A 229,957-nucleotide genomic window follows, 5' to 3' on the forward strand; every position below is an offset into this window, starting at 1 on the left:
TGACCGCCGCCATCACCATCCAGCCCGACCAACCCATCCTTTACCGTCAGCGTGCGGCCATCCGGCTGGCAGCAGGGGACAATAACGGCGCGATCACCGATCTGGGCGTCGTTCTTCAGGCCGACCCCGGCGACCCCACCGCATGGGGCATGCTCGCGGAAGCCGAACATGACCGGCACGAGCCCGAAGCCGCCCTGAGGGCGTTCCACCAGATGCTGCTTCTGAACCCGAAATCCCCCGATTCCGACACGCAGCTCAAAACACTGGAAAAGGCCCGCGACGGCCAGCAGGACTGACGTCTCTGCGCCATGGCTTGCACGTGCTGCTCTGGCAACCCCTTGTAATGTCGCGTGTTGATCCCCTGATTCCATTTTTCAGGAGATCCCCCATGACCAAGTCATCCCCCGCCCCCGAAACCGCCATCGCAGACACCAGCGCCAAGAAGGGCTGCTGCTCCAAGATGAAGACCTGCTGTCAGAAAGCCACGCGCGCCCGTGAAATCGGCCTTGCCGGCATGACTGCCATGGCGACGTTCGGACCCAAGCGTTTCCGCCCGTATTTCCAGCAGATCCTGGCCGTCATCGCGGTCGTCACCGCTTCGGTCGAGTTCTTCCGCAAGCGCAAGGGCTGATTTTTCCAGCCTTAAAGGAAGGAAATAGGGTCGATATCAATATCGACCCTGGCTCCGCCCGTGGGTTTGATATCCCCTAGCCACTGACGCAGGATCGGCTGTACGGCAATGCCCCGCATCGTCCGTAACAACAGCCTTCGCCGGTGTCGTCCACGCAGGACAGCGAGTGGGGCCGGCGCTGGTCCCAGAACCTGCACCCCTTCCCGTTCCGGCGCGGAGAGCGCAATCTCACGCGCCAGCGCGTCCGCCGCCTCCGCACTCGGCGCGCTCACGATCAGCGCGGCCAGCCGTCCGTAGGGCGGCCAGAACGAGGGCCGTCTCTGCTCGGCTTCCTGCTCCATGAAGGTCTGGAAATCGTTGGAGACCAGCGCCGTCATGACCGGATGTTCGCCGACATAACTCTGAAGCAGCACGCGCCCGCGATGCTCTGCTCGGCCCGCACGGCCCGCAACCTGATGCAGAAGCTGCACCGTCCGCTCGGCTGCCCGCAGATCCCCGCCTCCAAGCCCCAGATCCGCATCCACGACGCCCACGAGTGTCAGTTTCGGGAAATGCCAGCCCTTGGCCACGATCTGCGTGCCGATGATGAGATTGACCTCACCGTCCGAAATCTTCCGCACCGCCTCCGCCGTGGCGGCCGGGGAGCCAAGCGTATCGGACGACATCACCAGCAGTTTCGCTTCCGGAAACCGCAGCTTGGCCTCTTCCGTAATGCGCTCGATTCCCGGCCCGATGGGCACAAGCGAATTCTCGGCATGACATTCCGGGCAATCCTTCGGAATCCGCTCGTTATGCCCGCAGTGATGGCAGGTCAGGATGCCTCGCGCCCGATGCTCCACCAGCCAGGCCGAACAGTTCGGACACTGCATCCGGTGCCCGCAGGCCCGGCACAGCGTCAGAGGCGCATAACCGCGCCGGTTGAGGAACAGCATGGCCTGTTCTTCTTTTTGCAGCGTCTCATCAATGGCGGTGCAGAGTTTGGGCGACAGAAACAGTCCACGTTCCGGCGGGTCGGCCCGCATATCCACCAGTGAAACATCCGGCAGGGTCGCCCCACCATGACGCGCGGTCAGGAGTTCGTGCCGGTAGCGCCCGCTCTCCACATTCGCGAGCGTTTCAAGCGAGGGCGTGGCAGAAACGAGAATGGCCGGTGCATCCGCCAGACGGGCGCGAACAACCGCCATGTCCCGCCCATGATACATGACGCCTTCTTCCTGTTTGAAAGCGCTCTCATGCTCCTCGTCCACCACGACGAGGCCCAGATCAGCAAATGGCAGGAACAGCGCCGAGCGAGCCCCCACCACAACGCGGGCACTGCCTTCCGCCACGGCGCGCCAGGTCTCGCGCCGCCTCTTGGTCCCGAGATCGGAATGCCAGACAGCAGGTTCGGCCCCAAAACGCCGGATGAACCGGTCCGTCCACTGGGCGGACAGCGCGATTTCCGGCAGCAGGACCAGCACCTGCTTTCCCTTGGCCAGACAGGCGGCCACGGCCTCGAAATAAACCTCCGTCTTGCCCGATCCGGTCACCCCCTCCAGCAGCGTAACCTGAAACCGCCCGGCCTCGACGGGGCCGCACAATTCCTGCGCGACCTCAGCCTGTTCTTCGGAGAGTTTCGGCGCCCCATGCGCTGGGTCCGGCAGACCGAACGGAGCAGCCGGAGCAATGACGGCCTCCCGCAGCAGACCGGCCGTAGCGAGACCGCGAATGACGGCCGCACTCGCCCCGCTGCGATCCCCCAGTTCGGCAGTGCTCAGGGGTATGGAAGACGCAAAATTCAGCACGGACCGGCGCGCAGGCGTAATACGCAGATCGCCTTCCGGCGCTTCCGTCCGCACCCAGCCCAGAGTGGGTTTGGGTGCATCTTTCAGATGAATGCGCGTCGCCATCGCCAGAACCAGCCCAGGCGGCGTGAGCGTATAGGCCGCCACCCAGTCGATAAAACGGCGCAGGCTCTGCGGGAGCGGGCGCACATCCAGCTTCCCGACAACGGGACGCAGACGTTCGAGCGGAAGTTCACGCCCGACCGGCAATGCGAAATCGGCAGGCAGCGTGCGATCGGTTTCCCACACGCAACCCACGGTTTCACGACGCCCCAGCGGGACCGTTACGAGGTCTCCCGGCTCAAGTGGCTCGGGGGCCAGATAGTCGAGCGGCCCCGGAAAAGGCAGCGGCACGAGCACCGAAACACGCGTTCCGGTGGAAGGTGGCTTTCGCCGGGGATCAGGCTTGGATAGGCTGCTGGATGCCATGACCGTGTCTAACCTCCCCCGCTCCGAAATGCCATGACCGCATCCCTGATGGCGCTCGATGCCCTGCGCGACTGGACCGAATGGCTGACGCATGAAAAGCGTTCCAGCCCGCGCACGGTCGAGGCGTATCGCCACGACATCCTGCTGGCGCTGACGTTTTTCCAGCAGCATCTGGGCGAGGAAGTCACGCTGGCCGATCTGGGAAAGCTGTCCCTTGCCGACCTGCGCGCCTGGCTCGCCCATGAAACCGCCCGCAGCGAAAAACCAACCCGTCGCGCCACCAGCGCCGACTCGCGCGCACGCTCCCGGGCACGGCATGTCTCGGCCCTGCGCTCGTTCTTCCGCTATCTGGCCCTGCGGCATGATCTGTCCAATCCCGCACCGTCATTGCTCGCCACGCCGCGCATGAAAAAGCGCCTGCCCCGCCCTCTGGGGCAGGAAGCGGCCCTTGCCGCGGCCGATGGCATTTCCGATGACGCCGAAACCAGTCAGGCCGCCCTGCGGGACCGGGCACTGTTCACCCTGCTTTACGGCACAGGACTGCGGATTGGCGAGGCGCTCTCGCTCGACATCCGGGACCTGACGAATGCAGGGCAGAACATGCTTCGCGTGGTTGGCAAAGGTGGCAAGGAACGGCTCGTACCCCTGCTTCCGGCGGTTATCGAGGCGCTGGAAAGCTGGAAAGCGGCCCATCCTTCCCCCGCGCCCGATGCGCCCCTGTTCTGCGGCGTGCGAGGTGGCCGCCTCAATCCCGGCGTCGCCCAGCGCGCCATGCGAAACTGGCGCAAAGGCGAAGGCCTGCCCGATTCCGCAACGCCCCATGCGCTGCGCCATTCCTTCGCAACGCATCTGATGGAAGGCGGGGCAGACCTGCGCACCATTCAGGAACTCATGGGCCACGCCAGCCTCTCAACCACGCAGGCCTATACGCTGGCGGACGAAAAACACCTGCTGGATGTCTGGCGCAAGGCCCATCCCCGCGCGGATCAGGGCTGATGAAACGCCTCCTGTCCGCCGTTCTGATTCTGGGCCTTTGTATGGCGACCGCCCCTGCGGCCCCGGTCTGCGAGATGAGCCGCGCCGTCGTGCTGCCACTGCGCGATGATGGCGGCTATCTGAGCGTCCCGGTGACGGTGAACAGCCACAATGCCTCGATGATCGTCGATACGGGATCCGAAGGCAGCCTCATGACGCCGGGCGGCGTCGCGGCCTTTCACCTGCCGCCCGACCCCGAACACCGCACCATGATGCAGGGCCCGAACGGCGCCCCGCGCGTCGTGCCGAACATTCGGATACAGGACCTCCGGCTCGGCACGCCTCATTCGGGAGAACTCGCGCTTGGGGCCGGAACGATGGCCGTCGGCGTTCTGCCAGGTTCTCCCATGATCACGCCGCCCGTTTTCGGGCTGCTCGGTGCGGATGTGCTGGCGGATTACGATCTGGAATTCGACGTCCCCCACCAGCGCCTGACATTATGGCGCGTCCGCCTGGCCTCCCACGCATGCCAGCCTCCGCCCGCATGGACGGGCCACTGGACGACGATGCCCATGCACCGGATCTCAGGCCGCCTGACAGTGCCTTTCACGCTGGACGGGCTAAGCGGTACGGCCCTTCTGGACAGTGGCGCGCGCTCGCATATCGTCAGCACGGATTTCGCCCACCGCCTCGGCCTGACAGACGACCAGCTTGCCCTCGATCCAGGCGGCATGACCTCGGGCGTGGATCTGCGCGAGCGCCCGTATCACTGGCACCATTTCAAACGCTTTGAACTCGGAAACACCCTCTGGAACCACCCCGTCCTGACCGTCGCGCCGGTCCACGATCAGGCCGACATGCTGCTGGGCTCGGACTGGTTCGCCCACCACGAAATCTGGCTGTCCTACGCCAGCGGGCAGCTTTTCTTTCGATAAGACACAGGGGACTAGGCGATTTTGTCCGGATATTCGCGAATGCTGCGCTCAACATACGTCACAACAGCGAGCCAGAAAGCGCGGGCCGTCGGATAATCCCCCGGTTCTTCCTCACGCCGGAAATCATATAAAATCGCGGCCTCGGTCCAGCGCTCCAGCGTGACATCATCCCATGTCAGCCAGATCCGGGCATTATCAACAAGGATTTTTCTGTCGGGTCGGTAATGGCTGCAAAATGAGGCGAGGCATTCGACAAGATTATCGCCTTCGATATCCCAGTCCTGACCTAATATACCAACTCCAAGAGCCCATATACCCCGATAAATATCGTACGCTTTATCTTTGATGTCTTCTTGTGCGAGGAAGGCGCCTGATCCAGCCGTTGTCATGCTGCTTTTCAAAGTAAGGGCAGAGCAAAACAGGCCAATAAATTTGAATATTGTGAAAACTGGCTCAGAAAAAAGCCCCTTCCCGAAGGAAGGAGCCTTTTCGAAAAAACGGGATTTATTCACCCTTGAGGCGGGAATTGCACTGCGACCAGTAGCCGCCGCCCTTCTGGATCCATTTCAGGGAACCGTTGCCGCCATTTGCCTTGTTGGCGTTGTACTGGGCAACGCAGGTCTTCTGGCGGGCGCGGCCAGCGGAGAGCTTGCTGAATTCCGGGGAAATAGCAGTAGGGAACACGACATTGCCCGATGACGCCGTAGACGTCTTGAGGGCGATCGGGGCTTTCGTACCGGCCGGAGACGAGTCTGCAGGCGCAGCGCTTGCCGGTGCGGCGGGAGCCGTCGTTGTCGGGGCAGCAGCCGCAGGCGTGGTGGCCGATGAAGCAGCCGGGGCGGCGGCCTTGGCCGTATCGCCACAGGAAGCGGCCTTGAACGCCTTGTAGGACTGCCCGTTCAGGGAGCCGTTCTGCTTGGCCGTCTTGAACGCGGCGTGGCATTCCTTGGCAGTCAGGGCATGGGCAGGCGCAACGCTCAGACCAGCGGCCAGCAGGGCTGCGAGGGAGAGGCCGGAAAAGGCTTTTGTAAACGTCATGCAGAAAGAACCTTCATTCTGAAATCGGCGGGAGATGACAGCCCCCCGCAGCTTGAACGCCCGACAAGCGCGATCAGTTGATGCGCTCACCGTGCAGAACCATGTCGAGACCTTCACGTTCCTCGTCCGGCGACACCCGCAGGCCCATCGCCAGATCCAGAACCTTCAGGATCACGGTCGTCATGATAACACACCAGACAACCGTCACACCGACAGCCTCGACCTGCGCGATGACCTGATGAACACTGGCAACCGTTCCTTCCGGATTGGAGGCCGTGGCCGAGAGCGGACCATAGGCGAACGCGCCGGTCAGAATGGCGCCGATGATGCCGCCCGTTCCATGAACGCCGAACGCATCGAGGCTGTCATCGTAGCCGAAACGATGCTTGAGCCATGTAGCGCTCCAGAAGCATCCCGCCCCGGCAATCAGGCCGATGACAACCGCGCTTCCCGGCAGCACGAACCCCGCCGCAGGGGTGATGGCGACCAGACCGGCCACCGCGCCCGAAATGATGCCCAGAGCCGTCGGCTTGCCGGTGCGGGCCCATTCCACGACCATCCAGGCCACACCGCCCGCAGCGGCGGCGACCTGCGTCGTCAGCATCGCCATGCCCGCGCGGCCATTGGCGCCCAGAGCAGACCCGGCATTGAAGCCGAACCAGCCCACCCAGAGCAGGGACGCGCCGATAATGGCGTAGGTCAGGTTAAAGGGAGAAAAGTCTTCATGGCCCAGCCCCTTGCGACGGCCGAGAATGATGGCACAGACCAGACCGGCCACACCGGAATTGATATGCACGACCGTCCCGCCCGCAAAATCCACCGCGCCAAGCCCGGCGACCCAGCCCGTCGGGCTCCAGACCCAGTGCGCGACCGGGGCATAGACCAGCAGAAGCCAGGCAATGCTGAACAGACACATCGCGGAGAACTTCATGCGATCCGCATAGGCGCCTGTGATGAGAGCCGGGGTGATGACGGCGAACGTCATCTGGAACATCATGAAGACGCTCTCGGGAATGGTCATCGTCACGGCGGCAGGGGTTCCGGCGCCGAGCGTGAAGGCGGAATCGACACCCGCACGGAAATTGTCCGCCACGCCATGCAGCATGACGCGCGACAGATCCCCGATCCATGGCGAGCCAGTCGAGAACGCAAGGCTGTAACCTGCGACCATCCAGACGAGGCTGGCAATGCAGCAGATCATGAAGGACTGGATCAGCGTCGCCAGCACGTTCTTCTTGCGGACCATGCCGCCATAGAAAAGCGCAAGACCGGGAATGGTCATCATCAGCACGAAAGCCGTGCTGACGAGCATCCAGGCCGTATCGCCCGTATCAATCGGCGCGCGCATCAGAGCGCGCCCTCGCCGGTTTCTCCCGTGCGAATACGGATGAGCTGGTCGAGGCTGGAGACCATGATCTTGCCGTCACCGATCTTGCCGGTGCGGGCTGCGGTCATGATGGCCTCGATCACATCCTCGACGATCGCGTTGGAAACGGCGACCTCGATCTTGAGCTTGGGAAGGAAGCTGACGTGATACTCGGCGCCACGATAGATTTCGGTCTGGCCTTTCTGGCGACCGAAACCCTTGACTTCGGTAACTGTCAGACCCTGAACCCCCAGCGGGGTCAGGGCTTCGCGGACGTCATCAAGCTTGAAGGGTTTGATGATGGCAGTAACGAGCTTCACGAACGGCATATCCTCGTTGCGATCGGGTAATCTGTATCAGAGTATGCCCCAGATCATGCCAGTCTCATAATGATATTGGCAGCCCGATCATGCCGTTTCCGGTGAAATTCCCATGAATAAGAGACGCTGTTGCCCAAATACTCCGCCTCAGGGGCGTCCGGGCGTTGCAGCAGGAGGGGACGCCGGCATATCCGGGCCGCGATAAGGGCCATCCTGCGGCCGGTTGACGGGCGGGGCGACCAAAGCATCCGGCCATGCGTTCTGCTCGGGCGCGCCGGGGACGATGGCCGTGCGTCCACGCGGCAGACATTCCGGCATTTCAAGACGCAGCCGGCGCAGCATGCGCTCGCGGATGTCGCAGGCCAGATCCCACATGGAATTCGCATCAGGCGCACCGGCAATCAGACGGATGGACATGACCTGCGCGTTGCTGTCCGCGATCTGACAGCCGATGGAGGTCTTGTCCTGATCCCAGTCCGGGCACTTGGCCAGTTCCTCGAAATACATCTCCCGCAGGCGGTCCACCGGCGTCTGGTAATCGAGCCACAGGAACAGCGAGGCAATCAGGGATGGTGAGCTGTGCGTCCAGTTCTGGAACGGATTCTCCAGGAAGTACGAGATCGGCACGATATACCGGCGGCGATCCCAGGTCCGCAGAACAACATAGGTGGCGTTGATTTCCTCAACCCACGCCCAGTCCCCGTTCAGGATCAGCATGTCTTCCATGCGGATGGGCTGGGTCACGGCGATCTGGATGCCCGCGATCAGGTTCGTCAGGGCCGGACGGGCTGACAGACCGACGATCAGCGATGCCGCACCAGCAGACGCAAACAGCGACACACCGAATTTCTGGACCGAGTGGAACACCATCAGCGAGGATGCGACCGTCAGCACACCGAACGAGATCTCGATCAGACGGCGCAGGACGCGGATCTGCGTCTGATGGGACCGGACGGTAATGTCATCCGCATGTTCCTTCGCACTGATCCGCGTCAGGTACTGATCCGTCAGCAGGCGGAACGTCCGGATGATGCCGAAACCAAGATTGAGAATGAACAGGCAGATGAAAACCTGTTCCAGAAACGACGTCGTCGCATCCGTAAAGCCGACCGTGGCCTGAAGAGCCGCACTGGCGGCAATGATCATCAGAAAATTGCGGATGGGCGCCCGCAGCCGCGCGATAATGGCATGAATGAACTGGATACGGCGCAGCCCCGGCAGACGCGGGAGAGCATCCGTAATGATACGGCTGGACAGAAGCGCAATACCCGCTGCGAACACCAGAACCAGAATCGAACCCAGCGGAGACGGAAGCCAGTCCAGCAGATGTCCGAGCCGCCTGATGGACCTGACGTAAGAGTTTTCAATCATGCGTTCTGCGGTTCCTTATCTTCTTGCTGTCTTGGAGCGGCTTTCCGCAAGACAACATCATCGGCCGCAGATCGTTCCCGAATCGCGTACCTAGAGTGAAATCATCAGGGGCCGTTCCTGTCGAATTCCCTTCCATGAAAGCACAGAAACGGCCCTCAGAGGACCGCGACACCTATTTTTCACGTAAAGAAGACGGCTTGACTGTGGCGCACAGCTCCGTTTTCAGTTCGTCTTTAACGCTATAGTTAAGAAATTCAGGAAGGGCCGTATGCGGTACATTATCGAGATTACGCGCCCCCTGCTGCCGGAAGAGTGGTTCGACGTTATCCAGCAAGCATGACGAACGCCACTTCGCCGGCCGCCACCAGGACGGAAAAAGCGTGATGCCATTTAATCTGACGCCCGAAGTGGTGCGCGAGGATCAGGCCTTTCTCATCCGGTACTGCCGGGAACATCCCGAACGCAGTTTCCACCAGGCCGCCTTCACGCTGCTTCAGATGAGCCTCGCCCGCTGCCCTCCATAAGAAAAGCGCCCCCTTCCGCTCGATCCATCGCAGGAGTAGGACAGGGGCAGGGAGATGAGTACGATGAAAAAAACCCATTACGACCTCTGCATCAACGGCGCCGGCCCTGTGGGCGCTACGCTGGCGTGTCGTCTGGCGGCAGAGGGCGTGCGCGTCCTGCTCATCGACCGCAACGCCCTGCCCGGCATGGAAGATCCCGCCCTGGACGGGCGGGCCTATGCCATCGCGGAAGGCTCCCGCAGGATGCTCGCAGACGCAGGCATCTGGGACAATCTGCCCAACGTGGCGCAGCCGATCCACGAAATCCGCGTGGCGGACGGACGCCCGCATGAGGCCCCCTCCCCGCTGACGCTGCATTTCGGCCCGGAAGACGCCCCCGAAGGCCAGAGCTTCGGCTGGATGGTCGAAGCGCGGGACCTCCGTCTGGCGATCAACCAGACGCTGAAGCAGTATGACAGCCTTGATGTGCATGCGCCGGATCTGGGAACCTTCACGTTCCACCCGGATCATGTCTCCATCCGTCTGGCCTCAGGCAGAACCGTAACGGCGAAACTGGCCGTAGCAGCGGAAGGACGTCGTTCTCCGCTTCGCCGTCAGGCACGGATCGGCCTGACGAAAATCCCTTATAATGAATACGGCATCGTCGCGACAATCGCGCATGAAAAGCCGCATCATGGCGTGGCGCTTGAACATTTCCTGCCGGAAGGTCCGTTCGCACGCCTGCCGATGCCCGGCACCGCTGAACACCCGCACCGCTCCGCCATCGTCTGGGCCGAAGGCGAAGGCCGCGCCCAGCGCTTCCATGACCTGCCGGACGAGATTTTCGCCCGTGAAATCAAGGCCCGTATGGCAGACGAAGATCTGGGGGAGATTACCCCGACCGGTCGTCGCTGGATCTATCCGCTCTCGGCACAGTACGCCCACAGCTATATCGGCCCCCGCCTTGCTCTGGCCGGTGACGCTGCACACGGCATCCATCCGATCGCAGGGCAAGGCCTGAACATCGGCTTCCGGGACGTGATCTCGCTCGCGGAGCTGCTGATCGAGGCGCATCGCAATCGCAAGGACATGGGAAGCCGCGACCTTCTCGTCCGCTATCAGCGCAACACCCGCCCCGGCAATATGGCAATGCTGGCCGCCACGGACGCACTCGAACGCCTGTTCGGCAACGACAACCCCGTCCTGCGCCGTCTGCGCGATATGGGCATCGCGGGCGTTCAGCGCTTCCCCGCCCTGCGCCGGGCCTTCGTCAGAAAGGCCATGGGCGTATGACGCAGGCCGCTACAGAAACCCCACCCGAGAGAACATCGGACCTCACGGCCTTCTGGCAGGATATGCAGTCCCAGGCGTGCAGTTGCCACGATCCGCTGATCCAGGATGTGTTTTCCACCAATATCGGAGACCATCCGGATTTTGCGTCCGCCCTGGCCTCCCTGCTGGGCACGAAACTTGCGGACCGCTCCATCCCGGCCACGACGATCACCCGTCTCGTCGCCTCGATCCTGAGCGCCGACCCCGACATCGCCGAAGCGGCAGCCGCCGATATTCTCGCGACCTATGACCGCGATCCGGCCTGCCCGGACCTCGTCACGCCCTTCCTGTTCTTCAAGGGATGGCAGGCGCTTCAGGCCTACCGGATCTCGCATCATCTCTGGACGAAGGGCCGCCAGCATCTGGCCCATCATTTCCAGAGCCGGATCAACGAGCTCTTTGCCATCGACATTCACCCCGCGGCCCGTCTCGGGCGCCGGCTGAGCATCGACCACGGAACGGGGATCGTCATCGGCGAGACCTGCATCGTCGAAGACGATGTGTCGCTGTTTCAGGACGTCACGCTGGGCGGCACGGGCAAGCTGAGCGGCAACCGTCACCCAATCGTGCGTCGCGGCGCCATGATTGGCGCAGGCGCACGCATTCTCGGGCGCCTCGTCATCGGGGAATATGCCCGGATTGGCGCGGCCTCGGTCGTGCTGGAAGACATCCCGGCGTATTCCACGGCAGTCGGCAACCCGGCGCGGATCGTGGGCACCACGCCGCGGCCCGCCTGAAAGCCGGGCTTAAAGAAAAATCAGGGTCCGGAGCCTGCGCCCCGGACCCTGATGTTTTTTACTTGTTCGAGAACTTGAACGTCGTCGTGTAATCGAACGTCTGGCCCGGCTTGAGTTCAGTCGTCGGGAAAGACGGGTGGTTCGGACTGTCGGGATAATGCTCGGCCTCGAACGCAATCGCGTCGCCCTGACGATAGGCATGACCGGACACCCCGGCATAACCGCCATCCAGCGAGTTGGACGTATAGACCTGCAGCCCCGGCTGGTTCGTCAGGATTTCCATGCTGCGGCCCGAACGCGGATCATAGACCTTGCCCGCCAGACGCGGCGCCTGGCCAGATGGCCCGTTGACGACCCAGTTCATGTCATAGCCACGCGCATACATCATCTGCTGGTCGTTGCTGCGCAGACGGTCGCCAATGACGGTCGGCTTGCTGAAATCAAGCGGCGTCCCGGCAACAGGCGCGATCTGGCCGGTCGGGATAGATGTCGCGTCGGTCGGCGTGAAGCCATCGGCGTTAATCTGAAGGATTTCCGGCTCGATGGAGCCCGAGCCCTCACCGTTCAGATTCCAGTAGCTGTGGTTCGTCAGGTTCAGAACCGTCGGTGCATCGGTCGTGGCGACATAATGCAGCGACAGGGCGTTGTCAGTGCCCAGCGTGTAGGTCACATGCGTCGTCAGCGTACCGGGGAAGCCCTGATCGCCATCGGGGCTGACGAGCTTGAGCGTCACATACGCGCCACTGGAGTTGGTGCCGGTCTTCTCGATCGTCCAGACGTTCTTGTCGAAGCCCTTCTTGCCACCGTGCAGGGCATTCGGAGGCGCCGTCACATCCGTATGATAGATCTTGCCGTCCACGGGAAAGCTGCCGCCAGCGAGACGGTTGGCGTAACGACCGATGATGGCGCCGAAGAACAGACCACCCTTCGCGCTGTCGACCGTATAGCCCTTCAGATTGTCGAACCCGAGAACCACGTCCTGAACATGCCCTTCGCGATCCGGCGTCTCGACGGACTGGATGATGCCGCCGTAGGTGATGATGCGGGCCGTCGTGCCGAGACCGTTCTTGAGGGTCACGATCCGCACGGGCTTGCCATCCGGCGTGCTGCCCCAGGGCTGATTGGCCACGGTGGGGTGTGCCTGCGCCACACCGGCACTCAGGGCCAGAGCCCCGACAGTCGCGAGAAACGCACCCTTCGAACCGAAGAATCTGGACATTGAAAACCTCCCGGGTGTTGAGTTGAGGCCACACTGATCCCAAAAATCCCGAAGGGTCAAAGCCCTGAAAGCAGCCGCGAAGCATCTGGATCGTTAAAGCATCTGGCCTCTTCAAACGAGCAGCATTTGCAGACATACAGGGATGCACGCTATCGGAGGATACGTTATGACTACGCCCCTCCGCAGTTTTCCGCGACGGATGGCGCGTGGCCGATCGGGGTTCATGGAGTCCTTCAGGGAACGGATTACGAAAATTTCCGTTTTCCGGTGACTTCTTCGTGAGCACTGGGCCGGGAAGGGTATTTTGGGGATGGTTATGGACTTTCGGCAGGACGACAACGCAATCCGGGAGACGCGCTCACGTCGTGTGTCACGTCGCAGCAGGGCTCTCGCAGGTACGCTCGCCCTGCTGGCACTGGGCGCCTGTGGCTCACTGCGCAACCCGCCCCCGACGGATCCGGACGATCTTGCGGATTACAAGGCCGCAAACGACCCCTACGAGCCCCTGAACCGCAAGATGTACAACGTCCAGATGTGGGCCTATCACAAGGTCCTGCGTCCGGTCGGCAAGGCGTGGATCTGGGCCATTCCCAGGCCCGTGCGTCACTCCATTGCGAACATCAACGAGACATGGCGCGAGCCCGCGGTCTTCTTTTCCGACGTTGGTGCAGGCAAGCCGCGCCGCGCGGGCGACGCCTTCATGCGCTTTGCGATCAACATGAGCGCAGGCGTTGGCGGTTTCTTCGACGTCGCAGGACTGGTCGGCTACAACCAGCATGAAACCGATCCGGGCCTGACGATGGGCACCTGGGGCGTGGCGAGCGGGCCCTACCTGTTCATCCCGTTCGTCGGCCCGTCCAATTTCCGCGATGGCGCAGGTTACGGCATCGGCCAGGGCCTGACGCCGATCAACTATGTGCCCCGCGGCTATGATCTGCTAACCTTCAACTGGGCTTACAACGTGGCCGGGACCATGGAGGGCTATGCCAGCTCCATCGACCAGATCGACCATGTCGAACAGGACAGTCTGGACCCGTACTCCTATATCCGGAGTGCATGGCAGCAGAACCGCCAGAGCCAGATCGACACGATCAAGAACGACGACCGCGCAACCACCCCCGACTGGTACAACTGAGGACAACGACATGTTCAACGTATTTTCGCGCCGCACTGTTCTTGGGGCCGTTGTCTCCCTCGCCGTCGCCACCGGAGCCGCCCACGCCAACCCGGCGACGGACTTCGTCAACTCTTTCGGGGGCCGTCTGGCAGGCGTGGTCAACTCCAGCGAACCGCTTGAGCAGAAGAAGAAAGAAGTTCTCCCGCTGCTCAAGGAGAATGTCGACATTGCCGGGATCGGCCGCTACTGCCTCGGCAAATACTGGCGCACCGCGACCCCGGCCCAGCGTGACAAGTACCTCTCCCTGTTTGATCAGGTTCTGGTCAACACCATCACGGACCAGATCGGCAGCTATCAGGGCGTGAGCTTCCGCGTCACATCCACGACAAGCACGCCCGAAGGCGAACGCGTCAATGCGCTGATCGACCGTCCGGGCCAGCCGGAAGTGAACATGCAGCTGATCATCGGCGGCAACCCGCCCAAAGTCATGGACATGTATGGCGAAGGTGCCAGCCTGCGCATGAACCAGCGCGGCGATTACAGCTCCTATCTCGCGCGCCACAACGGCGACGTCGACGCCCTGAACGCCGCCCTCGAACGGCAGCTCTCAGCCCACAAGTAAGACATCAGGCAGGACTGTGCCCGACACGGGCCGGTCCTGCCGGTGCGGCTCAGTGCACGGGGTGCTGCACCGTGACATGATAACGATAGATCGTATCCCGACCTGTAAACAGGACGTCTGTCCGCCCCTCCCGCCGCCCCATGATCTCCGCGACCTGATGGGAAACGAGGTTGATACTCAGAATATCCGGAAGTGGCGCCGAGGCTGACTGGACGTTTGAAGGCAGAGCCACAATCTCGCTCGCACCCGCCTGAAGCGTGATGGTCCGGTCCATGATATGAACGCCATTGACCACGCTTTCGACAGGCTTTGAGATCTCGGCAAAGGCCTGAGACGCAAAAGCCAGGACGACAAGTCCCAGACCTCGTGTGCAGACACTCATAACTCTCACGACAAACCTCCTGCCCCAATTGTAACAAAACTTTTCGATTTGTTATGGATAGGCAGGAGCATCTGAAAACACAACGGCCACTTTGGCCGTCCGGAAAAATCGGTGCAGGTTTGTCAGTCCGCCGTGATTTCGTAGAGAAACATTGTATCGCCATCGCGGTCGAAGGTCGCCGTATGGCGCAGTCCCAGACTGCCCAGAACCGTGCGGGAGGCCAGATTGTCTTCCCTGGCCACGGCCACGATGCGCTTTTCGCCCGTATCCAGCACATAGCGCAGGGCCGCGGCCGCGGCTTCACGGGCAATGCCGCGCCCGGCAGCCCATGGAAAAATGGAAAATCTCAGGCCCAGACCACGCCCGTCAGGGCGCTCGTGAACACCGGTAATGCCGACAAAACGGCCATTTTCGCGGATCGCAAAGATCCCCACACCGCATCGCGCCCAGAAACTGACGTCTTCCGCCATTTCCTGTTCGGTCGTGATCCGGTTGCGCACACCGCCCAGCATTTTGGCAAACGCCCCGGCATTGCCCTTGAGCGCAACCATGTCTTCAAGGTCCGGCCAGTTGACCGGAGTCAGGACAAGCCGGGCGGTTCGGATTTCACGCCCCAGCACGCAGCTCTCCCCAGACCGCAGAACCCCTCAGCGGACAGGACAGTCCCGTCCGCCGAACGCAGAATGCCGGATCAGCGGGCCAGCGGGCGGTACTTGATGCGGCCAGGCTCGGTCGCATCCGGCCCCAGACGACGACGCTTGTCTGCTTCGTAGTCCTGGAAGTTCCCCTCGAACCATTCGACATGGCTGTCTCCCTCGAACGCGAGGATATGCGTGGCCAGACGGTCGAGGAACCAGCGGTCATGGGTGATGATCACGGCGCAGCCGGCGAATTCCGCCAGAGCGTCTTCGAGAGCACGCAGCGTATCAACGTCAAGATCGTTGGTCGGCTCATCGAGCAGAATGACATTGCTGTCTTTCTTGAGCATCTTGGCCAGATGGACGCGGTTGCGCTCACCACCGGACAGGATGCCCACGCGCTTCTGCTGATCGGAGCCCTTGAAGTTGAACGCGCCCACATAAGCGCGGGACGGCACCATGCGCTTGCCAAGCTGGATGACGTCCGTGCCGCCGGAAATTTCTTCCCAGACCGTCTTGTTGTCATCGAGCGTGTTGCGGGACTGGTCGACATAACCCAGCTTCACCGTCTCGCCGATTTTCAGCGAGCCGCCATCGGGCTTATCGTCGCCGGTGATCATCTTGAACAGCGTGGATTTACCCGCGCCGTTCGGCCCGATCACGCCGACGATGCCGCCCGGCGGCAGCTTGAAGCTGAGATTGTCGATCAGCAGACGATCGCCATACCCCTTGGTAAGGTTCTCGGCCTCGATGACCGTGCCACCCAGACGCGGGCCCGGCGTGATGACGATATCGGCTGTGCCACCTGCGCGCTCGGCATTGGCGGCCAGCATTTCCTCATACTTCGTGATACGGGCCTTGCTCTTGGCCTGACGCGCCTTGGGCGAGCTGGAAATCCACTCCTGCTCGGCCGCGAGGGCACGCTGGCGGGAGCTTTCTTCCTTCTCTTCCTGGGCCAGACGCTTGCGCTTCTGGGTCAGCCAGGACGAGTAGTTGCCTTCGAACGGATAGCCACGGCCACGCTCGATTTCGAGGATCCAGTTGGTGACGTTGTCGAGGAAGTAACGGTCATGGGTGATGACCATGACAGTCCCGGCGTAGTCACGCAGCGTCTTTTCGAGCCAGCTCACACTCTCGGCGTCGAGATGGTTGGTCGGCTCATCGAGCAGCAGGATTTCAGGCTTTTCAAGCAGCAGGCGGCACAGCGCCACGCGGCGCTTTTCACCACCCGAGAGGTTCGTCACCGGGCTGTCAGCGGACGGGCAGCGCAGGGCGTCGAGCGCGATTTCGAGCTTGCGATCCAGCTCCCAGCCGTCGCCAGCGTCGATCTTCTCCTGAAGATCGGCCTGCTCGGCCAGAAGGGCCGTCATTTCATCGTCGGACATCGGCTCGGCGAACTTCATCGAGATCTCGTTGAAGCGGTCCACGGCCTTCTTCAGCTCACCGAAACCCAGAGCCACGTTCTCACCGACCGTCAGGTTTTCGTCGAGCTTGGGTTCCTGTTCGAGATAGCCGATGCGCGCGCCTTCGGCGGCCCAGGCTTCACCACCGTATTCCTTCTCGATGCCGGCCATGATCTTGAGCAGCGTGGACTTACCCGCGCCGTTCACACCCAGCACACCGATCTTCACACCCGGCAGGAAGGACAGGGTAATGCCCTTGAAGACTTCACGCCCACCCGGATAGGATTTGGTAAGGTCCTTCATGACATAGACGTACTGGTAGGCGGCCATGGGAGGTCTCCTCGATCGGTGGGTGGGCGGGGAAAAAGCGGAACAACGTTCCGCAGCAATCAGATTGGCACACCGTGCGCCCGGAGGGACTCGAACCCCCAACCAAGCCGTTATGAGCGGCCGGCTCTAACCAATTGAGCTACAGGCGCGCGGGTGCAGTCCGCAATCGCCCAACTCGGGTCTTTTTGCAAGGGCCGACATGGTGGAATGTGTCTTTTTAAGTTAGTGTGTCACGCCTTCCCGTTCCCTAAAGGCCGTTCAGGCGACCTTTGCTGCCGTTGCGAGATGGCCTCACTGGTCCGTATTGCCCGAAGGGATGTCCGATGCTTCCACAGACCGCGAAAATACCCAGCAGTACCTATCAGACATGATACAGGCCGGGCCGGTCGCACTCATCCGCAAACTGCGATGGCTCTACGCCCCCGATCCGGTCATGGCCGGGTATGCGCTCCGGACAACCTGCACCTCCCTGCTCGCGCTCGGCATCGCGTTGTGGATGGAGCTCGGCAGCCCGCAATGGGCCGCCCTGACCGTCTGGATGGTCGCGCAGGGCACGCGCGGACGCAGCCTCGCGAAGGCCAAGTGGCACCTTTTCGGCATGGTGGTCGGCGTCATCAGCGGGATCGTACTGGTCGCCTCCTTTCCGCAGGCGCCGCTGATGTTCATTCTCCTGCTGGCGGGCGGGATTGGTGCGTTCTGCATGATCGGCACCTTCATGCCCGGTCCGGCATCCATGACGAACTACCGCATCCACGGCATGCGGGCCTCAGGCTTTACCTACGCCATCGTCTCGCTGGACGGCATCGCGGACCCGCACCATATTTTCTCCATCGCAATGGCGCGCGCCACCTATATTCTGCTGGGGATCGTGCTCGAAGCCTCAATTTCCGGACTGTTCCAGCTTGGCCTGACCAAGCGGACACGCCAACAGCTCGCCAGCACCTTCGAAAACACGCTCAAACCCGCCCTGACCGCCATCGCGGACATCTTGGTCGGCAAGGACGGAGCGATGCAGAACGTGCAGGGCATCTTCACCCAGATCACGACGCTTGGCGATCAGGTGGAGTTTGCGGAAGTCGAGCTTGGCCGCCGCGATCATGCCGGAGACCATGCCCGCGCGGCGCTGGCGGATATTGCAGTCCTCCTCGCCCGCGCCCTCGATCTCGCGACCCTCATGCGCCTGCCGCTCAGTCAGGACGACATGTTCCATCAGGAAGCCGAGGCCATCCGGGACGTGTTTCTCAAACTCCCCGCCCGACTGGAAGGGACGGAGAACATGCGCACCATTCTGGCCGATCTGCTGGCCCTGCGCCGTCAGTGCCGCCAGAAGGTGGTCCTCGATTTCAGCACTGCCCAGCCGAACGACGCCGCGCGCGAGGCCGTCCTGCGCCACGGGATGCTCCAGCAGGCCCTCGTTGAACTGATCGACGCGCTTCGCATGGCGCTGGGCCAGTTCGAAGCCAGCCGCCATCCCGAAGCCCACGACCATTTTCATGCGCCGATCCGCTCCTACCGCGACTGGCAGCAGGCCGTCACAAACAGCCTGCGCTCTTCCGTCACGGTCTTCGGGGCGGGTCTCATCTGGATCTGCACCGCCTGGCCCAGCGGGCTGACCTTCATCATGTTCGTCTGCATCGTCTGCAGCCTGTTCTCCACGCTGGAGCGCCCCGCGCTGGCCACGCAGGCGTTCCTGCGCGGCGCGTGTTGTGCGGTCGTCGCGGCGGGTATTCTGAATCTGGCCCTGATGGGCAAATCCACGACATTCGAGATGCTGGGCATGTGGTCGGGCCTTGCGATGATGATCGGCGGTCTGGCGTTTGCCTATCCGCCCCTGACCCTTCCGGCCGTATCCTACAACCTGTTCCTGCCCATCCTGATCGGCCCGTCCAATCAGGCGAAAACCGACGAAATCGTCTATTTCAACACGGCCCTGCCCCTCGTTCTGGGGCTGCTCTACGCCTCGTGGATGTACCGCGTCTTCCTGCCCTACGACCCGGCCCGCCAGCGTTGGACCATGCGCGAGCACATTCTGCGCGACCTGCATCGCATCGCGGACGGCAGCGCCCGGGAGACGGTGGACAGCGTGGTCTCGCGCAATGTGGACCGCTTCGTCCGGCTCATGACCAATTCCGGATCAACCCCCTCGCCCGTCATCCAGGCCTATCTGACGGGAATCCTGTCGGGCATGCGCGTCATGCTCAACCTGCTGCGTCTTCAGGCCATCCGTCGCGATAAACGGCTCAACCGGAACGCCACAAAGGCGCTCGCCCTCGTCATGGGGCGCATGAGCCATTTCAGCGGCCGCTATCACGGCCATTACGGCCGCACCCTGCGGGCAACGAAACTCGCGATCCTGAATCTGCGGACCTGCGAACGCACCGAATCCCGCCCCCGCGAGCGTTTCATCCTGATCGCTGCCCTGACCAGTCTGGACGTCATCGCCACGGAGCTGGACACGAACCGCGTTTTCTTCGATGCAAACAGCCCGTATCTCGACCCCTCCGTCCGCTCTGAAGAACTGGAATCGACCGGCTGATTGAATCCGGGCTGACACAATCCTCACGAACCGATCACGAAGAAATGTTCTGAAACACACTTCCCTTTTCCGGGAAACGGAGGAATTGTTCGTTTTCAGCCGCGGGATACCGCGGACGACAGGTTTAAGACCTACTGGGTTTCAGAACTAAGGATACCGTGATGTTTCGTCGTATCGTGCCCGTCCTCGGCCTCGCCCTCGGGCTCGGTCTGGCTTCCCAGGCCGCCATGGCACAGGAACAGTCCCCCCCGCCCCCGCCAGCCGTTCAGGGCACGCCAAGCAAGGACTTCACGGGCGTTTCGCCCGCCAATCTCGCCGGCATCATGAACTACTGCGTCGAGCAGCAGTACGTCTCCTATGACGAAGGCAACCCGGTTCTTTACGGGCTGAGCGAGAAGTACAAGGCAACCGAACAGACGGTCGGCAATTTCGACTATGCGCTCGGCACCGCCGGTTACTTCGACAGCAACGGCAAGCGCTTCTACCTCGTGGCCTACACGAACGAAGACGACCGCCGCGCCGCCTGTCACGCAGCCGTCAAGGCCGCACAGCCGATGCTCTGAGCCCTGCCCTCAGGACCCGGACTTTCGCAAAAACTCCCCTGCCCCACGGCACGGGGAGTTTTTTTATGCCCACTTCCCGCCGCCAGGCCGGACTTCGCCCCTTTCCGCTCTGGGCAGGGACCACAGGCGCCGGTAATATCCCCGCCTCTCCAAACAGTTCAGGACATGAACATCATGGACGTTTCCAAGATCTCGCCCGGCAAGGACCTGCCCAACGACATCAACGTCGTCATCGAAATCCCGCAGGGATCGCAGGTGAAGTACGAAGTGGACAAGGACAGCGGCGCCCTCGTCGTTGACCGTTTCCTCTTCACGCCGATGGCCTACCCGGCAGCTTACGGCTTCATTCCGGGCACGCTGGCCGCCGATGGCGATCCGGCTGACGCCCTTGTCCTGACGCCGTCCGCCGTCGTGCCAGGTGCCGTGATCCGTGCGCGCCCGATCGGCATGCTGAAGATGGAAGACGAAAGCGGCCAGGACGAGAAGATCATCTGCGTCCCGCACGACAAGGTGCATCCGCAGTTCTCCAACGTCCACTCTGTGGACGATCTGCCGGAAATCACGAAGAAGGCGATCACGCATTTCTTCGAGCGCTACAAGGATCTGGAACCCAACAAGTGGGTCAAGGTCACGGGCTGGGCTGACAAGGCCGCAGCCGGCGAAGTCATCATGGCTTCGGTCGCCGCCGCCAAGTAAAACTCCGGCTCCGGTCGAAGGAATGCCCTATGGAGCCTCCGACCGGCACCCCGATGCATATGCTTTCAAAACCCCCTGCCTTCCGCCTGAAGGCAGGGGGTTTTTGTTCGATATCACATATATTTGTGAGAAATCATGATACATGTAACATTATATTATGATCTTTACCGGTAAATATATGTTACCTCTGAGACGCTAACCTGCTTTTCCAAGGAATCAGCGGCTTGTCTCGAGTCCATCTCCACGCAGCTTTCTGCCTGGCCACCTTTCTTCCGTCCTGCGTCATGGCCCAGAGTGTTGGGACCCAGAACGCCACAGGGACCTCCTCAACGTCCAGCACGGGATCCGCATCTTCACATCGGGTACGCCCGACCTTCCCGACCTTTAATCCGGCCGGAAAAGTCACCCAGATGAAGGTCACGGCCCCATCGCAGCCCATCCCACCGGTCATCTGGCCCTCCGAAAACTCGGAACTCCCCAGCGAGCGCGTCAATACGCCCCTGAACCAGATCTATTTCGGCAATGAATGGGTTCCGCCCCTTCCCCGGCCGGAAGCTCTTCTGGTCGACCCGTTCGGCTGGAATAACTGGCTGCGCGACCGTGGAATTGCGTTAACGATGGACACCACCAACGAGTTTTCCGGCGCCATCACCAGCCCGACGCCGGGCTATGGTCTGAGACAGGGCAGCAGCAATGCAGGCCAGTACAGCCTTGAGAACGATATCGATTGGGAAAAACTCGCCAATGTCCGCGGCTTCTCGACCCATGCGCTCGTCGTGGGCCGGTACGGCATCCCCGCCAGCCGCATGTTCGGCGACAACCTCAACCCAAGCTCCGAAATCTACGGCGCAGGCGGTAACGTGGTCGTCCATCTCGTCTACGCCTATGCCGAAGAGACAATCGCCAAGGGACGTGTGGACCTTGCAGGCGGCCGAATTCCGTTCCTGAACGATTTCTCGTCCAATCCGCTGTACTGCACCTTCCAGAACAACGCGTTCTGCGGAAACCCGAAAGCCTCGTCCGACAACACGACCCATTCGTCCTACCCTGATGCAAGCTGGGCCTTCCGCGTCCGGACGCGTCCAACCATCAGCACCTACATCCAGACGGGCGTGTATTTCGCGCAGGCCGGGATCTACGGCAACACCCAGTTCCGCACGGGCTTCAAGTTCAACGGCGCAGACATCCACGGCGAGGCAATCCCCGTTGAAGCCGGCTGGGAACCGCTGTTCGGCAAGGACAAGCTTCCCGGCCACTACAAGGTCGGCTACGCCATCGACAACGCACCCCACAAGGACAACTACTACGACGTAAACGGGCAGCCTTATGCCATCAGCGGCCTGCCCGCCCGGACCGTGAACTATTCATGGTCAGCCTGGGTTCTGGCTGACCAGATGGTCCTGCGCCATCACGTCAAGGGCAATGCCGATGCCGGCCTGATCCTGCTGGGCGGCATGTACGCCAACAGTCCGCGCACCCAGCTCCGTGGCCAGCAGTATTTCGCGGGCCTGATTGATACCGGATTCTGGGCCTCACGTCCGCTGGATACGATCGGTATCAACTTCTCCTACGTCCGCGTGGCCAAGAACGCGACCGCGACGGAACGGCTTCAGGCCCTGTATGGCATGCCGCTCATGGCAGGCTCCCTGACGCCCCAGACATTCGGTGAGGTTTTGGAAGCCACATACCGCATCCATGTAATGCGCGGCGTCACCTTCGCGCCTGACTTCCAGTATTACTTCCGTCCGGGCGCACAGAAAGCCCTCAAGGACGCCGCAATGCTTGGCTTCAAGAGCCACATCCAGTTCTTCTGAACAACACTTCGTCCGGGAAGCACGACCTCACAGGCGGCTTCCCGGACGGACCGCCTGCCAGCGCAGCATTTTTCCAGACCATCCTGAGCGTCGAACAGTGTTCGAAAACGCAGCAGAAACTCTCCGCCCGCAACGCGGAAGAGACTGGCCGATCACTTCAATATGTTGGATTTTTTCTGGAGCGGGCGATGGGATTCGAACCCACGACCCCAACCTTGGCAAGGTTGTGCTCTACCCCTGAGCTACGCCCGCACTCCGTGGAGGGGCTTATGGCCGAATCAGACAAAGCGCGCAAGAGAGAAGATGCCCTCCCGAGACCACGTCGCGGCAGGATGCAGAAACGAAAAAAGGCACCCGAAGGTGCCTTTTTTTCACTGGAGCGGGTGATGGGATTCGAACCCACGACCCCAACCTTGGCAAGGTTGTGCTCTACCCCTGAGCTACACCCGCACTCCGTGGAGGGGCTTATGGCCGAATCAGAGAAACCGCGCAAGAGGGATTTTTCGATTCTGATGCAATATCCGCTTCCCCGCCCCCTCCGACAGGGTGTGGACTTGCACCAGGGGCAGACACATCCGATCTTTCAGGGAACTTGTCTTCCCAGCGAACGGTCCCCGCCCCCATGAGCAGCACATTCGACGAACACCTGATCGGCCAGTCTCCCAACACAGCCCCGGCAGGGACAGCCCCGACAGGCACAACCGCCACCATTATCGACGCAGATCAGTCCAGCTTCATGGCAGAGGTCGTGGAAGCCAGCCGCACGATTCCGGTTCTGGTCGATTTCTGGGCCCCGTGGTGCGGCCCATGCAAACAACTAACGCCCGTTCTGGAGAAAATCGTCCGCGCAGCCGGAGGGCGAGTTAAACTCGTCAAGGTGGACGTGGAAGCCAACAAGGCCCTCGCGGCACAGCTCGAACAACTCGGCCTGCCGCTCCAGTCCATTCCCGTCGTCGTGGCCTTCTGGAAAGGGCAGGTGCTGGATCTTTTTCAGGGCGCCCAGCCGGAAAGCGAAATTCGCCGCTTCGTGGAGTCCCTGCTCAAACTGGCCGGGGACGTCATGCCCGCCACGGAAATTCTGGCAGCCGCCCGTCAGGCGCTCTCAGACGGACACGCGGATCAGGCAGCCGGCCTCTTCTCGCAGCTTCTGGAAGCAGAGCCGGAAAGCCCGGAAGGCTGGGGCGGCATGGTCCGCGCGCTCCTCGCCCTGAACGAGCCGGAAGCCGCCGAAGATGCCTCCTCGCAGGTCCCGGCCAAACTGGACACCCATCCGGAAATCACCGGCGCCCGCGCCGCGCTGGCGCTTCATGTGGAAGGCGCCAAAGCAGCCTCGGAACTCGATGCGCTGCGCCAGCAGAGCGCAGCGGCACCCGATGATTTCGATCTGCGCCTGAGACTGGCCGCCGCTCTCAATGGCGCCGGTCAGCGGGCACAGGCCGCCGATACACTCCTGGACATTCTCCGCGCCGACCGGAACTGGAACGAGGGTGCGGCAAAAACAGAGCTTCTGCGCTTTTTCGAGGCGTGGGGACATACAGATCCTGATACGCTGGCGGCAAGACGCAAACTCTCTTCCCTCCTGTTTTCGTGAGCCGATGACCGACACGCCCGATCTCCCGCCCGGCAACGCACCGGAAGAGCTTCCTGAGGACTTCCCCCGGCGCGCTCCTCCCCTGACAGAGCTGACGCTTGCGGATATTCCGCCCCGCGTCGGCCTGTTTCCGCTGTCAGGGGCGCTTCTGCTGCCCGGCGGCCATCTGCCGCTGCTGGTCTTCGAAGCGCCTTATGTGGCGCTGCTGGAAGATGCGCTGGCCGGACGCCGGATGATCGGCGTGATCCAGCCCCTCATGGACCCCGATACGGACGAGCACCCCCTGCTCTACCGGACCGGAACGCTGGGCCGCATCACGGAATTTGCCGAACATACGGATGGCACCTTCACCGTCACCCTTCTCGGCATTTCCCGCTTCCGCCTGATCCGCGAGACCCCCACGGAACGCGGATGGCGCGAAGGCATCATCGACGCGACCCCGTTCGCCGCAGATCTGGTCGAGGAAGACCCGATGCCGATCAATCGCGAACTGCTGCTGGAAGGCCTGAAAACCTATCTCGATTCCCGCGACCTTCAGGCAAGCTGGCCGCTGATCGAGGATATGGACGATGAGACGCTGCTGGTCGTCCTGCCGATGCTCGTGCCTTTCACACCAGTGGAAAAGCAGTCCCTTCTGGAAGCCATGACGCTGGATGAGCGGGCCGGGCTCTTGCTGGATCTGCTGGAGAGGGGCATGGAATAACCATGACGACTGAACTTGATCCCCGCCTCCTCTCCCTGCTGGTCTGCCCTCTCACCAAGGGACCGCTGACCTATGACCGCGAGACACAGGAGCTCATCAGCCCCCGCGCCAAACTCGCCTTCCCGATCCGCGACGGGATCCCGGTCATGCTGGCTGACGAAGCCCGTCCGATCGAGGCCTGATTTCTCCAGACCTGTCTTCCGGGCCTGACCTCCGGACCTGATCGTCAGACTTTTTCCCTGATGACGTTGTGGGACGGCATTTTCGGCGCAGCGGGCTGCGTTCCCCGCTGCAAGGGGCGGGAATGGGCTTTGCGGACCTTGAAATTCCGCACCACGCGCGTCAGCTCCCCGGCATCGCCCACCAGTTTCTGGCTGGCGCTGCTGGTCTGATGGACAATCGCGGCGTTGCTCTTGGTCACGCCCTCCAGCTGCGTCGTGCTGGCGTTGATGTCCATGATGCGCTGGGCCTGTGCCTCGGCGCCCGAGGCGATCTGCCCTACAGCCGTTCCCAGACGTTCGACCGACGTACTGATGTTGCCAAGGGCCGTACCGGTCTCGTCGACCATCTGCACGCCGCGCTGCACATCCTGCATGCTGCTGGCGATCAGCGACTTGATCTCCTTGGCCGCCGTGGCGGAACGCTGCGCCAGAGCCCGGATTTCCTGTGCGACGACGGCAAAACCACGCCCCGCATCCCCGGCATGCGCGGCTTCCACACCGGCATTGAGCGCCAGAAGATTGGTCTGGAACGCGATTTCGTCGATGACGCCGATGATCTGGACGATCCGGTTGGAGGACGAGGAAATCTTGGCCATCGCCTCGACGGTCTTGCCGACGATTTCACGGCCCTGTTCGGTTTCCTGACAGCAGTCCGCTACAGTCGTATCGGCCTGACGGGCCTCATCGGCCACGGCCTTCACCGAAGACGTCAGTTCGGCGATATTGCGCGCCACGGCCGCCAGCGCATCGACCTGTTCGGCGATGCGGCCGGTGATGTCTTCCGTGGAACCGCTGATTTCGCGGGCTCTCTGTTCCACAGCGCCCGAAGTTTCGCGAACGGCATGGACGATCCGCCCAAGTCCTTCACAGGCACGATGAAACGCACCGCCCATGCGACTTGAGCCGTTTTCCAGAGACGGGTCGATCTGCTGGACCAGATCGCCACCTGCCATGCGATCCAGCGCATCGGCCAGCGCATCCGACAAAGCGGCGAGGCTCTGGATCCGTTCGTTTTCCGCACGCGAGCGTTCCTGTACGTCCAGATTCTGGGTGTAGGTTTCCAGCCCGAGCTCCATATCCAGCAGGCCACACCGGATCAGAAGCCCGATCTGAGCAGCCGCTTCCTCGGCGGACGTGCCCTGAGCCGGGCGACGCAGGAGACGGTCCAGAAAGCTGCGGCGTGGCTCGGGCCAGTGCTGACGGAGCAGCTCTGTCACCATGCCTTCGATCAGCAGGGCATAACCGCCGACATACCACTGGGGCTTGAGGCCGATCCGGGCATGCGTGTTGCCGATCGCACGGGTACTCGCGACGTAATCGGCACCGAACTCGCCTTCAAGAATCTGCTTCCAGTGCTTTTCCTGCTGGCTGCGCGCGCCATTGCGGTGCTGTTCGCTGGAAAAGAACTTGTTCAGGGCCGGGGTCTTGAGGATCCGACCATAGAAATGGTCCAGCGCAGCCCCCAGAACGCTCAGGGCCTGCGGGCGGATTCTGGCCAGATGGGCTTTCTCAGCCGCGCCGATGCCAAGAAAAAGCAGTCGTTCGGCAATGTCTGCCTTGACCTGCTCAGTCATAGTCGGAGTCTCCAGAGCGTGGATTTGGCGCATGTTCAAGCCAAAGCCCCTAACACGCCAAGTGTTACGCAATCATGAAGAAGCCCCGACGGATTTCCCGTCAGTTGGGCGTATTGTTTTTCCCGTAAGAAACTTCGGTATCAGGCGTTGCGGGGTGTGGCGCGATATCGACGCTGCCATTCTGACCGCCGAAGGACATGCTACCGGAGGATGGGCCGCTGCCGGTGTCCCGTGAGGGCGACGCTGGACTTTCCGCACCCGGCGGCATGGGCATGACCGGGGCATCATCAGCGTAAGACACGCCGCTTCCCTGACGGTGACGGGCGCTGGCATGGGAATGCGATCCGTGACCGGGGCCTGCACCCGGCGGCGGAAGGGGGGCCATGTCCGGGGACGGCCCGCTGAGCATGGAGCCGCAGCCTGTCATGGCAAGAAACAACAGCAGGAAGAGGAAAGAAACGAAACGCATGGCAGGTAACGTAGCACTTTTCAGCGGTTGACGCATCCCTTTGCGGGATGGGACACAGCGCGTTCCCGCCGCGACCAGCGGCCTGTCCAGTAAGGATGCACTCTACCATGTTCGAAGGCCGGATCACGACCCCCGCTACACGGCGGCGCGCCTGGTGGGACAGTCTGTTCGTGGACCATTCCATCTTCCGGCTCGGCTGGACCAATCTCGCCCCCGTCGTGCCGGGCAAGGTGTGGCGCTGCAACCACCCCACGCCCTCGCGGCTGCGGAGCCTGAAGCGGCGGCTGCATCTGAAAACGCTCGTAAACCTGCGCGGACATCGCAAATGCGGCTCCGATGCGCTGTCCCGCGGGGCAAGTGCGAAGCTGGGACTGGTGCATCTGGACATGGCATTCGAAAGCCGGGGCGCCCCGCACCGTGACCGCATCCTGCGGTTTTACGACATGTACCAGACGCTGGCTTTTCCCATGCTCATGCACTGCAAATCCGGCGCGGACCGCGCAGGTCTGGCATCCGGACTGGTGCTGATGTTCGAAGGCGGCTCGGCTCAGGACGCTCTGGAGCAACTGCACTGGCGGTTCGGGCATTTCAACCGTTCCCGCACCGGCATTCTGGATGCGTTTTTCCTACGCTACCAGAAGGAAGCCGAGGGACGTCTGCCGTTCATGGACTGGGTACGGAACGAGTATGACGAAGACCGGCTCCGCGCCGATTTCAAGGCCGGAAAGCTGGCCTCCTTCGTCAATGACAGCATCCTCCGCCGGGAGTAACGCTCCGGGAGTGAGGTGCTGGCCGGTCAGTCCGTTTTCGGGTCTGCCGCGCCGAGGGAGCGGATCAGGTCCAGCATCCGCTTGCGGACCGCGGGGTCCGGGATGCGGTAATAGGACCGGACCAGATCAACCGTCTCGCGGCGGCTGAACAAGGCGGCCTCGTCCACCGGCAGATCGAACAGACGCGGCGACGCAGCGCTTCGGGACGGAAGAGCGCCAAATGCAGCCTGTGTTTCGGCGAACCCCGTAACGGGCCCCTTGAAAGGCTTGGGCTGGCCAAAAACCGGGGTGAACGGCCGACCGGTCTCGGGAAAAGGCCGCGACGCAAACTCCCGCGACTCCTGAGCCTCCCGCATATCATCGAAAAAGAAGCCGACCGGGACGTCCAGAATCTGCGCCAGATCGTAAAGACGGCTGGCGCCAACGCGATTGGCGCCACGTTCGTACTTCTGGATCTGCTGGAAGGTCAGGCCCAGCGCCTCGCCAAGCTTTTCCTGCGACAACCCCATGAGGGTACGGCGCAGCCTGATACGGTTGCCGACATGGACGTCTACAGGCCCGGCCGCAGCGGAGCTGCGGGTTTCGGAGCGAGCACGATCCGAGGAAGAGGACTGTTTTTCTGGCACACCATGATGGTTAATAAAACTACAACAGCTTGTCAATGTTAACCTTTTTGTGTCCTATCTGTGTCGGCTCCGAACCGCAGGAAACAGGGCCAGAATCATACACAGGATCGCCAGCGCCAGTGGTGTGGCGCGCCCGAAACGGGAGAAAAATGTCGGCGGAAGCGGCGACGGAATATCGCTGACCAGAACATCGGCCAGCCCCCAGCCCAGACGGGCGGTTTCGTGCCCGGTCGCGTCATAGATGGCGGAAATTCCTGTATTGTTGGCAAAGACAACCGGCAGCCCCTCCTCCACGGCGCGCATCCGCCCGGTGGCGAGATGCTGGCGCGGACCGGCGCTGTTGCCGTACCAGGCATCATTCGAAATCGTGACCAGCCAGTCCGGACGATCGTTGCGGGCCGTAACGGAGCCGGAGAAAATGATCTCGTAACAGACCATCGGCCCCACGCGGCCCAGACCCGGCAGATCCCATGTCTTCAGACCCGGCCCCGGCGTCAGGACACCGGGCAGCACGTTGAACGGCAGGATCCAGGGCTGGTATTCGCCGAACGGCACCAGACGGCTCTTGTCATAGATGCCCGCAATACTGCCATCGGGAGCAACCGCGATCAGACTGTTGAACCAGTCCTTGCCGGACTGCCGGTCCGAGCCAACCAGAGACGGCGCACCGTCTGCGGCCCGGGCGATCATCTGCCGGGCGAGCGTGTCTTCGTCCAGAAGGCCGGGAAAGCCGGATTCCGGCCAGATCACCACGGGCGATCGGCCACCCTGCGCATAGGCTTTCTGCACGCCCCGTGCCGTCAGACTCAGATAGCGGCGAAAATTTCCGACCGCATCCGCATGGCTGATGACTTCAGCTTCCGGCACGTTGCCCTGCACCAGAACGGCACGGGGATTGGTGATGTTCAGAGGCGTTGCAGAGGACAGACGCCACGCGCCCGCACCGATCCAGAACACGGATACGGCCACCACCGCCAGCGCTGCGCGCCTGCCGCGAAACACCGCAAGCGAACCAAGCACGAGGGCCAGAGACAGCCCGTCCACACCCAGAACGGCTGCGGGCTGGATCAGAACGTCTCCGGCAAGACCCGGCAGTTCAAGATCGCTCCCCAGCGGATTCCACGGAAACCCCGAGAACATGAAGACGCGTCCCATGTCCATGACGGTCCAGCTTCCCGCGAACATCAGCACCCGCCGCCAGCCTGACGGCACCACGCGGCACAGCACGGCCGGAACGCAGATGAACGGGGCGATCAGCAGCGACACGCCGGGAGACGCAAACGGCACGACCCACCAGAATTCGTGAACGCGCGTCAGGATCGCATTTGTCAGCCAGTAAAGCCCGACTGTGTGAAAACCCATCCCGAACAGAAAGCCGCACCATGCCGCCTGCTTCCACGACCGCGCATCTTCCGACACGCGATACAGGACCATCAGTCCCACGGGCAGCAGAAACAGGAAATGGACCGGAGGCAGGGACAGGGCTGCCAGCGCTCCAGCAAGCAGCATCAGTCCGGCGAGCCGCCAGCCACGGACAGGGAGCGTCGAAATCATGAGAAAACCGTCCGGCTGACGAAGGGGCTGAAACAGAAAACAGCCGGCTTTCTGCAATGTTCTGCGAAAAATCCGGCTGCAAGGCAGGCTGTCAGTCGAGGGCGTCGCGCAGGCGGCGTTCGTAATGGCGGTAATACTTGTCCGCCAGAAGCTCGCTCTTCACCAGAACAGCCACATCCGTTGTGTTGAACTGCTCGTCCACCACGGCGCCATCACCGACATAACCGCCAAGACGCAGATAACCCTTGATCAGCGGCGGAAGCTTGTTGAGGCAGGCGCGATAGTCCAGCACATGCGGATCGGTCCGCTGCATTTCCACATAACGGTCCGGCAGCGCGCGGATACGCAGCGCCGGCGGGGCCAGATGGTTATGATGCATGTAGGTGAGCTGGTCGGCCAGGGCATCCGGATTGGTGCCCGGAAGACTGCCACAGCCAAACAGCACGTCGATCCGGTGCAGGAAGATGTAGGACGCAATGCCACGCCACAGAAGCTGCATGGCGGAGCGGCCGCGATACTCCTTCGCCACGCAGGAGCGTCCGACTTCAAGCAGACGACCGGGAAATTCCGTCAGGGTCGAGATGTCATATTCGGAGGACGTGTAAAAACGCCCCACCTTCTCCGCGGCATCAGAACGCAGCAGACGATAGGTTCCAACGACACCGGCGGCACCGGGACCCTTGTCGTGGTCAATGACCAGAAGGTGATCGGCCGCCTCATCGAATTCGTCGACGTCCCGCTTGGTACGGAAGGCGCGTTCGTCCGGATGGGCGCCAAGTTCTTCGAAAAAGACACGGTACCGCAGGGCCTGGGCAGCGTCGCGCTCTTCATCCGTCTCGGCGATGCGCACACCCAGCGTACCGCCGCGCAGTTCCTGAAAGCCGCCTTCGCGGTTCAGGGATAGGGAGGAGAGAGTCTCCATCTGACGCAGGGTTTCTTCGCTGCTGACCAGCGTATGTGGAGCGGAAATGGGGGTGCCATCCAGTTTGGTGGTCATGATCCGCTCTTGTTCCTGTTTTCTGGAGGAGATTTTGTCCTGTCCTCGGGCTCGGCACGACGGCCGAACAGCTCGATACGGTGGGAGACAAGGTCAAATCCCAGACGCTGGGCAAGCTGGGCCAGAAGACGGACAGGTTCGTCGTCCTCGAATTCGATGACCCGCCCGCTGTCCACGTCGATCAGGTGATAATGGTTACCGCTGTCGCTGGCTTCATAACGCGCCCGTCCGCCGCCGAAATCGCGACGTTCGAGAATGCCTTTTTCTTCAAGCAGACGCACCGTCCGATAGACGGTCGCCACTGAGATCCGGCTGTCGATCTCGGACGCGCGGCGATAAAGTTCCTCGACGTCGGGGTGGTCGTCGGCAACGGACAGGACATGTGCGATGACACGTCTCTGGCCGGTCATTTTCAGACCGCTTTCCACACACAGGCGGGCAATGTGCGAATCATCCGGAACGGGGGAGGACGGGGCCTTCCGATTCCCGGGGCTGCTGCGTCTCTCAGCGGTTTTCGTATCTGCGACCATATCTGCGGCCTAGCCGAAAAACAGGCGTGTTGTCTACTTTATGGAGCCTGTCAGGTTTTCCCTGTCGCCGGGATGAAGAAACCGGCGACAGGAAAAAAAGTCTCTCAGTCTTCGCGACGACGGCCGAGGCCGATCTTGCGGGCCAGCGAAGAACGGTGGTTCGCGTAGTTGGGAGCAACCATCGGGTATTCCGGCGGCAGGCCCCAGCGCTCGCGATATTCCTGCGGCGTCATGTTGTAGGCTGTCTTGAGGTGACGGCGCAGCAGCTTCAGCTTTTTCCCGTCTTCCAGGCAGATGATGTAGTCCGGGAAAACCGACTTGCGCGGCGAAACGGCCGGGACCGGCTTCTCGGCGGGAGCCTCTTCCGGAACATTCACCGTTGCAAGAGAGTCATGAACGGACCGGATCAGGGCCGGGAGAGCGTCAGCCGGGACATCGTTGTTTGATACATAGGCCGTAACGATCTGCGCGGTCAGCTGATGCAGTTCGGGAGCATTTGTCTCTTGCGACATGGTAGATAAGTCCTTCATCCTTGAGCGAGTGAGCATGTAGCAGTCATAAATTGCTTCATTCAAGCATAAAAAGAAAGAAACGGACCCGTGACAGAAAATGAAACATTTTTCATAGATATAACGGAGAAAAAGTGCCCCATGACGACTGTATATGTCCGGGCCAAACTCGATGCCATGACTTCGGGACAGGGACTTGAAGTGTGGCTCTATGGAACAGAAACTCGCAAGAACGTCAGGGCCTCAGTGCAGGCACTGGGACATACAATTCTGGCGGATTCACCTGTTGCAGACAGGACGGATCTTTACTGCCTGAGTATCAAAAGGCGCTAGAAACAAGGACCTGCGCGTCACTTCCGTCCCTGTAATAACCGCGACGCAGGCCAGCTTTTACAAACCCGCATTTTTCATACAGTGCCGCAGCCGGATTGTTACAGACTGCTACTTCCAGAAATACTTGCCCTTTGGGCAGAATGGCCTGCACCAAAGACCTTCCCACACCTCTGCGGCGAAAATATGGATGAACCGCAAGTGTCAGGATTTCCGTTTCATCCAGAACTGTTCGCGAGAGAATGAAACCGGCAGGAATATTGTCGATCAGCGCAATAACGGCCTCGGTTCCCTGCATGGATAGTAAATCAATAAAGGACGCCGCGCTCCAGACTTCTCCGCCACGAAACGTGACTTCATGAAGCTCCGCCAGAAGCGGCGCACATTCGATCCCCATCGTCTGCAGCTGGAACTCCTTTTCAGGGCCCTTCACAGGGGTATTCACAGGGGCAACGGCCTCAGACCCGCCGCGGGCGGTTTGGCTTCGGGCGGATCAACATAGAGCGGCATCAGGGAGCCTGCGGGGACGCTCTGTGCGGCCTGAATGATGCCCAGAGCGGTCGGGGCGTCGCAGGACAGCACGGGGCATGGCCAGTCCGGTTTTTCTGACACGGCATCGCCCGTCACACAGGCCCAGTCCGCGGGATCGAGATCGACGGTCTGGCTGGCCGTGACGGGACCGTGCGGCGGGTCCACGAACACCCGGCCCCGGCGCGCGATGCTGACGCAGACAGCGTCCGAACGGCAAAGTGTGGCGCGGATCGCCTCACCCAGCGTGACGCCGATCGTGGGACAGTTCCAGCCTGCCGCCAGACCTGCGGCCAGTGACAGGGACGAGCGCAGTCCGGTGAACGATCCCGGCCCCAGGACCGCCACGACGCGATCCGGAGCCGTGGTCCAGTCGTTCTGTGTCAGGAGGTCACGGATGGCCGGAGCGAAATGCTCGGAAGCGCCGCGTCCGGCCATCAGCTTTTCCGCGACGACCCGACCGTCCTCGACCAGCGCCACCAGACTGGTCAGGCCGGCCCCTGCTCCGGCCCCGTTAAAAACGACTGTCCTTGAAGACCCCGTCCTTACAGGCACAGACAGGCTTCTCCGAAGTCCAGACGGGGCGCACGCGGCTCGGCATGGTCGGGGGCGGGTTCGTTTTCCGCCGGATAGCCAAGCCCGACGAGGAAGTTCACGCGCCAGCCGGTGGCGTTCAGCAGCGTGTCCTCGACCATGAAACAGTCAAAGCCGGACATCGGCATGGCGGACAGGCCCAGCATCCGGGCGGCCATGATGAGATAGGCGCCTTCGAGCGTACCGTTGCGAAAGGCCGTCTCATCGGACAGTCCCACATCGGCAGCAAACCAGTCGCGCAGGCCCTCCTGCGGGTTCAAACGGGGCAGCGCCTCGAAAAACAGAGGATCATGACAGACAACGGCCAGAACCGGAGCGGCCATGGCGCGGGCCACGTTTCCCGGCGACAGCGCGGGGCGGATGCGCTCACGGGCATCCTGCGTCGTCAGGAAAACGAAACGACCCGGCGAGCAGTTACCGGACGTCGGCCCCAGCTTCACCAGATCGTACAGACGGCGCAGGACATCTTCCCCGACCGGGCGCGGCGAGAAGCTGCGCGGCGTCCGGGCCTGCGTGAACAGGGCTTCCGCGCCCGGAACCGGTGCGCAATCAGGATATGTCTGGCCGTCCATGGTTCAGTCCTCGACCTGTTCGACCGAAACGACTTCGGGAACATAATGCCGCAGCATGTTCTCGACGCCGTGCTTCAGGGTCGCGCGGGAAGACGGGCAGCCGGAGCATGCACCCTGCATGGCCAGATAAACCACACCGTCCTTGTAGCCGCGGAATGCGATGTCGCCACCGTCACCAGCCACGGCAGGACGCACGCGCGTGTCGAGCAGGTCCTGGATGCGGCTGACGACTTCGACGTCTTCCGGGGCAACATCATGTTCCGGCGCGGACTGCGTTCCCGAAAGAACCGGACGGCCGCTTTCGAAGAACGTCGTGATCGTTCCCAGCACGACGGGCTTGAGGTCGCCCCAGCTGATGTCGTCGGACTTCGTGACGGAGACGAAATCGCCGCCAAGGAAGACGCGGCGCACGTTCGGCTGGTCGAACAGCGCGGTCGCCAGTTCGGAGCGTCCGAGGGCAACATCCGCATCGCCGAAATCGACGGGACGGGCATCGCCGGTCACGCTGCGACCGGGCAGGAATTTCAGGGTAGCGGGATTGGGAGTGTCTTCGGTCTCGATGAACATCGTGGTCATGTCCTTGCGTTCCAGTCCGCCCTGACATGTGCCACTTCGTCGCAAGGTGCAAGTGTCGGGACTGCATTGGTCCGACTTCCCGTGTTTTTAACGCTGAGACAGGTCTTCTCAGACCTGCTCGCCCTGCCCCTCGTTTTTCCTTGACGGAGAAGGGAGTCCCTTCGGCAGGATGATGGTCGCACACAGCCCGCCATAGCCTTTCGAGGCATCTCCGCGCCCGAGCACCAGAGACCCGCCTTCACGCGAGATTTCGCGTTGCACGATCGCAAGCCCCAGCCCGATTCCCCCCGTGGCCCGCGAGCGCGATCCCTCCAGCCGATAGAACGGGGCCAGCACGCGTTCGTATTCGCTCTCGGGAATTCCGGGCCCGCTGTCGCTGATGGCAATTTCCATCGCGCCGTCCTCGCGGGTGCGGAGAGTCGCCAGAACGTTGCCGCCATAGTTGATGGCGTTTTCGATCAGGTTCGACAGGACGCGTTTCATGGCAAGCGGACGCACATGCACCAGCGCACGGTCCGGCCCTTCGTAATGGGCTTCATGCCCGCGATCCACATGGTCATCCACAAGCGTTTCCAGCGTGGCGACAATATTGATGGTGCGGGGGACCTCCGGATCATCGGCACCGGCCAGATAGGCGAGAATGCCGTTCACCATGGCTTCCATCTCGTCCAGATCCGCCTCGATGGCGGCCTGTGCCTCACCATCATTGAGGAAGCCGCAGCGCAGCCGCAGCCGTGTCAGCGGCGTCCGAAGATCGTGCGAGACGGCCGCCAGCGCCTGTGTCCGGTCGTTGATGAGGCTCTGGATGCGGTCCTGCATCGCGTTGATGGCATGGGCGAGGCCCCGCACTTCGGGCGGCCCACGCTCGGCCAGAGGCACCCATTTTTCGCTGGAACCAATACGGTCGGCGACCGAAACCAGCGCGCGCAGCGGCATGCTGAGGCCGCGGATCAGCATGGTCGCCGCAATGGCGACCGCTCCGGCCGCAATGGCAGCCGAGGCCAGACCACGCGTAACGCGGTGGTGGCCAAGCATCCCCGGCACCCGGAAATGAATGTAACTCCCATCCGGCAGACGCTGTGACCCCAGCACATCCGCACTCCCCGGCCCCAGCGTATAGAGGTCCAGATGCGCCTGTTCGAGAATGGGGTCGTCCGCCGTCAGACGCCGGACGAGCTGGGTGAGCGCGACGGGGGGATGTCCCGGCAGCACGGGCGTGATGGAGGCCGGCTGCCAGGCCACGCTGAGCTCGCTGCCCGACAGCATGACGGCCAGAAACGATCTCTGGCTGACGGGAGCCGCAGCCAACACGCGCAGATCCGTGCTCAGCGCCTCGCCAAGCTGGGCGATGCGCACATCATCAACGATATAGGTTTCTGCCTGCCCGTAGAAAATGGCGTTCGTCAGGAACACCAGGGTCACTGCGACGGTCAGGACAACGCAGACGCGCCCGACCAGCCCCAGTGGCCACAGCAGAATGCGATTCTGAATGTTCAGACCCGTTCAACCTCTGCGACGAAGATGTATCCGAGACCGCGCACGGTCCGGATGAGCTGGTCGGCGTCCGAACCCAGCTTTCGGCGCAAACGACTGACAAGAACGTCAATACTGCGGTCCGACACGTCGCCCAGACGGGTCCGCGACAGTTCCAGCAGGCGATCGCGGGCGATGACCCGCTGCGGGTTGTCCAGAAAGCTGGTCAGCAGATCATGTTCCGCACCGGAAATATCAACGGTCGCGCCCGACGGGTCCGTCAGTTCCCGGCGGCGCAGATCGAGCGTCCAGCCAGCAAAACGCAGCGTCTCACGGCGGACGCGCTCCTGCGGCGCACCGGTCGTTGCGATGCCGCGACGCAGCACGGCCCGCACGCGCGCCAGAAGCTCGCGCTGTCCGAACGGTTTGGGCACATAATCGTCAGCACCCGATTCGAGGCCCGTGACGCGGTCGCGTTCCTCGCCCCGGGCGGAGACCATGATGATCGGCACCTGGGCCGGGGGCGTCTCGTTTTCATGCAGCGCACCCTGCCCACTGCGCAGCGCGCGGCACAGTTCGATGCCGCTTTTACCCGGCAGCATGATGTCCATGATGATGAGATCGACGGGTGCCACTTCGAGCGCGGCCCACATCTCCTCACCACAGGCAACACCCCGCGCACGGAAGCCGCCGCCCTGAAGGGCACGGAGAATGAGGGTCCGCATTCCGGCGTCATCTTCGACGACGAGGATACGGGCGGGAAGATCTGGGTCGGAAAGATTTGGCACCATGTTTTTTCCATAGTCTCCACAGGGCTGGCATCACAAGCAACAAATCCTGACAATAAATCTTTCAGCGATTTGAAGGCTCATGACGAAAAGCAATTGGCATCGTACAGTACAACGCAACACGGCCGCACCCGTTTTGCTGGCCTGTTTCATGCGTTCAGTTGGAGCCGCCAATGTCAAGAGTTTCACCCGGCGTCGTCAGTGGCGCCAGTTATACGGCCCTTATCAAGGCCTGCCATGAAGGGGGCTATGCCCTTCCCGCCATCAATGTCGTCGGCACCGACAGCGTCAATGCCGTTCTGGAAGCGGCGGCCCGGAACGGATCGGACGTCGTCATTCAGGTCTCGAATGGTGGCGCGCGTTTTTATGCCGGCGAAGGCCTGCCCGACGCCCATCGCGCCCGCGTGCTCGGCGCGGCCTCGATGGCACGACACGTCCATCTTCTGGCGAAGGAATACGGCATCGCCGTCATCCTCCACACCGATCATGCCGACCGCAAGCTGATCCCCTGGCTCGACGATCTCATCACGCTGAGCGAGGACGAGTTCCGGACGACCGGCAAGCCGCTGTTTACATCCCACATGCTCGACCTGTCCGCCGAACCGCTCGAGGACAACCTTACGACTTCAGCCGCGATGCTCAAGCGGCTTGCCCCGCTGGGGATGGGGCTGGAAATCGAACTGGGCGTGACCGGTGGCGAGGAAGATGGCGTGGGCCACGACCTTGAGGACGGTGCGGACAACGCCCATCTCTACACGCAGCCCGAAGATGTTCTGAAGGCCTGGAACCTGCTCTCCCCGATCGGCACCGTGTCGATTGCCGCGTCTTTCGGCAACGTGCATGGCGTCTACAAGCCAGGCAATGTGCAGCTTCGCCCTGAAATCCTGAAGAACTCTCAGGAAGCTGTCGAACAGGCTACGCAGAGCGGCCCCAAGCCGCTACCGCTGGTGTTCCATGGCGGTTCAGGCTCGACGATTGCGGAAATCGACGCCGCCGTTTCCTACGGCGTGTTCAAGATGAACCTCGATACCGACATCCAGTTCGCGTTCGCACAGGGTGTGGGCCACTATGTTCTGGAGCATCCGGTCGCGTTCCAGCACCAGATCGACCCCAGCACCGACAAGCCGATGAAGTCCCTTTACGATCCGCGCAAATGGCTGCGCGTGGGAGAGAAATCCATTGTCAGCCGACTGGACGAAGCCTTCGAGATTCTGGGCTCCAAGGGTCGGTCCGTCGCGCGCAAAGCCTGATGGAAAGGGACTGACGGAACCAATTGCCGGGAGGCCTGCACCTCCCGGTTAAGGACTTCCCGTTCAGGGACCGGGCGTTGCGGAGGCGAGCTGCGCTTTCGCAACGTCCGGGTTGTTGGGAAGAGCGTCTTCCCAGCCCCCGCCAAGCGCGTTGTAAAGCCGTGTCAGGTTGGTCGCCAGCGTGGCGTCGCTGCTGACGAGGTCAAGCTGGGCGGACTGAAGCTGCGCCTGCGCGTTTAGAACGTTCAGATAGTTCGTCAGACCGCTGCGATACTGGCTCTGTGCCAGATTGAGCGCACGGCTGTTGTCATCAACGGCGTTCTTCAGCCCCTGACGATGCAGCTGCTCATCCCGATACGCGATCAGCGCATTGTCCACGTCATGCCAGGCCTTGATGACCGTCTGCTGATAGGAAATCGCCGCCGCCTTCTGGGCGTATTTCTTCAACTCGAGCTGACCGTACAGGCGTCCACCCTGAAAGATCGGGAGCGAAATGGACGGACCAACATTCCAGGCGCGCGCGTTCCAGAACCCCAGATCGCGGAACGACAGGGTCTGGAACCCGAAATCGGCGTTGATCGTGACCTTCGGATAGAAATCCGCCGTGGCCTCGCCCACTTCGGCCACCGCACCACGCAGATGGGCCTCGGCCTCGCGGATATCCGGACGGCGCTGGGCCAGTTCGGACGGGATGCCAACGGGCACCACAGGCGGCACGACCGGCACGCCGGCGTTCTTGTCCAGCTCGGCATTCAGGCTGCCCGGAGGGGCACCCAGAAGCAGCGCAAGCGCGTTTTCTTCCTGAGCAACTGCCTGTTCGAGCTGCGCTTCCTGACCCTGCATGTCATGCAGACGGCCCTGAGCGGAGTCCACGTCCAGCTCCGTCACCAGACCGCCATGATAGCGCTCCTGCGCGATGGAGGTGATCTGCGTGAGAATCCTGAGGTTGTCGCGCAGGATCTTCAGGCGCTGCTGGTCGCCACGCAGGCCCATATAGCCCCGCGCCATGTCGGCCTGCTGGGCGATGAGGATGGAACGGCGCTCCTCGTCCGTCGCCTGAAGATCGGCCTTGGCGGCGTCGTACTGGTGCGCGACACGGCCCCACAGGTCGATTTCATAGGTCGCATCAATCGCGCTGCGCCACTGGTTCAGCAGCGGAACCGTGGCACCATCGGCCGCGCCCTGAAGCAGGGGACCAACCGAAGCTCCAGCGGTGTTCCCCGCGGACTTCGCGATATTGCCGCCCACCCGGCTGATGATCTCCTGCATTTCCTTGGTGCTGTACTGGCTGCGCTGATACGAGCCCGAGGCGCTCAGGGCCGGGAAGCGCTCGGCCCCCGCCATGATGAGCTGCGCACGGCTCTGCGCCAGATTGGCGGTCGCAAGGCGGAAGGACAGGTTCTGATTGACCAGACGGGCTTCCAGAGACGTCAGCTCGGGATCGTGAAAAACCTGCCACCAGCGGCTGTCGGCCTTCATCTCGCTGATGATGCTGTCAGGCGCCCCAGCCCTATGAGCATCGGCCATATGGTCGGTGTAATGCGCAGGCGACCAAGGCTTGGGCGCGTGATATTCAGGCCCCACCATGAGGCAGCCGGACAGGGTGAACAGGGCGCAGCCGCAAAGCAGCGCGCGGGAAGTGAAGGCTGCGCTCACAAAGAAACTCCTGAAGCGGAAATGATCTTGCAGTGACCGACCGGTTCGGTCAGCATGTTAGAGAGACGACCTGACGGACAGAAGGATTTTTCGCTCACATGACGGGCATCACGGACGACGGCCACGCGGACACTCCCGACGGATCCGGCAACACCGATCCTGCGGGAAGCGCCAAGCGCGAACAGATCCTGAAAGGAGCCGGGGCGATCTTTCTGGCGGACGGCTACGAAGGCGCGTCCATGTCCCGGATCGCGCAGATGGCCGGCGTGTCCAAGGGAACGCTCTACAACCATTTCGATGGCAAGGCGTCCCTGTTTTCCGCGTTCTTCGAAGAACAGGTGCGCTGCCGTCTTTCCCCCATCGAGACGCTTGCGCGCAGCAACGAACAGTCCGTGCGCGTGACGCTGACCCGCTTTGCCGAAATGACGGTTCACCTGCTGATTTCGCCTGTGGCGCTGGGGCTGTATCGCATCATCGTCAGCGAGGTCGACAAGTTTCCCCATCTGGCCGATACGTTCTGGCGCTACGGCTTTGGCCGGACGCTCAGCAATCTGACCGAATATCTGGCGCGCAGCGAAACGCAGGGAGAGCTGGATATCGCCGACCCGAGCCTGTCGGCCGAGCAGTTCCTGCTCATGTGTCAGGCCCGCATCATCCAGCGCCGGCGCTTCGGGCTGCCGGTCGATGACAGCGATGCCGCCATCGCGGAATTCGCCGCCTTTACCGCCGACAGTTTCCTGAAGATCTACGAACCGCGCCATCAGTGACCGCCGCCTGAGGCCTGGGCCGCCTTCTTGCCGTTGGGAGACAGCAGGAAACACAGCGGCACCACGAACAGCGCAATCACGCCGATCCAGTCAAAAACCTCGTTATAGGCCAGCATGGCGACCTGAGAGGTGAACTCCCGGAAGGTCTGGTAGAGGGCGAATTTATGCGCCTGCGCGGCCGGGAACCCGTGCGCCTCAGCGACCTTCTGCGCATTGGCGATATAGGAATTGAGGCCCGGATTGGCCGCCGTCATGTGATCCGTGACATAGGTCTGATGACGCTGCCGGGTCTCGATGATCGCCGCCGTCGCCAGAGAGATGGCGAGGGAGCCGACATAATTCCGGGCCATCGAGAACAGGGCGGACGCATCGGCATTCAGTTCGCGCGGCAGGGTCGAGTACGCGATCGTCGAAATCGGCACGAACAGGAACGCCAGCGAGGCCGTCTGGCTGATGCGGTAGAGCATCAGATGTCTGAAATCAATCGCGGCATAGAGGTTCGAAGCCTGGAACATCGCCATGCCCATCGCGAAAAATCCGAATGCGATCAGATATCGCATCTGGATGAACTTCATCAGGATGCCCACGATCGGGATCAGACAGATCACCGCAACACCGCCCGGCGCCAGAAGCAGACCCGAGGTGGTCGCGGTATAGTCGAGAACCTGCTGGGCAAACTGCGGCACGACAATCGCCGAGGCATAGAGCGTCGCCCCCACCATCGAGATCAGCAGCGTGCCGACCGCGAAGTTGCGATCCCTGAAAACCGACAGGCGCACAAGCGGGTTCTTCGCATAACACAGCCACAGAATGGCTCCGACAACACCGATCACACCCAGCACAGCCATGGTGGTGATGAAGGGCGACCCGAACCAGTCGTCATCCTCGCCACGATCGCACATGACTTCAAGACAGCCGAGGCCCAGCGTAATCAGGCTGATGCCGATTACGTCCACCTTCTCGCGCTTCTTGCGCTCCCATGGCGGATCTTCAACGAAAGCCGTCACAGCCATGACCGTCAGAATGCCGAACGGCACGTTGACGAAGAAAATCCAGCGCCAGGAGAAATTGTCCGTCAGGTAGCCACCCAGCATCGGGCCGAGAACCGGGCCGACGATGGTGGCAATGGCGGTCAGGCCGAACGCTGCCCCGCGCTTTTCAGGCGGGAACGTGTCAAGAATGATCGATTGCTGGCTCGGTTGCAGGCCGCCTCCGAAGAAGCCCTGCATGAGCCGGAACACCACCAGCATCGGCAGCGATGTCGCCAGTCCGCACAGGAAGGACGAGACGGTGAACATCGTGATGCAGATCAGGAAGTAGCGTTTGCGGCCAAAGAACCGCGACAGCCAGCCCGAAATCGTCAGCACGATGCCGTTCGCCACCAGATAGGACGTCAGCGCCCAGGTGGCGTCATCATACGAACTGCCGAGCGATCCCGCGATATGCGGCAGCGCCACGTTGACGATGGTGGTGTCCAGCACCTCCATGAAGGCCGCCAGCGTGACCGTGACGGCCACAAGCCACGGATTGTGACTGGGTTTCCAGTCCTGATGCCCGGCAGTATCGCTCATTTCACATAAACCGTCGGCTCGACAGACAGGCCAAGGGCCAGCGGAAGGTTCGGATCAAGCCCGCTGTCCACCACGATCTTGACCGGGATGCGCTGCACCGTTTTCACGAAGTTTCCGGTCGCGTTTTCGGGAGGGAAGGCGCTGAAGGATTCACCTGAGCCAAGCTGGATGGAATCCACGTGGCCATGCAGTTTGAGCTGCGGATAGGCATCGACGTCAATATCCACCTTCTGGCCGGGGCGCATGTCGGTGAGCTGCGTTTCCTTGTAGTTCGCCACGATCCAGACTTCCGGCTCGACGATGGAGAACATCTCCTGCCCGACCTGCATGTAATCGCCACGCTCGACGTTACGCTGAGAAATCCAGCCGTCATGCGGAGCGCGGACTTCCGTCCATTCGAGGTTCAGGCGGGCCTGCGTCAGCTCTGCATTGGCGGATGCGAGAGATGCCTGTTCCTGCGTGACACGGGCATCGGCACTGGCCACGTTTTCCTTGACCGGCTCGGCCTGCGTCAGCTGCCCCTGGGCCTGAAGGACGCGGGCTTTCGCCTGATCCAGCGCGGCGCGGGCATAGTCGATATCCTGCTGCGACGTAGCAGCACGGGCCACCGAACGCTGGCGACGGTAATCGGCTTCGGCCTTGATAAGTTCCGCCTGAACGGCAGCAAGGTTGCCCTGCGCCGTGACGAGCTGTCCGGGGAAGTTCTTGTGCGCCACGGCCAGCATGAGCTGATAGGCGTCAATATTGGCCTTCGCCTGGGACACGGCGGCTTCGGCCTTGTTCAGGGAAGCGGCATAATCCCGGCTATCGATTCTCACGAGCAGGTCACCGGCGTGGACGAACTGGTTATCGTTCACCAGAAGCTGCGTAACGTACCCGTTGACGTGAGGGGCTATGGCGATCTTGCGACCGGCCGTGTAGGCGTCATCCGTCTCGATATTGTTGCGGGTCAGGAAAAGATAGGCCCCGATACCCACGAGAACCAGAACCACCAGCAGGATCAACGCGATCCGGACAAGGGGATTGCGCTTTTTCTGCGGCTTTCCGTTCTTGTCGGATGTCGTGCCATCCTGCGCGTGATCGGCCTGATCGCCTTGCGCCATAATGTTTTTCTCGCTTTGAAAACAGGTCTGTCAGATCGTGACCGGGTTGACTGTGCAGGGCCTGAAACCCTCGTACTGACCGATCGGTTCGGTCATCCATGACATATCGTCTCGCGGGCTTCAAGCTGGAAAAAACTGATCCGTTTCCAATTGTCCGTTCTTCACGCGTCCGGACGCCCGCAAAAATCCCGCAGCCGCGCGAGACCCTCTTCGAACCGCTCCCGTTCGATCTCTCCCTGCGCGCTGTCCCCCAGCCGCAGCAGCCAAGACGGGTGGGCAAGCGCCAGACGCTGGACGGCATTTTCGCCCTCTCCCGCCGTCCAGAGCGTACCGCGTCTCTCCGCCATCGCCCTGCCCGGACCATCCAGCGCCTTCAGCGCCGTAGCCCCCAGCGAGACAATGAGGCTGGGCCGGACCAGCGCAATTTCCTGTTCCAGCCAGGGGCGACAGGCCGCCACATGCCCCTCATCCGGGCTCTGATGAATGCGGCGCCGCCCCTGAAGACGGAAACGGAAATGCTTGACCGCGTTTGTCAGATACAGCGTGCTGCGATCGACCCCGACCTTTTCCAGCGTCTCCTGCAACACCTGTCCCGCCGGGCCAACGAAGGGCCGCCCCGCCAGATCCTCCTGATCGCCCGGCTGTTCGCCAACGACCATGATCCGCGCCTCAACCGGCCCCTCCCCGACGACAGCCTGCGTGGCCGCACAGTGCAGCGGACACGCGGTGCAGCTCCGAATTTTCGCAGCCAGATCTTCAGGCGTATGCGAAAGCGGCTGGAGTGGAAGACTGTCACGGGAGCGCAGGCGTTCGTGAAAGGCCGGAGCCGGCAGAGGCACCTGTTCGGCCATCATCTGGACGCGCGCCTCGGCCCCGGCCACAAGCTGCGGGATCAGGCGCGTTTCGGGCAGGTTTTTCCAGTAGCGACCCGGCATCTCACGACGCATGGCTTTCGTGCGGACACGGGCGGGATTGAACGTGGAGGCATAATAGGTGTCCCACAAATCCCCAAAGCCGTCATCCAGCTCCGGCTGTTCGCAGGGTTCAGAGGAGTAGGCCAGATCCTTCCCGTCCCAGCAGATGGAACCGCGTGGGGTCAGGATCATCCAGTCCATGTCCGTAAAGCGCTTCGAGAAGAAGGGCGCGATGCGTTCGAGAATATGGTGCTGCGGCTCGAACCAGGCGAGGAACCGCCGACGCCCGCTGCCCTCCCCCCCGACCTGTGCGGGCAGTTCGCGAAAGCGGACGAAGGCCGTCATCTTGTGACAGTCCTGCCGGTTCTGCCGGATCATGATCCGCGCTTTTGCGATATCGGCATCCGTCGCCACATCCAGCAGATGCGGATTGCCCTGAACGCGCCATGCGATCCGGTAAGCGAGCGCGAACCGGCCGGGATCGGAATGGCACAGCATGTCCCGCAACAACGCGATGCAGGACGCGCGCAATGTCACGCTTTTCAGGACCGGCCCCTCCGTCAGCGCCACCATGCCGTCGCTGTCATTGGTCTGCTGCCCGAACAGATCCGTCTCGCCCCCCCTGATCCGCCAGTCGAGGGCCTCGGGCGGAATCGCACGCTGCAAAGCCGCGCGCGCCATCTCCCGCCAGGGCTCGAACACGGCGCTGTCCTCAAGGGTCAGGACGTAGCGCGTCACAAAAGATTCATCTGCTGGGGCGCGGGGCTGAACAGGCTGCGCAGGTCGTGCCGGTCAGTCAGACGGGCGGGACTCCAGCCCGGCGTCTGCACGAAGGGCCGGACCTTGCGGATGGACACGTTCAGCCGGGCCAGATCCTCCAGCCGCACAGCCTGATGCCGCCGCGCCCTGAGAATGGCCGCTACGGCCTTCACCCCCAGCCCCGGCACCCGCAGCAGCATCTCCTTCGGCGCCCGGTTCAGATCCAGCGGAAACAACGCCCGGTTATCCAGCGCCCAGGCCAGCTTGGGGTCCAGCTCCAGATCGAGCATCCCGTCCGCACGCCCGGCCGTCAGTTCCCCGAAAGCAAATCCGTAGAACCGGAACAGCCAGTCCGCCTGATAGAGCCTGTGCTCGCGCTGAAGCGGCGGACTTGTCGCCGGCAGCAGGGCGGATGCATCAGGAATAGGACTGAAAGCGGAATAATAGACGCGCCGCAGCCCGTAAGAGCCGTAAAGATTAGCGCTGCTGGCCAGAACATCCTGATCGGATGCCGCATCTGCCCCCACGATCATCTGCGTGCTCTGCCCCCCCGGCGAAAACCGTTCGGCCCGGCGCCCGGTATGGCTGCGGTCCTTGCCCGCGTCGATCTTCAGCCGCATCTCCCCCATGGCCTGCCGGATACCCCTCGCCTTTTTCTGCGGCGCATACTGCTCCAGCCCGGCCACGGTCGGCATTTCCACATTGATCGAGAGGCGATCCGCATAGCGCCCCGCCTCTTCCAGCAGACGCGGCGAGGCATCGGGGATGGTCTTGAGATGGATATAGCCCCGGAACCCGTGCTTCAATCGCAGATCCCGCGCCACCTGCACAAGTTGCTCCATCGTGTGGTCGGATGAGCGGATGATGCCCGAAGACAGGAACAGCCCCTCGATGCAGTTCCGCCGGTAGAATTCCAGCGTGAGCCACACGACTTCCTCGGGTGTAAAGCGCGCGCGCTCCACATTCGAGGACGACCGGTTGATGCAATAGGCACAGTCATAGACGCAGAAATTGGTCAGCAGGATCTTGAGCAGCGACACGCACCGCCCGTCCGGCGTATAGGAATGACAGATCCCGTTTCCCGTGGTGGAGCCAAGCCCCCCGCTCTTTGCGGAATCCCGACGCGTCGAGCCGCTCGACGCGCAGGAGGCATCGTATTTCGCCGCATCGGAGAGAATCGCCAGTCTTTGGGAGAGTGTTTTCTTCATGCTGTGTTCTTATTTCGTTCCAGATGACGGAACGCAAGAGAAACCGTGAAATTAACCTCTTGTTTCCCGGTATTCCGTTATTTTTGAAGGGCTTTTTTTAACGGAACCGATTCAGCTTCCGTTAACCACTCCCCCCTATCCTGAGGTCGCAAACCTGCACCGACGGAGAACAGATTCAATGTCATTGTCCATTAATAACAACACTGCGGCAATGGCCGCACTTCAGAGCCTCAATCAGACGACGGCTGACCTGACCAAGACCGAGAACACGGTTTCCACTGGCAAGTCCGTCAACACGGCCTCTGACAATCCCGCGATGTACTCCATCGCCCAGAACATGACCGCCCAGATCTCGACGCTGTCAGGCGTCTCCACGGGCCTTTCGTTCTCCGCTCAGGTGCTGAACACCGCAACGACCGGCCTGTCGAGCATCTCGTCCGCCCTGCAGTCTCTAGCCACCACGATCGGCACCAACACGACAGGCGTCGACAACTCGACCCTGAACGACGCCATCACCAAGACGCTGGCTTCCATCGACTCTGCCGCTACGGGTGCGAAATTCCAGGGCGTGAACCTGCTGTCCGGTGCAACGGGCAATGGCACGACCTATACGAGCCTCTCGACCGCCATGGACGCACAGGGCTCCACCTTCACGCAGAACGGCTTCAACGTTACGTCCGCTGGCCTGGGCCTGACAAATCTGAGCATGGACATGTCCGGCTCTTCTCTGGCTCTGGGCAGCAGCACGACCACGGGCACCTTCGCCACGAACAATATTATTCAGTTAAAGAATACAACAGCAGCTTCGACGACGGCCACGCCTACCGCAGCCACCCCGGCCGTCAGCTACGATTTCGTGGCAGATAACCAAGCCTCTGCTGGACAGGGCACAGCTATGGACATGCTCAGCAAGGCAGTCGGCGGAGCTGTTGGAGATTTTACTCTCGGTACGGATGGCAAGCTGTCGGCAAAGAGCAGCGCAACTGTCCAGATCAGTTCACAGACGACCGCGTCAGATGGTTCTATCACCTATTCGCTGTCGAATGGGGATAGCATTTCCCAGTCCAAGGACGGCAATGGCAATTCCGTCTACACTGCCAATACGGCCTTTGACTCCAACGGAAATGCGACGACCAAGTCCGTCATCACAGACGTCAATACGTCCTCCGCATCTTCCCTGAGCACCGCGGGAGGCACTTCGAGCGCCCAGAGCGTCGCGCAGGTCAACCTGATGACGCAGGCCATGGAATACCAGGGCTTTGGCGTGTCCCGCGATTCCAGCAACAACCTGACGATCGCGGGCAACTCCATTGACGCGACATCCACGCAGATGGGGACTTTCCAGAGCCCGACGACAGATACAATCGCTCTCGGTAGCACCACACCTTTCAACACGACTGGTTCCACATCAGCAATCACGGTCGGCAACAACGTTTTCGTTGCGCAGACGACCAGCGGTGACAATTCCGCACTCAATTTTCTCGACAATAAGGTCAATGGCGGCGCCACAGACAACTCGATTCTTGGAGACCTGACGGTCGATTCAACAGGAAAGCTGACTGCTGCTGCTGGAAGCGATAGTACCAAAGGTCTTACTCTTGGCAGTGGAACCACGAACTCAGACGGTTCGACAACATACGCCCTAACCAATACCGCCAGCGGTACGACGGCAGGCTCAATCGTCCAATCCACAGACAAACAGGGTAACGCCGTTTACTCGTATACGGCGTCGACCGGTGCAAACACTGTTGTCACCAATATCGATATGCCCACGGACGCGGCAAATCAGGTCACGGCGATGCAGCAGGCGATGGCTGCTCAGGGCATCACTGCCACGACTGATTCCTCCAACAACCTGACAGTGACGCCCACGGACAATGTCGCCGTGTCAGTCAGTACGATTGCCCCTACCACGGGCGTCGCTTCCGCGGATGGCACACGAGCAGTTACCCTCACAAAGGGTCCTGCAAGTGATGCCACGTTCACTGCAGGTGCGGCAAACACAACCACAGGCTTCACGGGTAAGGCAACTGCCGTTACTGGCGCCAACGTCGTCAGTGCCGTCGTTCAGGCTGCGATCTCCAGCGTGACGCGGACAGCCTCCTCGATCGGTTATTCCAGCACGACGATCTCCAACCTCCAGACCACGACATCCAGCCTGTCCGATGCCCTGACGACGGGTGTTGGCGCGCTCACGGATGCCGATCTGGCAGCCGAGAGCGCCAAGCTGACCTCGCTTCAGACGAAGCAGCAGCTGGCCGTTCAGGCCCTGTCGATTGCGAACTCGCAGTCGTCCACCCTGCTCAGCCTCTTCCGCGGCTGATCAGGTTACTGAAGGGTGCCGGTTTATCCGGCACCCTTCAGACCCCCCTGCCACGGCAGGACTGCTCCAGAAGCCTGATGCCTTTCCCGCACAGGCTTCCGAAACAGTCTTTCCCGAAAGGAGTTTGCCTCCGTGACCTATGCAGCCTCACAGTACCAGAAACAGTCTGGAAGCTATCTGTCTTCCCGGGAAGTCGAGGTTATGGCGTTCCGGCACGTCAATACGCTGCTGACGCAGGCGAAAGATCATGAAAAGAAGGTCGCGGCGCTGGCAGCCAATCTGAAGCTGTGGAGCATCCTGTCCCTGAGCGTCGAACGGGTCGATTGCCCCCTTCCGCCCGTGCTGCGCGATGACATTCTCAAGGTCGGGTCGTGGTCCATGCGCTATTCCAATGCGGCCTTCAACGCACCGAAAGACCTGCAGCCCCTCGTCGATGTCAACAACGACATGATCGAAGGTCTGTCCACGGAACCCGCGCCTTATGCCATGACGCCGTCTGCGTCTCAGGCCTATGGCGGGTCGGCCACGAAATCCTCTCTGGAACTCGTCGGCTGAGCGTTTCCGGCGACGGAGCATTTCCCAACTAAAAAAAGGGCGCCGGTTGCCAGGCGCCCTTTTTCATGCTCCGAAGCAGAACCATGCGAGGCGGTACCGTGCCTCGCATGTCGTCACAATCTCAGGGAGTAATCGCCAGCCGGTTATCCGAACGGTCGATATCCGGAATGACGTGATCAGGGTCGAGCGTCACGGCCTTGAGGCCGTCATGAACCGGCAGCGAAACCACAATGTCGCTGCTCTGGCGCCAGGCTTCCGTCGGTATGCGAAGCTCTTCCGATTTCCCGTCCACATAATCGGCGCGCAGAACCACCGGCAGCGGGAGCGCCCCGTAATTGCGAACCTGCACGGTCGCAGGCTTTCCGGCGTCATGATGGACGTCTCCGAGCGCATAGTCCGGAGCGGCATTGGTGAAATACCAGCCGCGCCAGAACCAGCCCAGGTCCTCGCCCGCTTCGCTGCTCATCAGCCGGAAGAAATCCGACGGAGACGGGTGTTTAAAAGCCCATTCCGCAATATAGCGCCGGAATGCCGCGTCGAACCGGACCGGTCCGAGGATCTGTTCGCGCAGCAGTTTCAATCCATAAGCGCCTTTGAAATACGTCACGCCATGACGGTATTTCTCCGACACGCCATCGGCGGCCGTCATGAGCACCGGTGCATCCGGATCAGTCAGAACCGGAACGATATCCTGCGCGGGGTTGCCGGTTTTGGGCGCAAATTCAGAATCGCGCTTGGGGGCGAACTCGCCATTATTGAAGTGATCGGATGCATACACATCAATGAATGTGTTGAAGCCCTCATCCATGAAGGCATTGCGGCGTTCATCCGTCCCCACAATCATCGGGAACCAGCCGTGGCCCAGTTCATGGGTCGTGATCCAGAACAACTCCGGATCGCGGTCACTCATGCCATCAAAAACGATGCCCGGATATTCCATGCCCGCGCCATGACCACCCAGATTGATGGCGTTCGGCCAAGGGTATTCAAACCACTGCGACGAGAAATATTCGATGGCGTGTTTGACGTAATCTGTCGAGCGGTCCCAGCCATGCGGCCCGATCCCCTCACGCGGATAGACTGACATCGCAAGCCTCGGCACGGCATGATAGTTCGTCCAGGGCACAACCGGCGGCAGATTGATACGCGCGGCATCCCAAACGAATGCCGGTGAAGCGGCAAACGCCACGTCGCGCGTGTTGCGCATCCCATAATGCCAGGTGACTTCGCCGCTCTGCTTCAGATGGCTTTTCGGGTCGGTAATGTCATCGAGCGTGCGGATCATCACGCGCGTGTCGCTCTGCGAGGCCTGTGCAAGGCGGTTCCGCTCAACGGAGGTGAGAACCTGTTCAGGATTGAGAAGCGCGCCGGAGCCTACCAGCGTGTAGTTCCACGGCACCGTCACGCTATAGTCGAAGCTGCCATATTCCAGGAAGAACTCCTGCCCCAGATAAGGCAGCGTGTTCCAGCCACGACGGTCATCATAAACGCTCAGACGCGGATACCACTGCGCCACTTCATAAATATCGCCTTCGCGGGTCGGCGTGACAGCAGTACGACCACCCCAGGGGCCCGGCAGCGTGTAGTGCCAGTCGATCTTCACGAACGCCACGCCATGCGGGTCAATCGTACGGGGAAGCGTGAGCTGCATCCGCGTATCGGAAATCAGCGGCGTCACATCCACGTCCCGACCACCCTGCACGACCGAGACATGCTCGATCACCATGCCGTCGGTGTGGTTGCCCGTCATCATGTGACTACCCGGAATCGCCCCGACCTCACCCCGTGTATCGGCGCGATAGATGTTCTGGTCGAGCTGGAGCCACAGAACGTCCAGCGCCTCGGGGCTGTTGTTGCTGTAGGTCACGGTTTCGGAGCCGTGCAGGACATGCGCCTGCGTGTCGATCCGCGAATGGATCACGTAATCCGTACGGTTCTGCCAGTATTGCGGGCCCGGAAGCCCCGACCCCGAGCGGTAGACGTTCGGAGCGTCGGGAAGGGTCAGGGGTGCGAAGACGGTGGCCGGGTCAGCGAGAGTTTTCGCAAAAGTGGTCGCAGGCAACAGGGCGGCGGGAGCGAGTACGCCTCCCAGCAGGGGAAGCAGAAAAAGGCGCACAGACATCCGGGGCAGGCCCTCCGTTGGGTAAGTTCGATGTTACCCCGTTATAATGTCGCCAAGCGCTCCCAGATAGGATGCCAGATCAACTTTCAGCGGCATCAGATAGGCATTGTCGTTTTTTGCGGTCACGACAGCCAGCATCCGGCGCGCAAAAGCGATGTTGCCGTCGAGCGTCCCGTCGTAATCGCGCGGGAAGATCACATGGTTCATGCGCTCCCAGTACCGGCGCGACTTGTCGCCCAGAACCGGGGAGATGCCCCAGAACACCGTGTCGTCCCGCAGCCAGTCCATGCAGTATTCGAGCATCGGAATGTCGAAAAGCGGCTGGGTAAAAAAGCCACAGGCCCCGGCATCGCGTTTGCGGGCGATCTCCTCGAGCTCCTGATACGGCGCGCGGCGATAGGGGTCGAACACCGCATAAACCTTCAGATGCGGGGCCTCGCGGCGGTAACGTTCGATGATCTGCGCGGACGTGTTGGGATAGACCACCCGGTCGCTGCCGGCTGGCGGCGGATCTCCGGCGACGACCAGAATGGAGGTCAACTCCGGCCGGTCCGCACCCGGCAGCGGCGCATTCGGGGCGATATCGGTCGCACGGACATGCGCGATCACCTCAAACGGCGTCTGTTTCACAATCAGCGATGCGGCGTCATGGCTGCGCAGGTCAAAGCGTATCAGGTCCGGGACGTTCAGCGTGCTGACCTGCGGCAGGATATCCCGCACGGTCTGCACATCCGCCATCAGGGATTCAGGCGTGCGCGGAACCAGTTCAACAGAAACGCGCGTCATGAGGAGGCATCCGCAGAGGTTGCGGAGGATGTGGCGCGGGCGGCCTGAAGCGTATTGTGCAGCAGGCAGGCAATCGTCATCGGCCCAACGCCACCCGGAACCGGCGTGATGTGCCCGGCAACCGGAAGTGCTTCGTCAAACACCACGTCCCCGACTAGACGCGTTTTGCCGTTTTCCGCTGCAACGCGGGTGATGCCAACGTCGATCACGGTCGCACCCGGCTTGATCCAGTCCCCACGGACCAGACCGCTCTTGCCGGTCGCAACGACCAGAATGTCCGCCTCGCGCGCCAGCTCCTTCGTGTTGCGCGTATGGATATGCGCCACCGTGACCGTGCAGTTCTCCTTGAGCAGAAGCTGCGCCATCGGCTTGCCGACGAGATTGGACGCGCCGATCACCACAGCATGCTTGCCGGTCATATCCCTGTGGACGGACTGCAGCAGCATCAGACAGCCCAGCGGCGTGCAGGGCACGATCCCGTCAATCCCGAGTGACAGACGGCCCGCATTGACTTCGCCCAGACCGTCCACGTCCTTGTGCGGCGCGATCGCGTTCGTCACCACAACCGGATCAATCTGTGCCGGCAGGGGAAGCTGCACCAGAATGCCGTGAATTTTCGGATTGGTGTTGAGCTGCGCAATCAGGTCCAGCAGTTCGTCCTGCGACGTGCTCTGCGGAAGCATGTGCATGAAGGAACGCATCCCCACGCGATGGGTCTGGATCGCCTTGTTCTTCACATAGACTTCCGACGCTGGATCGTTGCCCACCAGCACCACGGCGAGGCCGGGGATCGTATTGCCCTGCTCGACGAACTTCGCCACTTCACGCCCCACCTGATCGGTCAGAGCACGGGCGATGGCCTTGCCGTCGATGATCCTGGAGGCCAGTTCGGACTGCTTCTCGGGGGACAACGTGCTCATGGGCTCTCCGGATGACAACAGGCGGTCGTTTCAGTTACGCTGGCAAACAGGCCGTAACGGCTGCAGGAACTGAGGATGGTCTCGTGACCGACGAAATACGCAAGAACTTCGCCAGTGACAATGTTTCTCCCGCATGTCCCGCCGTTATGGACGCCATGATGCGCGCCAATGCGGGCAATGTCGGCTCTTATGGCGACGATGCGCTGAGCCGGTCCCTGAATGCCCGGTTCGGCGCGGTTTTTGAAACGGACGTCGCGGTCTTCCCGGTCGTGACGGGCACGGCGGCCAACAGTCTGGCGCTGTCCTCGCTGGTAGCACCCTACGGCGCGGTTCTGTGTGACCAGAGCGCGCATATCAGCAACGACGAGGGCGGCGCCCCCGAATTCTTCATGCATGGCGCCAAACTCGTCACGCTCCCCTCCGCCGACGGCCGCATGGACGCCGAAGCCCTGCGCACGGGCCTGCGGGTCAATGCGCAGGGCGGAATTCTCAAACCCCCCATCCACGCCCTGTCGCTGACGCAGGCCACGGAATGGGGCACGGTCTATGCGCTGAAAGACCTCGCGGATCTCTGTGCGATCGCCCATGAACACGACATCCCCGTCCATCTGGACGGCTCGCGACTGAGCAATGCCATTGCCCATCTGGGCTGCACGCCAGCAGAGGCGACATGGAAAGCGGGGGTGGATGTCCTGTCGTTCGGCGGTACGAAATGCGGGGCCATGGCAGCGGAAGCGGTCGTGTTCTTTGTCAATGACCGCACGCGCCCGGTCCTGAAGGATTTCGAGCGTCGCATCAAACGCAGCGGGCATCTGTGGTCCAAGGCCCGCTTCCTGAGCGCGCAGCTTCTGGCGCTGCTGGAAGACGGGCTGTGGCTGAAAAACAGCGCCCATGCCAACGCCATGGCCCAGCGCATCGTCGAAGGTCTGCGCCGTCACGCGGGTGCACAGCTTCCGTTCGAGACGCAGGGCAACGAAGTGTTCGTCATCCTGCCGGACCGGCTGGTCGAGGAGCTTGAGGCGGCGGGATACGGATTTTATCGCTGGCCCACGCCGGAAGGCGTCTCGGGCACGCTCATCCGCCTCGTGCCGAGTTTTCACACACGCATCGAAGACGTCGATGCGCTGCTGGCTGAAATTGCTGCCTGAATGATCAGCCTGTTCGACCTGTTCAAGATCGGCATCGGGCCGTCCTCGTCCCATACCGTCGGCCCCATGCGCGCGGCCACCCGCTTTGCCGAGAGCCTGAACGACACGCCGGACGTGGCGCGACTGCGCGTGACGCTCTATGGCTCGCTCGCCTGGACAGCCCGGGGCCATGCCACGGACCGCGCGGTCATTCTGGGTCTGGCGGGAGAAAAGCCCGACACGATGGACCCGGCGCTCGCAGACGGCATCGTGCAGTCCGTGACGCAGGCGCATCTGATCCCGCTCAACGGCCACCCCACGCCGTTCAACCCGGACACGGACATCGTTCTCGACACGAAGACCGTCCCGCCGGTCCATCCCAACACGCTCCAGTTCGAAGCATTCGATTCCACAGACACCTTGCTCGCCTGCGCGCGCTTCTGTTCGGTCGGCGGCGGCTTCATCGTACCGGAACAGGCCACCGAAACCGCGACCTACGCCCAGCCCGACATGCCGTATGACTTCACCAGCGGCACGGAGCTTCTGGAGCGCACGCAAAACACAGGGCTCGATATCGCAGGCGTCGTTCTGGCGAACGAAAGCGTGCTGCGACCCTGCGCCGAGGTCGAAGCCTATCTGGACCGGATCGTCTCCGTGATGATGGACTGCGTGGACGCCGGGCTGCACCGCTCCGGCACGCTGCCGGGACGGCTGAACGTCCGCCGACGGGCCGCCGCACTCTACGAACGGCTCAAGGACCAGAGCCGCAGCAACCAGCCCTCCGCGCACGGCATCATGGACTGGATCAGCCTGTTCGCCATTGCGGTGAACGAGGAAAATGCTGCCGGAGGGCGCGTCGTCACAGCCCCCACCAATGGCGCCTCGGGCGTGATCCCGGCCGTGCTGCGCTATTACCGGGAGTTCTGCCCCGAATACTCGCTCGACGGACAGCGCCGGTTTCTGCTGACGGCCGCGGCTATCGGCGGACTGTTCAAGCTCAATGCGTCGATTTCAGGCGCGGAAGTCGGCTGTCAGGGAGAAGTCGGCGTCGCGTCTTCGATGGCGGCGGCCGGGCTGGCGGCGGCTCTGGGCGCCACGCCACTTCAGGTGGAAAATGCCGCAGAAATCGGCATGGAACATCACCTTGGCATGACCTGCGACCCGGTGGCCGGGCTGGTGCAGATCCCGTGCATCGAGCGCAATGCGTTCGGCGCGATCAAGGCCATCAATGCGGCCTCCCTCGCCATGCACGGCGACGGCGCGCATCACGTCTCGCTCGATCAGGTCATCCGCACGATGGCCGAGACGGGGCGCGACATGAACCACCGCTATAAGGAAACGTCGCTCGGCGGTCTGGCCGTCAATTTCCCCGAATGCTGAAAAGCCTCACGCTGCGGCCATGAACTCCGCAATGGCGTCCGCGGCGCGTTGCGATCCCCCCAGAAGCGGGGTGCCGAAGGTTTCCTGAAACAGACTTTCCTGCGCCGGACGATACGCCGCATGACGCTCCCGCGCGCGGGCGATGGCAGGCATCAGATCGTCCAGATCCTCCACCACTTCGCCCAGCGTCCAGTGCAGAAAATACGGATCATCCCGCCAGGGCAGTTTGCGCGGATTGAGGAAAACGCAGGGGCGCGGAATGCCGAGGAACTCGTAAACCTGACTGCTGACATCGCCAATATAGAGCGCGGCCTGAGACGTGTAGGTCATGTCCAGCATGGCGGACGACCCGGTATCGACCATCACTTGGGGGCTTCGCTGCCGCTTGAGCTGACGCTCGCGAATACCAAACCCTTTGTGAAAGGTCTTGATATGCGGCGCCACAACCAGATTGTAATCGCTCTCCCCGGTCTCGCTCTGGGCCTTGAACCCCCGGATCAGCGGCATCATCCAGCCTGACGCCGATGTCAGCTTGCGCTGGTAATGCGGATTATACAGTGCAAAAGGGCGACCATTGCCAAACGAGATCGTCTTCTCGCGTTGTACGGCCTCGAACACATCGAATTTCGGATACCCCACAACCCGCGTGGTTTCCTGTTTCAGAAGGCCCTTGTCCTGAAAATAGCTCTCAACCTTGGGGCCGGGAACGAGCGTCAGATCAAAATCCCGCACGAGATGTTCGTCATTGACGTAGCGGTCCCCGGCACCATGCATCAGCAGAATGAGTTTCGGGCCGCAAAGCCCCATCTCCCTGAGCACACCGGCCGTATATTCCGTCGCCACCACCGCATCATACTGGTTCAGCTCGGCAATGTTCTCCCGCAGCACCACCAGCCGCTCCTGATCAAGGCGTCTTGCGCGCTTCAGTAGACGGGCTTTCAGCGATTTCGGAAAAGCCTTCAGCGGCAGGTCAGGCACGTCCAGCGCACGGCGGATGCGGGCGAGATGCTTCACCGTCTCGGGAAAACTGTAATATTCCACCACATCATGACCGGGGATCGCAGCCAATGCGCTGGCGACGGACGCCGTATGATAGCACTGGTAGGGCTCGGCAATATAAATGAAGGCGATTTTCATGACTGATCAGATGCGTCCTGCCTGAAAAACAGGCCGGAAACCTGCGCTTTTCGGGATGGGGCCTTCAGGAGAAGACGGGTCGCCGCAAGATCCCGTTCGCAGAAATCCTGACACCGAAATATGTAATATTTTCTTCATAATCCCTGACCTTTTCGTGTCAAGAAACTTCCCGGAGTGCTACAATTCGTTACTGCCATGGACACTCCACTGGCTTTGTGGTCAGTAAGGCCCGCATGTCCGGCGAACGCTCCGTTTTCAAATCCATTTTCAAAAATGTCAGTGTTCTCACCCTCGGTCGCATCGCCAATGCGCTGTGCAGCTTCATCTATATCGCCGTGGCCGTCCGCGCTCTGGGGCTGTCCGATTTCGGACTGCTGATCCTGATCCATTCCCTGGCCTCGACCGGCTCAGTCCTGTCGCGGATGCAGTCCTGGCAGACGCTGATCCGCTTCGGCAGCGACAGCTTCAGCAGCAATGATACGGACCTCCTGCACCGGGTCGTCCATTTCTGCATCCGTCTCGACACGCTTTCGGCGGCCTTCGCCATCGCTTTCGGCCTCGTGGGCGTGCAGATCTACGGCCACACCGCAAACTGGTCCGCGCATGTGCGGTTTCTGGCCGATCTGTATGTCTGCGTCAGCCCGCTGATGTATTCAGGCTGGGCGAACGGCATCCTGCGGATGGCCGGGAAATTCCATCTCGTCCCGATCATCGACAGCTGCGCCGCCATCGCCAAGACTTTCGGCGTGCTGCTGGGCTATGTCCTGCATCTGAAGCTCGGATATTTCCTGTTCGTCTGGGCCATGACGATTGTCATCGACTACGGCTTTTACATTTATTATGCGCTGGACATCCTGCACCGGAAATTCCGCTTCCGGTATTTCCGGGCGTTCCGGCACTGGCGCTGGCAGATCCCGGGCATGTGGCAGTTCACACGCGCGGCCAGCATCAACCAGACGCTGGGCAACATCTCGGGCCATGTGGCAACGCTGGTTGTCGGAACGGGCCTCGGACCGGCGGAAGCGGCCGTTTTCCGCGTCTGCCGCCAGATCGCGGACGGGATCGTCACCCCGGCGCAGCTCATCTCCCCCGTCCTCTATCCCGAACTGGTCCGGATGCGGGACCGGCAGGACTGGCGCGGGCTCAAGCGTGTGACCTGGAAAATGTTCGGCGTTCTGGGCGGGCTTTCAGTCGTCCTTCTGCTGCTGTCCGCCTTCTTCGGATCGACAATCTTCCGCTTCCTGCTGCATGTCCATGTGCATCACACGTCGCTCTATATTTCCATCATGCTGCTGGCGGCGGTGTTCAGCCTGCTGGTCATCCCGCTTGAGCCGCTGCTGATCGTCGTGGGGCATGTGAAGTTCCTCATGAAGAACCGCACCGCCGTCATGGCGATCTATTTCCCGGCGCTCTATGTTCTGACGCGGCATTTTGGTCTCGCAGGAGCCTGCCTGTCGACGGCGGCGTGCAATGCGACGATCCTGCTGTCGCAGATGCTGGGTGTCTGGTTCTTTTACGATCGGATCGGCAAGGCGGAGCGCTGACCCCGCATCAGTGCAGAAGATGTGTGGCGTGGGAAGAATGATGGAACACGGCATACCCTGTCACCGCCATTTCCACAAAGACCAGCTCCAGAACGAGCAGGACCTTTTTGCGAGTTGAAAGCCCTCTGAAACGGGTCTTGATCTTCGCATCGTCTCCAGTCGCGGCCCATGCAATGGCGGCAAACCAGCCTGCAAACGTGAAGGCAAACGCCAGATTGACCACAAACGCCTCGCGCCAATGAACCTTGCGGGTACAGAGGGCAATGATCGTTGGGAGAAAAGTCAGCGCCAGCAAAGCCAGCGCTCCACTGACGAACTTCATGACAGTAATCAGGTGCACGATAACACGGTCCCAAACGGGTGAAAGCCCGACAGTATTTCGGATCCGATACGAAAACAAACATAAAAAAGGCGGGAAGGTCTGACCCTTCCCGCCTTTCCTGCTCCTGACGCAAACCTTATTGGGCGTCGTCGGAGCTGTCGTCATCCGAACCGGTCGGGGAGACGGCCACGAAAAGCTGCTGCCCGTCACGCAGGATCCGCAGAAGCGGCGGCTGCTTGCGACCCAGAGCATCATGCACCTGCGCCACGACAGCCTTGGGCGACGGCGTGACGTGATTGCCAACCGCCACGACAATATCGCCCGGACGGATCCCGGCCTGATCGGCAGGCGAGCCCTGCACGACATCAGCCACGACCGCACCCTGCACACTGTCATCCAGACCCAGTTCCTGACGCGCGCGCGGCGTCAGGGAGGCCAGCGACACGCCCAGCTTGCCCGCACCCGCCTGTGCGCTGTCGGCGGCATCGCCGGAAGCATGATCCTGCGCGGACAGGTTACCGACCGTGAAGTTCACCGTCATCGGCTTGCTGTCACGCAGCAGGCCCAGCGTCGCGGCGGTACCCGGCGCGATGGACACAACCTTCACCGCCAGATCATGACCGTTCTTGATCGGTTTGCCATTCAGCGTGGTGACGACATCGCCGCTCTTGATGCCGGCCTTCTCGGCGGGGCTGCCCTTGGAGACGGACGCCACCAGAGTTCCGCGCGGCGGGGCACCCGGCTCGGGGGACTGGAGGTTCAGCGCCTGCGCCATCGTGGGCGAGATGTCCTGCCCCTCGATGCCGAGATAGCCGCGCGTGACATGGCCGGTCTTTTCAAGCTGGCTCACGACGGATCTGACGGTGTCGGACGGGATGGCGAAACCAATACCGATCGAGCCGCCCCCATTGGGCGAGATGATCATGGAATTGATGCCCACGACCTTGCCGTCCTGCGTGAACAGCGGACCACCGGAGTTGCCATGATTGATCGGCGCATCGACCTGGATGAAGTCGTTATAGGCGCCCGAATGCAGGTCACGACCCAGTGCCGAGACGATACCCGCTGTCACCGTACCCCCCAGACCATAGGGATTGCCCACGGCAATGACCCATTCGCCCGGCTGGACCTCGTCGGAATCCCCTAGTTCGATGAACGGCAGCTTGCCGGTCGGCTTGACGCGCAGAAGGGCAACGTCCGTCTTCGGGTCGCGTCCGATGATCTTGGCCGGCAGCGTCGTGCCGTCATCGAGCGTGACCGTCACCTTGGTCGCACCGTTCACAACGTGGTTGTTCGTCACGACATAGCCGTCAGACGAGATGATGAACCCCGAACCGCGGGCCTCGACGGTACGGTTGGGCTGCTGCTGCTGCGGCATCATCTGGAACGGGAAGGGAAACGGGAACGGCGAACCCTGGCCCATGCCACCGCCACCGCCGCCCGGACCGTTTTCCTCTTCTTCCGCCACGTCCGCCTTGATGTGGGACGTGATGGACACGACAGCCGGCTTCACCTGCTTGACGAGCGTGACGAAATTGGGGAGCGCCTGAACGCCCGTCTGGGGCTTGATGGCGCCACTGGGTGCGACGGCTGCGGGTGCCGTGTCCGCGAAAGCGAACGGGGCCGCGACCAGCATGGTGGTTGCAGCGAGAGCGGACAGGGACGTGCGAAAGCGTGTGGTCATATCAATCCCGACTTGTTGCAAAAACATCGTGGCTTATAGCGTTGAACTATGAACCCCGTTCCCGTTCCACAAGCTGGCCGCAGGGTGAAACATCCGTAAGTTCGTGACGGACTGTGAATTCAGCCTTCCACCGCGTCATTCTGCGATGGGTTTGCGGAGTTTGCGGAAAAAGTCTTTCAGAAGCCCGGACGCCTCGCGTTCACACACGCCGCCGATGACCTCGGGGCGGTGCAGACAGGACGGGCGCTCGAAAATGCGCGGCCCATGCTCCACGCCCCCGCCCTTGGGATCATAGGCCCCGAACACGACGCGCCCGATCCGGAAATGCACGATCGCCGCCGCACACATCGGACACGGCTCCAGCGTCACAACCAGCGTGCAATCCGTCAGACGCGGATTTTGCAGACACGCGGCCGCCTCGCGCATCGCCAGAAGCTCGGCATGGGCAGACGCATCATGCGCGCCCTCCACATGATTGCGCGCCACCGCCAGAACACGTCCGTCAGGCGCCAGCACGACCGCACCCACCGGCACTTCCCCACACGACGCCGCCTCCCGCGCAGCCTGCAACGCGGTCTGCATCGCCGGGCCGATATCCGTCTGAATCCTTGTCTGATCCTGAATCATGATGCGATGATGCGGCGCATGACCCTCCCCCGTCCATCCCCTTCGCATCGCGCGCCGCTGATCGGTCTGACGCTGGATCATGAACCCGGCGGCCCGGGGCAGTTCTCGCGTTACCCCTTCCATGCGCTGCGGGAAAACTACCTGACAGCCGTCAGCGATGCGGGTGGGATTCCGGTCTGTCTGGGTTACGGCTGCGACGCCGAAGCCCTGATGGCGCGGCTGGACGCACTGATCGTCACAGGCGGTGCCTTCGACGTCGATCCCGCGCTGTATGGTGAGGCGCCCCATCCGCTGACCAGCCCGCGCCCCTCCCGCACCGCCGCCGAACTGGCCCTGCTGCGGGCCGCAATGGCACAGGGCAAGCCGGTTCTGGGCATCTGTGGCGGAATGCAGCTTCTGGCCGTGGAAGCCGGCGGCACGCTGATCCAGCACCTGCCCGAAGATCTGCAACACGAACAGCCCAACCCCCGCCACGAACCCGGCCATGCGATCGACATCGTCTCTGGCACGAAACTCGCGCAGATCGTGGGGGTGAACCGCATGAGCGTGAACTCCTCGCATCATCAGGCCGTGCGCGACCCCGGACGGGCCAAAATCTGCGCTTATGCGCCGGATGGTACCATCGAGGCGATCGAGCTTGATGGCCCCGGTTTCGCCCTTGGCGTACAGTGGCACCCCGAATTCTCCCTCGACCCCGGCGACCGTCGCCTGTATGCGGCGCTTGTGGAGACTGCACGATGACCGACGACAACACCGAAAACACCGCCCCCGAGATGCCCGAGACCGAGATGCACGAGAGCACCGGCTCCGAACCGGAAACGGCCGCCCCGAAAGGCGAACGCATCGCCAAGGCGCTGGCCCGCGCCGGCGTGGCGAGCCGCCGCGATATCGAGCGCATGATCGAAGACGGACGCATCAAGCTGGGCGGGCAGATCGTCACGCATCCGGCGACTTTCGTGCAGCCGGGCGACATCATGCTGGTGGACGGCAAACCCGTGGACTCCCCCGAGCGCACGCGCCTGTGGCGGTATCACAAGCCCGACGGCCTGATGACGACCCACAAGGATCCGGAAGGCCGCAAAACCGTGTTCGACACGCTGCCCGAAGGCCTGCCGCGCGTCATCAGTGTCGGGCGCCTCGACATCAATTCCGAAGGTCTGCTGCTGCTGACCAATGACGGCGAACTGGCCCGCCGCCTCGAACTTCCGGGCAATGCCTGGGTCCGCCGCTACCGCGTGCGCGTGTTCGGCGTCGTGGACGAAAAGCGTCTGGCCTCGCTGGTCAACGGTTTCGAGTATGACGGCGTCCGCTACGGCTCCATCGAAGCGGCGCTGGACTCGAAAAAAGGCGACAACGCCTGGCTCACGGTCAGTCTGCGCGAAGGCAAGAACCGCGAAATCCGCCGCGTCATGGAAGGTCTGAACCTGCATGTCAGCCGCCTGATCCGCCTGTCCTACGGCCCGTTCCAGCTCGGCTCACTCAAGGCGCGCGAACTGGAAGAAGTCCCCGGCAAGACCCTGCGCGAACAGATGCCGGACCTCCCCGCCCCGAAGCGTCAGCGGACGCGCTGATTCATGCGGATCGTTGGAGGAGACAACAAGGGCCGCGCCCTGACCGCGCCGTCTGGAACCAGCACACGCCCCACATCGGACCGCACGCGGCAGGCGATTTTCGACATGCTCGCCCATGCGCCATGGTACGGGCAGGAGGAGCTGGAGAAGGCCTTCGTGCTGGACTGCTACGCCGGAACCGGCGCACTGGGGCTCGAAGCCCTCTCCCGCGGCGCGGAAAAAGCCGCGTTCATCGAACGCGACCGCAGCGCACTCGCGGCCCTGCGGATCAATCTGGACATCTGCAAAGCCCGGGACCGCTCCCGCGTGCTGAGTTGCAGCGTCACGCATCCGCCCAAGGCGCAGGAACCCTACACGCTGGTTTTCCTTGACCCGCCCTATGGCAAGGGACTTGTCGAATCGGGTCTGCGGGCGCTCGCGCGGAACGGCTGGCTGGCGCAGGGCGCGCTGATCGTGGCCGAAACGGGCGCCACGGAAGAATTTACGCCCATCATGCCACCTTCCGAACACTTTATGCCCACACTCACGCCAGAAATCCTCTGTGAACGCCGTTTTGGCGCGGCAAAGGTGACAATCTGGAAGCATTCCTCCACTTTTCCTTAATTTTCCCTCTGTATTCAGTACCCTGTCGGCTATAGTTCAGAGTGAATTTTACAAGCCGCAATCCAGAAAACCGACGGGGTGACGAGACTTGGCCGCGTTCAGCCGATCGACCAGTACAGTGCGCAACATCGTCCGCGACGCGCATGACCGGCACATGACACCAAAACTGCGCAGCGCCCTGCGCGCCCGCTGCATGGAGCTTCTCGGGCTGGTCCTGCTGATCTTCGCCGTAGCGGTCGGGATCGCGCTGTGGAGCTTCAATCCGCACGATCCGTCCTTCAACACCTCGACGGGAACGCAGCCGACGAACCTTCTGGGGCGCACGGGCGCGACCATTTCGGATGGTCTGATCCAGTGGCTCGGCCTCGGCAGCGGCATGCCGATCGTCATCCTGCTGGCCTGGGCCTGGCGCATGGTCCGCCATCACGGCATGAGCCTTCCGATCCTGCGGATCGTGGCTGCCCTCGCCCTGCTCCCCGCCGCCGCGACCTTCATCGGTACGCTCCAGCTTCTCATCCCCGGCCTGCAGGTCGGCTGGCCGACCGCCAGCGGTCTGGGCGGGGAAATGGGCGTCTCCTTTGCCCACCGCCTGCTTGATGCCGCCCATGCCGAAGCCGGGGCCGCCGGAAATGCGATTGCCGTTCTTCTCGTCCTGCTGCTGATGGGCCTGCTTCTGCCGCTGGCAATGGGTCTCGAAGCCCGCGAATGGCGCGCTCTGGGCAAGACGGCCATGGTTCTGGGCCGCCAGCCTTTTGCAATCGCAAAACGCATGAACGGCCCGCAGACATCCGATCGCCCCGCGCCCGACCCGCGCCTGTACGAATTCCAGCCAAGCCCCACCGGTGGCGCTCCCGCCGCGGATGCAGCGCCCCTGTCCTTCCTGCGCCGCAGCTTCGGCAAAAGCGATCCGCAGTCGCGTCCGGCGCCATTCGTGCCGCAGAACACCGGCTGGATGCAGCCCCCCATGGACACGCAGGACGATCCCTACAGCCAGCCCGCCGCGGAGACGCGCCCGGTCAGCCGGACGGAAGCCGCAGCCGCCCGCGCCCGCCAGATCACGCCTGCGGAAGAAGAAGACGCGCCGTCCAATCCCTATGCCGAACGTCTGGCCCAGATCGCCCGCCAGCGCGACACGCCGCTGCCAGCCGTGCGCCGTCAGATCGACGACGAAATGGACGAGGAACTGCCCCAGAGCAGCATCGACACGCCGCCCGAACCCGAACCGCAGAAGCGCGGCCTGTTCGGAATGCGCCGTCCGGAACGTCCGCCCGAACCTGTTGCCCCCCGCCCTGCCGCGCCGCGCAATGCCGTGGCGACGGGCTGGGAACTGCCCCCGCTCGCCCTGCTGAACCCGCCGCCACCGCATGCCGTGACGGGCCCTTCGCAGGAAACGCTGCAATCCAACGCCCGCCTGCTGGAGAGCGTTCTGGCCGATTACGGCGTACAGGGCACGATTGGCGACATCCATGCCGGTCCGGTCGTCACGCTATACGAACTCGAACCCGCACCAGGCATCCGCTCGTCCCGCGTGATCGGGCTCGCCGATGACGTGGCACGCTCGCTTTCGGTTCTGAGCGTGCGTATCGCCACCGTGCCTGGACGCAACGTCATCGGCATCGAGGTGCCCAACGCCAAGCGCGAGACGGTCTATTTCTCCGAACTGCTCCGCACGCCGGAATGGCAGAACGGAAACGGCCGCCTGCAGATCGCGCTCGGCAAGGACATCGCCGGCGTTCCCGTCTATACCGACCTTGCGAAAATGCCGCATCTGCTCGTCGCGGGTACGACGGGTTCGGGTAAGTCGGTCGGCGTGAATGCCATGATCCTGTCGCTTCTCTACCGGCTCAGCCCGGAAGAGTGCCGCCTGATCATGATCGACCCCAAAATCCTCGAACTGTCGATCTATGACGGAATTCCGCATCTCCTGACCCCCGTCGTGACGGAACCGACCAAGGCCGTCAGCGCGCTCAAATGGACCGTGCAGGAAATGGACCGCCGCTACCGCCTGATGGCGCAGCTTCAGGTCCGCAACATCAACGGCTACAACGAACGCGTGAACCAGCTCCGCTCTTCGGGCGAGATGGTCACCAAACGCGTCCAGACCGGCTTTGACCCCGAAACGGGCCGCCCGGTGTTTGACGAACAGCAGGTCGCCACGGAAAACCTGCCCTATATCGTCGTCGTCATCGACGAAATGGCCGACCTGATGATGGTCGCGGGCAAGGAAATCGAGACGGCCGTGCAACGTCTGGCCCAGAAGGCCCGCGCCGCCGGCATCCACGTCATCATGGCCACGCAGCGTCCGTCCGTTGACGTCATCACCGGCACCATCAAGGCGAACTTCCCGACCCGGATCTCCTTTCAGGTCATCAGCAAGTTCGACAGCCGCACAATCCTTCAGGAACAGGGCGCCGAACAACTTCTGGGCCAGGGTGACATGCTCTTCATGCAGGGCGGTGGCCGCATCACGCGTGTCCATGGCCCGTTTGTGGCCGATGATGAAGTCGAAGCCGTCGTGGCCGATCTGCGCTCCAAGGGCGACCCGATCTACAACGACGACGTGGTGTCGGGACAGGACGACGACAGCGCGGGCGGCCTGACGGCAGGAAGCGGCTCGGGCGGTGACGGTGAAGGCACCCTCTTCGACCAGGCCGTGGACATCGTCATGCGCGAAGGCCGCGCCTCCACAAGCTTCATCCAGCGCCACCTCTCCATCGGATATAACCGCGCGGCCAAGCTGATCGACCAGATGGAAAAGGAAGGCATCATCGGTGCCGCAAACCATGTGGGCAAACGCGAAATCCTTGTCCGCCGCAAGGAAGACCATGAAGACTGACCGGAAAGACCGGATCCGACGCGCAAAAGCCGCGCGCAATTCACACAAGCCCCGCCGTCTGCCAGAACAGACCGCCCCCAACGCTCCGGAAGGCCCACGCACCCCGTTTCATCCAGGAGCAGACCTCCCCATCCTGCTGGAAACCCCGCGCTTCCTGATTCTGGACAAACCCACCGGTCTGGCCGTCCACCCCGGCCCCTCCACGCAGGATTCTGTTGAAACGCGGCTGCTCCCACATCCGCGTGGAGGACCGTGGCTGGCGCACCGGCTGGACACGGACACGTCCGGCTGCCTGCTGGTTGCACGACGCAAGACAGCGCTGATCGAGGCGCAGGCGGCGTTTCAGCAACGGCAGGTTCGCAAGCTCTACTGGGCGGTTGTGGTAGGAAATCTGTCGCAGGACAGCGGCGAGATCGACGCGCCGCTTCTGCGGAAGTCCGGTCCCTCGGGCTGGCGCATGGTTGTGGACGCGAAGGGCGATGAGGCCCGGACGCGCTGGCGTGTGCTGGGACGTGGCAAAAATCTGTGCTGGGTGGAGCTGGAGCTGCTGACGGGGCGGACCCATCAGGCGCGCATCCATTGCGCGGAACTGGGAACGCCGATCCTTGGCGATGCGGTTTACGGCGCTTCGGCAGGGTCTTTTTTGCCGGGGCTGCATCTTCTGGCCCGTAGTCTGGAACTGAACCTGTCGTCCGACACGCTCGCTGCGGAAGCATCCCCGCCGGATTTCATGGCGGAGACGCTGCGACGGATGGGCTGCGAGGGAGCGGCTCAGTCCTGAACGAGCTTCAGGGTTCCAAGTACGCTGTGGATAATGACGTGATCGCGGCCATCCCCGACCTTGCCGGTGGCCGTGATTGTACGGACCTCTTCTGACCCGCCGGATTCCTTTTCCCAGTTTCCTGTCTGCACCGTCAAACCGAGCGACTGCTCAAGCGGCAGCGTCTTGTCCGAGCGGCGCTGTCTCAGGTGGATGTCAAAGGTCCCGCCAAAGCCATGAGGCAGGTTGAGCGTCATGTCGCCGCTAACCGTGCCGATATCAATCGTGCGCATCTGCGGTGCGGCCTCAAGCGTGAGGGTCGTATCCCCACTGACGCTGCGGAGCATGACATCACGGGTGGCATGGTTGAGCGTGCTGTCACCGTTCATGGTACGGATCGAGGTCGCGCCGTCAGAGTGATCGAGCGTGACATCGCCGCTGGCGCTGCGAATTTCGACGGCAGTCGTCGCATGATCCACATCCAGCGTACCGTTGACCGTATGAACGTCGAGCGGCCCTCTGGACTGCCTGATATGGATATCGCCGCTGACGGTCCTCACGGACAGTGCGCCATCTGACGTCCCGATGCTGACATCTCCGCTGATGCTGGAAATTTTTCCGCCCTCTGGCAGGGCAGACAGGGAAATGTCGTCCGAAGTCGAGGACTGGTTCAGAGGCGCGGCGCAGACCGGAAAGACCAGTGCGGTGCCAAGTGCGAGGACAGGGAGGGAAAGCGCAAAGCGGTTCATGGTCAGGACCTTTCGGACTTCAGCAGCCTGCAACAGGGCGGTTCAGCAGGGCGGCGTGCACACCACGGGCAATCGCCCAGGCCGTCAGAATGCCCCAGGCCAGTGTCAGCCCCCAGGGCACCACCATGAACACCAGTCCAAGGCCGCCCGTGATGGCGCCCAGACCCGCGACCATGAAATGGATGGTCCCGATCACAGTCAGGGCGAGCAAACCGTACCAGAACATCCGCACCTGCCAGTCGAGCTGCGTGCGCGTCAGGCCCGTGGCGGAACGACGGCTTTTATGCGCGATCATCACGCCAATCAGGGCCGTCACGCCCGTGAAAAATCCGGCGACATACAGCGCGTAGATCAGCAGGACCAGATCGCGGCCGCTCCGGGCGTCATCGCCGCGGCCATAGCGGCCTGCGGGTTCGTAAGGGGCGTAGGATGCGTACATGAGGGAGATATTCCTCTGAGAAAAACTCGACAGCAACCCTGATGCATGAACCGTGCCAGATCCGGATTCCAGCCATTCTGACAAATGGAGTCCGTCTGGCCGTTTTGGAAAATGGCGGATTACGCCAGTTCCCGGCAGACCTATTCCGCCAATCCCCGGAAACGTTCGGGAAGCGGCCCGCTTCCTGCGAGAATCCCCCGTACGCCCACAACCAGCGAGACCAGCAGAACAATGTTCCAGATCGCGAAAATGCCGATCGGCAGCAGGAACAGAAGCTGGCCGGGACCGGAACTTCCGGGCGGTTCCGTCAGGAAGCACGCCAGAAACAGGGCGGCGGAACCAATGATGAAAGCGACGTCATACCAGAACAGGCGTACCAGCCAGTTCAGATGCATCCGCTCAACCCCGACGCTTGATCTGCGCAAAAGATAGGCCACAATCACACCCGCCAAAAGGCTGATCCCCGTGAAGAAACGGGCGATGTACAGCGCATAGACGAGCAGGACGCCACTTCTGCCGATGACCGGGCTGGAGCCTTGGGAGGATCTGGAAAATTCGCTCAAGCGCGTCTCCTGATGGAAGGTTCAAATGAAAACGCCCGACCAGAGAGGCCGGGCGCAAGATCACGCGATGGTGATGGCCCGCAGATGTCAGCGGCCCAGTTTGCGGAGTTTCACGCCCGACATGAGCCGCTTTTCAATGACGGCAAGGGACATCCCCCGCGTCTCTGGGACGAACAGGATTGTCAGCAGCAGGAACAGGGCATTCAGTCCGGCAAACAGCCAGAACGTGCCGGCCGTACCGAGGGTCTGCATGAGGGTAAGGAAGCTCACCCCGACCAGAAGATTGGTCATCCAGTTGGTAAAGGTCGAAATGGCGATCCCGAAGTCACGACCGCCGAGCGGCTGGATTTCGGAGCACAGCACCCACATCAGCGGGCCGGCCGACATGGCAAACCCTGCACAGAAAATCATCAGCAGGAATACGGCCGCGATCTGGGAGGACTGCGTGGTCATGCCGGTCTGGAGCAGGAGCGCCAGAATGCCCATGCCAAACGCCATGACGGTAAAACCCGCATAAAGGATCGGCTTACGACCCCAGCGATCGACCAGCCCCACGGCCACGAAGGTCGCCAGCATGTTCACCAGACCGATGATGGCCGTGCACCACATCTGGGACTGCGGATCGAAATGCGCCGCCGCGAGAATGTTGGGCGCGTAATACATGACGATGTTGATGCCTGCGAGCTGCTGCATCATCTGGAGCATCACGCCCAGCGCCACGGAGCGGCGGAAGTTGGGATTGGTGCGGAAGAGCTTGAAACCCTCCTGCTTCGTCTCGAGTTGCTCGCGGATGGCGCGGATTTCCTTCGCGGCCGTCAGCGGGTCATCCCGCAGGTCGAGCAGGATCTGCCGCGCTTCCTTGTGACGTCCCTGCGCCATCAGCCAGCGCGGGCTGTAGGGCAGGAACAGCACGCCGATCAGGAACAGAATGGCCGGAATGCCCGCCACGCCAAACATCCAGCGCCAGTTGCCGCTATAGGAAAAATACGTGTCGGACAGGAAGGCGATGAAAATGCCGACCGTCACCATGAGCTGATAGGTCGAGACCATCGCCCCGCGTGCATCCTCGCTGGCAATTTCGGACAGATACAGCGGGGCGGTGAAAGCGGAAATCCCGACCGCGATGCCCATGACAACCCGAAAGGAAATCATGGACGCGACCGACCAGCTCATGGCGCAGCCGATCGTGCCGATCACGAAAATCGTGCCTCCCACAATCAGTGAGTGTTTGCGTCCGAGGGTCTTGGACATCCAGCCCGCACTCAGAGCCCCTGCCGCCGCCCCGGCCATCATGGAACTGACAACCCATTCCAGTGCGATGGTGGAGGCGTTGTATTCCTTGCCGAACAGGTCCAGCGCCCCTGCCACCACACCGATATCAAGCCCGGACATGAGACCCGCCAGCGCGGCGATCACACCGATGGCAATGATCTTGAAGCGCGTTGCGTCGAAAATGGATGTACTGTTGTCATCCTGCGGCGAAATGGTCTCTGTCATTCCGGGCTGATCGTTCATAGGGCAGTGCGTTCCTCTTGCTCAGTCATAAAATGACATCAATCTTTCAGGCGGATGTCATATCCGTAACCTATAACACAAAACCGTTTACAGCGTGAGCGCACTGCGGAGTTCGCCGACGGTGAACCCGTTCCAGTTCCGCATGGTCTGCACAGCGGTTGCGTCCAGAATGTCGCGGTCTGCGGCGTCCCGGCACAGCGTCTCACCCCCGAAGCGACGCAGCAGGGCGGACAGTGCGACTTCCGCCGCGCGGTTGGCGCCATCATCGGTCTTGATGGCCAGACCCAGTCCCAGCTCCGGCAGGGACGCGATCATCACGCCTTCCGCGCCCATCTTCACAAAAGCCCGCGTGCCGAACCGGTCCATGATTTTCGTGTCATAGCGCCCCGTCCCGGCGACCATGAACGGATGGGCCGCCACGGCCTCACGAAGACGTGTGGCCGCACGGAAACGCCCTTCGGACAATCCGGTTCCAGCTCCAAATCTTGCAAAACCTTTCGCAAGCGCTTTCAGCGGAACAGCATAGGTCGGCATGGAACAGCCATCCATGCCCCGGTTGGCGTCATCATGCGGCGTGTCCATCATGGCGGCCAGCACATCCGTCACGCGGCGCTGGATCTCGTGGGACGGGTCGATATAGCCGGTCGGATCGACGCCCTGATCGCAGGAGAGGCACACCATGCCCGCGTGTTTGCCCGAACAGTTGTTATGCAGCGGACAGACCTCCTGATGCGCGGCCGCCAGCGCCCGGCCAGCCGGTTCATAGGTCGGCCAGTGCGTTCCACATTCCAGAGACCCGACATCGCGGCCGACCGACGCCAGCATCGTGGCAGCCATTTCGGTATGGGCTTTCTCGCCACCATGCGAGGCGCAGGCAAGCGCCAGGGCATCGCTGCTCAGGCCAAGACGGTCCGCCGCACCGCTTTCCACCAGTTCGATCGCCAGCAGGGATTTGACGGTCGACCGCGGAAACACCGCTGCGTCCACATCCCCACACGACCAGACCACGCCACCATCGGCATCCACGACGACCGCCCGGCCCAGATGATGGGATTCGACGCGTCCGCCGCGCGTAACCTCGGCCAGAAGGCCCGACTGTGCTGCCATATGATACTCTCCCTGCCTCTCATGATGTTTCCGGACCGAGCACATAGCACGGACGGCCGTCCTGACGATCCGCCGTCAGCCAGGGCTGGATCAGACGCCGCCGGACACGCACGATGCCCAGATCTTCCGCAACCGGAGCATCCGCAAGATCCTGCGCCAGATGCGCGGCCGTGCGGAACATGAGGCTTTCCGTCAGAGGCAGGCCATTTTCCGCGAACCTCCTGGCGCTGACGATATCCGTCAGATGATACACAAATGCCTCCCCCGACGGAGCACGGAACCCGACAGGGTTCAGCAGACAGGCCTCGACCTCATTTGCGTCCAGATGCGTCAGCGGTGGCGTCCAGCCCAGAAGATCCGGCTGGTCGGTCGAGGTGGAAGAAACGCGAGGCGGCGTGTTCTGCGCGCGCGGGCGGCGGGACTGGGGCAGCGTTTCAAACAGTGGTGCCGACGACGGGGAACGACGGCGGCCCATGCGTCTCAGCCTGCAGCGGTTTTCGGGCGGCGTACCGGCTGGATACCGGCTTTCTGGCAGGCCACGCACAGGCCTTCAATCTCGACGGTCGCCGCCTCGGCCCTGAAGCCCATGCTTTGCGCCGCACGGGTCAGGACCGGAGCAATGGATTCCTGCTCCAGCTCCCACGCCCGGTCACAGCCCCGGCAGATCAGAAACTGCGCCCGGTGCATTCCGCCTTCGTCATGGTGGTTGCAGCCATGCGGACACTCCACGGCATGCGAACAGCCCACGAAGGCGCTCAACCGCTCCAGACGGTGGATCAGGCTGTTTTCCAGCAGGAAATCCAGCGCCCGGTACACGGTGGGCGGGGCGGCTTTCGGGTGGGCCGGGCGCAGTCTGGCCAGAAGATCATAAGCCCCGGACGGCTTCTCGCTGGACAGGATCAGCCCCAGCACCTGACGACGCGTCTCGGTCAGGCGCTGCCCGTTGCGCTGGCACCACTCGGCCGTGAGGTCGAGGCGCTGTGTGACCTCGGGCGAAAAGACGAGCGTATCAGCAGTGGCAGAAGAATCCGGCATAAACGTCAATATGGCATCCCCGCCCCGCTTTGCCGAGAGACCCACGCGCAAACAGTGTCAGGTTGCGAACTGCCGCACCAGATCCTGGATCACCGCCGGATCGCTTTCCAGCATGACCTGGCGGCGAAGCTGGTCGCAGCCTTCGAGCGTCAGAGTTCGGATCAGGCGCTTCACACGCGGCAGGGAGGCTGAATTCATGGAAAAAGACCGCAGACCCAGACCGATCAGCAGCGCCACCACCCGCGGATCAGACGCCATTTCCCCGCAGACCGAAATCGGACGCCGCGCCCTCAGGGCCGAATCCGCCGCCGCCTCGATCAGCCGCAGCACCCCCGGATGAAGAGGGCTGTAGCGGTCCGCCACCATGGAATCCGAACGGTCCACGGCAAGCGTGTACATCGTCAGGTCATTGGTGCCGAGCGCCATGAAATCGGCATGCCGGGCCAGTGTATCCACCGTGAGTGCCGCGGCGGGGGTTTCGATCATGATTCCCAGCGGCGGCAGCGGATCGGGCAGGGTATGGCCCTTGCGCCTGAGCCGCCGCACGACACGGTCATAAATCTCCCGCGCTGCCACGATTTCGTCGGCGGCCGTCACCATGGGCAACAGAATCCGCACCGGCCCGATGGCCACACCCGCTTCAGGCTCAGCGGCCCGCAGGATCGCGGCGAACTGCGTCTCCAGCACGTCCGGCACCCGCAGAAGCAGACGCACGCCCCTCAGGCCCAGCGCAGGATTTCCACCATCCGCGACCTGCTCCGCCAGACCCAGCCTGCGCATGCAGGCCCGGCCTTTCTCGCCCCCCCAGTCCAGCACGCGTATCGTGACCGGGCGGCCGTCCATGGCCTGCACGATGGCACGATAGGCGTCGGTCTGGCCGTCTTCGTCCGGCAGGTCCTCGCGTTCGCCGAACAGGAACTCGCTACGGAGCAGGCCAATGCCCTTCGCGCCATTGCGCAGCAGCATCGGCATTTCCGCCGGCAGTTCCAGATTGGCCGCAAGCTCGATGTCCTCGCCGCTCTGAAGCTGGGCTGGCAGGCGCTTGAGCCGCCCGAACGCCCGCTTTTCCCTGACTTCGCGCTGCGCGGCTTCCGCCGCCAGACGCAGTTCGGTGTCGTTGGGCGACAGCGTGACGGTCCCCAGATGCCCGTCCACGACCAGCATCTCGCCTTCCTGAACCTGCGCCATGAGGTTCGGCACGGCGAGGATGGCAGGAATATCAAGCGCGCGCAGCAGGATCGCAGTGTGGTCCGCCCCGCCCCCGCCCTGCGTGACGACCGCCGCGATGCGCGCGGGGTCGATCATGGCGACATCGGCCGGTCGAAGCTGCTCCGCCACCAGGACGGAGCCGGGAGGCAGGCTGGAAAAAGCGCGGTAGGAAATTCCGGTCAGGTTCCGCATCAGGCGACGCCCGACTTCCTCGAACTCACCCGCGAGACGCAGATTGGCGTCGGCGTCCTGTGCGCTGTTCTCCCGCGCCACGGCCTCCGCCATGCGCGAGACCTGCGCCGCCAGCTCCTCCGTGACGTCCGAAACGGCCGCCTCCGCACAGAGCCCCTCACCCGCAATCCGCTCCCGCACCTGACGCACCAGCCGCGATGGGCCGAGCATGCGTTCATAGACCGTCAGAAGGGAGGCAATTTCCGCCCGGCCCTCTTCCGGCAGGCCGACCAGCCGGTCACGCATCTTCTCGATCTGGTGGAACGCCCGGGCGATGGCTTCGTCCAGACGGACGTTCTCCGCCTCCGGACCGATGGCGCTGTAGCGTTCGGTGATGTCGGGAAGGGGAAGTTCCTCAACACGTCCGGCGGGACCGAGCGCCATACCGGGCGTGATGGCCTTGCCCTGAAGGAACGTACTTGACGATGCGCTGCGGCGAGACGGCCGGGAAGAGCGGCGCCGGGGTGGAGCTTCAGTCACGCTCACCAAATCCATCCGCGATCAGGGCTTGCAGAGCGTCGAGCGCCTCGACCGCCTGAGGCCCGTGCGCACGGAGCGTAACGCTCTGTCCTTCCCCAGCCCCCAGCATCATCAGACCCATGATTGACAGGGCGGAGACGACATTGGAGCCGTGGGCAATCGTGGTCTCGGCATCGAAACGCTCGGCAGTGGTCACGATCTTGGCGGCAGGTCGGGCATGAAGGCCCAGATGGTTGACGATGCTGACAGTGCGCGGCGGAACGGACAGGGTCGTATCACTCATTCAGCGAACTCGATTCAATGAACCGGCAGCGTACAGGCACGCGGCCCTCCATGGAGGCAGGGAGCGGGAAGCTGTGACGCCACGGCGATATACTTCCGCCCCGCCATTGTGGCCTTTTCCACGCAGCCTGCAAGATCCAGATCGCGGCGCGTTTTCGCCAGCTTGACCAGCATCGGCACATTCACGCCCGACACGACCTCGACATGCCCCGGCTCCCGCAGTGACAGCGCCAGATTGGAGGGCGAACTTCCGAAAATATCGGTCAGCACCAGAACGCCATCGCCAGTATCGAGGCGCTGGAGCAGGCGCTCAGCCGCCGGGCGCAGCATGGCGGGATCATCGTCATCTCCAACGCCGACAACACCGACCTGCGTCTGCGGACCCACGACATGGACCAGCGTTTCCAGCAGGACATCGCCAAGACGCCCATGCGTTATCAGCATCAGTCCGATCATACCGTTCTGTCCTGTAAAGAAAGATCCTGTGAAGGGTCCTGCGGGGGGACGGCCCAGCGCCGGGGGGCCAAGCCTTTGCGGGCGAGTTCGCGGTGCAGCACCATCATCGGCCCGACCGGCATGGCTTTGGGGAGAATACGGGCCAGTTCTTCCACGATCGTCACCGAACGGTGGCGCCCGCCGCTGCATCCGATGGCGATGGTGGCATATTTCTTGCCTTCCGCGACGAAACGGGGAAGCACGAGCTCCAGCAGGCTCTGGATATGTCCGAAAAACGCGGGATAGGCCGGGTCTGACTTCACGTACTGCACCACTGCCTCATCCAGTCCGGTCATGGGCTGGAGGAGCGGATCATAATGCGGATTACGCAGGAAACGTGCATCGAAAACCATGTCCGCCTCGCGCGGCAGACCCGACGGATAGGCAAAGGACATCAGTGCAACCGTCAGCCCGTCTCCGTGCGCGCTGCCAAAGCGCGTCTCGATCAGCTGGCGCAGCTCCGGCGAGGGCAGGTCGGACGTGTCGATGACCAGATCCGCATTGGCGCGCAGGGGGGCCAGAAGGGCGGTTTCCTGTTCGATTCCGGGAAGGATAGTGCCGCTGGTGACCAGCGGATGGCGGCGACGCGTGGCGGTAAAGCGGCGCAGGAGGATTTCAGGCTCGGCGGTGGCGTAGAGAAGCTGCACCACACAGTCAGGCAGGAGGCGAAGGCGCTCCAGTTCTTCGAGAACGCGGGAGGCTTCGAACCCGCGGCTGCGGACATCGATCCCGATGGCCAGATTCTGTCCGGCGCGTGAGGCGAGCGCCTGGATCAGGTTCAGGGGTGGGTTATCCACGACCTCGTGACCCAGATCTTCCAGAACCCGCAATATGGATGATTTTCCCGCCCCGGACAGACCCGTCACGATCAGGATCCGACGGGACCCGTGACCATAGCCGGATAAGGAGCCAGACTCGGGATGGTTCGCCGATGCCATGCCACACTCTAGCCTTTTTTCTTTCGGTACGGAACTATTTCACATCTTCACATTTCTTCAACATTTTCTCCCGCCCCTGCGACCCACTCGTAAGAGCCGCAACAGGCCTTGAGAGCCGCCCTGATCCGCGCCACCGTTCCCGGAAAACCGGGCTCCAGAGACAGCATCACCGCCCCCGTCCAGGGATCCCGACACGCCTCGGGAAGACGCGGCTGTCCCTGCCCCAGACACACCCGCAAACTCACTGGCACCTTCGTGACAAAAGGTGTCCGTAAAATTCCCACGCCCCGGACTTCGATCAGTCCCGCAAGCCGCGCCGGGGCCGAGGCGACCGCGCCATCGAGCAGCACGCGGTCATCCGCCACGAGGTCAAAACCCGCGTCCATCAGCCGCAGGGCCAGTTCCGATTTCCCCGAGCCAGATGGCCCTGAAATCAGGACACCCGCCCCGTTCCACGCCACACAACTTGCATGGACCGAACCTTCAGACAGGGATGGTGGAACGGACATGACGGATTGCGACCTCCTCGGGAGCAGACTAAGACCTTGAGCCGGACAGGGGCATGACGGACCTCTGACATGGATCAGGAGTCCGAACCACCATGGGCGCATCCTCCCCTTCCCCGACCGTCACCGTACATGGAGACGAGGTCACCTGCACCGATTTCAGCGGCTTCAGCCCGGAAGGGGATCGCCCCGGACGGCTGGCGGATGAATGTCAGGCGGCACTCTCGGCCATTTCTCTGGCGCTGGCCGATCATGGCCTCACGCTGGACCACACCCGGCATGTCGCGGCGATGATCCGCGAGGGGCAAACCTTCAGCCAGTGCCAGGCAGCCCTGAATGAGGCTCTGGGTGCGGCCAAACCCGCACTGACCCTGCGGATCGTACAGCGTTTTCCCCTTCCCGAACAGCGCATCGCCCTCAGCCTGACAGCTACACCACACGAATAATGGGATAATACGCCACTTCATGGCGTATTTTGTAATTTTATCGGAACAATTCGTTTTCAATCCTTATGAAATCGAATTTTTCTGAGCGAAAATAAAAACTGGCACGCTTCCTGCATTGAAGATTTCCAGACGCAATCAGCGTCGGAACTGACTTCAGGAACGTCGTGCCATGATCCGTTTTTCCACTCTGCTGCTCTGCGCGCTCTCCACCGCCAGCCTTGCCCTGCCGCTTCAGGCCGCTGATGCCGCTCCCACCGGGATCGGTACGACCAGCACGGAAATCGACCTCTCGTCGCTGGACCTCACGGCCACGCGGGACTGGACAATCGCCAACCAGAAGATTGCCCGCGCCTCCCATGCCGTCTGCCAGAAGCTCATTCAGGACAACTGGCTGCCGGACACCGAAGCTGCCGACTGCGAGCAGGACGCTTTCAGCCATGCCCATGAAGATCTTTACGCCCTCCGGGACCAGCAGCGCACCCTTCATCAGAGCGGCCATCAGAACGGCCATGTGCTCCTCGCCCTTTCCGCCGGGAAGTGAGACCCGTGTCCCGGCCCGCCTTTGCGGCCCTGGTTCTGGCGCTGCCTTTTGCGGCGGCCCTTGTTCCGGGCGCGATTGCAGGCCTGTCCCCGGAGCCAGCGATCAGCATCCAGAGCGCTGCCCGGCTGGCAGCATCAGGACGCGCGGGGGAGCCGCACCACGAAACAGGCACCCCGGATCGCACCGGACGCATCCATCCGGTTCTCGGCGAACAGATTGCCGCGCAGGGCGTGAATGATCTGCCGGCTGATCGCGAGCCCGAGGCCGGAATGCTGGCCGAAGTTCTCGGTCTGGGGCCGCTCTGAATAGAAACGGTCGAAAATGCTGTCGAGCTTTCCGGGCGGAATGCCAGGGCCCTGATCGGTAATGGTGATTTCCACCACGCTCCCCGTCCCGGGCCCGCTCCCGGCAATATCGCGCGCACTGGCATGCAAGGCGATGATGCCCTTCGGCGGTGAGAACGAGACCGCGTTGCCAATCAGGTTCCGCAACACCTGAACCAGACGGTCCTCCACGGCCAGCGCCTTGAGCGGCGGGTCCTGATCGCGGACGTCCAGCCGAAGCACGGGGTCGTTTTCCCGGCGGGTGGTCTGGTGCATTTCCGCAAGGATGGACAGGAGCGCCACGACCGAAACGGGCTCGGGGCGCACGCGGGACAGCTCTGCATCAATCCGGCTGGCGTCGGAAATGTCGGTAATCAGACGGTCCAGCCGTTTGACGTCACTGTTGATGATCCCCATCAGCCGTTCGCGACGCTCGGCGATCTGGATACGCGGCAACGTCTCGATAGCGGAGCGGATGGAGGAAAGCGGGTTCTTGATTTCGTGACTCACATCAGCGGCGAAGCGTTCGATGTCGTCCATCCGCGCCCAGAGCGCCAGCGCACTGCCCCGGAGCGAGCGGGCCAGAACGCCAATCTCGTCCCGACGGATCAACAGCCGCTCGGGCACCAGGTCCTTGCGGCCATCCGTCTCGCGCATGTCGTTGGACGCCCGCGCCAGCGTCAGGAGCGGGCGGGCGATCGTGAGCGACAGATACCACGACAGCAGCACCGTCACGACAAGCGCCGCGAGAACCAGCGACAGGATCGAGGAGCGGACGGCGAACAGCGTGCGGTCCACCTCCGGCGCATGGCGCGTCAGCTGGATTTCCCCGACCGTCACGCCATCACGCACGACCGGCTCCACCACCGTCACGACAAGCTGATGGTCTTTTGTCCGTCGGATAAAGGGCGGCAGCTCGGCCTGTGACTGGAGCGGCCGGGCATCATGCGGGCCGTCCATGGCGGTATCGTTGGTGTCGAGCGTGACTTCCTCGCTGGAGGTCAGCGGCAGGAGCGACAGCAGCCAGTCGTAGAAACTTTCCAGAATATTGTTGCGCGGCGGCTGCCACGGCGTGCCATCGACGGGGTCGGGGAGCGCATGGTCCTGTTTGCGGCGAGAGGCTGTACGGCTGTCCACGACAAGCTTGCCATCCGGATCGAACAGCAGGGCGTGAGCATTCGGACTCGGTTCGGTCAGGCTGGCCAGAAGCGGCCGGGCCTGCGCGACATCCAGCTCCAGATTACCCCCGGGCGCGGGATGGCCCGGCCCGTGCGCGTTCACCCGCACAGCGGACTGGCCAAGGGCACCTGCATAAATATGCGCCTGTTCACGCAGGGCGTTGACGTCGGTTTCCAGCAGGCCGTTCTGGAACTGGTCCAGAAACAGCAGCGTGACGGCCAGAAGAGCGAGCGGCAGGGCGTTCAGCAGCAGGATCCGCACCAGAAGCGGGGACGCCAGACGCCGCCGCGATAGCGAGATTTCCGAAGCCCGCCGCGGGCGCAGGCGCTTCAGGATCTTTGCGCCGACCTTCCGCAGGGACTCGCCCAGCCCCGCCCGCAGAGCAGCCCGGGCCGATTCGGCACGCCGCCGGTCCCGGCCCTGTTCCAGCCGGTCGGCATCGAGAATATGGCCTGTCGGAAAAGCCCCCGAATCATCATCCACGCGCGCTTACTCGTCCCGGTAGCGGTAGCCGATGCCGTACAGCGTCTCGATCTGGTTGAACTCGTCGTCCACCTGACGGAACTTCTTGCGGACGCGCTTGATGTGGCTGTCGATTGTGCGGTCATCGACATAGATATTGTCGCCATAGGCGGCATCAATGAGCTGATCGCGCGACTTCACCATCCCCGGACGCAGGGCCAGAGCCTTGACCAGCAGGAACTCCGTGACCGTAAGCGCAATATCCTGCCCGTCCCACAGGCACTGATGGCGCGTCTCGTCCAGCGAGAGCTTGCCCCGCACGATGGCGGAGCCAACGGCTGCCACACCCGTGGCCTCGGCCCGGCTGGCATCCTGACGGCGCAGCAGGGCGCGGATGCGCTCGATCAGCAGACGCTGGGAGAAGGGCTTGGTGATGTAGTCGTCAGCCCCCAGACGCAGGCCCATGAGCTGATCCAGCTCCTCGTCCTTGGACGTCAGGAAAATGACCGGCAGGTTCGAGCGCGACCGCAGGCGCTGGAGCAGTTCCATGCCATCCATGCGCGGCATCTTCACATCCAGAACCGCAAGGCTGACGGGGCGCGAGGTGATGCCCTGCAACGCGCTTTCGCCGTCGGTATAGGTGTGGACGGTAAATCCTTCGGCTTCGAGCGTCATCTGGACGGACGCGAGAATGTTCCGGTCATCGTCCACCAGCGCGATGATCGGCGCGGCGGAAGCTCCGGGCGGCGTCTGCGAGGCAGGCGCGGGCGGCGCGTAGGGGGTTCGGGGCGTCTCCATGAGGGGTCCGTCTGCTGAGAACTGTTGCGGCTTTTTACCTATAACCCATGATCCATGATGGCGGAAAATAGGCTTTTCAATGACATGATGCGTCGTTATGCGACGGCGCAACCCTTGTCTTTAGGACAATCAGCGTTATCTCCTGAAGAAGAACGGGGCCGCATGATGGCCCGTCCCACCAAAGAAGGTCGTGACATGACAGACCACAACGCCTCGCCGGAAACGGCCCACGACGTGCCTGAACAGGGCGTCGAGACCTCCGGCCACGAAACGCCGGGCATGAACGAAACTGGCGGAGAAACGCTGGAAGAGACGACTCCCGAAGCCCGGATCGAGGCTCTTGAAGCCCAGGTTGCGGAACTCAAGGACCGCTGGGTCCGTTCCGAGGCCGAAAGCCAGAACATCCGCGCCCGCGCCAAGCGCGACATCGAGGATGCGCGCCAGTACGCCATCCAGAAATTCGCCCGCGACGTGGTGGAAGCCGCTGACAATCTTGAGCGCGGTCTGGCCTCCCTGCCCGCAAAGACAGAAGGTGAGGACGTCCTCATCACGAAGCTGCGCGAGGGAATCGAGGGCACACAGCGTTCGTTCCTCGGCATTCTCGAACGCAACGGCATCACCTGCGAAGACCCTACCGGCAAGCCGTTCGACGCCAACCTGCATCAGGCGATGGCGGAACAGCCGTCCGACCAGCATCCGTCAGGCCATGTCATGCAGGCCTGGACGCCAGCATGGCTGCTCAAGGGACGCCTGCTGAAGCCCGCCATGGTCGTGGTCGCCAAGGGCGAACCGGCTGCAGCACCGCAGGGCGTCGACACCACGGCCTAATTGGCCACAGGGTCGATTTTCTTTGCGGAACGCCAGCCGGGAACGGTTGGCGTTCCGCAACACCCTGCTAAAGTCGGCTCATGAGTCGCATACTTGTCATAAAGCTCGGCGCGCTGGGCGATTTCGTTCAGGCTTTCAGCGCTTTCGCGTCCATCCGGGCTGCCTTCCCCCACGCCACGCTGAACCTTCTGACGACCGCGCCTTTCGTGGATCTGGCCCGCGCCGCGCCATGGTTCGACGAAGTCCTCACGGATGACCGCCCGTCGATGGGCAATCTGCCGGGGCTGTGGCGCCTGTCGCGCAAGCTGCGCGGCTATGACCGGGTCTTCGATCTTCAGACTTCGGGACGGTCCAAAACCTATTTCCGCCTCGCAGGACAGCCCGCAAACTGGTCTGGCATTTCCGATGGCTGCTGCCATCCGCACGGCAATCCATCACGCAACGCCATGCACACGCTGGCCCGGCTCGACGACCAGCTGCATGATGCCGGGGTCACCCCCCTGCCGCGCAGTGTTCCGCGCTGGCTTCAGGGCTATGGGCCGGACATTGCTGTCCCCTATGCCGTTCTGGTACCGGGCGCAGCCCCTCACCGCCCCCAGAAAAGATGGCCGAGTGCCCGCTTTGCCGAAATTGCAAAATCCCTTGCCGCGAAGGGCATCCGTCCGGCCATCGCAGGAACCCGGACCGAAGCGCCTTTGGCCCAGGACATTCTGCGCGTCTGCCCAGCAGCCCTCGACCTGACGGGCCAGACCACGATGGTCGAACTCGCGGGCGTACTCGACCGCGCCTGCCTCGTGATCGGCAACGACACCGGCCCGATGCATCTGGCGGCCGCGATGGATACACCCTGCCTCACGCTTTTCGGCCCGGACAGCGATCCGCGCCTGACGGCACCCCTCACCCCTACGGCAGGCCGGACGGAGCTGATCGTGGTGCCCGATCTGGCGATGCTGCCCGTAGAACGGGTCGAGACCTGCATGGACGCCCTGCTGTCCCGATGACCCGAATCCGCTGCGTCATGATGCAGAAGAACGAGGCGACCCTGCTGGAGCCGTGGATTCTGTGGCACGCGGCGATTTTCGGTTTTCCCAGCCTGACCGTGATCGACAATGGTTCGACTGACCCCGCCGTTCTGGAGATCCAGAGCCGGTATGAGGAAAAGGGCGTGCGGATCATCCGCGATCACGCATCGCACAGCGATTTCCTGCACAAAGGCGAGGTCATCGCCAACATCATCCGTCAGTGGGATGCAGAAGAGTCCTACGATTTTGCCGTCCCGCTGGACTGCGACGAGTTCCTGACGGTTTTTCTGGACCAGCTTTCGCTCGACCCGGACGTTATTCGACGGCAGTTCGACTATCTGAAGCAGGAAAACGCGACCTTCATCACCGAACGCCTGCTGCTGAACGTGCCGGAAGCACCGGATTACTACCGGCCCCAGATTGTCCGGCGCGGTCTGTTCCGGGCGCATACGATCGTCAGTCTGGACCGCGGCTTTCACAACCCGCAGAGCATTTATCCCAACCGTTATGTCCGCACGCCTTTCGTGTATCTGCATCTGCACAACCGGCCGGACTACGAAGACATCCGTCGTTTCGCCCGCCAGAAACTGACCGCCACGGACACCGGCGCACAGCCTGAACATCCCAAAGACGGCACGCATCTGCATTATTATTTCAACGCCAGCTATCAGGACTTTCTCGCCAGTTACAGCCTGACGCCGGATCTGTATGCGCCCATGATCGCGCAGCGCTTTCGGGATCTGGGTGTTGATCCGGACATCCTGTTGGGCACGGGAGAGAGCGTTCCGCACCCTCCCCTCAGCATCCCGTCCGGCTTTGTGGCCCATCGGGCACGCGATAACGGGCAACAGCACGAGTATCGGGTTTTCGATCCGCTGTATTATGCCCAAAGCAACCCGGATGTGACGCAGGACGACTATTACGGGATCTGGCCCCTCATCCATTATGTCACGCTCGGATGGGACGAAGGGCGGCAGCCCGATCCCCATGATGGGCCTGCGCTCGTGCTGCGGATAGACAAAGCGACCTGAAAACGGTCCGACTGTCCGTCTGGGGGTTGCGGCGGGACGGGGATTGAGGCCATTTACCCGTTCATTTTTCGGCAGAGCGATCTGCCGTTCCCACTCGCACAGGAGCGATCTCCATGCCCGCCATCACACTCCCCGACGGAAGCGTCCGCACATTCGACGGGACGGTGACGGGCACGACGATCGCCGCCTCCATCGGACCGGGCCTCGCCAAGGCAGCCATGGCGATGGAAGTGGACGGCAAGCCCGTCGATATCAGCACCGAAATCAGCAGTGACGCGTCCGTAAAGTTCGTCACCCGCAAGGATGAAGACGCGCTGGAAATGATTCGCCATGACGCGGCGCATGTTCTGGCCGAAGCCGTGCAGTCCCTGTGGCCTGAAACGCAGGTCACGATCGGGCCGAGCATCAAGGACGGGTTCTATTACGATTTCTCCCGTGAGAAGCCGTTCACCCCGGAAGACTTCCCGGCCATCGAAGAAAAAATGCGCGAGATCGTTGCGGCCAATACGCCGTTCGTCCGCGAGGTCTGGGACCGTGACGAAGCCATCCGCTTCTTTGAAGAGAAGGGCGAGGACTTCAAGGCCCAGCTCATTCAGGACCTGCCGGAAGACGAGCAGATCTCGATCTATCGTCAGGGCGAATGGCTCGACCTGTGCCGTGGCCCGCATCTGCGCACCACCGGCGATGTCGGCACGGCGTTCAAGTTGATGCGCGTGGCTGGCGCTTACTGGCGCGGCGACCATCGCAACCCCATGCTGACCCGCATCTACGGCACCGCCTGGCGCGACAAGAAGGAGCTGGACGCCCATCTCCTGCGCCTTGAGGAAGCCGAGAAGCGCGATCATCGCCGCATCGGGCGCGAAATGGACCTCTTCCACATTCAGGAAGAAGCCGTCGGACAGATCTTCTGGCACCGCAAGGGCTGGCGCCTCTACACGGTCCTTCAGGACTACATGCGCCGTGCGCAGGAGCGGAACAACTACGAGGAAGTCCGCACCCCGCAGCTCGTGGATCGCGCGCTCTGGGAAGCCTCGGGCCACTGGGACAAGTATCGCGAGAACATGTTCATCGCGACCGTCGAGGACGAAGACAAGACCCTCGCACTCAAGCCCATGAACTGCCCGTGCCACGTGCAGATCTTCCGTCACGGCCTGCGCTCCTATCGTGAGCTGCCGCTGCGGATGGCGGAATTCGGCGCCTGTCACCGTTACGAGCCGTCAGGTGCCCTGCACGGCATCATGCGTGTGCGCGGCTTCACGCAGGACGACGCCCATATCTTCTGCACGGACGACCAGATCGCGGACGAAACCGCGAAATTCGTGAAGATGCTGGCCGAAGTTTACACGGATCTCGGATTCGAGAGCTTCCGCGTGAAGTTCTCCGACCGTCCGGAAACGCGTGCGGGTTCGGACGAGGTCTGGGATCGTGCGGAAGGCTCGCTCAAGAAAGCCTGCGAGATCGCGGGCGTTGAATACGAGTACAATCCGGGCGAAGGCGCGTTCTACGGTCCGAAGCTCGAATTCGTGCTGACGGATGCCATCGGTCGTGACTGGCAGTGCGGCACGCTTCAGGTGGATTACGTTCTGCCGGAGCGTCTGGACGCCTCTTACATCGGCGAGGACAGCAACCGTCATCGTCCGGTCATGCTGCATCGCGCGATTCTCGGCAGTTTTGAGCGCTTCATCGGTATCCTGATCGAGCAGTATGCCGGCAAGTTCCCGCTCTGGCTGGCACCCACGCAGGTTGTTGTGGCGTCAATCGTCTCCGACGCTGGCGATTATGCCAACGAAGTCGCCGCGACCCTCAAGGCCGCGGGACTCCAGGTCGAGACCGACATCCGCAGCGACAAGATCAACGCCAAGATCCGCGAACACAGCCTGGCGCGCGTTCCGGTCATCCTTGTGGTGGGTCGTCGCGAAGCCGAGGAACGCAAGGTCGCCATGCGGCGTCTGGGCGGCGCGACGCAGGAAATTCTCTCGCTCGACGAGGCCGTTGCGGCTCTTGCGAAAGAGGCTCAGGCCCCCGACATCGCACGCGCGACAAAGGATTGAACGTAATCCCCTTGCACCGGGCGTAAGGCAGGACTATGTGCAGAAGGAACGGGATCGGAACTGGCCGTATCCCGCCTTTCTTCGTGAAGGCGGATGCAGGCTACCGGACCCGACCGAAACTGATGACAGGAGCTGACCATAGCTAGACCGCCGATGCAGGCCGCGCCAACCCGTGAAGGACCGCGCGTCAACGAGGAAATCCGTGTTCCGCAGGTTCGTCTGATTGACGAAGAAGGCGAAATGCAGGGCGTCATGACGACCCGGGATGCCCTGATGCGCGCTTTTTCGGTGGGTCTCGACCTTCTGGAAATCAGCCCGACCGCTGTTCCTCCTGTCGTGAAGATTCTCGACTACGGCAAGTTCAAGTATGAGCAGCAGAAGAAGAAGAACGAAGCCCGCAAAAAGCAGAAGGTCATTGAGATCAAGGAAGTGAAGGTTCGTCCCGGTACGGGCGAGCATGACTTCCAGACCAAGCTCAAGGCCATTCACAGCTTTCTTGACGAAGGCGACAAGGTCAAGATTTCCCTGCGCTTCAAGGGCCGTGAAATGGCCCATCAGGAGCTCGGTATCAAGATGCTTGAGCGTATCCGGCAGGAAGTCGAAGAAAAGGCGAAGGTGGAGCAGATGCCCCGCCTTGAAAACCGCCAGATGCTGATGGTGATTGCGCCCCGCTAAGGGGGGCTTTTATCCTGCGAATGAAAAACCGGCCGCCTCTTTTGCAGGAGCGGCCGTTTTTTTATGGCCTGTGCCTCAGGCCGCCTCGGCCGCAAGGTTCGTGCGGTACAGTGCAACGAACTGCCGCAGCATGCCCGCAATCTCGGCTGCCGGCGTCTCCCAGTCTCCCGAACGCGGCTGACGGAAAATCCGCATGCTGGGATACCACGGCGTTGTCGAACCGGTTTCGCCCCAGCGCCAGCAGGCATCGCTGCGTGAAATCATCCAGACCGGCAGGCCGAGTCCGCCGGCCAGATGCACCATGGATGTATCGACGCTGATCAGCAGGTCCACGCCATAAAGCCGGGCCGCCGTGTCCGCGAAATCCACAATCCCGTCCGTGACGTCGATCACGGGCAGACCGGTTTCGACAATCTGGTTTTTCGCGGCACCAAGCTGAAAACTGACGAACCGGATTCCCTCCACATCCATCAGGGGAGCGAGTTTCTCCAGCGGGACACTCCGGCGCCGGTCCACCTGCGTGGCGACGAAATCATGAGGCCGGGGGTCACCGTTCCAGACCAGCCCGACAATCAGTTCGGGCTGCCGGGGGGGCTGCACCACGCTCTGCCGCAAAGCGCCGCCCACACGCTCCTGTTCCTCGACGGGTACGGACAGATACGGACATTCCGGCGCCGTGTCCGGTGCCAGACCCAGGCGCATCGGCAGGCCGACAAGCGGGCAGTGCAGATCCAGAGGCAATGACGGATCAAGCGTCGAGATCACCCTGTCAATGCCGTCCATCCGCTCCAGAAGTCTGACAAGCGGGGGCGGAATCTGCACCACGGTCGTCGCCCCCAGCGCCTTGAGCAGGGGCACAAAACGGATGAACTGGAGCGTATCGCCATAGCCCTGTTCGTGATGGATCAGAATGGTCCGGCCCGTCAGGTCCTCCCCGTCCCATAGCGGGACGGAAAGATCCGTGCGCGGCATCTGGCAGCACCGCCAGCGCCATTCATACTCCCGCCATCCGGCCTCGAAATTTCCGATCTTCAGAAGACTGACGGCCCGTCCGAAACGACAGACGCCATTTTCCGGCGCAAGAGCAATGGCCCGGTCATAATAGGGAAGCGATTCTTCGCTCCGCCCAAGGCACTGAAGCGCATGGGCAATATTATTGATGGCCGGAACATGGTCCGGACAGAGGGAATCGCCGGTTATGGCGTTCTCAAGGGCCGCATCGAACGCGCCCTTGCGGGCCTGAACCAGGCTCAGATCGACGTAATACGGCGCCTCGGACGGTTTTTGCTGGATGGCGACCTTCAGCGCCCGCTCCGCTCCGTCCAGATCGCCTGCTTCCAGACAGACAATTCCCAGACGATGCCAGATCCTCGGGGCGTTGACGTCCAGATGCAGGCTCTGAAGGTAAAAGCGCCGTGCCTGTTGCCAGTCCCTGAGGCGCTCATACAGACATCCCGCCAGAAATGCGGAATGCGGTTCTTCAGGAAGCGTCTGGACACCTTCGTTCAGCTTTTCGAATGCAGCGGATACGTCGCCCGCATCTGCCAGAGCGATAATGTCCTGTGCCAGCAAACGGAAAGAATTGGGCATGAGGGCTCCTTTTTTTCCGTGGTAGCGAAAGCCCCCTAAGAAACCCTTAAAATCCTTCTTTTTTACACCCTGACAGAAGACGCTCCTGCAGCGGAAACATTACTGCGACAGTTCCGCCTGTACGAAGACATTCACGCGGAGGGTCTGCTCATCCGGGCTGCGTTGCGGTGGTGCGGAATCGGCCATACGGGCAGCCATGAGCATGACGGGACGCGGGCCCGGCTCCTGAGATGAAATGCGAACCTCCTTCAGGCGCACGAGGCGCAGACCCAGCGTCTGTGCGCTCTGCTCCGCCTGCTGGCGGACCTGTTTGAGGGCCGTCGTCCGGGCATCTTTCAGAAGCTGTTCACGGGTGGCGTCATCCAGAGACCAGTCCATCCCTTCCAGCATCAGGGACTGCGACTGGAGTTGCCCGGCCAGCGCGAGAAGCTGCACGGAATCCTTGCCGCTGAGCTCAAGCTCCTGCCGGGCCGTCCAGCTTTTGGGCGCGTGCTCAGGCGTGTTCTCGTAAATGGAGTATCCCCCCGCCTTCGCTTCGATTCCCGCCTGACCTCCCGCCAGTTTCAGGGCAGCGGCCATGCGGGTGTTTACGTCCTTCTGGGCCGTCGCGGCGGACGGGCTGTCAGAGCGGACGGACAGACGAACCGTCAGCTCCGTTGGCGCGGCATGGGCATTGCCGGTCACACTGAAATCAAGCTGGGTCGTTGTCTGTGGCGTTGTCTGGGGCATGTCAGCGGCCTGTGCTGTGGAGAACGTCCCGGAAAGGGCGAGCGGAGACACGGCCAGAGCAGCCACCAGAAACGGGGCTGGCCGGATCAGGGAGGAAAGACGGATCATCGGATCTCCTGAAGGCAGGTATCGTATGGAACGCCCCGAAACCTGTCAGCCGAGCGCGTCAGCGCGGCTCCGGGGCGTGTTTCAGCAGGACCAACGCCCGACGCAGGCGTTCGATCCCCGCCCGGACATGCCCCTGTGCACAAAGAAGGCTTCCCTGCGCGCGCAGATGACGTGCGTCTTCCATCATCCCCAGCGCAATGGCGGCGGGAGGAGCGGCCAGTTCGCTATCCACGCTTTTGCGAAGCCGCGCACAGTATTCCGCCGTCTCGGACGTCACCGAAATCGCATCATCTGACCGCCCGGACGGCTGGTGCTGCACCGGATGCAGGACCGGCGACGCGGCCAGACAGCCGAGCAGACAGAAGGCCGGGAGCAGCACCGGCGAAGGGAGGAAAAAGCGCATTACGGACTGTCTAGCCCATTCCAGCTAAGCGCAGGGTGGGGCTGGCATGAAACTTCCGTCATGCAGCCTTTGCGACGGGTGGCACGACCGGCAGGAGCAGGGTCGCGGACAGGCCCTGATCCCCGTTTTTCAGTTCAAGCGCACCACCATGCAGACTCATGACAGCCTGTACGAGCGACAGACCCAGCCCGGCTCCCGGCGTGTTACGAGCCGTTTCGGCCCGGAAGAACCGCTCGGAAGCTCGCCCCAGATCGTCCTCGCTCATCCCCGGCCCCTGATCCGCAACAGTAATGGCCAGACGATCGCCACGCATGTCCACCGACAGGGTAATGGCCGTGTCGGGCGGTGCGAACTTGATGGCATTGTCCAGCAGATTGGCCACGGCCTGTTGCAGCAGATGCGGATCGCCATTCACAGGCGGCACGGTCCCGGCCCTGAAGACCAGTCGCAGCCCGGCGTCCTCAACAGACGCCTCATAGAGTTCGCTCAGTCCATCGAGCAGGGAGCGGACATCCAGAAGCGTGAAAGCCGCCCGCCTCGCGCCCGCCTCAAGCTGCGCAATCCGCAGCAGCGCCTCGAAAATCGACGTCACCCGGTCGAGATCCGTAACCGCACGGTCGATCGCGGCATGAAGTTCCCCGGCGGAGGTCGCGGTACGATTGGCGTCCTCGAGCCTGGCGCGGGCACGGGCAATCGGTGTGCGCAGGTCGTGTGCAATGGCGTTGGAGACCTGTTTGACGCCATCCATCAGGCGGTTGATCCGCTCGAGCATGGTGTTGACGGTCTGCGCCACCAGATCGGTTTCATTGCCCGTGAGGGGGATACGCTGACTCAGATCGCCCTGCGCCACCGCCGCCGTCGTGCGCGCGATGGAGCGGACGACCTGCCGGAAGATCCTGCGGATCGCCAGCGCCCCGCCTGCCGCCAGTAAAGAGACCATGACCCAGGCCCAGATCAGCGTATCGGTCAGAACGTGCCGGACGAGCTGACGCCCGCGGACATCGCGCCCCACGATCATCCGAAACCCCTGCGTCAGGGCATAGGCGTGCATCTTGGCATTGGTGCGAAAGCCGTCGCGCTTGATGGCCAGCTCATAAAACTGGTCCATCTGGCTGATGACGACCGGCCAGCCCGGCAGGTTTCCGGCAAATTTGCGCCCGTCAGGGCCGACTAGAAGATACAGCTCGTCATCATCGACATTCTGGTCCAGCCGGTCCTGAATGGCGAGGCTGAGCGCGGGCGGCCCGCCCTGCGCCCAGCGATGGGAGAGGTCGGCGGCATCGACCTGCACCGCAAGCTCCACCTGACGGTCGAGCTGTCCGGTCGTGTTCCACCAGATGAAGGACAGGAACGCCCCGGCCGAAATCACGAACACCAGCCCGTAGGCCAGCGCGAAGTTCAGCCCGGCCGAACGGACCGGCCAGCGCAGGCGCCGTTTCAGGAGCAGCCAGAAACAGCGGACCTTGCGCAGCAGCATTCCCAATCAGTCCGCCCGCAGGATGTAGCCCGCATTGCGGATCGTGTGGATCATGGGCTTGTCGAACGGCTTGTCCACTTTCTGGCGCAAACGCGAGACATGCACGTCGATCACATTGGTCTGCGGGTCGAAATGATAGTCCCACACGCGCTCAAGCAGCATGGTGCGGGTCACGACCTGCCCGGCATGACGGATCAGGAATTCCAGAAGGCGAAACTCACGGGGCTGAAGGTCGATCTTCTCGCCGCCACGTTTGACGGTGCGCGACAGCAGATCCATTTCCAGATCGCCCACCACAAGCCGCGTCTGGGGCGCGCTTTCCGGACGGCCACGACGGCCCAGCGCCTCAACACGCGCCAGAAGTTCGGAGAAGGCGAAGGGCTTGGTCATGTAGTCGTCGCCGCCGGCCTTGAGACCCGCAACGCGCTCGTCCACATCCGCCAGCGCTGAGAGCAGCAGGACGGGCGTTGCATTCTTCTGACCGCGCAGGGTTTCGAGAATCCGCAGACCGTCGATGCCGCCTGGCAGCATCCGGTCCAGGATCACGACGTCATAGTTCTCGCTGACGGCCAGAAACAGGCCGTCCTTGCCGTTATCCGCTTCATCAACGACATGCCCGGCCTCCCGCAGCCCCTTGAGCACGAAAGCACGGACAGTAGGATCGTCTTCGACCAGCAGGATACGCATCGTTGTCTCTCTTCCTTCCGAACGCAGTCTTGCCGTTCCCTTTAGGAAAGAATACCGGCTTGAAGGGCGCCGTCAAACGCCGTTGTTACAAAACGGGCCGCCTAGCGGGGAATTGCGTTGTCAAACGCATCCTGCTGCGCGTCGCGCAGGGACGAGGCGCTGATCGGCCCCCATGAGAACGGGGAGGCCTCTGAAAGTCCGTCGCGATAACCGCTCTGCCCCCGTGACGGCGGCACGGGGCTGCATCCGCCAAGCCCGGCCAGCAGGACCAGACCGCACAGGCAGACTGACCTGCGAAGTGGCTCAGTCATCCGCATCCTGCGGACGCGGACCGATATGGATGGGCAGCGTCAGAGACTGTTTGCCGCGCTGGATCCTGAAACTCAGAACCACGCCCGGACGCGCCGCCGCGATACTCCGCAGAAGCATCCGCGCGCTGGTGACGGGCACACCGTCCACCTGAGTCACGATATCGCCGCGCCGCAGACCGCCCTTCTGGGCCGGGCCCCCATTGTCGACGCCGGCAATCCCGATCGCCGTATCGCCATCATCGAGCGTAATGCCGAGCCAGCCATGTTCGGCATGGCCAGTCGCCTCGATTTCCGCGACGATCGGCGCCACGATTTCGGACGGGATACCAAAGCCAATCCCCACAGACCCGCCCGCAGGCGTCACGATGGCAGCATTCACGGCCACGACCTGTCCGCGCATGTTGAAGGCCGGCCCGCCCGAATTTCCCGGATTGATCGGGGCATCAAGCTGGATGAAGTCGTCAAGCGACCCGATCCCCAGATCGCGCCCGACCGCCGAGACAATGCCCGCCGTGACGGACGACCCGAAGCCGAACGGATTGCCCGCGACGAGAATCCAGTCCCCGATATCGGTCTGCTGGCTGTCGCCCCAGGTGACATGCGGAAGCGGCTCGGGACTATCGACCTTGATGACGGCAATATCCGTCAGCGGATCGGCCCCCAGCAGACGCGCCGGCATTTCATGCCCGTTGGACAGCGAGACCACGACCTTGTCCGCCCCGCCCACGACATGGCGGTTGGTCACGATGATCCCGGACGGATCGACGATAAAGCCCGATCCCGCGCCGACCATTTCTTCCTGCTGGCGTTTCATCCGGTCCCGGTAGCGCTTTTCCAGTGGCGTGCCGCGGATCTGGGGCGGGATATGGTCGTGGCCGTCGGGGCTGTTCTGGGTGATGGCGATGTTGACGACGGCCGGGATCACCTGCCGCACCAAGGGGGCGAAACTCAGCGGGCCGTATTTGACCAGAAGCGGCGGCAAAGCGGGGGCCGGAGCCGGGACGACGGCGGGTTGTGTAGGGATGCCATGCGCGTCCGTGTTTTCGCCCGCGACGGTACGGTCGGGAATGATGGTCGGAAGCAGTTTTGGCGCGGGGGCCGGCATGGCCGCCGGTTTCTGCGGCTGTTCCATGGGATGTGCAACGCTCTGCGGGCTGTTGCCATGACCGCGCAGGGCCAGCATCAGCCCCACCGTCACCACAGTGGCCGTTCCGGCACCGATTGCAGCAGCCTGCAGGGTGCGGTTCATGGGAAACAGGACAGGAACATCGTCATATCAAAGCTGCTAACACAGAATTGTTCCACATCCCAAGATCCTGACGATTCAGCGCCCCTGCTGAGATTTCGAACGCGGTTTCGGCGGCTCTGCCGTTGCGGGATCCTCAGGCCAGTCATGGCGGGGATAACGGCCCCGCATGTCCCGGCGCATATCGGCCCAGCTCCCTTTCCAGAAGCCTTCCAGATCCGCCGTGATCGCCTGCGGACGTCCGGCTGGGGACAGCAGCGCGCATTGCAGGGCAAGCTGTCCATCCGCAAGTTCCGGCGTCCGGGCCGTCCCGTAAAAGGCCTGCGCACGGGCGGAAACCGTAGGAACCGCGCCGGTATAGTCAATATCGTGCGTGCTGGCTTTCAGTGTCAGACGCGGCGGGAGCTTGCGGTCCAGCGCGGACAGATCGGCATAGTCCAGCCGCGCGCGCAGGATGGACAGCAGGTCCAGCGCCCTGACCTGCGCGAGACGGTCACATCCCGCAAGATACGGCTCCAGCCATTCCAGAGACGCCGCCAGGCCGCCGTCGGACATATCCGGCAGATGCGGCGCATAGGTCGCGCGGGCATGAGCCACGCGGGCCTGAAACTGACGCCCGGCCTCCGTCCAGGTCAGGGCCTGCGCCGGAGTCGCGGCGATCTGCTGCATCAGCAGGCTCTGCGCTTCCTCGGGGCTGATCTCGCCGTTGCGATCCCGCAGGACCAGCGCGCCCAGACGGAGCCTGCGACGGGCGATGATGCGGCCGGATGTCCCGTCCAGCGTCGTCTCGACCTGCTCGCGGGTCCGGTCCAGAAGGGTCCGGGGCAGGTTTTCGGCGTCCAGCGGGGCGGCGAGCGTGATTTCCGTTGAGGTTCGCGTGTGAAACGCCGCCGCGGCCAGCAGTTTCTCGCGCGCCAGCGGATCATTGGCCGAGACGCGGGCACTGCCTCCGCCCGCCAGACGGAAACGCCCAAGCTCGCCCGCCGCCTGTGCCACACGATCCGGAAAACCGGCGGCCAGCAGCGCGCCCGCATGATCCGGCAGCGGCACCAGTGGCACCTCCCGCTCTCCCATCCGGCGCAGGAAGCGTTTGGCGGACTGACGCATATGGAACAGGCTGGCCCTGTCCGCGCGCGGGTCATCGCGCTCGAACAGGGCGAAACGTACGCGGATATCGGCTCCTGACGTATTTCCTTGGGCAGGACCGGACGGGCGGTTCGGGCGTGGACGGAGCGGATCGCGTTCTTCCAGCAACGCCGCCAGACAGGCCGCCGTCACGCGCTCCGGCAGGGTCCGGGCCGCGCACAGCATCGCGGCCAGACGCGGATGCGTGCCTAGGGACGCCATGCGTTTGCCAAGCGCCGTAATGCGGTTGGCATCATCCAGCGCACCGAGTTCACGCAGCAGTTCGCGCCCGCCGGCCAGAACGCCGGCAGGCGGCGTGTCCAGCAGCGGCAGGCTGTCGGGAGCCGTTCCCATGACCTCCTGCCAGGCGGCGGTGACAAGCGCGAAATCCGTCAGATCGGCCACGAGAATTTCCGGCGCGTCCTGCGGGCGCAGGCTGCGCTGCGTCATCTCCGACCACAGGCGGATGGCAATGCCCGGAGACTGCCGCCCCGCACGGCCGGCGCGCTGGGTGGCGGTGGCGCGGGAAATCTTCAGCGTTTCCAGCCGCGACAGACCCGTATTCGGATCAAGCCGCGGGGCCCGGCGCAGACCACCATCCACAACAATCCGCACACCCGAAACCGTGACGGAGGTTTCGGCGATGGACGTCGCCAGCACGACGCGGCGCGTGTCGGACGGCGCGATGGCGCGGTCCTGATCTTCGGTCGTCTGTTCGCCGTGCAGCGGGAAAACCGGGACCGTGCCGTCCAGCAGCGCCTGTGTGCGGCGGATTTCGCCGACGCCGGGCAGGAATGCGAGAATATCGCCGTCTTCTTCCGCAAGCGCCTGACGGATCGCGCGGGCGCAGACTTCCGGCAGGTCCCGCATGTGGGGAATATCGCGGGTGTGGCGGATGTCGATGGGGAACTGACGGCCTTCGCTCTCGATCAGCGGGGCGTTCATCAGCGTCGTGAACGCCCGGCCATCGGGCGTGGCCGACATGGCCAGAATCCGCAGATCCGGCCTCATTTCGCGCTGCATGTCCAGACAGAACGCCAGCGCCGCATCCAGATCGAGCGAGCGTTCATGCACTTCATCGAACAGCACCGCACCCACACCATCCAGCAGCGGATCGGTCAACAGACGGCGCAGAAGCAGACCCTCGGTCACGACCTCGATGCGCGTTCTGGCGGACATTGCGGAATCGGTGCGCGTGCGGAACCCTACGATGCCACCCGGCTTTTCACCCAGTGACGACGCCATGCGCGAGGCCGCCCCTCGAACCGCCACGCGACGCGGCTCCACGAGAATCAGACGCTGCGCTCCCAGCCACGGCGCGTCCAGAAGCGCAAGCGGCGTCAGCGTCGTCTTGCCCGCACCCGGAGGCGCGACGAGAACGGCGTTAGGCTGTGTCTGCAACGTCGCCAGAAGCTCCGGCAGAATCGCCGTGACGGGAAGTTCGGGAGGAAGAATGAAGGTCAGAACACAGCCCCCGCACTGACAACGATAGCCAGCAGTTTGAAAGTTTTTGGTGAAGCTTTTTCCAAAAAGCTTCGACGCTCCCCGCCTTTTCGAAAAAAGGCGGAACCCAAAAACTTCTCTCTGTAGTTTTTACCGCAACGGAAAACCGAGTTTATGCAGCACCGTGCGCATGACGTGACGGCCGCTCAGGCCCCTGAAGCTGTCCACACGTTTGGCCACCGTTTCCGACCAGGCGCGCGACGACAGGCCCTGTTCCTTCTGGTAGTCGTCCGCCACCCGGTCATAGGCCGCGATGCCCTCAGCCTCGGTCTCCGTGCTGTAGCGCTCGCGGTGCAGAACCACGTCCTGCCCCAGACGTGGTTTGTGGCCGTTCTGGGCTGCGGGATCGGGCTGGCCCACACAGAGCCCCACCACTGCCACCGAACGCGGCGGCAGGGACAGGAGGCGTGCCACCTCTTCGGGATGGTTGCGCAGGCCGCCGATATAGACCGTGCCCAGCCCGAGGGACTCGAAGGCCGTGACGGCGTTCTGGGCCGCAATACCGGTATCGAGCGTCGCCATGAGGAAGATTTCCTCATAGTCGAGCGCCTCATGTCCCGTCCCTGCCCGATCGGCGATCCGCTCCAGCCGGGACAGATCCACGATCCATGCGAGGAACAGGGGCGCGACTTCGATATGCTTCTGGCCGCCGCACAGTTCGGCGAGTCTGGCCCGCGTCTCCGGGTTCTCGACAGCCACGACGGACCAGACCTGAAGATTGCTGGAGGTCGCAGCCGAGGACGCCGCCGCAATCCCGGCCTCCAGCGTGCCTTCGGGCAGGGCGTCAGGCAGATAGGCCCGGACCGAATGATGCGACAGCAGCAGGTCGAGCACCGCATTATCCGGCAGGGTTTCCGGCGCCGGCGTGCGGTACCGTGTCTGCCACAGTGCGGAAATCCTTTCGGAAGAGGTGCCCGACATATCGTGTTCCCTTATTCGTCGCCTTACTCGTCGTACGTCATCAGAGCGTTCAGCGGAACGTCCAGTTTGTCACGGCCCTTCAGATCCGCAAGCTCGATCAGCACGGACGCACCCACAACCTCGGCGCCCACCTTGCGCAGAAGATCAACGGACGCTGCCAGCGTGCCACCCGTCGCCAGAAGATCGTCCAGCACCACGACGCGCTGGCCCGGCTTGATGGCGTCTGCCTGGATGTGCAGCTCGTCCTCGCCATATTCGAGGCCGTATTTCAGGGAAATGGTCTTGCCTGGCAGCTTGCCCGGCTTGCGCAGCATCGTAAAACCACAGCCCAGACGCAGCGCGAGCGGAGCGGCGGTCAGGAAGCCGCGGCTCTCGATTCCGGCCAGCATATCGGGCTGCCAGGCGGCGATCGCACGGGCCAGACGCGCGGTGGCGACCTGCCAGGCGTCCGGCGAGCGGATCAGGGTCGAGATATCGTAGAACAGGATGCCCGGCTTCGGAAAATCCGGAATTTCGCGGATGTAACTCTTGAGATCGAGCGGCTGGGGATCCTGAAACGACATGGTGGCACGGCTTTCATCTGGTCATGGCAAACAGCGCGGCATGTAGGGGAGTCTCCCCCCCAACTCAACCCCCGGGTTCAGGTCCGGCCTCAGGTGCGGATTGCGTCCGTCGCCTGTGCGATGGCTGCCAGAAGCCCGGCCCTGCGAAACGGTTTGGGCAGCACGGCCATGCCATGGGGGGCCGTGTCGCGGTCTTCATAATCGCCGGACATGAGTACGACCGCCATCTGCGGGCTGCGCTCCCGCAGCAGATGCGCGATTTCCAACCCGTTTCTGGCGCCAGGCAGGTTGAGGTCCGTCACCAGAAGATCCGGCGCCCCGTCCCCTTCCAGAGCCGCAAGACCGTCCAGAACATGCCGGACCGTCCAGCCTTCCCGCTGGAGAACCGTCTCGACCACCAGCGCGATGGCGGCGTCATCTTCGACAAGCAGAGCTTTCATGACGGGTGTTTCCTCAGGAATGGCGCGGAGGTTCCGCAATGACCGGCAGGCGGGGCCGCAGCAGGGCAAATCCCATGGCGGCAACGAAGGCAAACGTCATGAAGATCGCCATCGGAACGGCCGTCCCGGACGGCATCAGTCCGAACAGTGCGCTCGCCACGGCGCCGAAAAGATACTGCATCGTGCCAGCCAGCGCCGAGGCCGAACCGGCACGGTCGGACTGTTCGGACAGCGCGCCGACCATGGCATTCGGCCCGATGACGCCCGTGGGCGCCATGGTGATGACGAGGGCTACGATGAGCGGCCACAGGAACATCGCCTTGATATGCCCCTGCGGATCGAGATCGTAGTTCGACACCAGCGCCAGCAGAAGCAGAACCGCACACCCGGCCAGACTGATCCCCAGCGCGGAAAACAGCATCCTGCCCGTACTGACGCGCCCCACAAGCTGCCCGTTGATGGCGGACGCCCCGATCATGCAGATCGCGAACAGCCCGAACAGCATGCCATAATGGAACGGCGACATTCCGAACACGTCCTCGAACAGCATGGGCGCCGCCGTGAGGTAGGTAAAGGTCACGAATCCCAGAAAGCTCCAGACCAGACCATTCGTGATGAAGCTGCGGGTCCGAAGGATATAGGTGTAGCGTTCGATGATGGAAATCGGACGCAGATCCCGGCGGTCCTGCGGGTCCAGCGTTTCGGGAAAGACCGTCATCAGCAGGAGGGTGCAGAGCCCGCCATAGACGGCCGTGGCCCAGAAGATCATGCGCCAGTCCACGAATTTCAGCGCAAAACCGCCCAGCATGGGGGCAAGGATCGGCACGGTGCCCTGAATGACGATCAGCCGGGACATCATTTTTGACGATTCGTCCCCTTCCGTCAGATCCCGGATGCACGCATTCGGCACCACAAGTCCGGCGGAAGCCATGATGGCGGAAAAGACACGGCACAGGCACAGGAACGTCATGCTGGGCGCCATCGCACAGCCAATTTCGCCGAGCGTATAACCCAGCATGCCGATCAGCAGCGGCCAGCGACGGCCGAAGCGGTCCGAAATCGGGCCGATGCTGATCTGCCCGATGGCCAGCCCGATCACCCAGGCCGCCATGGTCGCACTGCCCGAACCCGCCGCCGTGTGAAGCTGGCGCTCCATTTCGGGGAGAGCCGGAAGATAGACATCCGTCGAGACCGGCCCGACAGCCGTAAAAATTCCCAGCAGAACCGGAAGCCATGCGGGCAGGGAATCTCCCCGTCTGAATCTCATGGTCTGGTCTGTCATGCGCGTCTGCCTGTTCACTTCAGGTTGCGGATTGATGGTCTGATGGCGTGGTCAGGGTGCATCCTGTTCACGGCCATGCTGACGCAGCAGAACAGCGCCCAGCACACCCGACACGACGAACAGGATTCCCGCAAGCCCCAACTGAAGGACATGCCCGATCCGCGTCCCGGACCCGACCAGAACGAAAATCAGCGTCTGCGGCAGTCCGCCCAGAAAGGTCGCGACCGAGAACGGCAGCAACGGGAGTTCAAACAGCCCCGCTGCCGTCGAAACCAGCAGGGCGGACCCCACAGGCATCAGCCGCAGCGTCAGCACCGCCCGGAAAGGCTTTGCGTGGAGCGTACGGGCCAGAGCGGCATAATCCGCTTCCAGCCTGTCATGCAACCGCGCCCGGAACGCCGCCGGCGCCAGAAGTCGCGCCCAGCCATACGCCAGAACCGCCCCCAGCATATAGGCCAGCGAACACAGGACAAGCCCGCCCCATAATCCAAAGGCCAGCCCCGCCGCCACGCACAGTGCCTGACGCGGCAGGCCGCACGCGCTGTAGGGCACGGCCAGCAGCAGGAACCACAGCGGCGCGCCCGGCGTCTCACGCCAGTGCGGAGCATTTTCCAGAAGATGATGGATGAACGGCAGCCGCTGGAGTGCTGCCACCAGCACCAGCATCGCGCCGATCGTCAGCGCGGCACGCCACGGAACGATCTGCCGCAATGTGCGGCGCAGGTCCGGATCGGGGGGGAGAGACATCGGGCTACCCATTCCTGCCCGATACCAGCCGCAGGCCGCCGCGGCTATGGCCCGGACCGTAAACACGCGTTCATGCCTGCGCGGTTGCTGCCGAAGGAGCGGCATCCGGAAAAATCATCCGGCTGCATTTTCCTCTTGCAGATATATCTTAAGATATTATATCGTTCGATATATCGAATAGGAGAACATAATGTTCAGACGTAAGACAGATTTTTTCAGCACGGACCGTCATGGCGGCAATCATCGTGGAGGCTTCTTCGGCAGGGGGCGACCCGTCGCGGAAGGCGACGACCGGAAAGACCGCGGCGAACGGCCCAATGAGAAACGGGGTGGTCGTCACCGGGGCATGGACCGCGGCGAAGGCGGCTTCGGACACCGGCATGGCGGGCGTGGTGGCGGCATGGGAGGAGGACGTTTTGGCGGGCGCTTCGGAAGAGGCTTTGGCGGCGATCTCGGCGGCGAAGACTTCACACGCGGCCGCAAGCTGACGGCGGATGAGCTTCAGCTCGTTATCCTCGCTTTGCTCGCGGAAGCCCCTGCCCACGGCTATGAGCTGATCCGGCGCCTCGAAGAGCGTTCGGGCGGATTTTACAAGCCCAGCCCCGGCGTGATCTACCCCTCCCTCACCTATCTTGAAGAAACCGGCCTTGCCGCCGTCGCGCAGGACGGCAACCGCAAGCTCTACAGCCTGACGGACGAGGGAAAAGCCCACCACGAGGCGCGCAGTGAGGAAGCAGCCCGCATCCTTGACGTCCTGAGCCGCATCGGCGCCCGTATGGCGGATGTCCGCGAGGCTTTCACCGGCGTCAACGACCTCGACCCCACCTTGGGGCAGGCCTTTCATGATGCGCGTTTTGCCCTGAAATCCGCTCTGAAGTCCCGCCGTGGCGCGGATGCGGACGAACTGCGGCGGATCGTGGCGATCCTCAACCGTGCGGCAGCGGAGATCGCAGACCCTGCCTCCGACAAGGCTTCAGACAATGAGGCGTCGGGCGAATAAGGCGCGGCGCACCTCTCCCAACGCCTGCACCGATGCCGTAAAGGATGGTCCATGATCGTTCAGGACCATCCCAATTTCTGCAACATGCCCGAGGACATGCGTTATTACCGGCCGGCGCAGTTCGGGGCGGGATTCATCGAAAAATCGATGGTATTCCTCCTGCCGGAACGGCTGAGGAAGTTCCGGCGTAATCTGTGGCATGTCCGGCGCAATCCCGGCGATGATGCGGTCTATATGCCGCTGTTCCGCGTCACCTGCGTCCTGCCGTCGGAGCCTGCTCCTGCCGGGCTTCAGGGGCCGTTCGACGTCTATCCCTTCTATACCCGCACCACGAAAACCCGCAGCCGCGAGCTGGACTATTACGTCCTGTTCGTCTTCCGGGACCGCATGTCGTGGATGCGGTGCAAGACGCTGCTGGAAAAGCCCTGATCCTCACGCAGCTTTGCCTTTGCGGACCGGGCTCCGGGGGGCAAGGTGCGACATCATCAACCACCACAAGGCTCTCCGCCATGCCCAAGACCCTCTACGCCACGCTCAAGGCCCTTCCCGGACAGCGCGAAACCCTGCGCGGCCTGCTGACGGCGTTGGCAAAAGACGTCCGCGCCGAACCCGGCTGCGAGCGTTTCAAGGTCTATACGCTCGCCTCAGACCCAGACCTGTTCCATGTGGAGGAAACCTACCGGGACGATGCGGCCTTTGCCGCCCATATGGCCACCGAGCACGGCAAGGTCTTCAACCAGACAATCACCCCGCTGGTCGAAGGCGGCGGATCGGAGGTCGTTTTTCTGGACGAAGTCGTCTGACCGCTATTTCAGATACAGATAGAACGGGATGAACCCGAAAATCGCCCAAGCGATCATGAAAATGAACGGGGCCTGATGGGCGAACAGGGCCCCGCGCTGGGCGCGACGCATCATGTCGCGGGTTTCGTCCTCGTTCGGGGCCAGGGTAAAATCGGTCAGGTCCGGGCTCCGGGTGTGCAGATGGCGCTGTTTGCCCTCCCATTTCCCGATCGCGGCATAAGCCGCACGGATGCCCGGCAGCGCCATCAGCGCCAGCACGAAACCCAGCAGTGAAAACAGGGGCGGCAGCAGAAGCACCATGCTGTCGCCCCACCGTTTCGTGGAGCCAGTCATGGCCGTCGCATAGGCAATGACCAGAAACGCCTGCGATCCCAGAAGGGCCTGAAGACGACCGTTCACAACTTCGGTCTCGAACCGGATCTCCGAGCGGTAAAAAGCCAGAAGCTCGTTATCGCTCGGATGACCGCGTGCGACGATCCGGCTGGTATCGGGGGACGGCGATGCGGTGTCGACCATCGGGACCTTCATGATGTTCTCGGCCTCTGATAGCGCCCCAGAGATGTCCCGGGTTCCGCAATTTCCGGGCAGGTTGCCTCAGATCAGGCCTTTTGCCCGGATCAGGGCGAACGCGGCCAGCGAGACCATACATTTCAGTTCACCATCGCGGATCATGCTCTCGAATGCCTCCAGCGTCATGTCGTGACAGGTGATGTCCTCTTCCGTCGCCTCAAGCTCCGTCTCACCACGCGTCAGATTGCGGGCAAGAAAGACATGTCCCTTCTGGTTCGAGTATCCGGCCCCCTGATACATGGTGCCGACATGGATCATCTCGCCGGCGCGCAGTCCGGTTTCCTCGCGTAGCTCGCCGAGCGCGAGTTCGACCGGATCGACGTTCTCTTTCGTCTCCCACATGCCCATCGGAAGCTCCAGCAGCCGTTCCCCCACCGGGTAGCGGAACTGCTGGATCAGCGTGACCTTCCCGTCGGAATGCAGCGGCAGGATCACGACGAACTCGCCCCGCTCCACGATGCCATAAAGGCCCTGCTTTCCGTTGGGATGGACGATGATGTCCTCACGCAGCGCGGTCCAGGGATTGCTGTAGGCCAGCCGGGTCGAAAGCGTCTGGAAACCGGCGTCCCTGCGGGCCTCTTCGAGAGTTTTCCCGGGGCTGTTATCGGAGCTCATGGACGGATCCTGATCTTGTTTCGTTCTTCCGAATCGGCGACACTCGCATCATGGAGCAACGCCGGATCGTGCATATCGACATGGACGCATTTTACGCGTCTGTCGAACAGCGGGACGACCCCTCCCTGCGTGGCCGTCCGCTCGCAGTCGGGCGGGGCGAGGCGCGGGGCGTGGTGGCCGCCGCAAGCTACGAGGCCCGGCGGTTCGGAGTCCGCTCGGCCATGCCGTCAGTCACGGCCAAACGTCTGTGCCCGGAGCTTGTGTTCGTCCCCGGACGCTTTGACGTCTATCGGGCTGTTTCGGCCCAGATTCATGACATTTTCTCCCGCTACACACCGCTGATCCAGCCGCTGTCGCTCGATGAAGCCTATCTGGACCTGACGGACCATCTGGGCGCCTATGGCTCCGCCACGCTGGTCGCGGACCGCATCCGCGCGGATATCCACGCCGAAACCGGCCTGACTGCCTCCGCCGGCGTGTCCTACAACCGGTTTCTGGCCAAGCTGGCTTCGGATTACCGCAAGCCCGACGGGCTGTTCGTCATCACGCCCGCCATGGGGCCGGATTTCGTCGCAACCCTGTCCGTGGACGCCTTTCACGGCATCGGCCCCGCCACTGCCCGGAAAATGCGCGCACTCGGGATCGAGACGGGCGCGGACCTGCGGACACACGACATCGAAACCCTGACCCGGCATTTCGGCAAGGCAGCGGCCTTCTATTACGGCATCTCACGCGGCATTGATCATCGTCCCGTCGTTGTGAACCGGGAGCGCAAATCCCTCGGAACCGAACAGACCTATCTTCAGGACCTGACCTCCGAAACCGACGCACACATGGCCCTGACGCAGATCGCCGCCAAGCTGTGGGGCAGTCTGCAACGCCGCGACCTTCAGGCCCGGACCGTAACGCTGAAGGTCAAATACGCCGATTTCCGCCAGATTACCCGCGCCCGCACCCTGCCCGCTCCAGTTCCGTCCGAAGAGGTCCTGCTGCAAACGGGGCAGAGCCTGATGGCGCCGCTGTTTCCTTTTGTGCCGGGTGTGCGTCTGCTGGGCCTGACGCTTTCGGGTTTTTATGCTCCCGCAACCACGCCGTGCAACCAGATGGAACTCCTGTTCCGCGACACGCCCGACCCTTCATAAGAGCCCTCCACGCGGAATTTATGACGCAAAGACAGGGGCGCCCTCGTGACGGCACCCGTCATCTAGCCTATGCCATGGGGGATCTTTTCACAGACAAGCCTCAGGAGAGCAGAGCCATGACCGCGCAGGAAACGTCGGCGGCCTCACCGACGAAACGCGTTCTTGCCGTCGTCCTGTTCAATCTGCTGGTCTATATCGTGATCGGCCTGCCCAATGCCGTCCTGACGATTTTCGTCCATCAGGCCCTGGGTTACAGCACCACCGTGGCAGGCCTCACCTTCTCTCTCCAGTATTTCGCGACCTTCGCGGCGCGCCCCTCCGCCGGACGACTGGTGGACCGGATCGGCCCCAAACCCATCGTCATCGGCGGACTCGTAACCTGCGTTCTGTCGGGGCTGCTGCTGGCGGGGTCCGGGCTTCTGGCCGCAACGCCGCTGCTGTCCCTGGGGGTTCTGCTGTCCAGTCGCCTGCTGCTGGGCTGGGCGGAAAGCTGGGCCGCGACCGGGGTAATCGTCTGGAACATCCGTCGCGCCGGGGCAGAAAACACGGCCATCGCCATTTCGTGGAACGGCATCTGCTCCTATGGCGGAATCGCGCTGGGCGCGCCGGTCGGGGCAAAACTTTCCCTGTTGGCCGCACCTTATGGCGGGCTCGTCTCGGTCGGCATCCTTTCGGTCGTCCTGCCCTTGTTCGGCCTTGCGATCATCGGATTTTATCCTGCGGTCCAACCCCTCCCGGCGACCAGCAAACCCATTGCCTTCGCACGCGCCCTCAGACTCGTCCTGCCGCATGGCTCCGCGCTGGCAGCCGGCTCCATCGGATTTGGCGCCATCTCGTCATTCCTGGCTCTGTACTATTCCGTCCTGCACTGGGAGGGCGCCGCCACCGCGCTGGCAGTTTTCGGATTCATTTTCGTCGTCATCCGCTTTTTCTTCGCTTCGCAGATCGCCCTTCGTGGAGGCGTGTTCGTAGCGATCGTCTCGCTGCTGGTGGAGGCTTTGGGACTCGCCACGCTCGGCCTGTTCCAGACGCCGTTCGCAGCCCTCGTGGGGGCCGCGCTCACAGGAGCGGGCTTCTCTCTGCTCTTCCCCGCACTAGGCGTTCTGGCCGTCAACAGCGCGGGTCCGGAGAACCGTGGAGCCGCTCTGGGCGCCTATTCCATCTTCATTGATCTTGCCATCGCCTTCTCGGGGCTGTTTCTTGGACAGGTCATCGAGTTCGCGGGCTACAGAACAATGTTCGCCACCACCGCAGTCTGCTGTCTGGGCGGTGTGCTGATCAGCCGTTCGCTGGGCCGCCGGATTTCGTGACAGATCTTCGTTTCAACATACACGGACCCGACATGACCATTCGTTCCTGCGCCGTCTTCTGTGGCTCCCGCTTCGGCAACTCCCCCGTTTACGCCGAAGGGGCAAAAGAAATCGGAACGGCTCTGGCGCGACACGGAATCACACTGGTCTATGGCGGCGGCCATGTCGGGCTGATGGGCACGGTCGCCGATGCGGCCCTTCAGGCCGGCGGCCGGGTCATCGGCGTCATTCCCGAATTCCTCCACGCCCGCGAAGTCATGCACAAGGGCGTCACGCAGCTTGAAGTCACACCCGACATGCACACCCGCAAGGCCCGCATGTTCGAACTCTCCGACGCCTACGCCATCATTCCCGGTGGCCTCGGCACGTTCGACGAACTGATGGAAATCATGACTTGGAAGCAGCTCGGCCTGCATCAGGAGCCGATCTATATCGTCAATATCGGCGGCTGGGCCACATCACTGGTCGACACGCTGAATGCGGCCGTCGATCAGGGTTTTGCGGACCCGTCCGCCCGCCGTCTGTTCACGGTTGTGCAGGACGTGCCGGAGCTGATGGAACACCTCTCCGTCAACGTCCCGGCCTGAGTCCCGGCCTGAGTTCTGGAGCGGGGCCCGTCCCCGCTCACCCCTCCAGCGTCGCCACCAGCAGACTGACAATCTCTTCCAGCCGCACACGGTCCGCGTCCGTAAACCGGTCCTTCACCGGGCTGTCGATGTCCAGCACTCCCACAAGCGCGCCACACGCCACCACCGGCAGCACGATTTCCGACTCCGATGCCGCATCACACGCGATATGGCCCGGAAACGCATGGACGTCCGGGACCACGAGCGTCTCGCGGTTCTGCGCGACCGTCCCGCACACACCCCGGCCCAGCGGAATGCGCGTGCACGCCAGCCGCCCCTGAAACGGCCCCAGCACAAGCTGCTTTTCAGCCTCTTTCCAGAGATAGAACCCGGCCCAGTTGATCTGCGGCAGGGCCTCGAACAGCAGGGCCGCGATATTGGCCATGTTGGCGATCATGTCCGTCTCGGTCGACACGACGGACCGCACCATTGGAACAAGCTCGTCAACGCTCAGGCGATGGATGGGAGCACTCATGAAAAGACAGTCCTGCAAAAACGAAAGATTAGGGCTGCAGTTATAAGTCAGATCAGAAAAAACGCGAAAGGACGCCATTTTTAATGGAAAGTGTTCATTTCTCGTAATGCTCTCGGGTCCGGGAGAATTATTAGAAATAATTCACACAATACAAAAACAGTTTCCTCCAATGAAGAGACTTCTAAAAGAAGCCGGTCCTTTCGTCTGAAAGATCCTTTCCATGATCCTGACTGCCCAGACCCTTCCGACTCTGCCGGACTCCATCCTGACCTCGCCCTACGATCGGGAGGCGGTGACACCTGGCATTGTCCATCTCAGTGTCGGCAACTTCCACCGCGCCCATCAGGCCGTCTATACGGACCGCGCGCTGGCCCTTCCAGGGCAGTCTGACTGGGGCATCGTGGGCATGGGCCTGATGGACCTTCCCGGCGAAGTGGCAAAGGCTGAGGCCCTGCACGCACAGGACGGCCTCTACACCCTGCGCGCCTGCCCGCCGAACCGTCCCGATACGGTCCGCGTCGTCAAGTCGCTGGTCGAATACATCCATGCCCCCGCCGACCGCGAAGCCGCTCTGAAGCGCCTGACGGACCCCGCCATCCGCATCGTCAGCCTGACCATCACCGAAGGCGGCTATTACATGGACGAGGCGGGCCGGTTCATGACCGAACACCCCACCATCGCCGAAGACCTGCACCGCCCGGTCCCGCAGACGGCCTTCGGTATGATGACCGAAGCCCTGCGCCAGCGCCGTGACGCCGGGATCGCGCCCTTCACCATTCTGTCCTGCGACAACGTGCCCGCGAATGGCGATGTTGCCCGCAATGCCGTGCTGTCCTTCGCCCGTCTGCGGGATGCGGAACTGGCAGCGTGGATCGAAGCCGAAGTGGCCTTCCCGTCCTGCATGGTCGATCGCATCACCCCGGCTGTTCATCCTGCCGACGTGGCGCGGCTGAACGCCCAGAGCGGCATTGAAGACCGTGTTCCGGTTTTCTGCGAAGACTTCATCCAGTGGGTCGTGGAAGACAATTTCCCCGCCGGACGCCCAGCCTGGGAGCAGGTCGGCGTCCTGTTCACGGACGATGTCGAGCCTTACGAACAGGTCAAGCTGCGGATGCTGAACGCATCCCATTCCATGCTGGCCCTGCCCGGCGTGCTGATGGGATACCGGCTGGTCGATGAAGCGATGGGCGACGAACATCTCGCGGCCCTGCTGGAGCAGTTCCTGCGCCACGACGTCTCACCACAACTGACGGCCCCTCCGGGCATCAGCCTGTCGGACTATGCCGCCCTGCTTCTGGAGCGGTTCCGCAACCATGCCGTCAGCGACCAGCTTCTTCGCATTACGTCCGACAGCACGTCCAAGCTGCCGGTCTTCCTGCGCGCCACGGCGGAAGACGTTCTGAAAAACGCGCAGGACCCGCGCCGGATCGCCTTCGTTCTCGCCTGCTACTGTGCCTATCTGGTGGGCCGCGACGACGTGCAGGCCAGTTTCGCCGTTACCGAACCCCGCCTGAGCGCCGAAGACCGCGCACTCGCGCTGGATCCGAACCCGGCCAGGGCGCTGGACATGACCGTGTTCGCCGGATGGGGCCTTGAAGACTCCGCCGAATTCCTCACGCGCTTCATCCAGACCCGCGAAGACCTGAAAACACACGGCACCGCAGCCGTCCTGAAGGATCTGGTCGCAAACGGATAAAAGTTTTTGGTGAAGCTTTTTTCAAAAAGCTTCAAAGACCTCCGCCTTTTTGAAAAAAGGCGGAACCCAAAAACTTTCAGATCTGTCAGTCCGAGACGCGGGCGATATCGGCACCGCAGGCGGCAAGCTTGCGGTCCACGCCTTCATAGCCCCGGTCCAGATGATAGATGCGGCTGAGCTGCGTCTCGCCTTCTGCTGCCAGACCCGCGAGGATCAGCGAGAAGGACGCCCGCAGATCGGTCGCCATGACCGGCGCACCCGACAGCTTCGACACGCCACGGATAATGGCCGAGCGGCCATGCACGTTCACGCGCGCGCCCATCCGGTTGAGTTCCGGAACATGCATGAAGCGGTTCTCGAAGATCGTCTCGGTGATCATGGATGCGCCCTCGGCCACGGACAGCATCGCCATGAACTGCGCCTGCATGTCCGTCGGGAAGCCCGGATACGGTTCGGTCATAATGTCCACGCCCTGAAGCGTCCCGCTGCGACGGACCCGCAGGCCGCGCGCCTCTTCCACAACCTCGACGCCCGTTTCTTCCAGCGTGCGGATCACCGCGCCCAGATCATCGGCCCGTCCGCCCACGAGCAGCAGATCGCCGCCCGTGATACCAGCCGCGCAGGCATAGGTGCCGCACTCGATGCGGTCAGGCATGACGGCGTAATGCGCGCCGTGCAGCTTCTCCACACCGTCAATGACCAGCGTGCCCGAGCCTTCGCCCGTGATCTGCGCGCCCATCGCGTTGAGGCAATGCACCAGATCGCTGATTTCCGGCTCACGCGCGGCGTTGACGATATGGGTGCGCCCCTTCGCCAGCGTCGCGGCCATCAGCAGGTTCTCGGTCGCGCCCACGCTGGCGAACGGCAGGATGATCCGGTCACCCTTCAGCCCGTCCGGAGCAGTCGCATTGATATAGCCGTTTTCCAGCCGGATCACGGCGCCAAGCGTCTCAAGCCCCTTGAGATGCATGTCGACCGGGCGCGTTCCAATGGCGCAGCCACCGGGCAGCGAGACCTTCGCCTCACGGGCCCGCGCCAGAAGCGGGCCGAGAACCAGAATGGAGGCGCGCATCTTGGAGACGATGTCATAGGGCGCCTCGACGGAGCCGATTTCGCCGCCGATGGACAGCGTGCGCGGCCCGGCATCCTCGACAGTGATGCCCAGCCCCACCAGCAGGTCGCGCATCGTCTTGATGTCAGCGATACCCGGCACGTTGGACAGCACCAGCCGCTCGGACGTCAGAAGCCCGGCGACCATGAGCTTGAGGCCGGAGTTCTTGGCCCCCCCGATCTCGATTTCGCCTGTCAGGCGGCGGCCACCGCGAATGATGAAACGGTCCATGGTGCGATCCTTGAGAAACAGGCCTTGAGAAGCGGAGGGTTAGAGGCGGGGCGTGGTGACGCCGGACTGGCGCATGTATTTTCCGGCACGATCGGCATAGCTGACCTCGCAGGGGCTGGCGCCCTGAAAGAACAGGAACTGGCAGATGCCCTCGTTCGCGTAGATTCGCGCGGGCAGCGGCGTGGTGTTGCTGATCTCGATCGTGACCTGCCCTTCCCATTCTGGCTCCAGCGGCGTGACATTCACGATGATGCCGCAGCGCGCATAGGTGGACTTGCCGAGGCACACCACCAGCGTGTCACGCGGGATGCGGAAATACTCGACCGTATGCGCCAGTGCGAAGCTATTGGGCGGGATGGTGATGTCACCCGTGCGGGTCACGAAGCTGTTGGACGCGAAATTCTTCGGATCGACGATGGCGCTGTCCACATCCGTGAAAATCTTGAATTCCTCGGCCACGCGCGCGTCATAGCCATAGGACGACAGGCCGAAGGAAATGACGCCTTCGCGCTTCTGGGCCTCCACGAACGGCTCGATCATGCCTCTTTCACGGGCCATCTGGCGGATCCATGTGTCGGGCATGATGGGCATGAAGGCACTCCTGGGCGGGGGCGACAGAAATCGCCGTGCGTCTAACCCACCTGCTCTAGCGAGCGACGCCCGATCACGCAATGTGTCAGATCGGTCATTTTTCGTGAGCGTCTGTTTTGGTGAGTGCTTGTGACGAGCGGCCCAGCAGCGCTTCCAGCCATTGCGGGCGCAGTTCGCTGGTCAGCACGCCCCCCACGATCAGAACGGCCCCCAGCAGCGTTGCGGGAGGCAGACTGTCTCCCGCCAGCCAGCCGACCAGCCCACCCCAGACCGGCTCTCCGGCATAGATCACCGCCGCCTTGGTCGGGGAGACGGATTTCTGCGCCCAGTTCATCACAACCTGCACCAGCGCACTCAGCCCTCCCAGAGCCAGCGCGCAGGCGATCCAGACCCATGAAAAGGCCGGAAGCGCTTCCCCCGAGACCGGAACCATCAGCCCCGCGAACAGACTGCCCGCAAAAAGCTGCATGACCGTTACGCGCAGGCTGTCCACACCCCGCGCATAAAGGCTGATGAGGACGATCTCGACCGCAATGGCGATGGCCGCAAACAGCGTCAGCAGATCTCCGTGCCCGAAAGACAGCGATAGCGCCGCCGGACCCGCCAGACAGACCAGCCCCGCAAAAGCCAGCCCGATTCCAAGCCAGCTCATCAGATGCGGCGCCTTGCGCAGAAACGCCCACTGAAAGATCGGCACCAGCGGAACGTAAAGCGCCGTGATAAAGGCGGAGCGGCTGCTGGTGATGTCGTGCAGACCCGCGCTCTGCAACATATAGCCGGTCGCCAGGGCAATTCCGATCAAGGCCCCGGCCCGGATCTCCCGCCGGTTGAAATCCAGCAGCTTCCGTCCGGCCAGAAGCCCGACGAACACCGCCGCCATCATGAAACGGACGAAAACGAAAAAGCGCGGTCCGCAATGCTGCATGGCGATATGCAGCACGAGGAACGTCCCGCCCCACAGCACCGTCACACCCGTCAGCGCCAGTTCCTGCGGGGACGGCATGGGAAAACTGCGTTTCACCGGCGCTCAGCGATCATCAGAAGCGGATGAGGCAGACTCGTCCTGAGGCCGCGCGCGCTGCTGCTGTTTGCGACGCATCAGATTGGCGCGGAGCGCTTTGGCCTCGCGGCTTTCGCGTTCTTCCTTTGCGGCGGCAGCCCGATCGCGGATGATCTGCTCCGCGGGTTTTGCGTCCTTAGCGGTCATGGTCCTGTTCCTCGAATACCGTCCGCAGACGGGTGCCCAGAAGTTCGTCATAAACGCCCAGCGTCCGGGCCTGCATCAGCGCCGTCGTATAGTTGGCAATGGCATGGGCACGGGCCTTTTCCGCCAGCCAGTCCAGCGCGTCTTCGCCTGTTTCCAGCACGCTTTTCAAGGCGTCGGCCAGAGCGTCCGCATCATCGGGTGGCACCACCAGACCCGTCTCGCCGGGCAGGATTGTCTCCATCATCGCGCCCTGTGCCGTGCCGATCACCGGGCAGCCCATCATCTGCGCTTCCACCAGAGTGCGTCCGAACGGCTCGGGCCGGAGCGATGGCGCCACGACGACGCTTGCCAGCTCGCAGGCCGCGGGCATGTCGGTGCAGGTTCCGGCGAACCGGACATGGTCTTCAAGCCCGAGTTCCCGCACCTGCTGTTGCAGCCTGCGGGAGAACTTCCGGTCGTTCTCCGGGCCTGCCAGAACGCAGATCCATCCCGTGCCCATCTTCGAGCGCAGCAGGCCCAGCGCCTCAAGCAGAACGCCCTGACCTTTCCATGCCGTCAGCCGCGCGGGCATGAGAATGATTTTTGCTTCCGCAGGCACGCGCCAGGCATCAGCCAGTTTCTGCACGCGCTCACCGGAGATTGCGCCGGGTGTAAACTCCCGCAGATCCGCACCGCGCGGAATGACGCGCAGGCGGCTCTCCGGCACGGCGTATTCGCTGCGCAGACGGCGGGCGATGAACTCGGAAATGGCAATGACCCGCGCGCCGCGCGCCAACACGGAATTATAGAGTTTTTTGCCCAGCCATTTCGCCTCATGCACGCCGTGCCATGTCGTCACGAGCGGGATGTTTTCGCGACGGCAGGCAATCCACGCTGCCCAGGCCGGAATCCGGGAACGCGCATGGACCAGATCCACACCTTCGCTGCGGATGAGCGCCTGAAGATCCCGCGCCCGGCGCAGCACGGCGACAGGCGATTTTTTCTTCAGATCCAGCTCGACATGCCGACCGCCTGCATGACGCAGTTGCACCAGAAGCTGACCGGGACGCGAGGCTATGAGTGCCGTGCCGCCGCCTTGCGTGATTGCCGCCGCGATCTCGACAGCCCCGCGCTCCAGACCGCCGGTGCCCAGCGCCGGAAGAACCTGAAGGATGACGGGGGAGCGGTCGGTCATGACGGTTCTGCGGAGCCTGTTCCGGGAAGAGTATTTTCAGACGAAAACAGCCTGTAGCCGGGTCTGCATCCCCTTCCCACCCGAAAAATGGAAAAACCGCCCCTCGAAACGACAAAGGGGTGGCTCCCGTGCCATTTCCGGCACGAAAACCACCCCTGCGTCTTGCATCGGGAGCCTCAGCCCCCGGTTCTGTCAGCCCTTGTGATCGGGCAGGGCGTAAACGACCAGCTGATCGCTGACCGGCGTCATCATGAAGTGGTGACCACCTGCCATGATGGCGACGTACTGGTGACCATTGGCTTCATAGGTCATCGGGTTGGCCTGTCCGCCGCCCGGCAGGACCGCGCTCCAGACCACCTTGCCCGTGTGTTCGTCGATGGCGCGGATCTGGTTATCCGTAGCCGCCGCGATGAACACCAGGCCACCGGCCGTCACAACCGAACCACCATTGTTCGGTGTGCCGATTTCCCAGGGCAGACCTGTCGGCAGACCCCACGGACCATTGGCACGGGCCGTTCCCAGCGGATGCTGCCACAGCACCTTCTGACCGTGCTTCATGTCGATGGCCGTGATCATGCCATAGGGCGGACGGTTGCACATCATGCCCGTATACTGGTTCCAGAACGGGGTCACGACGATGCCGTAAGGCGTGCCGTCCATGGCGCCGTTACCTTCGGCTCCACCGCCACCCGGCTTGTAGTTCGGGTCGTCGATCGGCATCAGGCCAAGCTGGTCGGCCTTCTTGCGGGTTACGAGCTGGTCATACATCGGGGTGATGTTCCAGTTCGCAATCAGGATGCCACTTTGCGGATCATAGGACATGGAGCCCCAGTCGCTGCCGCCGTTATAGCCAGGATATTCGATCCACGGCTTGTCGACGCTCGGCACGGTGAACTCACCCGTATAGTTCGCGCGGCGGAACTTGATACGGCAGAAGAGCTGGTCAAGCGGAGACATGCCCCACATGTCCGTCTCTTTCAGGTCCGGCACGCGCAGGGCCGGCATTCCCGTAGACCAGGGCTGCGTCGGCGAACGCGGATCACCCGGGATCACGCCCGGCGACGGAGCAGGACGCTCCTCGACCGGCAGAATGGGCTTGCCGTCACGACGATCCAGCACGAAGGTCTGGCCGCGCTTGGTCGGCATGATCAGCGCAGGAACGGTCTGACCGTCGGCACCGGGCATGTCCATCAGCGTCGCCTGCGAGCCGATGTCATAGTCCCAGACGTCTTTGTGAGCCGTCTGGAAGACCCAGCGCGGCGCGCCCGTCTTTACGTCGATGGCGACAACTGCGGAAGACACCTTGTTTTCTTCAGGGCTACGCAGCGCACTGTAATAGTCCGAAGCCGAGTTTCCGGTCGGAACGTAAACGAGGCCGAGCGCATTGTCGCCCGTCATCGCAGCCCAGGAGTTCGGCGTACCACGGCTGTAATGGTTGTTGCCGGTCGGCTGGCTGTGATCGTTGGGATTGTTCACATCCCACGCCCACAGGAACTTGCCGCTTTCGGCGTCATAACCACGGATCACGCCCGACGGTGCCCAGCGGCGCTGGCCGTCGAGGACTTCGTGGTTGACCACGACCACACCGTTCACGATCGGCGGCGGCGTCGTCATAGACACGAAACCGGGGACAGACTCGCCCATGCCCTGCATCAGGTTGACCTGACCGCCATGCCCGAAGCCCTCGCACAGATTGCCGGTCGCAGCATCAACCGCGATCAGACGCATATCAAGCGTGCCTTCAAGAATACGGTTGTGGCAGGGCTGGCCTTCCGGCACCTGCGACGACGTGAAATACGTCACGCCCTTACACGCGGCGGTGTAGGGAATGGCTTCGTATTTCTCGTTGATGTTGTGGCGCCAGATCTCTTTGCCCGTCGCCGGGTCGAGCTTCATGATGTCGTTCTGTGCCGAACACATATAGAGCCCGTCACCCACCTTGATCGGCGTGGTTTCGGCAGCCCATTTGTTCGTCTGTCCCGGACGCGGATAGCTGCCGGTGTGATAGACGAAAGCCACCTTGAGCTGGTCGGCATTCTGCGGCGTGATTTCCGACAGCGGCGAATAACGCGTCTGACTGTCATCGCGACCATAGGCGGACCAGTCCCCCTGCGCGGGAGCAGCACTCTGCTGCGGCGCCATCTGCGGAACGTCGTTCGGATCCATGGACCCGATATCCGGCAGGTTGGCGGCATTCACACCCGGAGCCTGAGGCGCATAGGGAGACGGGCCGGAGAAACGGCTCGTACCGGCGGGAGTCGTTGCCGTCGGTTCGTCGGCATTGCCGGGGCCGGGAACGGTCGCGGTCGGCGAACCGCCACTTCCTGCGGGAGCGAACTGGGCATTGGCGGCCAGCGGCGCGCAGGCCAGCGTCACGCAGGCTGCGGTGGCGAGAAGATGGGATCTGCGCATCAGACGGCTCCCCTCAGGGTGCGACGGGTTTCCAGTCGACGGAGAACCGGAAGGGTGAGAACGACAAGGATACCCAGGAGCGTCGGGCCGAAATCACGCGGCAGAAGATCAACCGGGCTGAAGCCCACTTCCCACAGCGACCAGACCCAGGTGTAGGCAAGAGCGCCCAGATAGAGGAATGCGCCGAGCGTGCGCCCCAGAACCATAAACACGCCGCTGGCAACCAGCAGAACGCCGCAGATCAGATAATAGACGGAGCCGCCCAGCATCGCGAGTTGAGCCCCGCCGATAACAAAGAACAGCCCCACCAGAACGATAACAACCCCGAGCACGAGCGTGAGCCACTCGGTCAGGGTCCTGTTGCCATAAGTATTTGGCATCGGTGAAAGCCTCCTGCACTGATACCCCGGACGGTAATTGCAGACTTTCAGGAAAGCTACGGCTCTTTTTCAATATTCCCGTATTCCACTCTAACAAAACCGTGTTCGAATACAGTTCCATTTCGGTGAATTCAAATAAACGTTATTCCTATTACCCAGCCGGAATCGTGACAACCGCTCCGCCCGTATGGTTGGTCGCCGCAAGAGCCGCCAGAACCTGCACCATCGTAAAGGCCAGTTTGCTCTGGAAATCCCGGTCGCTGATCCAGAACCATGCATTGTGATAACTGACGGCAGCATAGGAACCGTCAGGCTCTTCCTTGCCCGAATGGATCACGACTTCCGGCCGGTTCTCGATTCCGACCTGACCGATCGTCGGCGGTGTGCGACCAGCCTTGATGTCGTCTTCCGGAACCTCGACCTCATAGGCGAGCTGCGTCAACATCGCGAGCATCGAGCGCGTCAGGATCGCAATCTGGCCTGGATGTTTGGGATAAGGCCCATAAACGATCTCGGCTTCTTCCGCCGTCGGATCGAGATGCAGCAGACGGCGCACTTCCGCCTGAATGGCGAGCAGATTGCTTTCAGAGGTGGACGTCAGGACAAGATAGGAGCGTTCGGAACCGGGCCCACCGCCATTGCCTCCGCCATTACCGTCGGATTTTCCACCGGTCTTCTTGCTGTCCGGCGGTGTCGGAGGATCGGTCGTGATCCGGATGGTCATGGCCCCCGCGACCTGAAGCTGCCTCAGGTCATGCAGCAGCAGATAGAACCGTACGGACCCGCCACCAAACGGCCCCGCACCAAGGCCGCGCACATTGGAGAGGCCGTCAATGGACTGCGCCGTCAGACGCAGCAGCGTGTCGATCGGCAGACCGCCAAGGCTGAGAGGCATGATGACGGTTGGCGAGATCGGCCGGACCACGTTCTCGGCGTATTGCTGGCCCGTCACGGGCTGATAGGTGAAAGTCGGGCTTTCCCCCATCGACATCGTCCCTGTCCCGAACAGGTAGTTTCCCACGGCCGTCGCCGGATAGGCATAGAAACCGCCGCTGACGCTCTTGGAAACACTGTAACCCGCAATCACCTGTGTCGTATCGAGGAAGGTCGGCGGATCGGCATACCGCAGCCGCACGATGTTGAGCAGCATCTCGTGCTTCTGGGTATCCCCCAGCGCACGGGAATATTCGAGCTGGTCATTGCGCAGCTTTCCCGGCCCCATCGGGCCACAGGCAGACAGCCCGGTTGCGGAAAAACAGGTCAGGACAGCCAGCAGCGTGGCACGAAAGTAGGAATGATTCGGCATGGCTGTGTGAAGACTGTCCCATTGGCAGGCAAAGCGGAAGGCCCGACCTTACTAAAGGGCGATGCGCATATCTGAAACCGCCATCTTTCCTTTCAGGACCCGGCGGGACAAGATTCTCGACGAAATGTGTCGTCGAAGTGCTTGAAACACCTTCCAGCCTTGCCTAGATCAGTAGTCGAAACACAGGCCCGTGAGGGTCTGGGGACGTCAATAGGGTTCGATCCGGTGCCTCACAGGGCCGGGACGGACCGCTGAGAGGACTGATTTTACATGAGCAAAGTCATTGGCATTGACCTTGGTACCACCAACTCCTGCGTTGCCGTACGCGAGGGTGATGAAACCAAGGTGATCGAAAACAGCGAAGGCGCCCGCACGACGCCGTCCATGGTCGCTTTCACCGACAAGGGTGAGCGTCTCGTCGGACAGGCCGCGAAGCGTCAGGCTGTGACCAACCCCGCCAACACCCTCTACGCCGTCAAGCGTCTGATCGGCCGTCGTTACGACGACCCGACCGTCCAGAAGGACAAGGAAATGGTGCCGTACGGCATCGTCCGTGGCGATAACGGCGACGCATGGGTCGAAGCCCGCGGCGAGAAGTACGCTCCGTCGCAGATCGCGGCCTATGTTCTGGGCAAGATGAAGGAAACCGCCGAAAGCTATCTCGGCGAGACCGTCTCCCAGGCCGTCATCACGGTTCCGGCCTACTTCAACGACGCCCAGCGTCAGGCCACGCGTGACGCTGGCAAGATCGCCGGACTCGAAGTCCTGCGCATCATCAACGAGCCGACCGCAGCAGCCCTCGCCTATGGCCTTGGCAAGCGCGATTCCGGTACGGTGGCCGTGTATGACCTTGGTGGCGGCACGTTCGACGTCTCCATTCTCGAGATCTCCGACGGCGTGATCGAAGTGAAGTCCACGAACGGTGATACGTTCCTGGGCGGTGAAGACTTCGACAACCGCATCATCGGTTTCCTGGCTGACGAGTTCAAGAAAGAGCAGGGCATCGACCTGCGTGGCGACAAACTCGCCCTGCAGCGCCTCAAGGAAGCCGCCGAAAAGGCCAAGATCGAGCTGTCCTCCTCCAAGGAGACCGAGATCAACCTGCCGTTCATCACGGCTGATGCCTCCGGTCCGAAGCACCTCGTCGTCAAGCTGTCCCGCGCCAAGCTGGAAAGCCTCGTCGATGATCTGGTGCAGCGTACGCTCGGCCCGTGCCGTGCAGCCATCAAGGATGCGTCTGTCTCCCCGAGCGAGATCGACGAAGTCATTCTCGTTGGCGGCATGACGCGTATGCCGAAGGTCATCGAAACGGTTAAGGAATTCTTCGGCAAGGAACCGGCCCGTAACGTCAATCCGGACGAAGTGGTCGCCATCGGTGCTGCCGTTCAGGGCGCTGTCCTGAAGGGTGACGTCAAGGACGTCCTGCTCCTCGACGTGACACCGCTGTCGCTGGGTATCGAAACGCTGGGTGGCGTGTTCACCCGTCTGATCGACCGCAACACGACGATCCCGACCAAGAAGAGCCAGACCTTCTCCACGGCCGAAGACAACCAGAACGCCGTGACCATCAAGGTCTATCAGGGCGAGCGTGAGATGGCGGCTGATAACAAGCTGCTGGGCAACTTCGACCTTCAGGGCATTGCCCCGGCGCCACGCGGCATGCCGCAGATCGAAGTCACCTTCGACATCGACGCCAACGGCATCGTGAATGTGTCCGCCAAGGACAAGGCCACGAACAAGGAACAGCAGATCAAGATCCAGGCCTCTGGCGGTCTGTCTGACTCCGACATCGACCGCATGGTCAAGGACGCGGAAGCCAACGCAACCGCCGACAAGGCCAAGCGTGAGCTGGTCGAGCTGCGCAACAGCACGGAAAGCCTCATCCACCAGACCGAGAAGTCCATCACCGAAGGTGGCGACAAGGTTCCAGCGGCTGACAAGTCCGAAGCGGAAGCCGCTATTGCCGAAGCCCGCGAAGCTCTGGGTGGCGACAACCTCGAGGCCCTGAAGGCTGCCAGCGACAAGCTGACGCAGGCTGCCATGAAGGTTGGTCAGGCTGTCTATCAGGCCGGTCAGGGTGCTGAAGGCGCTGCTGCTCCGGAAGCCGAAAAGAAGGACGACAACGTCGTCGATGCCGACTTCGAAGACCTCGAAGACGATCACAAGAAGAACTGATCGGGTGACTTTCCCGGATGGAGCCGAACGCTCCGTCCGGCCCTGTTTTCCGAGGGCGCCCGTTCCCGCAAGGGGGTGGGCGCCATTCTTGTTTTTCCGGCCCATAACAGGGACCGCCTTCCGGAACGCCCCCTAAGGACCGAACATGGCCACCAGAATCGACTATTACGAATCCCTCGAAGTCTCCCGCACGGCCTCGCCGGACGAGCTGAAAAAAGCCTTCCGCAAACAGGCCATGCGCTTTCACCCCGACCGTAATCCGGGGGATGATGCCGCCGAGCAGAAGTTCAAGGAAATCAACGAAGCCTATGATGTCCTGAAGGACGCGCAGAAGCGCGCCGCCTATGACCAGTACGGCCATGATGCCTTCGAAGGTGGCATGGGCGGAATGGGTGGCGGCTTCGGCGGTGGTTTTGCCGGTGCAGGCGGTCTGGGCGACATCTTCGACCAGATGTTCGGAGACATGATGGGCGGCCGTCGGGGTGGTGGACGCCGGACCGGGGCGGATGTCCAGGTTCAGGTCGAAATCACACTGATGGAAGCCTTCACGGGCGTGAAGAAGGATGTCGAGGTCCGCACCCGCGTGGCCTGCGAGTCCTGTCACGGTTCGGGTTCAGCCGATCCCAAGGCGGGCAGCACCACGTGTCCGACCTGTCACGGCGCGGGGAAGGTCCGGGCGCAGCAGGGCTTTTTCCTCGTCGAGCGCCCCTGCCCGACCTGTCATGGTTCGGGACGGACTGTCGCCAATCCGTGCAAGGTCTGTCACGGCACGGGAACGCAGGCGAAGACCGAGACCATCAGCATCGACATCCCCGCCGGCGTCGAGGATGGCACCCGCATCCGCATGGCAGGCAAGGGCGAAGCTGGAGGTGAAGGCGTGCAGCCAGGCGATCTGTATGTCCACATTTCCGTCCTGTCGCATGACATTTTCCAGCGCGACGGCGCGAACATTTACTGCCGCGTTCCGCTGCGCATGACTCAGGCCGCTCTGGGCACGGAAGTGGAAGTACCGGTTGTGGATGGCGGCCGCAGCAAGGTCCGCATCCCTGCCGGAACCCAGACGGGCGAGACGTTCCGTCTGCGCGGCAAGGGTTTCTCGGTCCTGCGCTCCTCGGCCCGTGGGGACATGTATATTCAGGTCTCGGTCGAAACGCCGAGCCATCTGACGAAGCGCCAGCGCGAGCTTCTTGAAGAATTCGAGAAGGAAGCCGGGGACGACCACGCCAAGGGCAGCCCCGAAAGCAGTGGTTTCTTCGCCAAGGTCCGCGACTTCTTCGACGGCCGCTGATCTTTATCAGGTTCACGGAAAACCCCAGTGCCCTCCCTGAAGGCACCGGGGTTTTTTATGTCAGGCCGCGCCGAAAATATCCTTCAGGGTCTTTTCCATCACCCCGCCATCCAGCGTCTTGCCCAGCCAGTGCTCCACGCCGATCACGCCCTGATTGACCAGCATCCCGAGCCCGTCCAGCACGGTGCAGCCCTTGCCTTCCGCTTCGCGCAGCAGGCGCGTTCTGGGCGGGTTCGGGATCACATCAGCGACGATCAGCCCCTTGCGCAGGGTCTCGACCTTCAGAGGGGGCATGGTTTCGGAATCCCCCAGACCGATGGACGTCGCGTTGATCAGGATGTCCACGTCCTCCGGCACACTGGCGTCACCGTCCCAGGCCTGAATGTCCGCCTTGGCCGACGTGTTGTCCCGAACGAGGGCAGCGATGGTTTCGGCTTTCTTCGGGTCGCGGTTCATGACGGTAATATGGGCGGCGGAGGCCAGACCCAGTTCCACGGCGATGGCGCGCGCGGCACCACCTGCCCCCAGAAGCAGGACCTTCTTGCCGGATGGGTCCGTGACCTTTTTGAGAGAGGCCAGAAAGCCCTTGCCGTCCGTATTGTCGCCGATCAGACGGCCATCGCGGATGGAGACACAGTTCACGGCTCCGATGATCCGGGCGGATTCGGCAACTTCGTCCAGATGCTCGATCACCGCGACCTTGTGCGGCAGGGAACAGTTGAACCCGACCCATTCCATGGCCCGCGCGCCCGCCACGGCGTCCTTCAGACCCTCGGCCTTGACGTCGCAGTTGATGTAGCGGGCATCAATATCGTGGTGCCGGTAGGCCGCCTCGATCATGGCAACGGTGGGGTTGTCATCGCAGGGTGTCGAGAACGATCCCGTCAGGATGCTGCGGAAATTCTGCTGGCTCATGAAAGGCTCCTCGGATCTGTGCAGTCTTGCGTTCACACGACATGACGCACGGACGCGCAAAAGGTCCATTCACTTTCCGGAAATCTTGATTTTCCGGACGCCTCCGGGCCATGCCCGATACTGAAACTCCGGCCCTAAATTCCGGCCGATCGCCTTGTAAAAAAAACGACCGGCCGGAGAGCCAGAAGACCTTAGAGCGCGCTGGCTTTCTGTTCCGCGTCCGACAGAATGCGGGCACGGTCGGCACCGCCATTCGTGGCGAGACCCTCGGCTTCAATCACGGTGATGTCCGTAATGCCGATCATGGTGAAGACAGATTTCAGATAGCTGAGCTGATGCTCGAAGGACGCTGCGGGCGAGCCTTCGCCATACAGGCCGCCACGCGCCACGGCGAGCACGACTGCCTTGCCCTTGGCCAGACCCTCGATCCCACCCGCGCCATAGCGGAAGGTCTGACCCGCCACCATAATGCGGTCGATCCAGGATTTGAGCTGGCTGGGAATCGACAGGTTGTACATCGGCACGCCGATGACGACGACATCCGCCGCCTTGAAATCATTCAGAGCCTTTGCGCTGGCGACCAGTTCGGGACGGGCCGACACATCCGGCGTCAGCTCTTTGCCCAGCCAGGACAGCGCTTCGACATCCAGATGCGGCAGCGGATCGCTGGCGAGATCGAGGGAAATGACCTCGACGGACGGGTCTTTCTTGCGGAACTGGGCGACAGCGGCGGCGCTGACCTGACGGCTGGCAGAGCTGTCACCGAGAATGCTGGAATCGATGTGAAGAAGTTTCATTTTGATCTTTCCGGTTCCTGATCGTAACCAGCACCAGATAAGGAACCTTTGAACCCCGCCGCAAGAAGGCACATTCCGGAGCCATAGGCACATGGATGTTCGCGTCAGTGATACCGTTTCTCCCCCCAAGCCATCCGCAGGGCCGAATACGGCCGCTCTGGACTGCTCGCAGAACGGGGATGCCTGCGCCGTCATCCGCTCCATTCTTGCGCGCACGACGGACAAGTGGAGCATCCTGATCGTCAAATCGCTCGGACGCGGGCCGCACCGTTTCAGCGAACTGCGCCGTACGATCGACGGGATTTCGCAGCGAATGCTGACGCTCACCCTGCGTAATCTGGAGCGCGACGGCCTCGTCCTGCGGACCGTCACCCCGACGACTCCGCCGCGCGTGGATTATGAACTCACGACGCTCGGAGAATCGCTGTGGACGCTGACGGAGGCCTTCGGTCAGTGGGCGCTGTCCAACCGGCCCGAAATCGAGGCCGCCCGCAGCCGTTTTGACGCCCGGCTAGACGCCGGTCTCTGATTTTTCCGTATCTGATGGACCAACCATGACCCTGATTTCCGCTCCCCGCATTGGTATCGCCGGCATTACGGGCCGGCTTGGAACACTCTGCGCCGAAGAGGCCGGAACTGCCCTCACAGGCGGCCTGTCCCGCACGGCAGATGCTTCGCGCAACATCACGACCGACCCTGCCACGCTCGCGAAGAACTGCGATGTGGTGATTGATGTCAGCCACGCCACGACGGTCCCGGCCCATGCGGCGGCCTTCGCGCAGACCGGATGTGCATGGGTTCTGGGAACCACCGGGCTCGACCAGGGCGCGCAGGACGCCGTGAACGCGGCGGCGCAGCATATTCCCGTCCTTCAGGCCGCCAATTTCTCACCCGCACTGACGCTGTTTCTGGAACTGGCCCGGCAGCTTGGCGCGGGACTGCCGGATTATGATGCGGAAATTCTGGAGGTCCATCACCGCCAGAAGCTGGACGCGCCATCCGGCACGGCACTGGCGATCGGAAAGGCCGTGGCGGAGGGGCGTGGAGTCGCGCTCGAAGACGTGGCCCGGACCGACCAGAACGGTCTGCGCCCGGACGGGGCGATCGGATTCGCCTCCCTGCGGGGCGGGCAGATCGTGGGCGAACATGACCTTGTCCTGATGGCGGCGGACGAACAGATCACCCTGTCCCACCGCGCACTGGACCGCAGGGTCTTCGCCAGAGGCGCCCTGCTCGCCGCAAAATGGCTCGCCGGACGCCCGGCAGGCCTCTACACAATGGCAGACGCCTTAAAACCCTGAACCTAAAACAGGGTGCAGGGATCAAGATCCCTGCCGGGTCCGGGCAGAGCCCGGACTCCCCCAATCAACCGCCAGTAATCAACCTCCGGCAATCGGCAGGTTCACACCCGTCATGAAGCTGGAATCGTCCCCCAGCAGAAACGCCACCACGCCCGGGATTTCGTTGATGTCGCCATAACGGCGCATCGGGACGCTGCCGATCATCTGCTCGGACACCACCTTGGGATCGGTGGAGAAATACTGGCTTCCGACCTTGGCCTGAAGTTCGACCTGACGCTCCCACATGAAACCGGGGCCCATGTAACCGGGGCTGATGGCGTTCACGCGGATGTTGTATGGCGCGAGATCCAGCGCAGCGGTTTCGGTCAGGGCGATGATGGCACCCTTGGAGGCGCCGTAGGCGGCCATGTTCGGCGGCCCCTTCACACCAGCCATGCTGGCCGTGTTGACGACGCGGCCGTAGTTCTGGGCGATCATCTGGCGCGTAACGGCCTTGAGGACATGGAAGGCGCCGGTGACATTGATCGTCAGCACACGCGCAAAATCCTCGGACGGATAATCCTGAACAGGGGCGAACGCGCCCTGATACCCGGCATTGTTGAACAGGAAGTCGATCTTCCCGAAATCCCGGACCACGGCGTCCACAGTCTCGGTCACGGCCTCTTCGGACGTCACGTTACAGACATAGGAGCGGGCTTCGACGCCCTTTTCACGGACGGCGGCTTCCGCCTTTTCCAGAGCTTCCCGGTTCATGTCCAGCAGGGCGATGGCCGTCCCTTCCCCAGCCAGACGGAGGGCGGTCGCAAGACCGATATTGCCACCGGCACCGGTGACGAGACAAACTTTACCGCTAAACTGATTCGACATTCCAAACGCCTCAAATTCCCTGTTTGCCCACAACCGTACCCTGACAGGCAATGCCGGTTACGGAGCTGTAAACGCAGCATGAACGGTGTCGTTGAAAAATGAAACGGGGGCCTGCGCTCTCTTTTTCGTAATTTCTGTCCGGTTTTTTTGTAATTTCAGGCTGATTTTCGGGACTTTTCCGCAGAAAACCGCGTTCAGACCTCACACGGCCCCTTGACCCTTGCGTCCAATTCCGCCAAGCCGTCCCCTCCCTGAATGCCACAGTCCGCCTGCCAAGGCACGCTGTGGCCCTTCTCACCACTCATTCCCTGCGAGGTCCCTGAGTGCGCAATCACGGCGATTTCCTTTTCACATCCGAGTCCGTTTCCGAAGGCCATCCCGACAAGGTGGCGGACCGCATTTCCGATACCGTTCTGGACGCCTATCTGCAGGCCGATCCGGAAGCGCGTGTTGCCTGTGAGACGCTGGTCACCACCAACCGCGTCGTCCTGGCCGGTGAAGTCCGCGGCCCCAAAGAGGTCGAGGACACGCTGATCGACCGCGCCCGTGAAGCCATCAAGGACATCGGCTACGACCAGGAAGGTTTCTCCTGGAAGAAGGCCGAAATCACCTCCTATCTGCACGCACAGTCCGCTGACATCGCCCAGGGCGTTGACAGTGCCGGTGACAAGGACGAGGGCGCTGGCGATCAGGGCATCATGTTCGGCTACGCCACGCGCGAAACCGAACACCTGATGCCTGCACCGCTGTTCTATGCGCAGACGATCCTCGAGCGCATCCGCGACTACCGCAAGAGCGGCGACGCCCGTGGCGTCGGCCTTCTGCCGGATGCCAAGAGCCAGGTTACGCTGCGTTATGTCGATGGCAAGCCCGTTGGCGTCACGTCCGTCGTGATTTCCACGCAGCATGTCGAAGGCATGAGCCAGAACACGATCCGCGAGACGCTTCGCGACGTGGTCAACGGCATCCTTCCCGAAGGCTGGAACTGCCCGGAAGACGAGTTCTACGTGAACCCGACCGGCAATTTCGTCATCGGCGGACCGGACGGCGACGCAGGCCTCACGGGCCGCAAGATCATCGTCGACACCTATGGTGGCGCAGCCCCGCATGGTGGTGGCGCATTCTCCGGCAAGGACCCCACGAAGGTGGACCGTTCGGCAGCCTATGCCGCGCGTTACCTCGCCAAGAACGTCGTGGCTGCCGGCCTTGCCGATCGCTGCACGATCCAGCTCAGCTACGCCATCGGCGTGTCCAAGCCGCTCTCGGTCTATGTTGACCTCGACGGCACGGGCAAGGATGTGGACGAAGCCCGTCTGGGTGCGATCCTCAACGAGGTTGTGGACCTGTCCCCGCGCGGCATCCGCAAGCATCTGCGCCTGAACCGTCCGATCTATGTTCCGACCTCCGCTTACGGCCATTTCGGTCGTGCGCCGGATCCGGTCCTGGACAACTTCACCTGGGAGCAGACCGATCTGGTCACCACGCTGCGTGGCGCCCTGAACCGCTAATCTGGCAGAAAATCCCTGGTCGAGTCTCTCAAACCCCAGCCGGAGCGGCTTTACGGCCGTCAACGCGGCCATCCGCTCCGGGCCCGGCAGCAGCACCTTCTTGAGAAGGCGCTGCCCCGGCTCTCCTTTACCTCACCGGAAAATCCCGCCGCGGGATTCTCCGATGCGGTCTCGCGCGTTTTTCTCGAAATCGGTTTTGGCGGTGGCGAACATGCCGTCGGTCAGGCCGAACTGAACCCGGATGTCGGCTATATCGCCTCCGAGGTCTTCGAGAACGGCCTGTGCTCCCTGCTGTCGCGCCTCGTGCCCGAAGGCGAGGAAGACACGGCCACGCCGCCTCCCCATTTCCGCATCTGGGCCGAAGATGCCCGCCTGCTGCTCAAGGACATGCCCGATGCCTGTCTGGACCGGGCGTATCTGATGTTCCCGGATCCGTGGCCCAAGGCCCGGCACGCCAAGCGCCGCTTCGTGCATCCGGAAAACATCAAGCAGATGCACCGCGTCCTGAAACCCGGCGCCATCTGGCGCGTCGCCAGTGACCATCCCGTCTATCAGGAATGGGTCACGGAAGTGATGGGCAAGCAGGATCTGTTCGATGCGCCGCCCCCGGCCAAGGAACGTCCCGAAGGCTGGTCGCCCACACGCTATGAAGCCAAGGCCTTCCGCGAAGGGCGCGTGCCGTTCTACTGGACTTTCACGCGCCGTCCCTGAAACCCACGCCAAACCCTTATCCCAGTTATTCAGCGAGTTTCCTGACATCATGACCCAGATCGAACGCGAAGAAATGGAATTCGATGTCGTGGTGGTCGGTGGCGGTCCCGCCGGTCTGTCCGCCGCGATCCGCCTGAAACAGCTGATGCCGGATGCAGGCGTCTGCCTGATCGAAAAAGGCAGCGAGATCGGCGCCCATATCGTGTCGGGCGCCGTTATCGAGCCCCGCACGCTCGATGAACTTCTGCCGAACTGGCGCGATCTGGACGCCCCCCTGCGGACGCAGGTGACGGAAGAGCGGATGCTGTTCTTGACCGAAACGCGTTCGTTCGCGGTTCCTTATCTGGACCGCGTGATGCCGCAGATGGCCAATCACGGGAACTATGTTGTCTCGCTTGGCGAAGTCTGCCGCTGGCTCGGCGAGCAGGCCGAGGCTCTGGGCGTGGAAATCTATCCGGGCTTCTCGGGCGCGGAACTGTTTATCGAAAATGACCACGTCGCTGGCGTCATCACGGGCGACATGGGTATCGAACGCAACGGCGAACACGGGCCGAACTTCACGCCCGGCATGATCCTGCGCGCAAAGCAGACCATCCTGACCGAAGGCGCCCGCGGGTCCCTCACCGGCCACGCCATGAAGCGTTTCGGCCTGCGCAAGGGCGTGGAGCCGCAGACCTATGGCCTCGGCGTCAAGGAAGTCTGGGAAATCCCGGCGGAAAAACATCGTCCGGGCCTCGTGCAGCACAGTTTCGGCTGGCCGCTCGACGATCACACCTATGGCGGCGCCTGGCTCTATCATTTCGGGGAAAATCTGGTCAGCTTTGGCTTCGTGACCGGCCTCGATTACGCCAATACCTATCTGTCCCCGTTCGAAGAAATGCAGCGGACCAAGCTGCACCCGGCCTTCCGGGAGCACTTCGAAGGCGGCAAGCGCCTGATCTACGGCGCACGAGCCCTGTCGGAAGGCGGCTTCCAGTCCATTCCGCGCCTGACCTTCCCCGGCGGCGTGCTGGCTGGTGACTCGGCGGGCTTCCTGAACGTGCCCAAGATCAAAGGCACACATACGGCCATGAAATCCGGCATGATCGCGGCTGAGGCCGTGGCCGAGGCTCTGGAAAAGGACAGGAAGGAAGCCGCCAGCATGACGGCGCGCGTCCAGCAGTCCTGGCTATGGTCCGAACTGCGCGACGTCCGCAACATCCGCCCGGCCTTCGCGAAATGGGGCATGAAGCTCGGCGCGCTCTATGCCGGCATCGACAGCATGATCCTGCGCGGCCGTGCCCCTTGGACGCTGCATCACCCACATGCCGATAACGAGACGCTGCGTCCCGCTTCGGTGTGCACGAAAATCGACTATCCCAAGCCCGACGGGAAGATCACCTTCGATCGCGTCAGTTCGGTCTTCCTGAGCAGCACGAATCACGAGGAGAACCAGCCGGTTCACCTCAAACTCCGCAACGAGTCCGTCTGGCAGACCGTCAATCACGACGTGTTCGATTCGCCCGAAAGCCGTTATTGCCCGGCCGGTGTGTATGAACAGGAACAGACGGGCGAAAATGCCTGGCAGCTCCGGATCAACGCCCAGAACTGCGTGCACTGCAAGACCTGCGACATCAAGGACCCGACGCAGAACATCGACTGGTGCACGCCCGAAGGCGGCGGCGGTCCGAACTATCCGGTCGGGATGTAATTTTCTTCCCGCAAAAGGGCACGGCCAGAGCGGAATGTGACTTTTCCGGTCAGTCCCGCTACGGTGGCGCCCGTTTTTGTGGCGGCGACAGCAGCGAAAGATGACGATGAAAGTTCTGGTCCCAGTCAAACGGGTGGTCGATTACAACGTCAAGGTACGTGTAGCGGCCGATGGCAGCGGTGTCGAAACGCAGGGCGTGAAAATGTCCATGAATCCGTTCGACGAAATCGCAGTCGAAGAAGCGGTGCGCCTTCGTGAAAAAGGCGCGGCCAAGGAAGTCGTGGTCGTGACCGTCGGCGCACAGGCCGCTCAGGACGTGCTGCGTACGGCCATGGCGATGGGTGCAGACCGCGCCATCCTCGTCCGCACCGACGACACGCTTGAACCGCGCGCCGTGGCCAACGTGCTCAAGGCGATCGCCACGCGCGAAGAGGCTGGCCTGATCTGCATGGGCAAGCAGGCGATCGACGACGACATGAACGCTACGGGCCAGATCCTGGCCGCAAAACTCGGCTGGCCGCAGGGCACGTTCGCCAGCGCTGTGACGGTTGCCGATGGCCGTATCGAAGTTGCCCGCGAGATTGATGGCGGCACGGAAGTCGTGTCCCTCACGCTCCCGGCTGTGGTGACGGCGGATCTGCGCCTCAACGAGCCGCGCTATGCATCCCTGCCGAACATCATGAAGGCCCGCAAGAAGCCGCTTGAGACGGTTGAGATCGACAGCCTCGGCGTTGATACGGCGTCGCGCCTGACGGTGGTCTCGGTGGCCGAACCCGCCGAGCGCAAGGAAGGCGTGAAAGTGAACAGCGCGGCCGAACTGGTCGAGAAGCTCAAGACAGAAGCGAAGGTGATCTGATGACCGCTCTTGTTCTGGTTGAAGTCGAAAACGGCGCGGTCCGTCAGGCTTCCCGTTCGGCTGTTGCCGCGGCCTCCCGCTTCGGTGCCGTCGATGCCATCGTGTTCGGAGACGGCGCACAGGCCGCTGCCGCCCTGCCGGGTGTGACGCGCGTCCTCAACGTTCCGGGTCTGGTCAACGATCTGGCCGAGCCCGCCGCCGATCTGCTGGCTGCCCGCGCGAAAGACTACAGCCATATCCTGGCCGCAGCCTCCGCCACCGGCAAAAACATCCTGCCGCGTCTGGCGGGCCTGCTGGACGTGCAGCCCATCCCCGATGTGGTCGAGATCAAGGACGCCGACACCTTCGTGCGCCCGATCTATGCCGGCAATGCACTGGCGACGGTCCGCTCTTCCGACAGCATCAAGGTGCTGACGGTCCGCGGCTCCAATTTCGATCCGGTTGCTGCCGAAGGTGGGTCCGCCACGGTTGAGACAATCGAAGCTCCGGCCAGCGAGAAGTCCGTTTTCGTGAAGGTCGAACTTTCGGCATCCGATCGTCCGGAGCTGGAATCTGCCCGCGTGGTGATTTCCGGTGGCAAGGGCCTGAAAGACGCTGCGAACTTCAAGCTGCTCGAACCCATCGCCGACAAGCTGAACGCCGCCATCGGCGCGTCCCGTGCGGCCGTGGATTCCGGTTTTGCCCCCAACGAAATGCAGGTCGGCCAGACCGGCAAGATCGTGGCGCCGGAACTCTACATCGCCGTCGGTCTGTCGGGTGCGATCCAGCATCTGGCTGGCATGAAGGACAGCCGCGTCATCGTGGCCATCAACACCGATCCGGAAGCACCGATTTTCAAGGTCGCCGATTACGGCATCGTGGGCGATCTGTTCGAAGTCCTGCCGGAACTCGAAAAAGCGCTGTAAGGCACCATTCGCCTGAAACGACAAAAAAGGGGCGCCCCATGACGGGACGCCCCTTTTTTCATGACAGGATCTGACGCAGGTTTAACTGGCACTCCGGCCCCCATGAGGCACTCTGTCGGGCACGGAGACCCTCATCATGACCCGCATCCCAACCCTGCGCCAGCTTGCCCGCGACATCCTGTCCTGCCTGCCCGTCCTTCTGGGCTTCCTGACCATTCACAGCGCTCTCGCCGCCGCTTACATCGTGCCTTCGGCCTCCATGGAGCCCACCCTGCGGATCGGCGACCAGATCGGCGTTATCGTCCCGTCCTATGGCCTCAGCACGGCCAATCTGCCGTTCGGAACGTTTCTGAAGCCCTCTTCCGGAACGGACAGCCGCCTGTTCGGACGCCTGCCCCATCGCGGCGACGTGGTCGTGTTCCGCGCACCCGCCAACCTGCATCAGACCTGGGTCAAACGCGTCATCGGACTTCCGGGCGACACGGTGGCCCTGATGCATGGCCGGGTCATCCTGAACGGAACGGTGCTTCCATGGAAAGACATGGGACCAACCCGCGAGGAAAGCCGAAAGAACGTCTGGCGTGCGGCAGAACGCTATGAAGAAACCCTGCCGGGAAACATCCGCCACAACATTCTCAAAATGTCGCAGGACGGAGACCTGGACAACATTGCCCCCTTCAGCATTCCGGCCAACCATCTGTTCGTTATGGGCGACAACCGTGACAACTCCGCCGACTCGCGCGTCAGCGTAGCGGACGGGGGCGTCGGGCTCCTTCCCGTCTGGAACCTTCAGGGGCAGGCCCGCGCCGTCCTGTGGTCATGGCGGGATATTGGCAGAACGGCGCTCGTTCTCTGATTTTTCGTCCGTGCCCTCTTGCAGGAAAGCGTTAACCCCTGTAGGAGAAGCGCCGTCGGCCGGAGTGTAGCTCAGCCTGGTAGAGCACTGTGTTCGGGACGCAGGGGCCGGAGGTTCGAATCCTCTCACTCCGACCAGCCGATAGTTTTTCCAGAAATCGCCAAAACTGTTTCAGGCCCACAGGCCAGCGCATTTCTGCGTCTAAAATTCAGAACCTGAAACGCAAAAAAATGCCCTCCCCCTTTCGGGAGAGGGCAAGACGGCTTCAGGAACGCTTGTCAAAGGCCGAAGAGGTCGGCCAGACGCCCTGGGCATAAACCTGCCCGTAAGCGTGGACTTCCGTCAGATAGGTCCGCTCACCTTCGAGGACGATCTTCACGGTCGGTGCGAGCGTACCACCGATGCGATAGGTCGCCGGGTCCTGCGGGTCAGCCGAACCGGGCTGCGGCAGGGTATCAATGAAGGACTGCACGTAACCGGCAGGATCGACGAAGTGCGAGTAGGTCTCGTACGGAGCAGCAGACGGGTTACCCAGTACAAGGCCCGAACCGTTCAGCGGTGCATACGGACCGAAAATACCGTTCCGGGACACAAAACCATACACACCATCCGGACCCGTGCTGTTGCCGGTGAAGGTGGAGTGATGGGAGATCGTGAACAGATAGGTCAGACCGTCCTGGAAGACGACATGGGGGCGCTCCGTCTGGTCATTGACGCCAAGCGCCGTGACGAGGGCCGGCAGCATTTCCCATTTGGAGAAATCACCCCGCGTGGAGTCGGATGTCAGGCGGGCAATGCCGATGGCAGCAGCGCCATACTGCGCACCAGCCGGAACGGTCGTGGCAGGCGGAACCGGACCCATCTCGTCGGAACCGATGGTGAAGTTCCCGCGCATACCCGGAACATTGCCTTCAAACAGGGCATAGATCTGGTTGTCGTCAGGATTGCGGAAGATATGCGGATCGCGGAAATCCCAGTAGGCGTCTTCGACAATGTTGGCGTAGTTCACGCCGTCTGCCTGGAACATGTCCGTGCAGACATCGAAGCCCTCGAACCAGACGCCCGTGGCATCTGCCAGAATGCGGCCCGTCGTGTAGGACGGAACAGACTCGGACGGCGTATCGTTGACGGAGGTATAGAACAGATCGACCGTATTGGCGCTGTTCTCGCGCATAACGGCACAACCGGACCATTCCCAGCTGCGGGAGTTGGCGCCTTCCTTGATGACGCGGCCACCGAACTTCCAGTCCGCGCCATTGCCGGTGCGGCTGTAATAGTAGCCGATATAGGAATAGTTGTTGCGGCTGTGCCAGCCCTCGGTCGTATCGCCCGTGGCGGCACGATCGGCAACGAGGGCAAACATGACGTACCAGCCCTTGAAGGTCACGGTCTTGCCGTGAATGTCGCGCAGCAGCCAGGTGTCCCACTGCCACACATCGGAATCGATGACGGGAAATGCGTAGTCGATGACCGGCATGGTCGTCGTCGGATCATCGGCACGGATCTTCATCGCATCAGCGATCGTCCAGCGCGAACCCGACTGGACTGCGCTTTGCGTGCTGGAAACAGCGTTCATGAGTTTTCCTGTAGCTGAAAAAGAAAAGAACCAGACGCACGCCAGCATCCGAAACCCTGTTTCAGGTCCGGATGCTGGAGAGCCGTATGAAAAGAAGAATTAAACTCTGCACTGAGCCAAAATTTCTACGCAGAAAAACATGTCTTGTTTCTGAAATGCGCAACAAAAAAGGCTGCTTCTTGCGAAAGCAGCCTTTTCAAAATTCTTTAACCTGAAATTGAGTTTTTAACGAGCAATCAATTACGTTTCATGGCTCAGTGCCACAGTTATAGGAAAAAGCTGCGCGCAATGCAAGCAGAAAATTTCCATCTGCCTTTGCAGGCTCTGATTCATAAAAAAACCCACCTGCTATCAGGTGGGTTTTTTAAAGGAACCTGAAGGCCGCATAACTCAGCCGCGCTGAAAACCGGCCAGCGCGGATCGCGAAAGCTCTTCCAGAAGATCAATCGCGCCTTTCGAGTCGTTCAGACAGGGCACGAGCGCAAACTCCTCTCCCCCTGCTTCCATGAATTCTTCCCGAAGCTCGTTCCCGATTTCATCCAGCGTTTCGATGCAGTCCGTCATGAAACCAGGCATGATAACGGCAATCTTCGTAATTCCCTGTGACGGAAGAGCTTTGACGAAAGGCGCCGTATAGGGCTGGATCCATTCAAGCGGCCCGAAGCGGGACTGGAACGTCAGGGGCATCTGCGCCTCACTCAGTCCCAGAGCCGTCCGCAGTCCGGCAATCGTCCGCTCACATTCGTCCCGATACGTATCGCCCTTTTCGATGCAGGTTTTGGGAAGACCATGAAACGACGCAACGATCTGCTGCGGCTTGAAGGTCAGTCCCGCCAGCGTATCCTGAACGGACGTTTCAAGCGCGCGGATGAAAGCAGGATGATCCGGAAAAGACGGAACCGTCAGAACGGCGGGCTGGCGTCGCAGACGCATGAGCGCACGGAAAAGCTGGTCGTTGGCCGTGGCGGTCGTGGTTGCGGAATACTGCGGATAAAGCGCAATGCTAACGATCCGGTCACAACCCTGATCCATCAGGCTTTCCAGCGCTTTTGCAACGGAAGGGCGGCCATAACGCATTCCCCATTCCACTGGCACGCCATCGGCTTTAAAGCGCGCAGCAAGCCCTTCAGCCTGCCGACGGGTATAGACCCGCAAGGGGGATGCATTCTCGTCCCGGTCCCAGATCCGCGCATAATTGGCGCCGCTGGCAAAAGGACGTTTTGTCAGGATGATGCCCTGAAGAATGGGCTGCCAGATCAGGGGAGGACTCTCGATGACGCGACGGTCAGAGAGAAACTCGCTCAGATATCTTCTGACTGAGAAATAGCCTGTATCGTCAGGCGTACCCAGATTGATCAGAAGAACACCCGTCCTGCCTTCCGGCGGAGGAGTAATGCGGGGGGTTTTATGTAAGAAAGCCATGGTGCCCTCACTGTGGAACCGGGCACGCATTCAGGTAAAGAGGGAAAACGTCCGGGGATACGCGTCCCTTGCGGGACGCTATCGTCGGTGCCTTACTTTCGCATAGGAAACATCCGGTTTCCGGGTCCCTTGCAGCAAAGTATAGGCGAACACCGCAACAACGGCAGCCATCGGACCAACATACGGCAGAAGAGTATTCGTCAGAGCCATACTTGCCTCCTTTGAGCCTTTGGAAAAGATTTTCCGGTAAGCTCAATTCAGAGATTGGGCACATCTCTTCCGCATTTCAAGAAAAAAATCGGAATTCTTCAAAAAACATTCAAAAAAATGAAATATTCTCCTTTTTTCAATGACTTGATCGAATACGACTCTGCACCACCTTGGCAGACACAGGCAACCATCCCACCTCAGAACTGTTACAGACGCATCGTCCGATTTTGATTAAGGATTTCCAGAGATGGCTACACAGGACCCCGTCATTTACGTTGTCGCTGACGGCGAAAAAGCCCGTTTCCTGCGGCTTGAAGGGTCGCAGCTCCGCACCATCGAAACCTTTGACCTGCACAAGGGGTCCAGCGCGGAAAAAGACGTCTCCTCCATCAAGGCACCGCACGAAAACCCGCACGAACAGCTCAAGGTGCACTTCACCCGCGATCTGGCCGGCCATATCAACAAGGCCGCACAGAGCCGCGACGTCGAAGGCATCCTGCTTGTCGCTCCGGCGCAGGCTTCGCATGAAATCCGCGAGCATCTCGACAAGCCGACCACCAAGAAGCTCTTCAAAACGCTGGTCAAGGATCTGGTCAATACGCCGGATCACGACCTGCTGAAGCATCTCGACCGCCCGGAAACAGGCTGGGCCGAACTCGCTTCCGTCTGATTCCGATCAGATCACGTGAGAGGCCCTCAAATGGCCTCCTACGTGATACGGGGCCTTCTCATCCCGATTGCGCCGCCTTTAAAGTCCGGCGAGCGCCAGATGCAGATGCCCCTGACACCGCTCCAGAAGCGGTTCAATTTCCGCCAGAGCCACACCGTGCCGCAGCAGAACGGCCCGTTTCGTATTTCCCTGCACAAGCCTCAGGGCGTCCCGTGCCTCTTCGGCCGTTCCTCCGGCCAGTTCCATGACCATCCGTTCCGCGCGCGCCTGAAGCTTCTCGTTGCTGATGCGCATGTCCACCATGCGCCCACGATAGACATGCCCCAGACGCGTCATCAGCGCGGTGGAAAACAGGTTCAACGTGACTTTCTGCGCAGTGCCCGCGGCCATACGCGTTGAGCCTGCCAGAACTTCCGCGCCGGTCGGAATGCAGATCCCGAACTCCGCTTCCCGCAACAGGCGCGACTCCGGATTGCCACTCACACCGATCGTCAGGGCTCCGACTTCCCGTCCAAGCTGAACAAGGGCGCATGTATAAGGCGTGTTGCCGCTGGCTGCGACGCCGATCACCACGTCATGTTCGGTCGGGTGATAATCCAGCAGATCAAGCCGTGCCTGATCTTCCCGGTCTTCCGCACCTTCCGCCGCCTGTGTCGTCGCCCCTGCCCCACCGGCCAGCAGCAGAACCAGCTTCTCCGGCGCCACACCAAAGGTCGGCGTCAGTTCCACGCCATCCTGCAATCCGATCCGCCCCGACGTCCCGGCCCCCGCATAGACCAGCCGCCCCCCGGCCTGAAGCCTGGGGACAGCCGCCTCAACAGCGCGCTCGATGGACGGCAAGGCTTCGCCAACACGATCCAGAGCCGCCTTCTGCGACGTCAGAAGCCGACCCAGCAGAGCATCGAGCGGCAGGCGCTCGATATCCTCATTGGCCGCGAGAACCGTCTCCGTGCGCGCCGCCGTCATTCGGACTCGTCTTCATCCGGAATTTCATTGCGACGGAAAAGCTGGCCGTCCTTCAGAAGTCCCTGCGCGACAATGCTTTCCGCAATCTGGACCGCATTGAGGGCCGCACCCTTGCGCAGATTGTCGGACACACACCACAGCGCCAGACCGTTCTCGACAGACGGATCAATCCGCAGGCGGGACACATAAGTCGCATCCTCGCCCACACATTCGATCGGCGTGACGTAACCACCATCCTCGCGCTCGTCCCGCAGAATCACACCCGGCGCCTTGCGCAGCGCCTCGCGTGCCTTCTTCAGATCAACCGGCTTCTCGCATTCAATGCTGATGGCCTCGGAGTGACCGATGAACACCGGGACGCGCACACAGGTCGCCAGAACCTTGATGTCCGGGTCCATGATCTTGCGGGTTTCGACGGCCATCTTCCATTCTTCCTTGGTCGCACCGTCGTCCATGAAACGGTCGATATGAGGAATGACGTTGAAGGCAATCTGCTTGGTGAACTGCGCGACCGTCGGCGGATCGTTGACGAAGGTGCCCTTGGTCTGGGCGAACAGCTCGTCCATCCCGTCCTTGCCCGCGCCTGAAACGGCCTGATAGGTCGAGACCACGATGCGCTTGATGCGGAACAGGTCATGCAGCGGCTTGAGCGCCACGAGCATCTGTGCGGTTGAGCAGTTCGGGTTGGCGATGATGCCTCGGCTCGCCTTGCCAATCGCCGCCGCGTTCACTTCCGGCACGATCAGGGGCACGCCCGGCTCCATGCGGAAATGGGACGTGTTGTCGATCACGACGCATCCGGCAGCCGCAGCCTTGGGCGCATAAACGGCCGAAACCGCCCCACCCGGCGAGAACAGCGCAATATCCCAGCCCTTGAAGTCGAACGTCTCGAGATTCTGAACCTTCAGGACCGTCTTGTCCCCAAAGGAAATCTCGCGCCCTGCCGAACGCGGCGAGGCCAGCGCCACAACCTCATCGACCGGAAATTCCCGCTCCGCCAGAATTCGCAGCAGTTCACGCCCCACCGCACCCGTGGCGCCAACAACCGCAACCCGATAACCCATGATCTTTTCCCGTTCCCTGAAAATCAGCCCGAAAAGGGCAGACGCTTTAAAAGCGCCGACAGACGGTGCCGCCGCAGTTCGTAGCGGGCCTTGCGCCCCGTCGCCATATAGTTGAGCTGGATCGCATAGCGCGTTCCGACAAACTGCCGGTGCCCGTGCCAGGTGGCCGGACCGTTCGGAAACACCAGAAGCGTCCCTTCGGCGGGCGTCACCTCAACATCGAAATCCTCGACATCATCCGGCCCGTTCAGCAGCCGCAGACAACCATCGCGCGAGGCCCAGTCCTCCCCGCGCGGATTGAGATACAGCAGGATCGTGACGAGCTTGGCCTCGGAATCCCGATGGATGCGCCCGTCTTTTTCCCGCGTGCGGCCGCGGACCGTCAGCATGGTCGGCGCATCCGCCAGATCCAGCCTGAATTTCTCCGCCACCAGCGCCTTGAGCTTCGGCCCCTGCAATTCCGCAATCATGCCCGCAACACGTGGCGTCAGCTTCAGGGCTTCCGGCGGGAACGAACCACCGGATTTCATTTCCGGCAGATCGGAAACAACCGCCTTCAGATCATCGTTGCCAATGAAATGCGGCACCACCAGATGCGGAAACGGTTTTTCCGCAACCGGCGCGCTCTCGAACGCATCATAATCAAGAGAAATCCTGCTCATGGCGCGGAAGGCTAGACGCGGCCCACGCCGGCGACAAGGCCTATTCCACACATGTGAGACCTGCCTTTTACGAAAGAATATTACCCCCGCAGCGGCTTATGCGCCCTCACCATCCGGCTCGTCGCCAGATAACGGACATATCCTGCCCCCAGACGGTTCGCACCCCCCATACAGACATGCGGCCCCGGCAGGGACGAGATCCGTCCGTCCCACACGGTATGAAGCAGGCGCGGATCCGTCCGGCATTCCAGCGTCCGGTGATCCACTCCCGACTGCCCCGCATCCTCCGCCAGAACGGAATGCGCGGACAGGTTGTCCCGACGTGGCTCCTGCGCTCCCGCCGACAGACCTGTCAACGCAAGACCACTTCCCGTCAGAACTGCAAGAAACAGCAGAGCACGCATCAGCGAAACTCCCATCCAACAAGGCCGGCTCAGGACCGGTCGGTTAACAAGACGACTCTCGGGCATTAAAAGTTGCGGCAACTTTGTGGCGGGACGAACAGATTTTTGCCTTCAAGCCGTCCGACCACTGGGCGTACAGATGGTTTTCCTGCCTCCCCAGTGCAAGGTGACACTCATGAACACCCGGCCCCTCGTCCTCCCTGAACTCCTCCCGCTCCTTGAAGAGATCCCCACCGTCGATCTCTCGCCCGACTCCCTCCCCGCCTTCCGCGACGGGCTGGAACAGGCCGCCGGACAGTCTTTCCTTCAGGCTGAAGACTATCCCGTCATCCTTGAACGGCTGACCATTCCCGCCACGGACACAGCCCCCGCCCTCCGCCTCCTGAGCGTCCGCCCCCGCAAGGACGCCGCAGCCCCGCGCCCGGTCCTTCTGCACCTGCATGGCGGCGGCTATTTCGCTGGCCAGCCCGAACTCACCGCCACCCAGCTCTGCCAGTTCGCTCAGGATCTGGACTGCGTGGTCATTTCCCCGGATTACCGCCTCACCCCCGAACATCCCTTTCCGGCGGCCATCGAGGATGCCTACACGACACTCTGCTGGATCACGCGCAACGCCGATACACTGGGGATTGATGCCGCCCGCATCGGCCTCACCGGCGAAAGCGCAGGCGGCGGCCTTGCCGCTGGGCTGGCTCTCCTGACCCGGGACCGCGAAGGCCCGACCCTCCTGTTCCAGAATCTCGTCTACCCCGTGCTCGACGACCGCACGACGACAGGTCAGCCCGACGCCTCCCCGGTCGGGGGCGAATTCCTGTGGACCCGCGCCAGCAATACTTTTATGTGGTCGGCCCTCCTCAATCCCGTAGTGCCCGGCTCGGCGGACGTCTCGCCCTATGCCGCGCCCGCCCGCGCCACGGACCTGTCCGGTCTTCCCCCCGTCTATCTGTCCGTCGGCGCCCTGGACCTGTTTCTGGACGAAGACCTCGCCTACGCGCAGCGCCTGATCCATCAGGGCGTTTCGGTAGAACTGGAAATCGTGCCCGGCGCCTGCCATATCTTCGACCAGACAGACACCCCGGTAGCCACCCGCTCCCTCGCACGCCGTATCGACGCCATGAAACGCGGCTTCGGTCTCTGAACAGGCAGAACGCGAAACAAACGGAAATTGGCCCTGTTCGGCCAATCCGCTAGAGTGCACGACCAAAAGACACGCCCCCTGCTCCCTGGTACAGGTCACAGGAGCCGGGGACACAGGAGAACGAGTTCATGGGCGACCATCGCGATGACCGGGACGCCATCAACGGCGAAAACACCGTCTATCTGGCGGAGCTGCACGCACGCTGGCAGCATGACCCGGCCTCCGTGGACACGGCCTTCGCCTCCCTGTTCGAAACCCTTGGCTCTGACCGCCTGCCCGCGGAAACAACAGAGCAGACCGACGCCAGCGCCGAGAGCCTGAAATTCGCCTATCGCCTGCGCGGACATGCCATCGCAAAGCTGGACCCGCTCGGCCTGGCACCCGTTCCCGACATTGCCGAACTGAACCCGCCCGGAGCCGACCGGGACCTGATCGCCCGCCTGCGCCGTGCCTATTGCGGCACCACGGCCGCCGAGTTCATGCATCTTCAGGACCCCGCCCAGCGCCAGTGGTGGATCGACCGTCTGGAGACGCCGGTTCCCGGCCCGTCGCTGGACCAGAAGCGCCTCCTCCTCGCCCTCACCCGCGCCGAAGCCTTCGAGCAGTTCTGCCAGAAGCGCTTCATGGGCATGCGTCGTTTTGGCCTTGAAGGCGGCGAAAGCGTCATCGTCGCTCTGCGCACCCTGATTGATGCCGCCGCACAGGACGACGTGCGCTCCGTCTCGCTCGGCATGCCCCATCGCGGCCGTCTGAACGTGATGGCCAACATCCTGCGCAAGCCGTTTGCCGCTATTTTCAGCGAATTCGCGGGGGCATCCTTCAAGCCTGACACCATTCAGGGCTCGGGCGATGTGAAATACCATCTCGGCACCGCCACAACGCTCGAACATGCGGGCCACACTGTCCGTATCTCGCTCCTGCCCAACCCCTCTCATCTGGAAGCGGTGGACCCCGTCGTGCTCGGTCGCGTCCGCGCCGATCAGGACCGCGAAAAGGACCACGACCGCCAGCATCATCTGGGCATTCTCGTCCACGGCGACGCCGCCTTCGCCGGTCAGGGCGTCGTGTACGAAACCCTGAGCCTGTCCAAGCTGGAAGGCTACCGGACGGGCGGCACGGTCCACGTCATCATCAACAACCAGATCGGCTTCACCACCGTCCAGTCCGACGCCCATTCCGGCATCCACAACACCGACATCGCCAAATCCGTTCAGGCCCCGATCCTGCACGTCAACGGCGACGATCCCGAAGCCGTCTCCCGCTGTGCTTTTCTGGCGCATGAATGGCGCCGCACCTTCCAGTCCGACATCGTGCTGGACGTGGTCTGCTATCGCCGTCACGGCCATAATGAAGCCGACGAACCCGCCTTCACGCAACCCGCGATGGTCCACGCCATCCAGTCCCGCCCCACGACGCGCAGCCTTTACGCCCGGCATCTGGTTCACACCGGCGTCATGACCGAAGCCGAGGTCGAGGAGATGTGGAACCACTTCCAGAACCGGCTGGAAGAGCAGTTCGAAACCTCCAAGACCTATCACCCCAACAGCACGGACTGGCTCGACGGCCCCGAAGACCCGACACGCCTGCAGGACGAGCAGGACCGCATCCAGCCCATGACCGGGGTGCCGCTCCGGCGCCTGCGGGATGTTGGAGAGGCCATCGGCACGATTCCGGAAGGCTTGGCGGTTCATCCGCGTCTGGCCCGTCAGATCACGGCACGCGGCAAGGCGGTGGCCGATGGCGGCCCGCTCGACTGGGCGACCGCCGAGGCTCTCGCTTTCGGCACCCTGTCCATGGACGGCCATCCCGTCCGCCTGTCCGGACAGGACAGCCGCCGCGGCACGTTCAGCCAGCGTCACGCCGTGCTGTTCGATCAGGACACAGGCCGCGAAGACACGCCCCTGACCCATATCGCGCCCCATCAGGCCCCTCTGAACATCTGGAATTCACCACTCTCGGAATATGCCGTTCTCGGTTTCGAATACGGCTATTCCCTTGGAAATCCCGAAGCTCTGGTTCTGTGGGAAGCGCAGTTCGGCGATTTCACCAACGGCGCACAGATCATCCTCGACCAGTTCATCGCCTCGGGCGAAACCAAATGGCTGCGGACGTCCGGCCTGACCCTGCTTCTGCCGCACGGCTATGAAGGTGGTGGCCCGGAACATTCTTCCGCGCGCCCCGAGCGCATTCTTCAGCTCTGCGCCGAAAACAACATGCGCGTGTGCAACATCACGACACCCGCAAACTACTTCCACGCCCTGCGCCGCCAGATCGCGCGCCGCTGCCGCAAGCCGCTGGTCGTTTTCACGCCCAAATCCCTGCTCCGCAACAAGGATGCGGTGTCCATGCTGGACGAGATGGGGCCACACACCCGTTTCCAGCCCGTCATCGCAGACCCGGCCAAGGAAGAGGGCGCACGCCGCATTATCCTGTGCACCGGCAAGGTCTATTACGATCTGATCGCCGAACGCGCGCGCCAGAACCGTGACGACGTCGCCATCATCCGCCTGGAACAGCTCTATCCGTTCCCGCATCATGCACTCATGGAGCAGCTCGCCCGCCATCCGGACGCAGAACAGGTCCTGTGGTGTCAGGAAGAGCCGCTCAATAACGGGGCGTGGATTTTCGTGGACCGTCGCATCGAACGCGCCCTGCGCGCCTGCGGACATCGGGTCCAGCGCCCGGACTATGCAGGCCGCGACAGTGCCGCTTCCCCCGCAACCGGACTACCGGGCGTCCATGCCGCCCAGCAGGAAAAACTGGTTCAGGACGCCCTGTCCTGAACCGCCCCGAAAAGGGGAAAACTCAGGTCGGGCCGCCCTGATAGCCATAGCTGCTGCGGCCCGCGCCTACATTGCCATAACCGTCACCACGGAACTGCCGCGACCCCTGGCCGCCATAATCCGGCCCACACGCCGCCAGCGCCGCCAGAAGTCCAAGCGCTATCCCAATCCGAACCCGCGTCATCAGCATTTTCCTTGCATGTCAGCCTGTTACGACATCATAAGCCGCAAAATCCCGACAGACCACCAGTGGATCGCCACCGGTCGCAACTACATCTGCTCTTTTCAGGAAAAATGGTGAACCGGCTGGGACTCGAACCCAGGACCATTCGATTAAAAGTCGAATGCTCTACCAACTGAGCTACCGGTTCATCCGCACGCTGGCTACCCCACAACCCATAAGGGCGTCAACCTCACAGCCGCGAAAAACAGGTCCAACATTTCTCCAGACATGGCTTCTCCCCGCAAAAGAGGCTATGGGCGCCCCACGTTCTACCTCCACATCCCAGACGCCGCTTTTCAGCCCGGAAAGGAAGAAACAGATGCCAATCCAGATTCTTCCCGGTCTCGCACTCGAAGACGACGAACTGAAGGTGACCTATATTCTGGCGTCAGGTCCCGGCGGGCAGAACGTCAACAAGGTGGCGACGGCCGCCCAGCTCCGCTTCGACGCCGCACGATCTCCCGCCCTGCCAGACCGGATCAGAACCCGCCTGATCGAACTGGCTGGCAGCCGGGCCACGCAGAATGGTGAAATCATCATCACCGCCCGTCGCTTCCGGACACAGCAGCGTAACCGCGAAGACGCCATCGAACGTCTGGCGGAACTGATCCGGAAAGCCGCCCATCGTCCGGCGTTCCGCGTCGCCACACGCCCCGGAAAAGCCGCCAGACAGCGGCGTCTGGATGGGAAGTCCCACCGGGCAGGCATCAAACGCAACCGGACAGTGCGTCTGGACGACTGAGCTGAATGATCGACAGCGCCCATTACCGAACAGGAACGGCCGCAGCTTTCTTATGCCCGTCAACCACATCCGATACGATCAAATAACATAAAACAGAGCTGGCAAACCGCCTTTCTCACACACAGTGAAACAAACAAAACTATATTTCCCCGAAAAGTACCTACCAGAAATTTCATTCCCCTAATCCGGACCGTAAAATCTCTTTGTTGCCAACCTGCAACAGGAAGAAAAACTGTTTCAGAAATCGTTTTTGCTACTTTCATGTAACGAGTTTTTATCATTACTCTCCTGAACCCCCCTCTGAACCCAAGGGCGGTGTCTTATGGAGGTACAAAGAGTAATAATGAAATCCCGGCACCGCATCTTCCTGCTCGTAACAACAGCCGTTTCCGTCATGCCATGTATGTCCGCTCTTGCCGCGACAACAACCACTCACCCTGTCCGTCATCACACTGCCCGGACCGGCAGCAGCACTCCCGCAACCGCACACCCCGCCAGCGCTCCAGTCGCGAAGACGGCGACTGCCGCACCGCGCAAGAAAAAGACCGAAGTCAACTTCGCGGGTGAAGCCGAGACGATCAACGTCACCACAGGCACCCACGCGACGAACCGCAAGGCCCGCGAAAGCACGTCCCCCGTCACCGTGGTCTCTGCCGCGACGCTCCGCCGTTCCGGCATGCTGAACCTCTCGGACGCCCTGACCCGGACCTATGCTTCCATCAACGTGGTGGCGATGGGCGCAGATTCTGCGGCCCTGACATCTTCCATCCAGATGCGCGGTCTCGGCCCGAACGAAGTGCTGGTTCTGGTGGACGGCAAGCGCCGCCACAACACCGCAAACATCACAGCCGATGCGGGCCCGCAGTTCGGCTCCACCGGCGCCGATCTGAACACGATCCCCGCAAATGCCATCGACCACATCGAAGTGCTGGAAGACGGCGCGGCCGCTATGTACGGCTCGGACGCGATTGCCGGTGTGGTGAACATCATCACCAAAAAGCAGGCCCACGGCATGCAGACCACCGTGCAGACCGGGGCAAACGCCTATAACGGCGACGGCTGGCAGTACAAGGTCGGCGCTGATGGCGGGGTGAAATGGGGCAGCGACGGCTACCTGCACCTCAGCGGCGAAGTCTATCACACGGATCACATGGTCGTCGGCGCGCGGGACCACCGCCTGATCGGAAGCTGGCCCACCAACGCCAACACAACGGGCTACTATAACGGTATCGTTCCGAATGCGATGAACGTGCCGACCAATTCCAACAAGATCATGAGCACGCCGGAAGAAACCCGCGAAAGCCTCGCCATCGACTTTGGCAAGACCATCACCGAAGGCGTGAATTTCTACGGCCTCATCACCTATATGCACCGCCACGGCGAAGCATATGAAAACTACCGCACGCCCGTCATCGCGCCCAGCATGTATCCGGCGGGCTTCTCCCCGCTCGAAACGTCGGAAGAAAACGACTACGCCGCCACGCTGGGCCTCAAGGGAGACAACTTCCTGGGCTTCGACTGGGATCTGAGCACCACATACGGCGCCGATGGCAACAAGATCGGCAACAAGAACACCGCCAATACCGGCATGCTCGCCAGCACGTGCTCAACCGACCCGAGCTCGTCCTATTATTCGACCGATGGCTGCGGCTGGTCCCCCAACACGACGCGTGCCGAAACCTATCGCATGGCACAGTGGACCAACAATCTGGACTTCCGCCGTCACTTCAATATCGCCAACGTCGTTCCCATGACGCTGGCCTTCGGTGGCGAACACCGTCTCGAAACCTATGAAATCAAGGCAGGCACCCCGCCCTCCTATGAACTGGGCGGCACGCAGGGCTATGCCGGTCTTGGCCCCAACAGCGCCGGCAACTGGAGCCGTGATATCTGGGCCGCCTATGTCGATGGCGACTTCCACCCGCTCCCGCACTGGGATCTCGATTTCGCAGGACGCTTCGAGCACTACACGGATGTCGGCAACACGGAAAACGGCAAGGTCTCGACCCGCTATGACGTGAGCAAGCGCATTGCGATCCGTGGCACGATCAGCACCGGCTTCCGCGCGCCCACACTGGCCGAACAGCACTACAGCGCCATGAACGTGGACCCGACCGGCGCCTCCGGTCTTCTGCCCGTCAACTCAACGGCCGCCCGCATTCTCGGCGCCAGCGCCCTGAAGCCGGAACGCTCCGTCAGCGCCAGCGGCGGCATTGTTCTTGAGCCCGTGAAGAACTTCCACGTCGAAGCAGACGTGTATCAGATCAATCTGCGTGACCGGATCGTAGGCGGTGGTACCGTCAATGGTCAGCCCGCCGTCGATGCCATCGAAGCCATGGGATACTCCCTGCCTCTGAACAGCATCACGCTCGACAACGTCTCCGCCTATTACATGACCAACGGCGCCAGCACCCGCACGCAGGGTCTCGACATCAAGGCGGACTACATGTTCCGCTTCCACAATGCTGGCAACCTCAACCTCAGCATGGCGCTGGACCTGAACCGGACGCGTCTGCACCACAACGGAACGGACACCAACGGCAATCCACTGCTGAACGCGCAGAACATCGGCTACATCACGACCGCCTATCCGCGCAGCAAGATCATCCTGAACGCGTTTTATACGATCGGGAAATGGGACCTCAACGTGCGTCAGACCCGTTACGGCGAGACCACGGACATGCTGACCTACTCTGACTGGACGGACAAGACGCTCACCTGCCCGAGCGGCGGCAAGCTGGCCTATTCCAACAGCTGCTTTGCGCAGTTCAAGAATACGCCGCGCTGGCTGACCGATATCGAAGTCGGCTACCGCTTCAACAGCCACTGGCATCTGGCGCTCGGTGCGAACAACGTCTTCAACGTCCGCCCCCGTCGCGTTCCGCAGATCAACAACTCCCGCGGCGCCCAGATCTACGACCAGTTCTCGCTGCAGGTCCCCATCACCGGCGGTTACTATTACGGCCGGATCAACGCCAGCTTCTGAAACCCTCCCTCAGATCCCTCCACAGGAAAGGCGCCCCGTTACAGGGCGCCTTTTTCTTTATGAAACGGGGCCGACGCTGTCAGGAAAACCCAACAAAAAAGCCGGCGCATCACTGCACCGGCCTTTCTGAATTCCGCTTTCAGGCAGGATTCAGGCTTCGACATACGCCTTGACGATGGTGTCGGGGTCCTTGACCACGCCACCCGCGCCGGAACCACGCTTGAGCTGGTCCACATATTCCATGCCTTCAGTCACCTGACCGACGATCGTGTACTGACCGTTCAGATGCGGGCTGGCGGCGAACATGATGAAGAACTGGCTGTTGGCGGAGTTCGGGGCCATCGTGCGGGCCATGCCGACCGTGCCACGCTCGAACTTGGCGGCATTCGTGAACTCGGCCTTGAGATCCGGATAGGAGCTGCCGCTCGTGCCGGTTCCCGTCGGATCGCCGCCCTGCGCCATGAAGCCTTCGATCACACGATGGAACTTCACGCCATCATAAAACCCCTCGCTGGCCAGCAGCTTGAGGCGCTCGGCAGCCAGAGGCGCCAGATCGGGGCGCAGCTCGATGACCACCTTGCCAGTCTTGAGCTCGAAAACCAGCTTGTTGCCGTCGGGCACTGCAGTATCGGACATCTTGGAACCTTCCAGAAATCGTTGAAGGTTCCTATGTCGGCCCTCGGCCCAGTTTCGACAAGACGATATGTGCAACATCTTCGCTGACGAAGGGTGAAATATCTCCCCCCAACCGCGCGATTTCCTTCACGATACGGCTGGCCGTGCTGCGATGTTCTTCGGAAGAGAGCAGGAAAACCGTCTCGATTTCCGGGGCCAGACGACGCAATGCGCCAGAAAGCTGACTCTCATAATCGAAGTCGCCCCCGGACCGAAGGCCGCGCACAACCGTGCCCGCGCCCGCCTGACGCACGGCATCCACCAGAAGCGTATCGAAGCCAACAACCTCGATCCGCTCCCCATGCGGCAGTTTGTCCACCTCATGCCGCAGAGCCGAGAGCCGCGCCTCCAGATCCAGAAGCGGCTGCTTGCCTTCATTGACCGCCACCCCGACCAGCAGCCGGTCGAACAGCGCAGAGGCCCGATGGATGATGTCCAGATGCCCGAACGTGACCGGATCGAACGTGCCGGGATAAAACCCGACACGCGGATCCGTCCGCGCCTCAGGCGTCAGGTGCAGCATCGTCACCTGCGGCGGGAGCTTCGGAGACCACAGTCTCGTCGGCATCGCCCTCTTCCGTGTCATCTTCCAGAACCGGGAAGACACAGATAACGGTTTCGCTGTCATTCAGGCGGAACAGCGTCACACCGCTGGCCTGACGCGCCATGACACGGACCTGCGAGACCGGCAGACGGATCAGACGCCCCGTATCCGTAACCAGCATGACGTCCGTGCCATCAAGCGTCGGCAGCGTGCCCACCACTTCCTTGCCGCGACGGTTCGCGGAGAAGGTCATATTGGTGATGCCCTGACCGCCACGGCCAGACACGCGGTAATCATAGGCCGAGGAACGACGGCCATAGCCGCCATCGGTAACGGTCAGGAGGATTTCTTCCTGCTGCTCCAGTTCCTCGAAACGCTCCTGCGTCAGATCGCCGGTGATTTCGACGGTTTCCTCGTCACCAGACACGGTCTCGTCCTCGGCGCTGTCATCCAGAACCGCATTTTCAGCACGGCGCTTGGCATTGGCCATGCGCAGATAGGCCGAACGTTCCTCGACACTGGCGTCCACGTGATTGAGGATGCACAGCGAAATCACCGCATCGCCGTCACCCAGACGGATACCGCGCACGCCCGTGCTGCCACGACCGGCAAACACGCGCAGCGTCTCGTCCGTGATCTGGAAGCGGATGCAGCGCGCGTTCTTCGTCGCCAGGAACACGTCCTGACCTTCCCGACACGTGGCCACACCGATGAGGGAATCCCCCTCGTCGAGCTTCATGGCGATCAGGCCGGAGGCACGGATGTTGCGGAAATCGCTCAGACGGTTCCGGCGTACATTGCCGCTGGCCGTCGCGAAGGCAAGGTGCAGGTCGTCCCACAGTTCCTCATCCTGCGGCAGCGGCAGAACGGCCGTGATGGAATCCGTTCCCAGTTCCGGCAGCAGGTTGACCAGCGCACGGCCCTTGGCGGTCGGCGCGGCTTCCGGAAGATGCCAGACCTTCATCCGGTAGGCCTTGCCGCCGGAGGAGAAGAACATCACCCACTGATGCGTATGCGCGTTGAAGCTGCGGATGATCACGTCATCGCCGCGACGCCCCGAAGCCGTCCGACCACGACCACCCCGGTTCTGCGACCGGAAAACTTCCAGCGGGGTCCGCTTGATGAAGCCGTCGCGCGTGATGGTCACGACCATCTGCCCCGGCTCGATCAGACTTTCATCCGTCTGGTCGCCGAGCGCATCGGAAATTTCCGTCGCACGCGGGGTCGCAACTTCCGCACGGGCCGCCAGAAGCTCCTCGCGCATGACTTCCATCCGGCGCGGGCGGCTCTCGATGATCTGGAGCAGTTCGCCGATCTTGACGGCGACGTCCCCCAGCTCTCCCTGGATCTTCTCGCGCTCAAGGCCCGTCAGGCGCTGCAGGCGCAGCTCAAGAATGCCGCGTGCCTGCGCTTCCGTCAGACGGACCTGGCCATTGATGATGACATTGCCTTCGTCGTGGATCAGCTCGAGCAGCGGAATAACTTCAGACGCATCCCACTCACGCGCCATCAGCGATTCACGCGCCGTTGCAGCATCCGGGGCCGCACGGATCAGCGCAATGACCTCGTCGATATTCGCAACAGCCAGAACGAGACCGACCAGCAGATGCCCGCGGTCACGCGCCTTGTTCAGATCGAACCGGGCGCGGCGCAGGATGACTTCCTCACGGAAGCGCAGGAAGGCTTCCAGAATGTCCTTCAGCCCCATCGTCCGCGGCTTGCCATCGTCCAGCGCCAGCATGTTGGCACTGAAGGACGTCTGAAGCTGCGTGAAACGGTAGAGCTGGTTCAGAACCACATCCGGCGTCGCATCGCGCTTGAGCTCGATGACAACGCGCATGCCCGACCGGTCGGACTCGTCACGGATGTCGGAAATGCCTTCGATTTCCTTGGCCCGGACCAGATCGGCGATCTTTTCCTGCAACGTGGCCTTGTTCACCTGATACGGGATCTCGGTGATGATGATGGCCTGACGGTCCTTGCGGATTTCCTCGATCTCGGCACGTGCCCGCACCGGAATGGACCCGCGGCCCGTCTCATAGGCACGGCGGATGCCGCTGCGCCCCATGATAATGCTGCCCGTCGGAAAATCCGGCCCCGGGATGATCTGCATCAGCTCGTCGAGTTCGATGTCCGGGTTGGCAATCATCGCCAGCGTGGCGTCAATCACCTCACCCGGATTATGCGGCGGAATATTGGTCGCCATGCCCACGGCAATACCGGCCGCGCCATTGACAAGCAGGTTCGGGAAGACCGCCGGCAGAACCTTCGGCTCGTTCTCGCTCTCGTCATAGTTCGGCTGGAAATCGACAGTGTCGCGGTCGATATCGTCCAGCAGGAAGGACGACGCCTTGGCCAGACGGGCCTCGGTGTAACGCATGGCGGCCGGGCTATCGCCATCGACCGATCCGAAATTGCCCTGGCCGTCGATCAGCTTGACGCGCATCGACCAGTGCTGCGCCATCCGGACCATGGCGTCATAAATCGAGCTGTCACCATGCGGATGGTATTTACCCATCACGTCACCAACCGCACGCGCGGACTTGCGATAGGGCTTGTCGGCCGTGAAGCCGCTTTCGCGCATGGCATAGAGAATACGGCGATGAACCGGCTTCAGACCATCCCGCACATCCGGCAGTGCACGCGATACGATCACGGACATCGCATAAGCCAGATAGGAGGAGCGCATTTCCTCCTCGATCGTCACAGGAAGACGGCCGGAAGGGGTCAGATCAGTCGGCTCGGTCAGCTCGGTCAAGACAGGTCACCACACTAGAATTCGGTTTTCCCAGCATACCGCATGCGTCGCCATCACGCCACACCCGGCACTCAGGGGCGGCACTCCAGAACGCATTGACGTCGTTCCGGGTCTGCTTTGCGCAGGCCTTGCAAAAAAGGCATCCACACAAAAAAATGACAAAATTGTTCGAAAGTGCGACAGCTATTTACACCTTATTAACTTGCGAACAGTAATTGAACACGTTAGCAATTCTCAAACACACTCCGGCGAGTCCGTGCCGGAAATTTTTCGGAAAGATCTGATCATGGCCGATACGACCACCGACGACATCACGCCCGCCGGCAGTGACAACGCCAGCTACAACACTGGCGAAACCAGCTTTCACGAGCACGACTATTCCTGGCGCTGGGTTGGCCCCGCAACGGGCGGTGACTGGACCGATCCCAGCAACTGGGTCCTGACGGATGCCGGTCAGCCGGTTGATACGTCCTCCGACGCGTTCAGCGGCACCCCCATCCCGCAGAGCGAGCAGAATGCTGACGTCAACGTCGGCTATTACGGCAACACCACGCCAAACGTCGTCGTGTCCAATGCCGTCCTCTACAACCAGATCCGCAGCCTCAGCGTCTGGCAGAACAGCACCCTGAAGATCACCGCACAGGGTGGAAACGGCAACGTTTTCGCAAGCGCCGGTCTGCAGAACAACGGCACCGTCATCATTGACACCCCGTCCAAGGTCGAACTCGGCGGCGTGACATCGGGCGACGGCACCCTGACGATCCTGAACAACAACGGCAATGTGACGCTTGACGACGCGCAGCTGAACAACGGCACGCTCAATCTCGTCAACTCGACCCTCGGCACCCTTGCAACGCCCATCAGCGTTTCCGGCGGCACGATCAACCTTCAGCAGAACAGCACGCTCATTGCAAACCTGTACGGCGAAGGCTCCACGGTCAACGTCGACCCGGCAACCGTCAACACGCTGTATGTCAACGACCGCTTCTCCAACAGCAGCGGCTCCGTCCAGAACACCGTCATCAACGGCGTTTCCGAGAATACCCATTTCGGCATCCTGAGCGGCTCCTCCAAGCCGGTCTCCGCCACGTATGAAGCCAACACCGACGGCTCCTACACGCTGACGATCACCCTCGATAACGGCCACGCCATCACCTATCCGACGGTCAACGTCGCAGACGGCTACACGCCTGCTGCACAGGCCACGATCGTCCAGGACGGCTCGAACGGCTGGCTCATCGAAGACGCCGGCACGGCAACGGCTCCGGCATCCTATGTCACCAGCGACCTGCACCAGCAGCTTGCCGCAACGGCAGCCGCAGCGGCTGCAGCCGGTGGCGACACGTCGCAGTACAGCAGCAACTCCGTCAGCTACCACACCCATGACAACACATGGCGCTGGACCGGCTCCGCGACGGGTGGCGACTGGTACGATCCGAAGAACTGGACGCTGTATGACGGTGTCGGCAATGTCGTTGACACGTCCGGCAATTCCTTCAGCGGCAACGCCGTTCCGCAGAGCGAGCAGAATGCTGACGTCAACGTCGGCTATTACGGCAACACCACGCCGAACGTCGTCGTCGCCAACGCGCCGTCCTACAACCAGATCCGCAGCCTCAGCGTCTGGCAGAACAGCACGCTGGAAATCACCGCACAGGCCGACAGCACCTATAGCGGCTACGTCTTCACGACGGCGGGTTTCGAAAACAGCGGCACGATCCTGATCAACACCGCAAGCCGGGTCGAGCTTGGTGGCATCTCCGCCAACCGTGACGGTGGCGTCCTCACCATCATGAACAACGACAACAACGTCGTGTTCGATACAAACAACGTCAACAACGCTGGCACGATCAACCTGATCAACGCCACGCTTGGCGCTGCCACCAATCCGCTGTCGGTGTCGGGCGGTACGCTCAACCTGTCGCAGGACAGCAGCCTGTTCCTGTCTCCGGGCGAAAACATCAACACCATCAATGTTGATCCGAACACGGTCAACACGGTGTACGTCCAGGCCAATGGCCTGCTGCACACCGACTCGCCGAATGCCCAGGGCGTCGTGATCAACGGCGTGTCCTCCAATACGCATTTCGGCATCTCCGGTGTGTCCTCCGCGCCGACGGCTGCCACCTACACGCCGAACACCGACGGGTCCTACACGCTTCAGGTCACGCTGGCTGACGGCCGCCTGCTGACCTTCGGCAACATCCATACGGCAGACGGCTTCGTCCCCGCCGCCAATGCGTCCATCGTTCAGGACGGCAGCAATGGCTGGGTCGTAGAAGACAACGGCAACGCCCCCTGCTTCCTCGCAGGCAGCATGATCCGCACGCCGGAAGGCGATGTGGCTGTCGAAACCCTGCGCCTCGGCAGCACGGTTCTGGCATTCGTGAACGGCGAAACCGTCGAGCGCACCGTCACCTGGGCCGGCCGCTCCCACATGATCGCCAAGGCTGGTCTGGCCGATGCGGAAGCCGGTTACCCGGTCCGCATCATGCAGGGCGCACTCGCCGAAGGCGTGCCTTACAAGGACATGCTGGTCACGCCGGAACACTGCCTGTTCATCAATGGCGGTTTCATTCCGGCCCGTATGCTCGTGAATGGCCGCTCGGTAGTCTATGACCGTACCATCGCCGTCTATGACTACTTCCATGTAGAAACGGCCGAACACTCGGTCATCATGGCAGACGGCATGCTGACGGAAAGCTACCTCGACACCGGCAACCGCCAGTCCTTCCGTCAGGACGGCAGCGTCGTTTCGCTGGGTGGCCGCGCGCGCAACTGGAATGACGACGCAGCAGCCCCGCTGTCCGTCAGCCGGGACGTGGTCGAGCCGATCTTCCGCGAAATCGAAGCCCGCGCCATCGCAGCAGGCCTCGAGAACACGGTTGCCGCTCCGGCCCTGACCGAAGACGCCGGCCTGTACCTCGTCGCCAGCACGGGCCAGACCATCCATCAGGTCCGCACTGCCAACGGCCGCGCAATGTTCATGATCCCGTCTGACGTGACAGGCGTTCGCATCGTGTCCCGCACGTCCAGCCCGAGCGAAACGGTCGGACCGTTCGTCGACGACCGTCGCCAGCTCGGCGTTCTGGTGGGTGAAGTCACGCTGTTCGACTCGGGCAACACGATCCGCATCGACCAGCACCTGACGGACGCAGACCTCAGCGGCTGGGATGTTCAGGAAAACACCCCTGTCCGCTGGACGAACGGCAACGCCATGCTGCCCCTGACGGCCCGTCAGCCGAACAGCCTCGGCATGCTCGCCATCCAGATCCTGGCCGCAGGCCCCTATCTGGTGACGACGTCTGCAGAAGAAACAGCTCTGACGGCCTGAAGTCCGTCAGTCTGAAACGGCAAAAAGCCTCATCCTTCCGGGGATGGGGCTTTTTTCTTGTCTGCATCACATAAAAAAAGCCCCCGAATGCCTGAGCATCCGGGGGCTTTTTACATCCGCGAACCGAAATCCGCCCTGAACTCAGAACGGGATTTCATCGTCCAGGTCGTTGTCCGGCGGGGCGTCCCAGCCACCGTTGCTGCCACCCGAACGACCGCCGCCGGAAGCCCCGCCGGCATTTCCACGGGAACCGCCGCCAAAGCCGCCGCCCGAACCGCCAGCGGAGCCGCCACGGCTTCCTCCCCCGAAGCCACCACCATTGCCGCCGCCGTTGCCACCGCCATAGCCGCCACCGTTGTCAAAACCGCCATCATCGCCACCACCGCTGCGATTGCTGTCGATCAGCACCAGATCGCCCCGGAAGCGGTCGATCACGACTTCGGTCGTATATTTCTCCTGGCCGGCCTGGTCGGTCCATTTGCGGGTGCGAAGTTCGCCCTCGATATAGACCTTGCGCCCCTTGCGCAGGAACCGCTCGGCAACATCAGCCGTCCGTTCGTTGAAGATCACCACGCGATGCCACTCGGTGCGCTCCTTGCGCTCGCCGGACTGACGATCGTTCCAGGTGTCTGACGTCGCAACGGTCAGGTTGACGATCTTAGACCCCGACTGCGTGTTGCGGACTTCCGGGTCCTTGCCCAGATTCCCGACCAGAATCACCTTGTTGACGCTGCCTGCCATTCCCGTCCCAACCAATTTTCTCGAATTGTTCTTTTCATACGTGCGTAAGTTCCCATCTAATGGGGAACAATCCAACGCCATTCAAGCGCGTTCGATCTCACAACTGCCTTTTCTCCACATTCCGGGGTCTCCGTGAGCTTTCCAGACAATCATTCGATCCGCGTCCGTGGGGCCCGCGCCCATAATCTCAAGAACATCGACGCCACGATCCCGCGGGATTCCCTGACGATCATCACGGGCCTCTCAGGCTCCGGAAAATCCTCGCTGGCTTTCGACACGATCTATGCAGAAGGCCAGCGACGCTATGTGGAGAGCCTGTCCGCCTATGCCCGCCAGTTCCTTGAACTGATGGGCAAGCCGGATGTGGACTCCATCGAAGGCCTCTCCCCGGCCATCTCGATCGAACAGAAAACCACGTCCAAGAACCCGCGCTCGACCGTGGGCACGATCACGGAAATTCACGACTACATGCGCCTGCTCTGGGCGCGCGTGGGCATCCCCTATTCCCCCGCGACCGGCCTGCCGATCGAGGCGCAGACCGTCAGCCAGATGGTTGACCGCATCATGGCCATGCCCGACGGCATGCGCCTGATGCTGCTGGCCCCCGTCGTGCGGGACCGCAAGGGCGACTGCAAGCGCGAACTCGCCGAACTGACGCGCAAGGGCTTCACCCGCGTGAAGATCGACGGCGAACTGTACGAAATCGCCGAGGCCCCTGAGCTGAACCGCAAGACGCGCCACACAGTCGAAGTCGTCGTGGACCGGATTGTCGTCAAGGAAGGTCTCGAATCCCGCCTCGCCGACAGCTTCGAGACCGCCCTCGAACTCTCGGACGGCCTGGCCTATGCCGAGGAAGTCAAACGTGCAGGCGAGAAGGAAGCCCCGGCGCATGTCGTCTTCTCGTCTCGCTTCGCCTGCCCCGTCTCCGGCTTCACAATCGAGGAGATCGAGCCGCGCCTGTTCTCCTTCAACGCCCCGATGGGCGCCTGCCCGGTTTGTGACGGTATCGGCACCGAAACCCATTTTGACGAAAACCTGATTGTCCCGGATGACAGCCTGACGCTGACCGAAGGCGCCATCGCCCCCTGGAAGGGTGCGAGCACGGACTGGTATGACCAGACGCTCGCCGCCCTCGCCCGCCATTGCGGCGATGACATGCACACGCCCTGGTCCGACCTCCAGCCCGCTACGCGTGACCTCATCATCAACGGTTCGAAAGAGCCGATCGACATTCCCTATACCGATGGCGGGAAGGTCCATATCGTCACCAAACCGTTCGAAGGCGTGCTAAAGAACCTGCGCCGCCGCATGGCCCAGACGGACAGCATGTGGGTGCGCGAAGAACTGTCGCGCTATCAGTCCGAAAAACCCTGCCATGCCTGCCACGGCGCGCGCCTCAAACCCGAGGCGCTGTGCGTGAAGGTCAAGGACCTCAACATCGCCGAAGCCTCGGACATGCCGATCCGCAAGGCGCTCGACTGGTTCTCCACCGTTGAAGCGACCCTCACGCCGCAGCGCGCCGAAATCGCCCGTCGTATCCTGCGCGAAATCACCGACCGCCTGCACTTCCTCGACGATGTCGGGCTGGACTACCTCACCCTCTCGCGCGGCTCCGCAACCCTGTCGGGTGGTGAAAGCCAGCGCATCCGTCTGGCATCGCAGATCGGTTCAGGCCTGACGGGCGTTCTGTATGTGCTGGACGAACCTTCCATCGGCCTGCACCAGCGCGACAACGAACGCCTGCTCGGCACGCTCGAACGCCTCAAGCGCCTCGGCAACACCGTCATCGTCGTCGAACATGACGAAGACGCCATCCGCGCCGCCGATTACCTGATCGACATGGGACCGGGCGCGGGCAAGCTCGGCGGCGAAGTCATTGCCGTCGGCACCCCGGCCGAGGTCGCCAAAAACCCCAACAGCATCACCGGTGCCTATCTGTCAGGCCGCAAGGTCATCCCCGTTCCGACCGAGCGCCGCAAGCCCAGCGGCATGCTCACCCTGCACGGCGCACGCGGGAACAACCTCAAGGATCTGACGATCGATTTCCCGCTCGGCACCTTCATCGCCGTCACGGGTGTTTCGGGTGGCGGCAAATCCACGCTGGTCATCGACACGCTGTATAAGGCGCTGTCCCGCCAGCTCATGAAATCGAGCCAGACGCCGCTCCCCTATGACCGTCTGGAAGGCGTGGACAATCTCGACAAGATCATCGAGATCGACCAGTCCCCGATCGGCCGGACCCCGCGCTCCAACCCCGCAACCTATACGGACCTGTTCGCCCCGATCCGCGACTGGTTCGCCGAACTCCCCGAGTCCAAGGCACGCGGCTACAAACCCGGCCGCTTCTCCTTCAACGTGAAGGGCGGTCGCTGCGAAGCCTGTCAGGGCGACGGTGTTCTCAAAATCGAGATGCACTTCCTGCCGGACGTGTACGTGACCTGCGACACCTGCAAAGGCGCGCGCTACAACCGCGAAACGCTGGAAGTGAAGTTCCGCGGAAAATCCATCGCCGACGTGCTGGCCATGACCGTGGACGAGGCCCTGCCGTTCTTTCAGGCTGCCCCGAAGATCCGCGACCGTCTCGCCATCCTGCAACAGGTGGGGCTGGGCTATGTCGCCCTCGGCCAGCAGGCCACAACGCTTTCGGGCGGTGAGGCCCAGCGCGTCAAGCTGTCAAAGGAACTGGCCAAACGCGCCACCGGCCGCACGGTCTATATCCTTGATGAACCCACAACCGGCCTGCACACCGAAGACGTCCGCAAGCTGCTTGAAGTGCTGCACACCCTCGTCGATCAGGGCAACACGGTTCTGGTGATCGAGCACAATCTGGAAGTCATCAAGACAGCCGACTGGCTGATTGATATCGGCCCCGAAGGCGGAGACGGCGGCGGTCAGGTCGTCGCAGCCGGAACGCCGGAAGACATCGCTGCCTGCAAAACCAGCCATACCGGCCGCTTCCTCGCCCCGCTTCTGGACGCACCGGGCGCAAGACAGCCGCGCAAAGTCACGGCCACCAAGATCACACAGGCCATGCTCGCCGCCAGCCTGCCGCCCCCAAAAGCCGAACGCACAGCCGCGAAAAAGGCAAAGGCTGCCAAGGACAAGGCCGCAGAAAAAGCCGACACCGAAAAGAAAACCAGAGGCCGCCCCGCGGGGTCACGCAACAAGACCAAAGCCTGAACCCGGTCGGCTCGCCTGACTCAGGCATCGTCACCGGCGATGATGATGCTTGGGTTGGCACGACAGGAGGTTGATAGTTGCCGTATCGTCAAAACGGTCCGGGTGTTCTGTCAGAGGTAAGGAGATGACATCGCTGATCCGATGATCGGCATAGACGAACTTCCAATAATGAAACCGGGCATCAAACCAAGGATTGTCATCAAACATCTCGTCCCATTCCAGCAGGTCACGCCGCAATGGCGATCCGACGCCGTTGCTCTGTGTCCAGACCGCCGACTTGCAGATCGAGGCACGCTCGACGCGCACGATCAGCCGCCCGTTGAGCGATGCCTTTCCATCAAGCTCCTCGTTGAGCACAATGTTGAGGTTATGGGTCAACTCCTCCAACGTTTCCGGCCTGGCGCCCGCGAATGCAGTGCCGCTGATAAAGACGGTAAAAATCAGGCTGAGAACAACGCGGATCATTGAAATTGTCCTTTCGGAAATAGCATGGCCTCGGCTTGCCGTTGCTTGAACAGGCCGTCCAAGAAATTGCCTTTCGAACGCGCGTGCTTGTCGCAGCCAAGGACAAGGCAGCTGAAAAAGCTCCCGAAAAGAAGCCCGGAGGTCGCCCCGCCGGGTCACGCAACAAGACAAAAGCTTGACCCCAGTCGTGTCCTGAAGAGTCAGCCCCTCTTCAGGACACAAATCCCAGAACATAAGCCACCCCAAACGCGCCCAGAACCGTGCCATTGAACAGGGCATGGCACAGAGCTGTCGTCCAGAATGGACTGATCCCCGCATTCTTCTCGGCGGTCAGAAAACAGAAATAGAAACAGCTTCCGCCCACCACTCCGGTACAGATCGCGGTCAGGGCACTTCGTCCCAGATCGCCGCCATAATGCGCGTAAGTAAATGGTCCCACACAGGCGAGCCACGCCACAAACGGCGTCACAGACCGCTGCCCCAGCACCTTCCGCACCACGACGATTGGCAACCAGAAGTACAGAAACGTTTCCACAATGGGCGCAGCCACAACGGCCTCCACGGCCAGAACGACAGCTCCGTACTTCCATGTTGCGGTGGTTCCTCCGAACCCCGCTGCATTAATCAGAAGATGCAGAGGGATGGCGATCAGGGCATTGATCAGCGCATAACGCCCCGCAATCCGGAACATCTGCCAGGCCCCACCTGGCTCCTGCGGAACGCCCTCAGGAACCAACATGACCGCCGTCATTTCTGGCGAACACCCAGATGCCCGGCCCGCCGCGCCTGAGCCAGCGCTTCCTGCCGCTCACGCTCGGCATAACGGTGGCGCTGCTCTTCCGTGCGTTCGTTATGGCAATGCGGGCACGACACACCCTGCACGAACAGAGGCGAGGCTTTGTCATGCGCATTCAGTGGCCGACGGCAGGCATGGCAGACATCATGTGTCCCGATCTCCAGCCCATGCTTCACCGACACACGCTGGTCAAACACGAAACACTCGCCTTCCCACAGGCTCTCTTCCTCAGGCACGGTCTCCAGATATTTCAGAATACCGCCCTTGAGATGATAGACCTCGTCCACACCCTCCGCCCGCGCAAAGGACGTTGATTTTTCACAGCGGATGCCGCCTGTGCAGAACATCGCAATCTTCGGCAGACGGCCTTCCGCTTCCAGTTCCTGCCGCCGTTTGCGAAACCATTCAGGAAATTCGCGGAAGGATTTCGTTTTGGGGTCTTCCGCGCCTTTGAACGTCCCGATCGCCACTTCATAATCGTTGCGCGTATCAATCAGGATCGTATCGGGATCGGAAATCAGCGCGTTCCAGTCTTCTGGCGCCACATACCGCCCCACGCCCTGAAGCGGGTCGATATCCGGCTCGCCCATCGTGACGATTTCCTTTTTCAGCCGCACCTTCATGCGGCGGAACGGCAGTTCAGGCGCGCGGGAATCCTTGCTTTCCAGGTCCGCACAGCCCGGAAGCGCACGGATATGCGCCATCACGCGCTCCATACCCTCATCCGTGCCAGCAATCGTGCCGTTAATCCCTTCGCGCGCCAGAAGCAGAATCCCCCTGATCCCCTCACGCTCGCACAATTCCAGCAGCGGCTCCCGCAATGCGGCAGGGTCGGCGAATGGCGTGAAATGATACAGCGCGACAATACGCATCGGCTCGAAACTATCGGACATGGGGCAGGGATCCGGCGACCGGGACCGCAGACACAGCCGCGATCGGATGAAAGAGACAGTCCCGGAAATATCAGGGCCAAAGCCGGGATACCAGCCCGAAAGGCCGCATGGACAGGCTGCTGCCCGGATGGCAGACAGGGGACCTCCCGAACGGCCAAAGCAGACCGATGAAGATACCCGATGCCCTGCATCAGAGCCTCACGCTTCTGAAGACCCATGCCTTTGTGCTCGGGATAAGCCTCTCACTTCTTCTGACGCTGGCCATCTGCCATGCCTGGACGGCACACAGAACCTTCAGTCCGGACAGTTTCACCTCCGCAGACGCCTCCTCCATGAAAGCCCGCGTGGAGACCTGTCACATCACCCCGAAATTCATCTCCGTGTCCGGCTGGATGCTGTCAGATCTCTGGCCCGGCCCCAAAGCCTCTTTTGTCCTCACGGCCGGAGAAGGAGCGCAGGAAGTGTCCATTCCCTACAGGCTTCAGGAGCGACCCGATATCGCACACGCCACCCATACGGACGGCAATGCGTTTCACAACCGATACGGCTTCACCGCCATGGCCCGCATTCCGGCCGGGATAACGCCACATATCCATCTGAACATCATCGCAGGACACACGCTCTACAGGATGTCGCATGTCTGCCGCTCTTAAAACGACGCTCCTGCGCAACGGCGCCTTCATCGCCTTCCTCCTGATCGCGACTTTCTGGATCGACGCCCACATCAACCGGTCGATTTTCATCGACAACGACATGTTCCGCCATGCCCTCGATCACCGGAGCCTGCTGTCTTTCCTGCACATGCGCTACATGACATGGTCCGGCCGGGTCGTCATCGAGGCCGCACTGGCTGAAACCATCCGCTATGCGCTCTTCTGGAAACTCCTCATCCCGTTCTGCGCGGTTCTTCTGGCCTATGCCATCTGGTCCTGCACCCTGCGGTCATCCCTGAAACCCGCTTTCGGAATCCCGCTCGTCATGGGGCTCTTCCTGCTCCTCCCGCACGAGGTCACGGAAGAGTCCGTTTACTGGCTCTCAGGCTTCTACAATTACCTGCTCCCGGTCTCCTTTGCCTTTTTCTCGATCAGCGTGTTCCTGCGGCAGAACGAGGCTGGAAACACGATGCGTTTCCTGTCGCTTGCAGCCCTGCCCATCGGCTGTTCGATCGAACAGTCCTCCCTGCTCCTGCTGTTCTGCACAGTTATTTCCACAGCTCTGTCCGCCTTGGGCAGCCGAAGGGTTTCTCTTTACAGCGCCCTCTACCTGACGCTCGCCGCAATCCTCTCGGCCATCGTCCTCGCCGCCCCCGGAAACGGGCGCCGCTATGTCGCGGAAATCGGCAACTGGCTGCCAGAATTCCCCCAATACGACACCCTTCAAAAACTCTCCCTCGCCCTCGACCGCATCCACCGCACCAGCATCAGCCCGGACAACCACATCCTTCTCGCAGCCCTCGGGCTGTCCCTCTGCTTTCTGGCGTTCGTCAAACAGAACCGGGGCTTTCAGGATATGGCCGCCATGGGCGTGATGCTGCAGGGTCTCCTGCTCATGCTTCCCACACACCTGCTCGGGGCCCTGCGCTGCGACCGGTTCCTCTATGATCTGAACTGGGTCTCTCTCAACACCTATGTCGCGTTTTTCCTCACGCTGTGCCTGTTCGTCTCGATCCTGTGGTGCGCCCTGTCCCTGAAAAACACCGCAACCCTCCTCTCCTTCCTGACCGGAGGGCTCATCATCACGATCCTGACGGGCCTGTCCCCCACAATCTACGCTTCCAGCCATCGCATCCTCTTCGTGCTGGACCTGACGCTGCTCCTCTATACCTGCGGCCTGATCCATACCCTTCTGACGCAGACACGGGCGCGTTCCCTGCGATAAAGTATTTCCCATGACCCAGAGCAGCACTTCCCACGCCAGTTCCCACACCATTTCCCACCTGGCCATCCGCGGCCCCTTTCTGACCTTCCATGCCGATCCCTTCACCACCGATCCCATGGATGCCCTGCATCACGAGCCCGATGGCCTGATCCTGACTGAAAACGGCCGCATCACCGCCGCCGGTCCCTGGGACAGCCTGCGCGACACCATCCCCCCCGGAACGCCCCTCGACCACTACCCCGACATGCTGATTTCCGCCGGCATGATCGACACCCATGTCCATTACCCGCAGCTCCCGGTCATCGCCTCCTATGGCGAACAGCTTTTGCAATGGCTGGAAAACTACGTCTTCCCCGCCGAAGCCCGCTACGCCGACATCACCTATGCCCGCACTGTTGCCCGGCAGTTCCTGAACGAGCTTCTGCGCGTCGGCACCACGACGGCCGCCGTGTACTGCACGGTCCACCCCCAGTCCGTGGATGCCTTCTTCGAGGAATCCGAGCGCCTCAATACCTGCATGATCGCAGGCAAGGTCCTGATGAACCGCAACGCCCCGGAAAATCTGCGCGACACCGCCCAGAGCGGCTACGACCAGTCCGCGGATCTCATCGCGCGGTGGCACAATCGCGGACGCCAGCTTTACGCCGTCACCCCCCGCTTCGCACCCACCAGCACCCCCGAACAGCTCGATCTCGCAGGCGCCCTTCTCGCCACAAAGCCCGACCTGTTCATGCAGACGCATCTGCTCGAAAACCGCTCCGAAATCGCCTGGGTCCGCGAACTTTTCCCCGATCGCAGCTCCTATCTGGACGTGTACGACAAGGCCGGTCTCCTGCGCCCCCGCGCCATCCTCGCCCACGCCGTCCATGCCGAAGAAGCCGATTTCCAGCGCTGTCACGACACCGGCTGCTCCATCGCGCACTGTCCCGGCTCAAACCAGTTCCTCGGCAGCGGTTCCTTTCCGCTCTTTGAAGCCCTCAAACCCGAACGCCGCGTGCGCGTCGGCATCGGCAGCGACATCGGCGCCGGGCCGTCCCTGTCGCTGCTTCAGGTCCTGTCCGACGCCTACAAGGTCGCGCAGGGGCTCCAGACGAAACTCCATCCCGCGCAGGGGCTCTGGCTCGCCACGGCGGGAGGCGCACAGTCCCTCGGCCTTCAGGACAGGATCGGCAGCATCCGGCCCGGTCTCTACGCCGATCTCTGCGTCTTCGATCCCGCCGCCACGCCTCTGGGGCGGATCCGCGCGCAGACAGCCGAAACCCTCGCCGACCGCCTGTTCGCCCTCACCATGCTGGGCGACGACCGCAGCATCGCCGCAACCTATGTCGCCGGGGAACTCCGTCACCAGCGCAGCGCACCCTGATACCAGGGGTGCACACAGCGCGAAAACAGCCATGCCATCTTTTGACACTGAATTTTTTCAAAATTGCGGGGCCATCTTAATTATTTGTCAGTATTTCCACAGTCATACTGACGGCAGTATTTAACCTGCGAGAATACTCCTGGCTCACCCTCGGGCTCGCGACCTAAAAGCAGGACCCATGCACCGTTCTTCTTCCTCCGCGCAGGCTTTCCGTTCCCTGATGTCCCTGACCGCGGTCCTGTCCCTCACCCCCCTCATCCCCGCGCACAAAGCACATGCCGCAGACGACACTGCCAATGCTCCGCAGGTCACCCTGGGCAATGACGGCAACAGCAAGTCCATGTTCCGCACGCTCTTCGACGGACAGCGCGCCATCGGCACCGGCGGCATGACGTCTCTTGAAGGCTCAAGCGGCGGCGGCCTCGCAAGCTGGGCCACCATCAGCGGCTATGGCAGCGACAAGAGCGCAGGCATGGCCTTTCACTACAGCTATGTGAACCTCACCAATTACTGGGACCAGAACGTCGGTGCCTCGATCGGTCTTTTCGACCGCGTCGAGCTTTCCTACACCCATAATTTCTTCCAGACCCGTGCCACAGGGGCCAAACTCGGCATCGGCAACGGCTACCAGTTCGACCTCGACGTCGCAGGCGCAAAGATCCGTCTTTTCGGCCATGTCGCTGACAATACCCTGATCCCGCAGGTCGCCATCGGCGCCATGTACAAGCATGACAGCGACGGCCGCATCATCCACATGGTCGGCTCAAAACACACCGATGGCGCAGACGCCTATCTCGCCGTCACCAAGCTGTTTCCGAAAATGGGTATCCTGATCGACACCACCGTCCGCTTCACCAAGGCCAACCAGTGGGGCATCATCGGCTTCGGCGGCGACCTCGACAACAGCTACCACCCACAGTTCGAAGGCTCTCTTGGCTATCTGCCGCCCTTCCTGCCCGGCCTCATCGTCGGCGTGGAATACCGCACCAAGCCCCGTAACCAGCGCTTCACCGACGAAAGCAACTGGTTTGACGTCTACACCAGCTATTTCATCAACAAGCACCTGAACATCACGCTCGCCTACGTGTCACTTGGCACGATCGCAACGTTCAAAAACCAGACGGGCTTTTATTTTTCTGCCCAGACCGGTTTCTGACTGGGCGTTCCGGGCGCTGCCCGGACCCGGCAGGGATCTCGATCCCTGCACCCTGATTACATGAAACGGTGTCCAGAGGCCCCCGGCCTTTGGCGGGTTTCAGGGCAGAGCCCTGAGCCTCACCCTTCCCTAATACGCTCGTCAATCAGCGCTTCACGCGGAACATCCGTCGCATGCGTTGCCTCATGAATCGTCCGCTTCACATTGAAAATCAGATGCAGTGAAATCGCCGACAGCGATCCAAGCGTAATCCCGCTTCCAAAGACGATCTTCGCCCACATCGGAAACGTATCAGAGATATGCGGCTGCGCTGTCGCGAGCATACTCAGCCCGATGCTGGTCCCCACGATAATCACATTGCTCTGCCGGTTGAAATCAACCCGCGAGAGCGTCTGCACACCGACCACAGCCACGGTTGCAAACATCGCCAGCGCCGCCCCACCCAAAACCGGAAGCGGCACCGCAGCCACCAGCGCACCCAGACGCGGCAGACAGCCCAGCAGCATCATGATGACCGCCGCCGCCGCCACGACCCAGCGGCTTTTCACCGCCGTCATCCGCACCAGCCCGACATTTTCGGCAAAGCACGTATAGGGAAACGAGTTGAGCACGCCACCAAGCATGGTCGCGATTCCATCAGCCCGAAGCGTGCGCGCGATGTCTTCGGACGTGATCGGCTTGTCAACGATTTCACCCGTCGCATAGACGTTGCCGATCGTCTCGATCATGGAAATCGTCATGACGATCACCATCGACAGGATCGAGACCGGATGAAACGTCGGCATCCCGAAATAGAAGGGATGCGTGATGGACAGAAGCGGCGCGGACGACACCTCCCCGAAATTCGCATCGCCCAGTATCCAGGCCACCAGCGTTCCCAGAACCAGTCCGATCAGCACGGCAATCGTGGCAATAAACCCGCGAAACAGCCGCTGGATCACCAGAATGGACGCCAGCGTACCCAGCCCGTACCAGATGCTCCGCAACGGAACATGGTCCTGCATCACGGACGGACTGGCCCCCGAGACAATATCATTCGCCGCCACCGGCAACAGCGCCAGACCGATGATGAGAATGATGGACCCCGTCACGACGGGCGGGAAAAACCGCACCAGCCCGGCGAAATGCCGCGCCATCAGCAACGTCACGAACCCCGCCACGATGACCGACCCGTAAATGGACAACAGCCCCGGCGTCCCGCCGCCCACGGCAGAGCCAATGGCAATCATCGGCCCCACGGCAGTAAACGTCACACCCTGCAACAGCGGCAGCCGAACCCCGACCGGGCCAAACCCCACCGCCTGAAGCAGCGACGCAATCCCGCAGGTGAACAGATCCGCGTCAATCAGATGGATCAGCGTCTCGCGCGGCAGATGCAGCGCCCCCGCCACAAGGATCGGGACAATGACCGCCGCCGAATAGAACGCCAGCACATGCTGCAACCCATAGGCCCCAAGCCGCCAGACCGGCAGTTTCTCGTCAACGGGATGCAGACCGGTCATCGCGGCATTCTCGGCAGTCATGAAAAGCCCTCAGCTTCCGCGATAGGTGGAATATCCGAACGGCGCCGCCAGCAGCGGCACATGTGCATGTGTTTCCGCCGCCAGCCCGAACACGATCGGCACCACATCCAGAAACGGCGGATCGGACAGAACCTGCCCCCCTTTTCGGAAATAATCGCCAATCCGGAATTCCAGACAATACGTCCCTTTCGAAACTGCAACATCCCGCAGTTCCGGGCAACGCCCGTCCGCATTCGTCTGGCCTTCGAACAGCACCCGATCCCCCTGCAACAGGCGCAGGCTCACACCCGCGGCAGGCTTCCCGGACACCGTATCGAGAACATGCGTGGACAGAGAACTCATGCCGTCACCAGATCTTTCAGACGAAGCCCTGCAATCGCATCAATCTGCGTCAGCGCCTCGGTCAGTTCCTGTTCGGGAGTGCCAGCCAGACGGCGCTCCATTTCATCCATAATCACGGTTTTCGCAGCTTTTCCGGGTGCCGCAACCTTGCGCACGCAGATCACGAACGGCATGGAAAACCGCGCGCGATACGCGTCATTCAGCCTCCGGAACCGCTCATATTCCGCAGGCGTCAGACGATCCAGCCCGGCCGAAGCCTGTTCAGAGGCTGAATGTTCCGTCAGATCCGGATCAATCCCGGCGCGATGTCCAAGCTCTGGATGCGCCCGTACCAGCGCAAGCTGTGCTTCCGCGCCCGCAGAGCGCACAACCTGCGCAAACGCGGACAGCATCGCATCCACATCCGCAAAAGGCCGCGCCTTCAACGCCCCTGCCGCCACCCAGGGCGAATGTTCGTAAAGGCCGCCGAACTGCGCCACAAACGCCTCATCCGACAGCGCATTGACGTCCGAAATCTTCATGCCGGATGCACAGACTGCCAGTGCCGCGCAATGTCCAGCCGCGTCGCCACCCACACATTTTCATGCTTGCGGATATGCTCCAGAAACTTCAGCAGCCCCAGCGCCCGCGCCGGCTTGCCCGCCAGACGGCAATGCAGCCCGATCGACATCATCCTCCCGCCTTCGCGGTACAGCATGTCAAACGCATCACGCAGATAGGTGAAGAACTGCTCGCCTTCCGTAAAGCCGTTAAGCGCCGCGAACTTCATATCATTCGCATCGAGCGTGTAGGGCACGATCAACTGCGCCCGGCCGTGGGTCCGGTCATAATACGGCAGGTCATCCGCATAGGAATCGGCGTCGTAAACAAACCCGCCTTCCTCCGCGACCAGACGCGCCGTGTTCGGGCTCGTGCGCCCCTGATACCAGCCCAGCGGCCGCTCCCCCGTCACTTCAGTGTGGAGCGCAATCGCCTCGCGGATATGCGCCCGCTCCACGTCTTCAGGGAAATCCTGATAATCAATCCAGCGCAGACCGTGGGACGCAATTTCCCAGCCGCTCTCCTTCATGGCCGCCACCGCATCCGGATTACGGGCCAGCGCCTTCGCCACACCAAACACCGTCACCGGCATCCCGGCATCATCGAACAGACGCCGCAGCCGCCAGAACCCGGCCCGGCTGCCATATTCGTACAGGCTCTCCATCTGCGCACAGCGCGCCCCGATAATGGATTTCGTTCCCACCATTTCGGACAGGAACGCTTCCGATCCCGCATCCCCATGCAGCACCGAATTCTCCGCCCCTTCCTCGTAATTGATGACGAACTGCACGGCGATACGCGCGCCATTCGGCCATTTCGGATCAGGCGGCGTGCGGCCATAGCCGATCATGTCCCGCGGGTAGCTGTCCTGCGTCATGGGCGTTTCCCTTCTCAAAGCACCGGCGGATCGAGACTGACGAGTTCTTCCGTGTCATAGGCCAGCAGGCTCGCCAGATGCCTGTCGCCGTCCTCCACGAACAGATCGCGCGCAATGCCCCGCGCCAGCTTCTCCACGCCAAAACGCATCCCGCTGATGGACGCCCCCGAAAGCCCCATGCTCGGCATGGCCCCGAACGTGAAATTGTAGATCGCCGCCAGCATCGGCGCCTTCGGATCAGCCGCATCCTTCGGCAGGAACTGGAACCGCGCCCCCAGATACGGATGGCTCCCCAGAAGCGCACTGTCTTCCCCGGCGGGCGGCGTGAAATGATCGCGCCACAGCAGAACAGACGACGCGAAATCCCGCGTTTCCGGACGCTGCGACAGGTCGATCGTGAACCCCGTCCCGATGATCAGGAAATCAAAGCGCATCTCGCCCTGCGTGGTCGTCACCACGATCTCCTCGCCATCCATCCGCGTCGCCGTCCAGGGCGTCCCGGGATGGAAAGCAAAATTCTCATGACGGCGGCAGCGCCAGAACGTGTCCTGCGGGGGTGGCTGGTTCAGGCTGTAAATCTGCCGCATGAAACGCCAGCGCGTCAGGTCCGGCAGTTCCGAAAAATGCGCCAGAAAGCCCGCATTTTCCATCCAGCGATACGGATTGATGGCCGGGATCTTCGCCCGACGCAGGCACAGATCCACCCGACCCGCGCCCTTTTCCAGCGCCGTCGCCGCATTGTCGAACGCGGAGGCCCCGGCCCCCAGAACACCAATCCGCTTGCCCTTCAGGGCTTCAAAATCAATGTCTTCATGCGTGTGCGCATAAACGGATTTCGGCAGTGTGTCGGAAATGAAGGACGGCACATGCCACGTCCCCCCACCTTCAATGCCCGTCGCCAGAACCATCCGCCGCGCCAGACGCACCGTTTCCTGACCGGCGGCATTGCGGAACGTCAGCCGCAGCAGCCCCTCGTCCCAGCCGACATGCACGAGTTCCTGATCGTTCACGACCGGGATGTCGAGCGTCTGCCGCACCCAGTCCAGATAGGCCTGCCAGTCATGGCGGGAAATCTTGTCCAGATCCTCCCAGGCCTTCGCGCCATACCGCGCCTCGAACCAGGATTGGGGCGTAAGGCTGGGAATACCCAGATCCGGCCCCGTGACATGCCGGGGCGTGCGCAGCGTGATCATGCGTGCAAACGTCACCCACGGACCTTCGCCGCCTTTCGCCGCTTTTTCAAAGACCTGCACATTGGTCACACCCTGCCGCCGCAGCCCGAAGCATGACGTGATGCCCCCCTGCCCCGCACCGATGATCGCCACATCCAGAACCGCTTCCCCGTCCCGGTCCTGCGTCAGGCTCCAGTTGCCCGTCGCATAACGGATTTTCGCCAGATCCTCCCGCACACGCCCCGAAAGCGCAGCCAAAGCCTCCATAGCCGGAGCATCGACGGGAGAAACGGTGGATGTCATGTGGTCAAACCCCAAAGAACCGGCACGGACAGGGCAGTCTCCGGTAGGTGCCGGAGTGTCTTTCCGCAACAAAAGCGACAGGTCACCTGTCGGCCGGGATAGTTTCACACCGCCTCAAGGTCGTATACTCCATAAAAACGCTCCTCCCGTTCGCAAAAAGAGAGCAGTTCATCCATGCCTGTCTTCTCACGCTTCCTGCGCTACTTTCTCGCCGTCGCCCAGCACGGCTCCATCCGTCGCGCCTCCGAACATCTGCGCATCGCCGCCTCCGCCATCGACCGGCAGATCCTTCAGGGCGAGGAATCCCTCGGCACGCCCCTGTTCGAGCGTCTGCCCACCGGCCTGCGCCTGACGGCAACCGGCGAACTGCTTTATGCGCACGGCAAACAATGGTCGCGGGACCTGACCAATATGTGCGTCCAGATCGAAGACATGCGCGGCCTGCGTCGGGGACAGGTGGATATCGCGGTCCCCGACGCCCTGACCCGCGGCTTCCTGCCCCGCCTGCTCCGCGCCATGCGCACGACCCATCCCGGCATTACCATCTGCACCCATGTTCTCGACAACAGCCGTATCCAGGACACCCTGATCGGCGGTTCGGTCGATCTCGCTCTGCTGCTTAACCCGACCCATGCCCGCGGTCTTCTGGTCCGCGCGCACAAGGATTTTCCGCTCGGCTTCGTCTGCCTGCCGAACCATCCCGTCGCCGAACGCAAAAACGCCCGTTTCAGTCTGGCGATGAATTATCCCATGATCATGCCCGAGCCCCCGCTCGCCCTGCACCGCCAGATCGAAATTCTTCAGATAGACAGCAATCTCGACATTCACGCCGCCGCGTCCTCCGACAATATCCAGATGATCAAGTCTCTGGTCCGCGAAGGCATCGGCCTCGGAATCCTCAGCGCGCTCGACGCCATGGAGGAGGTCACGCGCGGCGAACTGGCCTTTATACCGATTTCCAACCACGATCTCGCACCTCTGACGCTCGCGCTGTGCGTGGACCATTCCCGGCAGCTTTCCGGCGCCGCCCGACTGGTGATTTCCGAACTCGAAAAAGAGTTCCTCTCCCCCGCCACACAGCCCCACCCCCCGTCCTGATTTCCAGCCCCGAAAAACCGCGTCATACGGGAGACATAAACTGTCACATTTTTGCACCAACCTAAAAACGGCAATGCCCCGGTCTGCATTTTATCTTTGATGGAGATAGGCCATCCGTTTTACATCCACGTTTCGAATAAATACCGTTTCCAAAGTGAACCTTTCTTTCCAACAGACCAGGAGCCCGGCAGCATGAAAGACAACCATCAGTCCCGCGGCTCCGGATCACGCTCTGGCTCACTGGGCTACAGACGTCAGCTCCTTGCGGTCACCTGCCTTGCCGGCAGCGTGCTCGCCGCCTTCGCAACGCCAGCCCGCGCCGCACAGCCCTCGAAACACCACACGCCGCGCCATCAGACCTCCAGCCGCAATACTCCAAAAACGGCCCGGATACCCTCGCGCGCAACCGCAGCGCCCCGCGCCCACGCCCTTGATGCCTCGGCTGCCGAAACGGTCTCCGTCACGTCCTCGCGCCGCGCCCTGAACGGCGGTGGTGGTATGATGCGCGTCGAAACCGCCCCCCATGCCGTGCAGACCGTCACCAAGGAATTCATCGACATGCGCGCGCCGACCAGCACGGCGCTCGACCTGATCCAGAACCTGCCGAGCCTCAATGTCACGACGCCGGATTCGTCAGGCATGGAAGGCGGACAGATCCAGTCCCGCGGCCTGACGGATCTCGACATGGGCCTTCTGGTGGACGGCGCTCCGGCAGCGGCGGCAAAATATCTGAGCGAAAACGTTGATTCCGAAAATGTCGAGAGCGTCAGCGTCACGCCCGGCTCCTCGGCGACGGATCTGCCCGTCATGTCCGCCGCCGGTGGCGTCATGAACGAGGAAACACGCACCCCTTCGCAAAAGCGCGGCGGCCTGATCGACTTCTCTTACGGCACCAACAACCTCTCGCGCGAGTTCCTGCGCCTCGAATCCGGCGAAATCGGCCATAGCGGCGTACGCGGCTATTTCTCGTTTTCCAACACCCATGCCCGCTCATGGATGGGTGCCGGAACCAACCAGCGCAAACACATTGATTTCGGCCTCCAGAAAGACTGGCATAACGGCTCCAACGCCAAGTTCTTCCTGTCCTGGAACTCCGCCGACTTCATCATCGACAACTACCCCACCTCTGACCAGTTCTTCCGCTACAAGCACACCGGACAGGGCTACGGCCGCACGGACGATCGCAAGAGCAACAACTACTGGGGCAACAACAACGATCACTGGAACCAGATCTTCATCTCGGCTCCGGTCCATATCGCGCTGCCCTCACGCCTGTCGCTCGACATCCACCCCTATTTCAGCTTCGGACAGGGCTGGGACGCGTCTCCGGGCGGCACCACGACCGATGCCACCGGTGCCACGCGCGGCCTGACGAACTACTTCCTGCAGAACGAATACCGCTCGGTCGGTACGGTCGCGAAACTCAACTGGGAAATCGACCGCCACAACACGTTCTCGGTCGGCTACTGGTATGAAAACACCCAGACGATCCAGTCCTACCCCACCAGCTACCAGATGGCGGACGGCAACGCACCGAGCCCCAACTGGGCCGCGTACCAGATTTCCGCCGGCGACAAACAGACGGCCGGTTACGAAATCCAGTCCCTGTTCGTGCATGACACGGCCAAGTATTTCAATGACCACCTGACGGTGGACGCCGGGTTCAAGTTCGTCATGACGAACATCTGGAACAAGGACTATTACGGCCGTCAGGAAGCGAACCGCACCGCACCGCTGCCGCAGCTTTCGATCGGCTACCGCATTGATAACCACAGCCAGGTCTACCTGAACGTGGAAGGCGACTACCGCCAGCCCAGCGCAGTCGACCTCGGCTGGCTCTACACCAGCGTCGCGATCCCCAAGAACCAGTATTCCATCAAGGAAGAACTCGGCTACCGCTACCACGACGACCACATCATCGCGGACGTTGCGTTCTTCAACTACAACGTCACGAACCGCATCGTGGACCAGTATGTGGGCATGAACAGCTACAAGCCGTTCAATATCGGCAGCCAGCAGATGCGCGGCTTCGACGTCATGGTCGCTGCACGCCCGATCCACGGCTTCAGCCCCTACGCCTCCGTCGAATACCTGCACGCCTCACAGGACAGCAACGTCTTCGATCCGTATCTGAACACGATGCTGCACTCCAAGGGCACGCAGGCCGTCATGGCCCCGCATGTCATCGCGAATTTCGGCCTGACCTACACTTACAAGGGCTTCTTCGCGAATGGCTCGGTCCACTATACCGGCCCGCAATCCGTCAGCATCGCGGGCGACCAGCGCATTCCGGGCTACGTCACCGACACGCTCTCGATGGGCTATCACTTCAAGCCCTTCATGTTCGCGCAGTCCCCGACCTTCCGCCTGAACTTCACCAACCTCACCGGATCCATCGTCCGCACCGGCGCCATGGGCGCGGTCTACAGCGCCCGGGACCCCAGCACAGTCCACAGCGGCAATCTGGCACCCTATACCGGCTACGGAAACTCCTTCATGGTCTCCCCGCGCTTCACCATGACCGGAACGGTCTCCACCGCCTTCTGACGGGAAGGGGCGGGGAGCACTCCCTGCCCCAAAACCACGTCTCCTCCGCTGCGTTCCCGCAACACGGCCCCACATCCCTGTGGAACGGAGGAGACCCCCCAATGCCCTTCGGCATGATTTCCAGAAAACAGTCCGCCAGTTCGGCCCTGCTTCTCGGCGCAGCGCTTACGCTATTCTCGATAGCCCACGCCGCCCCCATCCCGACCGAAACCCCGCAGGACAACCCCGGCGTAACGATCATTGAGGGTTCGGAGGCCGTCACCTGGCAGCCCGCGCCCCCCATGTTCCCGCACGGAACGAAAATCGCCATCCTGACCGGTGACACCACAAAACCCGGCCCCTTTACGCTGCGCGTCATGATGCCCGCCGGATCGTTCATCCCGCCCCACACCCATAATCTGGACGAAATGCTGACCGTCATCAGCGGCAACATCCAGCATTTCGTAGGACAGAACATCGCCACGACGCAGCGGCGCGCGCTCGGACCGGGTGGCTTTGTCCATCTGCCGGTCAACGTACCCCATGCCATCAAGGCGGGAAGCCAGGGCGCCGTGCTTCAGGTTTCAGGAACGGGGCCGTTCAGCATGGCCTACGTCAATCCGCAGGACGACCCGCGCAACACGGGGGGCTAAGCCCTATCGCGGCAACAACGGCGAGGACGTGGCATAGGCCTCGCCAAACCGCGATGTATTGGTGCCTGTGACGGGATCATGATCCAGATCCCGCCCAAATTTCAGATGAGCCGTCATACCCTTCCAAAGGGTGACGCGGCTCTCCGTATGACCGTCTTCAAAATAACGGGTCACGATCGGGGAGGCGAAAAAAACCGGTGGCGCCCGGCGATGTCCCATGACGCGAATTTCTTCGCCCGTCCCCGAACCTGCCGCGCCCTGCGTCCCGAACAGGTTTCCGGGCAGGATCTTCACGGCATTGAACGGATTTGTCGGAGGAACCTGCGCCACACCAAGGAGAGGCATCAGCGCAGTCAGAAACAGTCCCGGAAGAAACACCCATGCTTTCATGACCATTCCTCCCGAGCCTGTCTCATTGCCCTGACATCATTTCCCGATCGTCGAGAGCACGATCCCCGGCGTCAGGATCTGCGGCAGCACAACGCCATCCTGATGCGGCGCATAATAGATATAGAACGGCACACCATCGCGCCCATGCGCCTTGAGGAACGCACCGATCGCCGCATTGCGGTTCGTCCAGTCCCCCTTGAGGAACACGATCTTTTGGTCCCGGAACGCCTGCTGAACGGATGGCACATCCAGCGCCACACGCTCATTGACCATGCAGGTGATGCACCATGACGCCGTCATGTCGATGAACACCGGCTTGCCCTGCGCCCGAAGCTCGGCCAGACGCGCCTCCGAGAACGGCTCGATCCCGGCCTCCGAAGCGCCCATAACCACAGGAGCAGGCGCGGCCCGCAGTCCCTGCGCCAGCGCGGCCCCACAAACCACAACACACAGCACAGCCACGATCCGGCAGAACGCCACCGTCCCACGGCCGCCCTCCAGCATGGACCGACGCTGCCCAACACCATAAATCCAGCCCGCAAACCCCAGAAGCACAACGCCCCCGGCCGTCAGCGCCACAAACGTCACGCCCCGCTGGATTGCCGCCACCCAGAGCAGCCATACACAGGTCGCAAACAGCGGAAACGCCAGAACCTGCTTGAGAATACCCATCCAGGCCCCCGGCTTCGGCATCCGCGATGCCACACCCGGAACACCGGCCACGAGAATATACGGAAATGCCAGCCCAAGCCCCATCGACAGGAACACCAGAACCCCCATCACCGGCGGCCCACCCAGAGCCCCGGCAATGGCAACGCCCATGAACGGCGCCGTGCAGGGCGTCGCCACAATAACCGCCAGCAGGCCCGTCATCATGTCCCCGCTGCGGCCGCCGCCAGTCTGCACCTGACCCAGACGCCCGGCGCTGACTTCAAACACACCAAGCAGGTTCAGCCCCATCAGGAACAGCAGCCAGCACACGCCGACCACAAATCCCGGCGACTGGAACTGAAAGCCCCATCCCGCTGCAGACCCGGCCAGACGCAGTCCGATCATGACAATGCCCAGCGCCGCAAAAGCCCCGGTCACGCCCAGCGTATAGAACAGCGCACTCTGAAGCTGCGCGCCCCGTCCAGCACCGCCCATCTTCGCCAGAGACAGCGCCTTCATCGCCAGAACCGGAAACACGCACGGCATCAGGTTCAGAATCAGCCCGCCCACAAAAGCAAAGAGCAGAACCCGCAGCCAACCCGCGCCCGTCGGCACGTCCGAAGCCGGGGCCGCATCCGCCTGCACAGGAGCCGCAGCAGCCCCCCCAACCGGCCGCGCCTCGATCTGCAACGGGCTTTCCTGCCCCGCCGCATCCTTGAGCACGACCACGCCCACAAGCGGCTTGTCCCGATGCGCCGATTTCAGGAATTTCAGCCCGAGCGTCAGCTGGCCATCAGAGACATGCAGCGGCTGTTCCGCGACCTGATCAATCACGCCCCCATCCTGCGGCAGGAACCACGCCTGCGACACGGACGCCGCAGACAGCCCCTTGCCCGAAAGGGTCAGCACGCCGTCGCCCGACACGCTGGCCGCAAACGGCGACGCCACCGGCGTTGCAGCTTCCGCCTTGCGGAACAGGTCCGCCTGCGCCCCGCCTTCCGGCACATCACCGGTCGAAGCCGGCAGCGTCAGTGTGAAATCACCGCTCTCGGGAATGCAGACCTGCGCGCAGACAAGCCACTCCGCATGGGCATGCAGCGTTGTCCCGCCGGAACCCTTGAGAACCAGATCCTCGGGCAGCGTCACCTCATTGACATAGGCATAGGACATGAGGCCGCCCTCACTGATCCGCACCGGCACTGGCCAGTGGATCGCCCCCCCCTTGCCCGTCGCCCCGCCATCAGCCGTCACATCCAGCGTCGGCGTGTCCCCGGCATCGCCCGGATTGATCCAGTACGTATGCCAGCCCGGCTTGAGCTGAAGCCGGAGCCCGACCCGAAAATGCTGGTCCGGCCCGACCGCATCGCGATCCGTGACAAGCGTCGCGGTATCGTTCGCGGACGCAACCGGCGCACTTTCCGCCGCCCGCGCGGACACGGATCCCAGACCCAGAACCCCTGCCAGGAGCAGGGCCGACATGCTGAACATTCGATGCAAGACAGGCTCATTCCACGTTTTCAGAAGACAGCCTTCACCATATCACTGACTGAAACGAAAAGCAGGACCCTTCCGGTCGTGAAACCGAAAGGCCCTGCAAACCCCGTGTTACGGGATCAGCTTCTCAGCCCGCAGCCGCGTGAACAGATCGGTGAAAGAGTCCGGCGTATACTGATATCCCGCAAACCCCGCGAGGCGGCTTTTGCTGATATCCGTCACACATTCGACCGGCCGCCCCAGATCCGCATCCGTATGCCAGGCCGAGGCCAGCCGTTCGATCCGGCTTTCCGCAAGCCCGTATTCTGCGGCAATCCGTTCCCAGAGCGCCGCATCCCCCGCAAGCGTCTCTTCGAGGGACGTCGCATGGCCGGGATACGGAGCAGCCTCGATTCCGAACCATTCCGCCAGACGCGGCCAGAGCCATTTCCAGCGAAACACATCCCCGTTCACGATATTGAACGCCTGATTGCGTCCCCCCGCCTCGGTCGAGGCCCAGAAAAGCTGCCGCGCCAGTTGCCGCGCATCGGTCAGATCCGTCAGGGCGTTCCACTGCACAGGAGATCCCGGAAAGACGAAAGGCCGCCCGGTCTCGCGGCAGATCGTCGCATAGACCGCCAGCGTGCTGCCCATGTTCATCGCATTGCCAACCGCATAGCCGATCACCGTATGCGGACGATGCACACTCCACGAAAACCCGTGTCGTGCAGCGGCTTCATAAAGCGCGTCTTCCTGATCGTAATAGAAATTCGGCAGATCCAGCCGGGGTGCGTCTTCGCGGAACGGCGTCACCGGCGGCTCGCCGGACGCATAGGATTCGAACGGACCAAGATAATGCTTCATGCCCGTCGTCAGCGCCGCATGAACCAGAAGTCCCGGCTCCGGCAGAGCGGCGAACACATTGCGGATCATCGCGGAATTGACGCGGCAGTTCTCTTCTTCCGTCTCCTGACGCAGCCAGGAGCAGAAAAACACATGGCTCGGCCGCAGATCCCGCAGCGCATGGGTCAGCGCCGGCAGATCCAGAAGATCGGCCTCAACCGGCAGCACGCCCGCCATGTCATGACGCGGCCTCCGCGCCAGACCATGCACGGTCCAGCCTTCGGCCACGAGACGCGCCGCAATGTTCTGGCCAACAATACCGGTCGCCCCGACAACCAGTGCGGTCCGGGCCGGTGCTACTCCAGACGGCACCATGGCAGGAACAGAAGATGTCATGGGATTTTTCCTTTGCAGAAAACAGGGTCTGTTCCACATCTGGAAGACCATCCGCATTTCCGCCAGACGGCACCTTTTCGTGCCCTGGTGACCAGAAGGTGCCCACTCCATGACCCCGCCGCTGCCCGAACACTACCGTCAGGCGCCCTTTGACGAAGACTGCGCACCCCGCCGGATCCTGAGGCTTTTCAGCGGAAAATGGACCACCATGATCCTGCACACGCTGCATCTTCTGGGCGGCACGGCACGTCCCGGAAAGCTCCAGCGCAGCATCCCCGGCCTGTCGAAAAAAATGATGACCCAGACCCTGCGCGAGCTCGAAACGCAGGGCCTCATCCGCCGCAACGTCCGGCAGATCATGCCACCCCATGTCGATTACAGCCTGACGGATCTGGGTCAGACCTTCGTGGAACCCGTGGAGCTTCTCTATCACTGGGCCATCAGAAACGCCGAGGCCCTCGACCGGCTGATGCCCGACGACATGCCCCTGTCCGAATAAAACACCCGCAGGAAGAGGGTAGGACAGGGCTGCCACCCTGTGCCATGTTCGCACACAACAACCGCCCTCGGCGGACCACCCGGCGCAGGCCTCACATCCCGCCCCAGCCACCATAATTCCACCGCGTAACATCCCCGCGTAACATCAAGGACCCAACAGAGCGATGCCGTCGATCCCCCGTCCCGAGCCGTCCGCCTCACCCCACCCGCGAACCGGACGCGCCGTCCTCGGCCTCTGCCTCTTTCTGCTCCTCGGCCTTCTGACGCCCCTCCTGCCGGCAAAAGCCGCCGACAGCGCCCATCCCCTCAGCCAGCAGGAAGCGCAGCAACTCCTCAACGTCCTGAACAATCCCAAGGAACGGGACGCCTTCACCCACACCCTTGACCTGATGGCCCGCGGCCTGCCGGTCGCAGCTCCTGCCGCAGCCCCTGCGAAAGCCGCCCCCGCCAAAACCGTCGCCGACGTCCCACCCGACATCCACACCGGCCTGAGCAGCATCCGCCTGCAGGCGCTGGGCTATCTGCACAACTTCCTCGGCCTGTTCAGCGACCTCGGCATTGTCGGTCACTGGGCCCACACGACCCTCGCTTCAGCCGATACCCGCACCACAATCCTTCACGCCTTCGCAGGCGGCCTCGTGGTCATGCTCTGCGGCGTGGCTCTGGAGCGGATTGTCGCCCTGAGCCTGCACAAGCCGCTGGTCCAGCTGACCCAGAACGCCGAAAACCGGGAGCAGCGCAACACCCTCGCGGACGAAGACGCCGCCGCCCATGACCCCATCGTCGACGGCTCCAGCGAAACCCGCGCCGCCGACCAGCGGCGTCAGGTCGAAACCCTGCGCTTCTTCGCCCGCGTTCCCTACGCGATGGGACATTTCGCCCTGAAGGCCATCCCGGTTCTCGTCTTTCTGGCCGTCGCCTATCTGGCCGTTCTGGTCCTCCCCTGGAGCGCCAAGACCGACAACGTCATCATGACGCTCGCCAACTGCTATGCCGCCGCCCGGATTCTCTATCTTTTCGTCGAAACCGGATTCGCGCCCCGCTCCCCCATGATCCGCCTCCTGCCCGCCACGGACGCCACAGCCTTCCTGCTGACCCGGTGGTGGAACGTGCTGGTCGCAGCCCCCGCCATCGTCTTCTGCCTGTCCACACTGGGCAGCCAGTTCAATCTCTCGCCCCGCGGCACCGATGCGATGATCCGCGGCATAATCCTGATCGAACACATCCTGATCGCCGTCTTCATCTGGCGCATCAGACACCTCGTCAGCCGCGCACTCCAGCCCCGCGCAGCCCCCGACACCGCGATATGGACAGCGTTATGTGCCATCATACAACTTTGGTGGATCGCGGCGATGTTCCTCGACGCCTCTCTCTGGGTCGTCTGGGCCGCCCACCTGCCGGGTGGCTATTACTGGATTCTTGTCACCACAGGTGTCACCTTGGGTATTCTTGCCGTGTCCCGACTGGTAGCAGTTATGGCATACGCCCTTCAGGACCGCTTCTTCCGCATCAATCCCGTCCTGACCGAACGCTTCCCCGACATCCAGAAACGCGCCGACCGCTATTACCCCTTCGCCCGTCGCATCCTGACCGGCGCCATTCTCTTCCTGACCCTGATCGCCATGACCGAAGCCTGGGGCCTGCCTACATTCGGCTTCTTCATGAAAAACGCCGTCGGCCGACATCTGCTCGACGCCGTCCTGACGATGCTGGTCGCCCTCAGCGTGGCCGTTGCAATCTGGGAAATCATCAACGCCTTTCTTAACCAGCAGCTCACCCGCTTCGAGAAATCGGACCAGCTTTCCCGCGCCACCCGCCTCCGCACGGTCCTGCCCATCATCCGCACCGTCCTGCTGGCCATCATCATCATCATCGTCGCAGTCACGACGCTCTCGCAGATCGGCATCAACGTCACCCCGCTGCTCACCGGTGCAGGCATCATGGGTGCCGCCATCGCCTTCGGTTCGCAGAGCCTGGTCAAGGACTTCATCACGGGCTTCTTCATGCTCGTCGAAGATGCCATTCAGGTGGGTGACTGGGTCACGACCGGCGGCGTTTCGGGAACGGTGGAAAACCTCTCGATCCGCACCGTGAAGGTCCGCGACATCAACGGCGACCTTCACATCATCCCGTTCTCGTCCGTCTCCTCGATCGCCAACACCGCCCGCGGCTACAACCAGGTCATCGTCAAACAGCAGCTCGACCTGTCCGAAGACCTGCCACGCGTGACAGCCATCATGACAAAAACCCTCAAGGACATGCGAGACGACGCCGTCTTCGGCCCCATGATCCTGTCGGACTATAACGATCTGGGCGTGGATAACAGCGACAGCGGCGGCGCCACCCTCCTCGGCAGCTTCCGCACGGCACCGATGATGAAATGGAAGGTCAAGCGCGAGTTCTACCGCCGCATCACCAACCAGCTCGCCGCCGCCAGCATCAAGTTCTACACCGGCACGTCCTACTTCACGACGCCCCCCGGCAACGCCATGCGCATCACCACGGACGCCCCGCTGCCCATCCCGGCCAACGACGCTCCCAACCAGACCTGATCCGGAACCGGCTCCTGACCCAGGAGCCGGTTTTCCACGACCGGACACCTCAATTCTTAATCATTTAAATAAAGTCTTGCATTGCCGTGCGGACAGGCTCATTCTGCCCCCACATTATCGAGAACCCTCCTCCCGGTTCCCCGCAGACGATTTCCCGGCCCGATCCTCCCGCGGCCCCGCATCGCCCGCCGATCGGCGAGGATCATGCCAAGGAATCCAGCGATGTCTCTTGTCCTGGTCTCACCAGAGCCGTCAGCCCCCGACCAGACGCCCCTCACGGCCGCCTCCGAAACCCCCATGGACCGGCCCGATCCCGCCGCTCTCGCCGAAAAGAACCGTCAGGAAGAGCAGGTTCTGAAAAAGCGCTTCATCGGCATGGTCCTTGGCCTCGTCTTCGCGCATGTCTATGTCGCACTCGCGCTGGCCTACTCCTACATGGACAACCACAACCACCTGCACACCTGCTGGCTGCCGCTGTTCGGCGCCTTCATCTGCGGGATGATCTTCGTCTTCCACGTCTCGATTTCGTAAGCCGGAGAGACACCCATGACCCGCACAATCCGCCACGCCTGGCTGCAGCCCTTCCTGTCCACGACATTGTGGACCCTCGTCCTGATCGACATCGCCGTGATGACCTATCTGGAAAATCAGGATTTCTTCAAGGATTACGCCGGCTGGGCCTGGCCCTCCGTCCTGATCACCGAAATCATCGGCTATTTCATCGGCCCCGCAATCGACCGCATGTTCACCAGAAAATCCCCGAGCCAATAAGAATGACCATCCCATCAGACCTGCCGGATCGGGAATGTCGCCGCCTCTTTCCACAACTGGCCAGCTACGGCGCCGGTCCGTTCGGGGAGGATGTCGACACATTCGGCGAAACCCTGATGGACGTTATTCAAGACGTGACGGAGACCCGGACTTTCCTCACCCGGGCCGCCGCCATCCGCGAACTCGGAACCCTGCTGGCCTGCAACGATACCGATCTGGCCCGGGTCACCCGGGCTCTGATCGCTTTCGATCCGGTCGCCCGGTTCAATGACCAGACTACCTGGCTCCCGGAACATTCGGCCCCGTTTCCCAGCCTCCGCGATTTCTGGACAGCCCTGTTAAAGAGCCTCGAAATCGGACCTCCTCCCTGGCCGGACACTTCAGACCGCCAGCTCGGAGGATGCGTTATGGAGCGGCATATCGCCCTGACAGACGCCGACATCGAAGAGCGATTTACCTACGAAAAACTCCGGTCTGTTTCTTTCTTCCACACAAAGGAAGACGCAGAGCGTGCCATCCTCCAGACACTTCAGAGCAATGGGAATTCAATCGACGCATGGCGTGCCGAAGCACCTGACGGCATGCGCGAGAGCTTCGAGCAGGATTTTCCCGAAGGCGTCGGCATCGTCATCACGGAGCAGGATCGCCGCCCGACACCCGGCAAAACACTGTCCGTCACCCTGACCAAGCGCGAACTCCGCGGAATGGCCTATTACATCGAGACCATCAGGATCTACGCCTGACAAAAAAAAAGGGGGGGGGGGGAGCAGACCGCTCCCCCGTTTCAGACCTTACCGCAAAATCCCTGCATGCCCGACGCAACGTTCTCCGACATCAAATTCCTACCAAAGCACGGAGATCGTGGAGGCAACTATCCAGCCCCCTAAAGCCGACGCATCATCGCCCATATCGGCAGAATCACTCAAACCATTTTTTGACTAAGTCCCGAACACAGCGAAGCTTCAATAGCGAATTTATGCCAACTCTATGCCTCATAAAGCTTCGTAACGCTCTACCGCCTCCGTAACGCTATCACACATCCTAAAATGGGTATCATGCAAAAGCGCTCCTACTGTGCAGTGCTCACGTATAAAACCCATGTCATGAGAAACAATGATGAGAGAGCGATTGGCACGCCTTCCGAATAATTCATCCTGGCATTTTTGCAAAAAACGAGCATCACCTACCATAATTACTTCATCAATTAAATAACAATCAAATTCTATTACAATAGATAGCGCAAAAGCCAGCCGAGCTCGCATTCCTGAAGAATAAGTTTTTACTGGCTCAGCAAGCTGCTTGCCTAGTTGAGCAAAGTCATCCACATAGGCCCGAGTATTTTTATAATCTAGGTTATAAATTCTGCAAATAAATCTTAGATTATCAAGTCCTGATAAGCTTCCTTGAAAGGCCCCTCCAAATGCCAAAGGCCATGAAACGCTCATGGTCCGATCAACCAAACCTGAAGTAGCCAGTTCTACGCCCCCGATGATTTTGATGAGGGTCGATTTTCCAGCGCCGTTTCGCCCCATAATACCGAGCTTTTGACCCTTTTCGACTGTAAAATTTACATCATGCAATACACGCCGAACCCCTCGATGGACAGGGAATGATTTACAAATATCTATGCAGCGCACAAAAGGAACTACGGGATCAGACATATTTTATTGAACCGTAATATGGCGGCGGACACGGAGAGTTAGCGACAATCCGATTAGAAGAAGAAGAAACGTCATCCAACTATCGTAAAAGATATCATAATGAGCATGGGCACTATGACCAAACTGCCCTTCTCTAATCATCTCAATATTATCAACGCTAGGTGACCATAAGATCATTTTCTGCCAACGGGGGGGAAGCCAGTCGACCATCGTAAACGCGCCAGAGAAAGGCAGGGAGAGATACGAAATAATACCAATACTCTTTTCTATTAACTCCGAGACCTCACTCAACGCAGCAACCAAAAGGGCAGTAGCTAAACTAAAAAGACAATGAAAACCCAACCCCAGATACAACATTCCATAGTCTTTCGGTGGCTCCATATACCCAACGAGCCATGCCCCCAGAAAAACCAAAAAACCCGCAGCCAAGGCGCCCATAACTTCCAAGATGACGCGTGCGAGAATAATATCCAGAGGCGTTACCTGACGATGGAAAAGCAAACTTCCATTGGCCATGTAGGCGTTCACCGCGCGAGTTAGGCAATGTCGCCACATTGTAAGTGGGACATAGCCCGTGAGAACAATTGCTGTTGTTGGAAGATCATGCTCATGAGCGTCCCGCAGTATCGTCCAGACTATTGTTACGCCAGCACAAAAAAGAATTGGCTCTCCCACCACCCAGAGGAAGCCAATATTTTCGCGACCATAACGAGTGTGCATTTCCCGGAACAGCAATGCTCCAATGACCCGGAATTGGAGCAGGAACTGCTGAACAAGAGACGTTTTGCTCCACGCAGAAGCTTTATTCGGCATTTGAGAATTAATATCAGACATCAGTGAATCTGATGCTCACGCGCGCCACTAATAAGGAGAATACCCATGGCATAGACTCCCAGACCAGTTGCCAGGACAATAAGAATGTCTGCAATCGCATGTGGATACTCCGGATAATCCGGCAAATCTGGTTGGGCAACTCCATCCAAGTATAACTGCTGCCGGTCGGCCTGGACCTTGGCTGCTTGCAGGCTGACCGTTGCTGTTACAAGTTCGCGCTCGGCCACCTCCTTTTGAGTGACAAGATCATCGTACTCTGTGATCTTGGGCACCAAGGAAGAATTTGATCCCGTAATATCTCCTTGAGCTTGTGCAATTTCAGCTTTGATAACTTCGATGCGTCGCTGGTATACAGGAAGCAAAGGAGTATCCGGCGCAAATTTCGTAACTTGAGCAACTTTCAGCCGCGTCGCAGTGAGCATGGCTTTCAATTGGTCAATATCACGCAACATAGGGACGGATTGCTTAAGAGGGTCAAGTATGTTTTGTTTGTTACGATAATCTGCAATTTTCAAGCCAATATTGCGAATCTTCTCTTCTGCCGCGACGACTTCCTTTTGAGAGGACGCAATGGTGTTCTCTCGCTGACGGGCGTTCATTTCATTGACGAGATGCTCGCCTGCATTTATGAGCGCCCGCCCGATCCGCTGTGAGTCTTGGGGAGAGAAAGTTCTAACTGTCAGGCTCGAAATACCAGTCGTTGTATCCAGCTCAGCGATAATATGCTTTTGGTAATAAGAAAAGAAATGCTCAAAAGTATTACCACGAAAAAAAGTTGGGAATCGAGCGAAAAAATCCGCATCAGGATGATTGAAAACAGCCCTGAGATTTTGAGATTGTATCAGATTCCGGGCCGCATCACGCGACATCATGTAAGTCTGAACGGCATACGTATCTTCAGTACTGCCCGCCCCCCCCATACCTGGGATAAGTCCGCCTAACATATTAGGCGTTTGAGCTCCGGCGCCCCGAACTACAAAGTAGGCATGCGAGACGTATTGGGGAGACGCCACACACCCATAATACATAATAGCAAGAAATGTAGGGAAAAGAACTATCAGGTTAAAGCCCGGGTGACCTTTCAGCCACCGCATAACTTTTCCACTGAAAGGTTTTTTTTGGGGATCCGTATGCGATATCATATCACCAGAGGAAATAACGTTCAATTCAACCATGCGGATACTCATGCCCTAACCACTACAGGAACGCAAATCATATTCATGATTGTCTTCGACAAGCTTACCCATGGTAGAAGCTATAGTATTTTTCCAAATTATCCCGACAAACCCCAAAGATAATAAGATAATATAAGCTTACACAAAATTGATATCATTATGTAAAAAATAAAACATCCCAAATATACCAAAAATAATTTTGGTTATTTAAAAACCTTCTAAAGAAGATATATTAATTATCATGTATAATATTTTTATATTTTGTATTTTTTTCTGTAGATTTATTAATGATACCATCCATGCACATAGAAGTATCATTATCATGAACATGCACATTCTTTACGCCCTCCTCGAGCAAAATTCCTCCTTGGTGAACTCCAAGAGGCTGCTGCCCAGAGGCCACACATAGTATATTATCTGAAATAATCCCCCTTGTCGGGATTGTCATACTCCCTACATGCGTCACATCAATAGTGGACTGCGGCAGAGATGTAATATTATCTTCCAAACTCGAATTAAAGTATTGACCTCCAGATAAGATAAATTCTGATACTCCAATGGACATCACCGAACCACCAGAATTACCAAAACGACCACCTATCCATCGGAAAGCCTCGGCATAAGACCCTTTCATAGAAGGCGTTGCAGAAGCTCCAAAGTTGGTATTATAAATTCTTACAACATTCTTGGACGCTATTCCCCGCCCTAGCACATAGCCCGCGTGTATTTCCAAGTCTTGTGCGTCTGAAATATCCATACATAAACTACAATCCTCAAATTCCGGATCGTAAAAACGACCGAAGGCCGGGCATGCCTCCCCATTATTTCCCATAGATTTATCGCAAGATACTTGAATTCCGACTGCAGCACTTTCACAAACTGTATTACTTAAATCAAGACTTTGTGCAAAATCGTGCCAATAAATACACCGTGCTTTATGTCCGGCTGCAGAGTTCATATTAACACGATTCAGGCGTAGCAGATCTGCCCGCTTGTTACATGCAGCAAGAGAAACAGTTGGATTATTAGATCCGCAACGGGAAGCATCCCCCCAAAACTCAAATCCTGTACCTCGCATTCCTAGCACAACCATATCCTCAACGAGATTGGCGGCTCCTCCTTCTTCCTTAAAAATATTGTACGGATTAAGAAGCGATACGTCCCGGATTATAGAGTGCTGTGTCCAAGAAATATCAAAAACTGTTCCGTCTTTCACCATATTTGAGGCATCAATGCCCGCATGGTCAAATGAAAATCCCGTCCCGTAATCTGAATTACTCGATGAATATTTAAACATTGTTCCAGAATTTTTTGGTGTTGATATATATACTGTCCCTCTATAATCCAGATTGCCAGAATTAACATTTCCGTTTCCTGCGTTATGGATGTGAACACCATTGCAAGGAATGTTGACCTGAGACAGAACGATCGCCAAGGCTGGAACATACAATTCCCCCCCTGAACGATATGGGGAAGCATTGGATTTTCCAGAGCAAACGGCATTTATCGCATTTTGATAACAGGCTGTGTTATCGTTAGAGCCATTGACTAGCGAAACGGGACAAAAATCCAAGAGGCTTACAACATCCTGGTTCTGTACCGCTTGCGAACGCGAAACTGCACCCGCTTCAGGGCGAAGCGCTAAAACCTTATCTGCTGAGAGAGATATTCCCTGAGGCAATGTGGGCACAGTTGCAGCAACATGTTCAGTGCCAAATACAAACAATAAGGAGATCAGAAAAATCCATCTAAAAAAACGCATTTTCAATCTCCTACACCGATTTATGTTAGAGCTGTGCCTACAGCTTATAAAACCCATCTATTACTCTAATACTTCAAATTACCTTCAACACTTTTAAGGGATTTGTATATGCTTTCTTCCCACTCAAATGGTTTCCAAGACTGAATACGGTCAATTTGATCATTTCTACGCTTGCTATCAGCCATATAATCCATAATGGCTTCTATCCAGGCGAGACCATCCAGGGGATCCAGATAATCTGCGATGCCTGCCCCTACTTCTTTCAGTACGGGAATATCAGAGCATAATACCGGCACACCAAAGGAAAAAGCTTCCGCAAGCGGCAACCCAAACCCCTCCGAAAAAGTCGGAAACAATAGAGCGCGACAATTTTTCAGAAGATGGATAACATCCTGATCTGGAAGTTCATTATACTCCAGAACATGCCCTCTCAAAGAAGGGCAGCGATCCAAAAGATCAATAATATTTTCATTTTCCCACCCGCGTTTGCCAATGACAACCAGAACGGGGGCTTTATCACCTAACTGTTCCGCCAAACGACGCCAGATCTGCAATAACAGCAAGTGATTTTTTCGGGGCTCAATCGTGCTCAGACAGACAAAATAGGGACGTGAGGGACATACTAACGTTGGAGGCAGAAGGTCTTCTGCTCTCCTCACATTGCCCCCCAAGGGGACCACGCTAACAGGAATCTGCCTAGACTGTTTTTTCATATACGGCATGAAGGCATCGCGCACTACATACGATGGAAAAATGATACCAGCCGCATAATCAAGAATTGTTTGCACCCGCACAGCATGCCGCTCCGGCTCACCAGGACGCGCATATTCAGGATATTCCAAAGGAATAAGGTCATGCAGGATAGGTATGAATTGTGCGTCCGTACGTTTAAGAATATTTCTAATTACCCTGGGACGCGTCAGATGATGATGAGACACCAAAATATGGAGCATGTGGGGTTTTCTAGGGAGCGGAGAATAAAGGATTTTTCTCCTGATTTTTCTCTTCAGGCGTGATGTCGATCCGAAGACCTTAGATGATCCCCATTTTGCCGCCAGTGCTTCGATTATCTCCTCAACCAACGGTGTTGGAATACCACCTACAATTCCGATGGGATGCATGGCACAAAAATAACTCTGCTCCCGTTTATGAGTCAGAAGATACTGGGCATAGGATAATTCGACCCGATCTATTCCTGTGGGAACGGCGTAGTCCGCCCGCGCCAGCAGGCGGGAAATATCCAGAAGATAGGAAACCGGGATCACGTCAGTTCAAAAGCCTTCTACAATGTTGGCCAATTTAGCTGACAGAGACAGGATAGGATCTCTCATGCAGTCCCATGCAGCTACGTCCGACCCAATAGTTCTACACGCTTCATGAAATTTGATAGGACAGTGTCGCTGCAGACGGCTGATCACTCCACTAACGAGCGTGTTCAGGCCTTCCTCAGAAAAAAATCCCCCGGGAACCAGGCAATATTCTATTAACACACGCCTGAAAGCCATGAATGTCTCAGGATCAGGACCTTTAGGAGACGTCCAGAATTTATCCAGACCATCCTGATGAGTAATTCCTGGAATATTATAAACAGCCTGCCCAAGCGTAATCACTGGAATATTTTCGGTAACTGCCAGAGTTCCTGTCGTGCTGTTAATAGTCACCACCCCCTTGGCACCTCTTACCATCACCGCAATATCGCCATGCTCGACATAACCCACCCTCTGGATAACGCCATATTTTTTGGCGATCCGCCCGACGATACGACGCCAGTCATAAATGCCGTTATCCAGCGGGTGCTCCTTGATGATCAGACGCATGTCCAAGGGGGCAGATGCTGCAAAAGAAGCGACAACCTGTTCGATCGCGTCCTCAATGCCGCTGAAACCGGAATGCAAACGCACCTGCGCATCCGCATTGAGCTGAAGTGGAAACAGCATATAAGGCGCCTTGCTTGCCGACAATCGGCGAACCACCTCTTTACTGCGCTGGATCGCAGCCTTGCGGTCAGAAAGTCTTCTGAGCCAGCCCACACCCTCGGTCAGGGGGTGCCAAGGTCGATGATTGGTCCAGTGAGGATAATGCCACCGGGACACAATGTCCGCAATATTATACGCAATACCTTCCATGGCCCGCCGTCGAAAAGAAGATGGCACCGGATGGTGAGGCTCAGGCTCTGGAAGATATGCAGCTGCCTTTAGATAATACTCCGGATCCTGTGGCAGTTTGGAATGCCCGTTAACGCCACCCAACTCCAGAGTCACCCAATCTGGACGCAAATAGCCTTCTTCAAATACATGCACAGGCACATGTAGTTCGCGACACAGTTCAAGGGCCGCGGCATGATGGGGACGGCAGTCACCAAAAAGCAGGACGTCCGTAATTCCGTTTCGGGCAATGAAATCCCTCAGATAAGGTGGCCATTCTTTCAGGGAGCGACAGTAGTCAATAGCGTTCGGCAATCTCCAGAACAGCCGGTCGCCGCCGTTGAAATGAATTTTATGAACGCCGTAGCCTTCTTTCAGAAGCCCCCTGCCCACCCTTTCAAAAAAAGGGCCCATCAACCCCTGAAGCAACAGAAAACGTCGTGTTTCCAGCTTAGGCTCAGGAATGACACCCATCGAAATATTTGGATCTAAAGTCATTTACTCTTTCTTGCAGACGATGATATCAGATGGGCCACATGCTTGTGCAGTCTTCCCTGCACCCTTCTAAGTCGAGTTACAAGGCTGGGTTTCCATAACTCTGGCTGCGAAAGACGCTCAATCAGAATCTCAGGTCCACATGGCAAAAGCGTGACCGGATCGAGGTAGCACGGATATAATATCAACGTCGCCGCCACGAGATCTTCGAGGGAGAGCTGGCGGCCACGTCTGGCAACCGGGGGCACCATATCCTCTGTCAACCCCCACCCGGCATAGAAGGGCTGCCCGTAGGTCACAACAGGCCGCTTCCTCAAGAGGGCCTCAAATCCCGCAAGCGACGTCATGGTGTGCACCTCGTCCACGCAGGCGATCAGAGCCGTCATGGAACCACCGCGCTGAACTTCGTCCGCATAACGAATCACAACGTTGTCAGGCACATGGCCATTCCGGTGGCCTGCATCCACATCCGGATGCGGGCGAAAAATAATATACGCTTCGGGATTACGCTGCCTTACGGCTTTCAGAAGGGACAGATTGTCCGCAATTTCCGAACAGCCAAGACGGATCGAAAGGTCATCTCCTACCTGTCCGGGAACAAGAAGAATTCTCTTTCCTGCTGGAAGATTCTGATAAGAGCCTGTGGAGGACGATGCCCCGTATTTCGAGATATTTCGTTCGACCAGCACTTTCATCAGGGCGGCCGCCCGAGCGCGAAGAGCCTCCGTGAACTCTGTGCCGGCCAAAAGGCATTCGAGATCGCTGCAACATGAAGGATCGAAATAGATTCCCCGCCGATCCAGAACAATGGAAGAAGGAGGCAGCAGATCACTGCCCAAGCCGATGGACCTGAGGAAACCGTCTTCTATCTTGGCAACAGGAATGTTTGCAGCCACAGCGTGCCTAAACAGTCCCCGAGGCGCACGACTGACCCAGACAGCAATACCCCTGCCTCGCCTTTTTGCGGAATGTACTGCCGCAAAACTCCGGGAACGAAAAATAACCGGGAGTCCAGAGCCCTCAAAAAACTGCCTGATCCGGCGGCGCTTCCACCACGCCATTCCCACACAGACGCCGAGTGAACGCTTTTGTAACCATGCTCTTTTGGCATCAGAGACGATGTCTACCATCGTCGCCAAATCAACCCGCTGCCCTGTAAACGGACTGGTCCATTCGACTCCCTCTGACAGCCAGCCCATCGCCTGACATGTAGAGAGGATTTGAAACTCGTCCTGCAGGTTCAAGAGCTTTACAGACCGACCATATACCGCCCCCAGCAGCGTCAGATCGTCGGGCTTACTTCCCCAAACCGCGGCACAGCGTTTCAGAAGATCATGGGGCTCACAGGGCCGAGAGAGAAAAACATTTTTGTGCGTGAATGTCGGCAGGTCTTCAGCCACCGGTATAATCACACAGATGGTCTGTCCTGGATGTTTCGCCAGAATGGTCTGAACAATTTTCCGAGTACGTACCCAGTTACCACTGCCAGAAACAAGGTGGTCAAATTGTCCTTTTCCGCGACAACACGACAACCAGAAAGCGCCACCGAGCTCTTCTGTCCGCAATATCTGGATAAGAGAGACCTCAACCGTTGTTTTTCCAGAAAACGAACGCCAATCCCGCACTGGACGCCCGAGCCGGGGAACAGCCAGCGTCAACGGTGGGGGAATTCTCAGAAAGGTCATTAAAAAGAGGCCAATTTCCAAAGATCAGGGCGACAGACGATATGAAACCACTCAATAATATATCTTATGGAAAAAGAAAAATCCCTTAACACATCTTGTGGAATAATGGTCGCCGTCATTAAGATAGCAGCCAAGCAGATCCATAACCCCTAAATGAAAAAATAATACGTGCTAGAATATTTTATTGTAATAATAATCCTTTTTTTATTAAACTCAATTATTGATTCTGCAAATTCACAGAGATTTTTGAATTTTTCACAATCAATTCCAAGAAATATTATTATATTTATCATTTTTGGGTTTTTTCTTTTCCTGATAGGAAGCCCTTGGTTTGCGTTTGTGCTTACCACGTTACTCACGTCCCTTTTAACTATGGCATCCATTTTAAAATCTCGAGTTCTGGGAGAACCCCTGATTTTCAGCGACCTCGCCGTCGCAGCGTCCTTTCTGCGTTATCCACGGTTTTATATAGATGCCATCCCCAAATTTATTAGAATAATTATTATATCTGTAATATTTTTTGTCCCGGGTATTGTATATTTTATAATTAAGAATGATTTTCCACCCTATTCCCACTGGGTCGGAATGTTTGTGATGACCATATCTAGCTCTACATTATTTATTTTATGGAGAAAAAAATGGTCAACGACATTAATGACCTATCCGAATCTTTTTTCTGACGTCAGAAATTACGGATTAATCGCAACGCTTTTCTTTTACTTCCTGCGTTGGCGCCGTGAAGCAGCCCCTGCTCCACTCAAAAAACCTTCTTCCAGTGTCCCGATGGATATAGAACTGCTCATTATTATCCAGTGCGAGTCTTTTGCCGATCCAGTTTCTCTCATTACTCAACACCCACTCCCTCCCTTGCCGACCTTGGCTCGTTTCCAAAAGGAGGGCGGCAATACAAGAAGCGGGCAACTCGACGTCAGCGGATTTGGCGCTTACACAATGCGCACGGAATATGCTGTGCTATTCGGGCAGAATGAGAAAAGCCTCGGCTTCAGGCAATTTGATCCATTCCTGACAGCCCATAGCAATATGTCTTATGCATTACCCAATCTTCTTTCTTCTTCTTTCGAAGAAAGAATTTTCTTACATCCTCACGATCTCCGTTTCTATAACAGAATCCAGCTGATGCCTCAGATGGGGTTTACGAAACTCATTTCTACGGAAGCATTTTCTGAAGAGGATCTTTGCGGATCTTATGTGGGGGATATAGCGCTCGGAGAAAAAATCTGTGATATTATTGGAAAATCATCTCAAAAATCCCAAATGATCTATGCCGTGACAATGGAAAATCATGGGCCTTGGAAGCAGGTTGATAACACCGAGTATAAAGATCCACTCGAAATCTACGATTTTCACGTCCGCAACAGCGACCTTTTGCTTGATATGCTGGATCAGACGCTCGCAGGATTGGGAAAGAAAGCCGTACTTGCATTTTTTGGCGACCATCGGCCCTCTATTCCAGGCTACAATTCACCAGACCAAAATAAATCTACACCCTTCGTTATAAAAACATACCATTCATCAGTCGAATTTGATTTTCCACAGGACACACATCTCACTCCAGCGGAATTCTCTAAAAAAATAATTCACTCTCTTGGGAAATCATTCAGGCACTACTGAAGAAGAACCAATCTGTTCTGGACTGCAAATGTACATGCAGATTGCGCTGCCTGCCTGGCCATTTGCCGACTACAGAGATATAGAATATCAGGTAACGATAGCAATCATAATAGCCGTAAAAGAAGTACTCTTCTTGATAACTCATGAATGGGACCATCGGTCGCAACTAGGTCGCGTTGCCAAAAGACCTGTTTTCCTTGGGTAAGATCTGTTTTGCTGGGTGCTATGGCGAGGCAGCTTAGTGGAACAGGTATGGCACGAGACGACCTGACGGATCGGAAATGGGCGATGATTGGTCTGCTTCTGCCGCCTGAGCGCGGACGTTGAGATCGACCGGTCAGAGACAACGGCCTGTTTCCCAATGGTATGCTGCGCTTAATCTCCTGTGCACGGGATGCCTCTGGTTTGACATGCATGAGCGCTATAGCAAGTGAAACTCGGTCTACGTCCGGTTCGTGCGTTGGGTGAACACGGTGCCTGGGATTCTGCTGCAAACGCTTACAGATCTGGGGCAGACCGATAACTGGCACCATATACTCGACAGCACACCGTAGTTCGTGCCCGTTCACAGGTCACTCGCGCAAAAGGAGGACTCATGCGGAAGCCTCTGGTCGGTCACGCGGCGGCTTTACGAGCAAAATCCACGCCCCATGCGACACTCACGGACGTCCTCTTGGCTTTTTCCGCCAGGATCTGCTGATCCATGGGATCCTGCGGTTATTTCCTCAAAACAGGCCGCAGCGTTCCCCGGAAAACAGACTGTCGGCGTTACAGTGACCGCAACCCCCTCCCGCAGATGCGCCGCATCGCGACATGCTACGACAAGACCGCCTTGTCATTCATGAGCTTCCTCAACCTCGTCGCAGCAAATGTCCGGATCAGATCTTGTGTCAACGCGACCTAGATGCTCCTGCTAGCCCCATCCAAGCTGGCTTCCCATGAAACACGCAATCAGCACCGTACCAATCCTAAAAATTATATTTCTGCAAAAATAGTGTCAGATGTATATATCAATAATCCCTTTTATAAATTTATAGAAAATCCCCTTTTCTCTCAAAAATAAAGACGTTGCATGAGAGTCAAATGGATGAGAAATAATTGTTATATTTGGATAATTTTTTAAATCTTTAATCTGCCACCAATCGTTCCACATATAAATTTTTTCGTTATTTTTTTCAGATCTAGAAATATTTATCACAACATTTTTTTCATTTTTCTTGAACAGATTAGAAATATTTTTTAATTCTACTTGTGGAGACATATGCCCATCACCACTAAATTGATTTCCTGTTTGAGGAGCAAAAACAATAGATAAATCCCCTTTTGCATAATAAAAGAAGTATAACGCGTTATATCCTCCACTACTTTGCCCACAGAAAATCATTTTTTCGTAATTTTTGTAATCTTTTAGTGAATTAAAGTATTTTATCATCTTTTTTCTTGAGTTAAATTTATCAGATATACCATTTTCATACCAATTACTATTGATATCCAACAAAGATAAGCAGTCCATTCCTGTAAAATCAGACAGTTTTTCACTCAGGAACGGCTCACCCAATCCACCAAACCATATAATAATACTTCTAGATTTTTTATCATAAAATTTACATCTACTGTTCGGTAAATGATCGATTAAATTTATATCAAGATTTTCTTCCATTTTTTATTACCTTAAATAAGTTAAGAACTTAAATTGATATTATTTTTAAGGACAATTAATTAAAAATAACAAGATTCTATATTTTGATTAATTAATGAATGTCCATCAATCATTTAGATTCATTTACCCTTACCACCTATAATTCTCTATTAATCTAATTATATCATAGATATAGGTGTATCACGCTCCGAAAATGGCGAAAGTTCTTATTTAAGCAGGAAAATTCGCGAACCAGATCGAAGGTCCGATGCAAACTAGAATATCGTGCAGATCAGAAGGCTTTGAAGAAGCTAAGGGGCACACCCTCGATTGAGCCGCATGGGTTTGGGGTTCGATACAGGCAGCTTCATCAGGGGTACCTGAGACTTTCTAGTCTGAAATCTAGTCTGCGATACGACAAAGCCAAGAGAGCATCCCACATGCCCTGTTCAGCGAAACGGCGAAACCTAACATGGACGGATTTCCACTTGCCATTGCACTCATAAGCGCCTCACCAAGAGAAGCTGCCCGCAGAACATGCAGTATACTCTTGAGAAACCGGCACTTATCTCCCCGACAGATAGGCCAAAATCACCGCCAAGGGGAAGAAGATGCCCAGTAATTGTCAATTCTTGACCTGACAATACTTGTTTTTTGCCGTTATGTCCTTAGTAACAAAATGAATCAGACCTCAGGCAGATCATATAGACCTTTCGAATAGGGGCAACCATCGCTCAGGATCCGCTGGTCATTCCTCTTCCGATGCCAGCAGATTTATTACCCACGACTCACGCAATCAGTGCCATGGGAGTCCTAAAAATCATATTCCTGTTAAAGTAGTGCTAGGAGGTTCATGCTTCTGCCAAGGCGCGGGGATCGTGGAACAGACCTTCACATTTCCAGGATGATGCCGTCGGCGTACTAGTGACCAATTACCCTACACCTCGCTCATCATCGCCCATATCCGCAGAATATTACAGAATCACTCACCCTCCTTTTCGATTCAGCCTCTGAGTTTTCACGACCTTGCGACTGATCTCTGGCCTAAGCCTTTCTACGACGCAGTGTGCGGAAAAGCACTTTATGTCAAAGCGCCAAGACTCTATTCCAATTTTACTTACGCACGATCTGCCGTTAGAATTGAGAAAATTGATTTTCATCTAAGGCGCAGTAGGCAATTGCGGGCATATTGCAGAAGGGATCAGGTATCGAGATGTCCGTAAGGCTTTTCCAAAACCGTTGGCTGGAACTGATGACGTTCATGCCAATGAAGATATTTCTGCCATTTTGGGCTCTTATATTGACCTTGGTTGTTTATAATACTTTACCCATGCCCCTAGACCGGTTTTTGGAAATGGCTTTCTTGGGTTTTCTGTTCTGGAGCATTATAGAATATCTAGGACATCGCTTCCTTTTTCATCTTGAGTTGAAATCTGCTTTTGGCCAGCATCTGATCTTTGTCATCCATGGCAATCATCATGACCTGCCTTCAGATCCTCTCCGCAACATGCTTCCCCTAAACGTGACGGTTCCGATTGCGGCAGTTCTGTGGTTTGGAGCCGTTGAACTTTTGCATGAGGATGGAAAGGCGATTTTTCTGGGATTTTTGCTGGGCTATGTCGGATACGACTTCATCCACTATGCCTGCCATCAGTTTCCTATGAAGAAATGGCCGTTTTTTCGCCTTTTACACCGGCATCATATGCTGCACCACTATGCAAACCCAGATCGCAATTTCGCAGTTACAGCAATTTTTTGGGACCGTGTGTGCGGCACCAAGAGCAAGAAAAGCCGCCAGTCTTAATGATGCGGATCTGCTTTGATACCCGCAGCACGGGACGTTCAGGCGGAACTGGCGTAGCAACCTATGCCCAAATGCTGGAAAAAGCCTGTGAAACCGAGGGGTTAGAGCATTCCCGGCTTTTGGACCTGCAACCAAGAAGTCCGGACTTCAATCCTCATTCTTTCCCGCGTCAGGTACTTCGGTTACTAAAAGCCAGTTTCTCAGAACGGCGCGTTCGAAAGAGCGGAATAAACTATCAGGTGCCCGACCTGTACCGTACTGCCACTGTTCGCAGCAGAACCTGGCACAAAATGACGTATCTAGAGAGTCTCGACCCTCCGCTTCTTATGCACTGGACTTATCCACTTCCGTTAGCGTGGAAAAATACCAAGAACGTTGTCACCATTCACGATATCATTCCCATTCTTCATCCTGAATACGGCAGATTCTCCAAGTCGGAAATGAAACGACTTCTGCTCCAGTGCTGTGAGCAGACAGATGGCATCGTAACCGTATCCAAAGCCGTTCAGACAGATCTGATCTCAGAACTGGGAATTGCAGAAGATAAGATTACCCTCCTGCCCCAGGCAGTCAGATTTTCAGACGAAGAACTTCACGAAGCTAGATATACTTCCCCTCCTAGTCCCACGGATGGATTTTTATATTTTGGCTCTATCGAGAAACGCAAAAACATTGGGCGAATCATTACTGCTCATGGGTTATCCAGAACCAGAAGACCACTGACGCTTATTGGCAATCGAGGCTTTGGAGCCAAGGATGAGCTCGCCGCTCTTTACAACCATCCAAGGCCTGAACTGGTTCATCTAGTCCCATGGTGTTCCCGAAGCGCCCTTATCAAAGCGATTCAGGAAGCCCGTGCAGTTATTTACCCCTCGCTGGCAGAAGGCTTTGGATTACCGATCATTGAGGCCATGATGCTGGGCACTCCAGTCATAACCAGCTTTGGGCATGCCACAGAAGAAGTTGCCCAACAGGCTGCACTTCTGGTCTCTCCTGTGAATGTGAAGGAAATAAGTGAAGCCATATACACGATTGGCACAAATGATCTTCTGTACCAGTCTCTAATCCAAGCTGGGCTTGTGCGAGCAGAGGCTTTTCAATTTCCATCTTATGCTCGGAAAGTCGGAAATTTTTACAGAAATTTTATAAAAAATTGAATTTCTGCTTTAAAAACTTCTAGGAACGCTTCCATGTAGAAAGATTTTTCCAGTAAAAAGCCCCATCTGTTTTAAAGTCTCTCCCGTGATATCCTCTCGGGGGTCCACATCAGGCAGCATGATTGCGCCACCTAACCTGTCCGGGAAAGCCGACTTCTCTATGCCGATTGCTCTTTCCACATTGTTCAGTTCCGCCAAGCATCTGCCCGCGCTGCTCCCCCTGATGACGTTGATAGGAGTGGCAGGATGTAGCGCCCTTCCTGAAAGCGCACCGACAGAAAGTCGTGTTCTCGCATCTGCGAAAAATCCCAACAAGAACCCTCTTGGCTATCAGATCATTCCGATCACCCCCCAGACAACAGATATTCTGGCATCTGAAATACCACCTTTGATCTCCAGCCTTGATGGGAGCGGAGCAACATATTTTCATAACGATCGGATTGGCCCAGGAGACGTTCTCACTATCACCATTTTCGAATTGGGAAGTGGGCTTTTTTCTCCGGGTGGTGGCGCGACTGCAGAAGCTGACGGCGCAAGTGGCGGGGCCGTTTCGGGCGGAATTACGGCCGGTGTGACCCATCAAAGTCTTCCACCCACACAGGTGGAGGCTGATGGCACCATCGCCATTCCTTTTGTTGGGCGCCTTAATGTTTCCGGTGTTACGCCCCAGGTAGTGGCAGAACAGATCCGCGAGAAACTCAAAGGAAAATCCCAGAACCCACAGGTCATGGTAAGAATTTCCAACGATATTGCGAATACGGTGATCGTCTCCGGAGAAGTACATCGCCCAGGCCGCATAGTTCTGAGCACTGCAGAAGAGCGGCTCTCCGATCTGGTCGCCATTGCAGGAGGAGCTCTTTACCCTCCAGAAGACACTCACGTCTCTCTTGTAAGAGGCGAACGAACAGGCAGCACCGATCTCGGTACGCTGGAATCACATCCCCACGAAGATATTCGGGCTCATCCTGGTGATAGGATCCATATCATTTATCAGCCCCGAACCTATACGGTCTTTGGTGCTACAGGGACCACCGTAACGGAAATTCCATTCAAGTCTCCTAACCTATCGCTTGCTGAAGCCGTAGCACGTGCCGGTGGGCCAAACGATAACCGCGCCGATCCAAACGCTATTTTTCTGTTCCGGTTTGAAGATCCCGTTGCTTCTAAACAACTGCACCTGACCACAGCGCCCACGATGCTCGGAACGCCAGTTGTTTATAAAATCGATCTCATGGATCCAACTAATTATTTACTATCTCAGCGAATTCCGATGAAAAACAAAGACGTCATTCTGATTGCAAATGCAAAAACTGGAAGATTTTATAAATTTAATCAGCTAATCAGCACCCTTATCAGTCCAGCGATTACAGCGGCATGGATAGCAAAATAAATAAAACAAAAATAATTAAATTTCTGAATCAGGAAAAATAGAAACTTGATTCAGAAATTTAATAAATTCCTGTAAATGGACAAACTCTCTTGAGACTTTTCTATAATGGGCGCAGGTTAGCCGCGTTTGGCTTAACTGTATCCCGGATCGAATAGCTTTATGAAGGGTTTCTCTCCCCTGCGCATCGGCATTGACGGTTTCAACCTTGCTATGGTTCGAGGGACAGGTGTCGCGACCTATGCGCGCACGCTCAGTCATTGCCTGGAACAGATGGGACATCATGTGGACGTCCTTTATGGGATGGACATCACACGTTATATGTCGTCATCCTTACGTGAAGTCATGTTCTTCGATAGACTTGGTCAGGACATTCCTCAGCGCAGAACGAAACTCTTTTCAGCCCGATGGTGGCAAAACCGCCGCTCCGATTTTCTGGGAGAGGAAGCGGTAACTATTCCCATTTCTGGCCGTGTCGAGGCGCGGAGTTTCATTAACAGACTCCCTGCCTATGATCGTCTTTTGAATGCCCCGTTCCTATTTGAAAAAGCAGCTAAGCGATATCGTACATTTAAGCGCTTTACGCCTCTGAGTATCCCTAATCCTCCCCAGATTATGCACTGGACTTATCCCCTTCCAATTTATCTAAAAGGTGCCATCAACATCTATACGATGCATGATCTTGTACCCTTGAGGCTGCCTTATACGACATTGGATGATAAAGGATATTACTCCAGACTGATTGCCGATCTTTGTAAAAAAGCCGATGGAATCTGTACCGTTTCCGAAGCATCCCGCAATGATATCATCAATTTTCATCCGGAAGCTGCGCCCAAAATATATAATACTTATCAATCGGTACATCCCAGTCAGAAAGTTATAAATCTGTCCCCTGCGCAGGTCGAAAAAGAAATTGATGGCGCTTTTGGCTTGAAAACCGATTCTTATTTTCTATTCTTCGGCTCTTTCGAGCCTAAAAAAAATATCGGAAGAATCATTGAAGGCTTTCTGGAAGCTGATACGAAACGAAAGCTCGTCCTTGTAGGTGCGATGGCATGGAAATCAGAACAGGAAGTTCGTTTTCTTGAAAGAGGCATCCAACTAAATCGTATCATGAAGATAGATTATCTTCCTGAAACTTTATTAGGTGCCTTAATCCGCGGAGCAAGGGCTGTACTTTTCCCATCTTTAAGCGAAGGCTTTGGCCTCCCTGTCCTGGAAGCCATGGCTCTTGGAACCGCAACTCTCACTTCGAAAGAGGGGGCATTGAGAGAAGTCGCAGGCGACAATGCCGTTTTAGTAGACCCTTATGATATTTCAGCCATCACATCTGGAATTGAGAAACTCGACCGCAACGACGAACTCTGCAAAAAACTCGCTCATGAAGGCCCGTCGCGTGCAGTTAATTTTGATATGATACATTATGCAAGACGCCTAGAATTAATGTATGAGAAATTTTTACATGACTCTAAAAATAAAAAACATCTTTAATGAAATAAAATCGAAATATAAAAACAAATAATGTTTCGATATATTGATATACATGTGTCGTATTTGAACGGATTTCCACTAAATCTTATCTTAAACACCTAAGATCCCAATCAAGAATGGAATTACAGACTATCAGTATCGTCGTGATGAGTTAGAACATACAAGGGAACTTCCGCAGCGGGGAGGCCCCCGCTGCGGGCAGAAAAATCAGGGCCCGGCATCCCCTCGTAGCGGACAGGGCGCCTTCGCCTAGCTGGAGCGACGATATCCGGATCAACAGAAACGTGGCAGCAACCATCCCCATCCAGTCATCTCAAGACCTGCTCGTCATCACGAATATTTACTGTGAAAAACCATTCAAACCATTTTTTGACTCAATTTCTTAAAAAATTCTTCTGAAAGGTTCGCAACAGATCCCTCATATCGCGGAGCAATAGGCTATAGCCTGCCTTAAGCAGCTAGAAGAATGAAAAAAAATGTGGGATATTAAGGCATAGAAACAGCTTCTTCAGTTAAAGCCCAAGAAGAGCACCCTGATAGACCTAATGGTGGTATAAAAATGAACGAAAAAAATTTGCTTTTGAAAAAAAGAATCAGAAAAATACACCAAATCATGATCGTAGACGGTGGAGAAATCCCAGAAAAAATTCCAGAAGCCTTTCGTATCAATGCTATTGAAATACAAGAATTACACGAGAATATTCCTTATAAAATGTGGGGCGGGATATCAGTAAGGGAACTTATTAAAAATAACTTCGACAAATCAGTTCTTGATACATATGACACTCTAGTTCCTTACGCCTACAAATGCGATCTTGCTAGATTATGTGTTTTATATGTAGAAGGCGGTCTATATGTAGATCTCGGCGTCAAGCTAATGCGAGAATTTAAAGTTCCCGAGAATATAGAATTCTGCGTTTTTAGAGATTTATACCAAGAAACTAATTGGTTCATGATGCAAAATGGCCTTATCTTCTCAGAGGAAAGACGCCCCGAACTTTTGCATTCCATTAATTGGATCGTACAAAACTGTATGAACCGCTATTATGGACTAAACTCTCTTTACCCAACAGGGCCCGTGCAACTCGGACGAGCTGTTGCACTTGTTGCTGCCACTTCAGGACCAGGTGGTTGTTCGGCTCAATGGATCGGAGAATGCCGCGCCGTTACACCCAGTAGTGTTAATAAAAATATGATCTACACAGATCCATTCGGTAATCTTACTGCGCTCCGAGCAAAAGTACACGCAGGTGATCTTGCCCATATGGGTCTAAAAGGCGGCAACAACCATAATGTTATATGGCAAAATCGTAAAATCTATGGCGAACCATCCTCTATCTGGCGGCATGATGATCAGCAGATTCAGCTAACGAACGGTGCAAAAAGAACTCCAGATGGAATAACTATAAACAAATACAAGCTTGGCCGCTTTACATATGGCCCTTATATTCAGTTAAAGGCTGGAAATTATGAGATTTCCATAAAATTCAAACCAAAAACAAATTTTTCTCGTCTTTTTGTAGAAGTCTGTAATCGAGGAGGCGCTGATGAAATATTCAAAGGATGGTTTGATGTCGCAGATGAAAACACATTCGAATTAAAATCTAGATTTTTTACTAATTGCTCTTATCAAGGTGTAGAAGTTCGGCTTTCCAATGATGATTGGTTTGAAGGATTTATTGAAGAAATTGAAATTTCTTCTGTACGTATTCCCGAAACAGTTTTCAGTGTTGAAAACAACGAACTGTCTCAAAAACTAGGTACAGAAGTAGGGTTTGTAACAGAATCTGGAATCTATACTCGGAAAAGCAATCCTGGAAAAATAGCTGTCGCTCACCTTCATGACTTTGCCCCTGGCTTTTACAATGCCGAACTCTTTTTCCAAGATGGCTTAGAATTTGAAAGAATATCTGTTGTCGTTACTGACAGCGGTAATGAAATCATTCGGAAAAATTTCTCCTATAAATCTTTATTTGATAAAGAATCTTTGAATATGGATTTTTGTATTACGGAAAATATGCTGAACCCAATATTGTTTGTGGAGAGTGATGCGACTTTCGAAGGCTGCCTAGAACAGATTATTATTTCTTCTGGGACTGGATTTTCTCACGGAGAAAATAGTCTCGTAGAAATTCTTGGCATAGTCGCTTAATTTTTCACGTTTCAATATAGAACTTTTAGGGATTTTTTTCATGCTGAAACAGCGCAACATCCATACGATTACATACGTCCACCAAATACTTATTCAAGAAGGCAAAAATCCTATTAAAAAATTACCTAAGCTAATTGATTTCAATTCAAAAGAAGCTCGACGACTGCACCCAGATGCCGAATATATATTATGGGATAATGATAAAATATCACAATTCCTAAAAGATAATTTCGATGCCTCTGTATATGAAACTTACAAGAATATAACAGCTTTTGCCTATAAAGCTGATCTTGCTCGATATTGTATTCTTTATATCATGGGTGGGATGTATATAGATTTGGGAATACGAATGATGAATTCTTGGGAAATTCCTAAAGAGAAAGGATTTTCTACATTTAAGGAACTATGCTTTACCGCAGAAAGTTGGACCATTATGCAAAATGGTCTTATCTGGTCTCTTCCCAAGCGACGAGAATTAGAAATCTGTATAGAGTGGATCGTAAATAACTATAATAGTAAGTTTTATGGAAGCACCCCACTTTGCCCGACAGGTCCGGTAATGTACGGACGAGCCATTGCTGCTGCAATGGTCGAACAAGGACAATCACCAAATGCAGATGATCAGTGGATTGGAGAATACCGTTGGACAACCCCAGAAGGGGGCATGAAAAACGATGCCTACGTTTCGCCTGACCACAAAATAATTGCATTTAGAACTAAATTAGTTCCCGGTGATCTTTCTCATCTTGGGCTTTCGGGAACAAATAATTATAAAGAAATATGGCTTTCCCGGCAAATGTATGGAGAAAAAATCTCTTTATTTTCATTTAGAGATGAAAGAATTAAATTCAATAATATTCGAAAAACCGAAAAAGGATTTCTGGTTCACTCAGGAACCAAAGGCGTCATAATTTATGGCCCTTATATCAAGCTTCTTTCTGGCCGTTACAAACTTAGAATTTTCTTTGGTGATCATTCAAAATCTGGCAGCGTTTTTGTCGACGTTACAACGGGCGGGGGTGCGCAACATGCGGCTTCCAAAATAATAAACGTTTCCGCTCTCAAGACGGATAATTTTGAAGAAATTTCTTTTGAATTACACGAAAACTCTACTCTTGTAGAATTTGTTGTCGCCGTCGACGAAAATTTTTCAGGAACAATAATTTGTTTTGAACTAGAAAAATTAGACGAATCCGCTAACAACATACAAATCAAAACTGAGGAGTTTATTAATAGAGAACCAATTAAAATTGAAGACACTTATAAAGACTTAAAAAAATTATCCGATAAAACAACTTGGACTGCAGATGATGCAGCTATCAAGATTATTTCTGCTCAACGTTCTCAAAAAGGAATTACTATTTTAAAGGGAACAAAAGGACGCGTCACTTATGGGCCCTACTTTTTTGTAGCAAAGGGAAAATATATATTCTCTATCAATTTCTCAAAAAGAACCAAATTTTCGAGAATATTAATTGACATCGCCTACGCAAATGGAAAAAAAGTAATCAGTGAGTTCAGAGAAAAACACTTCTTTTCATCCCATAAAGATTCTATTTCGTTTCCAGTCGATGTGAATTTTGATATCGATGACCTAGAATTCAGAGTCCATGTTTATGGAGATTTTGATGGCGATATAGAAAAATTCTCTTTATCACCTAAGTGAAATTATATTCCAATATTGGCGCCACCTTATGTAGGTTAAATATATTTCCAGTGCGAAAACTAGCCTGGATTAGGTGGCGTTATCTCTGTTTCTATTCGGAATGATTTATCTTATTGATCTGGAATACGTTGACAGACGATTTGATCCTGATCTGTGCGATACCGAGGTATAAGCATTCAAGGAGCACCGCAAGAATCAGTATGCTGGTGATGTCCTGCAGTTTTTCGAGTTCCAAGGCATGATTTCGGGCTTGTGGGAGACAGGGCAGTTATTAATTCGCCCGAGGCGTCCGCGAGCTAGGCGTATAAATCGATGTCGGGAGCTCGAGGGTGACGCTAAGGGAATACTGGTTGGCTGCCCAGAGCCATACCGCGTCATGCTCTTCAGAGGCAAAAATCGGGCCGCAAAAACTTCAATCAACAGCTATTTTCCCCACCTTCCCTATCTTCATTGCCTCGTCGGCGTCCTACCACCAGTTTAAAACCCTCAAATGACCAACACAAAACCGTTACAGGTCCACTTGGAAGGATCGAAGAACTGTTGATGGATGCGCCTGGCTTATGATTTCTGAGTTTTGAGCAGATTGGGAGCTATCATCTGCTGGATTGCTACGCTGCAGCGCTGATCCGTTCCAGAAAGAGGAAGCGGCGCATATTGTAGATGATGTTGGCCAGCCCGATCCTCATGTAGCTCGCGCGATGCCGACGGTTCGGATAAACAGTCCCGTCTGTGATTTTTGATCAGCAAAGACAGCCGGTCATTGATCAGACATTCCGTCCGCTCATCAGACAAATTGTTCAACGTCTGGATCACCAGGATCTTGAACATCAGCGCCGGATCAAACGGAGGGCGCCTGCCTTTGCTCCCGTCTGAATACGCCTGAGCCCTGTTCAGATCCGGACGGAATACTTCAAAATCCACAGTCTGGGAAAACGCTTCGAGCTGATCGCCAAGCCAACTCAATCGCGCAAGCCGCTCTTCAACATCAAAGAAACCAGACCGCTTCATCTCCCATCCCCAATCAACACGGAAGAAATGGAATCACAGCGAGAGGCCCAAAACCAGACGGGTTTGCGAACCCTCCACCTGCGTAAAACAAAAAAAGGGAGACAGAACATCTGCCTCCCTTTTCCAATCCATCAATCCCGCAAACCTTACCGCAAAATCCCCGTATGCCCGACGCTGTAGCGTCCCGGCTGCGGCCAGACCGTCAGGCCATGCGGCTCCGCGCCGACCGGGATCTTGCGCATCGCACCCGTATCGGTGTCGATCGCATAGACCACATCGTCGAACCGGCCCGACAGCCAGAGCAGCTTGCCGTCCGCGCTGACATTGCCCATGTCCGGGCTGCCGCCACCGGGGATCATCCAGGTCTTGATGACCTTGTCCGTCGCAAAATCAATGATCGACACGCCACCCGGCCCGTGTTTCGGACCATGAATGCGATGTGATCCACGATTGGCGACATACATCACCTTGCCATCACGGCTCGGATACAGGCCATGCGTGCCGATACCCGTCGGGATGAAGGCGGTTTCCTTGAAGGAATCCCCATCCACAACGAACACACCATCCGCCATCATGTCCGCGACATAGAACTTGTGACCATCCGGCGCCGTCAGAATGTCCTGCGGCATCCCGCCTTTGGACAGCTTCAGCATCCCGATCATTTTCAGGTTCACCGTATCGACCTTGGCGACATAACCGCCGAACTCGCAGGTGAAGATCGCGTATTTCCCGTCAATGGAGAAATCAGCGTGATTGACGCCCTTGCATTCCGGCGTCTCGACCGAGCCCTTCAGCTCCATCGTATGCGGATCACGGAAATCCAGACGCTTGTGCGCCTCGGCCACCGTAATCGCGTATCGACCGTCCGGCGTGAAATACATGTTGTACGGATCATCCACGGCAATGGACGGGCCCGGCTTGGCCGTCGCCGGATTGATCGGCGTGAGCGACCCGTCCGGACGGCCTTCGCTGTTATTCGTCACCCACAGCGTCCGCAGGTCCCAGGACGGCACCACATGCTGCGGCGAATGCCCGACCGGGAACGTGTCCACAACCTGAAAAGACGCCGGATCAATAACGGAAACGCTGTCCCCGCGCAGGTTTGGCACATAAACGCGCGCCGGGTCCTGCGCGATCGCCGGCGAAATATGGGACGGGGTCGTCTCGCTGTAGATGTTCTTCGGATCAATCACCGGCGGCATACCCGGAATCGTCTGGATGCCGGACGCCGCAACGGGGGCCGAAGCCGCGACCGGCGCGGACGCATCGGCCGGAACCGGCACCATCGGCGCACTCGGGGAATATTCCTGCGCATGGGCCGCGGCAGCTCCCAGCAGCGTCATCGCCACCAGAAGAGGAGTCTTGAATGTCATGGATGGCTCCTTTGAAAAGACTGGATTGCCGCAACCGCGGTCCGGATCTGCATGTCCGTGCCGATCCTGCCGAGTTCGGCCGATGCCCGCCGCGGATCGCCACCATAGACGCCCTCGGCCACACCCGGTTTCGAAGCCTTGCGCAACGCATCCTGACGCACAAGCGACGGATCGACCGCCAGCATCAGCGACGTATCGCTCAGCTCCGCATGAAGCCCCACTTCCGCGCCATAACCCTGCGCACGCAGGGCATCGGCATATTGATGGGGCACGACTTCATAATAATCGCGCACATAAAGCACGGCAGCCTGACCCTTCCAGGCCCGGTTCAGTTCCTGCGCCACCTGCGCCATGAAAGACTGGTACCCACCATGATCGCCCAGAAGCACGATGCGCCGGAAACCCTGAACGCGGAAACTCTCCGCAGCGCCCTTGAGCAGCCCTTCAAACACGGCAGGCGGCACGGAAATCGTGCCCGGAAACTTCATGTGAGACGTGCGCGGGCTTGTCGAGCCTTCCGGCACATAGGCCACAACAGGCGCCACCAGCGTATGCCCGGCCTGAACCGCAATCGTATCCGCCAGAACCTCAGCCCGCACATTATGCTTGCCGACCGCAATATAAGGCCCGCTCTGCTCGGTCCCGCCGACAGGGATAATGACGGTATCGGTCCCCGCCTTCACATCCTGCGCCACCTCGGTCCAGCTCCGGCACGCAAACTCGGCCTGAAGCGCAAGCCCGGTGCAGTGCGCGCCGCCCCCGGCCACACCCTGCGCCTGTGCGAAACCCGCAGACAGCCCGATCCCCGCACAGAACAGGGCAGAACGACACGACAGGCGAAGCAGGTTGAACATCAGGGCCGGAACACCTCTGGCAATGGCTGCCCTTCCCTACCCCATCTTCCCCTTCCTGTTCCAGAGGCGGCGTTTCCAAAGCGGCCCTTTCAGAACACGCCGGTCTTTTCGCAAACGCATCATGCAGTATAAGACATCATGCCTTTTCCGATTTCCTACGATCCCGATCCTGTCGACAGCGCCGCCCACCTGATCCAGGTCGCGCTCACGCCCGTTTTCATGCTCTCCGGCATCGGCACCCTCATCAACGTCTTCAACACCCGACTGGCCCGCGTCACGGACCACCTTGAAGACGTCCGCAAGAAACTTGGCACCCTGAAAACGGACGACACCCCCGTCGATCCCATCGACACGCCCGCCCGCCTGCGCAACCAGCAGGCCCGCCTGCACCGTCGGGTCTTCGTTCTGGACGCCGCGATTCTCCTGAACGGGATCGGCGGCGCCTCAACCTGCGGCGCGGCCATGGCGCTGTTTGTAGGCTCCCTGCGCGATGCTTCGACCTCGGCATGGCTGCTGGCATTTTTTGGCATAGCTCTCGCCTGCACCGTCGGATCGCTCATGTTCTTCCTCGCCGACACCCTCCTGAGCTGGCACGGACTGCGCCACGACAGCGATCTGAGCCTCGACGCGGAATAAGCCGCCACGCAATTTTATTTCAAAAACCACCGGGAATGGTACTGTTTCCCGAAAGAAATCCGGGCAACACCCCCGGATCTCGCATCACTTTATTCGCGCTGAAATAATCGCGAATTCGTAACAAAATCACTCTCTCCACAAAGACGGCGAAAGTTTAAAAAGCATTTATGCAGGAAATGCAGGTCTGACCCTGCATCTGTATTTGTTGCTTCTGACACCGCTTCTGGAGTTTCTCCCGCTGCACGCCGCAAAACGGCACACAGAACCACACGGAGATTTTCCAGATGACGTCCATGACCCTGATCCACCTGATCGGCCTTCCCACCAGCCTTCTCGCACAGTTCTCGATGGTTGCCTTCGTTCCGATGATCGGCGCCCTGATGATCGCTACGGTTGCTGCTGACCGCGTTTCCGAGAGCTGATCACAGTCTTCTCGGGACAAGCCCGGCCTCGCGCCGGGCGTCCCGCTCCGGCCTTCAGTGCCGGACGGACAGATAGGATTGCGGATCCAGCCGGCGGCGCCACAGATCGCACAGCCAGCAGAAGCTGATCCCCACCAGCATTCCGACCGATGTCGACCCGACCCAGTGCGTCGGCAGAAACGACATCATCACGCCCGCCAGACCGGCAATCGTCCAGTTCATCGTTCCCATCAGCGCCGAAGCCGCGCCCGCCTGATGCCCATGATGCGTCAGCGCCAGAATGCCCGCATTCGGTCCGATGAACCCCAGCGAAAATGTCGTGCACCAGATCAGCGCACACAAAATCCACGGATTCTGCGGCCCCGCAAATCCGCTCAGACACACCACCACCGCCAGCGCACAGAACAGCAGAACCGCCAGCATCGCTGTCTCCATCACCCGCGTGAACAGGAAACGGTTCGCCAGCTTCGCATTCACCTGCGAACCAATGATGAAGCCAATCCCGTTCAGCCCGAAGAAAATGGCGAACAGATGCGGCGAGAAATGCAGGATGTTCTCAAACAGCGCCGGCGCATTCGACAGATAGGCAAACATCGTGAAGGTCGCAAAACTCACGACCATCACCGCAGAACAGAACAGTGGCTCGCGCAGCAGATCCCGGTAACGCGCCACCATCCCGCTAACCGGCAACGCAAAACGCCGGTCCAGGGGCAATGTCTCGGGCAGCAGAAACAACGTGCAGAAGAACATCACGACGCCGAAAACGACATTCGCCCAGAAAATCAGCCGCCAGCTTCCCCAGTCCAGCAGAAAACTCCCGATCGACGGCGCCAGCAGAGGCCCCAGACCAAAAATCAGCATCAGCTGCGACATGAGCTTCACACCCGCCGAGCCGGTCGCGACATCGCGCACCATGGCCCGCGGCGCCACGGAACTGATCGCACCGCCCAGAGCCGCCACAAAGCGTAGTGCGCAGAACATGTGAAAACTGGTCGTCAGCGCCAGCCCGACCGAGGCAAGGGCATACACCACAAGCCCGCACATCAGCGGCAGCTTGCGCCCGTACCGGTCGCAGAGCGGCCCAAGCGTGAACTGCCCGATCGCCAGCCCCGCCAGCCACGCCGTCAGCGTCAGCTGCGCGGATCCCGCCCCATGCCCCAGATCATGCTCCAGCGCCGGAAACGCCGGAAGATACATATCCGTCGAAACAGGCCCCAGAATAAAGACCATACCGATCAGCACCCGGGTCAGGCCATTCATCCCCTGTGGGGACGTCTGTTCGGAAAGCGACGTAACGGACACGCAGGCACCATGACTAAACAGAGCGGAAAACAGAAAACGGGCCTCTCCCGCACAGGAGAAGCCCGTTCCATACTCAACGCCTTTTTATCCTGACTGACCAGCCCTGAATTTCAGGGCCGGCCCGTCATTACGGATACAGACGCAGGACTTACTTCGGCCAGTTGGCCAGAATGTCCGTCTTCACACTCTGCGGCAGACCGACATAGTCAAGGCGGGCATTGTCCGCATCGCCATGCTGGAAACCCCAGGTAAAGAAGTCACGAACGGCCTTGCCGGACTCCTTCTGAACCGCATCAACCGGCACCAGAACGAACGTCGCCGTCACGATCGGCCAGGAAGACGCGCCATCCGTGTCCAGCAGGTTCACGGCATAATGATCGGCATGAACCCAGTCAGCAGCCTTGGCAGCTTCCGTGAAGCTGGCCAGCGTCGGCGTTACGAAAGCACCGCTGTGGTTCTTCATGCTGGCAATGTTCAGATGGTTCTGCGCGGCATAGGAATACTCGACATAACCAATGCCACCCTCGGTCTGACGCACCATGGCGGCAATGCCGTCATTGCCACGTGCACCCGAACCGCCCGGCCAGGCGATGGACGTGCCGGCACCAAGCTTCTGCTTCCAGGTCGGAGAAACCTGCGACAGATAGGACGTGAACACGAAGCTCGTGCCAGAACCATCGGCGCGGTGGATCGGAGCCACATCCGTATCCGGCAGCTTCAGACCCGGGTTCAGGGCCTTGATGCGGTCGTCATCCCAGGTCGTAATCTCACCGTCATACAGCGCGGCCAGCGTCGGACCATCGAGACGGAGCTGGCCCGGAGCCAGACCCGGCACGTTCGCCACAACCACGATGCCGCTCATGACGGTCGGGAACTGGTACAGCTTTTCCTTGGCCAGACGCTCGCCGTTCATCGGCTTATCGGACGCACCGAAATCAACCGTACGGGCGATGACCTGATCCTGACCGGCGCTGGACCCCACGCTCTGGTAGTTCACGGAAATACCGGCCTGGCTCTTGGCGGCCGTGCCCCATGCACCATAGATCGGTGCGGCGAAGCTGGATCCTGCGCCAGTGATGTCCGCAGCCTGCGCCGACGACACGAACGGGGTCATGGCAACAGTGCCAAGGGCCGTGGCGACGAGAAGACCGAATAGCGGAGCTCTGCTCTTGATCATGGGAATCCCTTATGGGGCGTGAAAACTGCCCCTTAGTAACGCTGGCGCGGATACAGAAACAGTGGGACCTGCGTGATAGTTTCATGACAGCCTCCGCACACCCCCAAGTGCCGAAATGTCACACCCCTCCCTTCGCAAGGCCCCTGCGCCAGCCCCTTGCGCAACAAAACTGACATACGAAATCCGGAACTCCCTGTTTTCCGGGGCTTTTCGCCTTTTGTGTCATCAAACTGTCACGTCCCCGTCATGAAACCTTCCCATTATTTCAAAATGCGAATCAGATACCTGAACTGCGGAACACACGCCCTCCCCAGAAGGACGCACCGCAGCAATGGCTTTTTCTTTCCGTCGGACCACGGTTCTCCCCAAGGCCCTTTTGGCCACAACGACCCTGGTTTCCCTCCTCCCGCTTTGTGGCCACGCCCGGGCCGCCGACCAGATGCAGATCATGGAACGGCAGATCCAGGCCATGCAGGCCCAGCTCACCAGCATGAAAAAAGAACATGCTGAAGAAGTGAAGCGCGCCCGCGCCGTTCTGGCCCACCAGCGGGAAGAAGCCGAAAACAACCCCTACGCCCAGCGTGGACGCTATATCGGACAGCCGCGTACGGCCGCACAGCCTCTGATCAGCGTTCGCCCGGCCAAGCCCGGCGCCGATGATGGTCGTCCGCCCTCAGACCGCGCAGACGTCTCCTCCTGGGCCGACTTCCAGCGCGCCACCGCGCAGGACGAAGAAGTCAGCGTCGGCGGCATCAAGGTCGGCTTCCCGGGCGGTCGCCCGACGATCCAGTCCTCGGACGGCGCCTATGCCCTCTCGATCGGCCTCGCCTATCATGAAGACTTTGGCGGCTTCTTCAATTCCGGACCTCGCGGCAACGACACCCGTGGTGCTTTCAACAGCTTCACCACCAACCAGCGCCGTCTGCGTATTCCGTTCATGTTCCGCTACAAGAACTGGGTCGCAGCCGTCACGCCTGATTTCGGTGCCAACCATAACGACGGCTATGTCGGCCTCTATGAAGGCAACCTGAACTACACCGGCTTCCGCAACACCATCCTGACGGTCGGCTATTTCCAGCCGCGCGTGACGGAAGAGGATGCTGAAAGCTCCAATGACTTCATGACGCTGGAACGTCCCAGCATCACTGACATGGTCCGTAACATCGCAGCGGGTGATGCCCGCTTCGTGGTCGGCGGCCTGCATTACGAGAAGCGCTGGTGGGTTGCCGGTTACTTCACCGGCCAGGAATGGGGTCACCGCAACGCCTCTGACATGAGCTCCACCTATTACGGTGGTGGCAGCGGAGCCACAATCGACAGCCAGACGGGCGGAATGCTCCGCGCTGCCGGCCGTCCTATCGCAACCAAGGATGTGGATCTTCACGTCGGTGTATCGGCGATTGCAGCCTTCCGCCTGGCCTGCAACACCGGAGCCAACGCCAATTACTGCTCCCGCACGACGTCCTTTGGGCAGCGTCCGGAATTTGACGTTGGTGAAGCCAGCCTCGTAGCAACGGGCTCAATCACCAAGGCTGCCCAGGTCTGGGCAGCAGGTCCGGAACTCGGGTTCCGCTGGGACCGCCTCCTTGTGAAGGGTGAGTACTATCACGTTGGCGTTCAGCGTTCGCAGGCCAACCTGCCCGCGTTCAACTTCCAGGGTTGGTATGGTGCCGCTGCCTACACGATTTTCGGCAAGCCCCGTATGTATAACATCAAGGAAGGCGCTTTTGGTGCACCTGGTGTCGGTGCTGATCAGGAATTCAATCCTGCGCTCAATCACTGGGGTGCCCTCGAAGCCGTGGCCCAGTACAGCGGCCTGGACCTGAACAGCAACATCAATGCCGCAACGGCCGGGATCACCAGCCAGAACGGCGTCAGCTACGTCCGGGGCGGCATGCAGAATGTCTATACCGGCGGCCTGAACTGGTACCCGAACCGCCATTTCCGCTTCATGGTGGACTACAGCCACTTCGTCACGTCTCGTAGCGTAGCCTCTGCCACCAACGTTTCCGGTCGCTCTGGCAACTCCTTCGCAGCCCGTATCCAGGCCGCGTTCTAAAAAAGACCCGTTTCCCTCTCCCGGACCCCGGTCCGGGAGAGACCCCCAGCAAACACCATTGCGTGCACCCCCGCATTCCCGATTGCGACCCACGCCCCGCAGACAGCATGCTTCCCGTTCCACAACGAGAGAACCGGCTGATGCTCCCCAACGCAAAAACCGTCCTGCCCGCAGCAGCGCTCATCGCAGCCCTTCTGAGCCCCACCGCCCGCGCGCAAACGCCTTCCCATATCGTCACGAGCCAGAAACTCGACTGGGAAACCGCCGCCACCCTCGCCGCCGAAGCCGTGCGCCTCTGCGCCGCACAGGGCTATTCCGTCACCGCCACCGTCGTGGACACGACCGGCCATGAACAGGCTGTCGTCAAAGGCGATACGGTCCCCCTGCAATCGCTCTCCGTCTCCTACCGCAAAGCCTACACGGCCTATGCCTACGGTCTGGCCTTCAATAAAAACACAACCAGCGAACTGATCGCCGCAGGCGTCACCGGCCCCGCAAACGGCGCCCTGAACACCATCCCCGAAGTCCTGTTCGTCCCCGGCGGCGTCACCCTGCGCAGCAGCACCAGCCATACCATTCTCGGCGGTCTGGGCGTCTCCGGCGCACCCGGCGGCGACAAGGACGAAGCCTGCGCCCTGCACGCCGTCGAAAAATTCCGCAATTCCCTCCAGTAACGCTGCGGCATTTATTTCAATCAAAAAAACCACGGTCTTTTTATTTCTGCAGAGTTTTCGGAAATATTCCGTGTATCCTCCAGCCTGTACCGTGGAGTTTCCCTTTACAGAACTTCCCGGTATTGTCCGGCCTCATTGAATACGTCCTGAAAGACTGTCCTCTTGCTGCGCTGGTTTCTGGTTTCCCTCCTGTCCCTCACCGTCCTCCTTCTGGCCCTGTTCGGCGCAGGATGGATCTGGATCGACCACCGGGACCTCGCCGCCTTCGCCACGCCACGGCTGGAGAAAAAGCTCGGCCGCACCGTCCATATCGGCGTCCTGCACGTCCATCCGGGCGCATGGCTGACCATCGACGCCGATGATATCTCCGTCGCCAACATCGCCAGCGGCACCCGCCCGCAGATGATGACGCTCGGCCATCTCGGCGCACAGATCCGCCTGACCTCCCTGATCTGGGGACCGCCCGAAGCCCGCAATATCGTCATCTCGAAGTTCTCCGGCCTGTTCGAGCGCACCCCGGCCCATCTGCCCAACTGGCGCTTCGGCCCCCACCAGAACGAACCCCGCGCCCCCCTCACCCCCGAGCAACAGGCCAAAGCCGACACGCCCCCCGATCTGGGCAACGCGCCGGGCCTCCGCAACGCCACGATCCTCGACAGCGACGTCACCTACCGCTCGGCCAATGGCGCGTCCTACAGAACCACGCTTGAAAAGGTCACGTTCGCCTCCACCAGCGACAGCAGCCCGTTCACCATGACCCTGACCGGGGCCTATAACGACACCCCCGTCAGCATTTCCGCCGAAATGGAGCCCATCAGCGACCTCCGCAAGACGCCCCACCGCCCCTACGCCACCACAGCCCATGTCATCTCCGGCGACATGACCTCGGACTTCACGGGCACCCTGACGGACCCGGTGAATTTCGAAGGCGTGGAAGGCCACACCACTGTCACCACGCCCACCTCCGACACCCTGTTCAGCGTCGCCGGGATCAAAGGCGACCACGCCCCCGTCAAACTGACCCTGTCGGGCGATTTCAGCCATTCCGGCGATGACTGGCACTTCACCAAAGCGCACGGCACCATCCAGACCAGCACGATGGAAAGCGGCGACTTCACCCTGATCGAAGGCAGCCACGGCAAACCCGATGACGTCACAGCCACAACCGGCTTCGGACGCCTCGACATCAACGGCCTGATGCCCATTCTCGCCCCATCTGGCGCAAAGGGCAGCAAAAAAGGCCCCTCCACCCTGCATGCGGATCTTCTGCTCATCACGCCCCCCGATCCGGACCCGCTGGTCCATTTCGAGCTGAGCGCCCGTCAGCTAATCTACAACAGCCTCGATTTCTCGAATCTCAGGATCCAGGGCGCCCAGACGCCTAACCGGATCGAAATTCCCCTCCTGCGTCTGGACTATATCGGCGCGTCCCTCAGTGCCGATGGCCGGATCGAAGCGGACGGCACATCCTCCCGCGTCTCTGCCGACGTCGCCCTGACACATGGCGACATCGACCGCCTGCGCCGCGTGGCCGGTCTGGCCCCCGTTCCGGTCAAGGGCAGCCTGAACTTCCGCATCACCGCCAGCTCCAAGAACGTCCATACCCTCAACGAAGCCATCAGCCGCGCCGACATGACCGCCGCCGTCAGTATGGAAAAAGGCGAAATCGCAAAGGAAATCGTCGAGGCCGCCTCAATGGACCTGCGCCTGCTGTTCCGGCACGCCAAGGGTGTGACCCCCATCACCTGCCTGCTCGGCGTCCTTCAGATGCATCAGGGCATCGGCACCGTCATCCCGCTCCGCCTGCGGACGGGTGCCGGGACGATCGCCGCCAAGGCGAATTTCGACCTCCGCCGCAAATGGCTCGATCTCGTCTTCGCCAGCCGCCCCTTCTCGACAAGCTTCTTTGCGCTCGATGTGCCCGTGCGCGTCAGCGGCCCCTTCGACGCCCCGACCCTCTCCCTCGCCAAATGGTCGAAGGTCGGGCGCGACATGCTCGCGGATTCCAACGCAGTCACGAACCTCCCCCCCGCCCTTCAGGGTTTCGCAGCCTCAAACGCCTGCGCCCGCCCCACGCGGTAGGCATTGAGTCCCCGGGATTTGCACCCCATCCTGCCCCCGGCTATGCACATCGGACCGTAAAGGAGAGGGTCCAGAGATGCGTATTGCAATGGTCGGTGGCGGATATGTCGGTCTCGTCTCGGGCGCCTGCTTCGCCGAGTTCGGAGCGGACGTCGCCATCGTGGAGCGGGACCCGAAAAAGCTCGCGGCCCTCCATGACGGGCGCATCCCCATCTACGAACCCGGACTGGACGCCCTCGTCAGCAGCAACGTCGCCTCCGGCCGCCTGACCTTCGGAGACGACCTCGGCGCGGCCATGAGCAACGCCGATGCCGTGTTCATCGCGGTCGGCACCCCTACCCGACGCGGCGACGGCCACGCCGATCTGACCTATGTCTATGCGGCCGCCGAAGAAATCGCGCGCGCCGCCCGGACGGACCTTCTGGTCGTCACCAAATCGACCGTCCCCGTCGGCACGGGTCGCGAAGTCGCCCGCATCCTGCGCCAAACCCGCCCGGACCTGACCTTCGACGTGGCCTCGAACCCCGAATTCCTGCGCGAAGGCAACGCGATCGACGATTTCATGCGCCCGGACCGCGTCATCGTCGGCATCGACCGCTCCGGCCCGGATGGCGGCAGCCGCGCGCAGAGCCTGATCGAACAGCTCTACCGCCCGCTCACGGCCATTCAGGCCCCGATCGTCCTGACAGATCTGGAAACGGCGGAACTGACCAAATACGCCGCCAACGCCTTCCTTGCGATGAAAGTCACTTTCATCAACGAAATGGCCGATCTGTGCGAAAAAGTCGGCGGCAATATCCATGACGTTGCCCGCGGCATGGGCCTCGACCAGCGGATCGGCAGCCGTTTCCTCAGCCCCGGACCAGGCTATGGCGGCTCCTGCTTCCCCAAGGACACCCGCGCCCTGACCGCCATCGCCCAGGATGCCGGCGCCCCCACACAACTGGTGGAAGCCACGGTCGCGATCAACGAAGCCCGTAAAACCGGCATGGCCGAGCGCATCATCACACAGGCGGGCGGAACCCTTGAAGGCAAAACGGTCGGCATTCTCGGCCTGACCTTCAAACCCGATACGGACGACATGCGCGAAGCCGCGTCCCTGCCCATCCTCGCCCGCCTGCACGACGCGGGGGCAACCCTGCAAGTCTTCGACCCCGAAGGCATGGATGCCGCCCGCTCGCTCCTGCCGGATGGCGTGCGCTACTGCGAAGACGCCCTGTCAGCCGCGCAGGATGCCGATATCGTGGTCGTCCTGACGGAATGGAACATGTTCCGCGCGCTCGACCCCCTCCGCCTGCGTGACGCGATGCGCGGCAACGCCATCGCGGATCTGCGGAATATCTGGAGTCCCGACCTCATGCGCGAGGCCGGATTCAGTTACCAGTCCATCGGCCGTCCCTGAAGGAACGGCCTTAGGAACCTGCCTTAGCGGGCCTGAGCTTCAGCCCGGGCCGCCGCGCGATCCACCGGCGCAAACGTCCCGTTCTTCAGACGCCGCTCGAGTTCCTCAAGCGACTGCCCCTTGGTCTCGGGCACATAGCGCAGCACGAACCAGAACGCGAACGCATTGACGGCGGCAAACAGCCAGAACGTCCATCCCGCTCCCAGAATCTGCACCAGAGAGAGCGTCGTCAGTGAAATCACCAGATCCGCACCCCAGTGCCCACCAGCCACAAGGCTCATGCCCTTGCTGCGGCACGACAGCGGATAAACTTCCGCGCCCACCAGCCAGATCGCAACCGACAGACTGCCCGTATTGAAAATGGTGTAAGCCATCACGGCAGCCACCGTGATCCATGCCCCGACACCACCCGTCAGATGCATCGCAAACGCCGTCCCCAGAACGACCAGCGCCACCACGGCTCCCGGCAGCAGACGCAGAAGCAGCGTGCGCCGTCCCCAGTTATCAACGGCCCAGCCGCCAAACACCGTCGCAAACACCATGCCCACACCAACGGCCACGGATGTCAGCAGCGCCGAATCCTGACCAAAACCCGCATCGGCAAAAATGGTCGGCGCGTAATACATGACGGCATTGATGCCCGTGAACTGGCACAGCAGCGCAATGCCCACCGAAGCCATCAGCGCAGGCCGCACCCACGGCTTCGCCAGCTCGGACCAAGGAGCCTGCACATCATGGTTCTCGAGGATGCCGTCCAGTTCACGGTCCGCAATCTCATCGGTCGCACGCACGCGCCGCAACACCATCCGTGCCTCTTCGGGCTGACCGTTCAGAGCCAGCCAGCGCGGACTGTTGGGCAGAAACGCCATGCCCAGAAACAGGATCAGCGCAGGAAGCATCCCGATCCCGAACATCAGACGCCAGCTCGAATCCCGCAGGAGGTAGCCGGTGATGAAGGAAATCGTCACGCCGGACACCACCGCAAGCTGAAAGCCCACGACAAGGCGACCACGACGCTCGGGAGGAGAGATTTCAGCAATATAGATCGGCACGATCTGCGACGCACCGCCAATCGCCAGCCCCAGAATAAGGCGCGCAATGATCAGAACAGCCACGCTGTGGGCCGAGGCCACGATGATCGTTCCCACAAGGAAGAGCGCCGCCGCAATCATCACCGTCCGCCGGCGCCCGAGCCGGTCGGAAATACCACCCGCCACCAGACACCCGATCAGAGCACCCAGAATAATGGCCGACGTCACAACTTCCGCACCAAGCGTATCAAGATGAAACTCGTTGCGAAGCTGGAGCAGCGCTGAGGAAATGATGCCGGTATCATACCCGAACAGCAGCCCGCCCGTTGCCGAAATCGTCGCAATGAAATTTGTCAGAGCATTTCCGCTCAACCTCATGGACCCGTTCCTGCCCTGCATCATAAAACCTTCCGCCGCGAAGCCGCAGACCGTTATTGTGTAGCCAATCCGTCCTCTTTAACGCTCCATCTCGAGGAAGTAACATCACAAAAGTGATGGTTTTCGTTTTTTGCGTGAAATTTTTCGTGTCCACGCCTCCTGCCCCGCACATGAAAAAACCCCCTTCCCGGATGGAAAGGGGGCCTGATGTCACGTCCGCAGAAAACGGCGCCTTACGGCTGGACAATCCGCAGGATAAACGCCGTCAGGGTGTTGACGGCATCGTGCTCCGGGCGATCCGCAGCCAGACGCAGCTCCGGCGACACCGGCGCCTCGTAAGGAGCAGAAACACCCGTAAACTCCGGGATTTTCCCCGAACGCGCCGCCGCATACAGTCCCTTGGGGTCCCGTTTTTCGCAGGTCTCAAGCGGTGTATCGACGAAGACTTCATGGAAGTTCTCGCCCACGATCTGCCGTGCCTGCGCCCGATCCGCCTCAAGCGGAGACACCAGCGCCACGATCACGACCTGCCCGCTTTCGGCCAGAATTTTCGCCACATGCGCCGCACGACGGATATTTTCCCGGCGGTCTTCCGGCGAGAACCCAAGATCGCTGCACAGCCCGGCCCGCAGCGTGTCCCCATCCAGAACGGTCGCGTTGATCACCTGTTCCGAAAGCGCCAGCTCCGCCGCCCGTGCCACCGTGCTCTTGCCCGAACCCGGCAGCCCCGTCAGCCAGAACACACCGCTCTTGTGGCCCCGCGTCTGGACCTGACGGGCCGCAGACACACGGCTGGCTGTCGGATGAATGGCATGTTCGCCGTCCGCCAGTTCAGCCGGACCAATCAGCGGCGCGCCACCAACGATGCGCTGGTAACGATCCACCAGAACACCACGTCCGTCACCAAAGCCCGGCGCAAACGGATCGAACAGCACGGCATGGGAGGCAGCCAGCGTGATTTCCGCAAACCCGTCCGGCGGCACGCTGTCGCCCTCACGCAGGGTCAGGTCTTCCAGATCGACCACGGCGTCGATGGACGCCACCGTCACGTCATGCTCGGCCGTCGTCAGACGCAGCGTAAAGCTCTCGCCCACCCGCAGCGGCTCGCCGCGCAGCCAGAACAGACGGGTGCGAATCCGGGCCGAACGCTCAGGCGCCCCAGCCTTGTCATCCGCCGGGAACAGCAGATCGCCCCGATCCGGAACCAGATCCGGCTCCAGACGCAGCGCGATGGACTCGCCCGCACCCGCAACCGGGAGTTCCGGCGCGTGCCAGCGGCAGACTTCCGCCACAGTCGCAACCTGCCCCTGCGCCCCGATGGCCAGACGGTCGCCCGCCCGCACCGTGCCGCGCTCGATCCGCCCCGCCACATAGCGCACGCCATCAAAACGATAGACATCCTGCACCGGCATCCGGAACGGCAGCGCAGCACGCGATGCCGGGGGCGGCACATTGGCCAGCGCCTCCACCAGCGTCGGCCCCTTGTACCAGAGCGAACGCTCGGAACGGCTGGCGATGTTGTCACCATCGCGGGCGGAGGCCGGAACAACAGCCTCAACCTCGATTTCCAGGCGGCCCAGAAGCTGACGCACGTCGGACTCGACCTTGACGATCTTCGCTTCGTCGAATTCCAGCAGATCGGACTTGTTGAGCAGCACGATCACATGGCGGATGCCGATCAGACGCAGCAGCATGGCATGACGCCGCGTCTGCTCCTGCGCACCTTCCTTGGCATCGACGACCAGCACGGCGGCTTCCGCATCAGCCGCACCCGTGATCATATTGCGCAGGAACTGGCGATGGCCCGGCGCATCGACGATCACGAATTCCCGCGATCCCAGACGGAACGGAATCCGCGTGGAATCAACCGTCACGCCCTGGTCACGCTCGATCTGAAGGGAATCGAGCAGGAAGCTCCACTCCACCGCCAGACCACGCTTGCGGCTGCTCTCGACGATCTGCGCCAGCTTGCCGTCCTGAAGACTGTCGGTGTCATACAGCAGACGCCCGATCAGCGAGGATTTGCCATGATCGACATGCCCGACAATGACGATGGGCGTCGCAGCAGCACGATGGGTCTCGGAATAATGTCCGGTCACGATATTGTCGCCCATTGTCACAGATACCCCGCCACACGCAGACGCTCGAACACGTCCTCGGATTCATGATCCATCGCACGCCCAGCACGTTCGGAGGTGCGGCTGGTTTCCAGTTCGGCAATCACTTCCGCCACAGTGGACGCATTGCTCTCGATCGGACTGGTGATGTCCTGATCGCCCAGCGAGCGGTACCGCTTGCCGTCCTTTGCGAAATACAGATCCACCAGCGGGATGTTCTCGCGCTCGATGTAGCGCCAGATGTCGATCTCCCGCCAGGACAGCAGCGGATGGACGCGGATATGCATGCCGTCTTCATATGGCGTCGCATACTGGTCCCAGAACTCGGGCGGCTGGTTGCGCACGTCCCAGCGATGCCCGGCACCGCGCGGGCTGAAAACGCGTTCCTTCGCCCGCGTCGCCTGTTCGTCACGACGGATACCCGCAATGACGCCACGCAGCTTGTGCTTCTCGATCATCGCGGCCAGACCGGCCGTCTTGCGCGCGGCAGACCGTGCGGCCGGGGGAAGCGACGGGTCGATTTCCTCAACCGGCGGGCAATAGCCCAGCAGCAGGTCGAGATCCCATTTCTTCGTATATTCGTCGCGGAACGCATACATTTCCGGGAATTTCTTCTCGGTATCGACATGCATGACCGGGAACGGCACGCGCCCCATGAACGCCTTGCGCGCCAGCCACACCATCACGTTGCTGTCCTTGCCCAGCGACCACAGCAGGGACAGGGGCTTCAGCTTGCGATAGGCCTCGCGCAGGATGAAAATGCTCTGGGCCTCAAGCTGGTCCAGATCATCCATGATACGCGGCTGTGCCAAAGAAGGGGCCAAAGAAGGGGCCTGAGAGGCAGCAGCCCCTGGGGTGGAGGACTGATCCCGGGACAGGATCGGTGTCTGCGTCATTATCCGCTCCGTAGTCATGCCGGCCTGTGAATGCCGCATTCCGTCTTGGCCAGACCGGCCCACCGGCCCGCCCGTCCATCTTCACCATCCTTGACCGCCCTTGTGCACGGAGCACAACCGATCGAGGTGTAACCTTTTGCAACCAGGGGATGCCGCGGCAGATCCCGGCGCTGCATCTGCGCCTCGATCTGCGCCGGACCCCAGCCCGCCAGCGGGTTGAGCTTCACGCTGCCATCTGGCTGCGGATCAAGAACCGGCAGCGCCGTGCGCGTTGCTGACTGGCTGCGCTTGCGCCCCGTGATCCAGACATCGAAATCCGGCAGCACCAGATCCAGCGGCTCGACCTTGCGCAGCGCACAGCACGCATCCGGATCGAACGCGGCCAGCTGGTCCTGCGGATCGCGGTCATGCAGCGCCTTTGGTGTGGGCGAGAGGGTCCGCACATCGGACAGACCCAGACTGCGCACCAGCCCCTCGCGATAGTCCAGCGTTTCGGGAAAATGCCGCTTCGTATCCAGAAAAAACACCGGAACGGACGGATCGACCTGCGCCACCAGATCCAGCAGAACCGCCGACTCCGCCCCGAAAGACGACACAACAGCAACCCGCCCCCGCAGCAGCGTCAGCGTCTCCTGCAAGATCCGGTCTTCCGGGATCTGCCGAAGATGATCCAGTTCCGTCCGTGAAAGAGACATGTGCCGCACCTGCCTGTGTCCAGATCAGTCCGACCGCTCAGGCGGCCTGCCCAGAGACATAGGCGCACATCATCCAAAAATAAACTATTTTGTTTGATATAACTTTTTTGTTTCGTCTTAATCATTCATCATAAAAAATGGCTCGAAATCACACTAAGTGGCCCTGAACGCCATTTTCGAAAATGAGAAAACCTACCCCCTCCCTCAAAATCCGGTCACGCACTTCATCTGGCACGGTTCCTGCATCAGAGGGTTTCATGGACACGCCCTCACTCCTTCACGCCAAGCGCCTTCCGCGCCTCCTTGTCGGCCAGACCATGCAGCCGCAGATGATGGCGGAACTGGTAGTAGGTCAGACCAAGCAGTTCCGCCGCGCGCCGCTGGCTGAACTGCGCCTCGCGCAACGCAGCCTCCAGCAGACTGCGCTCATGCATTCTGACATCCGCCCCGAAATCGCGCGGGAATGCCAGCGCATCTCCCCCAGCCGGAGCAGCCGGGGACGCCGCCGTCACCACGCGCTGAACCTGCGCGTCCTTCCAGTCCGGCACGACGAACGGGTCCAGCACGATCTCGTCCAGCGCCTTTTCCGGCCGGTCCATCCTGTAAACGCTGCGTTCCACCACATTGCGCAACTCGCGGACGTTGCCGGGCCAGTCATAGGCCTGCAACCGCTCCAGCGCCCGCTCCGTGAACCCCGCAAACACCTTCCGCCCCAGCTCCGCGCTCATGCGGGTGGCGAAATGCCCGGCCAGAAGGGAAATATCCTCCGGACGCGCCCGCAGCGGCGGAATGTTCACAACATCAAAGGCCAGCCGGTCCAGCAGATCCGCCCGGAACCGCCCCTCCCGCGCCATGGCGGGCAGATCCGCATTGGTCGCCCCGATCAGCCGCACATCCACCCGGATGGTCTCGCTGCCACCCACACGCTCGAAGCTGCCGTATTCAATCACCCGCAGCAGTTTTTCCTGCACGGCCTGAGACGCGGTGCCGATCTCATCCAGAAACATCGTTCCCCCGTCCGCCCGCTCAAAGCGCGACAGACGCCGCTTCTGCGCGCCGGTGAAAGCCCCGGCCTCATGGCCGAACAGTTCGCTGTCCAGCAGCGCCTCAGGCAGCGCCGCGCAGTTGAGCTTCACCAGCGGCCGGTCCCACCGGTCCGACAGCAGGGCCAGACGCGCTGCCACCAGTTCCTTGCCGGTCCCGCGCTCTCCGATCACCAGAACCGGACGCCGCAGGGGCGCCAGACGGGAGACCTGATCCAGCATCCCCAGAAATGCCGGAGCCCGCCCGATCGGGGTCGGCACCTCGTCCATATCGGTGCTTCTCGCCATTTTATGGTCTCTCACGCCCCCGTTCAGGTCTTCAGTTCATAACACCCGCAAAACAGCACCGCTGACAAGGCTCGCTGACAAGGACAGGCATTCTGTCCTAAGTCTTCACCAAGGAAGGAAAGCATCATGGGTATTTTCTCTCGCCTCGCCGATATCGTGAACTCCAATCTGAATGCGATTCTCGCCAATGCCGAGGACCCGCAGAAAATGATCCGCCTGGTCATTCAGGAAATGGAAGACACGCTGGTCGAGGTCCGCAGTCAGGCCGTCCGCACGATCGCCGAGCGCAAGCAGCTCGAACGCCGCGTGCGCACCATGATGCACGAAGAAGACGAATGGCACCGCAAGGCCAGCCTCGCCATCGAACGCGACCGCGACGATCTCGCCCGCGCGGCCCTCGCCGCCCGCCACAGCGTGGAACAGTCGCGCGAGGCGCTGGAACAGCAGATCGCCCAGATCTCGGACGGGCTGGACCAGCAGAACGACGACATCTCCAAGCTTCAGGCCAAGATCGCCGACGCCAAATCCCGCGAAAAGGCGCTCTCCATCCGCGCCCGCACCGCACAGGGCCGCCTGAAAACCCGCGAAAAACTCTACGACACACGCATCGACGACACACTCAACCGCTTCGATCAGGTGGAACGCGCTCTTGATGAGCTCGAAGGCAAGGCGGAGGCGTATGATCTGGGTCGCCGCACCGGACACCCGACGCTTCAGGAAGAACTCGCGGCGCTGGAAACCGATGCCGTCGTGGAAAACGAGTTCGAAGCCCTCAAGCGCCGTATGGCCGAGAAGAAAAACGCAGGCTGAGAAAAGGCTGACCGAAAGGCCCAAGGCATGAATTCGTCCATCTTCCCCTTCCTTGTTCCCATCACGGCCATTATCTGCTGGTCCGTCGTCAGCATGGCCAAACACGCCAACGGTGCGACGAAAGGCGCGGCCCAGCAGGACCCCATGCTTCAGGCCGCCCTGACACAGGCCGAAGCCCATGCTACGCGTCTGGAAGAAAGGATCGACCAGCTCGAACGCATCCTCGACGAGGATATCCCGGGCTGGAGAGCAAGGAACGCACGATGACACGCCGCCCCGTCCTCTTTTCCGGCGCCCCCTTTTCCGGCCGCCGTCCGGCACTCGTGGCCCTGCTGGCAGGCACGGTCGCGCTGTCGCCCGCAGCCCACGCCGCCCGGATGACCCTGTCCGGAGAGGATCTGGACCTGTCCATCCCCTGCACCGGACAGGTCAGGGTCGTGGTCGATCCCAACATGAAGGACGGGGCAACGCTTGATTCGAGCAGCCTCGCACAGGTCTCCATGCATACCGGCAAGGAAGAAGCGCAAAGCCGCATCTCCATCGCCACGAAGTCCTGCGCCCCCAGCGGAAAGCTGACAATCAGCATCTCCCCCAGCACCGGCCTGACAATCCACGACAGCCACGACACGCATTTCGTCATCGCCGGCAAGCTCGCCTCCCTGGACGCCAGCCTCGATTCCGCCACCATGGACATCGAAAACACCCAGTCCCTCGACCTGGACATGCAGGGCGCCTCCAGTGTCCACATCCACTCCCTCGAACGCGCAGCCCAGATCGTGGCCTCCGGCACCTCGACGCTGACGGCTGACACGGCGCAGCTCGCAGCGCTTTCGGTGCAGTTGACGCAGAATGCAGGCATGACGCTCTCGGGGGGCAGCATTGACGCCCTGACGCTGATTACGGCCGATCAGGCCAGCGCCACCATTCTGGCTCACGCCACGGTGGCGACGGTCGCGGCCAACGGAACGGGCGACGTCAATATTGAAGCGGTCACGGGCCCGATGGTCCGTTCGGGCAAAGGCACTGTCCGCGTCGGTGCGGAGAACGGCGTGATCTATCGCCCCACACCGGCGCCGCCTGCTGCTGTGACCGCACCTCCTTCCCCAGCAGCCCCCCAGCCGTCTCTTCCGGTCCAGATGCCGCCCGCCAGCGCGGCCACGACTGCTCCGGCACCTGGGGCTTCGGCTGTTCCAGCGCCTGTTGTGCAATCGCCTGTGGCTCAGACACCTCAGGCTCAGACACCTCAGGCTCCGGCCGTTCAGGCCCCTGCTGCGTCATCCGCAGTTCCGGCTCCGGCGCCCGCCGCACCGTCCTCCGCGCCTGAAAGCCCCGTCACCCCGCAGACACCAAGCGCCGCGCCCCCCTCCGCATCGAATTCCCAGCAGACGGCGCAAGCGCCTGCGCTCCCTCCCGTCACAAGCGCGCCCGCCCAGTCCGTTCCACAGGCAACGCTTCCCACCCCCACAACTGTTCCCGCGCCTACAGCGGCGACACCCGGAACGGGAACCGCCGCTGCGCCTTCGACGACCGGAAAGAGCGCTCAGAACGGCGCACAGGGAGAATAGGGATGCGCCATCATCTCCACGCGCGCCTGGCCCTGGTTGCGCTTCTGAGTTGCGGGGCCGCCCCCGTACCGCCAGCGCCTCCTCCGGCACCTCCCTCACCTCCAGCTCCCCCCTCCTACGACGCTTCCTCGACGAGCAGTTCCGGCACGCTCGTGATCCCGGCGACATGTCTTGAAACACTCTCCATCGTGAGCGGTCCGGACGCGCATATCGTTTCCGGCAGCGGCAGTCTGAAGAAACACGGGGAGCGCCTGACCTTCACGACTACCCCACAGGACTGCGCGGCTCAGGACAGTGCGGTCGTCATGATCCCGGCCCGGACCAGTCTCGACATCCAGTCCTCCCATGGCCACACGACGCTCTATCGCATCACTGGCGTCAACGGTGACGTCACGGCAGAAAGCGGACACGGCGATCTCGACATTGATCAGGCCAGCGGCCTGAACCTGACGATGACAGGCCCCGGAAACGTCTCGGTCGGGCGGGTGACGGGCCGGATGACCGTGCAAAGCCTGTCCAGCGGCGACCTGCGTATTGACGACCTCGCAACCTCAAGCGCCAGCATCACGGCCATGTCTTCGGGCGATATCCGGGTCGGACGGGGGAGCGCGGATGTTCTGACGGTCCGGGATTATGGCTCGGCCGATATTGCGCTGAACGCCACGGCCCGTGATGCGGATCTGACCCTTCTCGGCAGTGGCGACATCACGCTTCAGAAGGTGAGCGAGACGCTGAAGAAGCGCCCTATCGGCTCAGGAACGCTCTCCGTGCAGGAGACAGCCGGTGCGCGGATCACGACTGTGACCACGCCGGACGGTTCCGCCATCCTGTCCGATGCGACGCGCAAGGTTCTGGACCGTCTCGATATCCATCTGGACGTACCGGAGGTCAATTTCGGCACCACGCCCTCTGTCGCTCATCACTCCAGCGGTCATGGCGTGATTGGCCTGCTGCTGAAAATCTTTCTCGTTATCTGGGCCGTGCGCCTTTTCCGGCGCTATCGCCGGACGGGCGTTCTGCCGTTCCGGGGCACGCTGGACAAGGCTGCCGCGGGATATGCAGAGGGCATACGGAGCTGGTCACGGCACCGCACGGCCTGGCAGGAAACGCCTGCCGCCAGCGCGACAGCATTGGTCAGGGATGCCGTGCTCGGTTTCCGGCGTCAGCAGCCCGAAGCAGCGGATGATTTCTCCCGCTCCGTCCCGCCGGGTCATCCGCTGGCCCGGCTTCAGGATCGGCTGGCGCGCATGGACCGCAGGCTCGGCCTGCTCGAGCGCTGCGTCACATCGCCCGATTTCAGTCTGGAGCGGCAGTTCCGGGATCTGGAACGGACCGACGGACGGCGCGCCTGAATGGAGGACGAAACTTTGACGTCCGGATGCAGGCAGGGTAGGGGCTGAAGGGTGAATGCCGTTCTTGACCCCATAGCGGCCCTTGGCCGCGCCGCTCTCGGCCTTATCAAGCAGGCAGGTGCTCTGGCCCTGTTCGCGCTGGAGGCTCTGTCGCATCTGGTGCGACCGCCCTTTTACTGGCGTATTTTCTTCTCCAGCCTGATCGAAACGGGGTTCTTCTCCCTGCCCGTCGTGGCCCTCACCGCCCTGTTCTCGGGGGCCGTGATCGCGCTTCAGTCCTATGTGGGCTTCGGACAGTATCATGTGCAGAGCGCGATTGCCGGGATCGTCGTCCTCGCCGTGACCCGCGAGCTTGGCCCGGTTCTGGCAGGACTGATGGTGGCTGGACGCGTCGGGGCGGCCATGTCGGCCCAGATCGGCACCATGCGCGTGACCGACCAGATCGACGCGCTCACCACGCTGTCCACTGATCCGATGAAATATCTCGTGACGCCACGCCTTCTGGCTGGGACGCTCGCGCTACCCTGTCTTGTGCTGGTGGCGGATATTCTGGGCGTGATGGGCGGTTTCACGGTTTCAGTCGCCAAGCTCGGCTTCTCGCCCTCGACATACATCACCGCCACGCTGGACTCGCTCAAGACGATGGATGTGGTCGTGGGCCTCGTCAAAGCGGCGGTGTTCGGATTTCTGATCGCACTGCTGGGCTGCTACAACGGCTATAACAGCCGGGGTGGCGCAGAGGGCGTGGGCTCGGCTACGACAGCCGCCGTCGTCGGCGCGTCCATCCTGCTGCTGCTGTTCGATTATCTCCTGACGGATCTGTTCTTCTCACAATGAGCACTCCCCCCGTAAGCACTTCCCCGGGCGCTCCCTTGGGCACTCCGAAGATCCGTATCCGGGGCCTGCACAAGGCTTTCGGCTCCAAGATCGTGCTCGATGGCGTGGATCTTGATGTCGAAGCCGGGACCTCCATGGTCATCATTGGCGGTTCCGGCTCTGGCAAGTCCGTTCTGCTGCGCTGCATTCTCGGTCTGATCGAACCCGATGCCGGGACGATCGAGATCGACGGTGAAAACCTGCTGACGGCTTCGCGCTCCCGGCAGGACGCCCTGCGCCGGCAGATCGGGATGCTGTTCCAGAACGCTGCCCTGTTCGACAGCATGAGCGTCGGCGAGAACGTGGCTTTCGGCATCCGCGCCAAACATTCCGACCGCAACGGCGCCACACCGTCCCGCGCGCAGGCCCTGCAAATGGCCGGGGACCTGCTCAAACAGGTCGGGCTGGACCCGTCCGTCGGCGATCTGAGCCCATCCGAACTTTCAGGCGGCATGCAAAAGCGTGTTGGTCTGGCGCGCGCGATCGCAGGCAATCCCAACATCATGTTCTTCGACGAACCCACGACCGGCCTGGACCCGATCATGGGCGCCGTCATTGACGGGCTGATCGTGGACTGCGTGCAGAAGCTCGGTTCCACCGCCATTGCCATCACCCATGACATGGCCTCAGCCCAGCGGATCGGGAACCGTGCGGCCATGCTTTATCGCGGGCAGCTGATCTGGCAGGGGGACGCTTCCGAACTCATGAATTCCGGCAATGCCATGGTCGATCAGTTCACCCATGGCCGACGCGAAGGCCCCATCACCATGGAGCTGCGCAAATGAGCCTTCTGCCCCGTTTCCCGAAAACCGATCCTATCGTCTGGAAGCGCATCGGGCTGAGCTATCTGATCGCCCTGCCACTCCTGTTCATCATGTTCCGCCATCAGCCGGCCCATCCGAACATGGTGCTTCAGCTTCTCGGTTTTCTGCTGATTATCGTGGTCTCGCGGCTTCTGGCGCGTCTGATTCTGCGGACGCGGGAGTAGGGATTCCGGGCTCTGCCCGGGCCCGGCAGGGATCTTGATCCCTGCACCCTGATTCTAAAGGTTTCCAAAGGTCGCGACCTTTGGTGGGGTCCGGGGCAAAGCGCCGGCTGGATTAGCAGTCAGGCACTTCCTATATACTGGGTTTGTTCCCCTCAAATCGAAGAGACCAGCCTTGGCCAAAAAGCCGACCACCCGTTACGTCTGCCAGAACTGCGGCGCCACCTATCCGAAATGGAACGGGAAGTGCGAAGCCTGCGGCGAATGGAACACGCTGGTTGAGGAAACTCCCGAACCGACGGCCCGCAAGAGCGGCAAGCTGAGTTCAGGGCGTTTGCAGACCGTCCGGCTGGATGGCGAAACCCGCCCGCCCCCGCGCATTACGACCAGCATTGCCGAACTGGACCGCGTTCTGGGCGGTGGGCTCGTCCCGGCGTCCGTCGTGCTGGTCGGCGGTGATCCGGGCATCGGCAAATCCACGCTCATGCTTCAGACGACCTGTGCCTTGGCGCGGTCGGGACACCGCGTCCTGTATGTTTCGGGCGAAGAATCGGTGGACCAGATCCGCATCCGCGCCCAGCGGCTGGGTCTGGACCGCGACCCCAAAATGCTGGACTCGCTGGATCTTGCGGCCTCCATCAATGTCGGGGAAATCGTGGGCTCGCTGGAGCAGGACCGGGCGCATACGGTCGTGGTCATCGATTCCATCCAGACGATGTGGCTGGAAAGCGTGGAAAGCTCGCCGGGGTCCGTCTCACAGGTGCGGGCGAGTGCGTTTGAACTGATCCGGCTGGCCAAGACGCTCGGTTTTGCGCTGATCCTGATCGGGCATGTCACGAAGGAAGGCTCCCTCGCCGGGCCGCGCGTTCTGGAACACATGGTCGATGCGGTCATGTATTTCGAAGGTGACCGTGGACATCAGTTCCGCATCCTGCGTGCAGCCAAGAACCGCTTTGGCGCGACCGACGAAATCGGCGTTTTCGCCATGACCGATATCGGCCTGACCGAAGTGCCGAACCCCTCCGCCCTGTTTCTGGCGGAGCGGCGCGGCAATATCGCGGGCTCGGCCGTTTTTGCCGGACTGGAGGGGACACGCCCGGTCCTGCTGGAAATTCAGGCGCTACTGTCTCCCAAGGCCGGAGATGGTGCGCCGCGCCGCGCGGTCGTGGGCTGGGACACATCGCGGTTGAATATGCTGCTGGCGGTGCTGGATTCACGCTGTGGCCTCAAGCTTGCGAATATGGACGTCTATCTGAACATCGCAGGCGGCCTGCGGGTGAACGAGCCAGCCGCCGATATGGCGGTGGCTGCGGCTCTTGTTTCCGCCGCTACGGGCCATCCGACATCGCCCAATGCCGCCTATTTCGGGGAGGTCGGGCTTTCGGGCGAAATCCGGCAGGTCAGTCAGGCAGATCTGCGCCTCAAGGAAGTCGCCAAGCTGGGATTTGGCGAGGCCATCCTGCCCCGGCGCGTCTCGGCAGCCTCCGCGCGGGTCAAGCCGCCCGCAGGCCTGAAACTGCGCGAAATCGGACATCTGACGGATCTGGTCGGACTGTTTTCCGAAACGCCCGAATAACAGAGGCCTTCAGAAGCGGAAGACGACATTGGACTGGGCGTAGCTTCCGCTTTTGCCCCCCGCCGCATGCAGTCCGTTCGAGGCCAGGAACCGCGCGCCATAGATCTGCCAGGTCAGGTGCCGGTTGAGCTGGAGCTTGAGGGACGCCTGCGGCACCACGCCGATATAGCCGCCGTGATAGGTCTTCGAGAATGTGTATGGGCCGGAGGAGTTCCAGATCGCGCCATCCGCGTTCTCCCGCCACATGAACGGCACCTTGAACTGGATGCTCGCAAAGCCTTTCCACGGCGTGACGCTCAGGACCGGCGAGAGGCTGACGAGGTTGGAGGGCTGGATATAGGTCGTGGTGTCCAGATAGTTCGTCTGCGGGTTGAAGGGCGCCATATAGGTCCGGACCGGACCGTCCGTTCCGTTGGCCCCGCCGGAATACAGATCCGCCTGAACGCCGATGAAAGGATGCAGTGGCGAAGGCGTATGCCGGTATCCCACGATTGTATTGACCGAATAAGCCTGCACGTCGCTCTTTTTCGCGCTGCCGGATTTCTGGAACGTCCCGTCCTGATAGAGGCCGCCGAACGAATATTCGAAGGACGCGGCGGTGCCGTACCAGCGAAAGCCGACATTCCCGCGTGAGGACGTGCCTTTCAGGGCGCCGGACGCAAGAGGGACGACGGACAGGCTGCCGCCATAACGGTATCCATAATAGAAAATATCCAGAAACGAATGGACCGTCTCGCCGCCGATCGAGAACTGCGGCACGAGAGCCGTGATGTCCCCGCCATAAAGGCGCGTGTTGTAATCTTCCGTATCGTGGAACATCAGGGTCGCGTCGGTTTTGGTCTGGACGAAATCGAACGCATCCACGCGGATATTGGGCCAGATCGCATAGATCCGTCCGCCGTTCCACGATAGCGGGACGTTGGGCGTTTCGCGGTTGTACAGGACGTAAGACGGTGCATCGAGGAACTGCTGACGGCCAAACATGAAGCCGGTCTGCGCACCCGCAAGCTTGCCCTTGAACTCGATGAAGGCCTGCTGAAGGTCCAGCCGCTTGCGATAGGTCGTGTTGTAGCCGAAGCCTTTCCAGCCCCCGGCATCTGCATTGATGAGCTGCCCGAACAGCCGGACGTGTTCGCCCAAATGCAGGTCCGCGCCATAGAGGTTCCGCACGCCGAAACGGCCGGAATTGCTGCCGCCCTTCTTTCCCAGAAAGGGCGTCTCCTCGTACCAGTTGCGCAGGCGCGTTTCGCCCGAGAACGAGAGCCAGATGGTTTTCGCATCGTTCAGGGCGATGAATTTGAGCGGATCAAACAGATCATCCCGGCGCTTTTTATCGCGCAGAAAACTCCAGTCTTCCGCCCAGGGTGCCACACCGTAACGCCCGACCGGCCCGAAGCCTGCTGATTCGCCGTTGCCGTAACTGAACGCCCCCCACGGGCCCTGCCGCCCCTGCGGTGCATGGTTCTGGCTGGCCACGACACGACGCGGTTGTCCCACGACACCGGCATGGGGATAGTTCTGGATGGGGGGACGTTCCGTGGAGGAAACGTGGATCCATTCTGCCGAATTTGCAGTCAGGACGGTGGACGGATCGGCTGCTGCTGCCAGTCTGGAGGTGCAGATTCCAAGCGCCATCATAGCCAGAAGGGACCGGTTCCGATATGAATGATGACGTGACATGCCCTGAGAACTCCAGACGGGGTTCGCAGAACATTATGCAGACCTGAAAAAACATCAATCCTGATGGTTTTAAATAAAATGTACTATTTTATTTAGTTTTTAATCTTGTCGGGTAATGTCCATCTGTCCCCGCGTCAGATCCCGCAGCCAGTCCGTGATGGCATCCGCTTCTTCCACCGGTACGGCCAGCGTCATCCAGGCGCCTGCGGCATCGAAGTCGCATTCCGTCCGGCTCGCACGCCAGCTTTCGATCTTGGACTCCACCATCGCATAGCTGGAAAACGGGCAGTGAAAGCGTAAGGGCACGGTTTCGATCCGCTCGATCCGCTCCGCCTCGCGCAGACAAGCCGAAGCCGCGCCGCCATAAGCCCGCACGAGCCCCCCGGCCCCAAGCTGCACGCCACCATACCAGCGCGTGACGACGATCATGACATTATCGAAATCCTGCCCTTCAATGGCGGACAGGATAGGTCGCCCGGCCGTGCCGCCG

The 229,957-nt window shown here is 60.5% G+C and carries 211 protein-coding genes, 5 tRNA genes and 1 pseudogene (2 of these 217 cut by a window edge); 95 read left to right on the plus strand and 122 right to left on the minus strand.

Annotated elements, in window-relative coordinates; all coding sequences use genetic code 11:
• Together A0U94_RS11275 and A0U94_RS11280 are read left to right on the plus strand one after the other, a co-directional pair.
• Positions 1-296, plus strand: the end of a protein-coding gene (locus A0U94_RS11275) for a tetratricopeptide repeat protein (protein WP_208611639.1). The gene continues 334 nt to the left of window position 1, outside the view; 296 of the gene's 630 nt are visible here — the last part of the coding sequence; its start codon lies off the left edge, out of view; the stop codon is at positions 294-296.
• Positions 297-388: 92 nt separating this feature from the next.
• Positions 389-631, plus strand: a complete 243-nt coding sequence (locus A0U94_RS11280) for a hypothetical protein (protein WP_077803421.1) — start codon at positions 389-391, stop codon at positions 629-631.
• An 11-nt stretch (positions 632-642) separates the two neighbouring features.
• Here the strand turns inward: A0U94_RS11280 and A0U94_RS11285 are convergent, their stop codons facing one another.
• Positions 643-2,883 carry a primosomal protein N' gene (locus A0U94_RS11285; protein ID WP_077803950.1) on the minus strand — a complete coding sequence of 747 codons (2,241 nt, stop codon included), beginning with the start codon at positions 2,881-2,883 and terminating at the stop codon, positions 643-645.
• A 45-nt stretch (positions 2,884-2,928) separates the two neighbouring features.
• Here A0U94_RS11285 and A0U94_RS11290 point away from each other — a divergent pair, with 45 nt between their 5' ends.
• Together A0U94_RS11290 and A0U94_RS11295 are read left to right on the plus strand one after the other, a co-directional pair.
• The gene (locus A0U94_RS11290) at positions 2,929-3,879 is read left to right on the plus strand and encodes a tyrosine recombinase XerC (protein WP_077803951.1); all 951 of its coding nucleotides are present in this window, start codon (positions 2,929-2,931) and stop codon (positions 3,877-3,879) included.
• Complete coding sequence (locus A0U94_RS11295; RefSeq protein WP_077803422.1) at positions 3,879-4,793, plus strand: retroviral-like aspartic protease family protein; 915 nt, start codon at positions 3,879-3,881, stop codon at positions 4,791-4,793. Before A0U94_RS11290 ends, A0U94_RS11295 begins: the two co-directional genes overlap by 1 nt.
• 11 nt (positions 4,794-4,804) lie before the next feature.
• Here A0U94_RS11295 and A0U94_RS11300 read toward each other — a convergent pair whose 3' ends face one another.
• The 5 genes from A0U94_RS11300 to A0U94_RS11320 form a co-directional block, all read right to left on the minus strand.
• Positions 4,805-5,182, minus strand: a complete 378-nt coding sequence (locus A0U94_RS11300) for a hypothetical protein (protein ID WP_077803423.1) — start codon at positions 5,180-5,182, stop codon at positions 4,805-4,807.
• Positions 5,183-5,297: 115 nt separating this feature from the next.
• Complete coding sequence (locus A0U94_RS11305; RefSeq protein ID WP_077803424.1) at positions 5,298-5,831, minus strand: hypothetical protein; 534 nt, start codon at positions 5,829-5,831, stop codon at positions 5,298-5,300.
• A gap of 73 nt (positions 5,832-5,904) precedes the next feature.
• Positions 5,905-7,179, minus strand: a complete 1,275-nt coding sequence (locus A0U94_RS11310) for an ammonium transporter (RefSeq protein WP_062030039.1) — start codon at positions 7,177-7,179, stop codon at positions 5,905-5,907.
• A complete protein-coding gene (locus A0U94_RS11315) occupies positions 7,179-7,517 on the minus strand; it encodes a P-II family nitrogen regulator (protein ID WP_174694216.1) in 339 nt (112 codons plus the stop codon). Before A0U94_RS11315 ends, A0U94_RS11310 begins: the two co-directional genes overlap by 1 nt.
• A gap of 147 nt (positions 7,518-7,664) precedes the next feature.
• A complete protein-coding gene (locus A0U94_RS11320; protein WP_077803425.1) occupies positions 7,665-8,888 on the minus strand; it encodes a mechanosensitive ion channel family protein in 1,224 nt (407 codons plus the stop codon).
• Positions 8,889-9,271: 383 nt separating this feature from the next.
• Between A0U94_RS11320 and A0U94_RS15945 the strand changes: the two genes are divergently transcribed.
• The 3 genes from A0U94_RS15945 to cysE are packed head-to-tail and all read left to right on the plus strand — an operon-like array spanning position 9,272 to position 11,460.
• A complete protein-coding gene (locus A0U94_RS15945; RefSeq protein ID WP_167369382.1) occupies positions 9,272-9,412 on the plus strand; it encodes a hypothetical protein in 141 nt (46 codons plus the stop codon).
• Between the two features lie 54 nt (positions 9,413-9,466).
• Positions 9,467-10,684, plus strand: a complete 1,218-nt coding sequence (locus A0U94_RS11330) for a UbiH/UbiF/VisC/COQ6 family ubiquinone biosynthesis hydroxylase (protein WP_077803427.1) — start codon at positions 9,467-9,469, stop codon at positions 10,682-10,684.
• Positions 10,681-11,460: a serine O-acetyltransferase gene (gene cysE, locus A0U94_RS11335; RefSeq protein WP_062030027.1), complete on the plus strand. Its 780-nt coding sequence runs from the start codon at positions 10,681-10,683 to the stop codon at positions 11,458-11,460. The genes A0U94_RS11330 and cysE overlap by 4 nt, the downstream gene beginning before the upstream one ends.
• Before the next feature lie 58 nt (positions 11,461-11,518).
• Here cysE and A0U94_RS11340 read toward each other — a convergent pair whose 3' ends face one another.
• The gene (locus A0U94_RS11340; RefSeq protein WP_062108025.1) at positions 11,519-12,679 is read right to left on the minus strand and encodes an aldose epimerase family protein; all 1,161 of its coding nucleotides are present in this window, start codon (positions 12,677-12,679) and stop codon (positions 11,519-11,521) included.
• 316 nt (positions 12,680-12,995) lie between these two features.
• On the opposite strand from A0U94_RS11340, the gene A0U94_RS11345 reads away from it, so the two are divergent.
• Entirely contained in the window at positions 12,996-13,814 is an 819-nt protein-coding gene (locus A0U94_RS11345; protein WP_062030023.1) for an MlaA family lipoprotein, read from the plus strand.
• A 10-nt stretch (positions 13,815-13,824) separates the two neighbouring features.
• Positions 13,825-14,418, plus strand: coding sequence for an MlaC/ttg2D family ABC transporter substrate-binding protein (locus A0U94_RS11350; protein ID WP_062108023.1), 594 nt, complete (start codon positions 13,825-13,827; stop codon positions 14,416-14,418).
• A 49-nt stretch (positions 14,419-14,467) separates the two neighbouring features.
• On the opposite strand, the gene A0U94_RS11355 is transcribed toward A0U94_RS11350, so the two are convergent.
• From A0U94_RS11355 to A0U94_RS11370, 4 genes are all read right to left on the minus strand, one after another.
• The gene (locus tag A0U94_RS11355) at positions 14,468-14,800 is read right to left on the minus strand and encodes a pilus assembly protein N-terminal domain-containing protein (protein ID WP_077803428.1); all 333 of its coding nucleotides are present in this window, start codon (positions 14,798-14,800) and stop codon (positions 14,468-14,470) included.
• A gap of 122 nt (positions 14,801-14,922) precedes the next feature.
• Positions 14,923-15,420, minus strand: coding sequence for a GNAT family N-acetyltransferase (locus A0U94_RS11360; RefSeq protein WP_062108019.1), 498 nt, complete (start codon positions 15,418-15,420; stop codon positions 14,923-14,925).
• Between the two features lie 71 nt (positions 15,421-15,491).
• Positions 15,492-17,171, minus strand: a complete 1,680-nt coding sequence (ettA, locus tag A0U94_RS11365; RefSeq protein ID WP_077803429.1) for an energy-dependent translational throttle protein EttA — start codon at positions 17,169-17,171, stop codon at positions 15,492-15,494.
• Positions 17,172-17,246: 75 nt separating this feature from the next.
• Positions 17,247-17,320 (minus strand) — tRNA-Ile (locus A0U94_RS11370).
• A gap of 167 nt (positions 17,321-17,487) precedes the next feature.
• Between A0U94_RS11370 and A0U94_RS11375 the strand changes: the two genes are divergently transcribed.
• From A0U94_RS11375 to A0U94_RS11390, 4 genes are all read left to right on the plus strand, one after another.
• A complete protein-coding gene (locus A0U94_RS11375) occupies positions 17,488-19,707 on the plus strand; it encodes an FUSC family protein (RefSeq protein ID WP_244178000.1) in 2,220 nt (739 codons plus the stop codon).
• Positions 19,708-19,868: 161 nt separating this feature from the next.
• The gene (adhS, locus tag A0U94_RS11380) at positions 19,869-20,270 is read left to right on the plus strand and encodes an alcohol dehydrogenase subunit III (protein WP_062030014.1); all 402 of its coding nucleotides are present in this window, start codon (positions 19,869-19,871) and stop codon (positions 20,268-20,270) included.
• Positions 20,271-20,444: 174 nt separating this feature from the next.
• A complete protein-coding gene (gene ppa, locus A0U94_RS11385) occupies positions 20,445-20,966 on the plus strand; it encodes an inorganic diphosphatase (protein ID WP_062108125.1) in 522 nt (173 codons plus the stop codon).
• A 410-nt stretch (positions 20,967-21,376) separates the two neighbouring features.
• On the plus strand, positions 21,377-22,780 hold the full coding sequence (locus A0U94_RS11390) for a carbohydrate porin (RefSeq protein WP_244178123.1): 1,404 nt from the start codon (positions 21,377-21,379) through the stop codon (positions 22,778-22,780).
• Between the two features lie 177 nt (positions 22,781-22,957).
• On the opposite strand, the gene A0U94_RS11395 is transcribed toward A0U94_RS11390, so the two are convergent.
• Both A0U94_RS11395 and A0U94_RS11400 read right to left on the minus strand, forming a co-directional pair.
• Positions 22,958-23,032 (minus strand) — tRNA-Gly (locus tag A0U94_RS11395).
• Positions 23,033-23,155: 123 nt separating this feature from the next.
• Positions 23,156-23,230: transfer RNA gene (locus A0U94_RS11400), tRNA-Gly, on the minus strand.
• 172 nt (positions 23,231-23,402) lie between these two features.
• Between A0U94_RS11400 and A0U94_RS11405 the strand changes: the two genes are divergently transcribed.
• The 3 genes from A0U94_RS11405 to A0U94_RS11415 are packed head-to-tail and all read left to right on the plus strand — an operon-like array spanning position 23,403 to position 25,256.
• Positions 23,403-24,371 carry a thioredoxin family protein gene (locus tag A0U94_RS11405; RefSeq protein ID WP_077803431.1) on the plus strand — a complete coding sequence of 323 codons (969 nt, stop codon included), beginning with the start codon at positions 23,403-23,405 and terminating at the stop codon, positions 24,369-24,371.
• A 4-nt stretch (positions 24,372-24,375) separates the two neighbouring features.
• Complete coding sequence (locus A0U94_RS11410; protein ID WP_062107458.1) at positions 24,376-25,074, plus strand: LON peptidase substrate-binding domain-containing protein; 699 nt, start codon at positions 24,376-24,378, stop codon at positions 25,072-25,074.
• Positions 25,075-25,076: 2 nt separating this feature from the next.
• On the plus strand, positions 25,077-25,256 hold the full coding sequence (locus tag A0U94_RS11415; protein ID WP_249208348.1) for a Trm112 family protein: 180 nt from the start codon (positions 25,077-25,079) through the stop codon (positions 25,254-25,256).
• A gap of 44 nt (positions 25,257-25,300) precedes the next feature.
• On the opposite strand, the gene A0U94_RS11420 is transcribed toward A0U94_RS11415, so the two are convergent.
• Both A0U94_RS11420 and A0U94_RS11425 read right to left on the minus strand, forming a co-directional pair.
• Entirely contained in the window at positions 25,301-26,869 is a 1,569-nt protein-coding gene (locus A0U94_RS11420) for a globin-coupled sensor protein (RefSeq protein ID WP_077803432.1), read from the minus strand.
• Positions 26,870-26,969: 100 nt separating this feature from the next.
• Positions 26,970-27,338 (minus strand): hypothetical protein, encoded by a 369-nt coding sequence (locus A0U94_RS11425; protein WP_077803433.1) that lies wholly within the window; start codon positions 27,336-27,338, stop codon positions 26,970-26,972.
• Positions 27,339-27,445: 107 nt separating this feature from the next.
• On the opposite strand from A0U94_RS11425, the gene A0U94_RS11430 reads away from it, so the two are divergent.
• Complete coding sequence (locus tag A0U94_RS11430) at positions 27,446-28,108, plus strand: protein-tyrosine phosphatase family protein (protein WP_077803434.1); 663 nt, start codon at positions 27,446-27,448, stop codon at positions 28,106-28,108.
• 26 nt (positions 28,109-28,134) lie between these two features.
• Here A0U94_RS11430 and A0U94_RS11435 read toward each other — a convergent pair whose 3' ends face one another.
• From A0U94_RS11435 to A0U94_RS11455, 5 genes are all read right to left on the minus strand, one after another.
• A complete protein-coding gene (locus A0U94_RS11435) occupies positions 28,135-28,617 on the minus strand; it encodes a helix-turn-helix domain-containing protein (RefSeq protein WP_369827260.1) in 483 nt (160 codons plus the stop codon).
• A gap of 171 nt (positions 28,618-28,788) precedes the next feature.
• Entirely contained in the window at positions 28,789-30,288 is a 1,500-nt protein-coding gene (lnt, locus tag A0U94_RS11440) for an apolipoprotein N-acyltransferase (RefSeq protein ID WP_077803953.1), read from the minus strand.
• A gap of 91 nt (positions 30,289-30,379) precedes the next feature.
• On the minus strand, positions 30,380-31,210 hold the full coding sequence (locus A0U94_RS11445; RefSeq protein WP_174694456.1) for a GNAT family N-acetyltransferase: 831 nt from the start codon (positions 31,208-31,210) through the stop codon (positions 30,380-30,382).
• Positions 31,211-31,281: 71 nt separating this feature from the next.
• Complete coding sequence (locus tag A0U94_RS11450; protein WP_062107466.1) at positions 31,282-31,815, minus strand: Fur family transcriptional regulator; 534 nt, start codon at positions 31,813-31,815, stop codon at positions 31,282-31,284.
• A gap of 104 nt (positions 31,816-31,919) precedes the next feature.
• Positions 31,920-32,327 (minus strand): Ros/MucR family transcriptional regulator, encoded by a 408-nt coding sequence (locus tag A0U94_RS11455; protein ID WP_062107468.1) that lies wholly within the window; start codon positions 32,325-32,327, stop codon positions 31,920-31,922.
• Positions 32,328-32,414: 87 nt separating this feature from the next.
• Between A0U94_RS11455 and A0U94_RS11460 the strand changes: the two genes are divergently transcribed.
• On the plus strand, positions 32,415-32,657 hold the full coding sequence (locus A0U94_RS11460) for a sulfurtransferase TusA family protein (RefSeq protein ID WP_077803435.1): 243 nt from the start codon (positions 32,415-32,417) through the stop codon (positions 32,655-32,657).
• On the opposite strand, the gene A0U94_RS11465 is transcribed toward A0U94_RS11460, so the two are convergent.
• The 6 genes from A0U94_RS11465 to A0U94_RS11490 all read right to left on the minus strand — a co-directional run bounded on the left by A0U94_RS11465 (position 32,644) and on the right by A0U94_RS11490 (position 37,188).
• On the minus strand, positions 32,644-33,087 hold the full coding sequence (locus tag A0U94_RS11465; protein ID WP_231878044.1) for a GNAT family N-acetyltransferase: 444 nt from the start codon (positions 33,085-33,087) through the stop codon (positions 32,644-32,646). The two genes, A0U94_RS11460 and A0U94_RS11465, sit on opposite strands and share 14 nt — an antisense overlap.
• 8 nt (positions 33,088-33,095) lie before the next feature.
• Positions 33,096-33,737, minus strand: coding sequence for a tRNA (adenosine(37)-N6)-threonylcarbamoyltransferase complex dimerization subunit type 1 TsaB (tsaB, locus tag A0U94_RS11470; protein ID WP_369827248.1), 642 nt, complete (start codon positions 33,735-33,737; stop codon positions 33,096-33,098).
• Positions 33,728-34,348, minus strand: a complete 621-nt coding sequence (locus A0U94_RS11475) for a malonic semialdehyde reductase (RefSeq protein ID WP_077803436.1) — start codon at positions 34,346-34,348, stop codon at positions 33,728-33,730. The genes tsaB and A0U94_RS11475 overlap by 10 nt, the downstream gene beginning before the upstream one ends.
• A gap of 3 nt (positions 34,349-34,351) precedes the next feature.
• Positions 34,352-34,915 (minus strand): NifU family protein, encoded by a 564-nt coding sequence (locus A0U94_RS11480; RefSeq protein WP_062030061.1) that lies wholly within the window; start codon positions 34,913-34,915, stop codon positions 34,352-34,354.
• Between the two features lie 117 nt (positions 34,916-35,032).
• Positions 35,033-36,397, minus strand: coding sequence for an ATP-binding protein (locus tag A0U94_RS11485; RefSeq protein WP_077803437.1), 1,365 nt, complete (start codon positions 36,395-36,397; stop codon positions 35,033-35,035).
• A 20-nt stretch (positions 36,398-36,417) separates the two neighbouring features.
• Entirely contained in the window at positions 36,418-37,188 is a 771-nt protein-coding gene (locus A0U94_RS11490; protein WP_062029983.1) for a response regulator, read from the minus strand.
• A gap of 170 nt (positions 37,189-37,358) precedes the next feature.
• Here A0U94_RS11490 and fbaA point away from each other — a divergent pair, with 170 nt between their 5' ends.
• Positions 37,359-38,435 carry a class II fructose-bisphosphate aldolase gene (fbaA, locus tag A0U94_RS11495; RefSeq protein ID WP_077803438.1) on the plus strand — a complete coding sequence of 359 codons (1,077 nt, stop codon included), beginning with the start codon at positions 37,359-37,361 and terminating at the stop codon, positions 38,433-38,435.
• Between the two features lie 63 nt (positions 38,436-38,498).
• On the opposite strand, the gene A0U94_RS11500 is transcribed toward fbaA, so the two are convergent.
• The gene (locus A0U94_RS11500) at positions 38,499-40,091 is read right to left on the minus strand and encodes an efflux transporter outer membrane subunit (protein ID WP_077803439.1); all 1,593 of its coding nucleotides are present in this window, start codon (positions 40,089-40,091) and stop codon (positions 38,499-38,501) included.
• 98 nt (positions 40,092-40,189) lie between these two features.
• Between A0U94_RS11500 and A0U94_RS11505 the strand changes: the two genes are divergently transcribed.
• Complete coding sequence (locus A0U94_RS11505) at positions 40,190-40,858, plus strand: TetR/AcrR family transcriptional regulator (protein ID WP_062029977.1); 669 nt, start codon at positions 40,190-40,192, stop codon at positions 40,856-40,858.
• Here the strand turns inward: A0U94_RS11505 and A0U94_RS11510 are convergent.
• The 4 genes from A0U94_RS11510 to A0U94_RS11525 all read right to left on the minus strand — a co-directional run bounded on the left by A0U94_RS11510 (position 40,852) and on the right by A0U94_RS11525 (position 46,413).
• On the minus strand, positions 40,852-42,429 hold the full coding sequence (locus A0U94_RS11510) for a DHA2 family efflux MFS transporter permease subunit (RefSeq protein ID WP_077803440.1): 1,578 nt from the start codon (positions 42,427-42,429) through the stop codon (positions 40,852-40,854). The genes A0U94_RS11505 and A0U94_RS11510 overlap by 7 nt on opposite strands.
• Complete coding sequence (locus tag A0U94_RS11515) at positions 42,426-43,532, minus strand: HlyD family secretion protein (protein ID WP_062107483.1); 1,107 nt, start codon at positions 43,530-43,532, stop codon at positions 42,426-42,428. The genes A0U94_RS11510 and A0U94_RS11515 overlap by 4 nt, the downstream gene beginning before the upstream one ends.
• A gap of 161 nt (positions 43,533-43,693) precedes the next feature.
• Positions 43,694-45,184: a UdgX family uracil-DNA binding protein gene (locus A0U94_RS11520; RefSeq protein WP_077803441.1), complete on the minus strand. Its 1,491-nt coding sequence runs from the start codon at positions 45,182-45,184 to the stop codon at positions 43,694-43,696.
• The gene (locus A0U94_RS11525) at positions 45,181-46,413 is read right to left on the minus strand and encodes a putative DNA modification/repair radical SAM protein (RefSeq protein WP_077803442.1); all 1,233 of its coding nucleotides are present in this window, start codon (positions 46,411-46,413) and stop codon (positions 45,181-45,183) included. Before A0U94_RS11525 ends, A0U94_RS11520 begins: the two co-directional genes overlap by 4 nt.
• Before the next feature lie 178 nt (positions 46,414-46,591).
• On the opposite strand from A0U94_RS11525, the gene A0U94_RS16255 reads away from it, so the two are divergent.
• Positions 46,592-48,736, plus strand: a complete 2,145-nt coding sequence (locus A0U94_RS16255) for a beta strand repeat-containing protein (RefSeq protein ID WP_077803443.1) — start codon at positions 46,592-46,594, stop codon at positions 48,734-48,736.
• Positions 48,737-48,868: 132 nt separating this feature from the next.
• Positions 48,869-49,291, plus strand: coding sequence for a flagellar biosynthesis regulator FlaF (locus tag A0U94_RS11535; RefSeq protein WP_062029968.1), 423 nt, complete (start codon positions 48,869-48,871; stop codon positions 49,289-49,291).
• A gap of 121 nt (positions 49,292-49,412) precedes the next feature.
• Here A0U94_RS11535 and A0U94_RS11540 read toward each other — a convergent pair whose 3' ends face one another.
• From A0U94_RS11540 to folD, 3 genes are read right to left on the minus strand one after another with little or no spacing between them, the layout of a single operon-like run.
• Positions 49,413-51,413, minus strand: coding sequence for a M1 family metallopeptidase (locus A0U94_RS11540; protein WP_077803444.1), 2,001 nt, complete (start codon positions 51,411-51,413; stop codon positions 49,413-49,415).
• A gap of 33 nt (positions 51,414-51,446) precedes the next feature.
• Positions 51,447-52,199 (minus strand): methylenetetrahydrofolate reductase, encoded by a 753-nt coding sequence (locus tag A0U94_RS11545; RefSeq protein ID WP_077803445.1) that lies wholly within the window; start codon positions 52,197-52,199, stop codon positions 51,447-51,449.
• Positions 52,196-53,119, minus strand: a complete 924-nt coding sequence (gene folD, locus A0U94_RS11550; protein WP_077803446.1) for a bifunctional methylenetetrahydrofolate dehydrogenase/methenyltetrahydrofolate cyclohydrolase FolD — start codon at positions 53,117-53,119, stop codon at positions 52,196-52,198. The genes A0U94_RS11545 and folD overlap by 4 nt, the downstream gene beginning before the upstream one ends.
• A gap of 83 nt (positions 53,120-53,202) precedes the next feature.
• Here folD and A0U94_RS11555 point away from each other — a divergent pair, with 83 nt between their 5' ends.
• Together A0U94_RS11555 and A0U94_RS11560 are read left to right on the plus strand one after the other, a co-directional pair.
• A complete protein-coding gene (locus tag A0U94_RS11555; protein WP_244178001.1) occupies positions 53,203-54,267 on the plus strand; it encodes a threonine aldolase family protein in 1,065 nt (354 codons plus the stop codon).
• Positions 54,268-55,626, plus strand: coding sequence for an L-serine ammonia-lyase (locus tag A0U94_RS11560; protein WP_077803447.1), 1,359 nt, complete (start codon positions 54,268-54,270; stop codon positions 55,624-55,626).
• 6 nt (positions 55,627-55,632) lie between these two features.
• On the opposite strand, the gene A0U94_RS11565 is transcribed toward A0U94_RS11560, so the two are convergent.
• Complete coding sequence (locus tag A0U94_RS11565; RefSeq protein ID WP_077803448.1) at positions 55,633-56,763, minus strand: CDP-glycerol glycerophosphotransferase family protein; 1,131 nt, start codon at positions 56,761-56,763, stop codon at positions 55,633-55,635.
• Between the two features lie 233 nt (positions 56,764-56,996).
• Between A0U94_RS11565 and A0U94_RS11570 the strand changes: the two genes are divergently transcribed.
• On the plus strand, positions 56,997-58,307 hold the full coding sequence (locus A0U94_RS11570) for a lipopolysaccharide biosynthesis protein (RefSeq protein ID WP_077803449.1): 1,311 nt from the start codon (positions 56,997-56,999) through the stop codon (positions 58,305-58,307).
• Between the two features lie 7 nt (positions 58,308-58,314).
• Here A0U94_RS11570 and A0U94_RS15950 read toward each other — a convergent pair whose 3' ends face one another.
• From A0U94_RS15950 to A0U94_RS11585, 3 genes are all read right to left on the minus strand, one after another.
• Positions 58,315-58,629, minus strand: a complete 315-nt coding sequence (locus A0U94_RS15950) for a superinfection immunity protein (RefSeq protein ID WP_062107508.1) — start codon at positions 58,627-58,629, stop codon at positions 58,315-58,317.
• Between the two features lie 136 nt (positions 58,630-58,765).
• Positions 58,766-60,313 carry a Do family serine endopeptidase gene (locus tag A0U94_RS11580; RefSeq protein WP_062029948.1) on the minus strand — a complete coding sequence of 516 codons (1,548 nt, stop codon included), beginning with the start codon at positions 60,311-60,313 and terminating at the stop codon, positions 58,766-58,768.
• 135 nt (positions 60,314-60,448) lie between these two features.
• Positions 60,449-60,940, minus strand: a complete 492-nt coding sequence (locus tag A0U94_RS11585; RefSeq protein WP_208611640.1) for a nucleoside deaminase — start codon at positions 60,938-60,940, stop codon at positions 60,449-60,451.
• A 6-nt stretch (positions 60,941-60,946) separates the two neighbouring features.
• Between A0U94_RS11585 and A0U94_RS11590 the strand changes: the two genes are divergently transcribed.
• From A0U94_RS11590 to A0U94_RS11610, 5 genes are all read left to right on the plus strand, one after another.
• Positions 60,947-61,681, plus strand: coding sequence for a gamma-glutamyl-gamma-aminobutyrate hydrolase family protein (locus A0U94_RS11590; RefSeq protein WP_077803450.1), 735 nt, complete (start codon positions 60,947-60,949; stop codon positions 61,679-61,681).
• 47 nt (positions 61,682-61,728) lie between these two features.
• Complete coding sequence (locus A0U94_RS11595; protein ID WP_077803955.1) at positions 61,729-62,511, plus strand: pseudouridine synthase; 783 nt, start codon at positions 61,729-61,731, stop codon at positions 62,509-62,511.
• A gap of 3 nt (positions 62,512-62,514) precedes the next feature.
• A complete protein-coding gene (rsmD, locus tag A0U94_RS11600; RefSeq protein ID WP_062107513.1) occupies positions 62,515-63,114 on the plus strand; it encodes a 16S rRNA (guanine(966)-N(2))-methyltransferase RsmD in 600 nt (199 codons plus the stop codon).
• Positions 63,115-63,232: 118 nt separating this feature from the next.
• Entirely contained in the window at positions 63,233-65,950 is a 2,718-nt protein-coding gene (locus A0U94_RS11605; RefSeq protein WP_077803956.1) for a DNA translocase FtsK, read from the plus strand.
• Positions 65,940-66,731 (plus strand): RluA family pseudouridine synthase, encoded by a 792-nt coding sequence (locus tag A0U94_RS11610; RefSeq protein ID WP_077803451.1) that lies wholly within the window; start codon positions 65,940-65,942, stop codon positions 66,729-66,731. The genes A0U94_RS11605 and A0U94_RS11610 overlap by 11 nt, the downstream gene beginning before the upstream one ends.
• Here A0U94_RS11610 and A0U94_RS11615 read toward each other — a convergent pair.
• From A0U94_RS11615 to A0U94_RS11670, 12 genes are all read right to left on the minus strand, one after another.
• Positions 66,722-67,492, minus strand: coding sequence for a DUF4097 family beta strand repeat-containing protein (locus A0U94_RS11615; protein WP_244178002.1), 771 nt, complete (start codon positions 67,490-67,492; stop codon positions 66,722-66,724). The genes A0U94_RS11610 and A0U94_RS11615 overlap by 10 nt on opposite strands.
• Positions 67,479-67,898, minus strand: coding sequence for a hypothetical protein (locus A0U94_RS11620; protein ID WP_077803452.1), 420 nt, complete (start codon positions 67,896-67,898; stop codon positions 67,479-67,481). The genes A0U94_RS11615 and A0U94_RS11620 overlap by 14 nt, the downstream gene beginning before the upstream one ends.
• A 140-nt stretch (positions 67,899-68,038) precedes the next feature.
• Positions 68,039-68,461, minus strand: coding sequence for a hypothetical protein (locus A0U94_RS11625; protein ID WP_062029939.1), 423 nt, complete (start codon positions 68,459-68,461; stop codon positions 68,039-68,041).
• An 87-nt stretch (positions 68,462-68,548) separates the two neighbouring features.
• The gene (locus A0U94_RS11630) at positions 68,549-69,976 is read right to left on the minus strand and encodes a sugar porter family MFS transporter (RefSeq protein ID WP_077803453.1); all 1,428 of its coding nucleotides are present in this window, start codon (positions 69,974-69,976) and stop codon (positions 68,549-68,551) included.
• 87 nt (positions 69,977-70,063) lie between these two features.
• A complete protein-coding gene (locus A0U94_RS11635) occupies positions 70,064-71,083 on the minus strand; it encodes an asparaginase (protein WP_077803454.1) in 1,020 nt (339 codons plus the stop codon).
• A 19-nt stretch (positions 71,084-71,102) separates the two neighbouring features.
• Positions 71,103-71,558, minus strand: coding sequence for a hypothetical protein (locus A0U94_RS11640; protein WP_077803455.1), 456 nt, complete (start codon positions 71,556-71,558; stop codon positions 71,103-71,105).
• Between the two features lie 5 nt (positions 71,559-71,563).
• Positions 71,564-72,118, minus strand: coding sequence for a Fur family transcriptional regulator (locus A0U94_RS11645; RefSeq protein ID WP_062031242.1), 555 nt, complete (start codon positions 72,116-72,118; stop codon positions 71,564-71,566).
• A 57-nt stretch (positions 72,119-72,175) separates the two neighbouring features.
• Positions 72,176-74,044, minus strand: a complete 1,869-nt coding sequence (gene ptsP, locus A0U94_RS11650; RefSeq protein ID WP_276329209.1) for a phosphoenolpyruvate--protein phosphotransferase — start codon at positions 74,042-74,044, stop codon at positions 72,176-72,178.
• Positions 74,031-74,321, minus strand: a complete 291-nt coding sequence (locus A0U94_RS11655) for an HPr family phosphocarrier protein (RefSeq protein ID WP_062031235.1) — start codon at positions 74,319-74,321, stop codon at positions 74,031-74,033. The genes ptsP and A0U94_RS11655 overlap by 14 nt, the downstream gene beginning before the upstream one ends.
• Before the next feature lie 14 nt (positions 74,322-74,335).
• Positions 74,336-74,776, minus strand: a complete 441-nt coding sequence (locus tag A0U94_RS11660) for a PTS sugar transporter subunit IIA (RefSeq protein WP_077803457.1) — start codon at positions 74,774-74,776, stop codon at positions 74,336-74,338.
• Entirely contained in the window at positions 74,773-75,753 is a 981-nt protein-coding gene (gene rapZ / locus A0U94_RS11665; protein WP_062031228.1) for an RNase adapter RapZ, read from the minus strand. The genes A0U94_RS11660 and rapZ overlap by 4 nt, the downstream gene beginning before the upstream one ends.
• A 47-nt stretch (positions 75,754-75,800) precedes the next feature.
• Entirely contained in the window at positions 75,801-76,262 is a 462-nt protein-coding gene (locus A0U94_RS11670; RefSeq protein WP_077803458.1) for an HPr kinase/phosphorylase, read from the minus strand.
• 92 nt (positions 76,263-76,354) lie between these two features.
• Here A0U94_RS11670 and A0U94_RS11675 point away from each other — a divergent pair, with 92 nt between their 5' ends.
• Positions 76,355-76,705, plus strand: a complete 351-nt coding sequence (locus A0U94_RS11675) for a RidA family protein (protein ID WP_077803459.1) — start codon at positions 76,355-76,357, stop codon at positions 76,703-76,705.
• Positions 76,706-76,874: 169 nt separating this feature from the next.
• A complete protein-coding gene (locus A0U94_RS11680) occupies positions 76,875-77,246 on the plus strand; it encodes a UrcA family protein (RefSeq protein WP_077803460.1) in 372 nt (123 codons plus the stop codon).
• Positions 77,247-77,380: 134 nt separating this feature from the next.
• On the opposite strand, the gene A0U94_RS11685 is transcribed toward A0U94_RS11680, so the two are convergent.
• Both A0U94_RS11685 and A0U94_RS11690 read right to left on the minus strand, forming a co-directional pair.
• Positions 77,381-79,084: a stimulus-sensing domain-containing protein gene (locus tag A0U94_RS11685; protein ID WP_369827262.1), complete on the minus strand. Its 1,704-nt coding sequence runs from the start codon at positions 79,082-79,084 to the stop codon at positions 77,381-77,383.
• A gap of 153 nt (positions 79,085-79,237) precedes the next feature.
• On the minus strand, positions 79,238-80,008 hold the full coding sequence (locus A0U94_RS11690) for a response regulator transcription factor (protein ID WP_062031216.1): 771 nt from the start codon (positions 80,006-80,008) through the stop codon (positions 79,238-79,240).
• A 162-nt stretch (positions 80,009-80,170) separates the two neighbouring features.
• On the opposite strand from A0U94_RS11690, the gene A0U94_RS11695 reads away from it, so the two are divergent.
• The 5 genes from A0U94_RS11695 to infC all read left to right on the plus strand — a co-directional run bounded on the left by A0U94_RS11695 (position 80,171) and on the right by infC (position 85,615).
• Positions 80,171-80,836, plus strand: a complete 666-nt coding sequence (locus A0U94_RS11695) for a nucleotide exchange factor GrpE (protein ID WP_197460377.1) — start codon at positions 80,171-80,173, stop codon at positions 80,834-80,836.
• A gap of 80 nt (positions 80,837-80,916) precedes the next feature.
• Positions 80,917-81,837: a glycosyltransferase family 9 protein gene (locus A0U94_RS11700; protein ID WP_077803462.1), complete on the plus strand. Its 921-nt coding sequence runs from the start codon at positions 80,917-80,919 to the stop codon at positions 81,835-81,837.
• Entirely contained in the window at positions 81,834-82,889 is a 1,056-nt protein-coding gene (locus tag A0U94_RS11705; RefSeq protein WP_077803463.1) for a glycosyltransferase family 2 protein, read from the plus strand. The genes A0U94_RS11700 and A0U94_RS11705 overlap by 4 nt, the downstream gene beginning before the upstream one ends.
• Before the next feature lie 113 nt (positions 82,890-83,002).
• Positions 83,003-84,940 carry a threonine--tRNA ligase gene (gene thrS / locus A0U94_RS11710; protein ID WP_077803464.1) on the plus strand — a complete coding sequence of 646 codons (1,938 nt, stop codon included), beginning with the start codon at positions 83,003-83,005 and terminating at the stop codon, positions 84,938-84,940.
• 153 nt (positions 84,941-85,093) lie between these two features.
• On the plus strand, positions 85,094-85,615 hold the full coding sequence (gene infC / locus A0U94_RS11715; protein ID WP_011252394.1) for a translation initiation factor IF-3: 522 nt from the start codon (positions 85,094-85,096) through the stop codon (positions 85,613-85,615).
• Positions 85,616-85,690: 75 nt separating this feature from the next.
• Here infC and A0U94_RS11720 read toward each other — a convergent pair whose 3' ends face one another.
• From A0U94_RS11720 to A0U94_RS11780, 13 genes are all read right to left on the minus strand, one after another.
• Positions 85,691-87,205 (minus strand): tetratricopeptide repeat protein, encoded by a 1,515-nt coding sequence (locus tag A0U94_RS11720; RefSeq protein ID WP_077803465.1) that lies wholly within the window; start codon positions 87,203-87,205, stop codon positions 85,691-85,693.
• A 99-nt stretch (positions 87,206-87,304) separates the two neighbouring features.
• The gene (locus A0U94_RS11725; RefSeq protein ID WP_062031201.1) at positions 87,305-88,042 is read right to left on the minus strand and encodes an SIMPL domain-containing protein; all 738 of its coding nucleotides are present in this window, start codon (positions 88,040-88,042) and stop codon (positions 87,305-87,307) included.
• A gap of 58 nt (positions 88,043-88,100) precedes the next feature.
• Entirely contained in the window at positions 88,101-88,445 is a 345-nt protein-coding gene (locus A0U94_RS11730; protein WP_077803466.1) for a hypothetical protein, read from the minus strand.
• 58 nt (positions 88,446-88,503) lie between these two features.
• Positions 88,504-89,922 carry a HAMP domain-containing sensor histidine kinase gene (locus tag A0U94_RS11735; protein ID WP_062031192.1) on the minus strand — a complete coding sequence of 473 codons (1,419 nt, stop codon included), beginning with the start codon at positions 89,920-89,922 and terminating at the stop codon, positions 88,504-88,506.
• A gap of 6 nt (positions 89,923-89,928) precedes the next feature.
• Positions 89,929-90,609 carry a winged helix-turn-helix domain-containing protein gene (locus A0U94_RS11740; protein WP_011252400.1) on the minus strand — a complete coding sequence of 227 codons (681 nt, stop codon included), beginning with the start codon at positions 90,607-90,609 and terminating at the stop codon, positions 89,929-89,931.
• Between the two features lie 101 nt (positions 90,610-90,710).
• Positions 90,711-90,920, minus strand: coding sequence for a hypothetical protein (locus tag A0U94_RS11745; RefSeq protein ID WP_077803467.1), 210 nt, complete (start codon positions 90,918-90,920; stop codon positions 90,711-90,713).
• Positions 90,913-92,169 (minus strand): S1C family serine protease, encoded by a 1,257-nt coding sequence (locus A0U94_RS11750; protein ID WP_077803468.1) that lies wholly within the window; start codon positions 92,167-92,169, stop codon positions 90,913-90,915. The genes A0U94_RS11745 and A0U94_RS11750 overlap by 8 nt, the downstream gene beginning before the upstream one ends.
• 75 nt (positions 92,170-92,244) lie before the next feature.
• Positions 92,245-94,755 (minus strand): ATP-dependent helicase HrpB, encoded by a 2,511-nt coding sequence (gene hrpB / locus A0U94_RS11755; protein WP_167369408.1) that lies wholly within the window; start codon positions 94,753-94,755, stop codon positions 92,245-92,247.
• Positions 94,756-94,884: 129 nt separating this feature from the next.
• A complete protein-coding gene (locus tag A0U94_RS11760) occupies positions 94,885-95,715 on the minus strand; it encodes an NADPH-dependent oxidoreductase (protein ID WP_077803470.1) in 831 nt (276 codons plus the stop codon).
• A 23-nt stretch (positions 95,716-95,738) separates the two neighbouring features.
• Positions 95,739-96,278 carry an adenine phosphoribosyltransferase gene (locus A0U94_RS11765; RefSeq protein WP_062031179.1) on the minus strand — a complete coding sequence of 180 codons (540 nt, stop codon included), beginning with the start codon at positions 96,276-96,278 and terminating at the stop codon, positions 95,739-95,741.
• A gap of 89 nt (positions 96,279-96,367) precedes the next feature.
• Positions 96,368-96,718 (minus strand): response regulator, encoded by a 351-nt coding sequence (locus A0U94_RS11770; protein ID WP_062031175.1) that lies wholly within the window; start codon positions 96,716-96,718, stop codon positions 96,368-96,370.
• Between the two features lie 13 nt (positions 96,719-96,731).
• The gene (locus tag A0U94_RS11775) at positions 96,732-98,000 is read right to left on the minus strand and encodes a multidrug effflux MFS transporter (protein WP_062107549.1); all 1,269 of its coding nucleotides are present in this window, start codon (positions 97,998-98,000) and stop codon (positions 96,732-96,734) included.
• A 51-nt stretch (positions 98,001-98,051) separates the two neighbouring features.
• Entirely contained in the window at positions 98,052-98,747 is a 696-nt protein-coding gene (locus tag A0U94_RS11780) for a TVP38/TMEM64 family protein (RefSeq protein ID WP_244178004.1), read from the minus strand.
• Positions 98,748-98,937: 190 nt separating this feature from the next.
• Here A0U94_RS11780 and A0U94_RS11785 point away from each other — a divergent pair, with 190 nt between their 5' ends.
• From A0U94_RS11785 to A0U94_RS11795, 3 genes are all read left to right on the plus strand, one after another.
• Positions 98,938-99,747 (plus strand): PadR family transcriptional regulator, encoded by an 810-nt coding sequence (locus tag A0U94_RS11785; RefSeq protein WP_208611641.1) that lies wholly within the window; start codon positions 98,938-98,940, stop codon positions 99,745-99,747.
• 51 nt (positions 99,748-99,798) lie between these two features.
• Positions 99,799-100,176 carry a hypothetical protein gene (locus A0U94_RS11790; protein ID WP_062031162.1) on the plus strand — a complete coding sequence of 126 codons (378 nt, stop codon included), beginning with the start codon at positions 99,799-99,801 and terminating at the stop codon, positions 100,174-100,176.
• A gap of 80 nt (positions 100,177-100,256) precedes the next feature.
• The gene (locus A0U94_RS11795) at positions 100,257-100,550 is read left to right on the plus strand and encodes a putative quinol monooxygenase (RefSeq protein WP_062031158.1); all 294 of its coding nucleotides are present in this window, start codon (positions 100,257-100,259) and stop codon (positions 100,548-100,550) included.
• 3 nt (positions 100,551-100,553) lie between these two features.
• Here A0U94_RS11795 and A0U94_RS11800 read toward each other — a convergent pair whose 3' ends face one another.
• Both A0U94_RS11800 and A0U94_RS11805 read right to left on the minus strand, forming a co-directional pair.
• Complete coding sequence (locus A0U94_RS11800; RefSeq protein ID WP_077803471.1) at positions 100,554-101,066, minus strand: hypothetical protein; 513 nt, start codon at positions 101,064-101,066, stop codon at positions 100,554-100,556.
• 78 nt (positions 101,067-101,144) lie between these two features.
• Complete coding sequence (locus A0U94_RS11805) at positions 101,145-101,735, minus strand: NUDIX domain-containing protein (RefSeq protein ID WP_062031151.1); 591 nt, start codon at positions 101,733-101,735, stop codon at positions 101,145-101,147.
• Between the two features lie 50 nt (positions 101,736-101,785).
• On the opposite strand from A0U94_RS11805, the gene dinB reads away from it, so the two are divergent.
• The 3 genes from dinB to A0U94_RS11820 all read left to right on the plus strand — a co-directional run bounded on the left by dinB (position 101,786) and on the right by A0U94_RS11820 (position 104,774).
• Positions 101,786-102,877, plus strand: a complete 1,092-nt coding sequence (gene dinB / locus A0U94_RS11810) for a DNA polymerase IV (RefSeq protein WP_077803472.1) — start codon at positions 101,786-101,788, stop codon at positions 102,875-102,877.
• 116 nt (positions 102,878-102,993) lie between these two features.
• Positions 102,994-104,187 (plus strand): MFS transporter, encoded by a 1,194-nt coding sequence (locus A0U94_RS11815; RefSeq protein ID WP_077803473.1) that lies wholly within the window; start codon positions 102,994-102,996, stop codon positions 104,185-104,187.
• A 32-nt stretch (positions 104,188-104,219) separates the two neighbouring features.
• The gene (locus A0U94_RS11820) at positions 104,220-104,774 is read left to right on the plus strand and encodes an LOG family protein (RefSeq protein WP_062031290.1); all 555 of its coding nucleotides are present in this window, start codon (positions 104,220-104,222) and stop codon (positions 104,772-104,774) included.
• A 37-nt stretch (positions 104,775-104,811) separates the two neighbouring features.
• Here A0U94_RS11820 and A0U94_RS11825 read toward each other — a convergent pair whose 3' ends face one another.
• Positions 104,812-105,288 (minus strand): GAF domain-containing protein, encoded by a 477-nt coding sequence (locus A0U94_RS11825; RefSeq protein WP_077803960.1) that lies wholly within the window; start codon positions 105,286-105,288, stop codon positions 104,812-104,814.
• 220 nt (positions 105,289-105,508) lie between these two features.
• Here A0U94_RS11825 and A0U94_RS11830 point away from each other — a divergent pair, with 220 nt between their 5' ends.
• Positions 105,509-106,984: a mannitol dehydrogenase family protein gene (locus A0U94_RS11830; protein ID WP_077803474.1), complete on the plus strand. Its 1,476-nt coding sequence runs from the start codon at positions 105,509-105,511 to the stop codon at positions 106,982-106,984.
• An 85-nt stretch (positions 106,985-107,069) separates the two neighbouring features.
• On the opposite strand, the gene murA is transcribed toward A0U94_RS11830, so the two are convergent.
• The 8 genes from murA to A0U94_RS11870 all read right to left on the minus strand — a co-directional run bounded on the left by murA (position 107,070) and on the right by A0U94_RS11870 (position 115,396).
• Positions 107,070-108,326, minus strand: coding sequence for a UDP-N-acetylglucosamine 1-carboxyvinyltransferase (gene murA / locus A0U94_RS11835; protein WP_077803475.1), 1,257 nt, complete (start codon positions 108,324-108,326; stop codon positions 107,070-107,072).
• Positions 108,327-108,365: 39 nt separating this feature from the next.
• Positions 108,366-108,917, minus strand: a complete 552-nt coding sequence (gene dcd, locus A0U94_RS11840) for a dCTP deaminase (protein ID WP_077803476.1) — start codon at positions 108,915-108,917, stop codon at positions 108,366-108,368.
• Between the two features lie 94 nt (positions 108,918-109,011).
• Positions 109,012-109,920: a DMT family transporter gene (locus A0U94_RS11845; protein ID WP_062031131.1), complete on the minus strand. Its 909-nt coding sequence runs from the start codon at positions 109,918-109,920 to the stop codon at positions 109,012-109,014.
• A 24-nt stretch (positions 109,921-109,944) separates the two neighbouring features.
• Complete coding sequence (locus A0U94_RS11850) at positions 109,945-110,124, minus strand: hypothetical protein (RefSeq protein ID WP_062107567.1); 180 nt, start codon at positions 110,122-110,124, stop codon at positions 109,945-109,947.
• Positions 110,114-111,298: a glycosyltransferase family 4 protein gene (locus A0U94_RS11855; protein ID WP_077803477.1), complete on the minus strand. Its 1,185-nt coding sequence runs from the start codon at positions 111,296-111,298 to the stop codon at positions 110,114-110,116. Before A0U94_RS11855 ends, A0U94_RS11850 begins: the two co-directional genes overlap by 11 nt.
• Positions 111,299-111,490: 192 nt before the next feature.
• Positions 111,491-113,710, minus strand: coding sequence for a pyrroloquinoline quinone-dependent dehydrogenase (locus A0U94_RS11860; RefSeq protein ID WP_062031124.1), 2,220 nt, complete (start codon positions 113,708-113,710; stop codon positions 111,491-111,493).
• On the minus strand, positions 113,710-114,090 hold the full coding sequence (locus A0U94_RS11865) for a hypothetical protein (RefSeq protein WP_062031122.1): 381 nt from the start codon (positions 114,088-114,090) through the stop codon (positions 113,710-113,712). The genes A0U94_RS11860 and A0U94_RS11865 overlap by 1 nt, the downstream gene beginning before the upstream one ends.
• A gap of 151 nt (positions 114,091-114,241) precedes the next feature.
• On the minus strand, positions 114,242-115,396 hold the full coding sequence (locus A0U94_RS11870; RefSeq protein WP_197460351.1) for a hypothetical protein: 1,155 nt from the start codon (positions 115,394-115,396) through the stop codon (positions 114,242-114,244).
• Between the two features lie 270 nt (positions 115,397-115,666).
• On the opposite strand from A0U94_RS11870, the gene dnaK reads away from it, so the two are divergent.
• Together dnaK and dnaJ are read left to right on the plus strand one after the other, a co-directional pair.
• Positions 115,667-117,571, plus strand: a complete 1,905-nt coding sequence (dnaK, locus tag A0U94_RS11875) for a molecular chaperone DnaK (RefSeq protein WP_062106664.1) — start codon at positions 115,667-115,669, stop codon at positions 117,569-117,571.
• A 145-nt stretch (positions 117,572-117,716) separates the two neighbouring features.
• The gene (gene dnaJ / locus A0U94_RS11880; RefSeq protein ID WP_062031118.1) at positions 117,717-118,859 is read left to right on the plus strand and encodes a molecular chaperone DnaJ; all 1,143 of its coding nucleotides are present in this window, start codon (positions 117,717-117,719) and stop codon (positions 118,857-118,859) included.
• A gap of 60 nt (positions 118,860-118,919) precedes the next feature.
• Here dnaJ and aroE read toward each other — a convergent pair whose 3' ends face one another.
• Both aroE and A0U94_RS11890 read right to left on the minus strand, forming a co-directional pair.
• The gene (gene aroE, locus A0U94_RS11885) at positions 118,920-119,774 is read right to left on the minus strand and encodes a shikimate dehydrogenase (protein ID WP_077803478.1); all 855 of its coding nucleotides are present in this window, start codon (positions 119,772-119,774) and stop codon (positions 118,920-118,922) included.
• Positions 119,775-119,965: 191 nt separating this feature from the next.
• Positions 119,966-120,571: an FMN-dependent NADH-azoreductase gene (locus A0U94_RS11890; protein WP_062031114.1), complete on the minus strand. Its 606-nt coding sequence runs from the start codon at positions 120,569-120,571 to the stop codon at positions 119,966-119,968.
• Positions 120,572-120,662: 91 nt separating this feature from the next.
• Between A0U94_RS11890 and A0U94_RS11895 the strand changes: the two genes are divergently transcribed.
• Both A0U94_RS11895 and dapB read left to right on the plus strand, forming a co-directional pair.
• Positions 120,663-121,100, plus strand: a complete 438-nt coding sequence (locus tag A0U94_RS11895; RefSeq protein ID WP_077803479.1) for a winged helix-turn-helix transcriptional regulator — start codon at positions 120,663-120,665, stop codon at positions 121,098-121,100.
• Between the two features lie 25 nt (positions 121,101-121,125).
• A complete protein-coding gene (gene dapB / locus A0U94_RS11900) occupies positions 121,126-121,872 on the plus strand; it encodes a 4-hydroxy-tetrahydrodipicolinate reductase (RefSeq protein ID WP_077803480.1) in 747 nt (248 codons plus the stop codon).
• A gap of 78 nt (positions 121,873-121,950) precedes the next feature.
• Here dapB and A0U94_RS11905 read toward each other — a convergent pair whose 3' ends face one another.
• Positions 121,951-122,739: an SDR family NAD(P)-dependent oxidoreductase gene (locus A0U94_RS11905; RefSeq protein WP_062031111.1), complete on the minus strand. Its 789-nt coding sequence runs from the start codon at positions 122,737-122,739 to the stop codon at positions 121,951-121,953.
• A gap of 323 nt (positions 122,740-123,062) precedes the next feature.
• Between A0U94_RS11905 and metK the strand changes: the two genes are divergently transcribed.
• The 7 genes from metK (at position 123,063) to A0U94_RS11940 (ending at position 129,402) form a co-directional block, all read left to right on the plus strand.
• Positions 123,063-124,247 (plus strand): methionine adenosyltransferase, encoded by a 1,185-nt coding sequence (metK, locus tag A0U94_RS11910; RefSeq protein ID WP_062031109.1) that lies wholly within the window; start codon positions 123,063-123,065, stop codon positions 124,245-124,247.
• Between the two features lie 15 nt (positions 124,248-124,262).
• Positions 124,263-124,958 carry a tRNA (guanine(46)-N(7))-methyltransferase TrmB gene (gene trmB / locus A0U94_RS11915; protein ID WP_077803481.1) on the plus strand — a complete coding sequence of 232 codons (696 nt, stop codon included), beginning with the start codon at positions 124,263-124,265 and terminating at the stop codon, positions 124,956-124,958.
• Between the two features lie 49 nt (positions 124,959-125,007).
• The gene (locus A0U94_RS11920) at positions 125,008-126,648 is read left to right on the plus strand and encodes an electron transfer flavoprotein-ubiquinone oxidoreductase (RefSeq protein ID WP_077803482.1); all 1,641 of its coding nucleotides are present in this window, start codon (positions 125,008-125,010) and stop codon (positions 126,646-126,648) included.
• A gap of 106 nt (positions 126,649-126,754) precedes the next feature.
• The gene (locus A0U94_RS11925; protein WP_062031103.1) at positions 126,755-127,504 is read left to right on the plus strand and encodes an electron transfer flavoprotein subunit beta/FixA family protein; all 750 of its coding nucleotides are present in this window, start codon (positions 126,755-126,757) and stop codon (positions 127,502-127,504) included.
• Positions 127,504-128,409: an FAD-binding protein gene (locus tag A0U94_RS11930; RefSeq protein WP_077803483.1), complete on the plus strand. Its 906-nt coding sequence runs from the start codon at positions 127,504-127,506 to the stop codon at positions 128,407-128,409. The genes A0U94_RS11925 and A0U94_RS11930 overlap by 1 nt, the downstream gene beginning before the upstream one ends.
• Before the next feature lie 136 nt (positions 128,410-128,545).
• Complete coding sequence (lepB, locus tag A0U94_RS11935; protein WP_077803484.1) at positions 128,546-129,265, plus strand: signal peptidase I; 720 nt, start codon at positions 128,546-128,548, stop codon at positions 129,263-129,265.
• Between the two features lie 60 nt (positions 129,266-129,325).
• Positions 129,326-129,402 (plus strand) — tRNA-Pro (locus tag A0U94_RS11940).
• A gap of 128 nt (positions 129,403-129,530) precedes the next feature.
• Here the strand turns inward: A0U94_RS11940 and A0U94_RS11945 are convergent.
• The gene (locus A0U94_RS11945) at positions 129,531-130,841 is read right to left on the minus strand and encodes a glycoside hydrolase family 68 protein (RefSeq protein WP_062106689.1); all 1,311 of its coding nucleotides are present in this window, start codon (positions 130,839-130,841) and stop codon (positions 129,531-129,533) included.
• 390 nt (positions 130,842-131,231) lie between these two features.
• On the minus strand, positions 131,232-132,263 hold the full coding sequence (hemH, locus tag A0U94_RS11950) for a ferrochelatase (protein WP_077803961.1): 1,032 nt from the start codon (positions 132,261-132,263) through the stop codon (positions 131,232-131,234).
• Positions 132,264-132,720: 457 nt separating this feature from the next.
• Here hemH and A0U94_RS11955 point away from each other — a divergent pair, with 457 nt between their 5' ends.
• A complete protein-coding gene (locus A0U94_RS11955; RefSeq protein ID WP_077803485.1) occupies positions 132,721-133,143 on the plus strand; it encodes a host attachment protein in 423 nt (140 codons plus the stop codon).
• Positions 133,144-133,221: 78 nt separating this feature from the next.
• Here the strand turns inward: A0U94_RS11955 and A0U94_RS11960 are convergent, their stop codons facing one another.
• The 4 genes from A0U94_RS11960 to A0U94_RS11975 form a co-directional block, all read right to left on the minus strand.
• Complete coding sequence (locus A0U94_RS11960) at positions 133,222-134,109, minus strand: N-acetylmuramic acid 6-phosphate etherase (protein WP_077803486.1); 888 nt, start codon at positions 134,107-134,109, stop codon at positions 133,222-133,224.
• Complete coding sequence (locus A0U94_RS11965) at positions 134,106-135,173, minus strand: aspartate-semialdehyde dehydrogenase (protein ID WP_062031092.1); 1,068 nt, start codon at positions 135,171-135,173, stop codon at positions 134,106-134,108. The genes A0U94_RS11960 and A0U94_RS11965 overlap by 4 nt, the downstream gene beginning before the upstream one ends.
• Positions 135,174-135,196: 23 nt before the next feature.
• Positions 135,197-135,835 carry a 2OG-Fe(II) oxygenase family protein gene (locus A0U94_RS11970; RefSeq protein WP_062031091.1) on the minus strand — a complete coding sequence of 213 codons (639 nt, stop codon included), beginning with the start codon at positions 135,833-135,835 and terminating at the stop codon, positions 135,197-135,199.
• A gap of 80 nt (positions 135,836-135,915) precedes the next feature.
• Positions 135,916-136,239 carry a hypothetical protein gene (locus tag A0U94_RS11975; protein ID WP_062106711.1) on the minus strand — a complete coding sequence of 108 codons (324 nt, stop codon included), beginning with the start codon at positions 136,237-136,239 and terminating at the stop codon, positions 135,916-135,918.
• Positions 136,240-136,414: 175 nt separating this feature from the next.
• On the opposite strand from A0U94_RS11975, the gene A0U94_RS11980 reads away from it, so the two are divergent.
• On the plus strand, positions 136,415-137,377 hold the full coding sequence (locus A0U94_RS11980) for an alpha/beta hydrolase (RefSeq protein ID WP_077803962.1): 963 nt from the start codon (positions 136,415-136,417) through the stop codon (positions 137,375-137,377).
• Between the two features lie 128 nt (positions 137,378-137,505).
• Positions 137,506-140,160 carry a 2-oxoglutarate dehydrogenase E1 component gene (locus A0U94_RS11985; RefSeq protein ID WP_077803487.1) on the plus strand — a complete coding sequence of 885 codons (2,655 nt, stop codon included), beginning with the start codon at positions 137,506-137,508 and terminating at the stop codon, positions 140,158-140,160.
• A 22-nt stretch (positions 140,161-140,182) separates the two neighbouring features.
• On the opposite strand, the gene A0U94_RS15955 is transcribed toward A0U94_RS11985, so the two are convergent.
• Positions 140,183-140,344, minus strand: a complete 162-nt coding sequence (locus A0U94_RS15955; protein WP_167369322.1) for a hypothetical protein — start codon at positions 140,342-140,344, stop codon at positions 140,183-140,185.
• Between the two features lie 111 nt (positions 140,345-140,455).
• Positions 140,456-140,531, minus strand: a tRNA-Lys gene (locus A0U94_RS11990).
• 171 nt (positions 140,532-140,702) lie between these two features.
• Between A0U94_RS11990 and arfB the strand changes: the two genes are divergently transcribed.
• Together arfB and A0U94_RS12000 are read left to right on the plus strand one after the other, a co-directional pair.
• Entirely contained in the window at positions 140,703-141,125 is a 423-nt protein-coding gene (gene arfB, locus A0U94_RS11995; protein WP_062031087.1) for an alternative ribosome rescue aminoacyl-tRNA hydrolase ArfB, read from the plus strand.
• Between the two features lie 343 nt (positions 141,126-141,468).
• Positions 141,469-144,111, plus strand: coding sequence for a TonB-dependent receptor plug domain-containing protein (locus A0U94_RS12000; RefSeq protein ID WP_077803489.1), 2,643 nt, complete (start codon positions 141,469-141,471; stop codon positions 144,109-144,111).
• A 150-nt stretch (positions 144,112-144,261) separates the two neighbouring features.
• Here the strand turns inward: A0U94_RS12000 and A0U94_RS12005 are convergent, their stop codons facing one another.
• Genes A0U94_RS12005 through gyrA form a run of 3 tightly spaced genes read right to left on the minus strand, consistent with a single transcriptional unit; the run spans position 144,262 to position 148,088 of the window.
• The gene (locus tag A0U94_RS12005; protein ID WP_062031085.1) at positions 144,262-144,747 is read right to left on the minus strand and encodes a peptidylprolyl isomerase; all 486 of its coding nucleotides are present in this window, start codon (positions 144,745-144,747) and stop codon (positions 144,262-144,264) included.
• Between the two features lie 31 nt (positions 144,748-144,778).
• Positions 144,779-145,309, minus strand: coding sequence for a pantetheine-phosphate adenylyltransferase (gene coaD, locus A0U94_RS12010; protein ID WP_062031083.1), 531 nt, complete (start codon positions 145,307-145,309; stop codon positions 144,779-144,781).
• Complete coding sequence (gene gyrA, locus A0U94_RS12015; protein WP_077803490.1) at positions 145,290-148,088, minus strand: DNA gyrase subunit A; 2,799 nt, start codon at positions 148,086-148,088, stop codon at positions 145,290-145,292. Before gyrA ends, coaD begins: the two co-directional genes overlap by 20 nt.
• Positions 148,089-148,374: 286 nt before the next feature.
• Between gyrA and A0U94_RS12020 the strand changes: the two genes are divergently transcribed.
• A complete protein-coding gene (locus A0U94_RS12020) occupies positions 148,375-151,422 on the plus strand; it encodes a Hint domain-containing protein (protein ID WP_244178005.1) in 3,048 nt (1,015 codons plus the stop codon).
• Between the two features lie 141 nt (positions 151,423-151,563).
• On the opposite strand, the gene ssb is transcribed toward A0U94_RS12020, so the two are convergent.
• Positions 151,564-152,163 carry a single-stranded DNA-binding protein gene (gene ssb, locus A0U94_RS12025; protein WP_077803492.1) on the minus strand — a complete coding sequence of 200 codons (600 nt, stop codon included), beginning with the start codon at positions 152,161-152,163 and terminating at the stop codon, positions 151,564-151,566.
• A 132-nt stretch (positions 152,164-152,295) separates the two neighbouring features.
• On the opposite strand from ssb, the gene uvrA reads away from it, so the two are divergent.
• Positions 152,296-155,343: an excinuclease ABC subunit UvrA gene (gene uvrA / locus A0U94_RS12030; RefSeq protein WP_077803493.1), complete on the plus strand. Its 3,048-nt coding sequence runs from the start codon at positions 152,296-152,298 to the stop codon at positions 155,341-155,343.
• Between the two features lie 30 nt (positions 155,344-155,373).
• Here the strand turns inward: uvrA and A0U94_RS12035 are convergent, their stop codons facing one another.
• The 3 genes from A0U94_RS12035 to trhO all read right to left on the minus strand — a co-directional run bounded on the left by A0U94_RS12035 (position 155,374) and on the right by trhO (position 157,497).
• Positions 155,374-155,808 carry a hypothetical protein gene (locus tag A0U94_RS12035; RefSeq protein WP_077803494.1) on the minus strand — a complete coding sequence of 145 codons (435 nt, stop codon included), beginning with the start codon at positions 155,806-155,808 and terminating at the stop codon, positions 155,374-155,376.
• A gap of 211 nt (positions 155,809-156,019) precedes the next feature.
• Complete coding sequence (locus A0U94_RS12040; RefSeq protein WP_077803963.1) at positions 156,020-156,547, minus strand: hypothetical protein; 528 nt, start codon at positions 156,545-156,547, stop codon at positions 156,020-156,022.
• 8 nt (positions 156,548-156,555) lie between these two features.
• The gene (trhO, locus tag A0U94_RS12045) at positions 156,556-157,497 is read right to left on the minus strand and encodes an oxygen-dependent tRNA uridine(34) hydroxylase TrhO (RefSeq protein ID WP_077803495.1); all 942 of its coding nucleotides are present in this window, start codon (positions 157,495-157,497) and stop codon (positions 156,556-156,558) included.
• Positions 157,498-157,664: 167 nt separating this feature from the next.
• Here trhO and A0U94_RS12050 point away from each other — a divergent pair, with 167 nt between their 5' ends.
• The 4 genes from A0U94_RS12050 (at position 157,665) to A0U94_RS12065 (ending at position 161,894) form a co-directional block, all read left to right on the plus strand.
• On the plus strand, positions 157,665-158,150 hold the full coding sequence (locus tag A0U94_RS12050) for a hypothetical protein (RefSeq protein WP_149026766.1): 486 nt from the start codon (positions 157,665-157,667) through the stop codon (positions 158,148-158,150).
• Positions 158,134-159,375, plus strand: a complete 1,242-nt coding sequence (locus A0U94_RS12055) for a DUF6056 family protein (RefSeq protein WP_077803497.1) — start codon at positions 158,134-158,136, stop codon at positions 159,373-159,375. Before A0U94_RS12050 ends, A0U94_RS12055 begins: the two co-directional genes overlap by 17 nt.
• 10 nt (positions 159,376-159,385) lie before the next feature.
• Entirely contained in the window at positions 159,386-160,738 is a 1,353-nt protein-coding gene (guaD, locus tag A0U94_RS12060; protein ID WP_167369383.1) for a guanine deaminase, read from the plus strand.
• A gap of 178 nt (positions 160,739-160,916) precedes the next feature.
• The gene (locus A0U94_RS12065) at positions 160,917-161,894 is read left to right on the plus strand and encodes a DUF3034 family protein (RefSeq protein ID WP_077803498.1); all 978 of its coding nucleotides are present in this window, start codon (positions 160,917-160,919) and stop codon (positions 161,892-161,894) included.
• 119 nt (positions 161,895-162,013) lie between these two features.
• Here the strand turns inward: A0U94_RS12065 and A0U94_RS12070 are convergent, their stop codons facing one another.
• Genes A0U94_RS12070 through A0U94_RS12090 form a run of 5 tightly spaced genes read right to left on the minus strand, consistent with a single transcriptional unit; the run spans position 162,014 to position 166,651 of the window.
• Positions 162,014-163,417 (minus strand): nucleobase:cation symporter-2 family protein, encoded by a 1,404-nt coding sequence (locus tag A0U94_RS12070; RefSeq protein ID WP_077803499.1) that lies wholly within the window; start codon positions 163,415-163,417, stop codon positions 162,014-162,016.
• Positions 163,418-163,426: 9 nt separating this feature from the next.
• A complete protein-coding gene (gene uraH / locus A0U94_RS12075) occupies positions 163,427-163,759 on the minus strand; it encodes a hydroxyisourate hydrolase (protein ID WP_062107804.1) in 333 nt (110 codons plus the stop codon).
• Entirely contained in the window at positions 163,756-164,280 is a 525-nt protein-coding gene (gene uraD / locus A0U94_RS12080) for a 2-oxo-4-hydroxy-4-carboxy-5-ureidoimidazoline decarboxylase (protein ID WP_077803500.1), read from the minus strand. The genes uraH and uraD overlap by 4 nt, the downstream gene beginning before the upstream one ends.
• Entirely contained in the window at positions 164,277-165,176 is a 900-nt protein-coding gene (gene puuE / locus A0U94_RS12085; protein ID WP_077803501.1) for an allantoinase PuuE, read from the minus strand. The genes uraD and puuE overlap by 4 nt, the downstream gene beginning before the upstream one ends.
• Positions 165,177-165,190: 14 nt before the next feature.
• Complete coding sequence (locus A0U94_RS12090; RefSeq protein WP_077803965.1) at positions 165,191-166,651, minus strand: SidA/IucD/PvdA family monooxygenase; 1,461 nt, start codon at positions 166,649-166,651, stop codon at positions 165,191-165,193.
• A gap of 174 nt (positions 166,652-166,825) precedes the next feature.
• On the opposite strand from A0U94_RS12090, the gene A0U94_RS12095 reads away from it, so the two are divergent.
• The 3 genes from A0U94_RS12095 (at position 166,826) to A0U94_RS12105 (ending at position 170,928) form a co-directional block, all read left to right on the plus strand.
• The gene (locus A0U94_RS12095) at positions 166,826-167,749 is read left to right on the plus strand and encodes a LysR family transcriptional regulator (RefSeq protein WP_077803502.1); all 924 of its coding nucleotides are present in this window, start codon (positions 166,826-166,828) and stop codon (positions 167,747-167,749) included.
• A 192-nt stretch (positions 167,750-167,941) separates the two neighbouring features.
• Entirely contained in the window at positions 167,942-170,296 is a 2,355-nt protein-coding gene (locus tag A0U94_RS12100) for a TonB-dependent receptor (RefSeq protein WP_208611642.1), read from the plus strand.
• A 101-nt stretch (positions 170,297-170,397) separates the two neighbouring features.
• Positions 170,398-170,928: a cupin domain-containing protein gene (locus A0U94_RS12105; RefSeq protein ID WP_077803503.1), complete on the plus strand. Its 531-nt coding sequence runs from the start codon at positions 170,398-170,400 to the stop codon at positions 170,926-170,928.
• Positions 170,929-170,931: 3 nt separating this feature from the next.
• Here A0U94_RS12105 and A0U94_RS12110 read toward each other — a convergent pair whose 3' ends face one another.
• From A0U94_RS12110 to A0U94_RS12120, 3 genes are all read right to left on the minus strand, one after another.
• Positions 170,932-171,318 (minus strand): hypothetical protein, encoded by a 387-nt coding sequence (locus A0U94_RS12110; protein ID WP_077803504.1) that lies wholly within the window; start codon positions 171,316-171,318, stop codon positions 170,932-170,934.
• A 36-nt stretch (positions 171,319-171,354) separates the two neighbouring features.
• Positions 171,355-173,448, minus strand: coding sequence for a protein-disulfide reductase DsbD family protein (locus tag A0U94_RS12115; protein WP_077803967.1), 2,094 nt, complete (start codon positions 173,446-173,448; stop codon positions 171,355-171,357).
• A gap of 126 nt (positions 173,449-173,574) precedes the next feature.
• Positions 173,575-174,681: an SDR family oxidoreductase gene (locus tag A0U94_RS12120; RefSeq protein WP_244178006.1), complete on the minus strand. Its 1,107-nt coding sequence runs from the start codon at positions 174,679-174,681 to the stop codon at positions 173,575-173,577.
• 109 nt (positions 174,682-174,790) lie between these two features.
• On the opposite strand from A0U94_RS12120, the gene A0U94_RS12125 reads away from it, so the two are divergent.
• The 5 genes from A0U94_RS12125 (at position 174,791) to A0U94_RS12145 (ending at position 179,245) form a co-directional block, all read left to right on the plus strand.
• Positions 174,791-175,180 carry a winged helix-turn-helix transcriptional regulator gene (locus tag A0U94_RS12125; protein ID WP_077803505.1) on the plus strand — a complete coding sequence of 130 codons (390 nt, stop codon included), beginning with the start codon at positions 174,791-174,793 and terminating at the stop codon, positions 175,178-175,180.
• A gap of 163 nt (positions 175,181-175,343) precedes the next feature.
• Positions 175,344-177,731: a mechanosensitive ion channel family protein gene (locus A0U94_RS12130; protein ID WP_077803506.1), complete on the plus strand. Its 2,388-nt coding sequence runs from the start codon at positions 175,344-175,346 to the stop codon at positions 177,729-177,731.
• A gap of 222 nt (positions 177,732-177,953) precedes the next feature.
• Positions 177,954-178,262 carry a hypothetical protein gene (locus tag A0U94_RS12135; protein ID WP_062029207.1) on the plus strand — a complete coding sequence of 103 codons (309 nt, stop codon included), beginning with the start codon at positions 177,954-177,956 and terminating at the stop codon, positions 178,260-178,262.
• 15 nt (positions 178,263-178,277) lie between these two features.
• Positions 178,278-178,502, plus strand: coding sequence for a hypothetical protein (locus tag A0U94_RS12140; RefSeq protein ID WP_077803507.1), 225 nt, complete (start codon positions 178,278-178,280; stop codon positions 178,500-178,502).
• A 2-nt stretch (positions 178,503-178,504) separates the two neighbouring features.
• Entirely contained in the window at positions 178,505-179,245 is a 741-nt protein-coding gene (locus A0U94_RS12145; protein WP_077803508.1) for an RNase A-like domain-containing protein, read from the plus strand.
• Between the two features lie 249 nt (positions 179,246-179,494).
• Here A0U94_RS12145 and A0U94_RS12150 read toward each other — a convergent pair whose 3' ends face one another.
• From A0U94_RS12150 to A0U94_RS12180, 7 genes are all read right to left on the minus strand, one after another.
• Entirely contained in the window at positions 179,495-180,163 is a 669-nt protein-coding gene (locus tag A0U94_RS12150; RefSeq protein ID WP_077803509.1) for an ABC transporter ATP-binding protein, read from the minus strand.
• A 3-nt stretch (positions 180,164-180,166) separates the two neighbouring features.
• Positions 180,167-180,997 (minus strand): ABC transporter permease, encoded by an 831-nt coding sequence (locus tag A0U94_RS12155; RefSeq protein ID WP_077803510.1) that lies wholly within the window; start codon positions 180,995-180,997, stop codon positions 180,167-180,169.
• Positions 180,997-182,184 (minus strand): KpsE/RkpR family capsule polysaccharide export protein, encoded by a 1,188-nt coding sequence (locus A0U94_RS12160; protein ID WP_244178007.1) that lies wholly within the window; start codon positions 182,182-182,184, stop codon positions 180,997-180,999. Before A0U94_RS12160 ends, A0U94_RS12155 begins: the two co-directional genes overlap by 1 nt.
• 220 nt (positions 182,185-182,404) lie before the next feature.
• Complete coding sequence (locus A0U94_RS12165) at positions 182,405-183,934, minus strand: hypothetical protein (RefSeq protein WP_244178008.1); 1,530 nt, start codon at positions 183,932-183,934, stop codon at positions 182,405-182,407.
• A 65-nt stretch (positions 183,935-183,999) separates the two neighbouring features.
• On the minus strand, positions 184,000-185,199 hold the full coding sequence (locus tag A0U94_RS12170) for a glycosyltransferase family 4 protein (protein ID WP_077803511.1): 1,200 nt from the start codon (positions 185,197-185,199) through the stop codon (positions 184,000-184,002).
• A 6-nt stretch (positions 185,200-185,205) separates the two neighbouring features.
• Positions 185,206-186,576 (minus strand): capsule biosynthesis protein, encoded by a 1,371-nt coding sequence (locus tag A0U94_RS12175; protein ID WP_244178009.1) that lies wholly within the window; start codon positions 186,574-186,576, stop codon positions 185,206-185,208.
• Positions 186,573-188,258 carry a capsular polysaccharide export protein, LipB/KpsS family gene (locus tag A0U94_RS12180; RefSeq protein ID WP_077803512.1) on the minus strand — a complete coding sequence of 562 codons (1,686 nt, stop codon included), beginning with the start codon at positions 188,256-188,258 and terminating at the stop codon, positions 186,573-186,575. Before A0U94_RS12180 ends, A0U94_RS12175 begins: the two co-directional genes overlap by 4 nt.
• A 594-nt stretch (positions 188,259-188,852) precedes the next feature.
• On the opposite strand from A0U94_RS12180, the gene A0U94_RS12185 reads away from it, so the two are divergent.
• Positions 188,853-189,890 (plus strand): LTA synthase family protein, encoded by a 1,038-nt coding sequence (locus A0U94_RS12185; RefSeq protein ID WP_167369384.1) that lies wholly within the window; start codon positions 188,853-188,855, stop codon positions 189,888-189,890.
• A 997-nt stretch (positions 189,891-190,887) separates the two neighbouring features.
• On the opposite strand, the gene A0U94_RS12200 is transcribed toward A0U94_RS12185, so the two are convergent.
• Positions 190,888-191,550 (minus strand): hypothetical protein, encoded by a 663-nt coding sequence (locus A0U94_RS12200; RefSeq protein ID WP_244178010.1) that lies wholly within the window; start codon positions 191,548-191,550, stop codon positions 190,888-190,890.
• Between the two features lie 1,192 nt (positions 191,551-192,742).
• On the opposite strand from A0U94_RS12200, the gene A0U94_RS12205 reads away from it, so the two are divergent.
• From A0U94_RS12205 to A0U94_RS12230, 6 genes are all read left to right on the plus strand, one after another.
• The gene (locus tag A0U94_RS12205; RefSeq protein ID WP_077803515.1) at positions 192,743-193,333 is read left to right on the plus strand and encodes a sterol desaturase family protein; all 591 of its coding nucleotides are present in this window, start codon (positions 192,743-192,745) and stop codon (positions 193,331-193,333) included.
• The gene (locus A0U94_RS12210) at positions 193,333-194,490 is read left to right on the plus strand and encodes a glycosyltransferase family 4 protein (protein ID WP_167369385.1); all 1,158 of its coding nucleotides are present in this window, start codon (positions 193,333-193,335) and stop codon (positions 194,488-194,490) included. Before A0U94_RS12205 ends, A0U94_RS12210 begins: the two co-directional genes overlap by 1 nt.
• A 160-nt stretch (positions 194,491-194,650) precedes the next feature.
• Positions 194,651-195,880 carry a polysaccharide biosynthesis/export family protein gene (locus A0U94_RS12215; protein WP_208611643.1) on the plus strand — a complete coding sequence of 410 codons (1,230 nt, stop codon included), beginning with the start codon at positions 194,651-194,653 and terminating at the stop codon, positions 195,878-195,880.
• Between the two features lie 159 nt (positions 195,881-196,039).
• A complete protein-coding gene (locus tag A0U94_RS12220; RefSeq protein WP_077803518.1) occupies positions 196,040-197,368 on the plus strand; it encodes a glycosyltransferase family 4 protein in 1,329 nt (442 codons plus the stop codon).
• A gap of 559 nt (positions 197,369-197,927) precedes the next feature.
• Entirely contained in the window at positions 197,928-199,520 is a 1,593-nt protein-coding gene (locus tag A0U94_RS12225) for a glycosyltransferase (protein WP_244178011.1), read from the plus strand.
• Positions 199,521-199,560: 40 nt separating this feature from the next.
• A complete protein-coding gene (locus A0U94_RS12230) occupies positions 199,561-201,186 on the plus strand; it encodes a glycosyltransferase family 32 protein (RefSeq protein WP_077803519.1) in 1,626 nt (541 codons plus the stop codon).
• A 741-nt stretch (positions 201,187-201,927) separates the two neighbouring features.
• Here A0U94_RS12230 and A0U94_RS12235 read toward each other — a convergent pair.
• The 3 genes and pseudogenes from A0U94_RS12235 to A0U94_RS12245 form a co-directional block, all read right to left on the minus strand.
• Positions 201,928-202,194, minus strand: a pseudogene (locus A0U94_RS12235) (transposase); the annotation flags it as partial.
• 146 nt (positions 202,195-202,340) lie between these two features.
• Positions 202,341-203,567 carry a YncE family protein gene (locus A0U94_RS12240; RefSeq protein ID WP_077803520.1) on the minus strand — a complete coding sequence of 409 codons (1,227 nt, stop codon included), beginning with the start codon at positions 203,565-203,567 and terminating at the stop codon, positions 202,341-202,343.
• A complete protein-coding gene (locus A0U94_RS12245) occupies positions 203,564-204,421 on the minus strand; it encodes a creatininase family protein (protein WP_077803521.1) in 858 nt (285 codons plus the stop codon). Before A0U94_RS12245 ends, A0U94_RS12240 begins: the two co-directional genes overlap by 4 nt.
• Positions 204,422-204,559: 138 nt before the next feature.
• Between A0U94_RS12245 and A0U94_RS12250 the strand changes: the two genes are divergently transcribed.
• Both A0U94_RS12250 and A0U94_RS15960 read left to right on the plus strand, forming a co-directional pair.
• A complete protein-coding gene (locus A0U94_RS12250) occupies positions 204,560-205,057 on the plus strand; it encodes a DUF2721 domain-containing protein (protein WP_077803522.1) in 498 nt (165 codons plus the stop codon).
• 284 nt (positions 205,058-205,341) lie between these two features.
• A complete protein-coding gene (locus A0U94_RS15960; RefSeq protein ID WP_156474507.1) occupies positions 205,342-205,479 on the plus strand; it encodes a hypothetical protein in 138 nt (45 codons plus the stop codon).
• 54 nt (positions 205,480-205,533) lie between these two features.
• Here A0U94_RS15960 and A0U94_RS12255 read toward each other — a convergent pair whose 3' ends face one another.
• Both A0U94_RS12255 and pstS read right to left on the minus strand, forming a co-directional pair.
• Positions 205,534-206,781 (minus strand): multidrug effflux MFS transporter, encoded by a 1,248-nt coding sequence (locus tag A0U94_RS12255; protein WP_062107777.1) that lies wholly within the window; start codon positions 206,779-206,781, stop codon positions 205,534-205,536.
• A gap of 148 nt (positions 206,782-206,929) precedes the next feature.
• A complete protein-coding gene (gene pstS / locus A0U94_RS12260) occupies positions 206,930-207,958 on the minus strand; it encodes a phosphate ABC transporter substrate-binding protein PstS (RefSeq protein ID WP_062029221.1) in 1,029 nt (342 codons plus the stop codon).
• Between the two features lie 331 nt (positions 207,959-208,289).
• Here pstS and A0U94_RS12265 point away from each other — a divergent pair, with 331 nt between their 5' ends.
• The 4 genes from A0U94_RS12265 (at position 208,290) to A0U94_RS12280 (ending at position 214,175) form a co-directional block, all read left to right on the plus strand.
• On the plus strand, positions 208,290-210,017 hold the full coding sequence (locus A0U94_RS12265) for an OprO/OprP family phosphate-selective porin (RefSeq protein ID WP_077803523.1): 1,728 nt from the start codon (positions 208,290-208,292) through the stop codon (positions 210,015-210,017).
• A gap of 140 nt (positions 210,018-210,157) precedes the next feature.
• Positions 210,158-210,691 carry a GlcG/HbpS family heme-binding protein gene (locus tag A0U94_RS12270; protein ID WP_077803524.1) on the plus strand — a complete coding sequence of 178 codons (534 nt, stop codon included), beginning with the start codon at positions 210,158-210,160 and terminating at the stop codon, positions 210,689-210,691.
• Between the two features lie 162 nt (positions 210,692-210,853).
• Positions 210,854-212,773: an AsmA family protein gene (locus A0U94_RS12275; RefSeq protein ID WP_077803525.1), complete on the plus strand. Its 1,920-nt coding sequence runs from the start codon at positions 210,854-210,856 to the stop codon at positions 212,771-212,773.
• Between the two features lie 76 nt (positions 212,774-212,849).
• On the plus strand, positions 212,850-214,175 hold the full coding sequence (locus tag A0U94_RS12280; RefSeq protein ID WP_208611644.1) for a UDP-glucose dehydrogenase family protein: 1,326 nt from the start codon (positions 212,850-212,852) through the stop codon (positions 214,173-214,175).
• 23 nt (positions 214,176-214,198) lie between these two features.
• Here A0U94_RS12280 and A0U94_RS12285 read toward each other — a convergent pair whose 3' ends face one another.
• From A0U94_RS12285 to pspF, 5 genes are all read right to left on the minus strand, one after another.
• A complete protein-coding gene (locus tag A0U94_RS12285; RefSeq protein ID WP_167369386.1) occupies positions 214,199-215,584 on the minus strand; it encodes a sugar porter family MFS transporter in 1,386 nt (461 codons plus the stop codon).
• Between the two features lie 233 nt (positions 215,585-215,817).
• The gene (cysC, locus tag A0U94_RS12290; RefSeq protein ID WP_077803526.1) at positions 215,818-217,698 is read right to left on the minus strand and encodes an adenylyl-sulfate kinase; all 1,881 of its coding nucleotides are present in this window, start codon (positions 217,696-217,698) and stop codon (positions 215,818-215,820) included.
• Between the two features lie 2 nt (positions 217,699-217,700).
• Positions 217,701-218,495: a sulfate adenylyltransferase subunit CysD gene (gene cysD, locus A0U94_RS12295; protein WP_062029272.1), complete on the minus strand. Its 795-nt coding sequence runs from the start codon at positions 218,493-218,495 to the stop codon at positions 217,701-217,703.
• A gap of 116 nt (positions 218,496-218,611) precedes the next feature.
• The gene (locus A0U94_RS12300; protein ID WP_062029237.1) at positions 218,612-219,292 is read right to left on the minus strand and encodes a phosphoadenylyl-sulfate reductase; all 681 of its coding nucleotides are present in this window, start codon (positions 219,290-219,292) and stop codon (positions 218,612-218,614) included.
• Between the two features lie 269 nt (positions 219,293-219,561).
• Entirely contained in the window at positions 219,562-220,623 is a 1,062-nt protein-coding gene (pspF, locus tag A0U94_RS12305) for a phage shock protein operon transcriptional activator (protein ID WP_062107763.1), read from the minus strand.
• A gap of 126 nt (positions 220,624-220,749) precedes the next feature.
• Between pspF and pspA the strand changes: the two genes are divergently transcribed.
• The 8 genes from pspA (at position 220,750) to radA (ending at position 227,787) form a co-directional block, all read left to right on the plus strand.
• Positions 220,750-221,433 carry a phage shock protein PspA gene (gene pspA / locus A0U94_RS12310; RefSeq protein WP_062107761.1) on the plus strand — a complete coding sequence of 228 codons (684 nt, stop codon included), beginning with the start codon at positions 220,750-220,752 and terminating at the stop codon, positions 221,431-221,433.
• Positions 221,434-221,460: 27 nt separating this feature from the next.
• Complete coding sequence (gene pspB / locus A0U94_RS12315; protein ID WP_062029244.1) at positions 221,461-221,700, plus strand: envelope stress response membrane protein PspB; 240 nt, start codon at positions 221,461-221,463, stop codon at positions 221,698-221,700.
• Entirely contained in the window at positions 221,697-222,998 is a 1,302-nt protein-coding gene (locus A0U94_RS12320) for a hypothetical protein (protein WP_077803527.1), read from the plus strand. Before pspB ends, A0U94_RS12320 begins: the two co-directional genes overlap by 4 nt.
• Positions 222,999-223,000: 2 nt before the next feature.
• Entirely contained in the window at positions 223,001-224,350 is a 1,350-nt protein-coding gene (locus A0U94_RS12325; RefSeq protein WP_077803528.1) for a GIN domain-containing protein, read from the plus strand.
• 51 nt (positions 224,351-224,401) lie between these two features.
• On the plus strand, positions 224,402-225,187 hold the full coding sequence (locus A0U94_RS12330) for an MlaE family ABC transporter permease (RefSeq protein WP_062029251.1): 786 nt from the start codon (positions 224,402-224,404) through the stop codon (positions 225,185-225,187).
• The gene (locus A0U94_RS12335; protein WP_062029253.1) at positions 225,184-226,011 is read left to right on the plus strand and encodes an ABC transporter ATP-binding protein; all 828 of its coding nucleotides are present in this window, start codon (positions 225,184-225,186) and stop codon (positions 226,009-226,011) included. The genes A0U94_RS12330 and A0U94_RS12335 overlap by 4 nt, the downstream gene beginning before the upstream one ends.
• Positions 226,008-226,214, plus strand: coding sequence for a hypothetical protein (locus A0U94_RS12340; protein ID WP_062029257.1), 207 nt, complete (start codon positions 226,008-226,010; stop codon positions 226,212-226,214). The genes A0U94_RS12335 and A0U94_RS12340 overlap by 4 nt, the downstream gene beginning before the upstream one ends.
• A gap of 172 nt (positions 226,215-226,386) precedes the next feature.
• A complete protein-coding gene (radA, locus tag A0U94_RS12345; protein ID WP_077803529.1) occupies positions 226,387-227,787 on the plus strand; it encodes a DNA repair protein RadA in 1,401 nt (466 codons plus the stop codon).
• A 9-nt stretch (positions 227,788-227,796) separates the two neighbouring features.
• Here the strand turns inward: radA and A0U94_RS12350 are convergent, their stop codons facing one another.
• Positions 227,797-229,467, minus strand: a complete 1,671-nt coding sequence (locus A0U94_RS12350; protein WP_077803530.1) for an alginate export family protein — start codon at positions 229,465-229,467, stop codon at positions 227,797-227,799.
• 99 nt (positions 229,468-229,566) lie between these two features.
• On the minus strand, positions 229,567-229,957 hold the 3' portion of the coding sequence (locus A0U94_RS12355) for an IMPACT family protein (RefSeq protein ID WP_062107748.1). The gene runs 197 nt beyond the window's last position; the window shows 391 of its 588 coding nt (coding positions 198-588); its start codon lies off the right edge, out of view; the stop codon is at positions 229,567-229,569.

It is taken from the genome of Gluconobacter albidus (assembly GCF_002005485.1).
GTDB classification, from domain to species: Bacteria; Pseudomonadota; Alphaproteobacteria; order Acetobacterales; family Acetobacteraceae; genus Gluconobacter; species Gluconobacter albidus.

Coding starts and splice junctions, on each gene's coding strand:
- lnt (WP_077803953.1), bottom strand. CDS start 30,288: ATGATTTCGACGCTCCCTGTCCGTGGCTGGCGGCTCGCCGGACTGATG.
- A0U94_RS11680 (WP_077803460.1), top strand. CDS start 76,875: ATGATCCGTTTTTCCACTCTGCTGCTCTGCGCGCTCTCCACCGCCAGC.
- rapZ (WP_062031228.1), bottom strand. CDS start 75,753: ATGGCATCGGCGAACCATCCCGAGTCTGGCTCCTTATCCGGCTATGGT.
- lepB (WP_077803484.1), top strand. CDS start 128,546: ATGACCCGCATCCCAACCCTGCGCCAGCTTGCCCGCGACATCCTGTCC.
- A0U94_RS12285 (WP_167369386.1), bottom strand. CDS start 215,584: ATGAGGTTGAGCGGAAATGCTCTGACAAATTTCATTGCGACGATTTCG.
- A0U94_RS11765 (WP_062031179.1), bottom strand. CDS start 96,278: ATGTCGTTTCAGGATCCCCAGCCGCTCGATCTCAAGAGTTACATCCGC.
- cysD (WP_062029272.1), bottom strand. CDS start 218,495: ATGGATGATCTGGACCAGCTTGAGGCCCAGAGCATTTTCATCCTGCGC.
- A0U94_RS11515 (WP_062107483.1), bottom strand. CDS start 43,532: ATGGCGCAAGGCGATCAGGCCGATCACGCGCAGGATGGCACGACATCC.
- A0U94_RS12130 (WP_077803506.1), top strand. CDS start 175,344: ATGCCGTCGATCCCCCGTCCCGAGCCGTCCGCCTCACCCCACCCGCGA.
- A0U94_RS12125 (WP_077803505.1), top strand. CDS start 174,791: ATGACCCCGCCGCTGCCCGAACACTACCGTCAGGCGCCCTTTGACGAA.
- A0U94_RS12135 (WP_062029207.1), top strand. CDS start 177,954: ATGTCTCTTGTCCTGGTCTCACCAGAGCCGTCAGCCCCCGACCAGACG.
- A0U94_RS11855 (WP_077803477.1), bottom strand. CDS start 111,298: ATGACCGACCGCTCCCCCGTCATCCTTCAGGTTCTTCCGGCGCTGGGC.
- A0U94_RS12270 (WP_077803524.1), top strand. CDS start 210,158: ATGCTCCCCAACGCAAAAACCGTCCTGCCCGCAGCAGCGCTCATCGCA.
- A0U94_RS11435 (WP_369827260.1), bottom strand. CDS start 28,617: ATGGGGTTGTCGCAGGAAAAGCTTGGCGAGGCGCTGGGCCTGACCTTC.
- A0U94_RS11345 (WP_062030023.1), top strand. CDS start 12,996: ATGGACTTTCGGCAGGACGACAACGCAATCCGGGAGACGCGCTCACGT.
- A0U94_RS11525 (WP_077803442.1), bottom strand. CDS start 46,413: ATGAAGAAAACACTCTCCCAAAGACTGGCGATTCTCTCCGATGCGGCG.
- A0U94_RS11510 (WP_077803440.1), bottom strand. CDS start 42,429: ATGAGCGATACTGCCGGGCATCAGGACTGGAAACCCAGTCACAATCCG.
- A0U94_RS11890 (WP_062031114.1), bottom strand. CDS start 120,571: ATGAAACTTCTTCACATCGATTCCAGCATTCTCGGTGACAGCTCTGCC.
- A0U94_RS11700 (WP_077803462.1), top strand. CDS start 80,917: ATGAGTCGCATACTTGTCATAAAGCTCGGCGCGCTGGGCGATTTCGTT.
- A0U94_RS11775 (WP_062107549.1), bottom strand. CDS start 98,000: ATGACAGACCAGACCATGAGATTCAGACGGGGAGATTCCCTGCCCGCA.
- A0U94_RS12145 (WP_077803508.1), top strand. CDS start 178,505: ATGACCATCCCATCAGACCTGCCGGATCGGGAATGTCGCCGCCTCTTT.
- A0U94_RS11980 (WP_077803962.1), top strand. CDS start 136,415: ATGAACACCCGGCCCCTCGTCCTCCCTGAACTCCTCCCGCTCCTTGAA.
- A0U94_RS11730 (WP_077803466.1), bottom strand. CDS start 88,445: ATGCGCTTTTTCCTCCCTTCGCCGGTGCTGCTCCCGGCCTTCTGTCTG.
- A0U94_RS15945 (WP_167369382.1), top strand. CDS start 9,272: ATGCCATTTAATCTGACGCCCGAAGTGGTGCGCGAGGATCAGGCCTTT.
- cysE (WP_062030027.1), top strand. CDS start 10,681: ATGACGCAGGCCGCTACAGAAACCCCACCCGAGAGAACATCGGACCTC.
- dcd (WP_077803476.1), bottom strand. CDS start 108,917: ATGCCCATCATGCCCGACACATGGATCCGCCAGATGGCCCGTGAAAGA.
- A0U94_RS11570 (WP_077803449.1), top strand. CDS start 56,997: ATGTCCGGCGAACGCTCCGTTTTCAAATCCATTTTCAAAAATGTCAGT.
- A0U94_RS11630 (WP_077803453.1), bottom strand. CDS start 69,976: ATGAACGATCAGCCCGGAATGACAGAGACCATTTCGCCGCAGGATGAC.
- cysC (WP_077803526.1), bottom strand. CDS start 217,698: ATGGGCGACAATATCGTGACCGGACATTATTCCGAGACCCATCGTGCT.
- A0U94_RS11490 (WP_062029983.1), bottom strand. CDS start 37,188: ATGGTGCCAAATCTTTCCGACCCAGATCTTCCCGCCCGTATCCTCGTC.
- A0U94_RS11785 (WP_208611641.1), top strand. CDS start 98,938: ATGTTCAGACGTAAGACAGATTTTTTCAGCACGGACCGTCATGGCGGC.
- A0U94_RS11815 (WP_077803473.1), top strand. CDS start 102,994: ATGACCGCGCAGGAAACGTCGGCGGCCTCACCGACGAAACGCGTTCTT.
- A0U94_RS11340 (WP_062108025.1), bottom strand. CDS start 12,679: ATGTCCAGATTCTTCGGTTCGAAGGGTGCGTTTCTCGCGACTGTCGGG.
- arfB (WP_062031087.1), top strand. CDS start 140,703: ATGCCAATCCAGATTCTTCCCGGTCTCGCACTCGAAGACGACGAACTG.
- A0U94_RS11845 (WP_062031131.1), bottom strand. CDS start 109,920: ATGCCGTCCCCGCAGGAACTGGCGCTGACGGGTGTGACGGTGCTGTGG.
- A0U94_RS12150 (WP_077803509.1), bottom strand. CDS start 180,163: ATGTCTGATCCCGTAGTTCCTTTTGTGCGCTGCATAGATATTTGTAAA.
- folD (WP_077803446.1), bottom strand. CDS start 53,119: ATGAGCACGTTGTCCCCCGAGAAGCAGTCCGAACTGGCCTCCAGGATC.
- fbaA (WP_077803438.1), top strand. CDS start 37,359: ATGTCAAGAGTTTCACCCGGCGTCGTCAGTGGCGCCAGTTATACGGCC.
- A0U94_RS12175 (WP_244178009.1), bottom strand. CDS start 186,576: ATGACTTTAGATCCAAATATTTCGATGGGTGTCATTCCTGAGCCTAAG.
- A0U94_RS11415 (WP_249208348.1), top strand. CDS start 25,077: ATGACGACTGAACTTGATCCCCGCCTCCTCTCCCTGCTGGTCTGCCCT.
- A0U94_RS12055 (WP_077803497.1), top strand. CDS start 158,134: ATGTCTGCCGCTCTTAAAACGACGCTCCTGCGCAACGGCGCCTTCATC.
- A0U94_RS12065 (WP_077803498.1), top strand. CDS start 160,917: ATGCACCGTTCTTCTTCCTCCGCGCAGGCTTTCCGTTCCCTGATGTCC.
- A0U94_RS11660 (WP_077803457.1), bottom strand. CDS start 74,776: ATGATCGGACTGATGCTGATAACGCATGGGCGTCTTGGCGATGTCCTG.
- A0U94_RS11450 (WP_062107466.1), bottom strand. CDS start 31,815: ATGGTCGCAGATACGAAAACCGCTGAGAGACGCAGCAGCCCCGGGAAT.
- A0U94_RS11445 (WP_174694456.1), bottom strand. CDS start 31,210: ATGGAGACTCTCTCCTCCCTATCCCTGAACCGCGAAGGCGGCTTTCAG.
- A0U94_RS11705 (WP_077803463.1), top strand. CDS start 81,834: ATGACCCGAATCCGCTGCGTCATGATGCAGAAGAACGAGGCGACCCTG.
- A0U94_RS12100 (WP_208611642.1), top strand. CDS start 167,942: ATGAAAGACAACCATCAGTCCCGCGGCTCCGGATCACGCTCTGGCTCA.
- A0U94_RS11540 (WP_077803444.1), bottom strand. CDS start 51,413: ATGTCTGTGCGCCTTTTTCTGCTTCCCCTGCTGGGAGGCGTACTCGCT.
- A0U94_RS11670 (WP_077803458.1), bottom strand. CDS start 76,262: ATGTCCGTTCCACCATCCCTGTCTGAAGGTTCGGTCCATGCAAGTTGT.
- murA (WP_077803475.1), bottom strand. CDS start 108,326: ATGGACCGTTTCATCATTCGCGGTGGCCGCCGCCTGACAGGCGAAATC.
- A0U94_RS12160 (WP_244178007.1), bottom strand. CDS start 182,184: ATGAGTATCCGCATGGTTGAATTGAACGTTATTTCCTCTGGTGATATG.
- A0U94_RS12265 (WP_077803523.1), top strand. CDS start 208,290: ATGGCTTTTTCTTTCCGTCGGACCACGGTTCTCCCCAAGGCCCTTTTG.
- A0U94_RS11545 (WP_077803445.1), bottom strand. CDS start 52,199: ATGACGCGCGTTTCTGTTGAACTGGTTCCGCGCACGCCTGAATCCCTG.
- pspA (WP_062107761.1), top strand. CDS start 220,750: ATGGGTATTTTCTCTCGCCTCGCCGATATCGTGAACTCCAATCTGAAT.
- A0U94_RS12335 (WP_062029253.1), top strand. CDS start 225,184: ATGAGCACTCCCCCCGTAAGCACTTCCCCGGGCGCTCCCTTGGGCACT.
- A0U94_RS12220 (WP_077803518.1), top strand. CDS start 196,040: ATGAAGGGTTTCTCTCCCCTGCGCATCGGCATTGACGGTTTCAACCTT.
- A0U94_RS12005 (WP_062031085.1), bottom strand. CDS start 144,747: ATGTCCGATACTGCAGTGCCCGACGGCAACAAGCTGGTTTTCGAGCTC.
- A0U94_RS11595 (WP_077803955.1), top strand. CDS start 61,729: ATGCACGAGAGCACCGGCTCCGAACCGGAAACGGCCGCCCCGAAAGGC.
- A0U94_RS11955 (WP_077803485.1), top strand. CDS start 132,721: ATGGCTACACAGGACCCCGTCATTTACGTTGTCGCTGACGGCGAAAAA.
- A0U94_RS11905 (WP_062031111.1), bottom strand. CDS start 122,739: ATGTCGAATCAGTTTAGCGGTAAAGTTTGTCTCGTCACCGGTGCCGGT.
- A0U94_RS11430 (WP_077803434.1), top strand. CDS start 27,446: ATGTTCGAAGGCCGGATCACGACCCCCGCTACACGGCGGCGCGCCTGG.
- A0U94_RS12120 (WP_244178006.1), bottom strand. CDS start 174,681: ATGACATCTTCTGTTCCTGCCATGGTGCCGTCTGGAGTAGCACCGGCC.
- uraD (WP_077803500.1), bottom strand. CDS start 164,280: ATGAAGATTTCGGACGTCAATGCGCTGTCGGATGAGGCGTTTGTGGCG.
- A0U94_RS11330 (WP_077803427.1), top strand. CDS start 9,467: ATGAGTACGATGAAAAAAACCCATTACGACCTCTGCATCAACGGCGCC.
- A0U94_RS11770 (WP_062031175.1), bottom strand. CDS start 96,718: ATGAAAGCTCTGCTTGTCGAAGATGACGCCGCCATCGCGCTGGTGGTC.
- pstS (WP_062029221.1), bottom strand. CDS start 207,958: ATGATCAAGAGCAGAGCTCCGCTATTCGGTCTTCTCGTCGCCACGGCC.
- A0U94_RS12105 (WP_077803503.1), top strand. CDS start 170,398: ATGCCCTTCGGCATGATTTCCAGAAAACAGTCCGCCAGTTCGGCCCTG.
- A0U94_RS12300 (WP_062029237.1), bottom strand. CDS start 219,292: ATGTCTCTTTCACGGACGGAACTGGATCATCTTCGGCAGATCCCGGAA.
- coaD (WP_062031083.1), bottom strand. CDS start 145,309: ATGCTGCACCTGACGCCTGAGGCGCGGACGGATCCGCGTGTCGGGTTT.
- A0U94_RS11740 (WP_011252400.1), bottom strand. CDS start 90,609: ATGCGTATCCTGCTGGTCGAAGACGATCCTACTGTCCGTGCTTTCGTG.
- A0U94_RS12070 (WP_077803499.1), bottom strand. CDS start 163,417: ATGACTGCCGAGAATGCCGCGATGACCGGTCTGCATCCCGTTGACGAG.
- A0U94_RS12185 (WP_167369384.1), top strand. CDS start 188,853: ATGACCATATCTAGCTCTACATTATTTATTTTATGGAGAAAAAAATGG.
- A0U94_RS12350 (WP_077803530.1), bottom strand. CDS start 229,467: ATGTCACGTCATCATTCATATCGGAACCGGTCCCTTCTGGCTATGATG.
- A0U94_RS11720 (WP_077803465.1), bottom strand. CDS start 87,205: ATGCCCAATTCTTTCCGTTTGCTGGCACAGGACATTATCGCTCTGGCA.
- infC (WP_011252394.1), top strand. CDS start 85,094: ATGCAGGCCGCGCCAACCCGTGAAGGACCGCGCGTCAACGAGGAAATC.
- pspB (WP_062029244.1), top strand. CDS start 221,461: ATGAATTCGTCCATCTTCCCCTTCCTTGTTCCCATCACGGCCATTATC.
- guaD (WP_167369383.1), top strand. CDS start 159,386: ATGACCCAGAGCAGCACTTCCCACGCCAGTTCCCACACCATTTCCCAC.
- adhS (WP_062030014.1), top strand. CDS start 19,869: ATGTTTCGTCGTATCGTGCCCGTCCTCGGCCTCGCCCTCGGGCTCGGT.
- A0U94_RS12325 (WP_077803528.1), top strand. CDS start 223,001: ATGCGCCATCATCTCCACGCGCGCCTGGCCCTGGTTGCGCTTCTGAGT.
- A0U94_RS11305 (WP_077803424.1), bottom strand. CDS start 5,831: ATGACGTTTACAAAAGCCTTTTCCGGCCTCTCCCTCGCAGCCCTGCTG.
- A0U94_RS11675 (WP_077803459.1), top strand. CDS start 76,355: ATGGGCGCATCCTCCCCTTCCCCGACCGTCACCGTACATGGAGACGAG.
- A0U94_RS12200 (WP_244178010.1), bottom strand. CDS start 191,550: ATGGAAGAAAATCTTGATATAAATTTAATCGATCATTTACCGAACAGT.
- puuE (WP_077803501.1), bottom strand. CDS start 165,176: ATGACGCAGGACAGCTACCCGCGGGACATGATCGGCTATGGCCGCACG.
- A0U94_RS12000 (WP_077803489.1), top strand. CDS start 141,469: ATGAAATCCCGGCACCGCATCTTCCTGCTCGTAACAACAGCCGTTTCC.
- A0U94_RS11930 (WP_077803483.1), top strand. CDS start 127,504: ATGACCGCTCTTGTTCTGGTTGAAGTCGAAAACGGCGCGGTCCGTCAG.
- A0U94_RS11425 (WP_077803433.1), bottom strand. CDS start 27,338: ATGCGTTTCGTTTCTTTCCTCTTCCTGCTGTTGTTTCTTGCCATGACA.
- A0U94_RS11655 (WP_062031235.1), bottom strand. CDS start 74,321: ATGAGTGATACGACCCTGTCCGTTCCGCCGCGCACTGTCAGCATCGTC.
- thrS (WP_077803464.1), top strand. CDS start 83,003: ATGCCCGCCATCACACTCCCCGACGGAAGCGTCCGCACATTCGACGGG.
- A0U94_RS15950 (WP_062107508.1), bottom strand. CDS start 58,629: ATGAAGTTCGTCAGTGGAGCGCTGGCTTTGCTGGCGCTGACTTTTCTC.
- A0U94_RS11620 (WP_077803452.1), bottom strand. CDS start 67,898: ATGTACGCATCCTACGCCCCTTACGAACCCGCAGGCCGCTATGGCCGC.
- A0U94_RS12225 (WP_244178011.1), top strand. CDS start 197,928: ATGAACGAAAAAAATTTGCTTTTGAAAAAAAGAATCAGAAAAATACAC.
- A0U94_RS11560 (WP_077803447.1), top strand. CDS start 54,268: ATGATCAGCCTGTTCGACCTGTTCAAGATCGGCATCGGGCCGTCCTCG.
- A0U94_RS11865 (WP_062031122.1), bottom strand. CDS start 114,090: ATGCCAAATACTTATGGCAACAGGACCCTGACCGAGTGGCTCACGCTC.
- A0U94_RS11725 (WP_062031201.1), bottom strand. CDS start 88,042: ATGATCCGTCTTTCCTCCCTGATCCGGCCAGCCCCGTTTCTGGTGGCT.
- pspF (WP_062107763.1), bottom strand. CDS start 220,623: ATGGCGAGAAGCACCGATATGGACGAGGTGCCGACCCCGATCGGGCGG.
- A0U94_RS11860 (WP_062031124.1), bottom strand. CDS start 113,710: ATGCGCAGATCCCATCTTCTCGCCACCGCAGCCTGCGTGACGCTGGCC.
- A0U94_RS12320 (WP_077803527.1), top strand. CDS start 221,697: ATGACACGCCGCCCCGTCCTCTTTTCCGGCGCCCCCTTTTCCGGCCGC.
- A0U94_RS11735 (WP_062031192.1), bottom strand. CDS start 89,922: ATGCTGCTGCGCAAGGTCCGCTGTTTCTGGCTGCTCCTGAAACGGCGC.
- A0U94_RS11690 (WP_062031216.1), bottom strand. CDS start 80,008: ATGGAGACGCCCCGAACCCCCTACGCGCCGCCCGCGCCTGCCTCGCAG.
- A0U94_RS11790 (WP_062031162.1), top strand. CDS start 99,799: ATGATCGTTCAGGACCATCCCAATTTCTGCAACATGCCCGAGGACATG.
- ppa (WP_062108125.1), top strand. CDS start 20,445: ATGGACGTTTCCAAGATCTCGCCCGGCAAGGACCTGCCCAACGACATC.
- aroE (WP_077803478.1), bottom strand. CDS start 119,774: ATGAGCCAGCAGAATTTCCGCAGCATCCTGACGGGATCGTTCTCGACA.
- A0U94_RS12110 (WP_077803504.1), bottom strand. CDS start 171,318: ATGAAAGCATGGGTGTTTCTTCCGGGACTGTTTCTGACTGCGCTGATG.
- A0U94_RS11405 (WP_077803431.1), top strand. CDS start 23,403: ATGAGCAGCACATTCGACGAACACCTGATCGGCCAGTCTCCCAACACA.
- A0U94_RS11985 (WP_077803487.1), top strand. CDS start 137,506: ATGGGCGACCATCGCGATGACCGGGACGCCATCAACGGCGAAAACACC.
- A0U94_RS12205 (WP_077803515.1), top strand. CDS start 192,743: ATGTCCGTAAGGCTTTTCCAAAACCGTTGGCTGGAACTGATGACGTTC.
- A0U94_RS16255 (WP_077803443.1), top strand. CDS start 46,592: ATGTCATTGTCCATTAATAACAACACTGCGGCAATGGCCGCACTTCAG.
- A0U94_RS12115 (WP_077803967.1), bottom strand. CDS start 173,448: ATGTCGGCCCTGCTCCTGGCAGGGGTTCTGGGTCTGGGATCCGTGTCC.
- A0U94_RS11780 (WP_244178004.1), bottom strand. CDS start 98,747: ATGTCTCTCCCCCCCGATCCGGACCTGCGCCGCACATTGCGGCAGATC.
- A0U94_RS12155 (WP_077803510.1), bottom strand. CDS start 180,997: ATGTCTGATATTAATTCTCAAATGCCGAATAAAGCTTCTGCGTGGAGC.
- A0U94_RS11585 (WP_208611640.1), bottom strand. CDS start 60,940: ATGATTCAGGATCAGACAAGGATTCAGACGGATATCGGCCCGGCGATG.
- A0U94_RS11695 (WP_197460377.1), top strand. CDS start 80,171: ATGATGGCCCGTCCCACCAAAGAAGGTCGTGACATGACAGACCACAAC.
- A0U94_RS11760 (WP_077803470.1), bottom strand. CDS start 95,715: ATGTCGGGCACCTCTTCCGAAAGGATTTCCGCACTGTGGCAGACACGG.
- ettA (WP_077803429.1), bottom strand. CDS start 17,171: ATGGCCGCCTACCAGTACGTCTATGTCATGAAGGACCTTACCAAATCC.
- A0U94_RS11480 (WP_062030061.1), bottom strand. CDS start 34,915: ATGTTCATCGAGACCGAAGACACTCCCAATCCCGCTACCCTGAAATTC.
- A0U94_RS11610 (WP_077803451.1), top strand. CDS start 65,940: ATGAAGACTGACCGGAAAGACCGGATCCGACGCGCAAAAGCCGCGCGC.
- trhO (WP_077803495.1), bottom strand. CDS start 157,497: ATGTCCGATAGTTTCGAGCCGATGCGTATTGTCGCGCTGTATCATTTC.
- A0U94_RS12245 (WP_077803521.1), bottom strand. CDS start 204,421: ATGTTCAACCTGCTTCGCCTGTCGTGTCGTTCTGCCCTGTTCTGTGCG.
- A0U94_RS11300 (WP_077803423.1), bottom strand. CDS start 5,182: ATGACAACGGCTGGATCAGGCGCCTTCCTCGCACAAGAAGACATCAAA.
- A0U94_RS11310 (WP_062030039.1), bottom strand. CDS start 7,179: ATGCGCGCGCCGATTGATACGGGCGATACGGCCTGGATGCTCGTCAGC.
- A0U94_RS12020 (WP_244178005.1), top strand. CDS start 148,375: ATGGCCGATACGACCACCGACGACATCACGCCCGCCGGCAGTGACAAC.
- A0U94_RS11820 (WP_062031290.1), top strand. CDS start 104,220: ATGACCATTCGTTCCTGCGCCGTCTTCTGTGGCTCCCGCTTCGGCAAC.
- A0U94_RS11745 (WP_077803467.1), bottom strand. CDS start 90,920: ATGACTGAGCCACTTCGCAGGTCAGTCTGCCTGTGCGGTCTGGTCCTG.
- A0U94_RS11455 (WP_062107468.1), bottom strand. CDS start 32,327: ATGTCGCAAGAGACAAATGCTCCCGAACTGCATCAGCTGACCGCGCAG.
- A0U94_RS12165 (WP_244178008.1), bottom strand. CDS start 183,934: ATGCGTTTTTTTAGATGGATTTTTCTGATCTCCTTATTGTTTGTATTT.
- A0U94_RS11590 (WP_077803450.1), top strand. CDS start 60,947: ATGATGCGGCGCATGACCCTCCCCCGTCCATCCCCTTCGCATCGCGCG.
- A0U94_RS11975 (WP_062106711.1), bottom strand. CDS start 136,239: ATGCGTGCTCTGCTGTTTCTTGCAGTTCTGACGGGAAGTGGTCTTGCG.
- A0U94_RS11355 (WP_077803428.1), bottom strand. CDS start 14,800: ATGAGTGTCTGCACACGAGGTCTGGGACTTGTCGTCCTGGCTTTTGCG.
- A0U94_RS11825 (WP_077803960.1), bottom strand. CDS start 105,288: ATGAGTGCTCCCATCCATCGCCTGAGCGTTGACGAGCTTGTTCCAATG.
- A0U94_RS11750 (WP_077803468.1), bottom strand. CDS start 92,169: ATGAACCGCACCCTGCAGGCTGCTGCAATCGGTGCCGGAACGGCCACT.
- A0U94_RS11895 (WP_077803479.1), top strand. CDS start 120,663: ATGGATGTTCGCGTCAGTGATACCGTTTCTCCCCCCAAGCCATCCGCA.
- A0U94_RS11565 (WP_077803448.1), bottom strand. CDS start 56,763: ATGAAAATCGCCTTCATTTATATTGCCGAGCCCTACCAGTGCTATCAT.
- dnaK (WP_062106664.1), top strand. CDS start 115,667: ATGAGCAAAGTCATTGGCATTGACCTTGGTACCACCAACTCCTGCGTT.
- A0U94_RS11645 (WP_062031242.1), bottom strand. CDS start 72,118: ATGCCGGATTCTTCTGCCACTGCTGATACGCTCGTCTTTTCGCCCGAG.
- A0U94_RS12140 (WP_077803507.1), top strand. CDS start 178,278: ATGACCCGCACAATCCGCCACGCCTGGCTGCAGCCCTTCCTGTCCACG.
- A0U94_RS11580 (WP_062029948.1), bottom strand. CDS start 60,313: ATGACCACACGCTTTCGCACGTCCCTGTCCGCTCTCGCTGCAACCACC.
- A0U94_RS11295 (WP_077803422.1), top strand. CDS start 3,879: ATGAAACGCCTCCTGTCCGCCGTTCTGATTCTGGGCCTTTGTATGGCG.
- A0U94_RS11320 (WP_077803425.1), bottom strand. CDS start 8,888: ATGATTGAAAACTCTTACGTCAGGTCCATCAGGCGGCTCGGACATCTG.
- A0U94_RS11350 (WP_062108023.1), top strand. CDS start 13,825: ATGTTCAACGTATTTTCGCGCCGCACTGTTCTTGGGGCCGTTGTCTCC.
- dnaJ (WP_062031118.1), top strand. CDS start 117,717: ATGGCCACCAGAATCGACTATTACGAATCCCTCGAAGTCTCCCGCACG.
- A0U94_RS11285 (WP_077803950.1), bottom strand. CDS start 2,883: ATGGCATCCAGCAGCCTATCCAAGCCTGATCCCCGGCGAAAGCCACCT.
- A0U94_RS12095 (WP_077803502.1), top strand. CDS start 166,826: ATGCCTGTCTTCTCACGCTTCCTGCGCTACTTTCTCGCCGTCGCCCAG.
- hemH (WP_077803961.1), bottom strand. CDS start 132,263: ATGGCTTTCTTACATAAAACCCCCCGCATTACTCCTCCGCCGGAAGGC.
- A0U94_RS12240 (WP_077803520.1), bottom strand. CDS start 203,567: ATGACATTCAAGACTCCTCTTCTGGTGGCGATGACGCTGCTGGGAGCT.
- A0U94_RS12035 (WP_077803494.1), bottom strand. CDS start 155,808: ATGATCCGCGTTGTTCTCAGCCTGATTTTTACCGTCTTTATCAGCGGC.
- rsmD (WP_062107513.1), top strand. CDS start 62,515: ATGCGGATCGTTGGAGGAGACAACAAGGGCCGCGCCCTGACCGCGCCG.
- A0U94_RS11420 (WP_077803432.1), bottom strand. CDS start 26,869: ATGACTGAGCAGGTCAAGGCAGACATTGCCGAACGACTGCTTTTTCTT.
- A0U94_RS11505 (WP_062029977.1), top strand. CDS start 40,190: ATGACGGGCATCACGGACGACGGCCACGCGGACACTCCCGACGGATCC.
- A0U94_RS11375 (WP_244178000.1), top strand. CDS start 17,488: ATGTCCGATGCTTCCACAGACCGCGAAAATACCCAGCAGTACCTATCA.
- A0U94_RS11965 (WP_062031092.1), bottom strand. CDS start 135,173: ATGGGTTATCGGGTTGCGGTTGTTGGCGCCACGGGTGCGGTGGGGCGT.
- A0U94_RS11805 (WP_062031151.1), bottom strand. CDS start 101,735: ATGAGCTCCGATAACAGCCCCGGGAAAACTCTCGAAGAGGCCCGCAGG.
- A0U94_RS12215 (WP_208611643.1), top strand. CDS start 194,651: ATGCCGATTGCTCTTTCCACATTGTTCAGTTCCGCCAAGCATCTGCCC.
- A0U94_RS12040 (WP_077803963.1), bottom strand. CDS start 156,547: ATGTTGGTTCCTGAGGGCGTTCCGCAGGAGCCAGGTGGGGCCTGGCAG.
- A0U94_RS11280 (WP_077803421.1), top strand. CDS start 389: ATGACCAAGTCATCCCCCGCCCCCGAAACCGCCATCGCAGACACCAGC.
- A0U94_RS12250 (WP_077803522.1), top strand. CDS start 204,560: ATGCCTTTTCCGATTTCCTACGATCCCGATCCTGTCGACAGCGCCGCC.
- A0U94_RS11390 (WP_244178123.1), top strand. CDS start 21,377: ATGAAGGTCACGGCCCCATCGCAGCCCATCCCACCGGTCATCTGGCCC.
- A0U94_RS11970 (WP_062031091.1), bottom strand. CDS start 135,835: ATGAGCAGGATTTCTCTTGATTATGATGCGTTCGAGAGCGCGCCGGTT.
- A0U94_RS11925 (WP_062031103.1), top strand. CDS start 126,755: ATGAAAGTTCTGGTCCCAGTCAAACGGGTGGTCGATTACAACGTCAAG.
- A0U94_RS11960 (WP_077803486.1), bottom strand. CDS start 134,109: ATGACGGCGGCGCGCACGGAGACGGTTCTCGCGGCCAATGAGGATATC.
- A0U94_RS12280 (WP_208611644.1), top strand. CDS start 212,850: ATGCGTATTGCAATGGTCGGTGGCGGATATGTCGGTCTCGTCTCGGGC.
- A0U94_RS15955 (WP_167369322.1), bottom strand. CDS start 140,344: ATGACGCGGGTTCGGATTGGGATAGCGCTTGGACTTCTGGCGGCGCTG.
- A0U94_RS12180 (WP_077803512.1), bottom strand. CDS start 188,258: ATGACCTTTCTGAGAATTCCCCCACCGTTGACGCTGGCTGTTCCCCGG.
- A0U94_RS12230 (WP_077803519.1), top strand. CDS start 199,561: ATGCTGAAACAGCGCAACATCCATACGATTACATACGTCCACCAAATA.
- A0U94_RS11640 (WP_077803455.1), bottom strand. CDS start 71,558: ATGGGCCGCCGTCGTTCCCCGTCGTCGGCACCACTGTTTGAAACGCTG.
- A0U94_RS11800 (WP_077803471.1), bottom strand. CDS start 101,066: ATGGTCGACACCGCATCGCCGTCCCCCGATACCAGCCGGATCGTCGCA.
- A0U94_RS11850 (WP_062107567.1), bottom strand. CDS start 110,124: ATGACCGCTAAGGACGCAAAACCCGCGGAGCAGATCATCCGCGATCGG.
- A0U94_RS12210 (WP_167369385.1), top strand. CDS start 193,333: ATGATGCGGATCTGCTTTGATACCCGCAGCACGGGACGTTCAGGCGGA.
- A0U94_RS11830 (WP_077803474.1), top strand. CDS start 105,509: ATGATCCTGACTGCCCAGACCCTTCCGACTCTGCCGGACTCCATCCTG.
- dinB (WP_077803472.1), top strand. CDS start 101,786: ATGGAGCAACGCCGGATCGTGCATATCGACATGGACGCATTTTACGCG.
- ssb (WP_077803492.1), bottom strand. CDS start 152,163: ATGGCAGGCAGCGTCAACAAGGTGATTCTGGTCGGGAATCTGGGCAAG.
- A0U94_RS11920 (WP_077803482.1), top strand. CDS start 125,008: ATGACCCAGATCGAACGCGAAGAAATGGAATTCGATGTCGTGGTGGTC.
- A0U94_RS15960 (WP_156474507.1), top strand. CDS start 205,342: ATGACGTCCATGACCCTGATCCACCTGATCGGCCTTCCCACCAGCCTT.
- A0U94_RS11795 (WP_062031158.1), top strand. CDS start 100,257: ATGCCCAAGACCCTCTACGCCACGCTCAAGGCCCTTCCCGGACAGCGC.
- A0U94_RS11945 (WP_062106689.1), bottom strand. CDS start 130,841: ATGAACGCTGTTTCCAGCACGCAAAGCGCAGTCCAGTCGGGTTCGCGC.
- A0U94_RS11410 (WP_062107458.1), top strand. CDS start 24,376: ATGACCGACACGCCCGATCTCCCGCCCGGCAACGCACCGGAAGAGCTT.
- A0U94_RS12340 (WP_062029257.1), top strand. CDS start 226,008: ATGAGCCTTCTGCCCCGTTTCCCGAAAACCGATCCTATCGTCTGGAAG.
- A0U94_RS11870 (WP_197460351.1), bottom strand. CDS start 115,396: ATGCCGAATCATTCCTACTTTCGTGCCACGCTGCTGGCTGTCCTGACC.
- A0U94_RS12090 (WP_077803965.1), bottom strand. CDS start 166,651: ATGACATCCACCGTTTCTCCCGTCGATGCTCCGGCTATGGAGGCTTTG.
- A0U94_RS11475 (WP_077803436.1), bottom strand. CDS start 34,348: ATGGACGGCCAGACATATCCTGATTGCGCACCGGTTCCGGGCGCGGAA.
- A0U94_RS12050 (WP_149026766.1), top strand. CDS start 157,665: ATGAAGATACCCGATGCCCTGCATCAGAGCCTCACGCTTCTGAAGACC.
- dapB (WP_077803480.1), top strand. CDS start 121,126: ATGACCCTGATTTCCGCTCCCCGCATTGGTATCGCCGGCATTACGGGC.
- A0U94_RS11635 (WP_077803454.1), bottom strand. CDS start 71,083: ATGGCAGCACAGTCGGGCCTTCTGGCCGAGGTTACGCGCGGCGGACGC.
- uraH (WP_062107804.1), bottom strand. CDS start 163,759: ATGAGTTCTCTGTCCACGCATGTTCTCGATACGGTGTCCGGGAAGCCT.